The 197,286-nt window shown below is 67.8% G+C and carries 173 protein-coding genes, 1 tRNA gene, 2 rRNA genes and 1 riboswitch (2 of these 177 cut by a window edge); of the genes, 101 read left to right on the top strand and 75 right to left on the bottom strand.

The window, feature by feature from the left end; genetic code table 11:
* Nucleotides 1-1,306: ribosomal RNA gene (locus AB1281_RS19835) — 23S ribosomal RNA — on the top strand (it extends 1,574 nt beyond the left edge of the window).
* A gap of 126 nt (nt 1,307-1,432) precedes the next feature.
* Nucleotides 1,433-1,547, top strand: a 5S ribosomal RNA gene (rrf, locus tag AB1281_RS19830).
* 468 nt (nt 1,548-2,015) lie between these two features.
* Here rrf and AB1281_RS19825 read toward each other — a convergent pair.
* The 4 genes from AB1281_RS19825 to hemH form a co-directional block, all read right to left on the bottom strand.
* Nucleotides 2,016-4,121 carry a methyl-accepting chemotaxis protein gene (locus tag AB1281_RS19825; protein WP_430346774.1) on the bottom strand — a complete coding sequence of 702 codons (2,106 nt, stop codon included), beginning with the start codon at nt 4,119-4,121 and terminating at the stop codon, nt 2,016-2,018.
* A 14-nt stretch (nt 4,122-4,135) separates the two neighbouring features.
* On the bottom strand, nt 4,136-4,285 hold the full coding sequence (locus AB1281_RS19820; RefSeq protein WP_164118740.1) for a hypothetical protein: 150 nt from the start codon (nt 4,283-4,285) through the stop codon (nt 4,136-4,138).
* A gap of 126 nt (nt 4,286-4,411) precedes the next feature.
* Entirely contained in the window at nt 4,412-5,266 is an 855-nt protein-coding gene (locus tag AB1281_RS19815) for an alpha/beta fold hydrolase (RefSeq protein ID WP_430346773.1), read from the bottom strand.
* Nucleotides 5,263-6,225 (bottom strand): ferrochelatase, encoded by a 963-nt coding sequence (gene hemH / locus AB1281_RS19810; RefSeq protein ID WP_101766460.1) that lies wholly within the window; start codon nt 6,223-6,225, stop codon nt 5,263-5,265. The genes AB1281_RS19815 and hemH overlap by 4 nt, the downstream gene beginning before the upstream one ends.
* Before the next feature lie 165 nt (nt 6,226-6,390).
* Here hemH and AB1281_RS19805 point away from each other — a divergent pair, with 165 nt between their 5' ends.
* From AB1281_RS19805 to tatC, 4 genes are all read left to right on the top strand, one after another.
* Complete coding sequence (locus tag AB1281_RS19805) at nt 6,391-7,290, top strand: lipid-binding SYLF domain-containing protein (RefSeq protein WP_046433307.1); 900 nt, start codon at nt 6,391-6,393, stop codon at nt 7,288-7,290.
* 75 nt (nt 7,291-7,365) lie between these two features.
* On the top strand, nt 7,366-7,593 hold the full coding sequence (gene tatA, locus AB1281_RS19800; RefSeq protein ID WP_014648907.1) for a Sec-independent protein translocase subunit TatA: 228 nt from the start codon (nt 7,366-7,368) through the stop codon (nt 7,591-7,593).
* A 15-nt stretch (nt 7,594-7,608) separates the two neighbouring features.
* Complete coding sequence (gene tatB, locus AB1281_RS19795; protein ID WP_430346772.1) at nt 7,609-8,067, top strand: Sec-independent protein translocase protein TatB; 459 nt, start codon at nt 7,609-7,611, stop codon at nt 8,065-8,067.
* Nucleotides 8,064-8,813, top strand: a complete 750-nt coding sequence (gene tatC, locus AB1281_RS19790) for a twin-arginine translocase subunit TatC (RefSeq protein ID WP_005411675.1) — start codon at nt 8,064-8,066, stop codon at nt 8,811-8,813. The genes tatB and tatC overlap by 4 nt, the downstream gene beginning before the upstream one ends.
* 82 nt (nt 8,814-8,895) lie before the next feature.
* Here tatC and AB1281_RS19785 read toward each other — a convergent pair whose 3' ends face one another.
* Genes AB1281_RS19785 through AB1281_RS19775 form a run of 3 tightly spaced genes read right to left on the bottom strand, consistent with a single transcriptional unit; the run spans nt 8,896 to nt 12,411 of the window.
* Nucleotides 8,896-9,807: a BPSS1780 family membrane protein gene (locus tag AB1281_RS19785; RefSeq protein WP_014038990.1), complete on the bottom strand. Its 912-nt coding sequence runs from the start codon at nt 9,805-9,807 to the stop codon at nt 8,896-8,898.
* Nucleotides 9,808-9,857: 50 nt separating this feature from the next.
* Nucleotides 9,858-10,604: a glutamine amidotransferase gene (locus AB1281_RS19780; protein WP_014038989.1), complete on the bottom strand. Its 747-nt coding sequence runs from the start codon at nt 10,602-10,604 to the stop codon at nt 9,858-9,860.
* Complete coding sequence (locus tag AB1281_RS19775) at nt 10,576-12,411, bottom strand: GspE/PulE family protein (RefSeq protein ID WP_049446899.1); 1,836 nt, start codon at nt 12,409-12,411, stop codon at nt 10,576-10,578. Before AB1281_RS19775 ends, AB1281_RS19780 begins: the two co-directional genes overlap by 29 nt.
* Nucleotides 12,412-12,494: 83 nt before the next feature.
* Between AB1281_RS19775 and glyQ the strand changes: the two genes are divergently transcribed.
* The 4 genes from glyQ to AB1281_RS19755 all read left to right on the top strand — a co-directional run bounded on the left by glyQ (nt 12,495) and on the right by AB1281_RS19755 (nt 21,476).
* A complete protein-coding gene (gene glyQ / locus AB1281_RS19770) occupies nt 12,495-13,406 on the top strand; it encodes a glycine--tRNA ligase subunit alpha (protein ID WP_006403404.1) in 912 nt (303 codons plus the stop codon).
* A gap of 87 nt (nt 13,407-13,493) precedes the next feature.
* Complete coding sequence (gene glyS / locus AB1281_RS19765) at nt 13,494-15,569, top strand: glycine--tRNA ligase subunit beta (RefSeq protein WP_430346771.1); 2,076 nt, start codon at nt 13,494-13,496, stop codon at nt 15,567-15,569.
* A gap of 256 nt (nt 15,570-15,825) precedes the next feature.
* Nucleotides 15,826-17,622 carry an autotransporter assembly complex protein TamA gene (locus tag AB1281_RS19760; RefSeq protein WP_080347545.1) on the top strand — a complete coding sequence of 599 codons (1,797 nt, stop codon included), beginning with the start codon at nt 15,826-15,828 and terminating at the stop codon, nt 17,620-17,622.
* Nucleotides 17,619-21,476, top strand: a complete 3,858-nt coding sequence (locus tag AB1281_RS19755; RefSeq protein WP_430346770.1) for a translocation/assembly module TamB domain-containing protein — start codon at nt 17,619-17,621, stop codon at nt 21,474-21,476. Before AB1281_RS19760 ends, AB1281_RS19755 begins: the two co-directional genes overlap by 4 nt.
* 92 nt (nt 21,477-21,568) lie before the next feature.
* Here AB1281_RS19755 and AB1281_RS19750 read toward each other — a convergent pair whose 3' ends face one another.
* Together AB1281_RS19750 and AB1281_RS19745 are read right to left on the bottom strand one after the other, a co-directional pair.
* On the bottom strand, nt 21,569-23,089 hold the full coding sequence (locus tag AB1281_RS19750; protein WP_430346769.1) for a J domain-containing protein: 1,521 nt from the start codon (nt 23,087-23,089) through the stop codon (nt 21,569-21,571).
* Nucleotides 23,086-24,774 (bottom strand): Hsp70 family protein, encoded by a 1,689-nt coding sequence (locus tag AB1281_RS19745; RefSeq protein ID WP_430346768.1) that lies wholly within the window; start codon nt 24,772-24,774, stop codon nt 23,086-23,088. The genes AB1281_RS19750 and AB1281_RS19745 overlap by 4 nt, the downstream gene beginning before the upstream one ends.
* 126 nt (nt 24,775-24,900) lie before the next feature.
* Here AB1281_RS19745 and AB1281_RS19740 point away from each other — a divergent pair, with 126 nt between their 5' ends.
* Both AB1281_RS19740 and AB1281_RS19735 read left to right on the top strand, forming a co-directional pair.
* On the top strand, nt 24,901-27,048 hold the full coding sequence (locus tag AB1281_RS19740) for a S46 family peptidase (RefSeq protein WP_430346767.1): 2,148 nt from the start codon (nt 24,901-24,903) through the stop codon (nt 27,046-27,048).
* 163 nt (nt 27,049-27,211) lie between these two features.
* Nucleotides 27,212-30,658, top strand: coding sequence for a hybrid sensor histidine kinase/response regulator (locus tag AB1281_RS19735; protein ID WP_119006951.1), 3,447 nt, complete (start codon nt 27,212-27,214; stop codon nt 30,656-30,658).
* Nucleotides 30,659-30,757: 99 nt separating this feature from the next.
* Here the strand turns inward: AB1281_RS19735 and AB1281_RS19730 are convergent, their stop codons facing one another.
* The 4 genes from AB1281_RS19730 to acs form a co-directional block, all read right to left on the bottom strand.
* Nucleotides 30,758-31,333: a manganese efflux pump MntP family protein gene (locus tag AB1281_RS19730; protein WP_032957840.1), complete on the bottom strand. Its 576-nt coding sequence runs from the start codon at nt 31,331-31,333 to the stop codon at nt 30,758-30,760.
* Between the two features lie 88 nt (nt 31,334-31,421).
* A riboswitch (yybP-ykoY riboswitch) is annotated at nt 31,422-31,511 on the bottom strand.
* A 245-nt stretch (nt 31,512-31,756) separates the two neighbouring features.
* Nucleotides 31,757-32,128 (bottom strand): hypothetical protein, encoded by a 372-nt coding sequence (locus AB1281_RS19725; protein ID WP_430346766.1) that lies wholly within the window; start codon nt 32,126-32,128, stop codon nt 31,757-31,759.
* A 168-nt stretch (nt 32,129-32,296) separates the two neighbouring features.
* Nucleotides 32,297-32,962 carry a response regulator transcription factor gene (locus AB1281_RS19720; RefSeq protein ID WP_006477308.1) on the bottom strand — a complete coding sequence of 222 codons (666 nt, stop codon included), beginning with the start codon at nt 32,960-32,962 and terminating at the stop codon, nt 32,297-32,299.
* 121 nt (nt 32,963-33,083) lie between these two features.
* Nucleotides 33,084-35,027, bottom strand: coding sequence for an acetate--CoA ligase (gene acs / locus AB1281_RS19715; RefSeq protein ID WP_430346765.1), 1,944 nt, complete (start codon nt 35,025-35,027; stop codon nt 33,084-33,086).
* A 245-nt stretch (nt 35,028-35,272) separates the two neighbouring features.
* Between acs and AB1281_RS19710 the strand changes: the two genes are divergently transcribed.
* Together AB1281_RS19710 and AB1281_RS19705 are read left to right on the top strand one after the other, a co-directional pair.
* Nucleotides 35,273-36,700, top strand: a complete 1,428-nt coding sequence (locus AB1281_RS19710; protein ID WP_430346764.1) for a DcaP family trimeric outer membrane transporter — start codon at nt 35,273-35,275, stop codon at nt 36,698-36,700.
* Nucleotides 36,701-36,830: 130 nt separating this feature from the next.
* On the top strand, nt 36,831-38,495 hold the full coding sequence (locus AB1281_RS19705) for an MFS transporter (protein WP_049446920.1): 1,665 nt from the start codon (nt 36,831-36,833) through the stop codon (nt 38,493-38,495).
* Here AB1281_RS19705 and AB1281_RS19700 read toward each other — a convergent pair.
* On the bottom strand, nt 38,485-39,309 hold the full coding sequence (locus AB1281_RS19700) for a hypothetical protein (protein ID WP_430346763.1): 825 nt from the start codon (nt 39,307-39,309) through the stop codon (nt 38,485-38,487). The two genes, AB1281_RS19705 and AB1281_RS19700, sit on opposite strands and share 11 nt — an antisense overlap.
* 14 nt (nt 39,310-39,323) lie before the next feature.
* Nucleotides 39,324-39,764, bottom strand: a complete 441-nt coding sequence (locus tag AB1281_RS19695) for a hypothetical protein (RefSeq protein ID WP_430346762.1) — start codon at nt 39,762-39,764, stop codon at nt 39,324-39,326.
* A gap of 635 nt (nt 39,765-40,399) precedes the next feature.
* Between AB1281_RS19695 and AB1281_RS19690 the strand changes: the two genes are divergently transcribed.
* From AB1281_RS19690 to xth, 4 genes are all read left to right on the top strand, one after another.
* On the top strand, nt 40,400-41,302 hold the full coding sequence (locus tag AB1281_RS19690) for a hypothetical protein (protein WP_430346761.1): 903 nt from the start codon (nt 40,400-40,402) through the stop codon (nt 41,300-41,302).
* Nucleotides 41,303-41,384: 82 nt separating this feature from the next.
* Nucleotides 41,385-41,927 carry a DUF3304 domain-containing protein gene (locus AB1281_RS19685; RefSeq protein ID WP_430346760.1) on the top strand — a complete coding sequence of 181 codons (543 nt, stop codon included), beginning with the start codon at nt 41,385-41,387 and terminating at the stop codon, nt 41,925-41,927.
* Nucleotides 41,928-42,052: 125 nt separating this feature from the next.
* Nucleotides 42,053-43,462: a coniferyl aldehyde dehydrogenase gene (locus AB1281_RS19680; RefSeq protein WP_430346759.1), complete on the top strand. Its 1,410-nt coding sequence runs from the start codon at nt 42,053-42,055 to the stop codon at nt 43,460-43,462.
* A gap of 163 nt (nt 43,463-43,625) precedes the next feature.
* Nucleotides 43,626-44,393 carry an exodeoxyribonuclease III gene (gene xth / locus AB1281_RS19675; protein WP_430346758.1) on the top strand — a complete coding sequence of 256 codons (768 nt, stop codon included), beginning with the start codon at nt 43,626-43,628 and terminating at the stop codon, nt 44,391-44,393.
* 72 nt (nt 44,394-44,465) lie between these two features.
* Here the strand turns inward: xth and AB1281_RS19670 are convergent, their stop codons facing one another.
* The gene (locus tag AB1281_RS19670) at nt 44,466-44,717 is read right to left on the bottom strand and encodes a GlsB/YeaQ/YmgE family stress response membrane protein (protein ID WP_005411656.1); all 252 of its coding nucleotides are present in this window, start codon (nt 44,715-44,717) and stop codon (nt 44,466-44,468) included.
* An 84-nt stretch (nt 44,718-44,801) separates the two neighbouring features.
* Between AB1281_RS19670 and AB1281_RS19665 the strand changes: the two genes are divergently transcribed.
* The 9 genes from AB1281_RS19665 to AB1281_RS19625 all read left to right on the top strand — a co-directional run bounded on the left by AB1281_RS19665 (nt 44,802) and on the right by AB1281_RS19625 (nt 53,064).
* Nucleotides 44,802-45,401 carry a 4'-phosphopantetheinyl transferase family protein gene (locus tag AB1281_RS19665; RefSeq protein ID WP_014038974.1) on the top strand — a complete coding sequence of 200 codons (600 nt, stop codon included), beginning with the start codon at nt 44,802-44,804 and terminating at the stop codon, nt 45,399-45,401.
* A 39-nt stretch (nt 45,402-45,440) separates the two neighbouring features.
* Nucleotides 45,441-46,079, top strand: a complete 639-nt coding sequence (rsmG, locus tag AB1281_RS19660) for a 16S rRNA (guanine(527)-N(7))-methyltransferase RsmG (RefSeq protein ID WP_049442096.1) — start codon at nt 45,441-45,443, stop codon at nt 46,077-46,079.
* A 112-nt stretch (nt 46,080-46,191) separates the two neighbouring features.
* Nucleotides 46,192-46,989 (top strand): ParA family protein, encoded by a 798-nt coding sequence (locus AB1281_RS19655; RefSeq protein WP_005411653.1) that lies wholly within the window; start codon nt 46,192-46,194, stop codon nt 46,987-46,989.
* Nucleotides 46,989-47,912 carry a ParB/RepB/Spo0J family partition protein gene (locus AB1281_RS19650; protein ID WP_008267278.1) on the top strand — a complete coding sequence of 308 codons (924 nt, stop codon included), beginning with the start codon at nt 46,989-46,991 and terminating at the stop codon, nt 47,910-47,912. The genes AB1281_RS19655 and AB1281_RS19650 overlap by 1 nt, the downstream gene beginning before the upstream one ends.
* Nucleotides 47,913-48,038: 126 nt before the next feature.
* A complete protein-coding gene (locus AB1281_RS19645; protein ID WP_075675828.1) occupies nt 48,039-48,770 on the top strand; it encodes a suppressor of fused domain protein in 732 nt (243 codons plus the stop codon).
* Nucleotides 48,771-48,821: 51 nt separating this feature from the next.
* Nucleotides 48,822-49,787 carry an NAD-dependent epimerase/dehydratase family protein gene (locus AB1281_RS19640; protein WP_430346757.1) on the top strand — a complete coding sequence of 322 codons (966 nt, stop codon included), beginning with the start codon at nt 48,822-48,824 and terminating at the stop codon, nt 49,785-49,787.
* Between the two features lie 90 nt (nt 49,788-49,877).
* Complete coding sequence (locus AB1281_RS19635) at nt 49,878-50,600, top strand: glycosyltransferase family 2 protein (protein WP_075675830.1); 723 nt, start codon at nt 49,878-49,880, stop codon at nt 50,598-50,600.
* The gene (locus AB1281_RS19630) at nt 50,600-50,947 is read left to right on the top strand and encodes a lipid-A-disaccharide synthase N-terminal domain-containing protein (RefSeq protein ID WP_014038968.1); all 348 of its coding nucleotides are present in this window, start codon (nt 50,600-50,602) and stop codon (nt 50,945-50,947) included. Before AB1281_RS19635 ends, AB1281_RS19630 begins: the two co-directional genes overlap by 1 nt.
* A 344-nt stretch (nt 50,948-51,291) precedes the next feature.
* On the top strand, nt 51,292-53,064 hold the full coding sequence (locus AB1281_RS19625; RefSeq protein WP_087924046.1) for a DUF885 domain-containing protein: 1,773 nt from the start codon (nt 51,292-51,294) through the stop codon (nt 53,062-53,064).
* Between the two features lie 96 nt (nt 53,065-53,160).
* Here AB1281_RS19625 and AB1281_RS19620 read toward each other — a convergent pair whose 3' ends face one another.
* From AB1281_RS19620 to AB1281_RS19600, 5 genes are all read right to left on the bottom strand, one after another.
* On the bottom strand, nt 53,161-56,370 hold the full coding sequence (locus tag AB1281_RS19620) for an efflux RND transporter permease subunit (protein WP_430346756.1): 3,210 nt from the start codon (nt 56,368-56,370) through the stop codon (nt 53,161-53,163).
* A 10-nt stretch (nt 56,371-56,380) separates the two neighbouring features.
* Nucleotides 56,381-57,586 carry an efflux RND transporter periplasmic adaptor subunit gene (locus tag AB1281_RS19615; protein WP_075675832.1) on the bottom strand — a complete coding sequence of 402 codons (1,206 nt, stop codon included), beginning with the start codon at nt 57,584-57,586 and terminating at the stop codon, nt 56,381-56,383.
* Nucleotides 57,583-58,836 (bottom strand): TolC family protein, encoded by a 1,254-nt coding sequence (locus tag AB1281_RS19610; protein ID WP_135966343.1) that lies wholly within the window; start codon nt 58,834-58,836, stop codon nt 57,583-57,585. Before AB1281_RS19610 ends, AB1281_RS19615 begins: the two co-directional genes overlap by 4 nt.
* Nucleotides 58,837-58,892: 56 nt before the next feature.
* Nucleotides 58,893-59,225, bottom strand: coding sequence for a hypothetical protein (locus AB1281_RS19605; RefSeq protein WP_049446947.1), 333 nt, complete (start codon nt 59,223-59,225; stop codon nt 58,893-58,895).
* A gap of 303 nt (nt 59,226-59,528) precedes the next feature.
* Nucleotides 59,529-59,927, bottom strand: a complete 399-nt coding sequence (locus tag AB1281_RS19600) for a RidA family protein (RefSeq protein ID WP_430346755.1) — start codon at nt 59,925-59,927, stop codon at nt 59,529-59,531.
* Nucleotides 59,928-60,036: 109 nt separating this feature from the next.
* Between AB1281_RS19600 and AB1281_RS19595 the strand changes: the two genes are divergently transcribed.
* The 9 genes from AB1281_RS19595 to uvrD all read left to right on the top strand — a co-directional run bounded on the left by AB1281_RS19595 (nt 60,037) and on the right by uvrD (nt 68,133).
* Nucleotides 60,037-60,930 carry a LysR substrate-binding domain-containing protein gene (locus AB1281_RS19595; protein ID WP_430346754.1) on the top strand — a complete coding sequence of 298 codons (894 nt, stop codon included), beginning with the start codon at nt 60,037-60,039 and terminating at the stop codon, nt 60,928-60,930.
* A gap of 55 nt (nt 60,931-60,985) precedes the next feature.
* Nucleotides 60,986-61,495 (top strand): DNA polymerase III subunit epsilon, encoded by a 510-nt coding sequence (dnaQ, locus tag AB1281_RS19590; protein ID WP_006402525.1) that lies wholly within the window; start codon nt 60,986-60,988, stop codon nt 61,493-61,495.
* Nucleotides 61,496-61,744: 249 nt separating this feature from the next.
* A complete protein-coding gene (gene rpmB, locus AB1281_RS19585) occupies nt 61,745-61,981 on the top strand; it encodes a 50S ribosomal protein L28 (protein WP_005411638.1) in 237 nt (78 codons plus the stop codon).
* Nucleotides 61,982-61,991: 10 nt separating this feature from the next.
* Nucleotides 61,992-62,159 carry a 50S ribosomal protein L33 gene (gene rpmG, locus AB1281_RS19580; RefSeq protein WP_169411268.1) on the top strand — a complete coding sequence of 56 codons (168 nt, stop codon included), beginning with the start codon at nt 61,992-61,994 and terminating at the stop codon, nt 62,157-62,159.
* Between the two features lie 55 nt (nt 62,160-62,214).
* Nucleotides 62,215-62,337 (top strand): hypothetical protein, encoded by a 123-nt coding sequence (locus tag AB1281_RS19575; RefSeq protein ID WP_430346753.1) that lies wholly within the window; start codon nt 62,215-62,217, stop codon nt 62,335-62,337.
* Between the two features lie 334 nt (nt 62,338-62,671).
* Nucleotides 62,672-62,920 (top strand): hypothetical protein, encoded by a 249-nt coding sequence (locus AB1281_RS19570; protein WP_014038959.1) that lies wholly within the window; start codon nt 62,672-62,674, stop codon nt 62,918-62,920.
* 125 nt (nt 62,921-63,045) lie between these two features.
* Nucleotides 63,046-64,464: a cardiolipin synthase gene (gene cls / locus AB1281_RS19565; RefSeq protein ID WP_430347018.1), complete on the top strand. Its 1,419-nt coding sequence runs from the start codon at nt 63,046-63,048 to the stop codon at nt 64,462-64,464.
* Between the two features lie 45 nt (nt 64,465-64,509).
* The gene (locus tag AB1281_RS19560) at nt 64,510-65,931 is read left to right on the top strand and encodes an FAD/NAD(P)-binding protein (protein ID WP_430346752.1); all 1,422 of its coding nucleotides are present in this window, start codon (nt 64,510-64,512) and stop codon (nt 65,929-65,931) included.
* A 9-nt stretch (nt 65,932-65,940) separates the two neighbouring features.
* A complete protein-coding gene (uvrD, locus tag AB1281_RS19555) occupies nt 65,941-68,133 on the top strand; it encodes a DNA helicase II (protein ID WP_049446958.1) in 2,193 nt (730 codons plus the stop codon).
* 107 nt (nt 68,134-68,240) lie between these two features.
* On the opposite strand, the gene AB1281_RS19550 is transcribed toward uvrD, so the two are convergent.
* Nucleotides 68,241-68,951, bottom strand: coding sequence for a hypothetical protein (locus AB1281_RS19550; RefSeq protein WP_430346751.1), 711 nt, complete (start codon nt 68,949-68,951; stop codon nt 68,241-68,243).
* Nucleotides 68,952-69,085: 134 nt separating this feature from the next.
* Here AB1281_RS19550 and AB1281_RS19545 point away from each other — a divergent pair, with 134 nt between their 5' ends.
* Entirely contained in the window at nt 69,086-69,412 is a 327-nt protein-coding gene (locus AB1281_RS19545) for a low molecular weight protein tyrosine phosphatase family protein (protein ID WP_032960648.1), read from the top strand.
* 108 nt (nt 69,413-69,520) lie between these two features.
* Nucleotides 69,521-70,075: a hypothetical protein gene (locus AB1281_RS19540; RefSeq protein WP_188486746.1), complete on the top strand. Its 555-nt coding sequence runs from the start codon at nt 69,521-69,523 to the stop codon at nt 70,073-70,075.
* Nucleotides 70,076-70,123: 48 nt separating this feature from the next.
* Here the strand turns inward: AB1281_RS19540 and AB1281_RS19535 are convergent, their stop codons facing one another.
* Entirely contained in the window at nt 70,124-70,270 is a 147-nt protein-coding gene (locus AB1281_RS19535) for a hypothetical protein (protein ID WP_188486745.1), read from the bottom strand.
* 183 nt (nt 70,271-70,453) lie between these two features.
* Here AB1281_RS19535 and AB1281_RS19530 point away from each other — a divergent pair, with 183 nt between their 5' ends.
* Nucleotides 70,454-70,900 carry a universal stress protein gene (locus tag AB1281_RS19530; protein ID WP_005411629.1) on the top strand — a complete coding sequence of 149 codons (447 nt, stop codon included), beginning with the start codon at nt 70,454-70,456 and terminating at the stop codon, nt 70,898-70,900.
* Nucleotides 70,901-71,160: 260 nt separating this feature from the next.
* On the opposite strand, the gene AB1281_RS19525 is transcribed toward AB1281_RS19530, so the two are convergent.
* Nucleotides 71,161-71,445, bottom strand: a complete 285-nt coding sequence (locus AB1281_RS19525) for a DUF2782 domain-containing protein (protein WP_014038952.1) — start codon at nt 71,443-71,445, stop codon at nt 71,161-71,163.
* 98 nt (nt 71,446-71,543) lie between these two features.
* Between AB1281_RS19525 and polA the strand changes: the two genes are divergently transcribed.
* Both polA and AB1281_RS19515 read left to right on the top strand, forming a co-directional pair.
* Nucleotides 71,544-74,318 (top strand): DNA polymerase I, encoded by a 2,775-nt coding sequence (gene polA / locus AB1281_RS19520; protein WP_430346750.1) that lies wholly within the window; start codon nt 71,544-71,546, stop codon nt 74,316-74,318.
* 371 nt (nt 74,319-74,689) lie between these two features.
* Nucleotides 74,690-75,169 carry a DUF421 domain-containing protein gene (locus tag AB1281_RS19515; RefSeq protein WP_430346749.1) on the top strand — a complete coding sequence of 160 codons (480 nt, stop codon included), beginning with the start codon at nt 74,690-74,692 and terminating at the stop codon, nt 75,167-75,169.
* A 77-nt stretch (nt 75,170-75,246) separates the two neighbouring features.
* Here the strand turns inward: AB1281_RS19515 and AB1281_RS19510 are convergent, their stop codons facing one another.
* From AB1281_RS19510 to AB1281_RS19480, 7 genes are all read right to left on the bottom strand, one after another.
* Nucleotides 75,247-76,767, bottom strand: coding sequence for a hypothetical protein (locus AB1281_RS19510; RefSeq protein ID WP_430346748.1), 1,521 nt, complete (start codon nt 76,765-76,767; stop codon nt 75,247-75,249).
* A 98-nt stretch (nt 76,768-76,865) separates the two neighbouring features.
* On the bottom strand, nt 76,866-77,762 hold the full coding sequence (gene hemF / locus AB1281_RS19505) for an oxygen-dependent coproporphyrinogen oxidase (protein ID WP_430346747.1): 897 nt from the start codon (nt 77,760-77,762) through the stop codon (nt 76,866-76,868).
* 54 nt (nt 77,763-77,816) lie between these two features.
* Nucleotides 77,817-79,433 carry a hypothetical protein gene (locus AB1281_RS19500; RefSeq protein ID WP_430346746.1) on the bottom strand — a complete coding sequence of 539 codons (1,617 nt, stop codon included), beginning with the start codon at nt 79,431-79,433 and terminating at the stop codon, nt 77,817-77,819.
* Between the two features lie 37 nt (nt 79,434-79,470).
* Nucleotides 79,471-80,592 carry a hypothetical protein gene (locus tag AB1281_RS19495; protein ID WP_430346745.1) on the bottom strand — a complete coding sequence of 374 codons (1,122 nt, stop codon included), beginning with the start codon at nt 80,590-80,592 and terminating at the stop codon, nt 79,471-79,473.
* A gap of 35 nt (nt 80,593-80,627) precedes the next feature.
* A complete protein-coding gene (locus AB1281_RS19490) occupies nt 80,628-81,188 on the bottom strand; it encodes a hypothetical protein (protein WP_101766306.1) in 561 nt (186 codons plus the stop codon).
* Nucleotides 81,189-81,218: 30 nt separating this feature from the next.
* Entirely contained in the window at nt 81,219-81,638 is a 420-nt protein-coding gene (locus AB1281_RS19485; RefSeq protein ID WP_430346744.1) for an NUDIX hydrolase, read from the bottom strand.
* Nucleotides 81,635-84,004, bottom strand: a complete 2,370-nt coding sequence (locus AB1281_RS19480) for a prolyl oligopeptidase family serine peptidase (protein ID WP_430346743.1) — start codon at nt 84,002-84,004, stop codon at nt 81,635-81,637. The genes AB1281_RS19485 and AB1281_RS19480 overlap by 4 nt, the downstream gene beginning before the upstream one ends.
* Nucleotides 84,005-84,165: 161 nt before the next feature.
* Here AB1281_RS19480 and AB1281_RS19475 point away from each other — a divergent pair, with 161 nt between their 5' ends.
* From AB1281_RS19475 to AB1281_RS19345, 27 genes are all read left to right on the top strand, one after another.
* A complete protein-coding gene (locus AB1281_RS19475) occupies nt 84,166-84,618 on the top strand; it encodes a hypothetical protein (RefSeq protein WP_075675847.1) in 453 nt (150 codons plus the stop codon).
* A 70-nt stretch (nt 84,619-84,688) separates the two neighbouring features.
* Nucleotides 84,689-85,018 carry a hypothetical protein gene (locus AB1281_RS19470; protein WP_005414880.1) on the top strand — a complete coding sequence of 110 codons (330 nt, stop codon included), beginning with the start codon at nt 84,689-84,691 and terminating at the stop codon, nt 85,016-85,018.
* A 37-nt stretch (nt 85,019-85,055) separates the two neighbouring features.
* A complete protein-coding gene (locus AB1281_RS19465; protein ID WP_430346742.1) occupies nt 85,056-85,709 on the top strand; it encodes an RNA polymerase sigma factor in 654 nt (217 codons plus the stop codon).
* On the top strand, nt 85,706-85,921 hold the full coding sequence (locus tag AB1281_RS19460) for a hypothetical protein (RefSeq protein ID WP_430346741.1): 216 nt from the start codon (nt 85,706-85,708) through the stop codon (nt 85,919-85,921). The genes AB1281_RS19465 and AB1281_RS19460 overlap by 4 nt, the downstream gene beginning before the upstream one ends.
* 199 nt (nt 85,922-86,120) lie before the next feature.
* A complete protein-coding gene (locus AB1281_RS19455; RefSeq protein WP_119006928.1) occupies nt 86,121-87,518 on the top strand; it encodes a cytochrome ubiquinol oxidase subunit I in 1,398 nt (465 codons plus the stop codon).
* 1 nt (nt 87,519) lies between these two features.
* The gene (gene cydB / locus AB1281_RS19450) at nt 87,520-88,533 is read left to right on the top strand and encodes a cytochrome d ubiquinol oxidase subunit II (RefSeq protein ID WP_430346740.1); all 1,014 of its coding nucleotides are present in this window, start codon (nt 87,520-87,522) and stop codon (nt 88,531-88,533) included.
* A 218-nt stretch (nt 88,534-88,751) separates the two neighbouring features.
* Nucleotides 88,752-89,495, top strand: a complete 744-nt coding sequence (locus AB1281_RS19445; RefSeq protein WP_430346739.1) for a beta-ketoacyl synthase chain length factor — start codon at nt 88,752-88,754, stop codon at nt 89,493-89,495.
* A complete protein-coding gene (locus tag AB1281_RS19440) occupies nt 89,488-90,285 on the top strand; it encodes a lysophospholipid acyltransferase family protein (protein ID WP_014038937.1) in 798 nt (265 codons plus the stop codon). The genes AB1281_RS19445 and AB1281_RS19440 overlap by 8 nt, the downstream gene beginning before the upstream one ends.
* Nucleotides 90,272-90,529, top strand: a complete 258-nt coding sequence (locus tag AB1281_RS19435) for a phosphopantetheine-binding protein (protein WP_005411610.1) — start codon at nt 90,272-90,274, stop codon at nt 90,527-90,529. The genes AB1281_RS19440 and AB1281_RS19435 overlap by 14 nt, the downstream gene beginning before the upstream one ends.
* 17 nt (nt 90,530-90,546) lie before the next feature.
* The gene (locus AB1281_RS19430; protein ID WP_005411609.1) at nt 90,547-90,804 is read left to right on the top strand and encodes an acyl carrier protein; all 258 of its coding nucleotides are present in this window, start codon (nt 90,547-90,549) and stop codon (nt 90,802-90,804) included.
* Nucleotides 90,805-90,826: 22 nt separating this feature from the next.
* The gene (locus tag AB1281_RS19425) at nt 90,827-91,378 is read left to right on the top strand and encodes a membrane protein (RefSeq protein WP_032954654.1); all 552 of its coding nucleotides are present in this window, start codon (nt 90,827-90,829) and stop codon (nt 91,376-91,378) included.
* The gene (locus AB1281_RS19420; protein ID WP_430346738.1) at nt 91,371-93,056 is read left to right on the top strand and encodes an AMP-binding protein; all 1,686 of its coding nucleotides are present in this window, start codon (nt 91,371-91,373) and stop codon (nt 93,054-93,056) included. The genes AB1281_RS19425 and AB1281_RS19420 overlap by 8 nt, the downstream gene beginning before the upstream one ends.
* Complete coding sequence (locus AB1281_RS19415; RefSeq protein ID WP_164115384.1) at nt 93,046-93,816, top strand: glycosyltransferase family 2 protein; 771 nt, start codon at nt 93,046-93,048, stop codon at nt 93,814-93,816. Before AB1281_RS19420 ends, AB1281_RS19415 begins: the two co-directional genes overlap by 11 nt.
* A 1-nt stretch (nt 93,817) precedes the next feature.
* Nucleotides 93,818-94,759 carry an acyltransferase gene (locus AB1281_RS19410; RefSeq protein WP_430346737.1) on the top strand — a complete coding sequence of 314 codons (942 nt, stop codon included), beginning with the start codon at nt 93,818-93,820 and terminating at the stop codon, nt 94,757-94,759.
* Complete coding sequence (locus AB1281_RS19405) at nt 94,749-96,299, top strand: HAL/PAL/TAL family ammonia-lyase (protein ID WP_032960620.1); 1,551 nt, start codon at nt 94,749-94,751, stop codon at nt 96,297-96,299. The genes AB1281_RS19410 and AB1281_RS19405 overlap by 11 nt, the downstream gene beginning before the upstream one ends.
* A complete protein-coding gene (locus AB1281_RS19400; protein ID WP_014038931.1) occupies nt 96,286-96,717 on the top strand; it encodes an acyl-CoA thioesterase in 432 nt (143 codons plus the stop codon). Before AB1281_RS19405 ends, AB1281_RS19400 begins: the two co-directional genes overlap by 14 nt.
* 2 nt (nt 96,718-96,719) lie before the next feature.
* Complete coding sequence (locus tag AB1281_RS19395) at nt 96,720-97,343, top strand: LolA family protein (RefSeq protein WP_430346736.1); 624 nt, start codon at nt 96,720-96,722, stop codon at nt 97,341-97,343.
* Nucleotides 97,336-99,690 carry an MMPL family transporter gene (locus AB1281_RS19390; RefSeq protein ID WP_430346735.1) on the top strand — a complete coding sequence of 785 codons (2,355 nt, stop codon included), beginning with the start codon at nt 97,336-97,338 and terminating at the stop codon, nt 99,688-99,690. The genes AB1281_RS19395 and AB1281_RS19390 overlap by 8 nt, the downstream gene beginning before the upstream one ends.
* A 53-nt stretch (nt 99,691-99,743) precedes the next feature.
* Nucleotides 99,744-100,994, top strand: a complete 1,251-nt coding sequence (locus AB1281_RS19385; protein ID WP_014038928.1) for an NAD(P)/FAD-dependent oxidoreductase — start codon at nt 99,744-99,746, stop codon at nt 100,992-100,994.
* Nucleotides 100,982-101,539, top strand: coding sequence for a DUF3261 domain-containing protein (locus tag AB1281_RS19380; protein ID WP_014038927.1), 558 nt, complete (start codon nt 100,982-100,984; stop codon nt 101,537-101,539). Before AB1281_RS19385 ends, AB1281_RS19380 begins: the two co-directional genes overlap by 13 nt.
* Complete coding sequence (locus AB1281_RS19375; protein ID WP_430346734.1) at nt 101,536-102,720, top strand: beta-ketoacyl-ACP synthase; 1,185 nt, start codon at nt 101,536-101,538, stop codon at nt 102,718-102,720. The genes AB1281_RS19380 and AB1281_RS19375 overlap by 4 nt, the downstream gene beginning before the upstream one ends.
* On the top strand, nt 102,717-103,172 hold the full coding sequence (locus tag AB1281_RS19370; protein ID WP_014038925.1) for a hypothetical protein: 456 nt from the start codon (nt 102,717-102,719) through the stop codon (nt 103,170-103,172). The genes AB1281_RS19375 and AB1281_RS19370 overlap by 4 nt, the downstream gene beginning before the upstream one ends.
* Nucleotides 103,169-103,900: a 3-ketoacyl-ACP reductase FabG2 gene (locus AB1281_RS19365; RefSeq protein ID WP_014038924.1), complete on the top strand. Its 732-nt coding sequence runs from the start codon at nt 103,169-103,171 to the stop codon at nt 103,898-103,900. Before AB1281_RS19370 ends, AB1281_RS19365 begins: the two co-directional genes overlap by 4 nt.
* Complete coding sequence (locus AB1281_RS19360) at nt 103,900-105,138, top strand: beta-ketoacyl-ACP synthase (protein WP_075675862.1); 1,239 nt, start codon at nt 103,900-103,902, stop codon at nt 105,136-105,138. Before AB1281_RS19365 ends, AB1281_RS19360 begins: the two co-directional genes overlap by 1 nt.
* Nucleotides 105,139-105,199: 61 nt before the next feature.
* Nucleotides 105,200-105,640, top strand: a complete 441-nt coding sequence (locus AB1281_RS19355) for a hypothetical protein (RefSeq protein WP_014038922.1) — start codon at nt 105,200-105,202, stop codon at nt 105,638-105,640.
* A gap of 160 nt (nt 105,641-105,800) precedes the next feature.
* On the top strand, nt 105,801-106,061 hold the full coding sequence (locus AB1281_RS19350; protein WP_014038920.1) for a YcgL domain-containing protein: 261 nt from the start codon (nt 105,801-105,803) through the stop codon (nt 106,059-106,061).
* Nucleotides 106,054-109,392, top strand: coding sequence for an ankyrin repeat domain-containing protein (locus AB1281_RS19345; protein ID WP_075675863.1), 3,339 nt, complete (start codon nt 106,054-106,056; stop codon nt 109,390-109,392). Before AB1281_RS19350 ends, AB1281_RS19345 begins: the two co-directional genes overlap by 8 nt.
* 210 nt (nt 109,393-109,602) lie before the next feature.
* Here AB1281_RS19345 and AB1281_RS19340 read toward each other — a convergent pair whose 3' ends face one another.
* Nucleotides 109,603-111,381: a monovalent cation:proton antiporter-2 (CPA2) family protein gene (locus AB1281_RS19340; protein WP_049447019.1), complete on the bottom strand. Its 1,779-nt coding sequence runs from the start codon at nt 111,379-111,381 to the stop codon at nt 109,603-109,605.
* Between the two features lie 341 nt (nt 111,382-111,722).
* On the opposite strand from AB1281_RS19340, the gene mgtE reads away from it, so the two are divergent.
* Together mgtE and AB1281_RS19330 are read left to right on the top strand one after the other, a co-directional pair.
* The gene (mgtE, locus tag AB1281_RS19335; protein WP_014038917.1) at nt 111,723-113,093 is read left to right on the top strand and encodes a magnesium transporter; all 1,371 of its coding nucleotides are present in this window, start codon (nt 111,723-111,725) and stop codon (nt 113,091-113,093) included.
* An 82-nt stretch (nt 113,094-113,175) separates the two neighbouring features.
* On the top strand, nt 113,176-115,902 hold the full coding sequence (locus AB1281_RS19330; protein ID WP_430346733.1) for a bifunctional acetate--CoA ligase family protein/GNAT family N-acetyltransferase: 2,727 nt from the start codon (nt 113,176-113,178) through the stop codon (nt 115,900-115,902).
* Between the two features lie 24 nt (nt 115,903-115,926).
* Here the strand turns inward: AB1281_RS19330 and AB1281_RS19325 are convergent, their stop codons facing one another.
* Nucleotides 115,927-116,307 (bottom strand): YbjQ family protein, encoded by a 381-nt coding sequence (locus AB1281_RS19325; protein WP_014038915.1) that lies wholly within the window; start codon nt 116,305-116,307, stop codon nt 115,927-115,929.
* Between the two features lie 123 nt (nt 116,308-116,430).
* On the opposite strand from AB1281_RS19325, the gene AB1281_RS19320 reads away from it, so the two are divergent.
* Entirely contained in the window at nt 116,431-117,138 is a 708-nt protein-coding gene (locus tag AB1281_RS19320) for an alpha/beta fold hydrolase (RefSeq protein ID WP_430346732.1), read from the top strand.
* A gap of 113 nt (nt 117,139-117,251) precedes the next feature.
* On the opposite strand, the gene dkgB is transcribed toward AB1281_RS19320, so the two are convergent.
* The gene (gene dkgB, locus AB1281_RS19315; RefSeq protein WP_430346731.1) at nt 117,252-118,061 is read right to left on the bottom strand and encodes a 2,5-didehydrogluconate reductase DkgB; all 810 of its coding nucleotides are present in this window, start codon (nt 118,059-118,061) and stop codon (nt 117,252-117,254) included.
* Between the two features lie 323 nt (nt 118,062-118,384).
* Nucleotides 118,385-120,505 (bottom strand): methyl-accepting chemotaxis protein, encoded by a 2,121-nt coding sequence (locus AB1281_RS19310; RefSeq protein WP_430346730.1) that lies wholly within the window; start codon nt 120,503-120,505, stop codon nt 118,385-118,387.
* Between the two features lie 183 nt (nt 120,506-120,688).
* Between AB1281_RS19310 and AB1281_RS19305 the strand changes: the two genes are divergently transcribed.
* Complete coding sequence (locus tag AB1281_RS19305) at nt 120,689-121,144, top strand: Rrf2 family transcriptional regulator (protein ID WP_087923995.1); 456 nt, start codon at nt 120,689-120,691, stop codon at nt 121,142-121,144.
* Complete coding sequence (locus AB1281_RS19300; protein ID WP_430346729.1) at nt 121,134-122,039, top strand: NAD(P)/FAD-dependent oxidoreductase; 906 nt, start codon at nt 121,134-121,136, stop codon at nt 122,037-122,039. The genes AB1281_RS19305 and AB1281_RS19300 overlap by 11 nt, the downstream gene beginning before the upstream one ends.
* A 178-nt stretch (nt 122,040-122,217) precedes the next feature.
* On the opposite strand, the gene AB1281_RS19295 is transcribed toward AB1281_RS19300, so the two are convergent.
* From AB1281_RS19295 to AB1281_RS19280, 4 genes are all read right to left on the bottom strand, one after another.
* Nucleotides 122,218-123,438, bottom strand: coding sequence for an RtcB family protein (locus tag AB1281_RS19295; protein WP_049413214.1), 1,221 nt, complete (start codon nt 123,436-123,438; stop codon nt 122,218-122,220).
* A 56-nt stretch (nt 123,439-123,494) separates the two neighbouring features.
* Entirely contained in the window at nt 123,495-124,619 is a 1,125-nt protein-coding gene (locus tag AB1281_RS19290; protein ID WP_430346728.1) for a slipin family protein, read from the bottom strand.
* Nucleotides 124,620-124,976: 357 nt separating this feature from the next.
* Nucleotides 124,977-125,049 (bottom strand) — tRNA-Gln (locus AB1281_RS19285).
* Nucleotides 125,050-125,696: 647 nt separating this feature from the next.
* A complete protein-coding gene (locus AB1281_RS19280; protein WP_430346727.1) occupies nt 125,697-126,653 on the bottom strand; it encodes an aldo/keto reductase in 957 nt (318 codons plus the stop codon).
* 169 nt (nt 126,654-126,822) lie between these two features.
* Between AB1281_RS19280 and AB1281_RS19275 the strand changes: the two genes are divergently transcribed.
* Both AB1281_RS19275 and AB1281_RS19270 read left to right on the top strand, forming a co-directional pair.
* Nucleotides 126,823-127,680 (top strand): class I SAM-dependent methyltransferase, encoded by an 858-nt coding sequence (locus tag AB1281_RS19275; RefSeq protein ID WP_430346726.1) that lies wholly within the window; start codon nt 126,823-126,825, stop codon nt 127,678-127,680.
* Nucleotides 127,681-127,853: 173 nt separating this feature from the next.
* Entirely contained in the window at nt 127,854-128,393 is a 540-nt protein-coding gene (locus tag AB1281_RS19270) for a pseudouridine synthase (protein WP_014038904.1), read from the top strand.
* A gap of 94 nt (nt 128,394-128,487) precedes the next feature.
* On the opposite strand, the gene AB1281_RS19265 is transcribed toward AB1281_RS19270, so the two are convergent.
* Nucleotides 128,488-128,862: a hypothetical protein gene (locus AB1281_RS19265; protein WP_005420251.1), complete on the bottom strand. Its 375-nt coding sequence runs from the start codon at nt 128,860-128,862 to the stop codon at nt 128,488-128,490.
* 215 nt (nt 128,863-129,077) lie between these two features.
* Nucleotides 129,078-131,582 carry an ATP-dependent helicase HrpB gene (hrpB, locus tag AB1281_RS19260; protein WP_430346725.1) on the bottom strand — a complete coding sequence of 835 codons (2,505 nt, stop codon included), beginning with the start codon at nt 131,580-131,582 and terminating at the stop codon, nt 129,078-129,080.
* Nucleotides 131,583-131,649: 67 nt separating this feature from the next.
* Here hrpB and AB1281_RS19255 point away from each other — a divergent pair, with 67 nt between their 5' ends.
* Nucleotides 131,650-132,447, top strand: coding sequence for a TatD family hydrolase (locus tag AB1281_RS19255; protein ID WP_414539674.1), 798 nt, complete (start codon nt 131,650-131,652; stop codon nt 132,445-132,447).
* Nucleotides 132,448-132,523: 76 nt separating this feature from the next.
* On the opposite strand, the gene AB1281_RS19250 is transcribed toward AB1281_RS19255, so the two are convergent.
* The 5 genes from AB1281_RS19250 to AB1281_RS19230 all read right to left on the bottom strand — a co-directional run bounded on the left by AB1281_RS19250 (nt 132,524) and on the right by AB1281_RS19230 (nt 137,575).
* Complete coding sequence (locus AB1281_RS19250; RefSeq protein ID WP_430347017.1) at nt 132,524-133,354, bottom strand: epimerase; 831 nt, start codon at nt 133,352-133,354, stop codon at nt 132,524-132,526.
* A gap of 50 nt (nt 133,355-133,404) precedes the next feature.
* Nucleotides 133,405-134,343: a 2-dehydropantoate 2-reductase gene (panE, locus tag AB1281_RS19245; protein WP_430346724.1), complete on the bottom strand. Its 939-nt coding sequence runs from the start codon at nt 134,341-134,343 to the stop codon at nt 133,405-133,407.
* Nucleotides 134,344-134,640: 297 nt separating this feature from the next.
* Nucleotides 134,641-135,408 (bottom strand): hypothetical protein, encoded by a 768-nt coding sequence (locus AB1281_RS19240; RefSeq protein ID WP_430346723.1) that lies wholly within the window; start codon nt 135,406-135,408, stop codon nt 134,641-134,643.
* A gap of 410 nt (nt 135,409-135,818) precedes the next feature.
* The gene (locus AB1281_RS19235) at nt 135,819-136,610 is read right to left on the bottom strand and encodes an ABC transporter permease (protein WP_014038898.1); all 792 of its coding nucleotides are present in this window, start codon (nt 136,608-136,610) and stop codon (nt 135,819-135,821) included.
* Nucleotides 136,607-137,575 carry an ABC transporter ATP-binding protein gene (locus tag AB1281_RS19230; protein WP_430346722.1) on the bottom strand — a complete coding sequence of 323 codons (969 nt, stop codon included), beginning with the start codon at nt 137,573-137,575 and terminating at the stop codon, nt 136,607-136,609. Before AB1281_RS19230 ends, AB1281_RS19235 begins: the two co-directional genes overlap by 4 nt.
* An 84-nt stretch (nt 137,576-137,659) precedes the next feature.
* On the opposite strand from AB1281_RS19230, the gene AB1281_RS19225 reads away from it, so the two are divergent.
* Nucleotides 137,660-138,409, top strand: coding sequence for a ferredoxin--NADP reductase (locus tag AB1281_RS19225; RefSeq protein ID WP_029379813.1), 750 nt, complete (start codon nt 137,660-137,662; stop codon nt 138,407-138,409).
* Nucleotides 138,410-138,522: 113 nt separating this feature from the next.
* Here the strand turns inward: AB1281_RS19225 and AB1281_RS19220 are convergent, their stop codons facing one another.
* The 3 genes from AB1281_RS19220 to AB1281_RS19210 form a co-directional block, all read right to left on the bottom strand.
* Nucleotides 138,523-139,698 (bottom strand): lytic polysaccharide monooxygenase, encoded by a 1,176-nt coding sequence (locus AB1281_RS19220; protein ID WP_430346721.1) that lies wholly within the window; start codon nt 139,696-139,698, stop codon nt 138,523-138,525.
* Nucleotides 139,699-139,876: 178 nt separating this feature from the next.
* Nucleotides 139,877-141,046 (bottom strand): lytic polysaccharide monooxygenase, encoded by a 1,170-nt coding sequence (locus AB1281_RS19215; RefSeq protein WP_430346720.1) that lies wholly within the window; start codon nt 141,044-141,046, stop codon nt 139,877-139,879.
* 233 nt (nt 141,047-141,279) lie between these two features.
* Nucleotides 141,280-141,765 carry a DUF1203 domain-containing protein gene (locus tag AB1281_RS19210; RefSeq protein ID WP_430346719.1) on the bottom strand — a complete coding sequence of 162 codons (486 nt, stop codon included), beginning with the start codon at nt 141,763-141,765 and terminating at the stop codon, nt 141,280-141,282.
* Nucleotides 141,766-141,920: 155 nt separating this feature from the next.
* Here AB1281_RS19210 and AB1281_RS19205 point away from each other — a divergent pair, with 155 nt between their 5' ends.
* The 4 genes from AB1281_RS19205 to AB1281_RS19190 all read left to right on the top strand — a co-directional run bounded on the left by AB1281_RS19205 (nt 141,921) and on the right by AB1281_RS19190 (nt 146,642).
* Complete coding sequence (locus AB1281_RS19205) at nt 141,921-143,123, top strand: GGDEF domain-containing protein (protein ID WP_430346718.1); 1,203 nt, start codon at nt 141,921-141,923, stop codon at nt 143,121-143,123.
* Nucleotides 143,124-143,191: 68 nt separating this feature from the next.
* Nucleotides 143,192-144,718 (top strand): alpha/beta hydrolase, encoded by a 1,527-nt coding sequence (locus tag AB1281_RS19200; RefSeq protein WP_430346717.1) that lies wholly within the window; start codon nt 143,192-143,194, stop codon nt 144,716-144,718.
* On the top strand, nt 144,715-145,461 hold the full coding sequence (locus AB1281_RS19195; protein ID WP_014038890.1) for an ATP-binding cassette domain-containing protein: 747 nt from the start codon (nt 144,715-144,717) through the stop codon (nt 145,459-145,461). Before AB1281_RS19200 ends, AB1281_RS19195 begins: the two co-directional genes overlap by 4 nt.
* Complete coding sequence (locus AB1281_RS19190) at nt 145,458-146,642, top strand: ABC transporter permease (protein ID WP_014038889.1); 1,185 nt, start codon at nt 145,458-145,460, stop codon at nt 146,640-146,642. The genes AB1281_RS19195 and AB1281_RS19190 overlap by 4 nt, the downstream gene beginning before the upstream one ends.
* Before the next feature lie 22 nt (nt 146,643-146,664).
* Here the strand turns inward: AB1281_RS19190 and AB1281_RS19185 are convergent, their stop codons facing one another.
* The gene (locus tag AB1281_RS19185; RefSeq protein WP_430346716.1) at nt 146,665-147,375 is read right to left on the bottom strand and encodes a transposase; all 711 of its coding nucleotides are present in this window, start codon (nt 147,373-147,375) and stop codon (nt 146,665-146,667) included.
* Nucleotides 147,376-147,474: 99 nt separating this feature from the next.
* Entirely contained in the window at nt 147,475-148,272 is a 798-nt protein-coding gene (locus AB1281_RS19180; RefSeq protein ID WP_430346715.1) for an AraC family transcriptional regulator, read from the bottom strand.
* Nucleotides 148,273-148,350: 78 nt separating this feature from the next.
* Here AB1281_RS19180 and AB1281_RS19175 point away from each other — a divergent pair, with 78 nt between their 5' ends.
* Nucleotides 148,351-148,605 carry a hypothetical protein gene (locus AB1281_RS19175; RefSeq protein WP_049442831.1) on the top strand — a complete coding sequence of 85 codons (255 nt, stop codon included), beginning with the start codon at nt 148,351-148,353 and terminating at the stop codon, nt 148,603-148,605.
* An 83-nt stretch (nt 148,606-148,688) separates the two neighbouring features.
* On the opposite strand, the gene AB1281_RS19170 is transcribed toward AB1281_RS19175, so the two are convergent.
* Complete coding sequence (locus tag AB1281_RS19170; RefSeq protein WP_014038885.1) at nt 148,689-149,702, bottom strand: energy transducer TonB; 1,014 nt, start codon at nt 149,700-149,702, stop codon at nt 148,689-148,691.
* Nucleotides 149,703-149,902: 200 nt separating this feature from the next.
* On the bottom strand, nt 149,903-150,544 hold the full coding sequence (locus AB1281_RS19165) for a TIGR00645 family protein (RefSeq protein ID WP_430346714.1): 642 nt from the start codon (nt 150,542-150,544) through the stop codon (nt 149,903-149,905).
* Nucleotides 150,545-150,656: 112 nt separating this feature from the next.
* Here AB1281_RS19165 and AB1281_RS19160 point away from each other — a divergent pair, with 112 nt between their 5' ends.
* The 4 genes from AB1281_RS19160 (at nt 150,657) to AB1281_RS19145 (ending at nt 156,142) form a co-directional block, all read left to right on the top strand.
* A complete protein-coding gene (locus AB1281_RS19160) occupies nt 150,657-151,346 on the top strand; it encodes a glutathione binding-like protein (protein ID WP_430346713.1) in 690 nt (229 codons plus the stop codon).
* 162 nt (nt 151,347-151,508) lie between these two features.
* Nucleotides 151,509-153,734, top strand: a complete 2,226-nt coding sequence (locus tag AB1281_RS19155; RefSeq protein ID WP_430346712.1) for a S9 family peptidase — start codon at nt 151,509-151,511, stop codon at nt 153,732-153,734.
* A gap of 25 nt (nt 153,735-153,759) precedes the next feature.
* Entirely contained in the window at nt 153,760-154,275 is a 516-nt protein-coding gene (locus tag AB1281_RS19150; RefSeq protein WP_430346711.1) for a cytochrome c oxidase assembly factor Coa1 family protein, read from the top strand.
* Between the two features lie 67 nt (nt 154,276-154,342).
* Complete coding sequence (locus AB1281_RS19145) at nt 154,343-156,142, top strand: DUF885 domain-containing protein (protein ID WP_430346710.1); 1,800 nt, start codon at nt 154,343-154,345, stop codon at nt 156,140-156,142.
* A 223-nt stretch (nt 156,143-156,365) separates the two neighbouring features.
* On the opposite strand, the gene AB1281_RS19140 is transcribed toward AB1281_RS19145, so the two are convergent.
* On the bottom strand, nt 156,366-156,830 hold the full coding sequence (locus tag AB1281_RS19140) for a hypothetical protein (protein ID WP_014038879.1): 465 nt from the start codon (nt 156,828-156,830) through the stop codon (nt 156,366-156,368).
* A 186-nt stretch (nt 156,831-157,016) separates the two neighbouring features.
* Here AB1281_RS19140 and AB1281_RS19135 point away from each other — a divergent pair, with 186 nt between their 5' ends.
* The 4 genes from AB1281_RS19135 to AB1281_RS19120 all read left to right on the top strand — a co-directional run bounded on the left by AB1281_RS19135 (nt 157,017) and on the right by AB1281_RS19120 (nt 159,617).
* Complete coding sequence (locus AB1281_RS19135) at nt 157,017-157,265, top strand: hypothetical protein (protein ID WP_005420185.1); 249 nt, start codon at nt 157,017-157,019, stop codon at nt 157,263-157,265.
* Between the two features lie 123 nt (nt 157,266-157,388).
* Nucleotides 157,389-158,306 carry a bestrophin family protein gene (locus tag AB1281_RS19130; protein WP_014038878.1) on the top strand — a complete coding sequence of 306 codons (918 nt, stop codon included), beginning with the start codon at nt 157,389-157,391 and terminating at the stop codon, nt 158,304-158,306.
* Between the two features lie 19 nt (nt 158,307-158,325).
* Complete coding sequence (gene hemB / locus AB1281_RS19125; protein WP_164117844.1) at nt 158,326-159,315, top strand: porphobilinogen synthase; 990 nt, start codon at nt 158,326-158,328, stop codon at nt 159,313-159,315.
* A 32-nt stretch (nt 159,316-159,347) separates the two neighbouring features.
* A complete protein-coding gene (locus tag AB1281_RS19120) occupies nt 159,348-159,617 on the top strand; it encodes an SHOCT domain-containing protein (RefSeq protein ID WP_430346709.1) in 270 nt (89 codons plus the stop codon).
* 96 nt (nt 159,618-159,713) lie between these two features.
* On the opposite strand, the gene AB1281_RS19115 is transcribed toward AB1281_RS19120, so the two are convergent.
* Nucleotides 159,714-160,577: a TolB family protein gene (locus tag AB1281_RS19115; RefSeq protein WP_430346708.1), complete on the bottom strand. Its 864-nt coding sequence runs from the start codon at nt 160,575-160,577 to the stop codon at nt 159,714-159,716.
* Between the two features lie 48 nt (nt 160,578-160,625).
* Here AB1281_RS19115 and aroE point away from each other — a divergent pair, with 48 nt between their 5' ends.
* From aroE to dinG, 3 genes are all read left to right on the top strand, one after another.
* Nucleotides 160,626-161,471 carry a shikimate dehydrogenase gene (gene aroE / locus AB1281_RS19110; RefSeq protein WP_075675899.1) on the top strand — a complete coding sequence of 282 codons (846 nt, stop codon included), beginning with the start codon at nt 160,626-160,628 and terminating at the stop codon, nt 161,469-161,471.
* 3 nt (nt 161,472-161,474) lie between these two features.
* Nucleotides 161,475-161,828 (top strand): hypothetical protein, encoded by a 354-nt coding sequence (locus tag AB1281_RS19105; protein WP_430346707.1) that lies wholly within the window; start codon nt 161,475-161,477, stop codon nt 161,826-161,828.
* Between the two features lie 155 nt (nt 161,829-161,983).
* Complete coding sequence (gene dinG, locus AB1281_RS19100) at nt 161,984-164,086, top strand: ATP-dependent DNA helicase DinG (RefSeq protein WP_014038872.1); 2,103 nt, start codon at nt 161,984-161,986, stop codon at nt 164,084-164,086.
* A gap of 12 nt (nt 164,087-164,098) precedes the next feature.
* Here dinG and AB1281_RS19095 read toward each other — a convergent pair whose 3' ends face one another.
* The 3 genes from AB1281_RS19095 to ilvD are packed head-to-tail and all read right to left on the bottom strand — an operon-like array spanning nt 164,099 to nt 167,839.
* The gene (locus AB1281_RS19095; RefSeq protein ID WP_430346706.1) at nt 164,099-164,692 is read right to left on the bottom strand and encodes a hypothetical protein; all 594 of its coding nucleotides are present in this window, start codon (nt 164,690-164,692) and stop codon (nt 164,099-164,101) included.
* Between the two features lie 27 nt (nt 164,693-164,719).
* A complete protein-coding gene (locus tag AB1281_RS19090; RefSeq protein WP_430346705.1) occupies nt 164,720-165,943 on the bottom strand; it encodes a DUF418 domain-containing protein in 1,224 nt (407 codons plus the stop codon).
* 57 nt (nt 165,944-166,000) lie between these two features.
* On the bottom strand, nt 166,001-167,839 hold the full coding sequence (ilvD, locus tag AB1281_RS19085; RefSeq protein ID WP_075675902.1) for a dihydroxy-acid dehydratase: 1,839 nt from the start codon (nt 167,837-167,839) through the stop codon (nt 166,001-166,003).
* Nucleotides 167,840-168,259: 420 nt separating this feature from the next.
* On the opposite strand from ilvD, the gene AB1281_RS19080 reads away from it, so the two are divergent.
* Together AB1281_RS19080 and AB1281_RS19075 are read left to right on the top strand one after the other, a co-directional pair.
* A complete protein-coding gene (locus AB1281_RS19080; RefSeq protein ID WP_014038869.1) occupies nt 168,260-168,832 on the top strand; it encodes a DUF1190 domain-containing protein in 573 nt (190 codons plus the stop codon).
* Between the two features lie 7 nt (nt 168,833-168,839).
* Complete coding sequence (locus tag AB1281_RS19075) at nt 168,840-170,018, top strand: glutathionylspermidine synthase family protein (RefSeq protein WP_430346704.1); 1,179 nt, start codon at nt 168,840-168,842, stop codon at nt 170,016-170,018.
* A gap of 557 nt (nt 170,019-170,575) precedes the next feature.
* Here the strand turns inward: AB1281_RS19075 and AB1281_RS19070 are convergent.
* From AB1281_RS19070 to baeS, 10 genes are all read right to left on the bottom strand, one after another.
* Nucleotides 170,576-171,874, bottom strand: a complete 1,299-nt coding sequence (locus AB1281_RS19070; RefSeq protein WP_430346703.1) for a DUF58 domain-containing protein — start codon at nt 171,872-171,874, stop codon at nt 170,576-170,578.
* Nucleotides 171,871-172,857 carry an AAA family ATPase gene (locus AB1281_RS19065; RefSeq protein WP_005411535.1) on the bottom strand — a complete coding sequence of 329 codons (987 nt, stop codon included), beginning with the start codon at nt 172,855-172,857 and terminating at the stop codon, nt 171,871-171,873. Before AB1281_RS19065 ends, AB1281_RS19070 begins: the two co-directional genes overlap by 4 nt.
* A complete protein-coding gene (locus tag AB1281_RS19060; protein ID WP_430346702.1) occupies nt 172,854-174,038 on the bottom strand; it encodes a DUF4350 domain-containing protein in 1,185 nt (394 codons plus the stop codon). Before AB1281_RS19060 ends, AB1281_RS19065 begins: the two co-directional genes overlap by 4 nt.
* Nucleotides 174,035-175,651, bottom strand: coding sequence for a DUF4129 domain-containing protein (locus AB1281_RS19055; RefSeq protein WP_430346701.1), 1,617 nt, complete (start codon nt 175,649-175,651; stop codon nt 174,035-174,037). The genes AB1281_RS19060 and AB1281_RS19055 overlap by 4 nt, the downstream gene beginning before the upstream one ends.
* Nucleotides 175,641-176,633, bottom strand: coding sequence for a stage II sporulation protein M (locus tag AB1281_RS19050; protein ID WP_430346700.1), 993 nt, complete (start codon nt 176,631-176,633; stop codon nt 175,641-175,643). The genes AB1281_RS19055 and AB1281_RS19050 overlap by 11 nt, the downstream gene beginning before the upstream one ends.
* Complete coding sequence (locus AB1281_RS19045; RefSeq protein WP_049444195.1) at nt 176,630-177,319, bottom strand: RDD family protein; 690 nt, start codon at nt 177,317-177,319, stop codon at nt 176,630-176,632. The genes AB1281_RS19050 and AB1281_RS19045 overlap by 4 nt, the downstream gene beginning before the upstream one ends.
* A gap of 123 nt (nt 177,320-177,442) precedes the next feature.
* A complete protein-coding gene (locus tag AB1281_RS19040) occupies nt 177,443-177,973 on the bottom strand; it encodes a gamma carbonic anhydrase family protein (protein WP_075675908.1) in 531 nt (176 codons plus the stop codon).
* A gap of 167 nt (nt 177,974-178,140) precedes the next feature.
* Nucleotides 178,141-178,962, bottom strand: a complete 822-nt coding sequence (locus tag AB1281_RS19035; RefSeq protein WP_430346699.1) for a nucleotidyltransferase domain-containing protein — start codon at nt 178,960-178,962, stop codon at nt 178,141-178,143.
* A 132-nt stretch (nt 178,963-179,094) separates the two neighbouring features.
* Nucleotides 179,095-179,784 (bottom strand): response regulator, encoded by a 690-nt coding sequence (locus tag AB1281_RS19030; RefSeq protein WP_430346698.1) that lies wholly within the window; start codon nt 179,782-179,784, stop codon nt 179,095-179,097.
* Nucleotides 179,781-181,184: a sensor histidine kinase efflux regulator BaeS gene (baeS, locus tag AB1281_RS19025; protein WP_430346697.1), complete on the bottom strand. Its 1,404-nt coding sequence runs from the start codon at nt 181,182-181,184 to the stop codon at nt 179,781-179,783. The genes AB1281_RS19030 and baeS overlap by 4 nt, the downstream gene beginning before the upstream one ends.
* A gap of 124 nt (nt 181,185-181,308) precedes the next feature.
* On the opposite strand from baeS, the gene smeA reads away from it, so the two are divergent.
* The 3 genes from smeA to smeC are packed head-to-tail and all read left to right on the top strand — an operon-like array spanning nt 181,309 to nt 187,079.
* Complete coding sequence (smeA, locus tag AB1281_RS19020) at nt 181,309-182,505, top strand: multidrug efflux RND transporter periplasmic adaptor subunit SmeA (protein WP_430346696.1); 1,197 nt, start codon at nt 181,309-181,311, stop codon at nt 182,503-182,505.
* A gap of 12 nt (nt 182,506-182,517) precedes the next feature.
* Nucleotides 182,518-185,667: a multidrug efflux RND transporter permease subunit SmeB gene (gene smeB, locus AB1281_RS19015; protein ID WP_430346695.1), complete on the top strand. Its 3,150-nt coding sequence runs from the start codon at nt 182,518-182,520 to the stop codon at nt 185,665-185,667.
* Nucleotides 185,664-187,079, top strand: a complete 1,416-nt coding sequence (gene smeC, locus AB1281_RS19010; protein WP_430346694.1) for a multidrug efflux transporter outer membrane subunit SmeC — start codon at nt 185,664-185,666, stop codon at nt 187,077-187,079. Before smeB ends, smeC begins: the two co-directional genes overlap by 4 nt.
* A 142-nt stretch (nt 187,080-187,221) precedes the next feature.
* Here the strand turns inward: smeC and mnmG are convergent, their stop codons facing one another.
* Nucleotides 187,222-189,111 (bottom strand): tRNA uridine-5-carboxymethylaminomethyl(34) synthesis enzyme MnmG, encoded by a 1,890-nt coding sequence (gene mnmG, locus AB1281_RS19005; RefSeq protein ID WP_075675914.1) that lies wholly within the window; start codon nt 189,109-189,111, stop codon nt 187,222-187,224.
* 534 nt (nt 189,112-189,645) lie between these two features.
* Nucleotides 189,646-190,137, bottom strand: coding sequence for a hypothetical protein (locus tag AB1281_RS19000; protein WP_049444178.1), 492 nt, complete (start codon nt 190,135-190,137; stop codon nt 189,646-189,648).
* Nucleotides 190,138-190,297: 160 nt separating this feature from the next.
* Here AB1281_RS19000 and AB1281_RS18995 point away from each other — a divergent pair, with 160 nt between their 5' ends.
* The gene (locus tag AB1281_RS18995) at nt 190,298-191,260 is read left to right on the top strand and encodes a pyridoxal-phosphate dependent enzyme (RefSeq protein ID WP_430346693.1); all 963 of its coding nucleotides are present in this window, start codon (nt 190,298-190,300) and stop codon (nt 191,258-191,260) included.
* Nucleotides 191,257-191,889, top strand: coding sequence for a YdcF family protein (locus AB1281_RS18990; RefSeq protein ID WP_014038850.1), 633 nt, complete (start codon nt 191,257-191,259; stop codon nt 191,887-191,889). The genes AB1281_RS18995 and AB1281_RS18990 overlap by 4 nt, the downstream gene beginning before the upstream one ends.
* Nucleotides 191,890-192,036: 147 nt before the next feature.
* Here the strand turns inward: AB1281_RS18990 and bioC are convergent, their stop codons facing one another.
* The 5 genes from bioC to bioB form a co-directional block, all read right to left on the bottom strand.
* A complete protein-coding gene (bioC, locus tag AB1281_RS18985) occupies nt 192,037-192,921 on the bottom strand; it encodes a malonyl-ACP O-methyltransferase BioC (RefSeq protein WP_049444172.1) in 885 nt (294 codons plus the stop codon).
* 12 nt (nt 192,922-192,933) lie between these two features.
* Complete coding sequence (locus AB1281_RS18980) at nt 192,934-193,713, bottom strand: SDR family oxidoreductase (protein ID WP_430346692.1); 780 nt, start codon at nt 193,711-193,713, stop codon at nt 192,934-192,936.
* A 29-nt stretch (nt 193,714-193,742) separates the two neighbouring features.
* Nucleotides 193,743-194,522: a pimeloyl-ACP methyl ester esterase BioH gene (gene bioH / locus AB1281_RS18975; RefSeq protein ID WP_430346691.1), complete on the bottom strand. Its 780-nt coding sequence runs from the start codon at nt 194,520-194,522 to the stop codon at nt 193,743-193,745.
* An 18-nt stretch (nt 194,523-194,540) separates the two neighbouring features.
* Nucleotides 194,541-195,764, bottom strand: a complete 1,224-nt coding sequence (gene bioF / locus AB1281_RS18970; RefSeq protein ID WP_430346690.1) for an 8-amino-7-oxononanoate synthase — start codon at nt 195,762-195,764, stop codon at nt 194,541-194,543.
* Nucleotides 195,765-195,831: 67 nt separating this feature from the next.
* Nucleotides 195,832-196,875, bottom strand: coding sequence for a biotin synthase BioB (bioB, locus tag AB1281_RS18965; protein ID WP_049444160.1), 1,044 nt, complete (start codon nt 196,873-196,875; stop codon nt 195,832-195,834).
* A gap of 159 nt (nt 196,876-197,034) precedes the next feature.
* Here bioB and AB1281_RS18960 point away from each other — a divergent pair, with 159 nt between their 5' ends.
* Nucleotides 197,035-197,286, top strand: partial view of a DUF3658 domain-containing protein gene (locus tag AB1281_RS18960; protein WP_430346689.1) — the 5' end (the start) only. 318 nt of this gene lie beyond the right edge of the window; only the first 252 of its 570 coding nucleotides appear in the window; its start codon is at nt 197,035-197,037; its stop codon lies off the right edge, out of view.

Raw genomic sequence — 197,286 nt, 5'->3', positions numbered from 1 at the left:
CAGACCGTACCGTAAACCGACACAGGTGGGTAGGATGAGAATTCTCAGGCGCTTGAGAGAACTCGGGTGAAGGAACTAGGCAACATGGCACCGTAACTTCGGGAGAAGGTGCACCCTTTTTGGTGGCTCGTGCGAGCTATAGCTGAAGAGGGTCGCAGTAACCAGGCCGCTGCGACTGTTTATCAAAAACACAGCACTCTGCAAACACGAAAGTGGACGTATAGGGTGTGACGCCTGCCCGGTGCTGGAAGGTTAATTGATGGGGTCAGCCGCAAGGCGAAGCTCTTGATCGAAGCCCCAGTAAACGGCGGCCGTAACTATAACGGTCCTAAGGTAGCGAAATTCCTTGTCGGGTAAGTTCCGACCTGCACGAATGGCGTAACGACAGCGGCGCTGTCTCCACCCGAGACTCAGTGAAATTGAAATCGCTGTGAAGATGCAGCGTTCCCGTGGCAAGACGGAAAGACCCCGTGAACCTTTACTATAGCTTTACACTGAACGTTGAGTTCGTCTGTGTAGGATAGGTGGGAGGCTATGAAACTGTGGCGCTAGCTGCAGCGGAGCCATCCTTGAAATACCACCCTGTCGTGCTTGACGTTCTAACCTGGGCCCATTATCTGGGTCGGGGACCGTGTATGGTGGGTAGTTTGACTGGGGCGGTCTCCTCCTAAAGAGTAACGGAGGAGCTCGAAGGTACGCTCAGCGCGGTCGGACATCGCGCACTGTGTGCAAAGGCATAAGCGTGCTTGACTGCAAGATCGACGGATCAAGCAGGTAGGAAACTAGGACTTAGTGATCCGGTGGTTCTGTATGGAAGGGCCATCGCTCAACGGATAAAAGGTACTCCGGGGATAACAGGCTGATACCGCCCAAGAGTTCATATCGACGGCGGTGTTTGGCACCTCGATGTCGGCTCATCACATCCTGGGGCTGTAGTCGGTCCCAAGGGTATGGCTGTTCGCCATTTAAAGTGGTACGCGAGCTGGGTTCAGAACGTCGTGAGACAGTTCGGTCCCTATCTGCCATGGGCGTTGGAGATTTGAGAGGGGCTGCTCCTAGTACGAGAGGACCGGAGTGGACGAACCTCTGGTGTTCCGGTTGTCACGCCAGTGGCATTGCCGGGTAGCTATGTTCGGAAGCGATAACCGCTGAAAGCATCTAAGCGGGAAGCGCGCCTCAAGATGAGATCTCCCGGGGCACAAGCCCCCTGAAGGAACCATGTAGACTACGTGGTTGATAGGTCAGGTGTGTAAGTACAGCAATGTATTGAGCTAACTGATACTAATGATCCGTGCGGCTTGACCATATAACCTCAAGTTGCCTTGGCTTTACGACAACGTCGTAAGAGCATCCAAGTGCACGCTACGTCACAAGAACTATGCGAGGCTGGCGCCTTGTCCCACCGGGACGAGTGCGACTCTCCAAAAGCCTCCCTGGTGAAATTAGCGCTGTGGAACCACCCGATCCCATCCCGAACTCGGAAGTGAAACGCAGCTGCGCCGATGGTAGTGTGGCTCAAGCCATGCGAGAGTAGGTCATCGCCAGGGTTTACACCCAAAACCCCGCTGCTTACGCAGCGGGGTTTTTCTTTGTGCGCAGAAAATGCGGGTAGTGCCGGCCGCTGGCCGGCACCTTCTTGGCTGCACACCGGCCGGTAGATCCACGCCATGCGTGGATATTCTCCGGGGGCAGCCACAGCGCCAACCAAGGTTGGCGTCTACCGAGGGCATGCGGACCCACAGTAGATCCACGCTGTGCGTGGATGGGCTGTCCCTGCGAAGAGAGCGGTGCCAACCCCGGCAGCGGGTCAGACAGTGCGCGTCGCTGTGATTGCCGGCCAGCGTCCGGCACTACCGGTAGATCCACGCGGTGCGTGGATGCGGCGCCAACCAGGGTTGGCCGCTACTCATGGCAGGTCCGGAAGCGGCTTTTTCCTGACCCATCACGCAAAAGCAGGCAAAAAAAACGGCGCCCTGCGGGCGCCGTCTTGATCAGGATCGCATTGCAGGCCCGGATCAGGCAGCCCGCGAGACCTCATGCGGTTCCTGCTGGCGGAACACCGACACCGCCTCGGTAAGCGTACCCGCCTGCGATTGCAGCTCGCGTGCGGCCGCGGTGGCTTCCTCCACCAGCGCGGCATTCTGCTGTGTGGCCTGGTCCATCTGCACCACGGTCTGGTTGATCTGCTCGATGCCGACCGACTGCTCCTGCGAGGCCGCCGAGATCTCGTGCATCAGGTGGCTGACATTCTCCACGCCCCCGACAATTCCCTGCATCCGCTGGCCCGCGTCGGCCACCAGCTGGGCGCCTTCACCTACCTGGCGTCCGGCTTCGTCGATCAGCTTCTTGATCTCCTGCGCGGCGGCGGCCGAACGCTGCGCCAGCACGCGCACCTCGCTGGCCACCACGGCGAAGCCACGGCCCTGCTCGCCGGCGCGGGCGGCTTCCACCGCTGCGTTCAACGCCAGGATATTGGTCTGGAAGGCGATGCCGTCAATCACGCCGGTGATATCGCCGATGCGCTTCGATGCACCCTCAATTGCCTGCATGGTATCGACCACGCGCTGCATGGCGACGTTACCGTCGCTGGCGGCGGCCTGCGTGGTGACCGCCAGCTGGCTGGCCTCGCGTGCATGGGCAGCGTTCTGGCGCACGGTGGCGGTCAGCTCTTCCATCGAGGCGGCGGTTTCCTGCAGGTGCGCCGCCTGGCGCTCGCTGCGCTCGGACAGCGCGCCATTGCCCGCAGCGATTTCGCTTGCAGCGGTGCTGATCGAGGATGCGCACTGCTGGATGCGGCCGACCATGCGCGCCAGCTGGCCGGCGGTGGCGTTGGCATCGCGCTGGATCGCGGCGAAGGCGCCGTGATACTCGCCGTGCATGCGTCGATCGAGATCGCCACTGGCCAGCGCCGAGAGCATCTGCCGCACTTCGTCGACGGTACTGCCCAACGTATCCAGCAGCTGGTTGATGCCACCGGTCAGCCCATCGAGGAAGCTGGCGCCTTCGGTTGCCTTCAGGCGCTGGTCGAGGTCGCCGGCGGCGGCGGCCGCGACGATGCCGGCGACGGCGTTCTCCAGCGCGAGCTCATGGGTTCGGTCATGCCACTCCACGGCGAAGCCCAGGCGCAGGCCCTGTGCGTCGAAGACCGGAGTAACCACCTGGGCGAAGTGCACCGGGCCGATCTGGACCTTGCCGTTGTGGGTAACCTGCAGGCCATTGAGGATGGCGCGGATGCGGTCCGGGTTGGCGTGGAAGCGATGGATGCTGCTGCCCACCAGGCGCTCGGCATCGAAATCGGGGAAGGCCTGGCGCAGCGTCGCCTGCTGGTTGCGCAGCAGGGCCACCACCGAGCGGTTCACGTAGCGGATCACGTGGTCGTTGTCGGCAATCATCATCGCGGTGCGCGAGGCATCGAGGGCCTGGCGGATCTGCGCGTTCTCGGCGTGTGCCTCCGCTTCGCGTCCACGCTGGGCCTGCACATGGCGGGCGGTGTCGGCCAGCGCGTGGGCCAGCGAACCCGGTGCGTAGGCGCTGGTGTCGGCATGTGCACCAAGATCGGCACCGGTGGCGATATCGCGCGCCAGTGCAGCCAGCCGGCGGGGGCCGTGGCCGAGTGCTTCGGTCTGCTGGCGGAGCCGCAGTGCGACCTGGCCAAGGAACAGGGTCAGGCCGGCGAGCATCGCGGCCTGCAGCAGTGTCGGCCCCACCGCGCCACCCGTCTGCAGCGGTGCCAGCAGTGTAAGCGTGCCGATGCTGCCGGCCAGCCACACCGGCAGGCGATCGCGATGGCCCAGCAGCACGCCCAGCAGCAGGGCGATCGGCAACGCCGGCGACAGTCCGGCGATCGCGCACAACAGGGCCAGCTGCAGCGACAACAGGATCGCCAGGCCGTTGCGCGCGATCCCGCGGCCTGCCAGCGGACCAGCCAGCCACAAGGCGGGCAACACCGCGCCCGCGGCCAACGCGGCGGCCGCACCGTGCGGACCGCGCAGGGCCAGCACCAGGCCAGTCACGGCCAGCGCGGCGCTGCCGATCAGCAGGCGACGGTCGGCGCCGCGGGCGAGCTGCTGCAGGTGCGACAGGCGGGCGGTATCGGGGGGACGGGCGGATGCAATGGACATCGGAGGCTCCTGGATCAGCAGACGACAACGAGCACGCCGCAGCGCACGCAGCAGGGCGTGACCAGGGCGGGTGCCGGGAATTCGAGGGATGCGGCGCGATCAGCGACGCGGAGACGGAACACCGTGGCCACATCCTGTGGGTGACGGTGCAGCAGAGCGGGCATGCGGACTTCCTTGCAGAACCAGACACATGCCGCAGGACCGACCGGGCCCGCGTGCAGCGGGCGCAGGGGCCCGCAACTGATGTATCGGCCGCAAACGCGCGGAGTGAAGCGCGCGGGCGCCTGCGCTCAGCCGGCGTTGTCGTTGCTGAAGAAGTGCAGGATCACGCCTGCGATCTGTGCGGGGTCTTCCATGTGCAGGTGATGGTTGCCGGGAAACACGGCCAACCGTCCATCCCGCAGGTGCTGCAGGCGATCGCTGCGCATCGGCTCGGGATAATAGGACTGCGCCGGCGTGGCATAGATCACCTGCGTCGGGCAGGCGATGGCCTGCAGCAGGTTGTCGATCTGGCCCTCGCTGAGGCGGATCGCGGTGGGCAGCATCAGGCGCGGATCACTGCACCAGCGATAGCCGCCTTCGACCGGCTCCACGCCGCGCTCGACCAGCAGCCGTGCGCACGGTTCGCTGAGCTGGTTGGTCATCATCCGTGCGCGGATCGGCGCGGCGAGGTCGGGGAACACGCGCAGCTGCTTGCGCGCCAACGCACGGGTGGCGTTCACATGCTCGCGCAGGCGATGGGCGGTTTCTTCCTCGGGGCCGCGCAGGCCACCGAGGGCTTCGATCGCCACCAGGCGTTCGACGCGGTCGCTGACCGAGGCGGTGAGGCTGGCGATGCCGGCGCCCATCGAATGGCCGAGCAGGCTGAAGCGGTCCCAGCCCAGCGCGTCGGCAACGTCGAGTACGTGGCAGATCGCAGCCGCCGTGGTGTAGCTGGCACCGGCCGGCAGGTGCGCGCTGTGGCCATGGCCGGGCAGATCGATCGCCACCAGTTGCAGCGACGACAGGTGCGGGGCCAGCGGCACGAAGCTGGCGGCATTGTCGAGCCAGCCATGCAGGGCCAGCACGCGCGGGCCTTCGCTGCTGTTGCGCAGGCCGGCGACGCGGGTGCCGCCGACCTCGAGTTCAAAGGGCTGCAGATTCATGCCAGCGAGGCCACGGCCAGTCGCGCCAGTGCGCGCGCGTGTTCCGGTTCGGCATTGAGGCAGGGGATGTAGCGCATCGTCGCGCCACGTTCGGCCAGCGTTTCGGTGAAGCCCATCGCGACTTCTTCCAGCGTTTCCAGGCAATCGGTGGCGAAGCCGGGGCAGACCACGTCGATCTGCTTCACGCCGGATTCGGCCAGGGCCCACAGGCTCGGCTCAGCGTAAGGCTGCAGCCAGCGCTCGCGGCCGAAGCGCGACTGGTAACCCATCTGCCAGTCGTCCTTGCCCAGGCCCAGCGCGTTGGCGATGGCCTGCGCGCTGGCCTCGCAGCGCTGCGGATACGGATCACCCGCGTCGGCCAGGCGCTGCGGGATGCCGTGGAAGGAGAACATCAGCGTCTGGCCGCGACCGTGCTGCTCCCAGTAGCGCCGGATCGAGCCGGCAACCGCTTCGACCCAGCCCGGGTCGATCGAGTAGTCGCGCACCAGGCTGACGGTCACGCCTGGATTGCGGCGCTGCCAGGCGTCGACGCGGTCTTCGACCGAGGCGGTGGTGGTGGTCGAGTACTGCGGGTACAGCGGCAGCACCACGATGCGGCGCGCGCCTTCGGCGGCAAGGCGGTCGAGCTCGCTGGCCAGGGCCGGTTCGCCGTAGCGCATCGCGTGGCGCACCTTCAGGGTCGGCAGCAGGGCCTGCATGGCCTGCGCCAGCTGCCGGGTATGGACCATCAGCGGTGAGCCATCCGGCAGCCAGACCTGGGCGTACTTGGCCGCCGAACGGCCGCTGCGCAGCGGCAGGATCAGCCCGCGCAGCAGCGGCTGCCACAGCAGCGCCGGGATCGAGACCACGCGGGGGTCGGACAGGAATTCGGCCAGGTAACGGCGTACGGCGGGGGCCGTCGGCGTCTCGGGCGTGCCTAGGTTGACCGCCAGCACGGCGGTATCGGGTGCGTCGAGCATGGTGTGTATTGTCGCCGATCCGGTGCCGCGCCGGGATGCAGGGTTCGGATTGCGGGCATAGCGCGCATCAATGTGAGCAGGGAACGCTCATTGGCGATTCATGACAACACCACTAATTTCAGTCACTTGCTATATCTTCCTATGGACTGACTTCTGGAGCCTGCCATGCGTCGCCCGATCCAAGCCCTGCTGATCGCCGCCAGCCTGCTGTCCAGCCAGGCCATGGCCGGACCGCAGGAAGACCAGCGCGCCCGCAATGCCGTGCGCGTGTTGGCTGAAATCCAGGAAATCCCTGAACAGGGGATTCCTGACAAGTTGCTCGACGAAGGCCGCGCGGTCATCGTCATTCCCGACACGATCAAGGCCGGTCTGGTCATTGGTGGTCGTCGCGGCCATGGCCTGATGTCGGTGCGCATGCCCAATGGCGCGTGGTCCAGCCCGGTATTCGTCAAGCTGACCGGTGGCAGCATCGGCTTCCAGGCCGGCGTCCAGTCTTCGGACGTGGTGCTGGTGTTCCGCAACGACCGCAGCCTGGACAACCTGGTCAACGGCAAGTTCACGCTGGGCGCCGATGCCGGCGTTGCCGCCGGTCCGGTCGGCCGCAATGCCGCCGCCGCCACCGACGGCCAGCTGAAGGCCGAGATCTGGTCCTGGTCGCGCGCTCGCGGCCTGTTCGCCGGTGTCGCGCTGGATGGCGCGGTGCTGCAGATCGACGATGCCGCCAACCTTGACGCCTACGGCAGCAACACCACGCCGCGCATGATCTTCGAAGGTCGCGCCGTCGGGTCGCCGTCGATGGACGTGGTGGCCTTCCGTGATCGCCTGGAAGAGGCCACCTACGCCGCCCGCAACAACCGCAACGGCAACGGTGGCAACGCGCCGCGCCCGGCGCCGGCCCCGGCTGCCGCTCCTGTGCCTGCGCCTGTTCAGGCAGCGCCGGCGGCCCCGGCCGAAGCCACCACCGCGCCGCTGCAGAACGTCCCACAGAACCCGCCGCCGCAGCAGCAGGGCTTCCAGCCGGTCAACGACGGCGAAATCCGCACGGAAACGCTGGGCGGAAACTGACTTTCGTCACGCGCGCCGGCTAACAGCCGGTGCGCTATGCTCGACAGCCTGATCACTAACGTAACGAGCGTCTTTATGGGCAGTTTCAGCATCTGGCATTGGTTGGTCGTGCTGGCCATCGTCCTGCTGGTGTTCGGCACCAAGCGCCTGACCAGTGGCGCCAAGGACCTCGGTTCGGCGGTCAAGGAATTCAAGAAGGGCATGCGCGACGACGACAAGCCGAACGCGCAGCTGGGCGACGAGTCGCGCAGCCAGGACGCCTCGCGCACCGCGCAGGACGAGCACGACCGCACCCCTCGCTGATCCGGAGCGGTCGCGGTGTTTGATATCGGCTTCAGCGAACTGCTGGTGATCGCCGTGGTCGCCTTGGTGGTGCTCGGTCCCGAGCGCCTGCCCAAGGCGGCCCGCTTTGCCGGCCTGTGGGTGCGTCGTGCCCGCAATCAATGGGATTCGGTGAAACAGGAACTGGAGCGCGAACTGCAGGCCGAGGAGATCAAGCGGCAGATGCAGGACGTGCGCCAGGGCATGCAGGACACCGAGAACCAGCTGCGCGCCAGCGGCGAAGCGATCCGTCGCGAAGCGCAGGAAGCGCAGCAGCAGGGCGATACGCTGGCGCAGGAGGTGCGCGCACCGGCCCCCGCGGATCTGCCGCCGCATATGAGCGGCCTGCCCCATGCCGATGCACCGGTACAGGAGAGCGTTGCTCCCGAGCCGACGCCGGCGACAACCCCTGAAGCCGGTGCGCCGCCGCCGCAGAGCACGGAGCGCCAGCCATGAGCGAACAGGATTTCGGCGAAAGCTCGCTGGTCGAGCATCTGGTGGAACTGCGTGGCCGCCTGGTACGCGCGTTGCTGGGCCTGGGCGTGGTGCTGCTGGCGCTGCTGCCGTTCACCCAGAAGCTGTACAACGCGCTGGCCGAGCCGCTGGTCTCGCAGCTGCCGAACGGGCAGACGATGATCGCCACCAATCCGGCCGGCGCCTTCTTCGCGCCGTTGAAGCTGACCTTCTTCGTTGCCCTGTTCGTGGCGGTGCCGTGGCTGTTGTACCAGCTGTGGGCATTCGTTGCCCCGGGCCTGTATGCGCGTGAGAAGCGCCTGGCGGTGCCGCTGCTGGTGTCCTCGGTGCTGCTGTTCTACACCGGCTGTGCCTTCGCCTACTTCCTGGTGCTGCCGGCGGTGTTCCACTTCCTGACAACCTTCAGCCCGGACGTGATTGCGATCACCCCGGATGCGAATGCCTACCTGGATTTCGTGCTGGCGATCTTCTTCGCCTTCGGTGGCAGTTTCGAACTGCCGGTGGCGATGGTGATCCTGGTCCTGCTGGGCTGGGTGACGCCGCAGCAGTTCAAGGAAGGCCGCGGCTACGCGATCGTCGGCATCTTCGTGCTGGCAGCGGTGCTGACCCCGCCGGACGTGGTCTCGCAGCTGATGCTGGCGATCCCGATGTGCCTGCTCTACGAGCTGGGCATCCACGCCGCACGCTGGCTGGTGCCGTCGTCGGTAGTGAAGAAGCCCGCCGCCTGAAAAACAAAAGGGGACGGAGGGGATTAAGTCGTTAGTGGCACAGTGCCACAAACGACTTAATCCCCTCCGTCCCCTTTTTCCGTCAGGCGTGGAAGACGTCGCTTGAGGTCGGGGTGGTCGGGATCGGCGGTGCGGCGCGGCTGCCGCGATGCACGAACATCTGCTTCCACGCGGCGTAGACCGCGCCGACGTACAGCGGCATCAGCACCGTGGTCAGTACCAGCTGCGCGATGAAGGCGGCGGCCAGCGGGCCACCGATCAGCATCGCGATCTGGATCACGATCACGAACAGGATGTAGATGCAGAACGCGGCGATCAGGCCGAGCACGGCGAACACGATCATCGCGCCGATGTTCTCGATGCAGCCCTGCAGGCTCAGGCGCAGCGCGTGCATGCCGCTCTGCTTGTCGAACACCACCAGCGCCGGCTGGGTGAACATCGCCAGCGACAGCGCAACCGCGCTCAGGAACACCAGCAGCATCCACAGTGCGATGCGCTTGGCCGGCAGGTTGGCCACCAGCGCAGCGGCATCGTCCGGCTTGATCTGCTGGCCACTGCGGCTGATCTCTTCCATCTTGGTCATGACCTCGCTGAAGGCGGTGAAGCCCTCGCGGCCGATCATCATGAACAACAGCGCGCCCAGCAGCAGGACCGCCAGCACCTGGATCGCCAGCGGCACCAGCAGGTGGCTGACGCGGTGGTCGCGGATCGGCTGCAGCAGGTGCGAGGCCAGGCCCGGGCGGCCTTCGTCGATCTCACCCACGGCGTACAGCATGCCGCCGAACATGATCGGCGAGATGGCCAGGGTCATCAGCTGCACGGCCATGCCGGCGGCGCCGGGAATCAGCGTCGACAACAGCGTGACCACCCAGCTCACCAGCAGCCAGGTCAGACCGATCCGGGCCAGCTGCAGCGGCGCACGCCGATACAGCGAGAACGTATCCAGCAACCACTGGGCGCCCGCCGAGGCCGGCAGCTTGCGAATCTCTTTCATGGACATCCGGGAAGGACAGGAGGGGGCCGGGCGGTTGCCCGTGGCGCCGATTATCCCTGTTTTGCCGCCGGCTGGGCTGAAGACAGCCGCGCCTGGCGGACGAAGCGGCGCAGCAGCTGGCGGGCCAGCGGTGCGGCGCTGACCGCGCGCTCGATGCTGCGGGCACAGCCGCCATGGCGGCCGATGCAGTCGGCGCGGGCGCGCACGTAGCCGCGCATGTGGTGGGTGGCGAATTCGGGATGGAACTGTACGCCCCAGGCCTGGCGCCCCCAACGGAAGGCGTGGCAGCCGTCCAGCGGCGAGCGTGCCAGCACTTCGGCACCGTCGGGCGCGCGCAGCACGGTCTGCAGGTGGGTGGCGTGGGCGGCGAAGTGCTGGGGCAGGCCCTGGAACAGCGGGTCCTGCGCGGCCTGCGGCTGCAGTTCCAGTTCGATCGTGCCGGACTCGCGCCCGGCCGGGTTGTAGGCCACCTCGCCACCCAGCGCGTGCGCCAGCAGCTGGTGGCCGTAGCAGATGCCGAACACCGGCAGGTCGGCGTGGGCGGTCTGGCGCAGCCATGCGGCGCTGCGCTCACTCCATTCGGCGTGGTCGGTGACGAAGGCGGCCGAGCCGGTCACCAGCACGCCAGCGAAGGCATGCGGGTCGGGCAGGGCATCCCCGTGTTCGACATCGACCACCACCGTCTCGTGCTCTTCCAGCCCGGCGGCGACGCGGATCCAGTGCGGGAAGCGCCCATAGCGGCGCAGGGACGGCACCGGTCGGCCGGTTTCAAGGATCAGGAACGGGGCTGGGTTCATCCGGGGGCGGCAGGACTGACAGGACTTCCTCGATTGTAGTCAGCCCCTGCGCCACCTTTTCAAGCCCGGCCTGGCGCAGGGTTCGCAGCCCTTCAGCCCGCGCGGCGCGGGTGAAACCGGCCAGATCCATGTCGGCGCGGATCTGGCCACGCAGCCGCGAGCCCAATGGCAGCAACTCATACAGGCCGATGCGGCCGAGGAATCCGGTGCGCCGGCACTCCAGGCAACCGACCGGCCGACAGGGCGTGGCGGCATCTGGATATGCGGCTTGGCTATCAGCCAGCACCGCCCAATCGGCGGCGCCGAGGCTGTGCGGCTGCTTGCAGTGCGGGCACAGCGTGCGCACCAGGCGCTGGGCAAGGATGCCGTTGAGGGTGCTGGCCAGCAGGTAGTGCGGCACGCCCAGGTCGAGCAGGCGGGTGACCGCCGACGGCGCGTCGTTGGTATGCAGGGTGGACAGCACCAGGTGGCCGGTCAGCGACGCCTGCACCGCCATCTGCGCGGTCTCCAGGTCGCGGATCTCACCGATCATGATGATGTCCGGGTCCTGCCGCAGCAGGGTGCGCACGCCGCTGGCGAAGTCCAGGTCGATGTTGGCCTGCACCTGCATCTGGTTGAATTCGGGCGCGATCATCTCGATCGGGTCTTCCACCGTGCAGACGTTCACGTCCGGCGTGGCCAGCCGCTTCAGCGTCGAATACAGGGTGGTGGTCTTGCCCGAGCCAGTCGGGCCGGTGACCAGCACGATGCCATGCGGGCGCTCGACCAGCGCATTCCAGCCGGCGGCCTCCTGCGGGCTGAAACCGAGCTGGTCGATGCTCTTGAAGGCGGCATCGGGGTCGAAGATGCGCATCACGCACTTCTCGCCGAAGGCGGTGGGCATGGTCGACAGGCGCATCTCGACTTCGCGGCCGCCCGGTGAGCGGGTCTTGATGCGGCCGTCCTGCGGGCGCCGGCGTTCGGCCAGGTCCATGCGGCCGAGCACCTTGATGCGGCTGACCACGGCGGTCATCACCGCCGGCGGCACCTCGAATACCTTGTGCAGCACGCCGTCGATGCGGAAGCGCATGCGCCCCATCTCGCGGCGCGGCTCAAGGTGGATGTCCGAGGCGCGCTGTTCGTAGGCGTACTGCAGCAGCCAGTCGACGATGTGCACGATGTGCTGGTCGTCGGCGTTGACGTCGCCGGTGCGGCCCAGCTCAACCAGCTGCTCGAAGCTGGGCAGGGTGGTGTTGGCCTCGCCGCGGACGTCGCCGCGGGCGCCACGCACCGAGCGGGTCACCCCGTAGAACTCCATGGTGTAGCGGTGCAGGTCCAGCGGGTTGACCACCGCCAGCTCGATGCGGCGGCGGGTCAGGTGCTGCAGGTCGCGGCGCCATTCCTGTACCAGCGGCTCACTGGTGGCCACCAGCACGCGCTCGGCATCCACTGCCAGCGGCAGGAAGCGGTGGCGGCGGGCATAGGCGTGGGAGACCAGCGCGGTGACGGCCGCGACGTCGACCCGGGTCGGATCGATGCGCAGGTAGCGGCTGCCGGTCCGCCGGGCCAGCCATTCGGTCAGGCGCTCCAGGGTCAGCTCGCCACCGTCGCGGGCGGCCAGCTTGAGGTTGGACAGCAGCACCAGCGGGTGCACTTCACTGGCATTGCGCGCGCCCTGTGCGGAAAACCGCATGCGCTCGCCCTCGTGCTCGGCGACCAGGCCGTCGGCCAGCAGCGCCGCACCGACCTGTTCGAAATGCAGGCGGCCCCACGGCAGCGGGACGCCGCCTGGCTCGCCGGGCGTGCCCACCGGCAGCCGATGTTCCATCTGCCTGCTCCTCCCGGGTACGGAATGCCCCGCAGGTCGGCCGTTATACTAGCGCACCCCCTTGCCGGCCAAGACTCGTACGCATGTCCGCGACCCCGACCGTTCCGATCACCTTCCAGGGCCTGATCCAGACCCTGAACCAGTTCTGGGCCCAGCAGGGCTGCGTGCTCATCCAGCCGCTCGACCTGGAGGTGGGCGCCGGTACCTTCCACCCGGCCACCTTCCTGCGTGCGATCGGTCCGGAAAGCTGGAACGCGGCCTACGTGCAGCCGTCACGCCGCCCGACCGATGGCCGCTACGGCGAGAACCCGAACCGCCTGCAGCGCTACTACCAGTACCAGGTGGCGATGAAGCCGGCGCCGGACAACATCCAGCAGCTGTACCTGGATTCGCTGAAGGCACTGGGCATCGATCCGCTGGTGCACGACCTGCGCTTCGTCGAGGACAACTGGGAATCGCCGACGCTGGGCGCCTGGGGCCTGGGCTGGGAAGTCTGGCTCAACGGCATGGAAGTGACCCAGTTCACCTACTTCCAGCAGGCCGGTGGCCTGGAGTGCCGCCCGGTGCTGGGCGAGATCACCTACGGTCTCGAGCGCCTGTGCATGTACCTGCAGAACTGCGACAACGTCTACGATCTGGTCTGGACCTACGGCCCGGACGGCCAGCCGGTGACCTACGGCGACGTCTACCACCAGAACGAGGTGGAGCAGAGCACCTACAACTTCGAATACGCCGACGTGGAAGAAATGTTCCACCGCTTCGACGCCTGCGAGCGTGAAGCGCAGAAGCTGGTGGAAGTGAACCTGCCGCTGCCGGCCTACGAGCAGGTGATGAAGGCCAGCCATACCTTCAACCTGCTCGATGCGCGCCGCGCGATCAGCGTGACCGAGCGCCAGCGCTACATCCTGCGCGTGCGCGCGCTGGCCCAGGCGGTGGCCAAGGCGTACTACGAGCAGCGCGAGAAGCTGGGCTTCCCGGGTGCGAAGAAGGCCTGACCGCCTTCCTGCACCGACCCGCTTTTCACCCACTACCCGGGGCGCCGGACGCGTTGCGCGCTGCGCCCCCACCACAGGATCGAACCGATGAGCCAACTGTCCCCCCTGCTGATCGAACTGGGCACCGAGGAGCTGCCGGTCAAGGCGCTGCCAGGCCTGGCCCAGGCGTTCTTCGACGGTGTCGTCGAAGGCCTGCACAGGCGCGGCGTCGCGCTGGAACTGGGCGATGCGCGCCCGTTGTCGACCCCGCGCCGCCTGGCCGTGCTGCTGCCGGGCGTCGGCCTGGAGCAGCCGGAACAGCACAGCGAAGTGCTGGGCCCGTACCTGAACATCGCGCTGGACGCCGAAGGCCAGCCGACCAAGGCCCTGCAGGGCTTCGCCGCCAAGGCCGGGATCGACTGGACCGCGCTGGAGAAGACCACCGACAACAAGGGTGAGCGCTTCGTGCACCGCGCGGTGACCCCGGGTGCGAGTACTGCCAGCCTGCTGCCGGAAATCCTGCGCGAGGCGATCGCGGCGATGCCGATTCCCAAGCCGATGCGCTGGGGCGACCATGCCTGGGGCTTTGCGCGCCCGGCGCACTGGCTGGTGCTGCTGCACGGTGCCAACGTGGTCGAGGCCGAGCTGTTCGGCCTGCAGGCCGGCCGTGTCAGCCGCGGCCATCGTTTCCACCACGACCAGGCCGTGTCGCTGGCACAGCCGCAGGACTACGTTGAAGCCCTGCGCGCCGCGTTCGTGCTGGTCGACCCGAGCGAGCGCCGCGCGCGCATCGTCGCCGAGGTCGAGGCCGCTGCGGCCAAGGCTGGCGGCAGCGCCCGCATCACCGACGACAACCTGGAGCAGGTGGTGAACCTGGTCGAGTGGCCGTCGGCGGTGCTGTGCAGCTTCGAACGCGCGTTCCTGGCGGTACCGCAGGAAGCGCTGATCGAGACGATGGAGATCAACCAGAAATTCTTCCCGGTGCTGGATGACAGCGGCACGCTGACCGAGAAGTTCATCGGCATCGCCAACATCGAATCGAAGGACGTGGCCGAAGTGGCCAAGGGCTACGAACGCGTGATCCGCCCGCGCTTCGCCGATGCCAAGTTCTTCTTCGACGAGGACCTGAAGCAGGGACTGGTGTCGATGGGCGAAGGCCTGAAGACGGTGACCTACCAGGCCAAGCTGGGCAGCGTGGCCGACAAGGTGGCGCGCGTGGCCGCACTGGCCGAAGTGATCGCACCCCAGGTGGGCGCCGACGCTGCGCAGGCCAAACGTGCGGCCGAGCTGGCCAAGAACGACCTGCAGTCGCGCATGGTCAACGAGTTCCCGGAGCTGCAGGGCATCGCCGGCCGCCACTACGCCGTGGCCGGTGGCGAATCGGCCGATGTGGCGCTGGCCATCGACGAGGCCTACCAGCCGCGCTTCGGCGGTGACGACATCGCGCTGTCGCCGCTGGGCAAGGTGCTGGCGATTGCTGAACGTGTCGACACGCTGGCCGGTGGTTTCGCCGCAGGCCTGAAGCCGACCGGCAACAAGGACCCGTTCGCTCTGCGCCGCAACGCGCTGGGCCTGGCCCGCACCATCATCGAAAGCGGCTTCGAGCTGGACCTGCGTGCGCTGCTGGCCAGCGCCAGCGCCGGCCTGGCCGCGCGCAACGTGCAGGCCGACGTCGGCGAGCTGTACGACTTCATCCTCGACCGCCTGAAGGGCTACTACGCCGACAAGGGCGTGCCGGCCACGCACTTCAATGCGGTGGCCGAGCTGAAGCCGGCCTCGCTGTACGACTTCGACCGCCGCCTGGATGCGATCGGCACCTTCGCTGCGCTGCCGGAAGCCGAGGCGCTGGCCGCGGCCAACAAGCGCATCCGCAACATCCTGCGCAAGGCCGAGGGCGACATTCCGGCCCAGATCGATCCGGCGCTGCTGCAGGAAGATGCCGAGCGCGCGCTGGCCGAAGCGGTCACCGCAGCCATCGACGACACCGGCGCCAGCCTGCAGCACAAGGACTATGTGGCCGTGCTGGCACGCCTGGCGCGCCTGCGCCCGCAGGTCGACGCGTTCTTCGATGGCGTGATGGTCAATGCGGAAGATCCGGCGCTGCGTGGCAACCGCCTGGCGCTGCTGACGATGCTGGGCGAGCGCCTGGGCAAGGTCGCGGCGATCGAGCATCTGTCGAGCTGATGCCCGTACTGGTAGTGCCGGCCGCTGGCCGGCATTGTCCCCGCGCATCGGATCGATCTGTGGGTTGCCGGCCAGCGGCCGGCACTACCGGATCACCGCCGGCGGATGTCCATCGGGGTCATCGCCGGCATCACGCGCGATGCCCGCATCCTCGCCTGCATTCACGATGATCGCCACAAAGGCGCGTATTTTGACCGCCACTTAACAACCGATCCCGAATGACGTGATGCATTTCGCATCGTCACCTTCGGTCGGTATGCTGTGCCGCATGCAGCCAAAGAAATACGCCCTGCCGCTGATGGTCCTGTCGCTGGCCGCCACCACCGTGGCCCACGCGCGCGGCACCATCGACAAGGTGGACATCAAGGGATTGGACAAGGGCGACGACGCCGCAATCATCGAGAACATCCAGGAATCGCTGTCGCTGTACGACACGATCGGCAAGGAACAGGGCGAATCGCGCCTGGAGTACCTGCTGTCCCAGGCCGAGCGGCAGACCCGCCAGGCACTGGAACCGTTCGGCTACTACAACCCGGTGATCAAGGTCGAGGCGCCGCGCGAGGACGAGCACGTCCGCGTGCTGATCCACGTCGACAAGGGCACGCCGGTGACCGTGCGCCGCGAGCACATCGACATCACCGGCCCGGCGATGTACGACCAGTACCTGCAGGATGACCTGGCCGCGTTCAAGCCGCGCAAGGGCCAGCGTTTCGAGCACACCCAGTACGAAGCCAGCAAGATCACCATCACCCGGCGCCTGGCCGAGCGTGGTTACTTCGATGCCGACTACACCCAGCGCCAGGTGCAGATCACCCGCGCCGACAATGCCGCGGACATCGACCTGACCTGGGACAGCGGCCGCCGCTACAACATGGGCCCGGTGCGCTTCGAGCAGGACTACTTCGTCGACAAGCTGTTCGATCCGCTGGTGTACTGGGACCAGGGCAGCTACTACCACGAGGGCAAGCTGGACCGCCTGCGGCAGTCGCTGACCAAGCTGGACTACTTCAGCGTGATCGACATCCAGCCGCGACCGGACCAGGCCGACGAGAACGGCGACGTGCCGGTGGACGTGAAGCTGACCCGGGCCAAGCGCACGATCTACACCGCCGGCCTGAGCTACGGCAGCGAGAGCGGCCCGGGTGTGCGCGGTGGCATCGAGCGGCGGTTCCTGAACAACCGCGGCCACAAGATGAACACGCAGCTGGACTATGCGCAGAAGCGCAAGAGCCTGGTCACCAGCTACCGCATCCCGGCGTTCAACTGGCTTGATGGCTGGTACACCTTTGCCGCCAGTGCGTATGACGAGCAGACCGACTACATCGACCTACGCAACTTCAAACTGATCGCCAGCCGCAGCGGCGAGATCAACGAGCACTGGACCGCGATCGCCTCGGTCAACGCGCTGCGCGAGCGCTGGCGCTATGCCTCCGGCACCGAGTTCACCGACGCGGTCTACAACACCTCGACGCTGGTGTACCCGCAGATGGTTGCCGACTACGTCAACGTCGACGACGAGATGTTCCCACGCAAGGGCATCAGCGGTACCGCGACGATGCGTGCCGGCGTCGAAGGTGCCGGCTCGGACACTAGTTTCGTACAGGCCAATGCCGTGCTGCGCTGGTACATCCCGGTGGGCGAAAGCAACCGCCTGATCCTGCGCGGCGAGGGTGGCACCACCTGGACCAGCGACCTGGTGGCGATGCCGCCCAGCCTGCGCTACTTCGCCGGTGGTGACCGCAGCATCCGCGGCTATGCCTACCGCGAAGTCGGTCCGCGGACCCCGGCACCGGACAAGTACGCGCTCGGTGCCAAGAACCTGGTGATCGGCTCGGCCGAGTACGAGCACTATTTCAACGGCGGCCCCTGGGGCGCGGCGGTGTTCGTCGACACTGGCAGTGCCTTCGACAACACCATCGACCTGCACACCGGCGTTGGCTTCGGCGTGCGCTGGAAATCGCCGGTGGGCCCGGTGCGCATCGACGTGGCGCATGGCCTGAACAACCCGGATTCGCAGTTCCAGCTGTACCTGAACATCGGAGCGGACCTGTGAGCACGCCCGCACCGACCCCGAACACGCCGCCGCCGCGCGTGCGCTTCTACCGCCGTCGCCGCTTCTGGGCGTGGTCCGGCGCCGGCGTGATCGGCCTGGTGCTGCTGGCCCTGCTGGCGGTGTACTGGCTGCTGCAGACCGTGGCCGGCCGCGATGTGCTGCTGGCACAGGTGGTGGCGCGGCTGCCGGTGGGCGCCAGCTTCACCTGGGACAAGGTGGACGGCCCGGTGGCTGGTCCGCTGACCCTGTACAACGTCGACTTCCGCTACGACGACATCCACTTCCACGCCGAGCGTGCACACCTGGAGCCGGACCTGCGCCCGCTGCTGGGCCGCAAGCTGCTGCTGGACAAGCTGGAGCTGACCAACGCGACGTTGAACCTGGCCAAGAGTGACGAGCCGTTCAAGCTGCCGTCGTGGCCCGATTCGCTGCCGCAGATCGAGATGCCGCTGGCGATCCAGGCCGATGCCATCGCCATCGACGGTTTCCGCATCAGCCAGGCCAACGAGCCGGTGATCGACATCAGCCGCGTGCGTGGCGGCATCGAGATCGCCAACGGCGAGTTCCAGGCGCACAAACTGGTCGTGGACAGCGACATGGGCAATTTCACCGCCCAGGGCCGCTACATCCCGGCCAAGGACTACGACACCGACGTGACGGTGACGGCAGTGCTGCCGGCGCCGCGTGGCCGTACCGCAGCGACGCTTGGCCTGGTCGCCCGTGGTGACCTGTCGCACATGGAAGTAGCGGTGGCCGGGCGTGCGCCGAAGCCGCTGCACGCGATGCTGGTGTTCGATGGCCGCACCGACCCGAGCTGGAGCGCCAGCGTGCGCAGCGACGAGCTGGATCTGGCGCTGCTGTCGCCGGCATTGGCCAGCTCGGCGATCGCGCCGCTGGCATTGGACTTCACCGCCGCCGGCAAGGGCGGCAACGCCAACCTGCGCGGCAAGGTGAAGCAGGGTGATCAGGAACTGGAACTGGCACCGTCGGTGGTGTCGCTGCAGGACCAGGTGCTGAAGGTTTCACCGCTGCTGGTGAAGGGCCTCGGTGGCGAAGCCCGCCTGGAGGGCACCGCTGATTTCAGCCAGGAAGACCAGCAGAAGCTCAACTTCTCGGTGGTCGCGCGGGACCTGACCTATGTGCCGGCGCCCGATCCGAACACCGCCGGCAGCGCACCGGTGCCGGTGACCCTGAAGGAAGCACGTTTCGGCCTGGCCGGCACGTTGAAGGCCTGGGCCGCGATCGGCCGCGCCGAGGTGGAGCGTGATGCACAGAAGGCGCAGCTGCGCTTCGACGTGCGCGGCAACGCCCAGGCCGCGTCGATCCACCAGCTGCAGGCGCAGACACCGGGTGGGCAGCTGCAGGTGGAAGGCCAGGTGGCCTGGGCGCCGCAGCTGGACTGGGACGCCAAGGCCACGCTGAAGGATTTCGACCCCGGCTATTTCGTGCCGGGCTGGAACGGCCGCCTGTCCGGCAACCTGGCCTCCAAGGGCCGCCAGCTGCCACCGCCGGCCAATGCCGCAGCGGGCACCGCCGGAACGCTGGAAGCCACGGTGGACCTGCCGTCGCTGAAGGGCATGCTGCGCCAGCGCAATCTGGATGCGCAAGGCAAGTTCGCGCTGCAGGGCGCGCAGGGCCAGGGTGACCTGAAACTGTCGCTGGGCAGCAGCCGGGTGACCGCGTCGGGCAAGGTCGGTGATCGCCTCGACATCGATGCGCGTTTCGAGCCGCTGCAGTTGAGTGACCTGCTGCCGGGCGCCGACGGTGGCCTGCGCGGCCAGGTGCAGGTGAAGGGGCCGCGCGATGCGCCGGACATCACCGCCGACCTGGTCGGCAACAACCTCAACTGGGATGGTTACGGCGCCGAGAGCGTGAGCATCAAGGGCCACCTGCCCTGGCGCGGCGACAGCGGCACGCTGGCGGTACAGGGCCAGCAGGTCAACGCCGGCATGCTGCTGGAACGCTTGAATGTGGATGCACAGGGCAGTGTCTCCAACCTGCGCCTGGCGGCGCAGACCCGCAACGAGATGGGCGCGATCGAGCTGCAGGGCAGCGTGCGCCAGCAGGGGGCGCAGTGGCGTGGCGAGCTGGCATCGCTGCGCATCGCACCGGTGAAGGGCGATACCTGGTCGCTGCGTGCACCGGCGGCGTTCGCGATCAATGGCAGCACCTACACGCTGTCCGAAGCCTGCCTGGCCGCCGCCAGCAGCGGTGCACTGTGTGCACAGGCGAACTGGCCGCGCGAGGGCCTGGTGGTGCGCAGTGATGCGCTGCCGCTGGCGCTGGTGCAGCCGTGGTTGCCGCCGCAGTCCGGCCGCCGCATCTACCTGCGCGGCGATGTCAGCCTGGACGCGCAGATCCGCCCGCGCGGCAACGCCTGGGAAGGCCATGTGGAAGTGCGCTCGAAGGAAGGCGGCGTGCGCCTGGGTGAGAACCGCAATGCCGTGGGGGACACCACCCGTGGCGAGCTGGTGCGCTACGACCAGTTCTCGCTGAAGCTCGACATGACCCCGGCCAGCATCAAGGGCTACCTGGGCATGGGCTTCCAGGGCAACGGCTTCGTCGACGCCAAGATGCAGACCGGCTGGGAAGCCAGTGCGCCGCTGAACGGTGAGCTCTACCTCAACATGTCGCGGCTGTACTGGCTGGAGCTGTTCTCGCCGGACATCGTGCGACCGACCGGCCTGATCGAAGGCCACGTCAGCCTGCGCGGCACGCGTGGCCAGCCGTCGCTGGGCGGTGACGCGCAGCTGAGCAACTTCAAGGGTGAATTCCCGGCACTGGGCCTGACCTTCGACCAGGGCAAGGGCAGCTTCGTGGCCCAGCCCGACGGTTCGGCCAAGATCACCGCGCAGGCCAACTCCGGCCAGGGCACGCTGTACGTGGATGGTGGCCTGTCGTGGTTCGGCGATGCACAGCCGCTGCAGCTGAAGATCCATGGCGAGAACGTGCTGCTGTCCAACACCAGCGAACTGCGCATCGTCGCCAACCCCAACCTCGACTTCACCCTGGCCAAGGCGGCGATGGAGCTGCGTGGCACCGTGCACGTGCCCGAGGCCGACATCGACCTGGAGCGCCTGGACCGTGGCACCTCGGTGTCCGAAGACGTGGTGGTGCTCGACCCGGCCGATCCGGAAGAGTCGCGCACCTCGCCGCTGGACATGGACCTGACGGTCAGCCTCGGTGACAAGGTGAAGATGACCGGCTTCGGCCTGAAGGGGGCACTGACCGGCAAGATGCAGGTCTGGGCCAAGCCCGGCCGCGAGATGACCGCCAATGGCGGGCTGGAAGTGAGTGGTCGCTACAAGGCGTATGGGCAGGACCTGACCATCACCCGCGGCAACCTCACCTGGAACTACAACGCGGTGTCCGACCCGCGCATCAACATCCGTGCCGAGCGCCGGATCGGTGATGTCACCGCCGGCATCGACGTGACCGGGCGTGCGCAGCAGCCGCGTGCGGACGTGTGGTCCGATCCGGCGATGTCGCAGTCCGAAGCGCTGGCCTACCTGGTGCTCGGCCGCAGCCTGACCGGTGCCAGCAGCGACCAGACGCAGCAGGTCAACGCGGCCTCGGCGGCACTCTCTGCAGGCAGTGGCCTGCTGGCCTCGCAGCTGGGCGCCAAGCTGGGGCTGGACGATGCCGGCGTAAGCCAGTCGCGCGCGCTGGGTGGCTCGGTGATCGGCGTCGGCAAGTACATTTCGCCCAAGCTGTACGTCGGCTACGGCGTGTCGCTGGTCGGTGCCGGTTCGGTGATCACGCTGAAGTACCTGCTGCGTCGCGGCTTCGACGTGGAAGTGGAATCGAGCACGGTGGAAAACCGTGGGTCGATCAACTGGCGGCGGGAGAAGTAGAGCTACGCCATGCGTGGAGGTGGCAGCGACGCCGGGCGTCGCTCCACCGCGACAGGGGCGGGGCCAGCCCGCCCACCTGGCGATGCCGGCCGTCAGTACCCGCGCGGTTCTGGCTTCGGCCGGGCATGGATGACGGCGTCGATTGTCCACACGGCCATGGCCAAGACCGCAGCGACTTCACCGATCATCAGGGCCAAGGCCCCGATCTTCACCATGGGGATGGCGAGCAACGCCATCCATGGTCGAAGCTCGAACTCGAAGCTGCTGCGTGCCCACAGACGTATCGCGGCCAGCAGCAACGTCGCCCAGGCCAGGAAGCCGCCGACCAGACGTGCGTCGGCCACCTGCATCAGCAGCAGTGCCCCGATCGCCAGCAGTGGGACCAGCAGCAGCCTAGGCAGCCATCCGTGCTGGCGTGGATGCTCAGGCGCGCATTGCCACTGCATCAACCCGCCCAGGGGCAGCAGCAGGGAGCCACCGATGAGCACGGCCAGTCCACCGTACAGGGCAACCTGGCCGATGCTGGCCATGCCGTGGTTGCGCGGTCGCGACGGGTCGTCCGCCAGGGCCAGCGCCCCCAGCACCAGCAGCAGTATCAGGGCGCACAGGATGCTGCGCAGCACACCAAGCTGCATCTTCAGCGGCGTGACCTTCCTGGGCTGCGACAGGATCTGCCAGAACGCTACCTGGTCTGGATTCAACGGTGGCAACACATCCTGGGCGTAGTGCACGCCCAGCAGTTCAAGAGTGCGCCGCATGGTTTCCACGCGACCGGGCATGCAGGCGGTCCACAGGGCTTCCAGCCGGTGCCAGGGTCGGGTGAGTCGCTCCATGCGGACGCGGGCCTCCCGCGCAGACACAGGGGCTTCCGGGCGATCCAGGCAGGCGACCAGCGCGGCATGATTGTGCGGCTGCAGCCGCCAGTAGTGGTGCAGCTGTTCGCGCCGCAGATGGATCTCGAAAGGATCGATGTCACTGCCGATTTCATTCCAGCAGAAGCACAGGTCGAGCAGGTCGAAGTTCTCCGCACACACTGGTGCTCCCTGACGTAGCAGGATCTGCAGCACGGTGTCGCCGATCCGCTGCTTGTCGGTCAATGACCACAGCTCCTGCCGCGTTGCCAACCAGTGTTCGAAGCTGTCGGGGTCGCTGTCAGCCGCAGTGTCCACTACCAGACGTGCGAAACGATGCAGGTCCAGTGCGGGCTCCGCCGCGTCGTCCGGCGTGGCCTCGATCGGCATGGGGGCACTGGAGTGCGCTGGCCCGTGACTGGGAGCGGGTCGGCCTTCGAACGGCAGCAGCGCGTCGAGCCTGGCCATATCCATGTCCGGCGATTCCGGAGATGGAGGCGGGAAGTGGGCCTGCAGGAGCGGAGCCGCCTGAGCGGAGCTGTCCACCGCGATGGCGTCGTCCAGGCCGCCCAGCGCATCGTCACCACAATGTGCACGCTCACGCGCCCATTGCAACGCGGCCTGGTAGGCCTCGTGCAGTTGCTGGAAGGCCTCCGGATCGCCGTCGGGCCGAGTCACCCGCAGTCGCTTCGCATAGGCGCGCTTGATCGCGCGCTCGTCGGCCGATGCGTCCAGTTCCAGGACCTGCAGCGCCCAGCTCACGCGTCACGCTCCAGTGCGTCGAGGGCCTCAGTCAGTTCACGGCGATGGCGCTCGACGGTGACCGTATCCTGGCCGTCCAGTACATGACGGAAGTGGCTGAGCCACGACTGCAGCTGTTCGCGATGATGGATGAGTTCTTCATACAACCGCTCGGCACGAGCAACAACTGCCAGGTTCGGTTGCGCGTCGCGCGGATGGACCTTCAGGTTCTGCAAGGCATGCAGCCGCTGTTCGATCTCAGCCGGAGACAATACGCCGGGGTTCTGTTCCAGGATGAGCTCCTGGCGCTTGCCGGTAGCGTCCTCGGTGACTTCGATCTGCAGCAACCCATTCACGTCGTAGGTGAATCGCGCAGTGACGCTGCGTTCGTGCAGTGGGCCGCGGTGCGTGAGTGGCAGGGTCAGCTCGCCCAGCTTGATGTTGCGATCGACCATCGGGCTCTCGCCCTGGTAGACATCGATCACGACCACGCGCTGCTGCTCGTGCAGCGGGAAAAAGCGATCCTCGCGGCTGACCGGCACCACGCTGTTGCGCTGGATGATCGGGTGGAAATAGCCGCTGCGCTTGCCACCGGAAGCATCCTGGCGGGACACCTGAGTGCCCAGTGTGTAGGGGCAGACATCGGTCAGCACGACCTCGCGCAGCGATTCGTCGCGCGCCTTCAGTCCGGCGGCAACGGCGGCACCCAATGCGATCGCCTGGTCCGGATGGACGTGGCGCAGCGGCAGCCGGCCGAACATGCGGGTCGCCAGCCTGCTGACCATCGGCATGCGTACCGCACCGCCGACCAGGATGATGTCGTCCAGCGCCTCGGGCTTGAGCCGTGCGTCGCGAATCGCGCGCTCGATGGGCGTGCGCATGCGCAGCAGCAGCGGCTCACAGAGCTGCGCGTAGCGCGCTTCATCCAGCTGCCACTGGCGTTCACTGCCGGCCAGGGGCAACTGCGGGCTGGCAGTGCCGCTCTGGCTGAGTTCGCGCTTGAACAGTTCTAGCCGACGCAGCAGCTGCGCCTGTTCGGCAGCGGACAGGTCGCTGGCGGACGTGCCATGGTCGGCGTGGAAGGCCTGCACAAGTACCTGCAGGAAGTCCTCGCCGCCCAGGAAATTGTCGCCGGCGCTGGCATGCACTTCGACCACGCCGTCGAACAGTTCCAGGATGGAGACGTCGAAGGTGCCACCGCCCAGGTCCAGCACCAGCACGCGGCCTTCGCCGTCACGCTCCTGCAGGCCATAGGCCAGCGCGGCGGCTGTGGGTTCATTGATCAGGCGCTCGACACGGATGCCGGCCAGCTCGCCGGCAGCCCGGGTGGCCTTGCGCTGGGCATCGGAGAAGTAGGCCGGCACGCTGATCACCGCTTCCTCCACCTTGTGGCCCAGGGCGGCTTCGGCGTCGGCCAGCAGCGAACGCAGCACCATCGCCGAGAGCTCCTCGGGACGGAAGCTGCGCTCACCCAGCCGGGTCTCACGGTCGCTACCCATCCAGCGCTTGAAATGGGCCACGGTCTGCTGCGGATGGCTGACCAGGCGGTCACGGGCCGGCTGGCCGACCAGCACGGCGCCATCGACGAGGCTGACCACCGAAGGGGTCAACAGCTCGCCATGGGCATTGGGGAACAGCTGCGGTCCCGCTGCCGTGTGCATGCCGATGAGGGAATGGGTGGTGCCAAGATCGATGCCGACGATCATCTGCGGACGTCCGATGTGCAGAAAACGGCAATTCTAGGAGTGCGACGCAGGCCTGACTATCGGGCGTTGCCCGACAGCGCCCCACGGGCTATGGTCCCGGGCTGTTCTGTCGTACCGGATTGCCTCATGTCACCACGCAAAGCCCTTCCCACCGCCCTGGCCCTGGGCCTGACCCTCGCCGCCGGTGCCCACGCCGATGAAGGCATGTGGATGCCGACCCAGTTGCCGGAACTGGCCAAACCGCTCCAGGCCGCAGGTTTCAAGGGCAATCCGGCCGACCTGGCCAACGTCACCGCGCCGCCGCTGAGCGCCGTGGTGCGTGCCGGTGGTGGCACCGGCTCGTTCGTGTCCGCCGACGGCCTGCTGCTGACCAACCACCACGTGGCGATGGGCGTGATCCAGTACAACAGCTCGCCCGAGCACGACCTGATCAACGGTGGCTTCATCGCCAGGGACCGCGCCGACGAGCGCCCGGCCAACCCGGACTTCCGTGTGCTGGTCACGGTCGGCTTCGACAAGGTGACCGACCAGGTGCTGGCGCAGGCGCGTGGCAAGACCGGCCGTGCCTACTTCGATGCCGTGGATGCGGCCAGCAAGCAGATCGTGGCCGAGTGCGAGAAGGACGGCAGCGTGCGCTGCTCGGTGGCCAACATGTACTACGGCACCGATTTCTATCGCATCGCCCAGCTGGAGCTGAGCGACGTGCGCCTGGTGTACGCGCCGCCGCGTGCGATCGGCAATTACGGCGATGAGATCGACAACTTCATGTGGCCGCGCCACACCGGCGACTTCACCCTGCTGCGCGCCTATGTCGGCAAGGACGGCAAGCCGGCCGCCTACAGCAAGGACAACGTGCCCTACCAGGCACCGGCGCACCTGCAGATGTCGGTGGAAGGCCCGAAGGAAGGCGACTACGCGATGCTGGCTGGTTACCCGGGCATCACCTACCGCCACCGTACTGCGGCCGAATTCGCTGGCCAGATCGATACCGTGCTGCCGCGCCGCGTGTCGGTGTTCCAGCAGATGATCGACACCATCGAGGCGGCCAGCGCCAAGGATGCGCAGGCGCGTACCCGCTACGCCTCGCAGCTGCAGTCGCTGAAGAACAACCGCAAGCGCGCCGCCGGTGAGCTGGAAGGCCTGCTGCGCAGCGACGCCAAGGCCCAGCGTGCCGCCGACGAGACGGCGATGCTGGCTGCCACCGACCGCAAGTACCAGGGCGACATCAAGGCGCTGCTGACCAACCTGTCGCAGGGCGCGGCGGTGGGCGAGCGCGACCTGCTGCTGGAGCAGATGGCCGCGCAGAGCCAGCTGCTGCGCTCGGCGCTGCTGCTGGAACGCCTGCGCATCGAATCGGCCAAGCCGGACGCACAGCGCGAGAGCGGCTACCAGCAGCGCGACCAGGCGATGATCGAAGGCGTGCTCAAGCAGGTCCAGCGCCGCTACGCGCCGGAAGTCGAGAAGGCTCTGCTGACCACCCTGCTGACCCGCTACCAGCAGCTGCCGGACGCGCAGCGCGTGGCCGAGTTCGACGCCGCCTTCGGCCGTACCCCGCAGCAGCTGGCAGCGGCGCTGGATTCCCTGTACGCCGGCACCCAGCTGGGCGAGGAGGCACAGCGCCTGTCCCGTTTCGCTGCGGCCCGCGAAGGCAAGGCACTGGCCGCCGATCCGCTGATCGCCGTGGCCGGCCCGCTGGTGGCCGCGCAGCTGCGCATCGAGAACGAGAGCAAGACCCGCGAAGGCGAGCAGCTGCGTCTGCGCCCGGCCTACATGCAGGCGCTGTTCGCCTGGCGTGCCAAGCAGGGCCGTGCGGTGTACCCGGATGCCAACCGCACCCTGCGCATCAGCTACGGCAAGGTCGAAGCGCTGCATCCGCGCGACGGCGTGACCTACTCGCCGGTGACCACCGTGGCCGGCATCGTCGAGAAGAACACCAACGCCTATCCGTTCGATGCCCCCAAGCCGCTGCTGGCCGCGATCGCCAAGGGTGACTTCGGTAGCACCGCCGACCCGGCGCTGAAGACCCAGACGGTCAACTTCCTGACCAACCTGGATACCACCGGCGGCAACTCCGGCTCGCCGGTGCTCAACGCCAAGGGCGAACTGATCGGCCTGAACTTCGACAGCAACTGGGAGTCGGTCAGCGCCAGCTGGTGGTTCGACCCGCGCTACAAGCGCGCCGTGCACGTGGACATGCGTTACCTGCGCTGGCTGCTGGCCAAGGTCTACCCGGCACCGGAACTGCTGAAGGAAATGGGCGTGCCGGCCCAGTAACGCCGGCTCCTGGTGGGCGCCCACCGTTGGTGGGCACGGAGGCTTCCGTCACGACCAACGGTCGTGACCCACCGTCATGCCACCCTTGCGCCCCTCCGTCGTGACCTACCATCACGACCAACGGTCGTGATCTACTGGCCCCTGTCCTGACGGAAACGCACGCGTGGTCTCCAGCTGGATCCTGCTGCTGGTCTCGGTTGCCTATGCCGCGCTGCTGTTCGGCGTGGCGTGGTGGGGTGACCGTCGGCCGATGTACCCCGACCGGCCGTGGCTGCGGCCGGTGGTCTACAGCCTGGCGCTGGCCGTGTACTGCTCGTCGTGGACGTTCTACGGCGCGGTCGGCACCGCCGTGCGCAACGGCGTGGGCTACCTGCCGATCTATATCGGTCCGTTGCTGCTGCTGCTGTTCGGCTGGCGCATCATCGAGCGCCTGGCGCTGATCGCGCGCAGCCAGAACGTGGTCTCCATCGCCGACTTCATCTCTTCGCGCTTCGGCCGCTCGCGGCGGCTGGCGGCGCTGGTGGCGATCATCGCGCTGATCGGCATCATTCCGTACCTCGCCCTGCAGTACAAAGCGGTGGCGATGAGCCTGCAGGTGCTGACCGGCAACACCGGCCCGACCGGCTTCTTCACCGATCCCGCGCTGTACGTGGCGCTGCTGATGGCATTGTTCGCCACCCTGTTCGGTACCCGCCAGGTCGATGCCACCGAGCACCATCACGGCATGATGCTGGCGATCGCCTTCGAATCGGTGATCAAGCTGCTGGCGATGCTGGCCGTGGGCGTGTTCGCCTACCTGTGGCTGAGCAACCGCACCGACGCGGTGGTCGAGTCGGTGCATACGCTGTTCACCGGCCTGCCGCCGGTGGGTTTCATCTCGCAGACCCTGCTCAGTTTCCTCGCCATCATCTGCCTGCCGCGCCAGTTCCACGTGGCCGTGGTCGAGTGCGGTGACGTGCGCGATGTGCGCCGCGCGCGCTGGATGTTCGGCGGCTACCTGGTGCTGATCTCGGGCATGGTGCTGCCGATCGCCACCGCCGGCGTGACCCTGTTCGGCACCGGTGGCAGCGTCGCCGACGATTCGATGGTACTGGCCCTGCCGCTGGCCGAGGGCCGCAACGCGCTGGCGCTGATCGCCTATGTGGGCGGCTTCTCGGCGGCCACCGGCATGGTCATCGTGTCTTCGATCGCGCTGGCCACCATGGTCAGCAACGACCTGGTGATGCCGGTGCTGCTGCGCCGTAGCGGTGACCACCAGGAGGCCGCCGACGTCGCCTCGCGCGTGCTGTGGATCCGCCGCCTGGCGATCCTGCTGCTGGCGTTGATGGCTTACAGCTACTACCGCACCAGCAGCAACGACAGCACGCTGGCCTCGTATGGCCTGATGGCGTTCGCAGCGGTGGCGCAGTTCGCGCCCGGCCTGATCGGCGGCCTGTACTGGCGCGGTGCCAGCCGGCGTGGCGTCGAGACGGGCATGCTGCTTGGCTTCGCCACCTGGCTGTACACCTTGCTGCTGCCGGCGATGACCATGGCCGGCTGGGTCGATGCCGCCTGGGTGCAGCACGGCCCGTTCGGCATCGAGTGGCTGCGGCCGCAGCAGTTGTTCGGCATGACCGGCTGGGATCCGCTGACCCACGGCACGTTCTGGTCGCTGCTGGTCAATGCGGCGACGATGATGCTGGTGTCCGCGCGCTGGCGGCCCGGTGTCGACGAGCGGCTGCGTGCCGCACCGTTCCTCGACCCGTATGCAGAGCGCCCGTCGGTGGCCGGTGGCTGGCCGGGTCACGTGCACGTGGGTGACCTGCTGGCGCTGGCCTCGCGGGTGGTCGGTGAACGCCACGCACGGCGCTCGTTCTTCGAGCAGGCGCAGTCGCTGGGGCGTGAGCTGCAATCCTCGGCGCCTGCGGACCGGCCGTGGGTGCAGTTCACCGAGCGCCTGCTGGCCGCGTCGATCGGTGCGGCATCGGCACGCCTGCTGCTGACCAGCCTGCTGCGCGGCTCGGGCATGGACCTGGGTGAAGTGGTGGCGGTGCTGGACGAAGCGGGACAGGAACTGCGCTTCAACCGCGAGATCCTGTCGACCACGCTGGAGAACATCAGTGCCGGGGTCAGCGTGGTCGACCCGGACATGCGCCTGACCGCGTGGAACCGCCGCTACCAGGATATGTTCGGCTACCCCGACGGCATGCTCTACGTGGGCCGCCCGGTGGCCGACCTGATCCGCTACAACGCCGAGCGTGGCGAGCTGGGCGAGGGCGATATCGAAGTGCAGATCAACCGCCGCATCGGCTACATGCGCGCCGGTTCACCGCACGTGTTCGAGCGCACCCGCAGCGACGGCAAGGTGATCGAGATGCGTGGCCAGGCGCTGCCCGGTGGTGGCTACGTGACCAGCTACAACGACATCACCGATTACAAGCACGCGGAAAAAGCGCTGCTGGAAGCCAACGAGACGCTGGAACAGCGCGTGGCCGAGCGCTCGCATGAGGCTGAGGTCGCGCAGCAGTCGAAGACCCGCTTCCTGGCGGCGATCAGCCATGACGTGCTGCAGCCGCTGAACGCAGCGCGCCTGTTCGCCTCGGCACTGCGCGACAGTGATCACGTGAGTGACGAGCAGAAGCATCTGGCCGAGCGCGTGGACGCGTCGCTGCGCGCGGCCGAAGAACTGCTCGATGGCCTGCTGGATGTATCGCGTCTGGATGCCGGCGGCCTGCACCCTGTGATCGGCGAGTTCGACGTGAGTGCGCTGATGCGCGAACTGGCCGCCCAGTACACCCCGGTCGCCGCCGGCCGTGGCCTGCGCCTGGACCTGTTCGCACGCCCGGCATGGGTACGCAGTGACCGCCGCCTGCTGCGCCGCGTGCTGCAGAACTTCCTGGCCAATGCGCTGCGTTACACCCGCCAGGGCCGCATCGTGCTGGCCGTGCGCCAGCGCGGCGACGAAGTGGAGCTGCAGGTGTGGGATACCGGGCCCGGCATTCCCGAGCACCACATGCGGCAGATCTTCGACGAATTCCACCGCTACCAGCAGCCGTTCGACTGGGGCGAGCAGGGCCTGGGCCTGGGCCTGTCGATCTGCCAGCGCATCTCGCGCCTGCTTGACCATCGCCTCAATGCGCGCAGCCGGGTTGGCAAGGGCTCGATGTTCTCGATCATCCTGCCGCGGGTGGCGCCGCTGCCGGGCTATACCGAACTGGCCACTCCGGTACCGGCCGTGGCCGCACCCGTACGCAGCGATTCGCTGGCCGGCCTGCGCGTGCTGTGCGTGGACAACGACGAGGAGATCCTCGACGGCATGCGCGCACTGCTCGGCCGTTGGCAGGTACAGGTGATCACCGCCGCCACCGTCGACCAGGCGCTGGAGAAGATCGCCGAACGCCCGCAGGTGATGCTGGTGGATTATCACCTGCACGACCGCATGGATGGCCTGGACGCGCTGGTGGCGCTGCGCGAGGCGGCCGGTTACCCGCTGCCGGGCGCACTGCTGACCGCCGATGGCCGCGATGAGCTGAAGCGGATGGCGCGCGAACGGGGTTACCGCGTGCTGACCAAGCCGATCAAGCCGGCCTCGCTGCGCGCCTTCCTGGGCGCGCTGCGCGACGCGCAGTAGCGCCGGCCGCCCGGCAGTAGATCCACGCCATGCGTGGATGTGACGTCTGGTAGTGCCGGCCGCTGGCCGGCAACCACGCAATCGCCCGCTCTCGGCGTTTTACCCCACGCCGTGCAGGTGCTCGTACAGGATCGTCGCACCGATGATCACCAGGATCACGCCACCGATGATCTCGGCGCGCTTGCCGACCATGCTGCCCAGCACGCGGCCGAGCATGATGCCGACGGTGACCATGGTCAGCGTGCACAGGCCGATCACCGCAGCCATCACGCCGATATGCACGTCCATGAAGGCCAGGCCGATGCCCACCGCCATCGCGTCGATGCTGGTGGCGAAACCGGTCAGCGCCAGCTTCCAGAAGCCGTGGTGCTGCGAGGGATCCTCGTCGTCCTCGGCACTGTCCGGGCGCAGGCCGTTGTAGATCATGTGGATGCCCAGTGCGCCGAGCAGGCCGAAGGCGATCCAGTGGTCGAAGGCTTCGACGTACTGCAGGGCGGCACGGCCGAGCAGCCAGCCGATGATGGGCGTGATCGCTTCGATGACGCCGAAGATGATGCCTGCACGCAGTGCATCGCGGAACACCGGCTTGCGCATGGCCGCACCCTTGCCGATTGCAGCGGCGAAGGCATCGGTGGACATGGCAAAGCCGATCAGGAGGATCGAAATGGGGGACATGGGCGGCGGCTGAGGTCGGGCTAGGACGGACGCACGGCCTGCGCTCGCGCCCAACCTGACGTTGCGCGCGCGGGCCGCTGGTCTCGCCAACCATCATGGTTGTCCACGCCACGGCGCACTGGCCGAGTATGTTGACGTGGACGATTCCTGCGAAGGAATCCGGCTACTCCCCAAGGGGACGCGAAGCTTAGCATCGCGATCCGCGCGTGGCGCATTTCCAGCGAAACGCGCAGGCAGGGCTGGTTTGTATAGCGATGGCTATATCGAGAGCGCAGCGGTGCCTGGTAGTGCCGGCCGCTGGCCGGCAGGTGCAACGTCAAAAGCGTGCCAAGCAAGCTTGGCACCTACCGGAGCAGTGCCTGATGGTGCTGGGCCATGCCTGGAGGCCTGGGACCATCCGGGCAGCGTTCGCGAACGAAGCGATCAACGTGCGGATACTTTCGATTCTGCTGTGGGCAGGGTGAGGGGTTGCTCATCGGCTGGGCGGGTCGTCGAACTGATCTGGAACTGACACCAGTCACCCATGATCTGCAGATTCGCAACCCGCTGCGGATCGTCCTCCCCGCTGGGCCCCACTGCACGAATGCGCAATGCAGCGATGCTTCTCTCGAGATCGTCGACATGGGTGAACAACTGCTCATTGGCTGCATATTCAAGATCGGCGAAGAGCCGCTGGTACCTTGAATAGCCGAGATCGGGCATGAACCTGCCACTCACGCGCCAGGATTCATATCGGAAGCGCTGGACTACACCAATCTTCAAGCCGTCGGTATCGATCAGTGTCCAGGTGTCCATCGTTCCGGGCGGGAAGTTGGAACTTCCAGCTTGAGACCGAATCCATCATCCCGCCAGAGCTGATTGCGTCATCGGCGGGGCTGGGCAAAAGTGCCAAGCAAGCTTGGCACCAACCGAAGCGGTTTGAGGCGGTCTCGGGCCAATGCCGGCCAGCGGCCGGCACTACCTTCAGTCTTCTTCCGGCGGCAGCACGATGGCGTCGTCGTCGATGGCCAGCTTGCCGGCCATCAGCACGGCCTGGGTGCGGTTGGTCACGCCCAGCTTGCGCAGGATGGCGGTGACGTGGGCCTTGATCGTCGCTTCGGAGACGTTGAGGTCGTAGGCGATCTGCTTGTTCAAGCGCCCAGCGCCGAGCATCTGCAAGACGCGGAACTGTTGCGGGGTCAGCTCACGCAGGCGCTGGCCGACTTCGCGTTCCTCGCTACCGGTGGGCGGCACGTTGTGCGCTTCCGGCGGTGCCCAGGTCTCGCCATCGAGGATGGTCCCCAGTGCATGGCCGATGGTGTCCGAGTCGGCCGACTTGGGTATGAAGCCCAGCGCGCCGTGGTCGAGCGCGCGGCGCATCACTGTGGCCTCTTCGCGCGCGGATACCACCACCACCGGCAGGTGCGGGTGCAGCGAGCGCATGTGCACCAGGGCGTTGAAACCCTGCGCACCAGGCATGTTGAGGTCCATCAGGACCAGGTCGGCGTCGTTGTGCTGATCGGCTAGTGCGTACAGCGCTTCCACGCTGTCGGCCTCGAACAGCTGCACGCCGGGGATGACCCGCTGCACCGCCCCACGCAGGGCTTCGCGGAACAGCGGGTGGTCATCGGCAATCAGGAGGGTGGTCATGGGTCGAGCTTATCGATCAGGAAAAGGAGCGACGTGATGGCAGGTGCAGGACGGGTCGGACACGGCCGGGTCCCTCCTCCCGGCCACGTCCCTGGCGCGTCCTGCGCCTGCAGTCACGCCATCAGCGCACCTTGCGCTCGTCCACCAGCGACGCCACCACCGACGGGTCGGCCAGGGTCGAGGTGTCGCCGAGCTGGTCCGGCGCGTTCTCGGCGATCTTGCGCAGGATGCGGCGCATGATCTTGCCCGAGCGGGTCTTCGGCAGGCCCGGCGCCCACTGCAGGTGGTCCGGCGTGGCGATCGGGCCGATCTCCTTGCGTACCCAGGCGACCAGTTCCTTCTGCAGCTCGTCGCTCGGAGCCTCTTCGGCCACCAGGGTGACGTAGGCGTAGATGCCCTGGCCCTTCACGTCGTGCGGGAAGCCGACCACGGCCGCTTCGGCCACCTTCGGGTGCGAGACCAGCGCGCTTTCCACTTCGGCGGTGCCGATGCGGTGGCCGGACACGTTGATCACATCGTCGACGCGGCCGGTGATCCAGTAGTAGCCGTCCTCGTCGCGGCGGCAACCGTCACCGGTGAAATAGCTGCCCGGGTAGGTGCGGAAATAGGTATCGATGAAACGCTGGTGGTCGCCGTACACCGTGCGCATCTGGCCCGGCCAGGAATCGCGGATGATCAGGTTGCCCTCGGTCGGGCCGTCCTGGATCTCGCCATCGGCATTGACCAGCGCCGGCTGCACGCCGAAGAAGGGCAGGGTGGCCGAGCCCGGCTTGAGGTCCATCGCGCCGGCCAGCGGCGAGATCAGGATGCCGCCGGTTTCGGTCTGCCACCAGGTATCGACGATCGGGCAACGGCTGTCGCCGACCACTTCGTAGTACCAGCGCCAGGCTTCCGGGTTGATCGGTTCGCCGACGCTGCCGAGCAGGCGCAGCGACGCGCGCGAGGTCTTCTTCACCGGCTCCTCGCCTTCGCGCATCAGTGCACGGATGGCGGTCGGGGCGGTGTAGAAAATGCTCACCTTGTGCTTGTCGATGACGTTCCAGAACCGCGAGGTGTCCGGGTAGTTCGGCACGCCTTCGAACATCAGCGAGGTCGCGCCGTTGGCCAGCGGCCCGTACACGATGTAGCTGTGGCCGGTGACCCAGCCGACGTCGGCGGTGCACCAGTAGATGTCGTCCTCGCGCAGGTCGAACACCGCTTCATGGGTGTAGGCCGCGTACAGCAGGTAGCCGCCGGTGGTGTGCAGCACGCCCTTCGGCTTGCCGGTGGAACCGGAGGTGTAGAGGATGAACAGCGGGTCTTCCGCGTTCATGCGTTCCGGCTCGCAGGTGGCCGGCTGGCTGTCCACCACATCGTGGAACCAGCGGTCGCGCGGCGCCTGCATGTCGACCGCGCCGCCGGTGTGGCGCACCACCAGCACGGTTTCCACGGTGTTGGTGCCGGGCAGCTTCAGCGCGGCATCGACGTTGGCCTTCAGCGGAATCCTGCGGCCACCGCGCAGGCCTTCGTCGGCGGTGATGATCAGCTTGCTCTGGCAGTCGCTGACGCGGTCGGCGATCGAGTTCGGCGCGAAGCCACCGAACACCACCGAGTGGATCGCACCGATGCGCGCGCAGGCCAGCATGGCCACGGCGGCGTCGACGATCATCGGCAGGTAGATGGTGACGCGGTCGCCCTTCTTGACGCCGAGGTTGCGCAGCGCATTGCCGAGGCGGCAGGTGCGCTCGTACAGCTCGCGATAGGTCACGTGCTGGGCCGGAGCATCCGGGCCATCCGGCTCGAACAGCAGGGCGGTCTTGTCGCCGCGCGTCTCGAGCTGGCGGTCCAGGCAGTTCACGCTGGCATTGAGCTCGCCATCCTCGAACCACTTGATGTGGAAATCGGACAGGTCGTAGCTGACGTTCTTGATCTTCGTCGGCTTGCGCATCCATTGCAGGCGCTCGGCGGCCTTGCCCCAGAAACCATCCGGGTCGGTCACCGAAGCCTGGTACTGCTGTTCGTACGACGTCTTGTCGATGCGTGCCTTGGCGGCGAACTGCGGATCGACGGGGTAGATATCAGCCATGGCACCCTCACTTGCACGTTGACTTTGTGTGTGCGGTCGCAGCATTGCGGCGACCGATCCCCCTCAGTTTGCCCCATCCACCCCCGGCCGCGTCACCACTCTGGTTAGACCATGGTCGAAAGTGAGCGCCCAGCAGGGCCGGGTTCGACCAATGGCGAATAGCCGCTGTGCGTGAACGCCCCGCAGTCTCGGCTCGACCGTGCCCCACGCGCGGCATCACCTTGCCACTTGGGAGAGAGGGCAACATGAGCCACCGTACGTTGAAAGCCGTGCGCAAACCTTTGGCGGCCTGCCTGTTGGTCGCCCTGGTCGCACCGGGCATGGCGTTCGCAGAGACCGCCAAAGAGAAGGCACTGGAAGCACGCGTTGCCGAACTGGAACGCCAGGTCCAGCTGCTGCTGTCTTCGCAGCAACAACAACAGACCCAGATCAGCCAGACCCAGCAGGCGGTGACCGAAGTCCGCACGGTGCAGGCCGAGCAGAAGCCGCTCGCCTCGGTGCCGGCGGGCAAGCAGCCGATCCAGGTCACCACCATCACCCCGGGCGCCGCGCCGGGCACCACGGTCAAGATCGGCGGCTTCATCAAGGCCGATTTCCTCGCCACCCAGACCAGCGATGGCCAGCTGGCCGACGACGCCACCGGCCGCTCGCTGTACCTGCCGGGCCAGACCCCGGTGGAAGGCGCCGGCGGCAGCGGCAAGCGTTCGGGTACCGACTTCAACGCCCACGCCAAGTTCTCGCGCTTCAACCTGGGCATCGACAATGTGAGCGAATCGGGCAACAAGGCCGGTGCGTTCTTCGAGATGGACTTCTTCGGCAACTCGCTGGGCAACCAGACCGCCACCAACACCTATGGCGTGACCCTGCGCCACGCCTACATGTACTGGAACAACTGGCTGGCCGGCCAGACCTGGTCCAACTTCATGGACGCGGCCGCACTGCCCGAAGCGGTCGACTTCGTCGGCCCCACCGACGGCGTGATCTTCGTGCGCCAGGCCCAGGTGCGCTACACCCAGGGCGGCTTCAGCGTCGCGCTGGAAAACCCGGAAACCACCACCCTTACCGGTACCCGCAACCCGGTCACCGGCGCCTGGACCAACACCAGCGCCAACTCCGATCGTGGCAGCCTGCCTGATCTGACGATGCGTTACGGCTGGAAAGGCGACTGGGGCACCTTCGGTGTCGGCGGCATCGTCCGTCAGCTGAAGGTCGACAACCAGGCCACCGGCGCCAAGGCCGACAAGGTGGCTGGCGGCCTGACCCTGGGCGGCAAGTGGGTGATGGGTGACAGCGATTCGCTGCACTACCAGCTGACCGGCGGCGAAGGCATCGCCCGCTACATCGGCCTGGGCATCACCGCCGACAGCGCCTACGACGTGGCCCGCGACGAGCTCAACCCGACCGGCGTGCTTGCCGGCTACGTGGGCTGGCGGCATGCGTTCTCGCCGAAGCTGCGCACCAACCTGATCTACGCGCGCAGCGACTACGACAACGACAGCATCCTCGGCCCTCTGGTGACCAAGAGCGTGCAGAGCATCCGCGGCAACATCTTCTATTCGCCGCTGCCCAAGGTCGATATCGGTGCCGAGCTGATGTATGGCCGTCGCGAAGTGGAGAACGGAAACAAGGGTGACATCACCCGATTGCAGTTCACCACCAAGTACAGCTTCTAAGAGCGTGCCGGCCAGCGGCCGGCACCTACCGAATTGAGTGCCGATCAAGGTCGGCATCTACCGAATTGAGTGCCGACCAACGGTCGGCACCCACCGATCCAGGTCGGCATCTACAAAGGGAAAACGTCCCATGTCCAGCACTGCATCAAGCCCGCACAATGCGGCGGGCACCCTGACCAAGGGCCACAAGAAAGTCATCTTCGCCTCGAGCCTCGGCACGGTGTTCGAGTGGTATGACTTCTTCCTGTACGGCTCGCTCGCCGCCATCATCGCCAAGCAGTTCTTCAGTGGCGTCAATGAAACCACGGGCATGATCTTCGCCCTGCTGGCGTTCGCCGCCGGCTTCTTCGTGCGTCCGTTCGGCGCGGCCTTCTTCGGCAGCCTCGGCGACCGCATCGGCCGCAAGTACACCTTCCTGGTCACCATCCTGATCATGGGCATCTCGACCTTCCTGGTCGGCGTGCTGCCCAACTACGCCTCGATCGGTTTCGCCGCTCCGGTGATCCTGATCATCCTGCGCCTGGCCCAGGGCCTGGCGATGGGCGGCGAGTACGGCGGTGCCGCCACCTACGTGGCCGAGCATGCGCCGGACGACAAGCGCGGCCTGTACACCAGCTTCATCCAGTGCACGGCCACGCTCGGCCTGTTCATGTCGCTGCTGATCATCCTGGCCTGCCGCTACTTCCTCGGCAACGAAGCCTTCGAAGCCTGGGGCTGGCGCATTCCGTTCCTGGTCTCGATCCTGCTGCTGGGCGTGTCGGTGTGGATCCGTCTGCAGCTGAGCGAATCGCCGCTGTTCCAGCAGATGAAGTCCGAGGGCAAGGGTTCCAAGACGCCGTTCCGTGACAGCCTGAAGGGCGGCAACCTGAAGCTGATGCTGCTGGTTCTGCTGGGTGCCGCAGCCGGCCAGGCGGTGGTCTGGTACGGCGGCCAGTTCTACGCGCTGTTCTTCCTCAGCAGCATGCTGAAGGTCGATGCCACCACCTCCTACCTGCTGATCGCGGCCGCGCTGGCACTGGGCGTGCCGTTCTTCATCTTCTTCGGCTGGCTGTCCGACCGCATCGGCCGCAAGAAGATCATCCTGGCCGGCTGCCTGCTGGCGGCTGTTACCTACATCCCGATCTTCAAGGGCCTGACCCACTTCGCCAACCCGGCCATCGAAGAAGCCCGCAGCAGCTCGCCGGCCCTGGTCGTGGCCGATCCGAACACCTGCTCGTTCCAGTTCGATCCGGTCGGCCTGCGCAAGTTCACCAGCTCCTGCGACGTGGCTACCGCCGCGCTGACCAAGGCCGGTGTGCCGTACGACGTGCAGCCCGCCGCCGCCGGTTCGCTGGCGATGGTGAACGTGGGCAGCGCCAGCGTCACCTCGTATGAGGCCGCCGGCCTGACCAAGGAAGACGGCAAGGCCAAGGCCGATGCGTTCGGTGCGGAACTGAAGACCGCCCTGACCACCGCCGGTTATCCGGCCAAGGCGGATGGCGCCCGCATCAACATCGCCGGCACCATCTTCATGCTGTGGCTGCTGGTGCTGTACGTGACCATGGTCTACGGCCCGATCGCCGCCTACCTGGTTGAACTGTTCCCGACCCGCATCCGCTACACCTCGATGTCGCTGCCGTACCACATCGGCAACGGCTGGTTCGGTGGCTTCCTGCCGGCGATCTCGTTCGCGCTGGTGGCCGGTACCGGCAACCTCTACTACGGCCTGTGGTACCCGATCATCATCGCGTTGATGTCGGTGGTGATCGGCGGCCTGTTCCTGCGCGAGACCAAGGACGTGGATATCACCAAGTAACCGGCGTGCCGACCAACGGTCGGCACCCACCGGGTTTCAGGGGCCGCGGTGCAGACCGCGGCCCTTTTGTTTCCCTGTTTTTGGGGTCAGATCCCTTTCGCATGCGAAAGGGCTCCGACCCCGACCGCAGGACGTGCTGCTCCGAGCATCCATCGCTCAGCTCAAGCTGTCGCCTTGAAAACGCTTCGATGCAGAACCGACGCTGCGCGCTCTCATCGCCTGCCTGGCGGATCTGCCTGCGCAACTGGTCGGCTCCCGGGCAACGCGCAGCGCGAGCGACAACGAGGTTGCATACAGGAACAAATGGGAGGTGCACCTGATTGCGAGGGATGTTTAGCCTCTTGTTCCAGGCTTCGAACGGAAAGAGCAAGTGCAACAGCCCGTCCACCGCTTCATTTTTGCGTGGCCGCGTGAGGGCGACATCCGGTGCATCCTTGAGCAATGTGACATAGGCATCCAGAAATCGACCGCCCCGACTATCGTGCTCTGCTGGTGTCTCTGCCCGCCGCAGGATCGCGTAGTAGGGAAAGAGGCGCTCTGCATCAGGTGCGCTGCAGGTGACGTCACGTGGCAGCGATCGCGCGTCATCGGGCTCTGTTGGCTTGCATGAGATGCGGTTCAGTCGCTCCTCCAATGCAGCCAGCACCGGATCGATGGTGACGCCAGAGGTGGGCTCGCCGTCCAGCTCGCCCACAAGCGACGCCAGGCTGTCGCCCGCCATCGGAATGTACTCTCGCTCTGCATCCAGCGCGAAATGGGCATGGGGCGGCGGCGGTGCAGTCGACGCCGCAGACAGAGACAGTACTGCGGCCATCGCTAGAGCCACCATCATCGATTGCACACCAGATCGCCAATGGAATCAGGCTGCAGGGCGATGGAGCACCACCTGACCGCCTTACGTCCCCTTCGTGAGGGAATGAATTCGACTTCTACACTCAGACGGTCATTGTGGAAACCGAGTGTCTTGAAGTCGACCAATGCGAAGTCGCGATCAAATCGCGCTTTGCCGAGCGAGCAGATGAATTTCTCGCGATGGGCTTTGCCTGGATGACCGAGTCTAAAGGACTGAACTGTCAGGCATGGATCATCGGCGATTACGAGATACCTGAAGTAGCGCTCTTTTACAATTTCTCCATCGGCCTTCGTGACTTTTGGGTAGTCGATTTGCCGCTCCCTGGCATTGACGGGGCTGCTCGACAGGGATGACGCTGCGTAAATAACAAGCCAAGGCGTGGTCAGTAGTAGACGCTTCCATACTCGCGTGAGCATTCCAGATCTCCGATAGACCCATTTCCGATTTCAATTGAACAAGGTCTCACTTCATGGCCGCTACCGCGAAGTTTGATGAATTCGATCTCCAGTGATAGTCGGTCTGGCTCAAAGTCGACCCTCCACACGTCGACAAACGCGAAGTCACGGTGAAAATGCATCTCCCCAAGCGAACAGATTGTCTTCTGGCGAACCAGTCCTTCCATGTTCGCGGCTTTGAAAATCTGAACCGTGATGCAAGGCGAGTCCCCGCTAAGCATGATGTAACGTACCCAGTGGCCCGTCATTCTTTGGACGCCAGCCATACGAACCTTCTCGTAGTCAATAGGTGGGGCTGAGGCTCCGGCAGAGAAGACGATCAGCATCAAGCCAGCTAGAACTGCGGCTATTCCTCGCATTACACCCTGCTCTTCAGCGCGTCAGACGCATACATTGGTGGAAATGGAGCCGCTCGGCCATGAAAGAAGTACGAATTTGCACATCTTCCCATCGCTCTGGAGCGAGATGACGTGATTGGCGAGGAGTGGGAGGGCGCTCCTGGTCGAATCCGACAATCTGTGGCGCGTATGGCTCGAATCCGGGCAATGCGTCCACGCGCCAACTAGCATGAAGAAGCCATCCAACCAGAGCAGATCATGTTCGGCCTTCTTCTAGTTGCAGTGTCCGTCGTGGCGGCGGCATCACCGGCGACGCCCGCGAAGCGTGCAGCAGCCGACAAGGTGACTGGCGTGCGAGAAGGCATGGAGTACACACAGGTACGCAGGCTGCTGCTTGACGCAGGGTGGGTCCCGCTGGACGGAGAGTACCTGCGGCCTTGGCCGGCTTATCCGGACTATCCGGAGGTCAATTGTGGCACCGGGTGGCAAGCAACCTGCTCCGCATTCTTCTTTCGCGGTGACTATTACTTCGGGGTGGGACTGAACCCCCAGGAGTGCCGACGCCATCTGCCCGTGGAGTGGACGTGGAGGTCGCGTGATCCGGCCGGGTTGGCACGCGACCACCGTGTTGTGAAAGCGCTCATCAGCGAGACGCGCCAAGGCAGCGTGCAGATCGAGGAAAGGTCACCGGTGATCAAAGCAGCGTGCGGAACGAACAAGGTCTGGCTGTCCTGGAACAACGCAGTACCAAACGCAACATTGGTGACCTGCGACTACGGCGGTACGGCGCATGACAATTGGGGGTGGCTGGTCGAGACCGGATTGGAAGACGATGAGACGCAGGTGCGCCGTTTCTCTCTGGGCAAGGTGTCCAGCGTCGCGGAATTCAAGCGGTTGGGCGCACAGGTGCCGGATGCTTTCAGCTCGCATCCCTGGTGCTCAGGCGCCAAGCCGAAGGTGCCGTTGAATGCGGTATTTGCAACGTTGGTGAAGACGCCCAGCCAGCCAGCGTGGAGACGCGCCGTACTGCTTCATGCCCCACTTCTTCACAGGAAACACAGGTACTCCTTTGCGGAAGTTTCCGGCGACGGACGAAGTATTGCTGGACGTTCCGTGGGCAGAGGTCGGTCTGCTCGCGAGGGAGATCGAGATGCTGCGTGACTGGAGGCGGGAGTTTGCGCCTGAGTAGGGCATTGGTGCCCTCCGACAAGAAATGAGGGCTATACATCATGGAGTTTCAGTGATGCTTGTTTTGAAGCGTGTGCTGCTTGCATTTCTTGCTGGCCCACCTCTGCTCTCATCTGCCTACGCTGTGGATGCCAGTGCGATCTATGGCGTCAACCACACCCATTGGGCGATCAACCGGCTCAGTGTCGATGGCCGTTCAGCCGTTGACATCATTGGCCCGTATCAAGGCGGGGGTGGAGCCTGCTGCTACGGCGCACCAGAACACTGGCATCCCGGCCTGACGGTGCGGGTTGACTGGGAAACGGGTGCCGGAAGCACAATTGACTTTCCTGGATTTGGAGATCGGCTGAAGTTTGAGGCTTGGAGAGAAAAAATCCTCGCGCAGAAGCGCAGGCACAGCAAAGTCGTCCCCGTCCCGGATTACACCGACCAAGACGTCTGCGGCATCACCGTACATTTCCTGCCCTGTGATGACATTCAGGTCACCACCTCCTGTTATGCCTACGGCAGCCCCGAGTACCCGATCAAGATCCCGCTTGAGTTGCCAGAGCCGCAGTCATGCCCGGCAGAGCGCACCGACCAGCAGAAGGCCCGGTGATGGACGCGTTCATTGGGAATGGGTGCACGCATGCACGTTGGTGGCGAAGTTCCCGAATGAGGCCACGCGCCACGGCGTGAAGGTTGGCATGCGAGCCAAGCACGGCTCGACTCTACAATCGGCCCATGACCACCATCGCCCCAGCCGACCTCCCCGCCATCCTGCACACCCTGCGCAGCGCCTGGCAGTCGCAGCGGCCCACGCTCGACCAGCGCGAAGCTGACCTGCGCCGCCTGCGCGAGGCGCTGAAGCCGCGTCTGGACGAAATGGCCGAGGCCATCGCCGAGGACTTCGGCCACCGCGCCCACACCGAATCGAAGCTGGCCGATGGCATGAGCGTGCTGTCGGCCATCGACCACCTGCGCCGCCATCTGCGGCACTGGTCGAAGCCGCAGCGGGTGGGCGCCGGTTGGCGATTGTGGCCAGCGCGCGCGCAACTGCGGCCGACGCCACTGGGGGTGGTCGGGGTGATCTCCCCCTGGAACTACCCGGTCACGCTGGCATTGGTGCCGCTGGCCACCGCCATCGCCGCCGGCAACCACGTACTGCTGAAGCCCTCCGAACACACGCCGCGCACCAGCGCGTTCCTGGCCGATCTGCTGGCCAGCGTGTTCCCGCCCGATCGGGTGGCGGTGGTGCAGGGTGGGGCGGACGTGGCCGCGGCGGTGTCGTCGTTGCCGCTGGACCATCTGCTGTTCACCGGCTCGACGGCCGTTGGCCGCAAGGTGATGGCCGCGGCCGCCGAGCATCTGGTGCCGGTCACGCTGGAACTGGGCGGCAAGTCGCCGGCCATCGTCTGCCGCGATTTCCCGCTGGACAAGGCTGCCGCACGGCTGGCCACCGGCAAGTGGTTCAACGCCGGGCAGACCTGCATCGCGCCGGATTACGTGCTGATCGACACCGCGCGCCAGCGTGAGTTCGTGCAGGCGCTGCAGCAGCAGGTACGCGAGCGCTACGGCGACTTCAGCGATGCCGACGATTACACGCGCATCATCAATGAAGGCCAGTACCGGCGCCTGCAGGGCTATCTGGCGCAGGCGCGCGAACGTGGCGTGCCGGTGATTCCGTTGGCGCAGGTGGATGAGGCGCGCGCCGACCGCGAGCGCCTGCTGGTGCCGACCGTGGTGCTGGACCCGCCGGACGACCTGGACCTGATGCGCGAGGAGATCTTCGGGCCGATTCTGCCCGTGCGCGCCTACCCGGACCTGGACGGCGCGCTGGCCGATGTGCTGTCCCGCGACCGGCCGCTGGCGCTGTATCCCTTCAGCCATGACCGGGCCACGGTCGAGCGCATCCTCGGCCAGGTGGTGGCCGGTGGGGTGACGGTCAACGACACGCTGCTGCACTTCGCTGCCGACGGGCTGCCGTTCGGCGGCGTGGGCGCCAGCGGCATGGGCGCGTACCACGGCCGGGCCGGGTTCGATGCGATGAGCAAGCGGCTGCCGGTGCTGTGGCAGTCGCGCTGGGCAGCCAGCGACCGGCTGCGACCGCCGTATTCGAAGATTGCGGGGTTGTTGAAGTTCCTCTTGCGGTAGTGCCGGCCGCTGGCCGGCAACTGCAGGGTCTTGCCGACGGTTCATGGGGTTGCCGGCCAGCGGCCGGCACTACCGGTGGGTGCCAACCTTGGTTGGCACGCGTGGGCCCGAAGCGCCGACCAGGGGCGGCCTCTACCCAGGCACACCCGGGTAGAATGCCCCCATGAAGATCGCCTCGTGGAACGTCAATTCGCTCAATGTCCGCCTGCCGCACCTGGAGCAGTGGCTCAAGGAGTTCGGCCCGGACATCGTCGGTATCCAGGAAACCAAGCTGGAGGACCACAAGTTCCCCGATTCGGCGCTGATCGGCGCGGGCTACCGCAGCGTGTTCGCCGGCCAGAAGACCTACAACGGCGTGGCGCTGCTGTCGCGTGAGCCGGCGCAGGACGTGCAGATCGGTATTCCCGGCTTCGAGGACGAGCAGAAGCGCGCCATCGCCGGCACCTTCGGCGACCTGCGGGTGATCAACCTGTACGTGGTCAACGGCCAGGACATCGGCACCGACAAGTACGAGTACAAGCTGCGCTGGCTGGAGGCGGTGCATGCCTGGATCGCCGAAGAACTGCAGCGGCACCCGAAGCTGATCGTGATGGGCGATTTCAACATCGCCCCGGACGCGCGCGATGTGCACGACCCGGAGGTGTGGAACGAGAACCACATCCTGACCTCCACCGCCGAGCGCGGCGCGCTCAACAAGCTGCTGCAGCTGGGCCTGCACGATGGCTTCCGCCTGCACAATGACGAGGCCGGTGTGTTCAGCTGGTGGGATTACCGTGCGGCCGGCTTCCGCCGCAACCTGGGCCTGCGCATCGACCTGACCCTGATCTCTGACGCGCTGAAGGGCAGTGCGGTGGCCTCGGGCATCGACCGCGAGCCGCGTACCTGGGAACGGCCGAGCGATCACGCGCCGGCATGGGTGCAGTTGGGTTGAACGAACAGGGCCCGACGATTGCCGGGCCCGTTCTGAAACATCTGCCGGCCAGCGGCCGGCACTACCCTCAGATCACCGTATGCTCTTGCGGGTGAACAGGTTGACGATCGCCAGCAGGATCACCGCACCGATCAGCGAGAACAGGAAGGTGCGGATGGTGATCGCTTCGTTGATGCCGCCGCCGAACAGCCAGCCGGAAATCAGCGCGCCGACGATGCCGACCACGATGTTGAGGATGATGCCCTGCTGGGCATCGCGCTTCATGATGATGCTGGCCAGCCAGCCTACGATGCCGCCGACGATCAGCCAGATGATGATGCCCATGATCGAACCTCCGGTGGGGAACTGTGACCAGTTGACGCGCATGGCCGTGAACCCGTCGTGGAATTGCGTGACGGGCGCGTGCGGATGAGCCTGCCAGCCACCCTCGACGGCCCGTGGCGCTTCGGCCCGGTGACGGTCTGGCGGCGCCCGCACGTGCCGGGCCACCGCGGCGAACCGCAGGCGCGGCAGGTGCTGGCGCAGGCGCTGGGCGCCGACCCGGAGACGCTGCCACTGGTCCGTGATGACAAGGGCCGGCCAGAGCTGAGCGGTGCGCTGGCCCACTACGGCACCGGCTGGAGCCACAGCGGCGAGGTGCTGCTGGTGGCGCTGGGCGAGGGTGTGCGGCTGGGCGTGGACCTGGAGCTGCTGCGGCCGCGGGCCCGCCTGCTGGAGATCGTGCAGCGTTTCTTCCACCCCGAGGAGGTGGCCTGGCTGGAAAGCCTGGACGAGGCCGGGCGCGAGCACTGGTTCTTCCGCGTGTGGTGCGCCAAGGAAGCGATGCTGAAGGCGCACGGGCAGGGCATCTCGTTCGGCCTGCACCGCCTGCAGCTGGCGCCGGGGGCCGATGGCGCCCTGCACCTGCGCTGGTGCGACCCGGAACTGGGCGAGGCCGCGCGCTGGCACCTGCACGAATGGCAGGCCACCGGCCAGTTCCGTGCGGCATTGGCCTGGTATCCACACTGAAGCGGGGAATCAGCGCGCAAAACCGGCGATAATGGCGGCATGAGCGAACACCCACTTCCCGCCAGCGTGTCTGCCACGCTGGAACAGGGCCTGGCCAGCATGGGCCTGGACGCCGCGTTGGCGCCGCCGCTGCTGCGCTACCTGGCCCTGCTGCACCGCTGGAACGGCACCTATAACCTCACCGCCATCCGCGATCCGCAGGAGATGGTCACCCGCCACCTGCTCGATTCGCTGGCGATGCAGCCGTTCGTGGCCGATGGCAGCCTGGCCGACCTCGGCACCGGCCCCGGGTTGCCCGGCATCCCGCTGGCGATCGCCTGCCCGGGCCTGCAGGTCACCCTGGTGGAGAGCAACGGCAAGAAGGCGCGCTTCATGCGCGAGGCCGTGCGCCAGCTCGGCCTGGGCAACGCCCGCGTGGCCGAATCGCGCGCCGAGGCGCTGGACGAGGCCGGCCGCTACGACCAGCTGACCGCGCGCGCGATGGATACCCTGGCCGGCATCGTCCGCGTCGGTGGCCACCTGCTGCGCCCCGGTGGCGTGCTGCTGGCCATGAAGGGCGTCTACCCGCATGAAGAGATCGCGGAGCTGCCGGACGGCTGGCAGGTGCGCGAGGTGACCCCGCTGAGCGTGCCCGGCCTGGCCGGCGAACGCCACCTGGTCACTGTTACAGGCCCCTGATTCCCGCCGCCAGCCCCTTGTGGAACAACGGGTTGGCGATTCACGATTTCCGCAAGGGGCCGGTTGTACGCATAATGACCGGTCCCAGCACACGTCGACGAGGCACACCCGCATGGCCCGCATCATCGCCATCGCCAACCAGAAGGGTGGCGTCGGCAAGACCACGACCGCCGTCAACCTGGCCGCTTCCCTGGCCAACGCACCCAAGCGCGTGCTGTTGGTCGACCTGGATTCGCAGGGCAACGCGACCATGGGTAGTGGCGTGGACAAACGAGAGCTGGCCGCCTCCACCTGTGACCTGCTGCTCGGCGAGAACAGCGCCGCCGATGTGCGCGTGCAGACTGCCGAGGGCTACGACCTGCTGCCCGGCAACATCGACCTGACCGCCGCCGAGATCCAGCTGATGGGCCAGAGCGAGCGCGAGCAGCGCCTGAAGCGCGCGCTGGCGCCGATCCGCGACGAGTACGACTACATCCTGATCGACTGCCCGCCGGCGCTGTCGCTGCTGACGCTCAACGCGCTGGCCGCCGCCGACTCGGTGATCGTGCCGATGCAGTGCGAGTACTACGCGCTGGAAGGCCTGAGCGCGCTGGTGGAAACCATCGAGGCGCTGCGCACCAGCCTGAACCCGGCGCTGGAGATCGAAGGCGTGCTGCGCACCATGTTCGATGTGCGCAACAACCTGGCCAACGCGGTCTCGGCCGAGCTCACCGAGCACTTCGGCGACCGCGTGTTCCGCACCATCGTGCCGCGCAACGTGCGCCTGGCCGAGGCGCCCAGCCATGGCCAGAGCATCGTCGGCTACGACCGCGCCTCGCGCGGTGGCGTGGCCTACCTGGGCCTGGCCGGCGAGATCATCCGCCGCAACAACGAACGCAACAAGGCCGCCAAGGCCGTGGAGACCGTCTGATGACCAGCAGCAAGCCGGCAGCCAAGAAGCGAGGCCTCGGCCGTGGCCTGGATGCCCTGCTGGGTCCCAAGGGGGCGGTCAGCCAGGTGCAGGCCACCACCGCGGTGATCGAACCGCTGCCGGGTGAAGTGCTGCGCAAGCTGGCCGTGGGCCAGCTGCAGCCGGGCAAGTACCAGCCGCGCCGCGAGATGGACGAGGGCAAGCTGTCCGAGTTGGCCGACTCGATCAAGTCGCAGGGCGTGATCCAGCCGATCCTGGTGCGCCAGCTGCCGGCGGGCAACTACGAAATCGTCGCCGGTGAACGCCGCTGGCGCGCATCGCAGCTGGCCGGCCTGGACGAAGTGCCGGTGGTGGTGCGCGAGCTGGAAGACCGCACCGTCATCGCGATGGCGCTGATCGAGAACATCCAGCGCGAAGACCTCAACCCGCTCGAAGAAGCCGAGGCGCTGCAGCGCCTGATCAGCGAGTTCACCCTGACCCATGCCGAGGCCGCCGAGGCCGTCGGCCGCTCGCGCGCGGCGGTGTCCAACCTGCTGCGCCTGCTGGAGCTGCCGGTGGCGATCCGCCTGCTGCTGGAAACCCGCCGCCTGGAAATGGGCCACGCCCGCGCGCTGCTGACCCTGGCCCCCGAGCTGGCCGGCAAGCTGGCGCAGGAAGCGGCCGATGAAGGCTGGTCGGTGCGCGAGGTCGAGCGTCGTGCGCAGGCCTTTGCGGCCGGCAAGGTGCCGAGCAACCGCCCGGTGGCGACGCCGAAGGTGCAGCAGGCCGACATCGCCTCGCTGGAAACCGAGCTGTCCGAAGCCCTGGGGGCCAAGGTGGCGATCAACCATGGTCGCGGCGGCAAGGGCAAGCTGATCATCCACTACACCGACCTGGATACCCTGGACGGCGTGCTGGAAAAGCTGCGTACGCGCCAGGGCTGAGCCCAGCGCAGTGACCGGGGGCGCGGCCCGTTCCTGCCGTGTCCCGCAAATGACAGGGAACGTACCGCCGCGCGCGCCGTGGGATGTACTGCCTTCCGGCCCGTGGCCTCATCCAGGGAGCAGGACATGAGCAACGCATTCGACGACGTCAGCCCGGGCGGCAGCCCGATCCTGGTGCACAGCCGCCAGAAGGATTTCACCCCGCCGCAGGGCGAAGAACACATCGAGGCGATCGGCGCGCACATCGAGCGCCACCTGGGCCCGGTGTCCGGCGTCTTCCACGAGATCATCTCCGACCTGGTGCACATCGACGTGCACGTGGTGCCGGCCACCGACCAGTTCCCGTATCTGCGGCTGGTGACCTCCGGCATGAGCGATCTGCCGATGACCGTGCCCGCCGAGGTGGATGCGGACGTGCCGCGCTACATGGAGCTGATGGTGACCCTGCCGGCCGACTGGCCGATCTCGCAGGACGCCTTCGAGGACGAGCGCAACTACTGGCCGGTGCGCCTGCTGAAGGGCATGGCCCGGCTGCCGCACGAGTACGACACCTGGCTGGGCTTCGGCCACACCATTCCCAATGGTCATCCCAGCGAGCCCTATGCGCCGGGCGTGGGCTTCGACGGCGCCATCGTGCTGCCGCCGGTGACCACCCCGGAAGAATTCGCCGAGCTGGTGCTGGAAGATGGCAGGACCATCGCCTTCATGGCCCTGATGCCGCTGTACCCGGAGGAGATGGACCTGAAGCTGAAGAAGGGCGCCGAGGCGCTGCTCGACCGCTTCGATGCGAAGAACATCCAGGACGTGATCGAACCCGGCCGAACCAACGTGGCCAGGAAGCGTTTCGGGCTGTTCTGAGCCCGCAGCGTATCCTCTGCCCCTGTACTCATTGATTTCCAGGCAACTGCAATGACGATCCTGCTTACCGGCGCTGCCGGCTTCATCGGTGCCTACACCGCCCGCGCGCTGCTGGAGGCGGGCCAGCCGGTGGTCGGCCTGGACAACTTCAACGACTACTACGACCCGCAGATCAAGCGCGACCGCGTGGCTGCGTTGTGCCCGGCGCTGGACCTGCGCACGCTGGACCTGACCGACCGCGAAGGCCTGGCCGCATTGTTCGACGAGGTGAAGCCGACCGCAGTGATCCACCTGGCCGCGCAGGCGGGCGTGCGCTATTCGCTGGAAAACCCGCATGCCTACGTCGACAGCAACCTGGTCGGCTTCGTCAACATGCTCGAGCTGTGCCGCCATCGTGGCGTGCAGCACCTGGTGTATGCCTCCAGCAGCTCGGTCTACGGTGATTCGGCCACGCCGCCGTTCTCCGAGGACCAGCGCGTGGACCAGCCGCGCTCGCTGTACGCGGCGACCAAGGCCGCCAACGAGCTGATGGCCTACACCTACGCGCAGCTGTACGGCCTGCATGCCACCGGCCTGCGCTTCTTCACCGTGTATGGCCCGTGGGGCCGGCCGGACATGGCACCGCTGCTGTTCTCGCGCGCAGTGCTGGCCGGGCGGTCGATCGACGTGTTCAACGAAGGCCGCATGCAGCGCGATTTCACACATGTTTCCGACATCGTGGCCGGTATCTTCGGCGCGCTCGCGCATCCGGCCGATGGTCCGGTGCCGCACCGGGTGTTCAACCTCGGCAACCATACGCCGGTCGAGCTGGAGCGCTTCATCAGCGTGATCGAGCAGGCCGCAGGCCGCCCCGCGCAGAAGGTCTACAAGCCCATGCAGCCCGGCGACATGGTGCGCACGATGGCCGATACCCGGCGTGCCCATGACGCATTCGGCTTCGACGCGGTGACCCCGATCGAAGAAGGCCTGCCACCTGTGGTGCAGTGGTGCCGCGAGTATTTTGGCGACCGCGCCTGAGGACGGATCCTCACGCCGCGGGGTTCATCTTCGGATAACCTCGGTTTCGGAGAATGCGCGGTCTTTGTCCCCCCTTTGGCCGAGTGCCTTATGAGCCAACCCGAGCTTTCCGTTGTCGTCCCGGTATTCAACGAGCGCGACAATGTCGCCCCGCTGGTCGCCGAAATCACCGCTGCGCTGCGTGGCCGGTTGCCGTTCGAGATCGTCTACATCGACGATCACTCGCGCGATGACACCCTGGCCGTGCTGCAGGGGCTGAAGGCCACCACGCCGGAACTGCGCGTGCTGCACCATGTGAACCAGAGCGGGCAGAGCACCGCGGTGCGCACCGGCGTCAAGCATGCGCGGGCGCCGTGGATCGCCACCCTGGATGGCGATGGCCAGAACGATCCGGCCGATATCCCCAAGCTGCTGGCAGCGCGCGATGCTGCCGAGGCGCAGGTGAAGCTGTTCGCCGGCTGGCGCGTCAACCGCCAGGACAGCGGCAGCAAGCGCTGGGCCAGCCGCTGGGCCAACCGCATCCGCGCCCGCATGCTGCGCGACGATACGCCCGACACCGGCTGCGGCATCAAGCTGTTCGAGCGCAATGCATTCCTCGACCTGCCGTACTTCGACCACATGCACCGCTACCTGCCGGCGCTGATGCAGCGCGCCGGCTGGAAGACCACCAGCGTGCCGGTCAACCACCGTCACCGCACCGCTGGCGTTTCCAAGTACAACAACCTCGGGCGCGCGCTGGTCGGCATCCGTGACCTGCGCGGCGTGGCCTGGCTGATCACCCGCAGCAAGCGCACCGCGGTGGAAGAGCGGTGATGGGCCTGGAGCTGCACTGGCTCGACCAGCCGCTGACCTGGCTGTACTGGACCGGCCTGCATGTGACCGGCTGGAAGCTGATCGGCTACACCGGCGCACTGATGTTCGGCGGCCGCTGGCTGGTCCAGTTCATCGCCTCCAAGCGCGCCGGCAAGCCGGTCATCCCGCGCCTGTTCTGGTACATGAGCGTGATCGGCAGCCTGATGACGCTGAGCTACTTCCTGTTCTCGGCCAAGCAGGACTCGGTGGGCGTGCTGCAGAACCTGTTCCCGGCGTTCACCGCGCTGTACAGCCTGCACCTGGACATCAAGCACCGGGGCTGGAAGCGGGACAAGGCCAGCCACTGAGGCTGCGGGGTCGGATCCCTTTCCGCAGGAAAGGGCTCTGACCCCGTCCGGATCGCCGGCGCATCCACGCATGGCGTGGCTCTGTTGCATGTCCGGCGGCCGTGCCGGGTCCTGCCTGCTGTGGGTAGAGTCGACTTTCGCGCGAAGCGCGGGGTTTGCTACATCTGGCGGAAGAGCAGCCGACTGACAGTCGGCTCTACCACGCGCCTTCGGCGCTGGGGCCCCAGCCTGCGGCCGGTCCCCGGTCCCCGGTCCTGCCTGCGTTGCAGGCAGGACCTTCGTCCCATGCCACGGGCCGTGGGCGGTGCCATGATCGGGGTCTGCCTTCCCGGGAACCTGTGCTCGTGAAAACCCGTCTTGCTGTTGCCCTGCTGATCGCCCTGTCCGCTCCCGCCGTGGCCCTGGCTGCGCCGCCCGCCACCGCCGCACCGGCCAGCGTGGCCACTGAATCGCCCGCCGACGCCGCCTTCCGCGCGCTGTACGAGAAGGAATGGAAGTGGCGCCAGCAGGGTGGCGGTGAAGCCAGCGAGGACGAGGACGCCCCGGCCAACGCCACCCGCATGCCCGACATCGGCCCGGCCGCGCAGCAGGCACGCCTGAAGGTGTGGGACGAGACCCTGGCCGCGCTGAAGAAGATCGACCCGAAGACCCTGTCGCCCGACAACCAGGTCAACTACGCGATCTACCACGACCAGGTGTTCAACCTGGCCGAAGAGACGCGCCTGCGCGGCTACGAGATGCCGTTCAACGCCGACTCCTCGTTCTGGTCCAACCTGTCCTTCATGGCCCGGCGCGAGATGAAGACCGCGCAGGACTACCAGAACTACATCGCGCGCCTGAACGATGTGCCGCGCTACTTCGGCCAGCAGACCGAGAACATGCGCGCCGGCCTGAAGCGTGGCTTCAGCGTGCCGCGTGCCGTGCTCGATGGTCGCGAAGTGTCCATCGCCACCGTTGCCGAACTGAAGGACCCGACCGAATCGCCGCTGTACGCGCCGTTCAAGAAGCTGCCCAACAGCATCCCGGCGGCCGAACAGGCCAGGCTGCAGGCGCAGGCGCGCGCGGCGATCAGCGGCAAGGTGGTGCCGGCGTTCCAGCAGCTGCGCACCTTCTTCGTCAACGAGTACGTGCCGCAGGCGCGCACCACCCTGGCCGCCGAAGCGATGCCGGATGGCAAGGCGTACTACAAGCAGCAGATCCACGAATACACCACGCTGGACCTGTCGCCGGACGAGATCCACCGCATCGGCCTGGGTGAAGTCGAGCGCATCCAGAAGGAAATGAACGACATCATCAAGCAGGTGAAGTTCAAGGGCAGCTTCGCCGAGTTCCTGACCTTCCTGCGCACCGATCCGCAGTTCTACGCCAAGACCCCGGAAGAGCTGCTGTCGCGCGCGGCGTGGATTTCCAAGCGGGCCGACGGCCAGCTCGGCAAGTACATGACGCTGCCGCGCGCGCGCTTCACCATCGTGCCGGTGCCGCCGGACATCGCGCCGTTCTGGACCGCCGGCCGCGGTGGCATGGGCACCTACTGGCTCAACACCTACAACCTGCCGTCGCGCCCGCTGTACAACCTGCCGGCGCTGACCCTGCATGAATCCGATCCGGGCCACTCGCTGCAGGGGGCGATTGCCGCCGAGCAGAAGAACCTGCCCGAGTTCCGCCGCAACGCCTACATCTCTGCCTATGGCGAAGGCTGGGCGCTGTACTGCGAGAAGCTGGGCGTGGAGATGGGCATCTACGAAACCCCCTACGAGGATTTCGGCCGCCTGACCTACGAAATGTGGCGCGCGGCGCGCCTGGTGATCGATACCGGCGTGCACAGCAAGGGCTGGACCCGCGAGCAGGCGTTGGCCTACCTGCGTGACCACACCGCGCTGAGCGAGCATGAAGTGACTACCGAAGTGGACCGCTACATTTCCTGGCCGGGCCAGGCGCTGAGCTACAAGCTGGGCGAGATCGCCATCGTGCGCCTGCGTGCGCAGGCCGAGAAGGAGCTGGGCGACAAGTTCGACATCAAGGGCTTCCACGACACCCTGCTCAAGCAGGGCTCGGTGCCGCTGCCGGTGCTGGAACAGCAGATCCAGGCCTACATCGCCGAACGCAAGAAGGCCTGACCGTTCCAAGGTAGTGCCGGCCGCTGGCCGGCAATCCGACCCGGTCATGGGGTCGGATCCCTTTCCCACGGAAAGGGCTCCGACCCCGGCATCACCTCACCCCACCGCCCTTGGCTTCGCCACCCGCGCAGCGAAAGTCGGCAGCACCAGCAGGGTCAGCACGGTGGCGGTGATCAGGCCACCGATCACCACCGTCGCCAGCGGCTTCTGCACCTCGGCACCGGAACCGCTGGCGATTGCCATCGGAATGAAGCCGACGATCGCCACCAGCGCCGTGGTCAGCACCGCGCGGATGCGGCTGGAGGCACCGTTGATCGCCGCCTGCAGCGGCAGGTCGCCGGCATCCAGGCGCTCGCGGATCGCCTGCATCAGCACCAGACCGTTCAGGGTGGCCACGCCCGAGACGGCGATGAAGCCGACCGCCGCCGACACCGAGAACGGCATGCCACGTAGCAGCAGCGCGAGGATGCCGCCGACCAGCGCCAACGGTACGCAGCTGAACACCAGAATGGCTTCCTTGCCACTGCGCAGGGCCATGAACAGCAGGCTGCCGATCAGCAGGAACACCACCGGCACCACCGTTGCCAGCCGCTTCTCGGCGCGCTGCAGGTTCTCGAACTGGCCACCCCAGGTCAGGTAGGCACCCGGCGGCAGTGCCACGTCGGCCACCGCCGCCTGCGCTTCGCCGACGAAACCGCCCAGGTCGCGGCCGCGCACGTTGGCCTGCACCACCACGCGGCGGCTGCCGTTGTTGCGGCTGATCTGGTTCGGCCCTTCGCTGACCGTGATGCGCGCGACCGACGACAGCGGAATCACCAGCCCCGACGGTGTAGCGATCGGCAGTGAAGCGAGCTGGTCCGGATCGTTTCGCGAGGCATCGTCCAGGCGCACCACCACGTTGAAGCGGCGGTCGCCTTCGAAGATCTTGCCGGCCGCGGTACCACCGATACCAGTGGACAGCGCATCGCTCACGTCCGCGGCGGTCAGCCCGTACTGTGCCGCTGCCACGTGGTCGATGGCCACGTTGAGTGTGGGCAGGCCGGAGATCTGTTCCACCCGCACGTCGGCCGCGCCGTTCACCGCACGCAGCTTCAGCGCCACCTGGTCGGCCACCTTCTGCAGCTGGCTGAAGTCATCGCCGAAGATCATCACCGCCAGGTCGGTACGCACGCCGGAAATCAGCTCGTTGAAGCGCAGCTCGATCGGCTGGCTGAACTCGAAGCTGTTGCCCAGCTGCTGCCCGGCCAGCTTTTCGAAGCGTGCCACCAGCGCGTCCTTGCCCAGCTTCGGATCCGGCCAGTCCTTGCGTGGCTTGAGCACGATCACGCTGTCGGAGATGTTGGTCGGCATCGGGTCGATGGCCGCCTCGGCGGTACCGGTGCGCGAGAACACGGTCTCCACTTCCGGCTGTTTGGCAATCGCCTTTTCCAGTGCCAGCTGCATCGCCAGCGACTGCTCCAGCGAGGTCGATGGCACGCGCAGGGCCTGCATCGCCACGTTGCCTTCGTCCAGCGTCGGCATGAACTCGCGGCCCAGCAGCGAGAACGAGCCGATGCCCACCACCACCATCATCACCGCACCAGCCAGTACCGTGCGCGGATGGCCCACAGCCTTGCGCACCACCGGCTCGATGCGCGCACGCAGCACGCGGATCAGTTTCGTCTCGTGCTCGCCATCATCGGTATGCGCATCGCCATCCTTCACCTTCGGCTCGCGCACCAGCAGTGCGGCCATCGCCGGCACGAAGGTGAAGGAGAAGATGAAGGCACCGACCAGGGCCAGCATGAAGGTGGCTGCCATCGGGTGGAACGTTTTGCCCTCCACGCCTTCCAGAGTAAGGATCGGCGCGAACACCAGCAGGATGATCAACTGGCCGAAGGCCGCAGGGCGCGCCATCTTCATGGCCGAATCGGCGGCCACGCGGAGGCGTTCCATCGCGGTCAATGCACGGCCGAGTTCGGCGCGGCGCTGGCCCAGCATCAGCAGCGTCGACTCGACCACGATCACCGCACCGTCCACCAGGATGCCGAAGTCCAGCGCACCCAGGCTCATCAGGTTGCCGCTGATGCCGAAGCGGTTCATGCCGATTACTGCGAACAGGAACGACAGCGGAATCACCAGCGCGGTGATCGTCGCTGCACGCAGGTTGCCCAGCAGCAGGAACAGCACCACCACCACCAGCAGCGCGCCCTCGGTGAGGTTCTTGGCCACGGTCTTGATGGTGGAATTGACCAGCACGCTGCGGTCCAGAACCGGCGCGGCCACGATGTCGGCCGGCAGCGACTTGTTCACCTGTTCCAGGCGCGCGGCCGCGGCCTGGGCCACGGTGCGGCTGTTGCCGCCGGCGATCATCAGCGCGGTACCCAGCACGGCTTCATGGCCGTTGCGGCTGGCCGCACCCAGGCGCGGCGCGCGGCTCAGCTCGACCTCGGCCACATCGGCCACGCGCACCACCACGCCATTGCGGGTAGCTACCGGGGCCTGTGCCAGATCCTCGGTGGTCAGTGCCAGGCCATCGGCACGCACCACCAGGCCTTCGCCGGCACGCTGCACGAAACCGGCACCGGCCTGCACGTTGGAGCGCTGCAGGGCAGTGACCAGATCGGCCAGGCCAAGGCCGTGCGCGGCCAGCCGGGCGCTGTCCGGATGCACGCCGTATTCCTTGACGTAGCCACCGACCGTATCGACGCCGGCCAGCCCCGGGCTGGAGCGCATCTGCGGCGCGATGATCCAGTCCTGCACGGTGCGCAGGTAGGTGGCACGTTCTTCGGGTGTTCGCAGCAGGTTGCCTTCCGGCGTGCGGTAGACCTCGCCGGCCTGCCAGCCGGCTTCACCGGGCTTGGCCAGCCTGGCCGGATCGAACGTGGTGAAGTCCACGGTCCACATCAGCACTTCGCCGAGGCCGGTGGTGACCGGCGACAGCATCGGCGACGCGCCATCGGGCAGGTCTTCGGATGCCTCGCGCATGCGTTCGGCCACCTGCTGGCGCGCGAAGTAGATGTCGGTCGCATCGGTGAAGATCGCGGTGACCTGCGAGAAGCCATTGCGCGACAGCGAACGCGTGGTGGTCAGGCCGGGAATGCCGGCCAGCGCGGTTTCCAGCGGATACGTCACCTGCCGCTCGATCTGTTCCGGCGTCAGCGCCGGTGCCACCGTGTTGATCTGCACCTGGCGGTTGGTGATGTCCGGCACCGCGTCGATCGGCAGCTTGCCCAGCTGGAACAGGCCCACGGCAGCGATCAACGCCGCCATGAACACCACCAGCCAGCGGTGGCGCACCGCTGTTTCAATGATCAGCTTGAACATGGTCGCCTCCTCAGTGGCCGTGCTCGGCTTCGCCCTTGGCCAGTTCGGCCTTGAGCAGGAAGGCATTGGCACCGACGATGCGCTCGTTGCCGGTCAGTCCACCGAGGATCTCGATGCGGTCGCCGGCACGGCGCCCGGCCAGTACCGGCTGCGCCTTGAAGCCGCCGTCGACGGCGACGAACACCGCGCTGCTGCCATCAACGTTCTGCACCGCATCGGCGGGCACGCTGAGCGAACCGTCCTGGCCTTCGGTGACTACCACCGCCGAAACCGGCGAACCGGCCGGCGGCAGCGAAGCGTCCACCGGCGTGGCGCGGATCACCGCGACGCCGCCCTGCTGGCGCACATCGGCGGCCGAACCGGTAACGGTGGCGGTGAAGCTGCCACCCGGCACGCTCACTTCCAGCTTCATGCCGGGCGTGACCTGTGCGGCCAGCGCGGGCGGCGCGGTGAACACCAGTTCGTTCATCGCCGGGTCGGCGACATCGGCCACCGCGCTGCCAGCGGCGACCACGCCGCCCGGGGTGACCTGCACGTTGCCGACGATGCCGGCCACCGGGCTGGTGATGCGCACGCGGCCACTGGCATCGGGCGCACCGTTGGCAGCGGCCTGCGCCTGCGCGGCAGCGGCCTGGGCCTGTGCCGCCAGCGAGCGGGCGCGCGAGGCCTCCAGTTCCTGGCGCGCGACCACGCCCTGGTCGACCAGCGCCTTGTCGCGGCCATAGGCCAGGCGCGCGGCCTCGGCTTCGGCCGATGCAGCCAGCGCATTGGCGCGGAACACCGCGGCCTCACCGCTGACCACGATCGCCAGCGCCTGGTTCTGCTTCACTGCGGTGCCCGGCGCGACCAGCACGCGCTCGACGCGGCCGGTCACCGTGGATGCCACCGACGCGCGTGCGCCCACCGACGGTTCGACCCGGCCGGACAGGCGCGTGGAGCCACCGCCACCGCGACCGATGGCGACCACCTCGATACCGGACGCCTTGATCTGTTCCGGGGTCAGCTGCACCACGCCTTCATCGGCGTCGGCGGGGGCCTTGGCGGTTTCCGCCTTGGCCTCCTTGCTGTCGGCGGCATGGCCGTGGCCATCGTCGGTGCCGGCCTTGGCCGCAGCCGGGTCTTCATTGGCAGGCGTCTGCGCATTGCCGGCGCAGCCGGCAAGCAGAACGGTCAGCAGCACGCCGCCGATCAGCGGGAAAGTACGGGAGAGAGTCATTTGGCCTCCACAAAAGGTGCGCGCCCTTCAAGGCGTGCAAGATCGATTTCGGCGCCGACGCGCGACAGGCGCGCATCCACGGCGGTGCCGCGGGCGGCGATGAGGGCGCTGCGCGTGCTGCGCAGTTCCAGCTGCGAGATGCGTCCGGCGTCGAAGCCGACGCGTGCGAGTCGATACGCCTCTTCGGCGGCGACCACGCTTTCATCGGCGGCGCGGGTACGGCTGCCGGCCGCCTTCAGCCCGGCCACGGCGGAAAGGCGTTCGGCCTCGCTGTCGCGGCGCTGCTGGTCCAGGCGGGCCTCGGCCGCGCGCTGGTCGGCATTGGCGGCGCGGATGCCCCCGCGGTTGCGGTCGAACAGCGGGATGCTGAGGCTGACCCCGAGGTTGTAGGCACGCTCGCCGCCTTCGCGGAAGCGGGTCTGCGCGGCGGTGACGCTGAGGTCGGGCAGGGCGCGCTTGCGCTCCACGTCGACCAGCTTGCCGGCCGCATCGGCTTCGGCTTCAGCGATGCGCACCGCCAGCGCCACGTCGGTGGCGCCACGCGGCAGCGGCGGGGCACGGTCGAGCAGGCTGTTGTCGATCGACTGCACCGGCGCATCCAGCAGCGCGGCACCGGCCAGGCGGGCCAGCGCGGCGTCGCGGAATGCCTGCGCCTCATCCAGCGCAGCGCTGGCATTGGCCACTTCGCTCTGCGCCTGCACCGCGCGCAGCTGCGGTTCGCGGCCCTGCTTGACCATCGCGTTGACCGCATTGGCGTCATCGCGGGTGAGGGTCAGCGCCTCTTCGGCCAGGGCGTAGCGGCGCAGTGCACTTTCCGCCTGTGCGTAGACCACCGCCAGCTGGCTGGCCACGTCGCTGCGGCTCTGGGCACCACGCAGGTTGGCGGCCTGTGCCTCGGCACGGGCGGCACGGACACGCGCGCCACGCTGGCCCCAGACCTCCAGCGGCTGGGACAGGGTGAGCACGGTATCGGCCTTGCCCATGCCGCCATAGGAGCCGGTGCCCCAGGCGTTCTCCGCGGAGTAGGAGAGGGAAGGGTTGGGCAACGCACGGGCCTGGTCGGCGCGCGCGTCGGCGGCCTCGGCCAGCGCCGTACCGACGCGGGTACCGGGCAGCTGGTCCAGGCGTTCAAGCAGGGTGTCGTAGGAAGGGGCGGCTTGCGCCATCACCGATGCCGCCGGGGCCAGGCCCAGCAGCACAGCGACGACCAGCCCGGCCGCACGCGGCGACCGAGGTGTCAGGATCGACATAGGGGGATTCCGGTTGTGAGTGAAACGGGAGCCCGCAATCGCGGGACGCGCTCAACTCACGCCCGGGGAGGACGCGTCAATTCATCCTGGGCGACCGCATAGGTCGCCGCGTCGCCGGCATTCATCCAGCGCGCCGGCAGTGGCGCACCGAAGGCAGCGAGGGTGCTGGCCGGCAGGCTCAGATTGGAGTGGTGGCAGTGGTTGTGGCCACAGGCACCGACGTGCTTGCCGTCGGCATCGCCATCGGAATCCGGTGCGGACTCCACGTGCACCGTGCTGGCGTGCGGTTCCACCGTGCAGGCCAGCGCGTCGGCCACCGGCACGACCACGAATGCCGCCATCAGCAGCATCAGCAGGTACGAGCGAAGGTGGCGGGAGATCCGGCGCATGGAGGGGAGGCTAGCAAGCGGTTTTCGCCGGATACAATATCAATGGCCACCTCGGGAATCCGTCGGAGCCTCCCGTTCAGGTGCGTCGGGCTGGGGTCGGATCCCTTTCCTCCGGAAAGGGCTCTGACCCCGACACCTTGCTGCCGGCCAGCGGCCGGCGCTACCGGTCTGCAGGCAGCTTCGCGATCACCTTGATCTCGAACTGGAACCCGTAAAGCCAGGTCACGCCGACTGCCCTGGTAGGTGTCGACCTTGGTCGACACGCTTTTCGACCCCCGACACATTGCCGGCCAGCGGCCGGCACTACCGGTCTGCGGGCAGCTTCGCGATCACCTTGATCTCGAACTGGAACCCGTACAGCCAGGTCACGCCGATTCCGGTCAGGGTCGGATGCGGCGCCTCGCCCCAGTACTCGGGCACGATCGCCCACGCCTTCTCGAAGTTGTTCTCGGGGTCGACCAGGAACACGGTCACGTCGACCACGTCATCGAAGGTGCAGCCGGCGGCAGCCAGCACCGCGTTGAGATTCTCGAAGGCGCGGCGCACCTGGGTTTCGAAGTCCGGCTCGGGCGAGCCGTCCTCGCGGCTGCCGACCTGGCCGGAGACGAACAGGAAGCCATTGGATCGGATCGCCGGCGAGTAGCGGTTGCGCTCGTACAGGGCCTGGCGACCGGCGGGGAAAACGACATCACGCTGTGACATGGGGAAGATCCCGTGGGAGAGAACGCCCATCCTCCGCGCCAGCGCTGTCTGGATAAACCGCGATGATCGGCCTAAATTGATTGTTAATCCCAAACAATCATGGTCAGCCATGGACCGTTTCGAGGCGATGCGGGCGTTTGCCCGGGTGGTGGAAACCGGCAGCTTCACCCGCGCCGCGCAGACCCTGCAGATCAGCCGCACCACGGCCACCCAGCTGGTGCAGCAGCTGGAGGCGCACCTGCGGCTGCGCCTGCTCAACCGCACCACGCGCCGGGTCAGCGCCACCGCCGATGGCGCGGCCTATTACCCGCGCATCGCCCGCCTGCTGGCCGAGCTGGAAGAGGTGGAGGGCGGGCTGGGCGACGCGGCCACCCAGCCGCGCGGACGCCTGCGGGTCGATGTGCCCGGGCCGTACGCGCGCTTGCGGCTGGTGCCGGCGTTGCCGGATTTCCAGGCGCGCTACCCGGAGATCCAGTTGGACATCGGCGTGAGTGACCGCGAGGTCGATGTCATCGCCGACAACGTCGACTGCGTGATCCGCGGCGGCACCCCGGCCGATCCGGCACTGGTGGCGCGGCCGTTGGCTGCGCTGCCAATCGGTTTCCACGCCAGCCCGGGCTATGTGCAGCGTTTCGGGCTGCCAGCCGATCCGCGCGCGCTGGAAGGGCCCGATCACCACATGGTCGGCTTCCTCAGCCCGCGCAGTGGCCGGGCCCGGGCGTTCAGCGCGCAGCGCGGCGATGAGCGCGTTGAGGTGCAGGGCCGCTACACGGTCGGCTTCGACGACGGCAACGCCTATCTGGCCGCGGCGTTGGCGGGGCTGGGCGTGGTCGCGTTGCCCAGCTACATGGCCGAACCGCACGTGGCGCGTGGCGAGCTGCTGCCGGTGCTGCCGGACTGGCAGCTGCCGCCGATGCCGATGCATGTGATGTTCCCGCCGAACCGGCACATGAGCCAGCGGCTGCGGGTGTTCATTGATTGGGTGGTGGAGGCGTTGGGGTGAGTGCATCGGTCGCGTGCGAAAATCCGGCTGCACGTACTGGAGAACGCACACCCTGATGAGCCGCATCGTCGCACTGGATACCGAAACCACCGGCATCTCCCACCGCCTGGGGCACCGGGTGATCGAAATCGGTGCCGTCGAACTGATCGATGGCCAGCTCACCGGCCGCCAGTTCCACACCTACCTGCAGCCGCAGCGCAAGGTCGATTGGGGCGCACAGCGCGTGCATGGCATCAGCGATGCGATGCTGGTGGGCAAGCCACTGTTCTCCAGCAAGGCCGCCGAACTGCTGGACTTCCTGCGCGGCAGCGAAATGGTCGCGCACAACGCCACCTTCGACGTGGGTTTCCTGGACAACGAGCTGCGCCTGGCGGGCATCCCGGGCACGCTGGCCCAGCATTGCCGCATCACCTGCAGCCTGAAGCTGGCGCGCGGGCGCTGGCCGGGCCAGGGCAACAAGCTGGATGATGTGCTGCAGCGCCTGCGCATTCCCGGCAACCGCGGCCTGCACGGCGCGTTGAAGGATGCCCATCTGCTGGCCCAGGTGATTCCGCATCTGCGTTGAACTGGCCCGGCACTACCGGCGGCCGTCGCGTTCAGCCCCAGCCTGTGGGTAACTTGCGCAAGTGCTTGAACCCGTGCATAATGCGCGGCTCGCTGTGTCCGGTTTTCTACCGGGCGGCGCCCCCGGGAACACGTCCCCGGCCGCCCAACGCCAGCGTAACCCTTTGATTCTCTTGACGTGTGGTGGGCAACCATCGAGGCCGCCGTCTCCCGGGCTACGGGCTGACAACTACTACTATCGAGGTGCGCAATGTCCCGCGTATGCCAGGTTTCCGGCAAGCGAGTGCAGACGGGTAACAACGTCTCGCACGCCAACAACAAGACCCGTCGTCGTTTCCTGCCGAATCTGCACGAGCGCCGTTTCTGGGTGGCCAGCGAGAACCGCTGGGTCAAGCTTCGTGTTTCCGCGCATGCACTGCGCACCATCGACAAGAACGGCATTGATTCCGTTCTGGCTGAGCTGCGTGCGCGCGGCGAAAAGGTCTGAGGAGTAAAGCATCATGGCAGGCAAGCGCGATAAGGTCCGTATGATTTCCTCGGCCGGTACCGGCCACTTCTACACGACCGACAAGAACAAGAAGAACACCCCGGGGAAGATGGAATTCCTGAAGTACGATCCGGTCGTGCGCAAGCACGTCCTGTACAAGGAAGGCAAGATCAAGTAATCCGCAAGGATTGCTGGTCCCCGCGAAGAAACCCGCCCTTGTGGCGGGTTTTTTCATGTCCGGTATTTCCCTGGTGGCTGCCGACCGCTCCGATACTGATGTGGTGGGTGCCGACCGTTGGTCGGCACTGCCGTACTCCCCGCGCAGGCTGTCGCCAATGGCGTCCTGCCTGGTGTGAAGGGCCGAATGCGATAAGTGATTGTTCCTACCGGTTCCGGTGCCTCGCGCGGTTCAAATCGATTGGAACCACGAACGTTGCCATGCCCATGATGGCGAGCCGCTGCGGTTGCAGCGGTCGGGCTTGCAATCCCGTGAAGTCAATCAATCAGTAGACTCGCCCGCCGTCGCCGGAGATCCCTCCGGCGACGGTTGGTGACCTATCCGCCTCTATGGCGGACGGTGCGAGGGGGCCCTGCGCCCGCCGGTTCGTTTGCTGATTGATTGCTTCCCGGTATTGCAACCACGCATCGTCCGCCACCTTCACGGTGGCCAGATCCGTTGAAGGAGGTTGCATGAACACCCCATCACACCGGCAGGACCTGGAACTGGGCTGGCTGCGCCTGCAGCGCATGCTGCAAGGCATCGAGGGCATGGCGCTGCTGCTGTGCGACCACCACCTGGCACTGGCCAACGGCGCGCCGTCGCCGCTTCCAGAGGCGCAGCTGGAACGGGCCGCGCAGGCGATCGCCTGCATGGCGCTCAACGGCCGCCGCCACGCCGAATCGGTGCGGCAGCTGTGCGAGGTGCCGGTGCGGCATTGAGCCGTCCTGTAGAGCCGAGCCCATGCACGGCTGCTCTGCCGTCGGAACGAAAGGCAGTCGAGCGCGGCTCGACTCTACAAGGGCCGGTGGGCAGAATGGCCCATCACCTCCCGACGGGCGACGCGATGCTGTTCGAGTGGTTGCTGGGTTCGTACCTGCTGCTGATCGACTGGCTGATCCGGCTGGTCGCGCTGTGCTGGATCCCCACCCGCACCACGCCGGGGGCGGCGCGCAGCTGGCTGCTGCTGGTCGGCTTCGTGCCGCTGCTGGGCCTGCCGCTGTACCTGCTGTTCGGCCACCCGTGGTTGTCGCGTGAGCGTATCCGCCGCCAGGCCGAGGCCTCACAGGTGATCCGTGAGGAACAGGCGCTGCAGCATCGCCTGCGCTGGGGCCCGCAGCCGGACACCGCCAGCGCCGAGATCGTGCCGCTGGTGCAGCGCCAGGGTGACTTCATGCCGGTGCACGGCAACGCGGTGGACCTGCTGACCGACTACGACGAATCGCTGCACACGCTGATCGCCGACATCGACCAGGCCGAAGACCGCGTGCACCTGCTGTACTACCTGATGTTCGATGACGCGGTGGGCGAGGCGGTGGTCGAGGCGCTGCAGCGTGCCGCCGCGCGTGGCGTGCAATGCCGCGTGCTGCTCGACGCGGTGGGCGCCAAGCGCGGCCTGCGCGCCTATCGCAAGCGCCTGGAAGCGCGCGACATCGAAGTGCGCGCGATGCTGCCCGGTGGCCTGCGCTGGCGCCGCAGCGGGCGCATGGATCTGCGCAACCACCGCAAGATCGCGGTGATCGACAACGAAGTGGCGTATGTCGGTTCGCAGAACCTGGCGGGCCCGCAGTTCGTGCCCGGCCACCCGAACCGCGAGCTGGTGGCGCGCGTGCGCGGCCCGGCGGTGGCGCATCTGGAAGCGGTGTTCGCCAGCGACTGGTACATGGAAACCGGCCAGCGCCTGGACGTGATCGCCGATGTGCCCGAGTGCAGCGACGACATCGCCACCCAGCTGCTGCCCAGCGGCCCGGCCTACCCGTACAGCAACGCACGCGATGCGGTGGCGGCACTGATCCACCTGGCGCGGCGCCGGCTGGTGATGGTCACCCCGTACTTCGTGCCCGACGAAGCCACGCTGAGCGCGCTGCGCATCGCGGCGTTGTCCGGCGTGGACGTGCAGCTGATCCTGTCGGCCAGCAACAACCAGCGGCTGACCTCGTGGGCGCAGGAGGCGTACTACGACGAGCTGCTGCGCTGTGGCGTGCGCATCGCCCTGTACGAACCGCAGTTCCTGCATGCCAAGCACATGAGCGTGGACGAGGACATCGCCGTGCTCGGCTCGATCAACATGGATATCCGCTCGTTCGCGCTGAACGCCGAAATCGGCCTGATCTGCTACGACCGTGCGCTGGTCCAGCAGCTGTGCGCGATCGAGGACGGCTACCTGCGCGAGTCGCGGCAGCTGGACCTGCAGCAGTGGCGCAGCCGCCCCACGTGGCGGCGCAGCCGCGAAGGCATCGCACGCTTGGCCGATGCGTTGATGTGAGGCAAGGCCGGCCGCCCATTTCGGCAATCCGGCCTGTCATCGCCGATGGCCTACAATCGGCACATGACTGATTCACCGCGTAATGGCGAACTGGACCTGGCAATCATCGGTGGTGGTGCGGCCGGCGTGCTGGTGGCGATCCAGGTACTGCGCCAGGCCAAGGCGCCGCTGGCGCTGGCCATTTTCGAACCGGCTTCGCAGCTGGCGCAGGGCATCGCCTATGCCACGCCGTGGCCGGAGCATCTGCTGAACGTACCGGCGGCGAAGATGAGTGCGTTTGCCGACCAGCCCGGCGATTTCCTCGACTACCTGATGGCGGCCAATGCCTACCCGGGCGAGGCGCGCGAGGTGCTGGGCGAGCGTTACGTGTGCCGCCACCACTTCGCGGCCTACCTGCAGCAGCGCCTGCAGGACGCCGCCGCAGCCAGCCCGGCGCAGCTGCAGGTGATCGCGCAGCCGGTGCTGGGCCTGCAGCCGGATGACCATGGTTATCGACTGCAGCTGGGCGATGGCCAGACGCTGCACGCCGCACAGGCGGTGCTGGCTACCGGCAACAGCATGCGCCCGCTGCCGGTGGCCGGTGCCGAGGCGCTGCCTGCCGATGACGTGATCGAGGCCTGGGACTACGACGGCGTGCGTACCCTGGCCGGCGAGCAGGCCGTGGCCATCGTCGGCTCCGGCCTGAGCATGGCCGACACCGTGCTGGCGCTGGTCGCCGCCGGCCACACCGGCCCGTTGCACGTGATCTCGCGCCATGGCCTGCTGCCGTTGCCGCATGCGCATGGTGGCCTGCCCACGTTCGACCCGGCCACGCTGCTGCCGATGAACCTGCGCCAGCGCCTGCACGCATTGCGCGGGTTCGCACGCCAGGCGCAGGCCGACGGCCTGCCGTGGCAGGGCGTGATGGACCGCATCCGCCCGCACGGGCAGGCGCTGTGGTGCAGCCTCGATGAGGCCGACCAGCGCCGCTTCCTGCGCCATGTGGTGCGCTATTGGGACGTGCATCGCCACCGCATCGCCGAAGAGGTGGATGCGCAGCTGCAGTCCCTGCAGGACAGCGGGCAGCTGCGCATCCACCGCAGCCGCCTGCAACGCGTGTGGCGCGAGGCCGATGCGCTGCAGCTGTCCGGCCGCGATGCCTCGGGCAATGAACAGCAGTGGACGATCAGCGGGGTGATCAACGCCACCGGCGTGGAAACCCGTGCCAGTGCGTTGCGCAATCCGTTGCTGCAGCAGCTGCAGGCTGATGGTCTGGCGCGCCCCGGCCCACACGGGCTGGGCCTGGACAGCACGGTGCCGGGCGATCGCCTGTGTGCCGCCGGTGGCCAGCCGCAGGCACGTCTGGGCGTGCTCGGCAGCCTGCGCATCGGCAGCCTGTGGGAAAGCCTGGCGGTGCCTGAACTGCGTCAGCAGGCGCACGCACTGGCAACCCAGGTGGTCGCAGGAGCCGCGACGGCGATGCCGTAAAATGGGGGCATGGATGTCTCCCACCTGCTTGATGGCCTGAACCCGGCCCAGCGCGAAGCCGTCTCCGCTCCCCCCGGCCACCACCTGGTGCTGGCCGGTGCCGGTTCCGGCAAGACCCGCGTACTCACCCACCGCATCGCCTGGCTGCATGAAGTCGATGGCGTGCCGACCCACGGCATTTTCGCGGTGACCTTCACCAACAAGGCGGCCGGCGAAATGCGCCACCGCATCGACGCACAGCTGCCCAATGGCAGCCGTGGCATGTGGATCGGTACCTTCCACGGCCTGGCCAACCGCCTGCTGCGCCTGCACTGGCAGGACGCGAAGCTGCCTGAAGGCTTCCAGGTGATGGACTCGGACGACCAGCTGCGGCTGGTCAAGCGCGTGGTGCAGGCGCTGGAACTGGACGACGGCAAGTACCCGGCCAAGCAGATCGCGTGGTGGATCAACGCGCAGAAGGACGAAGGCCGCCGCCCACAGCACATCCAGCCCGAACCGCACGACGCGTGGCTGGAAACCATGCGCCAGGCCTACATCGAGTACCAGGCGCGCTGCGACCGCGCCGGCCTGGTCGACTTCGCCGAACTGCTGCTGCGCGCGCACGAACTGCTGCGCGACAACCCGGCCCTGCTGGCGCACTACCGCGCGCGCTTCCGCGAAATCCTGGTGGACGAGTTCCAGGACACCAATGCCATCCAGTATGCCTTCGTGCGCGTGCTGGCCGGCGATTCCGGCCACGTGTTCGTGGTCGGCGACGATGACCAGGCCATCTACGGTTGGCGCGGTGCCAAGGTCGAGAACGTGCAGGGCTTCCTGCGCGACTTCCCGGGCGCGCAGACCATCCGCCTGGAGCAGAACTACCGCTCCACCGCCAACATCCTCGGCGCTGCCAATGCGGTGATCGCGCACAACCCGGATCGCATCGGCAAGCAGCTGTGGACCGACAGCGGCGACGGCGAGCCGATCGACCTGTACGCCGCGTACAACGAGATGGACGAGGCACGCTACATCGTCGAGCGCGCCCGCCAGTGGGTGCGCGATGGTGGCAGCTACACCGAAGTGGCCGTGCTCTACCGCAGCAACGCGCAGTCGCGCGCGCTGGAAGAGGCGCTGCTGAGCGAACAGGTGCCGTACCGCGTGTACGGCGGCATGCGCTTCTTCGAGCGTGCCGAAATCAAGGACGCGCTGGCCTACCTGCGCCTGCTGTCCAACCGCAACGATGACGCGGCGTTCGAGCGCGCGGTCAACACGCCCACCCGTGGCATCGGTGACCGCACGCTGGACGAAGTGCGCCGCGAGGCGCGCGCGCAGGGCATCTCGCTGTGGGAAGCGACCATGCTGGTCACCCAGGGCAGCGCGCTGGCCGCACGTGCGCGCAATGCGCTGGCCGGCTTCCTGGTGCTGGTCAACGAGCTGCAGGCGCAGACCCTGCACATGACCCTGGCCGAGCGCGTGGACCACGTGCTGGCCCGCTCGCAGCTGCGCGAGCACTGGAGCAAGGAAAGCCGCAACGCGCTGGACTCCGAATCGCGTACCGATAACCTCGACGAACTGGTCTCGGTGGCCTCGCGCTTCGTGCGCCGCGCCGACGACATCGAGGAAGTGGGCGAGGACATGGACGAGCTGGTCGCGTTCCTGGCCTATGCCGCGCTGGAGGCCGGTGAGGGCCAGGCGCAGGCGGGCGAAGAGGGCGTGCAGCTGATGACCCTGCACTCGGCCAAGGGCCTGGAATTCCCGCTGGTGTTCCTGGCCGGCCTGGAAGAAGGCCTGTTCCCCAGCGCACGTTCGCTGGAGGAAAGCGGGCGGCTGGAAGAAGAGCGCCGCCTGGCCTACGTCGGCATCACCCGCGCGCGCCAGAAGCTGGTGCTGAGCTATGCCGAATCGCGCCGCATCCATGGCCAGGACAACTACAGTCTGCCGTCGCGCTTCCTGCGCGAGATCCCGCGCGAGCTGCTGCACGAAGTCCGCCCGAAGGTGCAGGTCTCGCGGCCGGCCTCGATGGGCGCCAGCCGGGTGATGGGCCATGCCTCGATCGAGGCACCGCCGATCAAGCTCGGCGCGCTGGTTACCCATCCCAAGTTCGGCGAAGGCATGGTGACCGACTACGAAGGCAACGGCGCCCACGCCCGCGTGCAGGTCGAGTTCGCCGACGCCGGCAGCAAGTGGCTGGTGATGGCGTACGCCAACCTGACGGTGATCTGATCACCGTTCAGGGGTCGGGAATTCCTGTAGAGCCGAGCCATGCTCGGCTGCTGTAGGAGGGGAAAATCAGCCGAGCATAGGCTCGGCTCTACAACAGCGGTCGGTCGTCAGCCGGTGGTGAACGTCTCGACAGCTGCCACCAACCGCGCGCGGTCCATCAGCTCTTCATCCTGACGGTTGCGGATCAGCACGTAGCGCCCTTCCTCCGGCGACAACACCTCGATCACCTCGTTGCGATAGTTGGTGATCTCGATGAAGCCATCGCTCACTCCGCCAAGGTTGTCGATCTCGGCTACTAACGTCTCCAGGCTCACGATGGTGCTCTCCTCGTCCGTTCCGCCGCCAGTGCGGGGATTGTCGAAGTACACGCTAATCTTCGGCTGCCTGGTCCTATGCCAGTTGTTGACGTCAACGATGTGATGTGTGGACCACTTGAACTCCTCCACCGACTCATTGCCGCTGAACTCGCAGCGGAAGATCGGCAGGCACAGGAATAGGTTGGTTCGATTGGCGTTGCGGTTCAGTAGCCCGTGATACGTGGCGGGAACCGCTAACGCGTGGGTGAAACCATAGGCGCTGGACGGAATTTCAAAGATCGTTGGCCCATCGTGCGAGAGATGATGCGGCGCGTTCAACAGAACGTTCGCGGCGAATTCCGGATCAGCGATGTCCTTGGACGTGATCGCCAGATCGTGCCCGTTGGTGTTTCGCAGGCAGCAGTGAATCGTGAACGTCGCAACTACGTATTTGCCAAAGTAACAGCCATGGGCTTCGCCTAGCTCGCCGAACTCCCTTAACAGGTCATCCTTGGTGATCATGGGTATCTGGACAGTGGAAACGCCCATGATGGCCCTTCGAGTGTTTTCCGGCCATGCAACTTGTCCGAAGGCACTTGGGGAGGGCAGAACCCTTTTCGTTGGAAAAGGGATCCGACCCCCATTAGGCTGCGCTCATGACCCGCAACGTGCTCTTCCTCTGCAGCCAGAACCGCCTGCGCAGCCCGACGGCCGAGCAGGTATTCGCCGATTGGCCGGGCATCGAGACCGCCTCGGCCGGGCTGCTGGCCGATGCCGAGGAAGTGCTCAGCCCCGAGCTGCTGCAGTGGGCCGATATCGTATTCGTGATGGAGCGCGCCCACCGCAACCGGCTGTCCAGCCGTTACAAGGCATGGCTGAACGGCAAGCGGGTGATCTGCCTGGATATCCCGGACGACTACGAGTACATGGACCCGGTGCTGGTGGAGCTGCTGAAGCGCAAGGTCACGCCGTTCCTGCGTTGACCGAAAGGGTGTGTAGAGCCGAGCTCACGCTCGGCTGCTTCTGGCGGAAAGTCAGCCGAGCATGGGCTGGGCTCTACAATAGGCGGCACATCTTCCAGGAACGCCCCCATGACCGAACCCACGCTGCACGTCACCGTGAAGTTGAACGCCCGGCTGCAGCCGGAGCATCGCCACGAACTGTTCGAGGATCCGCTCGACGCATTGATGCAGGCCGCCGAGATCGGCGAGATCGTCGGCGGCGGTACCGCGATCTCCGACCTGGGCGAGGTCGAGTACGGCGATATCGAAGTGGCGCTGGTCGATGCCGATGGCGTGCCGAAGCTGATCGACCTGCTGGAACAGCTGGGTGCGCCGAAGGGTTCGCAGGTGCAGCGTGCGGACGAGGTTGATCGCGCCTTCGGCGTGACCGAAGGCCTGGGCATCTACCTGGATGGCCTGAACCTGCCGGACGAGGTCTACGAACAGTGCGATTCCAACCACGTGTTCGAGCAGCTGTCGGAGAACATCGACGGCCTGGGCGAGATCTGCAGCTGGTGGCAGGGCCCGACCGAGACCGCGCTGTACATGTACGGCGAATCGTTCGAAGCGATGCGTGATGCGATTGCCGAATTCGTGGGCAGCTATCCGCTGTGCCAGAACGCACGCGTGGTGCAGATCGCCTGAGACGTTCAACTGTGGAGCCGAGCATGGGCTCGGCTCTACAGAAGCAGGTTATCGGCCGGCTGACTGCCGGGCGTTGTCGCGCTGGGCAAGATCCTTGCCCAGGTAATAGCCGCCGCAGAACAGGGCGAAGGTGGCGGCGAGGCTCCACAGGATGATCCTGAGGGTGCTTTGTGATGTCGGCTTGCTGTCCTGCATCAACGTTCTCCCGGGGCGGCCCGATACCGCTTGGTCAGCATGCGCCGCGGTCAGTGGGTACGCAAGCTGGCGGTGCGCACACGCCGCTGCGCGGCGCCGGATTGATCCTGCTCAAGGCGCGGCCTGCACATCCGGTGTGCAATGGTGTTGTTCCCATCTGGCAGACCGCCACGGAGCCCCACCATGTACAAGCGCATCCTGATTGCCACTGACGGGTCCGAGCTGGCCGACAAGGGCCTGGCCAAGGGCCTGGAGCTGGCCAAGGACCTCAATGCCGAGGTCGATATCGTCACTGTTTCCGAGCCGTGGGCCGTCGGCATGTACGACGCCATGGGCTGGAGCGTGGGCTACATGAACAGCCCCGAGTACAAGGCCGACCGCGAGGAAGGCGCACAGAAAGTGCTGCAGCCGGCGCTGGCCAAGGCCGCCGAGCAGGGCATCACCGCCAACCCTGTGCATGTGCTGGACCGCTACGCCGCCGACGGCATCATCGAGACAGCAGGGGAGCGCAACAGCGACCTGATCGTGATGACCTCGCACGGCCGCCGTGGCGTGACCCGCGTGCTGCTGGGCAGCCAGACCGCCGAAGTGCTGGCGCGCAGCACCCTGCCGGTACTGGTCATCCGCTGATCCACACCCGTTGATTCAAGCGTTCCCGGGGAGGGGACCCGACGCCGGCCGCAGGATGCGCGCCGGCGTTGTTTTTTTGGGGGATCGGGAGGGTCATATCCACGCATGGCGTGGATCTACTGATAGGCGGTCACCCACGCATGACGTGGATCCACGTTCGTTGTCCCGGTAGATCCACGCCATGCGTGGATGGGCCGTGCCGATCGCCTTGAGGGGGTCAGAGCCCTTTCCTGTGGAAAGGGATCCGACCCCCGGTCACATCACCAGCTGTACAGCTTCCAGTACACCGGCGACACGCCGTCCTTGTCGTTGTCCATGCGGCCGTCGCCGTTCTTGTCGTACATGTAGAACGGGGCACCGCGCGACGGGGTCACCTTGACCATGCGCAGCTGGCCGGACACGCGGTATTCCTCGATGGTGTCACCGTTGTCCATGGTGCGCTTGGACACATCCGCGCCCTTGACGTCCACCGGGGGAGCGCCCGCGCCACCCATGCTGGCGCAGCCAGCGAGCAGGAGCAGGGAAGCCAGCATCAGGGTCTTCATCGGCGGGGGCCTTTGCCTGGAAAGAGCCCTGATTATGCCCCATCGCGGTGTACGGGCCGTGTCGCCGCGATGCAGGCACGGGCGCGTAGAATCGACCCATGAGCAGATTAGTCCTGATCGACGGGTCCAGTTACCTGTACCGCGCGTTCCACGCGCTGCCGCCCCTGTCCAATGCACAGGGTGAACCCACCGGCGCGCTGTTCGGCGTGGTCAACATGCTGCGCTCGACGCTGAAGGAGCGCCCGGCCTACGTGGCGTTCGTGGTCGACGCGCCGGGCAAGACCTTCCGTGACGACCTGTACGAGCAGTACAAGGCCAACCGCCCGCCGATGCCCGATGAGCTGCGCAGCCAGGTCGAGCCGATGTGCCGCATCGTCGAGGCGCTGGGCATCAGCATCCTGCGCATCCCCGGCGTGGAAGCCGACGATGTGATCGGCACGCTGGCCCTGCAGGGCGTGGCGCAGGACCTGAAGGTGACCATTTCCACCGGCGACAAGGACTTCGCCCAGCTGGTGCGCCCGGGCATCGAGCTGGTCAACACCATGACCGGCAGCCGCATGGATTCGGACGCGGCGGTGATGGAGAAGTTCGGCGTGCGCGCCGACCAGATCATCGACCTGCTGGCGCTGATGGGCGACACCGTCGACAACGTGCCGGGCGTGGAGAAGTGCGGGCCGAAGACCGCTGCCAAGTGGCTGGCCGAGTACCAGCACCTGGACGGGGTGATGGCGGCCGCGCCGACCATGAAGGGCAAGATCGGCGAGAACCTGCGCGCCGCGCTGGAGCGCCTGCCGCTGAACCGCGAGCTGGTGACCATCCGCACCGACGTGGAGCTGGACGCCAGCCCGACCACGCTGGCCCTGCGCGAGCAGGACGTGCCGGCGCTGACCGAGCTGTATACGCGCTACGGCTTTACCCAGGCGCTGAAGGAACTGGGTGCGCCGCTGCCGGCGCCGGCTACCGCCAGCGAGGCCACGCCGAGCCTGCGCGGCACCGCCGCCGGCTTCGCCCGTGGCAGTGCCGAGGCACCGGCCGCCGGCACGCTGGATCCGGCGCTGGCCGCACCGGGTGAATACGAGACCGTGCTGACCAGCGCGCAGCTGCAGGCCTGGGTCGAGCGCCTGCAGCAGGCCGATCTGATCAGCTTCGATACCGAAACCGATGCGCTGGACGCGATGCGCGCGCGCCTGGTCGGTGTCAGCCTGGCGGTCGAGCCGGGCAAGGCCGCCTACATTCCTGTCGGCCACGATTACCCGGGTGCGCCGGCCCAGCTGCCGATGCAGCAGGTGCTGGATGCGCTACGCCCGGTGCTGCAGGACCCGGCGAAGAAGAAGCTGGGCCAGCACGGCAAGTACGACCTGCATGTGCTGCGCCGCCACGGCGTGGACGTGCAGGGCTACCACGACGACACCATGCTCGAGAGCTTCGTGCTCAATTCCACCGCCACCCGCCACGACATGGATTCGCTGGCCCTGCGTTACCTGGGCTACAGCACCATCAAGTTCGAGGACGTGGCCGGCAAGGGCGCCAAGCAGATTCCGTTCTCGCAGGTGGGCATCGACGAAGCCAGCCGCTATGCGGCCGAGGACGCCGACGTCACCCTGCGCCTGCACCACGCGCTGCAGCCGCAGCTGCTGGCCGAGCCGGCGCTGGACAGCGTGTACCGCGACATCGAGATGCCGCTGGTGCCGGTGCTGACCACGATCGAAGCCAACGGCGTGCGGATCGACACCGACGAACTGCGCCGACAGAGCCAGGACCTGTCCTCGCGCATGCTGGCCGCACAGCAGAAGGCCACCGAGCTGGCCGGCCGCAGCTTCAACCTGGATTCACCCAAGCAGCTGCAGGCGGTGCTGTTCGACGAGCTGAAGCTGCCGGCGGTGGTGAAGACCCCGAAGGGCCAGCCCAGCACCAATGAAGAGGCACTGGAGGCGATTGCCGACCAGCACGAGCTGCCGCGGGTGATCCTGGACTACCGGGGCCTGGCCAAGCTGCGCAGCACCTACACCGACAAGCTGCCGGAGATGGTCAACCCGGACACCGGCCGGGTGCATACCAGCTACCACCAGTCCGGTGCCGCCACCGGCCGCCTGTCCTCGTCGGACCCGAACCTGCAGAACATCCCGATCCGCACCGAGGACGGCCGCCGCATCCGCCGCGCGTTCATCGCCCCGGAGGGCTTCCAGCTGCTGGCGGCCGACTATTCGCAGATCGAGCTGCGGATCATGGCCCACCTGTCCGAGGACCCGGGCCTGGTGCGTGCCTTCGAGCAGGGCGCCGACGTGCACCGTGCCACCGCTGCCGAGGTGTTCGGGCGCACGCTGGAGGAGGTGACCCCGAACGAGCGCCGTGCCGCCAAGGCCATCAACTTCGGCCTGATGTACGGCATGAGCGCCTTCGGCCTGGCCCGCAACCTGGGCATCGACCGTGGCCAGGCGCAGGACTACGTGGCGCTGTACTTCAGCCGCTACCCGGGCGTGCGCGACTTCATGGAGCGGATGCGCCAGCAGGCCCGTGACCAGGGCTACGTGGAAACCCTGTTCGGCCGTCGCCTGTACCTGAACGACATCCACGCCCGCAACCAGGGCCTGCGTGCCGGTGCTGAACGCGCGGCGATCAACGCGCCGATGCAGGGCACCGCTGCCGACATCATCAAGCGCGCGATGGTGGACGTGGACCAGTGGCTGCGTGACAGCGGGGCGCCGGCGCGGATGATCCTGCAGGTGCACGATGAACTGGTGTTCGAAACCGAAAGCAGTTTCGTGGAAGACTTGCGTTTGCAGGTGGTGGAGCGCATGTCGCAAGCGGCCAAACTGCGGGTGCCGCTGGTGGTTGATACCGGCGTCGGCAACAACTGGGACGAAGCGCATTGACCACGTTTTCAAGCCGAAAACGACGTGAACCTATTCATTCATCAGATGTTTCTGACTCGATCATGAATGTTGCCCCGATTGAAATTCATTAAATGGGGCCCCTTCACGAACCGTTAGTGTTCGGAGTGCTTCTATAACTCCCGACAGGCGCAATGCCTGTTGTGGATCTCTCCCATCCCCTGGAGCAGATCTCGGAACGGGGACTCCTCCCCAAGTGCCCGTTCCCCGGCCCCGTTGACCTCCCCCTGGTCAGCGGGGCTTTTTATTTGTGCCGCCACAACCTCGGATGGGGTCAGATCCCTTTGCCCGTCGGGCAAAGGGATCTGACCCCAGGTGCTAGGCTGGGCCACTGTCCAGCAGGGGAACGCGCAATGCCCGATCTGTTCGCACTGGCGATGCCGTGGTGGGAGTTCATCCTGCGCGCGGTGGTGGTGTATGTCGTGGTGCTGGGCATGGTCCGGCTGAGCGGCAAGCGCCCGCTGGGGCAGATCACCCCGTTCGACGTACTGCTGGTGGTGCTGCTGGGCAATGCGGTGCAGAACGCGCTGCTGGGCACCGACACCTCACTGGGCGGCGGCCTGCTGCTGGCCGCAACCCTGATCCTGCTCAACTACGGGGTGGGCTGGGTGAGTACCCGCAGCCGGAGGGTCGAGCGCCTGGTGGAGGGAGAACCGGTGGTGATCGCACGCGATGGGCGCCTGTTCGACGCCGTGCTGCGCCGCGAACAGGTCACCCGCTCGGATGTCGAAGCCGCCATGCGCCAGCAGGGCTGCCTGGGCGTGGAGGATGTCGAGCTGGCCCTGCTGGAGATCAACGGGCACATCACCATCATTCCCAGGAAGAGCGCCTGACCTTGTAGCGCCGAGCCCATGCCTGGCTGCCTTGCGTCCGGAGCCGGGCATGCGCCCGGCGCTACAGGTGCCGGGCGTCAGGGAGCGGCTTCAGCCTTCAGTGCCGGCCAGTTGCGGGTGGCGTCCACATCGCAGGCCACATGCGTGCCCTTGCCGTCCTTCGCGCAGATCGCCGCCATGGCCTGCGGCACCTTCGGGTCCGCCGTGTGCGCATACACCGCGGCCAGTGCCAGGCAACCTTCGCGTACGCCCGCACTGCACAGGGTCTCGAAATAGGGCTGCGACGCGGCCCATTGTTCGTCCTTGAACAGCGCTTCGCCGGCCACCTTGCAGCCCAGCAGCTTGCCATCGGTGCAGCAGGCCTTGGCGCCGTCCTTGCGGCCCAGGGTCGGGCAGTCCAGCGGCAGCGGGATCTCCACGAAGGCCACCGGCGGCTTGCAGCTGGCCCCGCCGGCAGAGGGCTTGCGCTGGTAGTAGGCGAAGCGGTTGCCGCTGTCGATTCCGATCAGGTTGCCGTTCTGCAGCGCCTGCAGCACAAAGTCGCTGCCGACGTCGCGGCGGATCAGGATGCGCCCGCCTTCCAGGCTGGCGCGCAGGCGCTGGCTGCGGCCCTCGACATCGACCACGCCGCCATCGAGGAAGTTCAGCTGCGAGAGCACGCTGTGCTCGGCTTCGTAGCGGCCGCAGGGCAGGGTGATGGCCGGCACCGGTGCCAGCGCCGTGGCCGGCATCGTGTCCAGCACCGCGAGACGTCTGGCGGTCTCGCACTCGGACGCCTCCGCGCGCTGTGCGCAGGCCAGCTGCACCGCGTCGCGGGCCTGCAGCGTGCGCCCGGCACTCCACAGTACATCGGCGACCTTGCTGCAGAACGTCTCACCGTGCTGCTGCCGGCACAGCGCAGACAGTTCATCGAGCTGCGCGGCCGGCAGCAGTGGCGCCATCGCGTGTTCCAGCCCGAACACCAGCTTGCCCATCTGCTCCCAGGCCACCACTGAGGCCATCGCCTCGCATCCTTCTGCGTCGAACGATGGGGAATCTTCCTTGCAGAGTTCAGGCATCGGTGGCTCTGCCCGCGCGGCCTTCGGGGCCGCGTCCTTGGCCTGCTGCTGGTAGGTTTCCAGCAACTGCACGCAGGCTGCGCCCACGCCTTCGGCGCACCAGGCGTGCAGCTTCGGCGGCGCGGCCTCGGGCAACGCCTCCAGGCAGTCGGAGGTATTCATCACGCAGCCGCCCTCGATCGGTTCCGGCATCGCCTTGCAGGCCGCGGAGCGCTGGCGGGTGAACTCGCCATAGGGCGTGACGATGTTGCGGTCGTCGTTCTCGAAGAACCAGTTTTCCAGGCGGCCGGTGCTCAGGTTGCCGGTGCCGAGCACCTCCTGCTCGCGGGCCACGCGCAGTTCTTCGGTCGCCTGGTAGGGACCGGACAGGTATCCGTGGCCCTCGCTCTCGAGGGTCAGCGTGGTGGTGCCGCTGCTGTTGGTGTAGGTACCACAGGCCATTGACTGCGCCGCTGCCGGCAGCGCGGCTGAGGCCAGTGCAAGCAACAGCAGGGAGCGCCAGCCCGCAGCGCGGGGACGGAAGGAAACAGCGACAGGCATTGGGGGATCATCCTTGAAGGAGGCAGAGCAGGACCTGTCCGGTGCTGGACGCACTACAGGCGGTGAAGGCGCCACGCGTCAGGCGTGGCGTCGGAAGATCAGAGCCAGTCGCGCGGCACCAGGTAGTCGGCCAGGCGCGCCTCGGCGCTGCCGGCCTCCGGGCTGAAGCCGTATTCCCATCGCACCCGCGGCGGCAGGCTCATCAGGATGCTTTCGCTGCGGCCACCGCTCTGCAGCCCGAACAGGGTGCCGCGGTCGTAGACCAGGTTGAATTCCACGTAGCGGCCGCGACGGTACAGCTGGAACTCGCGTTCGCGCTCGCCATGGGCGGTGTCCTTGCGCTGCTGCACGATCGGCAGGTAGGCGTCGAGGAAGCCATCGCCGACCGCGCGCAGGTAATCGAAATCGCGTTCGAAGTCGCCGTGCAGGTCGTCGAAGAACAGGCCACCGACGCCGCGCGTTTCATTGCGATGGCGCAGGAAGAAATACTCATCGCACCAGCGCTTGTGCGCGGCGTAGCGTTCGTCGCCGAAGGGTGTGCACAGGTCGCGTGCGACCCGGTGCCAGTGCTGCACGTCGTCGTCGAACGGATAGAACGGGGTCAGGTCGAAGCCACCACCGAACCAGCTGGCCACCACTTCGCCGTCGCGCTGCGCCTGGAAGAAGCGCACGTTGGCATGGGTGGTCGGCACATAGGGGTTGAGTGGGTGGAACACCAGCGACACGCCGGTAGCGCGCCAGGAGGCGCCGGCCAGTTCCGGGCGGTTGGCCGAGGCCGACGGCGGCAGGCGGCTGCCGGCCACGTCGGAGAAGCCGATGCCGGCCTGCTCGAACACCGCGCCATCGCGCAGCACGCGGGTACGCCCGCCACCGCCCTCGGCACGCTGCCACAGGTCTTCCTGGAAGCGGGCCTGGCCATCGACGGCCTCGATCGCCGCACAGATGCGGTCCTGCAGGTCGGTGAGGTAGGCGCGCACGCGCTCGAATTCGTTCATGGCGCGTACTTTACCGCAGGGCCCGCCCGACGCAGCGGACAGGCCCTGGCGGGCTCAGCGCTTGCGGTTGGAATTGCGCGGCGCCGGAGCGTCGTCCACGGCCGCCTCGTCAACCGCCTTCTGCAGGGCACCACCCAGCGTGATCAGCTCCCAGTTCTGGGTTCCGAGCACGTCGCAGGCCACATGCAGGCCGCTGCGGTCGGCCTTGCACAGCTGCTCCAGGGTTGCCCGTGCGTCCACATCCGCACCGTTGCCCTGAGCGGTGACCAGGTTCTCGCAGCCCTCGCGGACGCCAGCGCGGCAGACCGTGGTGTAGTGCTCGGCGGCCTGCAGCCAGTTCCCGGACAGCGCAAGGCGGTTGCCGAGAATGTTGCAGCCCTGCAGCTTGCCCTGGGCACAGCAGGCTTCGGCACCGCCCTCGTTGGCCAGTGCCAGCGGGCAATCCTGCGGCAGTGGCAGCACCTTGAACTGCTTCGGTGCACTGCAGCGGGTCGGGCCCTCGCCGGTGGGACGGAACACCTGGAAGCGGGTCCAGTTATCCAGCCCCAGCAACTGCCCGCCCGGCAGCGGGCGCAGCACGAAGTCACCGTCCCTGTCGTGATGGATGCGGATGTCGCCATCTTCGACACGCGCGCGAAGATGGCTGCTCCAGCCAACGCCAACCAGGCCGGCATCGCCGAAGTCCAGCGTGTCCATCAGGCCGCCGTCGGCCCGGTAGTTGCCGCAGGGCAAGGCCGTTGCCGGTTGCGGCTGCAACGATGCGCCCACCGCCTGCAACGCCGGCAGGCGTTCGCAGGTGGCGGTGTCATTGCCAGGTGTGCAGGCCGCAGCCAGCGCTTGCACTGCCTGCAGGGGATCTCCCGCCTCCCAGGACAGCTCAGCTACGCGGGTGCAGAAGCCGCCATGCGGTACCTCGCGGCACAGCCGCAACAACTGTTGCCGCCGCTCGACCGGAATGATCACCGGCACGGTCGGCGCCGTCATCGTCACCATGGCTTCGGTCATGGCTGCCGTCATCGCGGCCTTGACCAGCTGCTCCTGCACTGCCGGGTCGGCCTCGAGTGCGGCGGCACACGCCGGGGTTCCCTGTTCGAAGCCGCCGTTGTTGCAGGCGGCGGGGAGTTTGATGCCGGACAGGGCGGCGTCGAGCGCTGCCTTTGCCAGAGACGGATCGGCCTCGACCGTGGGTTTGGCCTCCTCATGCCAACGATCAGCCAGTTGCAGGCACATGCCAGGCACGCCTTCCCGGCACCCTGCTTCCAACGCGGTCGGGGTCGCTTCGCGACGGTTGTCCAGGCACGCCGCCGCATCAGCCAGGCAGCTGCCTTCAGCCGGCGTGGCTGCTGCGGCGCACTGTGCGGGAGCCTGCAGGAGGTAGACCGTGCCATCCACCTCGACCGTGCGGCCACGATCGCGCACCTGCAGCGCGCTGGGCAGGCCGTACTCCAGGTTCACCAGTTGCAGCTTCCCGTCGATCTGCTGGAACACGACCGGAGACGGTGCACTGCCGAAGTGCTTCTGTTCGCCGCGGTTCGGTGAACTGATGCGCAGCGTACCGCTGCCTTCGTCGGCCTTGAACAGGCCGCATTGCGGTGACTGTGCGGCGGCCGTCGGCACGGCCAGCAGCAAGGCCCAGGCCAGCCAGCGGCGGCGCGGTTCGGGTGAATGCATGTCGTCTCCTTGACGATCGAACGGAAAGCGCCAGGCGCTACTGCAAACCACGGCCTTCACGCGGGGGCGAGCATTGTGCCGTGCCGAGCACCGGCTGGTAGCGCTGGTAACCGGTCTGCGTATCCATGCCGAGCAGGTCGCCGTTGCCCAGCTGGCGCAGCACCAACGTTTCGCCGTTCTGCTGCAGGTGGACCGCACCTTCCTGCAGGCGGCCCCGTGTGCCATCACCGAAGTCGAGCATGTCGACCTGGCCACCATCGGCCTGGTAGCGGCCACACGGCAGCTGCTGGAGCGGAACCAGGCGTAGATCGGCACCGAGTCCACGCAATGGCGCGGTGTGTTCGCAGGCACTGACGCGGCCGCCATCGCAGGTGACCTGCAGGGCCTGTACCGCCAGCGCCGGTTGCAGTGCTTTCAATTGTTGTTCGGCTACTTCGACGCAGAAGCGGCCACCACGGTGTTGCAGGCAAAGCTGCTGCAGCTGTTGCAGTGCCGCCAGGGGCAACGGCGGTCCCTCCGGTGCCTTCTCGGTCCGTTCCAGGCGCTGATCAACCCGTCGCATGGCGGCAGCCAGATCATCGTCGGTCAGCGCTTCGCAGGCCAGAGGATCGTGGGTGGGGGCGTGCTCGCGGCAGGCTGGCGGGCGCTCGAAGCGCGCACTGCCGGCGCCATTGGTCGCTGCCGCGGTGTTGCTTTCGAGCCTCTGCTGCAGCAGCGCCGAGCAACCGGCGCCCACACCCTCGTCGCAGGCGCGCCGGGCCTGGCCGGGCGAGGCCGTTGGCAGCTGCACCATGCAGTAGCTGCCAGCAGCGCGGCAGCTGCCGGCCACAGCGCTGGGTTCGGCAGCGCAGGCCCTTGGCTGGCGCAGGGTATAGACCACGAGCGCGTCGTCCTCGATGCGCCGCCCATCGGCGCTGATCCGGATCGGCTCCGCCACGCCATCGTCGAGCATGACCAGGCGGGTCTGCGCCGCACTGCGATCAACCCACAGCGGCTCCGGCTCACCGATGCCGTTGTGGCGGTAGCCGCTGCTGGGGCTGGTGAACACCAGTGCCATGCCGTCATCGAGGCTGCGATACTCGCCACAGCGCAGCGCATCGGCGCTGGCAGGCAGCGCGGCGAACAGCAACAGGGCAGGGAAAAGAGTCAGCAAGCGCATGCGACGGTCCTTGTCGAGCGGGAATCGGATAGGGCTCACTGGAAGCGGGAGCGGATGTCCGGCCGCAGCAGGCGCCAGGCCAGCCAGCCCTGCAGGCCGAGGAACAGGATGGAGGTGCCGACCACGATGAAGGTGACCATCCAGCGCCGTGGCTGCAGCTCCTGCTGCAGGGCCGGGTCATCGGCCAGCAGCGCGATGAGATCGCGCATGCAGGCATCCAGCCACCAGGCGATCGCGAAGTTGGCCAGGGCACCCAGCAACAACAGCGCCACGAAGCTCCACAGGCCCCAGCGGCGTTCGCGCAGCAGGCCCCAGCTTGCTGCGGTCGAGACCAGGCAGACCAGCGCGGTGATCATCGAGGCGGCCACCGGGTGGGCCAGCAGCCAGGTGACGCTGTGCATCCGGTGGGCCTGCGCCATTCCGGCCAGTGACTGCCACAGCGCGGTGCCGTGCAGTGGCCACAACAGCAGTGCCTGCAGCACGAAGTAGAGCGTCAGCAGCAGGCACAGCCAGAACGAAGCCTGCGCCATCGGCCGCACCCAGGCATGAGTGGCGGGAGCGGCGGGCGTGGGAAGCGGCGGGAGCGGCACTGACATCCGATGTCCTTGCAGTCGGCGCCCGCCTGCTCAGCGGGCCGTCACCCGGGTGGCGACCGCCGGCAGGATATGGTGTTCGCTCAAGGGTGCCAAGGGCAGGCCATGCGGCGGTTGCAGTGGAACCCAGGCCAGTTCGGCGATCTCGGCGCGTGCCTGTGGCCTGCCGTCCACCTGCACCCACCAGGCCTGCGCCTGCACGCGGTGGCCGGGCTCATTCACTGCCCAGTCCTCGAATGTACCCAGCGCGATGGCCGAAGCGGTGCGCAGCTGCACGCCCAGTTCCTCGTCCAGTTCGCGGGCCAGCGCCTGCAGCGGTGCTTCGCCGGGTTCGGGCTTGCCACCGGGCTGGATGAAGCGGCGGGCGCCGTGCTTGCGCACCAGCAGCGCCCGGCCGCGGTCATCCAGGATGACCGCGGCCACGATCCGTATCGTGGCCGCGGCGTTGCTCACTTCAGGTTCTGCTCGAACAGCTTGAGGATGCGCTTGTACTGGTCCAGCCAGGAATCGGCGCGGACGTAGCCGTGGCGCTCCAGCGGGTACGGTGCGATCGACCAGTTGTCCTTGTGCAGTTCGATCAGGCGCTGGGTGAGGTGCACCGAGTCCTGGAAGAACACGTTGTCATCCATCATGCCGTGGGCGATCAGCAGGTTGTCCTGCAGGTTCTGCGCGTACTCGATCGGCGAGGACACGCGGTACGCCTCCGGATCGATGTCCGGGGTGTTGAGGATGTTGCTGGTGTAGCCGTGGTTGTAGTTGTGCCAGTCGACCACCGGGCGCAGCGCGGCGCCGGCCTTGAACGTGCCCGGTGCACGGAACAGCGCCATGAAGGTCATGAAGCCGCCGTAGGAACCGCCGTAGATGCCGGCGTGGTCACGGTCGCCCTGCTGGGTGTCGACCAGCCAGTCCAGGCCGTCCTTGTAGTCTTCCAGTTCCGGGTGGCCCATGTTGCGGTAGATGGCCGTGCGCCAGTCGCGGCCGTAGCCCTCGCTGCCGCGGTAGTCCATGTCCAGCACGATGTAGCCCTTCTCCACCAGCAGGTTGTGGAACATCTGCTCGCGGAAATAGGCCGGGTAGCGCTGGTGCACGTTCTGCAGGTAGCCGGCGCCGTGCACGAACATCACGATCGGGTACTTCCTGCCCGGTTCCTTGTTTTCCGGTTCGTAGTACTTGGCCCAGACCACGCCGGCGCCATGCTTGGACGGCACTGCCACCAGCTTCGGCTGGATCCACTCACGCGCCTTGTAATCGGCGGTGCGGGTATCGGTCAGCACGCGTGCCTGGCCACCGGTGCTGGGCAGCACCGCCAGCTGCGGCGGCAGGTAGGCACCGGAGTAGCGCACCAGCAGCTGCTGGCCGTCCGGCGACAGCGAGAAGTCTTCCACGCCGTTGAGGCTGGTCAGCTCGCGCACCTGGCGGTTGCCGGTGTCGACCGCGCAGACTTCGTAGTCATGCGGCGCCTGCTGGTTGCACAGGAAGTAGAAGCCCTTGCCATCGGCCGACGGCACCGGCGCCGAGGTTTCCCATTTGCCGCTGGTCAGCGCCTGCGGCTTGGCGGTGCCGGCCTGGGTGTACAGGTGCGAGAAGCCCGATTCCTCGGACAGCAGCCACAGCGTGCGGCCATCGGCCATCCAGCCGAAATCGTTGAAGCCCCAGTTGATCCAGGCGTTGTCGGTCAGGCGGTGGCGGTTCTGCACGCGGCCGTCGGCGGCGTTGACGCTGATGATCCAGCGGTCCTTGTTGTCGTTGGCACGCAGCATCACCGCGGCCTGCTGGCCGTCGGCGCTCCAGCGGATGCCGCCGCCCATGAAGTCGCTCATCACCTGCACGCTGCGCTCGCCCTTCAGCGCATCCTTGCCGGCCTTGCGGCGCAGCTCGGCCAGCGGGTCGGTGCTGATGCCCGGCAAGCCGGACAGCGAGATCTTCTCGGCCTTGCCGGTGCGCACGTCCACGTACCACAGGGTGTGCGGTTCGAAGCCGTTGCGGCCGACGCGGGTGCGGGTGTCCTCGGTCTCCTCGTAACCCGATTCGGTCACGTACAGCGGCATCTTGCTGGTGCGGCCGTCGTCGAAGTCCTTCGGCTTGGTCACCACGATCAGGTGGGTCAGGTCGGGCGACAGCACGCTGTCACCGATCTCGACGTCGGCGCCCAGGTACACCGGGCCCGGCGCACGGGTCGGGTCGGCCTGGCGCCAGCGCTGGTCCTGGTCCTTCAGTGCCTCGCGCTGGTCGCGGTCGCGGCGCAGGGTTTCCAGCGTGCGCAGCTGCTGGTCGCGCAGCACGTCGGCCTTCGGCGGCGTGCGCGGATCCTTGTCGGCCTTCAGGCTGGCCACCTGCTGCACACCGCTGGCAGCGGTCCAGTGGAACCAGTTCTGGCCAACGCGCCAGATCACGCCATTGTCGGCAGCGAAGTTCACGTTGCCCGCGCGCTCGTTGCTGCGGGTCAGCTGGGTCAGCGCGCCGCTGCGCAGGTCGCGCACGAACACGTCGCCATTGCGGACGAAAGCGCTGCGGCTGCGGCTGCGGTCGTAGACCGGCTCGGCCACGTCCAGGGTGCCACGCTGGTCATCGGCCACCTGTGCGGCCACGCCACCGGCCACCGGCTGGCGGAAGGTATCGCGCACCGGGCTGCCGTTGCGCTTGAGCTGGTATTCCACCTGCTGGCTGTTCCACGACCACCAAGCCTTCTCGACCGGCGGACCGATCCAGTCCGGGTCGGCCATGGCCTGTTCGATGGTGATCGGCGTCGGCGCGGCATGCGCAGCCGGTGCGGCCAGCACGGCCGACAGCATGAGGGACAGGGGCAGCACTCGGGACATGGGCGGACGGCACCAGAAGAGGAAACCGGGCAAGCGTAGCAGCCGCAAGGACCCGGGGCAGGGGCCACAGGTCATGGCAGCGGAATCGGCAAAATGGCCCCGCCCGGGTCGCTGCTGCGGCGTGTGCGGCATGATGGCCATTCCGTTCGGATGGAACCGATATGTACTGCTACGACTACAGGATCTCTCTGGGCGTGCAGCACCCCACAGAGGCCGGCGCCGGGATTGCCGCCCGGCTGGATCTGGAACCCGCGTTCTCCCGAGATGTCGGGACCGGATATAGGGATCGCGACGGCACCCTGATCAGGGTGCATACCGCGACCCGCGTGGTGTTCGTACTGGAGAGGGGCAAGGACGGCTGGCTGATGGATGCCTGGCCGGCGTTGATCGATCGCCTGCGGGCACGCGCCGACGTGATCAGGGAACTGCTGCAGGAGGGGGCCGGGATCGGCCTGCGTGTCGGCATCTTTGGAAAGACCGCATGGGCGGGTTTTGTGCTGGATCAGCAGCTGCTGCGACTCATGGCGGACCTGCAGCTGGATTTTCAGGTGGAGACCTATTTCCCGGACCCGGTGGATACGCCCGGCACCAGCGACGAGGTGGCAGACACCTAGTGCAACCGGTGGCCGGCCTCGCGCATCCATTCTCCTGAACCCGCATCATCCACCGAACAGGAGCCCGACCATGCAGGAACTGATCCCGATCACCCTCTTCATCTGCATCGCCTACGCGATCCATGCCATTGCCGATGCGCGCGCGCGCAGCAAGCTGGTGGCCCCGCACGTGCCGGAGGAAGTGATCCGCTCGTTGGCCGTGCTGGAAGAAGAGCGCCGCCGCCAGGGCGCGCTGCGCTGGGGCATCAGCCTGGTCTGCCTGGCCCTGGCCATGGCCCTACTGGAAGCCATCGGTGCCCGTGACCTGACCTTCGGCGCCGCCGCCGCGCTGGTCGGCAGTGCTGGCCTGGGCCAGCTGCTGGCCTGGCACTTCACCCGCCCCGCCGCACGCAAGGGCTGAGCCGGCGCATGCCACGGGCACAGGGGGCGCCCCGCAGATGAGCTTGCTCGGCGAAGCATTGTCGGCACTGCGGGGCCGTCGCCGCCACGATGCATCAGCGGCGGCACCGCCCGCCGAGCCGCTGGACGCGGACCAGGCCCTGGTGCGGGCCATCATCGATGGTTCGCAGGCGGCGTTTTCGCAGCTGGTGGAGACCCACCAGCGCACCTGCGCGCATGTGATCGGACGCATGGTCGGCGACCGCGACCAGGTCGCCGACCTGCTGCAGGAGACCTTCCTGGCCGTGTTCCGCCAGCTGCACCGGTTCCGCTTCGAATCCTCGCTGCGTACCTGGGTTTCGCGGGTGGCCTACACCACCGCGCTGCAGCACCTGCGCCGGCGGCGGCTGGAGGCGCAATGGATGGTGGCGGTGGAGGTGCCGGAAGAACTTGGCATCGGTGATGAGGGGCCGGGCCCGGCCGAGTTGAGCGAGGCGCTGCAGGCCGGGCGCCAGCTCGGCGCGGCGCTGGAGCGACTGAGCGCACCGCAGCGCCTGATCGTCGGCCTGCATTACCTGGAGGATTTCGATCTGGCCGAGATCGAACAGGTGACCGGGCTGGCACGCGGTACCATCAAGAGCCACCTGCACCGCGCGCGCCAGGTCCTGAAGCAGGAACTGACGCGGCATGCCACCGCCGGAGAGCTGCTGTGAACCCACCGACCGACCCTCGCGATGCGGAAGCGCGCGCGCTGGCACAGGCGTTGCGTGAGCAAGCGCAGCAGGAAGACACGCCGGATGTAAGCGAGGCGCTGCAGAAGCGCATTACCGCTGAGTCGCGCGACGGTGGCGTGGGCTATGTGGTGGTGCAGGTGCTGTTGTTTGGCGCGCTGCTGGCTGCCGCAGCCTGGTACTTCTGGAACTGAGGCGCCCTCCGGGTGGTGGGCCTGGTAGATGCCGACCTTGGTCGGCGTCTGGGCCTGTGTGCCAACCAAGGTTGGCAGCTACCAGAACGGTTGATCCCTGCGACAAAGTGAAGCAGCGCGTCACCCGGTCGCATCCCACCTTAACGAAATCCTCCTAAAGTGGTCCGGTATCCCACCGGTCGCAGGCAGGAGGCGTCCCTTGGACGCGTTGTTGTTGTCCCGGATCCAGTTCGGATTCGTCATCAGTTTCCACGTGCTGTTCCCTGCCTTCACCATCGGCACGGCCAGCTGGCTGGCCTTCATCGAATGGCGCTGGCTGCGCACGAAGCTGCCCGTGTGGCGCGAGCTGTATTTCTTCTGGCAGAAGATCTTCGCGGTGTCGTTCGGCATGGGCGTGGTCAGCGGCATCGTCATGGCCTTCCAGTTCGGTACCAACTGGCCGCGGCTGAGCGAGGTGGCCGGCACGGTCATCGGCCCGCTGCTGACCTATGAAGTGCTGACCGCGTTCTTCCTGGAAGCCAGCTTCCTCGGCGTGATGATGTTCGGCTGGGGCCGGGTTTCGCCGCGCCTGCATTTCCTGTCCACCTGCATGGTGGCGCTGGGCACGCTGTTCTCCACGTTCTGGATCCTGTCGTCGAACAGCTGGCTGCATACGCCGGCCGGCTACGAGATGGTCAACGGCATCGTGCATCCGGTGGACTGGTGGCAGGTGGTGTTCAACCCCTCGTTCCCGTACCGCTTGGCGCACATGGCGCTGGGCTCGTTCATCACTACCTGTTTCGTGATTGGTGGCGTGGGCGCGTGGTACCTGCGCAAGGGCACGCACGTCGAAGCGGGCCGGCGCATGCTGATCGCTGCCGTTGCATTCGCGGCATTGACCGTGCCGGTGCAGATCTTCGTCGGCGACATGCATGGCCTGAACACGCTCAAGCATCAGCCGATGAAGATCGCGGCGATGGAAGCACACTGGCATGAAACCAGGGAAGGCGAGGGCGTGCCGCTGGTGGTGTTCGCGCTGCCCAACGAGAAGGAAGAGCGCAACGATTTCGAAGTGGCCATCCCGAAGCTGGGCAGCGTGATCCTCACCCACTCGCTGGATGGCACCTTCGATCCGCTCACCTCGGTACCGGCCAGCGAGCGGCCGCCTGTGACGCCGGTTTTCTTCGCCTTCCGCATCATGGTCGGGCTGGGCACGCTGATGCTGTTGCTGGCCTGGGTCTCGGCCTTCCAGCTGTGGCGCAGGAGGCTGCTGGATTCACCGTGGCTGCTGCGGGGCTGGAACTGGATGCTGCCGAGTGGCTTCATCGCGCTGCTGTCCGGTTGGTTCGTCACCGAGATGGGGCGCCAGCCGTGGGTGGTGTACGGCGTGCTGCGCACCGCCGATGCGGTCGGCCCGCAGAGCGCGTGGATGACCGCGCTGTCGCTGGGCGTCTACGTGGTCGGCTACGCCTTCGTGTTCGGCTGGGGCATCTGGTACCTGGTGAAGATCCTGCGCCACGGGCCGCAGCCGTATGCCGAGGGGCCGTCGCTGGACCATGGCAGCCACACTCCGGCACGCCCGCTGTCGGCGGCCGACGAACCGCTGGAGGACCGCTGACATGGACCTGATGACCTGGCTGCCGGTTGCGTGGTTCGCGGTGATCGGCTTCGGCGTGCTGATGTACGTGGTGCTGGATGGCTTCGTGCTAGGCATCGGCATCCTTGCTCCGTTCGCCGAGGACGAGGAACAGCTGGACCTGATGATGAACACCGCCGCGCCGATCTGGGACGGCAACGAGACCTGGCTGGTGCTCGGTGGCGCCGGCCTGCTGGCGGCGTTCCCGAAGGCCTATGCGGTGCTGCTGTCGGCGCTGTACCTGCCGGTGCTGCTGCTGGTGGTGGCGCTGGTGTTCCGCGGCGTGGCGTTCGAGTTCCGCTTCAAGGCACATCGGTCGCGCCGGCTGTGGAGCGTGGCGTTCGGGCTCGGTTCGTTGCTGGCGACTTTCGCCCAGGGCGTGATCCTGGGCACGCTGGTGCAGGGCATCCCGCTGGTGGACGGTGCCTACCAGGGCGGTGCGTTCGCCTGGTTCAGCCCGTTCGCGATGCTGACCGGCGCCGCGCTGGTGGCCGGCTATGCGCTGCTGGGCAGCACCTGGCTGATCCTGAAGACCGAAGGGCGGGTGCAGACGCTGGCGCGACAGATGACCCGGCCGCTGGTGGTGGCGGTGATCGCGGCGATGGGCCTTGTGAGCAGCTGGCTGCCGTTCCTCGATTCGCGATTGATGGATCGCTGGTTCAGCGACGGCAACTTCTGGTGGCTGTCGCCGGTGCCGCTGCTGACCCTGGCGGTGGCGGCCGCGCTGTGGCGCAGCGCGACCCATCCGCGCCGCGACCTGCCGCCGTTCCTGCTCAGCCTGGCCCTGTTCGTGCTCGGCTTCCTCGGCCTGGTGCTGGGCATGTGGCCCTACCTGCTGCCGCCGTCGATGACCCTGTGGCAAGCCGCCGCGCCGGCTTCCTCGCTGGGCTTCACCCTGGTCGGGCTGGTCGTTCTGCTGCCGGTCATCCTCGGCTACACGGCATGGTCGTACCGGGTGTTCCGCGGCAAGGTGCACGCCGACACCGGTTACCACTGATCGATTGAATGCAGGGGCCCGCCGGTGCCGGGTCCCGCGTTGGGGAATGTGAAACCTGCACACCCCGTGCAGGACGTGCTAGCGTGCGCTCCTTTCCGGCGGCCAGGGGGGCAGCCGGCGACGTCCTGGACGGACGCACGGCTGCAGGAATGGGGGGCCGCCGCGCGTCGCCGTAATGGCTCGTGCCTATCGTTCTCCCGTTGAAGCACCATCGCTAAATGATCGAATTCTCCATCGTCGACTGGGCTGCCTGGGCGCCCGGCCTGAGCGAGCGTAGCCAGTGGCTGGGCTGGGCCGATGCGCCGTATCCGCCACAGGGCGAAGACACGCCGGCGCTGGCCGAGATACCGGCGATGCAGCGCCGCCGCATCGAGCGGCTGGGCCGGATGGCGATCCAGGCTGCCTGCTGGTGCGAGGATGGGCAGGGCGCTGACAGCCAGGTGCCGCTGGTGTTCGCCAGCCGCCATGGCGACGTGGCCCGTTCGATGGATCTGCTGGGGGCGCTGGTCGGCGAGCAGCCCCTGTCGCCGACCGGATTCGGCCTGTCGGTGCACAACGCGATCGCGGCACTGTACTCGATCGCCCGCGGCCACCGCGGCAACTACCTGGCGCTGGCCGCCGGCCAGGCCACGGTCGAGACCGCCTGCCTGGAGGCGGCCGGGCTGTTGGCCGATGGTGCCCGCGAAGTGCGGGTGGTGGTCTATGAATCGCCACTTCCTGAAATTTACGCGACGTTCGCCGATGAACCCGACCCGTTCTTTGCCTGGTGCTGGCGCTTGACCACGCCGACGCCGGGCCGGCCGACCCTCTCGCTGCAGTGGGAGGCGGCGCCGCATGCCGCGGCCACCGCATCGGGTACGCTGCCGCACGCGCTGGACCTGCACCGTTTCCTGCTGTCCGGCGCGCCAGCGCTGGAGCACGTGGCGCAGGGCCAGCGCTGGCGCTGGGGGCGCCGTGGCTGAGGCGCTGCGCCGCCTCGATCATGCCTGGCGGGTGTTCGGCACCGGCCTGAGCTTTGCCGCATTTGGCGTGGGCGGCCTGTTGCTGGGCGTGCTGGTGATGCCGGTGCTGCTGCTGATGCGCGACCCGGTGGTCCGCCGCCGCCGGGCCCGCCGCGTGGTCCAGGTCGCCTTTGCCAGCCATCTGCGCCTGATGCGAGCGCTGGGAGTGATGACCTACCAGATCGAGGGCGGGGAACGCCTGCAGCGCGACGGTTTGCTGGTTCTGGCCAATCACCCGACCCTGATCGACGTGGTCTGCCTGATCTCGCTGCTGCCCAACGCCGATTGCGTGGTGAAGCGGGCCGTGGCCTGCAACCCGTTCATGCGCGGCCCGGTGCGGGCGGCCGGCTACATCGCCAACGATGACGGGGCGGGCCTGGTCGACGACTGCGTGGCGGCGGTGCATGCCGGCGGTACCCTGGTGATCTTCCCGGAGGGCACCCGCAGCGTGCCGGGCCAGCCGCCGCGGCTGCAGCGCGGGGCTGCCAACATCGCCGTCCGCGGCCGGCTGGACATCACCCCGGTGCGGATCACCTGCACCCCGCCCACGTTGACCAAGGGACAGAAGTGGTATCGTGTCCCCTCACGTCGCTTTCACGTTCGGCTGCAGATCGGCGAAGATATCCCGATCGCGCCCTTCCTGGCCGATGACGACTCGCCAAGGGGGGATGCCTTGGCAGCACGCCGCGTCACCGAGCACCTTTCTCGTTATTTCGACCTGTCTGGAGATCCGCCCCGTGCAAGCACTTGAGCACGAGATCAAGGAATTGATCATTTCCTCCCTTTCGCTGGAGGACATCACGCCGGAGGACATCGATCCGACCGCGCCGCTGTTCGTCGAGGGCCTCGGCCTGGATTCGATCGACGCGCTGGAGCTGGGCCTGGCGCTGCAGAAGAAGTACGGTGTCAGCCTCTCGGCCGATTCGGAAGAAACCCGTCGCCATTTCTCCAGCGTGCGCGCGCTCGGCGAGTTCGTCGCCGCCCGCCAGTCGTAACGGCGCCAGGAATTGCCATGACCAAGAATGAACTGTTCGAACGCATCGTCAGCATCCTGACCGACAGCTTCGAGATCGAAACCGCCCGGATCACCCCCGAGGCCCGCCTGTACGACGACCTGGACATCGACAGCATCGATGCGGTCGACCTGATCGTGCAGCTCAAGCCGCTGCTCGGCCGCAATCTGCAGCCGGAAGCGTTCAAGGCCGTGCGCACCGTGCAGGACATCGTCGATGTCGTGCATGGACTGCTGCCGGACCAGGCAGCCGCCTGACCGCAGCGCCGGCGGCTTCGCCATGGCTCGCGCACGTACCGTCGTGGTGGCAGCGATTTCGCTTGCCTACCCGCTGCTGGTGTACCTGGCGATGGGCCGTTTCGAGCCGCGCTGGCTGTCGCTGCTGCTGTTCACCCTGGCCCTGCTGCGTGCGCTGAGCACGCGACAGCCGCTGTGGTGGGCCGCCGCTGCTGGCACCGGCCTGCTGGCGGTGCTGGCCACCGTGCTCAACCAGGCCCTGCCGCTGAAGCTGTACCCGGCGCTGGTCAACGCGGTGATGCTGGCGGTGTTCGGCACCAGCCTGCGCTTCGGGCCGCCGCTGGTGGAGCGCCTGGCGCGGCTGCAGGAGCCGGACCTGCCCCCGTTCGCGGTGGCCTATACCCGCCGCGTCACCCAGGTGTGGTGCGGCTTTTTCGTTCTCAACGGCAGCCTGGCCCTGCTGACCGCGCTGTACGCGTCGGACCGGGTCTGGATGCTCTACAACGGATTGTTGGCGTACGTGATGATGGGCGTGTTGTTCGCAGGTGAGTGGCTGGTGCGGCGGCGGGTGAAGGCGGCGCACGCGCATGGCTGAGTGGATTGCCCTGGACCGGCTGCTGCTGGAGGCACGGCCGCAGCGCGGCGTCGGCCTCTGCGACGGCGAGGTGATCGACCACGCCGGCTTCCGCCAGCGCGTACTGGCCTGGCGCGCCGCCTTTGCGGCGGCCGAAGGCCGCGACTGGGCCCTGTACTTTGATGATGCCGTGGCCTTCGCCGCGGCGCTGTTCGGTGCCTGGCATGCCGGCAAGCGGGTGTTCCTGGCCGCCGACAACCTGCCGGCCACGCTGCAGGCGCTGCAGCCGCAGGTGAGCGGCTTCGCAGGCGACGTGTCCGCCGACTACCGCCCGCTGGTGGCGCTGGACGCCGCGCTGGACGATGAACTGCGGGCGCTGGACGAGCGCGCCTGCGAACTGTGCGTGTTCACCTCCGGCAGCACCGGCGAGCCCAGCGCGATCGGCAAGCGCCTGGACCAGCTGGCGCGCGAGGTGGAGGCGCTGCAGGCCGCGTTCGGTGCGCAGATGGAGGGTGTGCAGGTTCATGGCACGGTGTCCCACCAGCACATCTACGGGCTGCTGTTCCGCGTGCTGTGGCCGCTGGCCGCCGGTCGCCTGATCCATCCGCGCCGGTTCTTCCACGAAGACCTGGTGGGTGCGCTGGCCGGTACCGATACGGTGCTGGTGGCGACGCCGGCCCACCTCAAGCGCCTGCCCGAGCAGCTCGACTGGGCCAGCCTGCATGGCCGCCTGCGCACGGTGTTCTCCTCCGGTGGCCCGCTGCCGGAAGACGCGGCGCGGCAGGTGCGGCAGTGGCTGGGCGTGGCCCCGACCGAGGTCTACGGCAGCAGCGAAACCGGCGGCATCGCCTGGCGCCGCTGGGACACCGACCTGCCACCGTGGCAGCCGTTGCCGGGCGTGCAGTGGCGGATCGACGATGGCTGCCTGGCAGTGGCCTCGGCGCATCTGGAAACCCCCGACTGGTGGCGTACCCAGGACCGCGTTGAAGCGTTGGCCGATGGCCGCTTCCGGCTGCTGGGCCGCGCCGACCGCATCGTCAAGATCGAAGAACGCCGCGTGTCGCTGGATGCGCTGGAACGCGCGCTGCGCGAAGACGCCGAAGTGGAGGACGCGCGCGTGCTGGTGCTGCCCGGGCAGCGCGAACAGCTGGCCGCCGTGGTGGTGCCGGCCGATCCGGCGCTGCTGGACGCGGGCGACGCCGCGCGTCGTGCGCTGGGCCAACGCCTCGGCGCCCGCCTGGCGCATGCGCATGACGCAGTGACCCGGCCGCGTCGTTGGCGCCTGGTGCAGGCACTGCCGATCAACGCGCAGGGCAAGGTGACCCAGGCGGCCTTGGCGGCGCTGTTCCAGCCACTGATGCCGGTGCCGGTCTGGGACCGCCGCGATGCCGCCAGCGCCACGCTGCGCATGACCCTCGATCCGGCACTGCGGCCATTCCAGGGTCACTTCCCGCAGGCAGCGATCCTGCCTGGTGTGGCGCAGCTGGACTGGGCGGTGCGTTTCGGCCGCCAGGCGTTCGCGATGCCCGCTGCGTTCCTGCGCATGGACGCGGTGAAGTTCCAGCACGTGGCCCGCCCGGGCGATGAGCTGACCCTGCAGCTGGACTGGGATGCCACGCGCAACGTGCTGGCCTTCCGCTACACCTCCAGCCATGGTGTGCATGCCAGCGGCAAGGTGGTTTTCGCTGATGCGGACTGACCCGGCCGTTGCCGGTGCCGCGTTCGCGCCACTGGTGGTGATTCCCGTCTACGACCACGAGCACGCCATCGCGGCGGTGGTCGACGGCGTGCAGGCCGCCGGCCTGCCGTGCCTGCTGGTCGACGATGGTTCGCGGGCCTCCTGCGCGGCGGTGCTGCGTTCGCTGGCACAGCGCCAGGGGGTCGACCTGCTGCGCCTGGACATCAACCAGGGCAAGGGCGGGGCGATGCTGGCCGGTTTCGCCGAGGCGGCCGCGCGTGGCTACAGCCACGTGCTGCAGATCGATGCCGACGGCCAGCACGACACCCGCGATCTGCCACGCTTCATCGAAGCGGCGCGCGTGCATCCCGAGGCGGTGATCTGCGGTATCCCCGCCTACGACGCCAGCGTGCCGAAGGCGCGTCTGTACGGCCGCTACGCCACCCACATCTGGGTCTGGATCAACACGCTGTCGCTGCACCTGCGCGACACCATGTGCGGCTTCCGCGTGTATCCGCTGCCGCCGGTACTGCGCCTGATCGGCGAGGAAACCATCGGCCGGCGCATGGATTTCGATACCGAAGTGATGGTGCGCCTGTACTGGCGGCAGCTGCCGGTCGAGCACCTGGCCACGCGCGTGACCTATCCCTCCGATGGCGTGTCGCACTTCGATGTGTGGCGCGACAACGTGCGCATCAGCCGCATGCATACCCGCCTGTTCTTCGGCATGCTCTGGCGCGCACCGCGCCTGTTGTGGCGCCGCCTGCGGGGGCAGCGCTGAGATGGCGGCCGCGCAGGGTGCCCCGCACTGGGCTGACATCGGCGAATCGACGTCGGTGGCCGGCGTGCTGTTCCTGTGCTGGGTGCACCGCTGGTTCGGGCGCTGGCCGTTCCGCCTGTGCGTGTGGCCGGTGGTGGCCTGCCATTGGCTGGGCAACCGCGTCGGCCGCCAGGCCTCGATGCAGTACCTGCAGCGGCTGCAGGCATACAGCGGCGTGCTCGGCCGCGCGCCGACCCGGCGTGACAGCCTGCGCCACTTCTTCGCCTTCGCCGATACGATGCTGGACAAGATCCTCGGCCTGGGCGGGCGCTATCCGGCCGAACGCATCCACCTGCATCGCGACCTGGTGCTGGAGAAAATCGCGCGCCGCGAAGGCGGGCTGATCCTCACTGCGCACATCGGCTGCCTGGAGCTGTGCCAGGTACTGGCCGAACAGGTGCCGGGCTTCCGCATCACCGTGCTGGTGCATACCGCGCACGCGCAGCGCTTCAATCGCCTGCTGCAGCGGCTGGACCCGCTGGCCGCGGTGGAGCTGGTGCAGGTGACCGAAATGGGGCCGGCCACCGCGGTGATGCTGGCCGAGCGCGTGGCGGCGGGCGGCTTCGTCGCCATCGTCGGCGACCGCACGCCGGTGCAGGGTGGCCGCAGCGTCACCGCCGATTTCCTTGGCCACCGCGCCCCGTTCCCGATCGGCGCCTATGTGCTCGCCGCCGCGCTCGGCTGCCCGGTCTACAGCATGGCCTGCCTGCACCAGGGCGAGGGCTATCGCGTGGCATTCGAACAGTTCGCCGAACGCATCGTGCTGCCGCGTGGCTCGCGCGACGCCGCGCTGGCCGAACAGGCACAGCGCTTCGCGCGCTGGCTGGAACTCCAGGTCATCCAGTCCCCGTTGGACTGGTTCAATTTCTTCCCCTTCTGGGATCAGGCTCCGCATGACGACTGACGCCGTACCCGTGTGCCGCTTTGGCGATGCACCGTTGACCATCGAAGACGTGGTTGCCCTGGCCCAGCGCCAGTGCGAGGCCGCACTGAGCGACGCGCCGGCGTTCCGCGCGCACATCCAGCGCGGTGCCGACTTCCTCGACCGCCTGCTGCGCGAGGACGGCGTGATCTACGGCGTGACCACCGGCTACGGCGACTCGTGCACGGTGAACATCCCGCCGGCACTGGTGGCTGAACTGCCGCACCACCTGTACACCTACCACGGCTGCGGCCTGGGCCGTTACCTGGACCCGGTCGAGACCCGCGCGGTGCTGGCCGCGCGCCTGGCCTCGCTGGTGCGTGGCATGTCCGGTGTCAGTGTGCCGCTGCTGGAAGGCCTGGCCACGCTGCTGCAGCACGACGTGCTGCCGATGATTCCGGCCGAAGGCTCGGTGGGTGCCAGTGGTGACCTGACGCCGCTGTCGTACGTGGCGGCGGTGCTGTGCGGCGAGCGCGAGGTGCTGCACGACGGTCGCGTGCAGCCGGCGGCGGAGGTGCTGGCGAAGATCGGCATGACCCCGCTGAAGCTGCGGCCGAAGGAAGGCCTGGCGATCATGAACGGCACCGCGGTGATGACCGGCCTGGCCTGCCTGGCCTGGCAGCGCGCCGATTACCTGGCGCGCATGGCGACGCGCCTGACCGCGTTCAACGTGCTGGCCAGCGACGGCAACGCGCATCACTTCGACGAAACCCTGTTCGCGGCCAAGCCGCACCCGGGCCAGGGCCGCATCGCCGCGCGCCTGCGCAGCGACCTGCACAGCGAGCGTCCGCCGCGCAATGAACAGCGCCTGCAGGACCGCTACTCGCTGCGCTGCGCGCCGCATGTGATCGGCGTGCTGGAGGACAGCCTGCCGTTCCTGCGCCAGCTGATCGAAACCGAACTGAACAGCGCCAACGACAACCCGCTGATCGATGCCGACGGCGAGCGCATCCTGCATGGCGGCCACTTCTACGGCGGCCACATCGCGCTGGCGATGGACACCCTGAAGAACACCGTGGCCAACGTTGCCGACCTGCTCGACCGGCAGCTGGCGCTGGTGGTCGATGCCCGTTACAACCATGGCCTGCCGGCCAACCTGTCGGCGGCCACCGGCCCGCGCGCGGCCATCAACCATGGCCTGAAGGCGCTGCAGATCAGCGTGTCGGCCTGGACTGCCGAAGCGCTGAAGCAGACCATGCCGGCCAGCGTGTTTTCGCGTTCCACCGAGTGCCACAACCAGGACAAGGTCAGCATGGGCACCATCGCCGCGCGCGACTGCCTGCGCGTGATCGAGCTGACTGAACAGGTGGTGGCCGCGATGCTGATCGCCGCCCGCCAGGGCCTGGCGCTGCGCGAACGGGTTGGCCTGAACGCGCAGCTGCATGGCAGTCTGGCCGACATGTACGCCGACCTGGGGCAGCGCATCGCCCTGGTTGAAGAAGACCGCGCGCTGGATCGCGAACTGCGGGAACTGCTGGTGGAGATCCGCGCGCAACGTTGGGAGCTGTATGCCGGTGAATGAGGCCATCGAACGGGTCGGCGAGATTGCGCTGACCCCCGCCTTCCATGACTGCGATCCGATGAACGTGGTCTGGCATGGCAACTACTTCAAGTACTTCGAGATCGCGCGCTGCGCGCTGCTCGGGCGCTACGACTACGACTACCCGCAGATGCTCGAATCGGGCTACCTGTGGCCGGTGGTCGATGCCCGGGTGAAGTACGTGCGCCCGCTGCTGTTCAACCAGGCCCTGCGCGTGATCGCGCGCATCGTGGAATGGGAGAACCGGCTGAAGATCGAGTACGAAATCGTCGATGCGCAGAGCGGCCAGGTGCTGACCCGCGCGATGACCATCCAGGTCGCGGTGGACGCGGCCAGCAAGGAAATGCTGTACCAGTGCCCGCCGGTACTGTGGGAACGCCTGGGAGTGCCTGCGCCGTGAACATGCTTGCCCGTCTTCCGAGCGTCCTGCTGTGCGCGCTGATGCTCATTGCCGCACCGCGCGTGCAGGCCGCCGACCCCGCCATCGATGCGATCACCCAGGCGGTGGCGCGGCCGGACGTGCTGCGCGGCCAGTTCAGCCAGGAAAAGCAGGTCAGCGGCTTCAAGAACCCGCTGCGCTCGCAGGGACAGTTCGTGGTCGCGCGCCAGCACGGTGTGATCTGGACCACGCTCAAGCCGTTCCCCTCCGAAGTGGTGGTCACCGCCGACCGCATCCTCAGCCGCCAGCGCGATGGCAGCACTCGTGTCGAGCTGGATGCACGGCAGCAGCCGGCGATGCGTTCGGTGAACGCGATCATGTTCGCGCTGATGAGTGGTGACGTGCAGGCGCTGTCCAGCCAGTTCAACGTGGCGGCCAGCCGTGAAGGGCAGGGCTGGCGGCTGCGGCTGACGCCGAAGTCGGCGATGCTGGCCAAGGCGTTCCAGTCGCTGACCCTGCAGGGTGACCGCTACGTGCGCCAGGTCGAGATCATCGAGGCCAACAAAGACCGCACGCAGATCCAGTTCAGCGCATTGAGCGAGGCACCGGCCACGCTCAACGCCGACGAGGCGCGCCGCTTTGAGTGAGGTCGTGGCATCGAACGCGCCGGACCGGTTGCGGCGTTGGTGGCACTGGCTGGGCATCGCCTGGCTGCTGGTGCTGCTGGTACTGGGCGCGCAGCAGTGGCGCCTGTGGAGCCAGGAGTCGCGGATCGACACCGATATCCTGGCGCTGCTGCCGCAGGATGCGCATGATCGCCTGTTGAGCGACGTCACCCGGCGCATCGCCGACGGCAGCTCGCGGCAGGTGGTGGTGCTGCTGGGCAGCAAGGACGGCGCCGCCGCCAAGCGCGCGCAGGCGGCCTTTGCCGCGGCCATGGCCAAGGACACCGACCACGCCTTGCTGGTGCCCAGTGGTTCGATCGAAGGTTGGTTCGATGACGCGCGCGCGTTCTACGCGCCGTACCGCGACCGCCTGCTGACGCCGGCCCAGCGCGAGCAGCTGCAGGGCAGCGAACCGGGCGCATTGGCCGAGCAGGCATTGGCCGCGCTGTACGGCCCGATGGGCGCGCCGCGCCTGACCGACTGGCGGCAAGACCCGTTGTCGCTGTGGCCGCAGTGGTGGCAGCAGCAGGCACAGGGTTCGGGGTTGCGGCTGGGCGATGACGGCCTGCTCGAAGCCGAGGGCAAGCATTGGGCTGCGCTGCAGTTCGATACACCGGGTTCGGCATTCCAGCTCGATGGTGAGCGCCATCTCGATGGCCTGCTGGAACGTGCCGGGCAGGCCGCCAGGGCGGCGGCGCCCGAGCTGGAAATCCTGCATGCCGGCGTGCCGCTGCATGCCGAAGCGGCCGCTGTGCAGGCCAACCAGGAGATCAACACCATCGGCTGGGGCTCGCTGGCTGCGGTGCTGCTGCTGGTGTGGCTGGCGTTTCGTTCGCTGCGGCCGATCCTGCTGGTCGCCGCGTCGTTGCTGATCGGCTGCGGCGTGGCGCTGGCGGTGACCGTACTGGTGTTCGGCAAGGTGCACGTGCTCACCCTGGTGTTCGGTGCGTCGCTGGTGGGCGTGGCAGAGGACTATGGCATCCACTGGTTCGCCTCGCGCCAGGCCGAGCCGGCCGATCGCCGCTGGAAGCTGCTGCGGCACCTGCTGCCGGGCCTGTGGCTGGCGCTGCTGACCAGTGCGCTGGCCTATCTGGCCCTGGGCCTGGCCCCGTTCCCGGGCCTGCGCCAGATGGCGCTGTTCTCGGTGGTCGGCCTGGCTGCCGCCTTCCTCACGGTGATCTTCTGGTTCCCGTGGCTGGATGGCGGTGAGATCCGCCAGACCCGTTTCTCGCAGTGGCTGGGCAACACGCTGGAGCGCTTCCCGCGGTTGCATGGCCGCCGGCCGGTGACGGTGTTCGTGGTGATCACGCTGGCGCTGTCTGCCATCGGCATTGCCCGCCTGAACAGCAATGACGATCTGCGCAGCCTGCAGTCCTCGCCGCCGGCGTTGATGGCCCAGCAGATCCGCCTGAGCCAGCTGCTGGGCATGCCCAGCCCGGCGCAGTTCTACCTGGTGCAGGGCAGTGACGCCGCACAACTGCTGCAGCGCGAAGAAGCGCTGACCGAACGCCTGCGTGTACTGGCCAACGACAAGCGCATCGGCGGTTACCGCGCGATCAGCGACTGGCTGCCGTCGCCGGCGCGCCAGCAGGCCGATGCCGCGCTGACCGCCAAGGTGGAACCGGGCGTGCTGGACGCGGTGTCCGAGGCGGTCGGCGAACCGCTGCCGCGCCCGGACTTCGCCGCTACGCCGTTGACCGCGGAGGCGTTCCTGGCCTCGCCGGCCTCGCAGCCGTTCCGCCACCTGTGGGTGGGCGAGGTCGGCGGGCAGATGATCAGCGTGGTGATGGTCGATGACCTGTCGCGCGCTGATGCGCTGGCCACCCTGCGCGGGGCGGCGGAAGGCCTGCCGGGTGTGCGCTGGGTGGACCGCACCGCCGACTTCTCGCAGCTGCTGGGCCACTACCGCAAGCTGATGGGTGGGCTGCTGCTGGTCGGCATCGTGCTGGTGTTCGGCGCGCTGTGGCTGCGCTACCGCCGCCAGGCCTGGCGCGTGTTCGCGCCGACGCTGATTGCCGGTGCGCTGACCCTGGGCCTGCTGGGCCTGTTCGGCCAGCCACTGCAGCTGTTCAACGTGCTGGCACTGATGCTGCTGCTGGGCATGGGCATCGACTACGGCATCTTCCTGATCGAGCACCGCGGCGATGCCAGTGCCTGGCTGGCGGTGTGCGTGGGCGCGGCCAGCACCTGGTTGTCGTTCGGCCTGCTGGGACTGTCGCAGACCCCGGCGCTGCGCGCGTTCGGCCTGACCCTGCTGTTCGGCATCGGCCTGGTCTGGCTGATCTCGCCGCTGTTCCGGCCGCCGCCGCACGATCTGCCGCCGGCCTGAGCCTGTTTTCCGACTTCCTTCTTTCCACTTGATCGAGCAACAAGGACGCACCGATGAATACTGCTGTGGATGCTGTCGAACGTACTGAAATCCTGATCATCGGTGCCGGCCCGGCCGGCTCCGTGGCTGCGGCGATGCTGCGCCAGCAGGGCCGCCAGGTGCTGATGCTGGAGCGCCAGCAGTTCCCGCGTTTCTCCATCGGTGAAAGCCTGCTGCCGCAGAGCATGGAGTACATCGAGGCTGCCGGCCTGTTGCAGGACGTGGTCGAAGCGGGTTTCCAGCACAAGAACGGCGCCGCCTTCGTGCATGGCGAGGCGCGCACCGCGTTCGACTTCAGGAAGAAGTTCTCGCCGGGTTGGGGCACGACCTACCAGGTGCAGCGCGCCGACTTCGACAACGTGCTGGCGCGCGGCGCAGAACGCATGGGCACCACGCTGCGCTTCGGTGATGAAGTACTGTCGGTCGAAGCGGGCGAGCAGCCGGCGGTGACCGTGCGCCGCCCGGACGGCAGCGAGTACCGCATCGAGGCCGATTTCATCCTCGATGCATCCGGTTTCGCGCGCTTGCTGCCGCGCCTGCTGCAGCTGGAATCGCCGTCCAACTTCCCGGTGCGCGGGGCGATCTTCTGCCACGTGCGCGACAACATTCCGGCCGAAGCGGACTTCGACCGCAACAAGATCCTGATCACCACCCATCCCGAGCACATCGACGTCTGGTACTGGACGATCCCGTTCTCCAACGGCTGCTGCTCGCTGGGCGTGGTCGCCGAGCCGTCGTTCTTCGAGCGCTACGAAGGCGACGACCTGCAGAAACTGCAGGCCATCGTCGGCGAGGACCCCAACCTGACCCGGCTGCTGGCCAACGCCGAATGGGCGGTGCTGCCGGTGCGCCGGATCACCGGTTACTCGGCCAATGTCAGTTCGCTGTGGGGCCCGGGCTACGCCCTGCTGGGCAATGCCGGCGAGTTCCTCGACCCGGTGTTCTCCTCCGGCGTCACCATCGCCTTCAAGTCCGCGCAGCTGGCCAGCGAGTGCCTGGCGCGCCGCTATGCCGGCGAAACCGTCGACTGGGAAACCGAGTTCTCGATCCCGCTGCGCGCCGGCGTGAAGACCTTCCGCCGCTTCGTCGAAAGCTGGTACGAAGGCGGTTTCCAGAAGATCATCTACCACCCGCAGCAGCAGCCTGAAGTGCGCGACATGATCAGTTCCATCCTGGCCGGCTACGCCTGGGACACCAACAACCCGTACGTGGCCGATGAAAGCGGCCGTCGCATGCGCGTGCTGGAGCAGCTGTGCAGCGCGTGATCGCCCGTACTGCAGCGCTGTTGCTGTGCCTGCTGCTGGCCGCCTGTGCCGGCCGCATGCCGAAGCCGCAGGTGGAACTGCCGCCGCTGCGCCTGTCGCCGGCCAGCCTGCCGGCGCCGCTGGCACTGCAGCAGCAGCTGCATTTCCGGTTCGGCACGCATGAGCGCGACCTGGATGCTCTGCTGGAAGCCGACGCGCAGCAGGTGCAGCTGGCAGTGCAGGCGATGGGCCAGACCGGCGTGCGCCTGCAATGGGACGGCCAGCAGCTGACCCAGCAGCGCGCGCCGTGGCTGCCGCCGCAGGTGCGTGCCGAGCGCGTGCTGGATGACCTGCAGTTCGCGCTGTGGCCGACCGCGGCCATTGCCGCCGCGTTGCCGGCCGGTTGGCAGGTCAGCGATGACGGTCACCAGCGCAGCCTGTCGCGCGACGGCACGGTGTGGCTGCAGCTGCAGCGCCTGGACGATGGCAGCGTGCAGCTGGACAACCGCGCCGAAGGCTACGCCCTGCGCATCGAATCGATCGACATGGCCGGGCCGGACCGATGAGCGCACCGATCTATCTGAACGACCTGGGCGTGGTCTGTGCGCTTGGCGATGGCCGCGCCGCTGTGACGTCGGCCATGTTCGCCGACGCGCCGGGCGGTCTCACTGACAACGACAGCCTGTTGCCGGGACGCACCCTGGCGCTGGGAGAAGTACGCACGCCACTGCCAACACTGGATGACCTGCCGGTGGCCCTGCGCGGGCGCAACAACGCGCTGCTGGACGTGGCACTGGCGCAGATCGCACCGGCCGTGGCCGCCGCGATCGCCCGCCATGGCGCCGAGCGCGTGGCGGTGGTGCTGGGTACCAGTACCTCGGGCATCGGTGAATCCGAGCAGGCCCTGCGCAGCCACGCCGAACAGGGCCAGTGGCCGCAGGGCTTCGACTACGCCCAGCAGGAAATGGGCACTGCCGCGCAGTTCGTGCGCCAGCGCAGTGGCGCACAGGGGCCGGCATGGACCCTGTCCACCGCCTGCTCGTCCAGCGCCAAGGCGCTGATGTCGGCGGCGCGCATGCTGCGCGCCGGCATCGTCGACGCGGTGATTGCCGGTGGCGCCGATTCGCTGTGCCGCTTCACCGTGGCCGGCTTCAGCGCGCTGGAATCAGTATCGGCGCTGCGCTGCAATCCGTTCTCGCAGCATCGCTCCGGCATCAACATCGGCGAGGGCGCTGCGTTGTTCCTGCTCACCCGCGAACCCGGTCCGGTGTGCCTGGCCGGGTGGGGCGAATCGGCCGACGCGCACCACATGTCCGCCCCGGACCCGCAGGGGCTGGGCGCCATCGATGCCCTGCAGCAGGCGTTGCTGCGTGCCGGCTGGGCCGCCGACGAAGTGGACTACGTGAACCTGCATGGCACTGCTACCGGCCACAACGACGCGATGGAAAGCCTGGCGGTCTCGCAGGTGCTGGGCAACGGCGTGCCGGCCAGTTCAACCAAGCCGTTGACCGGCCATACGCTGGGCGCCTCGGGTGCGATCGAGGCGGCGCTGTGCTGGATCCTGCTGGCCGAGAACCCGCAGCAGCAGCTGCCGCCGCACTGGTGGGACGGCGTGGCCGATCCCGCGTTGCCGGTGCTGCCGCTGGTGGCCCCGGCCACCCGCCTGGCGCAGCCGCCGCGACGGGTGCTGAGCAATTCGTTCGCCTTCGGCGGCAGCAATGCCGTGCTGGCGCTGGAGCGTCGATGAACACGCTGTACGCGATCGAGGACGTGGTGCCCCACCGCCAGGACATGTGCCTGCTGGAGCGCATCACGCAGTGGGACCAGGACGCCATCGAGGCCGAACTGGTGGTGCCCGGGGCCGGGCTGTTCGTCGAGGATGGCCAGGTGCCGGCCTGGGTCGGCATCGAATACATGGCACAGGCCATCGCGGCCTGGGCCGGCTGCCGCGCACGCGCCGCCGGCAGGCCGCCGCAGCTGGGCTTCCTGCTCGGCAGCCGCCGCTACAGCAGCCTGCGCAGCAGCTTCCCCAGCGGTTCGCGGCTGCGCGTACAGGCGCGCTGCGAGCTGTTGGGTGACAATGGATTGGGGATGTTCGCCTGCCGCATCCTGGCAGGCGAGGAAGAATGGGCGACAGCCAACGTGTCGGTGTTCGAACCGGCCGACGCGATGGCCTATCTGGAGAGTGGACAGGCATGACAGGGAATCGAAGCGTGCTGGTGACCGGCGCCAGCCGGGGCATCGGCCGGGCCATCGCGCTGCGCATCGCGCGCGACGGCTTCGACGTGGTGGTGCATTGCCGCAGCCGCGTGGAAGAGGCGCAGGCGGTGGTGGCCGAGATCCAGGCACTGGGCCAGCAGGCCCGCGTGCTGGTGTTCGACGTGGCCGACCGCGAGGCCGCACGCGCTGCGCTGGAGGCCGATGTCGACGCGCATGGCGCGTACTACGGCGTGGTCTGCAATGCCGGCATCGCCCGTGATGGCGCCTTCCCGGCGCTGTCGGCGGAGGATTGGGACCAGGTCATCCACACCAACCTGGATGGCTTCTACAACGTGCTGCATCCGTTGATCATGCCGATGGTGCGCCGGCGCAAGCCGGGCCGCATCGTCACCCTGTCGTCGGTGTCCGGGCTGGCCGGCAACCGCGGGCAGGTCAACTACAGCGCCGCCAAGGCCGGCATCATCGGTGCCACCAAGGCGCTGGCGCTGGAACTGGCCAGCCGTCAGATCACCGTGAACTGCGTGGCCCCGGGCCTGATCGAGACCGAAATGCTCAACGATGAAGTGGTTGAACACGCGCTCAAGCTGATTCCCGCCGGCCGCGTCGGTCGTCCCGACGAAGTGGCGGCGACGGTGGCGTTCCTGCTGTCCGAACCGGCCGGCTACATCACCCGCCAGGTGATCTCGGTGAACGGGGGCATGCTCTGATGGCCGCCGATCGTCGCGTGGTGGTCACCGGTGCCGCCGCCATCAGTCCGCTCGGCCACGACTGGCCGACCATCGAGGCGCACCTGCGCAGCTGCCGCAATGCGGTGCGCGCGATGCCCGAGTGGGATGTCTATGCCGGGCTGAACACCAAGCTGGCCGCGCCGGCGCAGGACTTCGAGCTGCCGCCGAACTACAACCGCAAGACCACCCGCTCGATGGGCAAGGTCGCGATCATGTCGGTGCGCGCCACCGAAGTGGCGCTGCGCGAAGCTGGCCTGCACGAGCACCCGGTGCTGCGCAGTGGCCGTACCGGCGTGGCCTACGGCTCGTCCTCGGGCAGCCATGAGGCTACCGGTGAATTCGGGCGCATGCTCAACGAGTTCACCACCGAAGGCATCAGTGCCACCACCTACCTGAAGATGATGAGCCACACCGCGCCGGTCAACATCGGCGTGTTCTTCGGCCTGTCCGGGCGTGTCTACACCACCTCCAGCGCCTGTACGTCGGGCAGCCAGGGCGTGGGCGCGGCCTATGAGGCCATCCGCAGCGGCAAGCAGACGGTGATGGTGGCCGGCGGTGCCGAGCAGCTCGATGCCACCGCCGCGGCGGTGTTCGACACCCTGTTCGCCACCAGCGTGCGCAACGATGCGCCGCAGACCACCCCGCGACCGTTCGATGCCGGCCGTGATGGCCTGGTGCTGGGCGAGGGCGCCTGCACGCTGATCCTGGAAGACCTGGAGCACGCGCAGGCGCGCGGCGCCACCATCCTGGCCGAGGTGGTCGGCTACGGCACCAACAGCGATGGCCAGCACGTCACCCAGCCCAGCGCCGACACCATGGCCCAGGCCATGCGCCTGGCGCTGGAGGATGCAGGCCTGGACGCGGCGCAGATCGACTACGTCAACGCCCACGGCACCGCCACCGACCACGGTGACATCGCCGAAACCCAGGCGACCGCGCAGGTGTTCGGCAACCGCGTGCCGATCAGCTCGCTGAAGAGCTATGTCGGCCACATGCTGGGTGCCTGTGGTGCGTTCGAGGCCTGGCTGAGCATCCAGATGATGCGCGCCGGCTGGTTCGCGCCGACCCTGAACCTGGCCGAGGTCGATCCGCGCTGCGGCCAGCTCGACTTCATCACCGGGGAAGGTCGCGAACTGCAGGCCGAATACGTGATGAGCAACAACTTCGCCTTCGGCGGCATCAACACCTCGCTGGTGTTCCGCCGCTGGAGCGAGTGATCCACCGCCCCACCGCACCGTTTCCGCTATCCACCCGCACCCTCGACAAGGAGATGTTCCGATGCGCCGCACCCTGATGATCGCCACGGCCACCGCGCTGCTGGCCCTGACCTCCACCGCCTCCGCCCGCGATACCCGCGTCGAGCAGTCCCTGCAGGAGCTGGTCAGCTCGCAGGCTGCCAAGGACGCCGGCATCGACGGCAGCGTGCGCTTCTACCTGGCCGGACAGCCGGTGAGCGTGCAGCAGCGCCTGGGCGAAGACGTGACCAACAAGAAGACCAACGCCGCCAACAAGAGCGACGCCGAGGCCTGCCGCTGGGTTGCGCTGTCGGCGCTGCGCGCGCTGCAGGACGGCGCCAGGTCGCGCGGCGCCAACGCGGTGGTCGACATCGTCAGCTATTACAAGAAGAACGAGTTCAAGAGCACGACCAACTACGAGTGCTGGGCCGGCACCTTCGTGGCCGGTGTGGCGCTGAAGGGCACCTACGCCAAGGTCAAGTAAGCACCCGTGTGGCGGCGGCGCTGGCTGAACGCCGCCGCCACATTGCTGAACCTCGCTGGGGAAACGCCGCCGATCGCGCCGCCATCGTCGGCTGACGGCTTTCCCCGGTGTCGGCTTTCCGACACAATCATGGCTCTTCCCGGGTTATCGTCCCGCGGACATGCACGCCTACGTCTATAAAAGCCAACTCAAGCCGGACACCTACGTCTACGTTCCCCGACGCGATGATTTCAGCGCGCTGCCCGCGCCGCTGCTCACCTCGCTGGGAACGCTCACCTTCGTCCTGGAGGTGGCCCTGGATGCCCAGCGCCGCCTGGCCCAGGCCGATCCTGAAAAGGTCCGCAGCGAAATGAGCGAACGCGGGTTCTACCTGCAGGTGCCGCCGTCGGTGGCCAGCCTGATGCCGCGACACTATGACTGACATCTCCCGTCCGCGCGCCCTGTCGATCGCCTTCGCCGTGGGTGCCGTGCTGGCGCTGGGCGCCGCCGTGGGCGGTGTGCCGGGTGCCATCCTTGCCGCACTGGCGCAGCCGGCGTTTGCGCTGGGGGTGTCGTGGTGGCGTCGCAGCCGTGCGCTGCTGCCGCTGAAGGTGGTCGCACGCCAGGACCTGCCCGCGCTGCTGGCATTGTGGGCGGCCGCGCCGCTGTTGCTGGCGCTGCTGCTGGCCTGGCCGCTGGCGGCACTGCGTGACAGCGGCAGCCTGGCGGCAGTGCTGGGCCTGAGCGTGCTGGTCAGCGCCGGCCTGCTGGCGGCCTGGCGCACCTGGCCGTTGTGGAACGATGTCGAGCGCCTCGATGGCAGCCTTGCCCAGCACTGGCAGGCGCTGGCCGGGCGCGACCTGACCGCCTGGCGTGGCCTTGGCGTGGCCGCGCTGGTGATCGCGCTGTCCGCACTGGTGGTGCTGCCGGCCTGGCCGGGCCTGTTGCCGGAAAGCGCACGCTGGCCCGCCGCACTGGCGGTCGTGCTGCTGTCGCCGGTGCTGCACCTGCTGCTGCAGCGGGTCGCGCCCGCGCCGCTGGTGTCGCTGCGTCCCAGCCCGTTCGCAGCGGCCAGCAGCGAACAGGAACCGATGTTCCCCGCTGCGGCCGAAACCGCGCCGCTGGAGGCGATGGCGCCGCAGGAACTGACACCGGCGCTGTATGAAGCCGCGCGCCAGGGTCGCATCGACCGCGGCCTGCAGCTGCTGCAGGCAGGTGCCGATCCGTATGCGCTGCCGGACCCGAACTGGCGTGACCAGCGCAGCCTGGCGGTGCTGGCCGCGGTGCTGCCGGACCTGCGCCTGCTGCGCGAACTGATTGCCCGCGGCGTCGATGTGAATGCGCCGCACCGGGGCATGACCCCGCTGCTGGCCGCGACCCGCGACAGCTGGCATGGCCGCCCCGAAGCGGTGATGACCCTGCTCGCCAACGGCGCCGATTCGCGCGCCACCGACAGTGATGGCAACACCCCGCTGCACCATGCCGCACGCAGTTCCGACCCGGGCGTGGCCGCGCTGCTGCGCGATGCCGCCGCCGAAGTCGATGCGCTGAACCGCGAGGGCTGGTCGCCGCTGGCGGTGGCCTGCCAGGTCGGCAACTGGCGCCTGGCCCGCTTCCTGCTCGAACGTGGTGCACGCAGCGAACCGGCCGAAGGCACCCCAGTGCTGCTGGCCGCCGCCGCCACCGAGGACGACGATCCGGCCGGTGTGCAGCTGCTGCTCAAGCACAAGGCGCGGGCCGACGCGCGTGATCGCCAGCGCCGCAGTGCGTTGCACGAAGCGGCCCTGGCTGGCCACGTGGAGATCATCGGCGTGCTGCTCGGCGCGGGCGCCAATCTGGAAGCGCGCGATGCGCTGGGTCGTACACCGTGGCTGGAAGCGGCCCGTGCCGGTCGTGCCGCCGTGGTCGAGCACCTGCTGCCGCATAAGCCGGACCTGGTCGCGGTGGACGGCGAAGGCCGCAATGCGGTGCAGCTGGCAGCGATGGCCGAGGATGTCTCGCCGCTGCTGATCAAGCGCCTGGTCGAGCTGGGCATCGCCGCCGATGCGGCTGATCCGGTCGGCCGCCGCGCGGTGGACTACGCCGCTGAAGCCGGCCGCTGGGCGATCGTCGCCCTGCTGGACCCGTCCTATCCGTTGCCGGCCGCCGTCAGTGATGGCCTGGCCGAGCGCGGCGAAGCCGCCAGCGCCAGCGGCCTGCTGCCGGATCGCCCGCCGCTGACCCTGCTGCGCGAAGCACTGGGCTTCGGCAATACCGAGGGCATGGCCGCGCTGGCCAAGCTGTGCCAGCCGGAAGAACTGGGCGGCCTGCTGCTCGATCCGGAGCTGGCACTGGAGCCGCGCGCGGTCGATTGGCTGCTGGGCCACGGTGCGGATCCTTATGTGCGCGACGCCTGCGCCGACACCCCGATGTTCGCGCTGCTGTCGCGCGGCATCGATGCGGTGCCTGCGCTGCAGGTGATGCTGCAGCGTGGCCTGTCGCCGGCCGGTCGCGGCGGCCTGGCGCGTTTCCTCGCCGCCTGCGCGCAGCACGACCAGGCCGCCCGTGGCCTGGAACAGCTGGCGCTGGAACTGCTGGAACGCGGCGCCGATCCGTTCGCAGCTTCGCCAGCGGGCGATCCGCCGCTGTCACTGGCAGTGCGCCTGGGCTGGCTGCGCCTGCAGCAGGCCCTGCTCAAGGCCGGTGTCGATCGCGAAGCGCGCGACAGCCATGGCATGACCGCATTGCACCTGGCCACCGCATTGGCCCGCGAAGGCGCGCTGAAGCTGCTGGTGCAGCACGGCGCCTCGCCGGAAGCACGTGCCGCCGACGGCCAGACGCCGCTGGGCGTCGCGCTGTCGATCGGTCGCCGTGACCTGGCCGACTGGCTGGACTGGCGGGTGTGGCCGTTGCCGCGCCGTACCCTGCGCGAGGCCGATCTGCCGGCCGCCGCGATGGCCGGTGATGTGGATGCGGTGCGCCGCCTGATCGATCTGGGGTTCGCCGTCGACGCGGTCGATGCACAGGGCTGCACCGCGCTGCTGCGTGCGGCCGGTGGTGGTCACCTGGCGGTGACCGACCTGCTGCTGGCGCGTGGCGCCGATCCGCAGCACGCCGCGGCCAGTGGTGCGACGCCGCTGTCGGCGGCGGTCAGCATGCGCCAGGTGGATATCGTGTCGGCACTGCTCGATGCCGGCGCCAAGCTGGAACACCGCCTGCCGGGTGGGGTGACCGTGCTGATGCTGGCCTCGGCGCTGGGCCTGCCGGACATCGTCGCGCGCCTGCTCACTGCCGGTGCCGACGTGCATGCCGGTGACGCGCAGCAGCTGGGGCCGCTGCACTGTGCGGCGCTGTACGGCTTCAGTGCCCGCGACCGCTCGCGCCTGCTGGCCCTGCTCGACACCCTGCTGCTGGCCGGCGCCGAGCCGGACCAGGCTGCTGCCGGTTCGGTCACGCCGCTGCTGCTGCTGCTGGGCGCACGCGCCGAGCCGGGCACCGCCTGCGACGAGCAGGTGGTGATGGCAGCGGTAGAGCGCCTGCTGGATGAGGACGTCAGCCTGGACGTGCGCGATCCGCGCGGCTTCGGCCCGCTGCATCTGGCCGCGCTGCATGGACTGCCGCTGCTGGTGCAGCGTCTGCTGCGCGCCGGTGCCGATCCGGAAGTGCGCGACAGCCTCAACCGCAGCCCGCGCGAGATCGCAGTGATGCGCGGCTTCATCGACGTGGCCGGCGAGTTCGAACCGCGCGTGCCGGGCGTTTCGTCGATGGCGCGGTTCCTGCGCGACAACGGCTGACAGGCCGGGGTCGGATCTCTTTCCAACGGAAAGGGCTCTGACCCCAACATCGCGCCATCCACGCATGGCGTGGATCTACTGCCGGAATCCGCTGTGGGTAGTGCCGGCCGCTGGCCGGCAACCTCATGAAGCCTCCAGAATCCCGGGATTGCCGGCCAGCGGCCGGCACTACCGCATTCTGTGGTGGGTGCCGACCGTTGGTCGGCACGCCTACTCGCCGTCGCTCTCCGCGTCGGCCTCGAACAGGTGCATCAGGTCGTTGCGTGCATCGCGCGAGGTCTGGATCACCGCGGCCTCGTCGTCATACACCAGGTACTGGTCGCGCAGCAGTTGTTCGTCATGCTCGCGGAAGCGCTGCACATGGCGTTCGGCCACGTCCGGTGCCACGCCCAGCGCGGTCAGCACGCGGCCGCTCATCTCCAGGCTGGTGCCGAACACTTCGCGGAACGGCTCGGCCGACATGTCCATCAGGCGCCACGCATGCTGGCGGTTGCGTGCACGCGCCAGCACCTTCGCGTCCGGGTACAGCCGGCGCACCATGCGCACGGCGCGCAGGTTGGTCTCCGGGTCATCCACGGTGATCACGAACACGTCGATGTGCTCGCCACCCGCCGCACGCAGCATCTCCGGCCGGGTCGGGTCGCCGTAGTACAGCTGGTTGCCGAAGCGGCGCAGGTCGGCCACGGTGTCCGGGTTCGCCTCCAGCGCCACGAACGGCACCTTCTGTGCCGTCAGCAGGCGCGCGATCACCTGGCCGAAGCGGCCCATGCCGGCGATCAGCACCTTGGGCCGGTTGTCCGGCGCTACCTTGTCAGCCTCGGCCGCCTGGCGCGGTGCGGCCTTTTCCTGGCCGAGCAGTCTGAGCAGCGCGATCATCAGCAGCGGCGTGATCGCCATCGACAGGCCAACGATCGCCACCAGCCGGTCATGGTTGGCGTTGCCCAGCAGGTGCGCGCGCTGCGCTTCGTTGAACACCACGAAGGCGAATTCGCCGCCCAGCCACAGCACGCTGCCCAGCAGCAGCGACTGCCGTGAACTGAGCTTTGCAATACGGCCAATCACATACAGCAGGCTGAACTTGACCACCAGCAGGATCGCCACGCCGGCCGCGATCAGCCACGGCTCGGCGGCGATGCGGTCGAGGTCGATGCCCATGCCCACCGCGATGAAGAAAAGGCCCAGCAGCAGCCCCTTGAACGGCTCGATCTGCGCTTCCAGTTCGTGCCGGAACTCCGAATCGGACAGCAGCACGCCGGCCAGGAACGCGCCCAGGCTGGGGCTGAGGCCGGCTTCCTGCATGAACCAGGCGGTGCCGAGCACCACCAGCAGGGCGGTGGCGGTGAACACTTCCGGGCTGCGGGTGCGCGCGATGATGCTGAACACCTTGCGCAGCACCGGTCGCCCGCACAGGATCACCAGTGCCAGCGCGCCCAGCGCCACCATCGCATCCTCGATGCGCAGGGTCTCGTTCTTTACCCCGCCCAGCAGTGGGATGGCCGCCAGCAAGGGGATCGCGATCAGATCCTGGAACAGCAGGATGGCAAAGCCCAGCCGGCCATGGTCGCTGTTGATCGCCTTGTGCTCGGACAGCAGCTGCAGGCCGACCGCGGTGGACGACAGTGCCAGTGCCACACCCACCACCAGTGCGCTCTTCCACTGGAAATGGTCGAGCAGCAGCAGGCCGCCCAGCACCAGCCCGGACAGCGCCACTTGCGCCGCACCGGCACCGAACACCGAGCGCCGCATCACCTTCAGGCGTGCCGGCGACAGTTCCAGGCCGATCACGAACAGCAGCATCACCACGCCGATTTCGGCGGCGCCGAGGATGCGGTCGGCGTCCTGCACGAAGCCCAGTCCGTCCGGGCCCAGCACCACGCCGGCCGCCAGGTAGCCCAGTACCGCGCCGAAGCCGAACTTCTTGAACACCGGCACGGCGATGACCGCCGCCAGCAGCAGCACCAGGGCCAGTTCCAGACCACCGCTATGCATGGGAATACCTGGTCATCGGGGGAGCCCGCTGTGCGTCCGTTCGGGTGGGGGAGGGCGTGGCGAGCGCCACCACGACATTATGCGCGCCGGTCTGTGTACGCACGAGAACAACCGGCCGGGCGTCGTCGCGGGGCGGCCGGGTTGACCTGCATGGCCCACGGGTCCAGACTGCCCGCCGCTGGCGGCGCGTCCGTCGGCATACGCATCCCGGAGTCCCCAACCCATGTCCAGCGACAGTAGAAGTCGACCTCGTTCGACGCCAGCGATGGCCACCGCCTGACATCGGGACGGTTTGCCTGCGTTGGCGTTGCGCGAGGTCGCACCCCCACAAGGCAAAACCGATGAACCAGAAGCAATTGCTGCGCCCGGTGGCCGATGCCGCCGCACTGGCCGCACCGCTGGCGAACTACAACACCGCCGACGCGGTGGAATTCCTCAACACGCTGGAACTGACCCGCGCCGCGGAAACGCTGGCTGCGCTGCCGTTGCCGCGTGCAGTGAAGATGCTCGAAGCGCCGGAGCTGCACCGCAGCGGTGAGCTGGTGGCCGCGCTGCCACCGGCGCGGGCTGCGGCTCTGCTGGGCCTGATGGCCGACGACCGCGCCACCGACATCGTCCACGAGCTGGACGAAGAAGAGCGCGCGCGGCTGATCCCACTGCTGGGCACCGACGCCCGCCAGGCCATCCAGAAGCTGCTCAGCTACCCGCCGAACACGGCCGGTGCGCTGATGACCACCGAGTACGTGGCGGTGCCTGCCAGCTGGACCGTGGCGCAGACCCTGCAGCACATCCGCCAGGTCGAGCGCACCCGCGAGACGGTGTACGCGATCTACGTGCTGGAGCCGGCCAGCCAGCAGCTGCAGCAGGTGGTGACCATGCGCCGGCTGATCACCGGCCTGCCCGAGGAATCGATCCTGGACGTGGCCCAGGTCAATCCGCCGGTGACGGTGGATGCGCTGATGGACCAGGAAGAAGTGGCACGGCTGATCCGCCGCCACGACCTGCTGGCGATCCCGGTGGTCGACGCGCAGCAGCAGATGCTCGGCATCGTCACCGTGGACGACGTGCTCGATGCGCTGATCGAGGAATCCACCGAGGACGCGCACAAGTTCGGCGGCATGGAGGCACTGGACAAGCCGTACATGCAGATCGGCTTCTTCGAGATGCTGCGCAAGCGCGCCGGCTGGCTGAGCGTGCTGTTCCTGGGTGAGATGCTGACCGCCAGCGCGATGCAGCACTACGAAGACGAACTGGCACGCGCGGTGGTGCTGACCCTGTTCATCCCGCTGATCATGAGCTCGGGCGGCAACTCCGGTTCGCAGGCCACCTCGCTGCTGATCCGCAGCCTGGCGCTGCGCGAACTGCGCCTGCGCGACTGGTGGAAGGTGGCCCTGCGCGAGATCCCGACCGGCATGGTGCTGGGCGCGATCCTTGGCTGCCTGGCCATCGTGCGTATCGTGATCTGGCAGCTGGGCGGCCTGCACGACTACGGCGAGCACTGGATACTGCTGGCGATCACCATCGGCGCCGCGCTGGTCGGCATCGTCACCTTCGGTTCGCTGTCCGGCTCGATGCTGCCCTTCATCCTGAAGCGGCTCGGCTTCGACCCGGCCAGCGCCTCGGCCCCGTTCGTAGCCACCCTGGTGGACGTGACCGGCCTGGTGATCTATTTCAGCATCGCCGCGATGATCCTGCACGGCACGCTGCTGTAACAAAAAGGGGACGGAGGGGATTAAGTCGTTTGTGCACAAACGACTTAATCCCCTCCGTCCCTTTTTTGGGTACCGTAGGCGCATGAGTACCTACCACCTGCAGTCCGTGTTCCGTCCGCAGTCGGTCGCGGTGATCGGCGGCAGCCCGCGCGAGCGCTCGGCCGGGCGCGCGGTGATGCGCAACCTGCGCGGCACCGGCTTCCCCGGCAAGGTGGCGTGGATCAATCCACGGCATGCCGAGATCGATGGCATCCGCACGGTCAAGCGGCTGAAGGACCTGGACTGGGTGCCCGACCTGGTGGTGATCACCGCACCGGCGGCGATCGTGCCGCAGGTGGTGCGCACTGCCGCCGAACGTGGCGTGCAGGCGGCGATCATCCTCACCGCGCACCTGGGCGAAGGCCCGGATTCGCCGTCGGCACAGGTGGAAGCGGTGGCCCGCAAGCATGGCCTGCGCATCCTCGGCCCGCACTGCCTGGGCGTGATCGCACCGCATGCACGGCTCAACGCGAGCATCGCCGCGCACTTTCCGCAGGCCGGTGACCTCGCGCTGATCTCCGAATCCTCGGCCATTGCCGCCGCGCTGGTGGAATGGGGCGTGGCGCGCTCGGTCGGCTTCTCCGCCGTGGTCTCGCTGGGCGACACGATGGACGTCGACTTCGGCGACCTGCTCGACTACTTCGCCACCGACTACCGCACCCGCGCCATCCTGCTCTACGTCGAGCAGATCAAGGACGCGCGCAAGTTCATGTCGGCCGCGCGTGCCGCCGCCCGCGCCAAGCCGGTGGTGGTGGTGAAGTCCGGCCGCGCCGAGCGCGTGCAGCCGGGCAGCCGCGATACCCATGTGCAGGCCCTGGCCCGCGCCGATGATGTGTACGGTGCGGCCTTCAACCGCGCCGGCCTGCTGCGCGTGGGGGCGCTGGACGAGCTGTTCACCGCCGCCGAATCGCTGGGGCGGCTGGGCACCTTCCCCGGTCGGCGCCTGGCCATCCTCAGTAACGGCGGTGGCGTTGGTCGTCTTGCCGTGGACCAGCTGATCGCATTGCGTGGCACGCTGGCCAACCTGTCCGACAGCACCATCGAGAAACTCGACGCGGTGCTGCCGCAGGGCTGGTCGCGCAGCAATCCGGTCGACATCGTGGTCGACGCCGATGGTGACCGCTATGCCGCGGCCATCGAAGCGCTGCTGGCCGACAACGAGAACGACGCGGTGATGGTGGTCAACGTGCCGACCGCGTTCACCTCATCGGCGGACGCTGCGCAGGCGCTCACCCGCACGCTCGGCCTGCGCCCGCGCCACCATCGCGACAAGCCGGTGTTCGCGGTGTGGCTGGGCAACGACGACCAGGCTACCGCCACGCTCAACGCGGCACGCGTGCCGACCTACCCGACCGAGGCCGAAGCCGTCCGTGGCTTCCAGCACCTGGTGCGCTACCGCGAAGCGCAGAACGCGTTGATGGAAACGCCGCCCAGCCTGCCGCAGGACTTCAGCGTCGACACGGCCGCCGCGCGCACGCTGGTCGATGCCGCACTGGCCAACGGCCAGCAGTGGCTGGACCCGCTGGCCACCCATGAACTGCTCAAGGCCTATGGCATTCCCTCCGCGCCGGTGATGCATGCGCGCGATGCGCACGAGGCGATGGACCTGGCGCAGCCGCTGCTGGAGCGCGGTGCCACGGTCGCACTGAAGATTCTCTCGCCGGATATTCCGCACAAGTCGGAAGTGGATGGTGTGCGCCTCAACCTCTCCACCCTGCCGGCGGTGCAGAGCGCGGCCAACGCAATCCTGTCGCGTACGCGCCAGCTGCGGCCGGATGCGCGCATCGACGGCCTGCTGGTGCAGCCGACCATCGTGCGTCCGAAGGCGCGTGAGCTGATCGTCGGCATTGCCGATGACGCAACGTTCGGCCCGGTGATCGTGGTCGGTCGTGGCGGTACCGCGGTCGAAGTGATCAACGACAAGGCGCTGGCGCTGCCACCGCTGGACCTGCGCCTGGCCCATGAGTTGATCGGCCAGACCCGTGCCTCGCGCATCCTCAAGGCCTACGGCGATGTGCCCGCCGCCGACGAGCGCGCACTGGCGCTGGCGTTGGTCAAGCTGGCACAGCTGGCCGCCGACATTCCCGAAGTGCGCACGCTGGACATCAATCCGCTGCTGGTCGACGGCAAGGGCATCCTCGCTCTCGACGCCCGCGTGGCGGTGGCGCCGTCGCGCATCCTGCACAAGGGCCGCGGCCATCCGCGTTTCTCGGTGTTCCCATACCCGAAGGAGTGGGAGCGCACCATTGAACTGTCCGATGGCGGCCGTGCCTTCGTACGCCCGGTGCGGCCGGAGGACGACGCACTGTTCCGCGCGTTCTTCGCCCGTGTCAGCGACGAGGACCTGCGCCTGCGCTTCTTCCAGTCGGTGAAGCACTTCAGCCACGAGTTCATCGCGCGCCTGACCCAGCTCGACTACGCACGCTCGATCGCGTTGGTGGCGATCGAACCGCGCAGCGGCGAAATGCTGGGCGCGGTGCGCCTGCACGCCGATGCCGATTACCACCGTGGCGAGTACGGCATCCTGATCCGTTCGGACCTGAAGGGCCACGGCATCGGCTGGCGGTTGATGGCGATCATGATCGAGTACGCCAAGTGGCTGGGCCTGGACGTGGTCGAAGGCCAGGTGCTGCGCGAGAACAGCACCATGCTGGCGATGTGCCAGAGCCTGGGCTTCAAGACGAAGCTGGACCCGGATGACCCGACGGTGATGATGGTGACCCTGCCGGTGCAGCAGGTCGAGGTGCCCGAAGTGCCGCCGGCGGCGTGATCCGCGCTCGGCGATGCACCGGTCTCACCGCATCGGTTCCACCACCACCGCCGTGCCATAGCACAGTACCTCGGTCAGCCCGGTCATCACATCGGTGGCGTCGTAGCGCATGCCGATGATCGCGTTGGCGCCCAGCTGCCGCGCGTGCTTGACCATGTCGCGGTAGGTTTCCTCGCGGGCCTGTTCGCACAGCTCGGTGTAGATGGTGATGTTGCCACCGAAGAGCGTCTGGATGCCGCCCAGGAAGTTGCCGACGATCGAACGCGAGCGCACGGTGATGCCACGCACCACGCCGAGGTTGCGTACGACGCGATGGCCGGGCAGTTCGAAGGCGGTGGTGACCAGCGCATCGTCGAAGCGCAGTGCCGGCGGGGAAGGGGTGCCGCTGTTGTAGGGGTCTGCCATGGTCGCGTCCGTGTCGCTGCCTTCTGTAGAGTCGAGCCATGCTCGACTGGCTGTGCTCGACTCTACAACGCAATCGCCCGTTGCGGCATGGTTCCGTCACCGTGCTGGCGCGACAATAGCCCCATGACCGACCGTATCTCCCTGTTGCTGCTGCCCGGCCTGCTCAACGATGCCGAGCTGTGGCGCGCGCAGCTGGCCGACCTGGCCGATATCGCCGACTGCACCGTGGGCGACCAGACCCGTGGCGAGACCCTGCAGGCGGTGGCCGAAGACGTGCTGGCGCAGGCACCGGAGCGCTTTGCGCTGGCCGGGTTCTCGCTGGGTGGCTTCGTGGCCCAGCAGATCCTGCGCATCGCGCCGGAGCGGGTGCTGCAGCTGGCGCTGATCGACACCTCGATCCACGCCGACTCACCCGAGCGCGCCGAGCAGCGCCGCAGCCAGCGCGCCAGCGTGCGCCTGCCGGGGAAATTCCACGGCTTCGGTGATGTGCTGATGCGCAGCTACATCGATGCTTCGCGGCTGGACGACTACGTGCTGGTGCAGCGCGTGCGCGACATGACCGCCCGCCTGGGCGCGGGCGTGTTCCTGCGCCAGAGCGCGCTGGAGCGCCGCGATGGCCATGATGTGCTGGCCGGTTACCGCGATCCGCTGCTGATCGTGTGCGGTGCGAACGATCGCATCACGCCGCTGGCGGTGAGCGAGGAAATGCACGCGATGGTGCCGCACTCGCAGCTGGTGGTGGTGCCCGACTGCGGGCACCTGGCGCCGATGGAGAAGCCGGACGAGGTCAGTGCGGCGATGCGTGGGTGGTTGCTGCAAGGCGAGGGATAGCTCTGCCTTTGGTAGGTGCCGACCTTGGTCGGCACGGTGTTTCATCGATCGATCAGACGTCAGCGCCGACCAAGGTCGGCGCCTACCAGGGCAGTTGCGTGCCGTCGTTGGAATCAGTCCCAGGCCGGGGCAATCCCTTCCGGATTCGCCAGGCGATGGCCGCGGTCGAGCTTGGCGATCTGTGCCATGTCTTCGTCGGTCAAACGGATCGCTGCCGCTTCCAGGTTGCTCGACAGGTTCTCGCGCTTGGTCGACGACGGGATCACCGAGAAGCCCTGCTGCAGCGCCCAGGCCAGTGCGATCTGCGCCGGCGTGGCCTGGTGGCGGCCGGCAATGGCCTGGATCACCGGGTCCTTGATCACCTCGCCATAGGCCAGGCTCATGTAGGCGGTGACGTGGATGCCGTTGTCCTGCAGGAACTTCACCAGCAGGCGGTTCTGCAGGTAAGGGTGGACTTCGATCTGGTTGGTGGCGATGGCATCGGCACCGAGGATGCCGATCGCCTTGCGGGTCTGCGCGATGGTGAAGTTCGAGATGCCGATCTCACGGGTCAGGCCCTGCGCCTTGGCTTCGGCCAGTGCGGTCAGGTACTCCTCCATCGGCACGTCGACCTTGTCGTTCGGCGAGGGCCAGTGGATCAGCGCCAGGTCCACCTGGTCGGTGCGGAGCTTCTCCAGGCTGGTGCGCAGGCTGGCCAGCAGCGCATCGCGCTTGAACGCAGTGACCCAGACCTTGGTGGTCAGGTAGATCTCATCGCGTGGCACGCCGGAGTCGGCGATGGCCTGGCCGACTTCGGCTTCGTTCCCGTAGATCTGCGCGGTATCGATGGCGCGGTAGCCGACCGCCAGCGCGTTGCGCACGGAGTCGATCACGGTCTGGTCTTTCAGGCGGAAGGTGCCGAGACCGAAGGCGGGGACAGTCATGGGGGGCTCCAGCAGAGGGGGAGGGAGGCGGGAATATCCAGCAAAGGGTAGGCCAGTGACCGCGTGCATGCCGGCAACGGTGCATTGCATCACCGTGTATGACCGCGAGGCCGCTGCGGGCCCCGGTGGGTGTAGACCGCCTTGTGGGTGCGGACCGTTGGTCCGCACGGATTCCTGCCATCGCCCGACCAACGGTCGGGCGCCACCCATGCGGCGTCGGACGCAGCCGGCCATCGACCGGCAAGACCCCTGTGGTGGGTGCGGACCGTTGGTCCGCACGGATTCCGATAGTAGTGCCGGCCGCTGGCCGGCAATCGCATCAATCAGGCCGCGCGTGCCAGCCCGCCCTTCACCGCCGCCGTGGTCGACAGATCGAACACGTCCACCGCATCGATCAACCGGTTCGCCTGCTGCTCCAGGCTGCGCGCGGCGGCGCTGGCCTCTTCCACCAGCGCGGCGTTCTGCTGGGTGGTGCCGTCCATCTGGATCACGGTCTGGCTGACCTGTTCGATGCCCGCGCTCTGCTCCTGCGAGGCCGCGGAGATCTCGGCCATGATGTCGGTCACGCGCTGCACCGATGCAACGATCTCGGCCATGGTGTCGCCGGCCTCGCGCACGCGCTGCGCGCCATGGCCGACCTGTTCCACCGAGGCTTCGATCAGTGACTTGATCTCCTTCGCGGCCGCCGCCGAGCGCTGCGCCAGCGTGCGCACTTCGCTGGCGACCACCGCGAAGCCGCGGCCCTGTTCACCGGCGCGCGCCGCTTCCACCGCGGCATTCAGCGCCAGGATGTTGGTCTGGAACGCGATGCCATCGATCACGCTGATGATCTCGGCGATCTGCCGCGACGAGGTTTCGATCGCGCCCATCGTTGCCACCACCTGGCCGACCACGCTGCCACCGTGCGAGGCGACCGTATGTGCGCCGATCGCCAGCTGGTTGGCCTGGCGCGCATGTTCGGCGTTCTGGCGCACGGTGGAGGTCAGTTCCTCCATCGACGCCGCTGTCTCTTCCAGGTTGGCGGCCTGCTGTTCGGTGCGGCGCGACAGGTCATTGTTGCCGGCGGCGATCTCCGCCGCAGCGGTGTGGATGTTGCCGGAGGCGTGCTTGATGTCGGTGACGATGGTCGCCAGCTGCGCGGCGGTGGTATTGGCATCGCCGGCGATACGCGCGAACACGCCCTGGAAATCCCCGTGCATGCGCGCGCCGAGGCGTCCATCGGCGATCGCGCGCAGCATGCTGGAGACCTCGCCCAGGTTCAGCTCAGTGGTCTGCATCAGGCGGTTCAGGCCCTCGACCATCGCGCGGAAATCATGCTCGAAGCGGGCACTGTCACCGCGCTGGCTGAAGTCACCGGCGGCCGCCGCTTCGGCCAGGCGGCGGATCTCGCCGTTGATCGCGCCGAGGTTGTGCTTGACCGCATCCAGCGCTTCGGTGATCACCGCCTTCTCGCCGGGCAGGCGCTCCATGTCCTGGCTGAGGTCGCCGACGGCGTAGCGGCCCATGATCGAGATCGCGCGCATCTTGACCTGGATGTGCGCATCGACCAGCGTGTTGCAGTCGGCCACCATGGTGCCGAACGCGCCGGGGAAGGCAGCGGCGTCCATGCGATGGCTGATGGTGCCGGCTTCGTGCGCCTGCGCCATCGCGGTCTGTGTATCCAGCACGCCGCGCAGCGTGGACTGCACCGCCTGCATGGCCTGCGCGAGGCGACCGATTTCATCGCGGCTGCGCACCTGTACTACGTGCTGCAGGTCACCGGCGGCCACCGCGCGCGCCGCCGCTTCCACTGCCAGCACCGGTTGCACCACCGCGCGCCGCAGCCACCAGGCCAGGCCCATCAGCAGCAGTACGGCGGCCAGCACGGTCAGCGCAGCGCACAGCAGCAGGGTCTGCCGCGCCTGCTGCGAGCGTGTCGACAGCGCCGCTTCGGCCACCTGCGTGGCGTGCGTGCTCAGGGCGTCCAGTGCCGCCGCCACCGGACGATCCTTGCCGCGCACGAGGTTGTCGCCGGCGGCGGGATCGTAGCTGGCCTCGGCAAACGCCTGCAGCGCCGCGTGATAGTCCTGCTGCAACTGTGCGTGCAGGCCGATGAACGCCTGTGCCAGTTCACGCGTGCGCGCGTCCGGGCTGGTCACCAGGCCCTTGGCAAGTTGTTCGACCAGGCGGCCTTCGCTGCCGAAGGCCTCCAGGTGGCGCTGACGCAACGCGTCGTCGTGGCCGCGCAGCAGCACGTTCTTCCATTCCTGCACCTGGCCGCGGAATTCACGCTGCAGGCGTTCGGCATCGCGGCTGTGCGCGACTTCGGGCGGAACCTCGGTGGACAACTTCAACCAGGCGGAGGCCAGGCCCGCCAGAGCGCACAGCAGGACCACGGCCAGACCAACAGAAACCGCGCCGAGCAGCTTGGACTGCAGGCGCGGAGCACGGACAGACGCATTCATGGGGAAGAACTCTCGGGAAGGGGCACTGCGGTATCGACCCGCCGCGCACGCACTGAAGTGCGACGTGCATCACATTCGCGTTTCGTTTAGTGATGTGAAGAAACTATTTCATAGGACAAATGTGTCCATATGGAACGAATGCGGACCCTCGACAGGAGAATTAAATGTAACTATTGTTGTTACATGAAATCCGCGAACCCCCTCTCCGATGCCCTGCACGTGATGGCGCACCTGGTCGGCCAATCCGCCCCGCGCACCTCCGAGCAGCTGGCATCGTGCCTGCCGACCCACCCGGTGGTGATCCGCCGCCTGCTGGCGCAGCTGCACAAGGCCGGCCTGGTGCACAGTGCCCGCGGCCATGGGGGCGGCAGCCAGCTGGCCCGCGACGCCGCAGCCATCACCCTGCATGACATCTACCTGGCGGTGGGCGCACCGCCGCTGGTGCAGGTCGGTACCCGCGATCCGGGCGGTGGCTGCCCGATCCAGCAGCTGGTCAACAGTGCCCTGCTGGAGGGCGCACGCGAGGCGCAGCGGCTGCTCGAACAGCGCCTGCAGGCGACCACGCTGGACCAGCTCGGCGCCGATTTCGCCCGCCATCTCGCCCATCACCGTTCCCTGGAAGGTCATCATGAATCCTGATGTGCTCATCGTCGGCGGCAGCTATGCCGGCATCGCCGCCGGCCTGATCCTGGCCCGTGCCCGGCGGCCGGTTACCGTGATCGACGCCGGTTCGCCGCGTAACCGCTTCGCCAGCCATTCGCACGGGGTGCTGGGGTTGGATGGCATCAGCGGCGCCGAGCTGCTGAAAACCGCGCGCCAGCAACTGCTGGACTACCCCAGCGTGCGCTGGGTGCATGCCGAGGCCGTGCAGGCCACCGCCAGCGCCGATGGCGTGGAAGTGCGTACCGCCGATGGCCAGGTGCTGGCCGCGCGCAAGCTGCTGCTGGCCAGCGGCATCGCCGACCAGCTGCCGGAACTGCCCGGACTGGCCGAGCGCTGGGGCAGCACCGTGCTGCACTGCCCCTACTGCCACGGTTATGAAGTGGGTGGTGGCGCAATCGGCCTGCTTGGCGGCCATCCGATGTCGGCCAGCAAGGCACCGCTGTTCGCCGACTGGGGCAATGTCACCTTCTTCAGCCAGGGCCTGCCGATCACCGACGAGGAGCAGGCGGCCATGCAGCAGCGCGGCGTGCAGATCGAGACCTCACCGGTACTGGGGGTGCAGGGCGACCAGCCGACCTGGCTGGAAGTGGAGCTGGCCGATGGCCGCCGCATCGCCCAGCGTGCGCTGTTCGTGCCGGCCACCCAGGCGATGGCCACGCCGCTGGTGCAGCAGTTGAACTGCGCGCTGGCCGAGAGCCCGTTGGGCGTGCTGATCGAGGTCGATGCGATGAAGCAGACCTCGGTGCCGAACGTGTATGCCGCAGGCGATGCGACCACGGTCGGCAACATCACCCTGGCCACCGCCGAAGGCGTGCGTGCGGGGATCGGCATGCACCATGCGCTGGTGGCAGAAGACAGCGTGCCGCGCTGAACCTCTCGGGGTCAGATCCCTTTCGCAGAAAGGGCTCTGACCCCCGGCATGACGTGCTGCTCTGGTAGAGGCCGACCTCGGTCGGCGCAGTTCCATCCACGCATGGCGAGGATCTACTGCAGAGCGGTCGCGCGCGATTGAGGCGCGGTGGGTGCCGGCCTTGGCCGGCACCACTCCATCATCCCTTCACGCACAGCACCTGGCGCAGGGTGTGCACCACGTCGACCAGGTCCAGCTGTGCGGCCATTACATCGTCGATCGACTTGTACGCGGCCGGCGACTCATCCAGCACGCCGCTGTCCTTGCGGCATTCCACGTGCGCGGTGGCCTCGCGGTGCTGGGCCAGCGTGATCTGCTGGCGCGCAGCGCCACGGCTCATTACCCGGCCGGCACCGTGGCTGCAGCTGTGGAAGCTGTCTGCGTTGCCCTTGCCACGCACGATGTAGCTGCGCGTGCCCATGCTGCCGGGAATGATGCCCAGCTCGCCCTCGCGCGCGCTCACTGCACCCTTGCGCGTCACCAGCAGTTCCTGGCCGTGGTGCGTCTCCTTCTGCACGTAGTTGTGGTGGCAGTTCACCGCCATCGCAGCCAGCTGGAACTTCGGCAACCGGTGGCGCATTTCGGCCAGCACCCGCGACATCATTGCCTCGCGGTTCTGCCGGGCATAGTCCTGCGCCCACGACACCGCTTCGACGTAGTCATCGAACAGCGGCTCGCCTTCCATGAAGAACGCCAGGTCCTTGTCCGGCAGGTGGAAGCCGAGCACGCGCCGGGCCAGTTCCTCGCGCGCCTTCTCGATGAAGTACGTGCCGATCAGGTTGCCGGTGCCACGCGATCCGCTGTGCAGCATCACCCACACCGTGTCCGTCTCGTCCAGGCACAGTTCGATGAAGTGATTGCCGCCGCCCAGCGTACCCAGCTGGCGGTCGAGCTTGTCGGTGCGGATCCTGCGGTGCCTGTCCTTGATCTTCTCCAGGCCGGCGGCCAGCCCGGACTGCACCAGCCGGGTGTGGATGCTGTCGGGCATGCGCTGGTGCTCGCCGCCGCGCCCGTTGCCGACCGGGATGCTGCGCTCGATGCTGTTGCGCAGCTGCCGCAGGTCATCGGGCAGGTCATTGGCGCGCAGCGTGGTACGCACGGCGGCCATGCCGCAGCCGATGTCGACGCCGACCGCGGCCGGGATGATCGCACCGCGGGTCGGGATCACCGAGCCCACGGTCGCGCCCTTGCCCAGGTGCACGTCCGGCATCACGGCCACCCACGGCCCGACGAACGGGATCGCGGCGATGTTGCGCAGCTGCTCATGCGCCTGCGCTTCCAGCGGCACACCGTTGACCCAGCCCTTGATCGGCGTGGTGCCCTCGGCGTGCAGCCATTGATAGTTGTGTTGAGTGTCCATGTCTTCGTCTATGTCCTTGATGGGCCGGTGGCGCGTCCCTGCGCCACCGCTACCCCCTACCTGATCGTCACCAGCTGCTTCAGCACGCCATCCAGGCCGCCGAACACGGTGAGCTTGTCGATCTTCTCGGTGACCTTCTCCAATGCCTCCAGCTCCTTCAAGCGCATCAGCACCGGGTTGTCCTCGATCAGCTTTGCGGTGTTGAGCTGCGAACGCGTGGTGTTGGCCTCCTCGCGACGGCGGATCACGCTGGCCTGGGCCTGCTTCTCGGCCAGCACCACACCGTTGAGGATCTCCTTCATCTCGCCCGGCAGGATCACGTCCTTGATGCCCACGCCGAGCAACCGCACGCCGTGGCCCTCGATCGCTGCCTGCACATGGGCGGCGATCTCGCCGTCCAGTGCCGCCTTGTCGCCCAGCAGCTCGTCCAGGCTGCGCGCGGCAATGGCCTGGCGCAGGCCGAACTGCAGCTGCCGGTAGACGAACTCATCGGCATTGCTGAGCGTGCGGTGTGCACGCACCGGGTCGACCACCTGCACGGTCGCGGCCAGGTTCACCCGCAGGGTCACCTTGTCGCGGCTGAGCAGTTCCTGGCCGGACACGTCCAGCGAACGCGCACGCAGCTCCACACGCTCCACCGACACGTTGCCGTTGAAGTTCCAGAACGCGTGCAGGCCGGCGTCCAGCGTCTGTCGCAGCGTGCCATCGATGAACAGCAGGCCGACCGACTCGCTTGGCACGGTGCTGATCACCGCCACACGCGGTAGCACGCCCAACTGGCCCAGGCGCTGCTGCACGTCCGCCGGAATGCGCGGCTCGTCACCCAGCGCCATCACGCGCACCTGGGTGTCGACCGAACCCCGCCAGTACAGGCGGCGGCTGCCCGGCGGCAGGACTTCATCGATGCGGCCGTTGCGCAGCAACAGGCCGACCTCGATGGCACCGACGTTGGCCAGCACGAAGTGCGTGTCCAGCGTTGCGCCCAGTGCTTCGATCAGGCTGTCCTGGTCGCTGCCGGTATAGGCCGCGCCCTTCGATGCGGTGTGGATGTCCACGTGCGGGCGGCCGCCGAACGGCGACAGGCGGTGCACGCCCGGCAGCAGGATCTGCTGGAAACGACGGTTGCGATACACCAGGCCGCGCTCGCCGTCGCCGATCACGACCTTGATGGTCCAGAACATGGGAGTCTCTCCTTGTATGGCTCTGGTGGTTCGACCCGTTGCGGATGAATCGCCATGACCCGGGTCGATCAGGTCGTGGCGAGGCCGCCTGCACACCACATGCAGGCAGCGGAAGAGGGCGGCCATCGGCGGACGGTCCGCGCGCGGAGCCTCCGGTGCACCGGCTCTGCTGCCAACGTCGTTCCCGGCAGGCAGCACCGGTGCGGAACGTGGCTGGCAGTGGCGGCGGGCCGGGGCCCGGCGAGCGGTCCGTTGCCTTCCACGTTCCTGCCCGAAGGCGTTGTCCGTGGACGGCGACGATGGCCGCTGGGGCTTGCGCCCCGGGTGTTGCTTCAAGTCATGACGTGACAGGTCATGTGGTTTGGAGTGGGAGTCGAACCCACGACAGACGGAATCAGGATCCGTTGCTCTACCCTACTGAGCTATCCAGTTGGGGACCGCGCGGAATCGAACCGCGTACCGGCGAACCGGCGCCTGCCCCCAGCAGGCGATCCAGGCGATGGCATGTCCGCGACCTCCGGCATACGCCACGGCAACGCCGCGCGCACCAGCCCGTGGTGGAAACGGGACCGTTGGAGAATCGAGGGTGCAGGCCACCGACATTATCGCGAGCGATAATGTTTGGGTGCGATGCAGATAATGTCCAGGCGTCGCCAATCGCGCGAAGTAAATCCTTCGGCGGGGCGGGAAAAACCTGGGTCAGTGAGCGGCGGGTTGCCGCGCGGGGTGCAGTTCTGGCATCGCGGGTCCTTGTGCCGACGCAAACGAAAACGCCCCCGGGACTTGCGTTCCGAGGGCGTCGTCAAGCCTCGGAGATCGGGGTGGCCGATCTCCGCAGGGCGGGTATCAGGCCGTTGTCAGCTGGACTTCCTTGCCGAACGCGCGCGCCAGCACGTCCATGCGCAGGCATGGCAGCAGTTTGGCGATGGCGACGGAATGCGCGTTCAAGGGAAGTTTCCAGTGGTTGTTGAAACGAGGTGCGCACGATAAACCACGATTTACTCGTGCGCAACCATTTTGTTGAATTATTTTCTTCGGCATTGTGCGATGCCGGCCAGCGGCCGGCACTACCCGGTCTCATGCTTCCGTGCTGGCGGCATCGAGTTGCGCGACATCCTGCACGCTCAGCGACACGTTGGCCGCCGCCAGCAGATCGTGCAGCTGCTCGACGCTGGTGGCGCTGACGATCGGCGCGGTGATCGACGGCCGTGCGATCTGCCATGCCAATGCAATCTGTGCAGCGCTGGCGCTGTGCTTGCTGGCCACGTCATCCAGCGCCTGCAGGATGCGCAGGCCACGCGGATTCAGATAGCGCTTCACCACCGTTTCGCCACGTGCCGGGCTCTTGGCTGCATCGGCCGGTGTGCGGTACTTGCCGCTGAGGAAGCCGCTGGCCAGGGCGTAGTAGCCGATCACGCCGATCTGTTCGCGCTGCACCAGCGGTTCCAGCTCCTTCTCGTAGGCGGCACGGTCGTACAGGTTGTACTCCGGCTGCAGGGTTTCGTAACGCGGCAGTTTGTAGTCGGTGGACACCTTCAGCGCATCGGCCAGGCGCATGGCGCTGTAGTTGGAGGCACCGATCGCGCGCACCTTGCCGGCTTCGATCAGGCGGCCGAACGCGGCCAGGGTCGCTTCCAGCGGCGTCGACTCATCATCCTCGTGGGCCTGGTACAGATCGATCACATCGGTCTGCAGGCGGCGCAGCGAATCCTCGACCGCGGCATTGATGTTGTCCGGGGTCAGGCCGGGGCGTTCGGCCCACTTGGCCACCTTGGTCGCCAGCACCACCTTGTCGCGCTTGCCGCTGCGGGCGAACCACTTGCCGATCAGCGTTTCCGATTCGCCACCGGCATTGCCCGGCACCCAGGCCGAATACACATCGGCGGTGTCGACCAGGTTGAAGCCGGCGTCGACGAAGGCATCGAGCAGGGCGAAGCTGGCCTTCTCATCGGCGCTCCAGCCGAACACGTTGCCACCGAAGGCGAGCGGACGTACATGCAGGCCGGAACGGCCCAGTTCGCGGGTTGCCGTCATGGGCACGGACTCCTTGGGGGAAGTGTTCCAGAATAGAACGCGTTGTGTGACCGTGCTGCGGCGGTGACCACAAAACAGTGTTCCGCGATACGCATGCAGCTAACGTTTTGTGAACACCTGGGACGCCGCGGCTGCTAGTCTCGCCGCATCTTCCGCTGGAGTCGCTCCGATGATGCCTGCTTCGTCCCTGCGTGGTTGCCGCCTGCTGCTTGCTTCGGCCCTGCTTGCCGCTGTTCCCGCGTTCGCCGCACCGGCCACGGTGGCACCGGCGAAGATCCAGGTCTCACCGGCCATCGATGCGGCGGTGAAGGCGTCGACCCGTGATGCCAACAACGTCAAGCGCGATGGCTTCCGCCATCCGGCGCAGACGCTGTCGTTCTTCAAGGTGACGCCGGAAAAGACCGTCATCGAGATCACCCCCGGCAACGGCTGGTACTCGGAAATCCTGGCGCCGCTGCTGCACGACAAGGGTCATTACGTCGCCGCCGTGGTCGATCCGATGGCCGTTGCCGAAGGTCGCGGCCGTGACTACCAGCAGCGCAGCCGCGACAGCCTGGAAAAGAAGTACGGCGCTGCGCCGGCACAGTTCGGCAAGACCGCGGTGGTGGCCTACGATCCGGCCAAGCCGGTGTTCGGCCCGGCCAGTTCAGCCGACGTGGTGCTGACCTTCCGCAACGTGCACAACTGGCGCAAGGCCGGCCAGGCGCAGGGCATGTTCCAGGGCTTCTTCAACGTGCTCAAGCCGGGCGGCGTGCTGGGCGTGGTCGAGCATCGCGCCAAGGCCGATGTGGCCGACGACGATGACACTGGCTATGTCGGCCAGCAGCAGGTGATCGCGATGGCCGAGGCCGCCGGCTTCACGCTGGATGCGCGCAGCGAGGTCAACGCCAACCCGCGCGACACCAAGGACCACCCGAACGGCGTGTGGACGCTGCCGCCGACCAACCAGCACGACAAGGCCGATGATGCGAAGTACCAGGCGATCGGCGAAAGCGACCGCATGACCCTGCGCTTCATCAAGCCGTAAGGCGGTAGCGCCGGGCTGGTGCATGTTGACTCTGTAGAGCCGAGCCCATGCTCGGCTGCTGTTGCGTTCCGCCGCGCTGAGCGCGATGAGCCGAGCATGGGCTCGGCTCTACAGTCGAGTGGCGCGTGGCGCGGCGTGGGACACTATCCCACCCGCCGCCCGTCGTGCCCGCAATGCTGATCGCCTTCAACAAGCCCTTCAACGTGCTCTGCCAGTTCACCGACCGCAGTGTGCCGCCGCGGCCGACCCTGGCCGGGTTCGGCCTGCCGCCGCGCGTGTATGCCGCCGGTCGCCTGGACCATGACAGCGAGGGCCTGCTGCTGCTGACCGACAACGGCACGCTGGCGCACAAGCTGACCGACCCGAAGCACAAGGCTGACAAGACCTACTGGGTGCAGGTGGAAGGCATGCCCAGCGACGAGCAGCTGCAGCAGCTGCGCGAAGGCGTGGTGCTCAATGATGGGCCGACCCTGCCGGCGAAGATCGAACGCCTCGATCCGGCGCCGTCGCTGTGGACGCGCGATCCACCGGTACGTTTCCGCAAGACCGTGCCCGACAGCTGGCTGGCGATCACGATCCGCGAGGGCCGCAACCGTCAGGTGCGGCGGATGACTGCAGCGGTGAACCTGCCGACGCTGCGGCTGGTGCGGGTGTCGATGGGGCCTTACCGGCTGGATGACCTGCAGCCTGGGCAGTGGCGGCAGATCGGTTGAAACAGAAAGGGCCGGAGGCCTTGCGGCGTCCGACCCTCATGCAGTGCCTTGGGGTCAGAGCCCTTCCTGCGGAAGGGGTCCGACCCCGGCAGACTCAGGCGTCGCTGCCGATATCGCTGTGCTCGTCCACCACGGTGTCGTTGCGGCGGTCGCGTGCGCTGATTCGCTGCGCCTGCCCATTCACCACGTGGCCATTGGCGGCCTTCTTCTTCTGCTGCTTGCGGTACAGCGCATAGCCGAGCAGGCCGACACCCACCGCGGCAGCGGCCACGGCCACCGCCGGATTGCGGCGCACGAACTTGGTGGCGGCCTTGCCGCCGGTCTTCACTGCGCCGATGGCGGCACCGGTCTTGATCCAGTCCGCATTGCGCAGGCTGCCACCGGCGCTCTTCAGGCCATCGCCGGCGGTGTGGGCCAGCTCCAGGGCGCGCTCCAGAGCGCGGTCGGTGATTACGGTCAGCTTGCTCATGCGGGGGGGGCCTTTGCCTCGGGTCGAAGTCCAGTGTCGCGTGTTGCCCGTAAACGGTATGTCAGCCGGGGTGGCACGTGGTGTGACTCTACCGTAGCCATTCAGGATCAGGCAGGGTGGGGTCGGATCCCTTTCCCTTGGGAAAGGGCTCTGACCCCAGCACGATGTACGGGGGTCAGAGCCCATTGCGATGCAATGGGATCCGACCCCCGCCTTCAGGTGCCGCGCGGCTTGGCCCGGTGCGTGGCCGTGGCCGTCCACGGATCATCCGGCCACGGATGGCGGGGATAACGGCCCTTCATTTCCTTCTTCACCTCGGCGTAGGTGTTTTCCCAGAAATTGCGCAGGTCCTGGGTGACCTGTAGTGGGCGGCCACCGGGTGAGAGCAGGTGCAGGGTCAGCGGCACGCGGCCATCGGCGATGCGCGGCGTGTCGGCCAGGCCGAACAGTTCCTGCAGTTTCACCGCCAGCACCGGTGGCAACGGTTCGCCGCTCTCGCTGTCCAACGCGTAGGTGATCGGGCGTTCCAGTCCGGACGGCACGGTAATGCGGGTCGGCGCATGTCGTTCAACCAGTTGCCGCTGCGACCACTCCAAGGGCGACTTCAGCGCTTCGCCGAAACTGGCCTCGTCCAGTGCGTCCAGGCGGCTCTTGCCGGCGAACGCGGGCTGCAGCCATTGCGCGCGCGTGGCCAGCAGGGCGTCGTCGCTGCAGTCGGGCAGGCCGAGCTCGGGCATCCAGCGCCGCAGCGATTCCACCCGTGCCTGCCACTGGCGCAGGCCTTCGGTCCACGGCAGCGCCTGCAGGCCGAGTTCAGCCACCGCGTCCGTCAGCGCCTGCGCGGCGTGCTGCGGATCGACCCGGCCGGCCGAGCGGCTGTCGAGCACGATGCGGTCGAAACGGGTCTCGCGCAGTGCCACCAGGGCGCGACGCTCGCTGTCCCAGCGCACCACATCTTCGGTCACGAAGCGCTCCGGCCAGGCCTTGCGCAGCTGGCCTTCGTCCACCGGTGCGGCACGCAGCAGCAGCGCGTCGCGTGCCTCGAAGCGCAGTTCACTGGCTACCAGCCACGGTTCGCCACGCAGGTCGCTCAGCTCGTGCAGGCGTGCGCTGCGACCATTGGCCAGCAGGTAGCGCAGCGGATCGCTGGGGTGCTGGACACCGATGCGGTCCGGGAATGCATGTGCGAGCAGGTCACCCAGCTCGTGCGCCTCGATGCTGGCCGGTGGCGCGGCATCGCAGCGCAGGCGACGTCGCCACTGTTTGGCTGCCGCATCGATGGCGGCCAGCCCGCTGCGGTTGGCGTCACCCGGCGCGCGGCCGTTGCGGAACGCGGCCAGAGCCCGCCAACGCGCGGCCAGCGCGTCACCGCCCTGGCGTAACGGATCGCGCGCCTCCAGCAGGGCGGCCAGATCGGCGGCCAGCGCCTGTGCGCGGGCATCGGGCGCGGCCAGCAGCATCGCCGCCATCCGCGGATGCGTGCCCAGCGCCAGCACACGGCGGCCAAGTGCGGTGATCGCACCGCTGCTGGACAGCGCGCCGAGCCGCTGCAGCAGTTCGCGCGCTGCACCCATCGGGCCGGCCGGTGGCGGATCGAGGAAGCGCAGGTCGCTGCTGCCCCAGGCCGCCAGTTCCAGCGCCAGACCCGCCAGCTCGACCTGATCGATCTCGGCACGGCGCTGCGGTTCCAGCCGCTGCGATTGCGGCCACAGCCGCCAGGCCACGCCCTCGGCCACGCGCCCGGCCCGGCCCGCGCGCTGGTCGGCCGACGCCTGCGCGATGGCCACCACGTCCAGCCGGGTGAAGCCACTGTTGGGGTCGTAGCGCGGTTCGCGCGCCTGGCCGCTGTCGATCACCACGCGCACGCCCGGCAGGGTCACCGAGGATTCGGCCACGTTGGTGGCCAGCACCACGCGGCGGCGGCCATCGCTGGCGGCCTGCAGTACGCGCGCCTGCTGCTCCACCGGCAGTTCGCCGTGCAGGGCCAGCACTTCAATACCCGCATCCAGCGATTCCTGCAGCCCGGCCTGCACCCGCGCGATCTCGCGTTGGCCGGGCAGGAACACCAGCAGGTCACCGGGATGTTCAGCCAGGGCCTGCTGCACCGCGCGGCGCACCTGCAGTTCCAGCGCCTCATCGCGGCGCGCCGGGAAATGGCTGATCGCCACCGGGTAGCTGCGGCCTTCGCTGCTCAGGCGCGGTGCATCGAGGAAGCGTGCCAGGCGCTCACCATCCAGCGTCGCCGACATCACCACCAGGCGCAGGTCGTCGCGCAGCTGTGCCTGCACGTCCAGCGCCAGCGCCAGGCCGAGGTCACCACTGAGGTGGCGTTCGTGGAATTCGTCGAACAGGATCGCGCCGACCTGTTCCAGCATCGGGTCGTCCTGCAGCATGCGGGTCAGGATGCCTTCGGTGACGACCTCGATGCGGGTGCGCGCCGAGACCTTGTTCTCGAAGCGGATGCGGTAGCCGACCGTGCCGCCCACCTCTTCGCCCAGCTGCCGCGCCATGAACAGCGCGGCGCTGCGCGCGGCGACCCGGCGCGGTTCCAGCAGAATGATCTTCCGTCCCTGCAGCCACGGCGCGTCCAGCAGCGCCAGCGGCACCTGGGTGGTCTTGCCGGCGCCCGGCGGGGCTTCCAGCACCAGCCGCGGCTGTGCGGCCAGGTGCTGCTGGATCTGTGGCAGCAGTGGGGAGATCGGGAAGAGCGGGGCGTTCATGTGCAAAGGATAAGGGGCCACGGCGGGCGCAGGTACAATGCGCGGGCACTTTTCCCCCGCGATGACCATGCACCTGATCGATATCGGCGCCAACCTGACCCACGACTCCTTCGACCGCGACCGCGATGCCGTGCTGGACCGCGCGCGCCAGGCTGGCGTGGTGCAGATGGTCATCACCGGTGCCAGCCGTGAGCACTCGCCACTGGCCCTGCAGCTGGCGCAGCAGCACCCGGGCTTCCTGTACGCCACCGCCGGCGTGCACCCGCACCATGCGGTGGAATACACCGAGGAATGCGACGCCGAGATGCGCGCGCTGCATGCCCACCCGGAAGTGGTGGCGGTGGGCGAGTGCGGGCTGGACTACTTCCGTGACTTCTCGCCGCGCCCGGCACAGCACCGCGCGTTCGAACGCCAGCTGCAGCTGGCCGCAGACAACGGCAAGCCGCTGTTCCTGCACCAGCGCGACGCGCATGCCGATTTCATGGCACAGATGAAGAACTTCGAAGGCCGTATCGGCCCGGCGGTGGTGCATTGCTTCACCGGCGAGCGTGACGAGCTGTTCGATTACCTGGACCAGGACTGGTACATCGGCATCACCGGCTGGCTGTGCGATGAGCGCCGTGGCGCGCACCTGCGCGAGCTGGTGAAGAACATTCCGGCCAACCGCCTGATGATCGAGACCGACGCGCCGTACCTGCTGCCGCGCACGCTGAAGCCGCTGCCGAAGGACCGCCGCAACGAACCGATGTTCCTCTCGCACATCGTGGAAGAGCTGGCGCGTGACCGTGGCGAAGATGTGGCGGTGACGGCGGCCAATGCGACTGCAGCGACGCGTGCGTTCTTCCGCCTGCCCGACGTGGGTTGATCAGGTAGTGCCGGCCGCTGGCCGGCAGCAGCATGAACGCCGCAAACATCGCGCGATTGCCGGCCAGCGGCCGGCACTACCGGAGCAGGTCGCGCAGGCCCTCACGGTAGCTGGGGAAGCGCGGCTGCCACCCCAGTGCTTCACGCGTGCCGCGACTGTCGATGCGCTTGTTGCTCTCGTAGAAGCGCCGCAGCGTCGGGCTCAGTGCAGGGTCGTCCCAGGCTACTGCAGGCGGCATCGCAAAGCCGCCCAGCTGAGCGGCGAAGGCCAGTACCTCCTGCGGCGGTGCCGGCTCGTCATCGGCCGGTAGATACAGCCCATCCACGCACGGCCGCTGCATCGACGCGATAACGACCGTCGCCAGGTCATCCACGTGCAGCCGGTTGAACACCAGCCCAGGACGCACGACGTGGCGCGCACGTCCCCGAGCCAGCTGCAGCAGCGCATTGCGCCCGGGACCGTACAGGCCGGGCAGGCGGAACAGCGCCGATGCGATGCCGCGTTCTTCTGCAAGCGCACGCCATTGTGCTTCGGCCCGCAGGCGCTGCACGCTGGCTGCCTCAGTGGCATCGGCTGCACTGCGCTCGTCGACCCAGCCGCCGGCGCGGTCGGCATACACTGAGGTGGACGACAGATAGCCCACCCAGCGCAATGCCGGGCTGGCCTGCAGAGCGGGCAACAACAGGCGCAGTGCCGGATCACCCTCGGCATCGGGCGGCACGCTGCACAGCACGGCCTCGGCCTGCGCGATCTCATCGAGCAGGGCGGGCGATGGCGTGGCATCGGCACGCAGCGGATGGCGTCGCAGGCCATCGTGTGGTGCCGATGCTGGATCGCGTACTGTGCCGGCGATGTGTGCGCCCAATGCCTGCAGATGTTGGGCCAGCACACAGCCGCTCCAGCCCATGCCAAGGATCAGCACCCGCGAGGGCAGGGTGCTGGTCTGCAACGTCTGGCTCACGCGCCGCGCAGTGCCTGGTAGGCCTGCAGGCTGCTGTAGGCGACCTGCAGCAGCAGGGCTTCCTGGTCGGCCTTGCGCGCGCGGGCCAGCATGTCGCCGACGATCTGTTCGGCCTCCACCTGCTGGCCGGCTTCCAGGTCACGCAGCATCGACGCCTTCAGTGCCGAGCCGGCCTGGGTCAGGGTGCCGCGCGCGGTGTCCTGCGCGGCCTCGGGAATCGGTTCACCGGCGGCCTCGGCCACGGCCAGGCATTCGTCGTACAGGCCACGCACGATGGCCTCGCCGTCATCGGTGGCGACGATGGTGCCGATGTCGGTGCGCAGCAGGCAGGTGGCGGCGGCCAGGGCGGTCAGGAAGGTGTACTTGATCCATTGCTCCTGGCCGATGTGTTCGCTGGCCAGGTGATCAAGATGGGCCTGCGCGCAGACCGCAGCGAAGGCGCGCACGCGCGCCGAGGCTGCGCCGCCGTCGCGCTCGCCGAAGGTGAGCTTGGCCGGTTTGCCCAGGTGCAGCACGGCACCGTCGGGAGCCTTGGTGGCGCTGATGAAGCACAGGCCGCCAAGCACGGCGTCGCGGCCGAAGCGCGCGTCCAGTGCGTTGTAGTGATGCAGGCCGTTGAGGATCGGCAGTACGGTGGTGCCTGCGCCAACGGCCGGGGCAATGGCGTCGATCGAACTGGACAGGTCATAGGCCTTGCAGCTGAGGATGACCAGGTCGAACGGTTTCTGTGCGGCGAGCGCAGGCAGCGCGTCGGCGGTGACATGCTGCACCGGGAAGCTGGCATCGCCGAGTGGGCTGCGGATGACCAGGCCGTCGCGATCCAGCTGGGCGGCGCGTGCGGGGCGCACGAGGAAGGTCACGTCCACGCTGGCCTGGGCCAGGCGACCGCCGAAGTAACCGCCGGTACCGCCGGCGCCGAGGATCAGGATGCGCATTGCACGTTCACCGTTTTCTGGGGAATCAGGATTTCGATTGTGCCGGAGATTGCGGCCAACGGCGGTGCCCCTCGTGGTGGTTCGCGCAGTTGGTTTCATGAGTTGGGTCGTGTGCGCCGGGTTCGCGGGGGACGCCGTGAACCCGTCCATGGGGGCTTAGCCACGCCATCCATGGCGCGGATACCCCCGCGAGCCCATCGCACACGACCCCTGACAGTTTCCGGGCGCGGCCACCACGGGAAGCAGATCAAGAGCGGAAGCGGGTCGCTCGCTGCGCGAGCTCGTGTAGAGCGGTGCTCAGGGCAGCTGTTCGCTGAAGTCTTCGGTGTAGCCCAATAGCAGTGTGGTGCGGGTGGCCGCCGTTGCAGCCAGTTTTGACCACGTGTCGTGCGTTCCGGCCGCGTAGATGCGTTGCAGGTCCGCGACCAACGCGCTCGCCTCTGCAGGCGACGGTGCGCGGTCGCGCTGGAAGCCGAGCCACGACGCACCGAGTCCGAACAGGCGGTAGTCATGGCGCTCCTGCAGGTGCCGGATCAGGGCGTGGTTCTGGAAGAGGTCCCAGTCGGCGCTGAAGTAGCCATTGGGCAGGGCGGCAATCAGCAGCTCATCACGGTCCACGGGCACCCGCTGCACGCAGATGACGTCGTCGACGATGAGATCCGGTGTCGCATTGGCGGCGACCAGCGCCTCGATGTCCTCGTCGCTGCACATCAACGTGCCCGCCAGCGCGGTCCACTCCAACCGATGCGTGGAATGCTCGAGCTGCGCGACCACATGCGCCAGCAATCGCTTGCGTGCCGCCAACGCATCTTCCGGCGTGGCCGGGTCTTCGTCCTCGTACAACGCAATGCGCGCGTCGTCGGACGCATGCATGCTGGTGTAACGGCACTGGCCGACATCGTCGAGCGTGCACAGGTAGCGATGGCGGGGATCGGCCACGTGCAGCGAGGCCAGGCAATCCAGCACCTCATCCAGCGTGGGCGAATCGCTCAGCAGGACATGGCTGAAGGCATCGATCGGGCCATCCGATACGGCCTTGTCCAATGGAATGGAAGTGATCTTCATCGCCACAGCCTAGCCGCAATCCGAAACGAAAAGAGCCAAGCATCGGCTTGGCTCTACAGGGAACGCTTCATCCACGCATGGCGTGGATCTACCGTGTCGACCAAGGTCGACACCCACCAACAGCAGCAGGAACCTGTCGAAGGCGGGGTGGGTCCGGTTGCGGGAGTGTCCGCGGCATGGATGCCGCGGCCAAGCCCCCATGGGTGAGGGCGCTTTGCTTGCGAAGCACTGCTTCGCAAGCGCCCGAACGCACAGCCGCCAGCGGCTGGGCCGGACCGCGGAGCGGGGTTCACGGCGTCTCCCGCAACCGGACCCACCCCGCCATCCCACGGATAGTCAGCTTTTGCCGTTGCCGTTGAAGTTGACGTTGATTCGGCGGGTGCAGGGCCGCAGGCCCTGCAGGCGCCCCCTCAGCTGCGCATGCCCACGCCACGACGCAGCAGCCACAGCGCCAGCGCCGTCAGCGCCACCACGAATCCGATCATCAACCCGTAGGCCACCGGCAGCGGCACGTCACTGCTGCCCAGCAGGCCATAGCGGAATGCATTGACCATGTAGAAGATCGGGTTCGCGTGCGTGGCCGCCTCGGCCCAGCCCGGCAGCAGCTTCACCGAATAGAACACGCCACCCAGGTAGGTCAGCGGGGTCAGGATGAAGGTCGGCACGATCGCCACGTCGTCGAATTTCTTCGCATACACCGCATTGATGAAACCGGCCAGCGAGAAGATCGTCGCGCCCAGGATCACCGTGGTCAGCATCACCAGCGGGTGCGGGATGCGCACCGGGGTGAAGAACATCGCGATGATCAGCACGATCACACCCACCATCAGGCCGCGCAGTACGGCACCGGCCACGTAGCCCCACAGGATCACCCAGTTCGGCATCGGGCTGACCAGCAGCTCTTCCACGTGGCGGCCGAACTTGGCACCGAAGAACGAGGAACTGATGTTGCCGTAGCTGTTCTGGATCACGCTCATCATCACCAGGCCCGGCACGATGAACTGCATGTAGGTGTAGCCGCCCATGTCACCCACGCGCGACCCGATCAGGTTGCCGAAGATCAGGAAGTACAGGGTCATGGTGATCGCCGGCGGCACCAGGGTCTGGCCCCAGATGCGCATGATGCGGGCGACTTCGCGGCGCACGATGGTCATCAGTGCGATGCGGTTGCGCTGGCCGTCGGTCAGCTCGGTGGTGCTCATGCAGGCTTCTCCAGGTTGCCGGTGAGGCGCACGAACAGCTCCTCCAGGCGGTTGCTCTTGGTACGCATCGAACGCACGCGGATGCCGGACTCGTTGAGCGTGGCGAACACGCGGTTGAGGTCCATCGCGCGCGGCATGTCGATGTCCAGCGTATGCGGGTCCGGCGCGGTCAGCGTCGCGCCTTCGATCACCGGCAGCTGTGCCGGCAGGTCACCGTCGATGTCCAGCAGGAAGCCTTCCACGTCCAGCTTGGCCAGCAGGGCGCGCATCGGGCCCTGCTCGACGATCTGGCCGTGGTTGATGATCGCCAGGTGGCGGCACAGGTACTCGGCTTCTTCCAGGTAGTGCGTGGTGAGGATGATCGTGGTGCCCGCGGCATTGATCTCCTTCAGCACGCGCCACATGTCGCGGCGGATCTCGATGTCCACGCCGGCGGTCGGCTCATCCAGGATCAGCAGGCGCGGGCGGGTCATCATCGCGCGGGCGATCATCAGCCGGCGCTTCATGCCGCCGGACAGCGTGCGGCTCATCACCTGCGCCTTTTCCCACAGGTGGGCCCGCTTCAGTTCCTCTTCGGCGCGCTGCTCGGCTTCCTCGCGCGGCACGCCGTAGAAGCCGGCGTAGTTCACCAGGATGTCGAAGGGCTTTTCGAACAGGTTGAAGTTGATTTCCTGCGGCACCAGCCCGATCAGGCGCATGGTGGCGCTGCGGTTGCGAACCAGGTCGCTGCCGAACACCTCCACCTTGCCCTCGCTGAGGTTGACCAGGGAGCTGATGATGCCGATCAGGGTCGACTTGCCGGCACCGTTGGGGCCGAGCAGAGCGAAGAAGTCGCCCGGGGCCACTTCCAGGGAAACCCCCTTCAGGGCCTGGGTGCCGTTGTCGTAGGTCTTGCGCAGGTCGCGCACGCGCAGGGCGGGCGCCGTATCGTTCTGGGATGCCAAGCTCGAAGCCTTCGCGCCCATGGGCTGGCGCTGGAGAGGGGCGGGGAGGGGCTATTATAGAAGACCCCGAGGGCTTGCCCCGGCTACACACTGTCCCGAAAAGTCGTGCCTGTTCAATTCCCCCTCAAGCTGGTCGGCTGCCGCATGCTGGCCCCGACCGTCGGCCACTACCAGTTCGTGCGTGACGATGGACAGCCGCTGGATTTCCAGCCCGGCCAGTTCATCCAGGTCCATTTCAGCTACGCCGACGGCACCGAAACCAAGCGCAGCTACTCGCTGGCGACCATCCACGACCACGCGCTGGGCCCGGGCGAGGCGGTGGATATCGCGGTCAGTTTCGTGCCCGGTGGCGCCGCTACGGCGCTGTTCGAGGCGCTGGAGCAGGGCGGCCAGATCAGTGCGTCCGGCCCCTACGGCCGCTTCTGCCTGAACCCCGGTGACCACAACGCCCGTTACCTGCTGATCGCCACCGGTACCGGCGTTACCCCGTACCGCTCGATGCTGCCGCTGCTGGAAAAGGCCATGGCCGAACGCGGCGTGCAGATCGTGCTGCTGCAGGGCGCGCGCAGCCCGGGCGAGCTGCTGTACAGCGAAGACTTCTACAGCTTCGCCGAAAAGCACCCGAACTTCCGCTATGTTCCGTGCCTGTCGCGCGAACTGCCGGCCGAACCACACCCGGACGTGCAGCACGGTTACGTGCAGCAGGCGCTGGCCGGATTCACCCCGGACCCGGCCACCGACATCGCCTACCTGTGCGGCAACCCGGACATGGTCGATGCCTGTGCCGAACTGCTGAAGGCCGCCGGCCTGGGCAACCCGCAGATCCGCCGCGAGAAGTACGTCAGCAGCAAATAATCCCGGGTAGTGCCGGCCGCTGGCCGGCAATCGCATGGACCCGGGTAGTGCCGGCCGCTGGCCGGCAACCCCATGAACCGGAGGCGGCATCATGCCGCCCCCGGTGTCCTGCCTCAGTACGCGATCCAGGCGTCGCGCCAGGCAAAGCCGGTGCCCGGGCGGTAGGCATCGGCGTTGATGTTGCACCAGGCGCCTTCCGGGAACGGGCGGCAGGCGTACAGCTTGCCGTCGGTGCCCTTCACCACGGTCTCGCCCGGCTTGTAGCTGCCGAGGCCGGCGGGGTAGACGAAGTCGAAGTCGCCGCCCGGCGGATCGACCGGATCGATCGGGCCCGGACCCGGCACCTGGGTTTCCAGCTGGAAGCGGTTGCCCGGCTTCAGGTACACGCGGTTGTCGGTGGCCGAGGCGACCGGCGTGATCACGCCGTTCTTCATCACACCCACGCGCGCGTGCTGTGCGCTGGCATTGACCTTGCGGGCCAGGGCCAGCGGCCACTGCGTCGGGCTGGTCTGGCCGGCCGCCAGCTTGGTTTCCAGCCGCTCCAGGTCATTGCCGTTGGCATTGAACACGCGCAGGGTCACGGTGCTGTCCACGTCCAGCGCACCGTTGGCGGTCACCGCGCCGGCATCCTGCCACTGCGGCGGCGGAACCACGCCACCGCCACCTTCGAAGCGCACGTCCATGCAGGTGTAGAACGCCTCACCCGAATCCGAGCGCTGCCAGGTGTTGTAGATGATGTGCTGGCCACTGCGCTTGGGCAGCGGGCAGTCCAGCTTGTAGACACCGCCTTCGGACAGCGGCACGTTGCCCAGGGTGCAGAATTCCTGCAGGTCGGCCCAGCGCAGCGGGCTGCCCGGCTGCCAGCCATCACGGGTGACGTAGAACTTCCACTCGCGGGTGGCGTGCGGCGCCGGCGCCCGGAATTCGAAGGTGTAGCGGCCGCGCGAATCGGCGCGGACCGGCGTGGTCGGCCAGTCGCTGCGGTTCAGATCGAGGCCGCGGTACTTGGGGATGCTGGCACTGCACAGTTCGCCATCACGCACCAGGTCGCGGTGGTTGCCATTGGCGTTGCCGTGGGCGATTGCACTCCAGTCATAGAACGGCTGCGCGCCGCCGATGGCCTTGGCCGCGGCACAGGCCGGGTTGGTCGGGTTTTCCGGATTGCCCTCGTGGCACTGCTTCACGCGGCTGAGCGGCTTGGTCATGGTGCCGTGGGCGAAGGCGCTGCCGGACAGGGCCAGGCCGGCAACGACGGACAGAGCGAGGACTGCCCGATGGGACAGGTGCATGCAGGAACTCCTTTGCGAGGTGTGGGAAACCTCGCGCAGTCTTCACATGCAGGCCCGCCGGCAACATCGGATAAGTTCGAATTCGATGGCGGCCGTGATCGATCTGCAACACGGTGCTCACTGTGCCGCTTTGCAGGAAGAAGGCGGTGCACCCTGCACCGCCTCCCGCATCACCGCCTCAGTATGCGATCCACGCATCGCGCCAGGCCGCACCCACGCCCGGCCGGTACGCCTCGGCGTTGACGTTGCACCATGCACCTTCCGGGAACGGGCGGCAGGCGTACAGCTTGCCGTCGCTGCTCTTCACCACGGTCTGGCCCGGCACATAGCTGCCGATGCCCGCCGGATACACGTGGTCGAAATCACCGCCCGGCGACGGCGTGCCCGGGTCGGGAACCTGGGTGTCGAGCTGGAAGCGGTTGCCGTCCTTCAGGTACACGCGGTTGTCGGTGGCCGAGGCCGCCGGCGTGATCACGCCATCGGCAAGCACGCCCACGCGCGCGTGCTGGGCACTGGCATTGACCTTGCGGGCGAGCACCAACGGCCACTGCGCGGGCGCGGTCTGGCCGCTGGCCAATGTGGCTTCCACGCGTTCGACATCATTGCCGTTGGCGTTGAACACGCGCAGTGCCAGCGTCGTGCCCACCGGCAGCTCACCGCGTGCAGTGACCGGGCCGGCATCCTGCCATTGCGGTGCCGGTGCGGTCCCTCCGCCGCCCTGGAAGCGCACGTCCATGCAGGTGTAGAACGCCTCGGTCGAATCCGAGCGCTGCCAGGTGTTGTAGATCACATGCTGGCCGGTGCGCTGCGGCAACGTACACTGCAGCTTGTAGGTGCCATCGGCCGACAGCGGTGTATTGCCCAGCGTGCAGAACTCCTGCAGGTCGGCCCAGCGCAGTGGGCTGCCCGGCTGCCAGCCTTCGCGGGTGACGAAGAAGCGCCAGTCGCGCGTGGCGTGCGGTGCGGTCGCCTTGAACACGAAGGTGAACTTGCCATTGGCATCGGCCTGGATCGGCGTGGTCTGCCAGTCACTGCGGTTCACATCCAGCCCGCGGAAGGTCGGGTTGTTGCCGCTGCACAGCTTGCCGTCGGGCACCACGGCCTGATGGTTGCCGTTGGCGTTGGCCTGGTTGATGCCGTTCCAGTCGTAGAACGCCTGCGAACCGCCAATCGCTTTTGCAGCGGCACAGGCCGGGTTGGTCGGGTTCTCGGGATTGCCCTGGAAGCAGGCATAGACACGGCTGACCGGCGTGGTCATGGTGCCGTGGGCGAACGCGCTGCCGGCCAGGCACAGGCCCGCAGCGGCGAACGAGGTAGCCAGCAACAGCGGTGTGGATCGGAATGACATGGCGCATCCTTGTGGTCGTCGAAAGGGAACGGTGACCGCAGGAGCTGCGCTGCGCGGCGGACTTTCGGCGGCACCACGGCGAGTATCGAGTCGCGCTGCAGGCGACGGAACCCTCGCAGTACCGATCCGTGACTGCGCATGTGAAGCCCTTCCCGCAGGCTTCACGCAGGGCTGAACGGATGCGCTGGACGTCACGTGGCCGGCGTGGCATCGATCACGTCATGGAGATCGCGCTACGCAGTCTCGGCACTCCCCCGATCCACCTGGCACGAGAAACAGCCATGCGCCGCGTTGTGCAGCTGGACGAACGCCACCGACGGGTCGGCGAACAATGCATCCAGGTGGTCGGCCACCCCGGTGCCCGCACAGACCTGGGCACCGCACATCAGCGCGGCGTGGTCATAGGCACGCACCGAAATCATCCGACGCTGTACATACGGGGGCACTTCGCCCGGCGGCAGGACGCAACGGGTCACGCCGCGCTGCACGAAGATCGGGCCGGCGGCGCGATACGGCGAGTGCAGCGGCAGGTGGACGTGGGACAGCAGGAGCAGTTCGCTGCCAGGTGCGGGATCGCTCAGGCTGATCCGGCAGGGATGGCCGCCATTGGCGCCCGCCCAGCGACGCTGGATGCCGAGCGCGGCGAGCGCGCTGTCGCTCATCTCGAACAAGTGCAGGAACGGGCGGTGGTCGATGCCGCCGAGGTACCACGCGTGCATGGGCGTCTCCTTGGGTGTTCCGCGGATTGTGCGCATGCGCCCGTCGCCATGCTCGCCGTTTTCAGACCCCACACCGGCATCGGGCAGGAGGACGCCACGGGGATCGCGCAACAAGGCGCTAAGATGCGCGCGCCGCCCCGGCCGACGAGCGCCGCATGTCCCTGGATTTCCCCACCATCACCGTGCTTGGCTTCCTGCTCTGCATCGGCATTGCCGTGGGGTTCTCGCTGTTGCTGGTCGTACTGCGCGGGCAACCTGTGCTGCGGCAGTGGACCATCAGCCTGTGGCTGCTGACCCTGGGGGTGACCCTGCTGGCCTTGCGACCCTACCTGCCACTGGTCCCGGCGGTACTGGCCGGCAATGCAGCGATGGCCGGCTGCGGGCTGATGATGCTGCGCGGCGTGGCCCTGCATCTGGAGCAGCCGTTGCCGCTGTGGCGGCCGTTGCTGATGGCGGCCGCGTTCATGGCCTGCATCTTCGCCTTCCTGGTGCTGTGGCCGAACCTGGCCCTGCGCCTGCAGGTGTTCAGCGTGTTCGCACTGATTGTCGATGGCTGGATCGCCGGGTTGCTGCTGCGGCATGCGCCGCCCCAGCAGCGCACCAGCTGCCGCCTGGCCGCCACCGTGTTCCTGGCGGAGGCCGCTCTCTATGGGGGGCGCCTGTTCCTGCCGGTGGCACCGGATGCCGGGGAGGACATCATGCGCACTGGCTCGCCGATGTTCGCCACGTACATCGCCGGGGTGATGCTGGAGCTGGCGCGTTGCTTTGCGATGGTGCTGCTGCTGGTCGAGCGCATGCTGGTCGACCTGCGCCATGCCGCCCGTACCGATGGCCTGACCGGCCTGCTCAACCGCAGCGCGGTGCTGGCCGACGGTCAGGCGCAACTGCTGAAGCTGCGCCGGCAGCGCCGCCCGCTGGTGCTGCTGCTGATCGACGTGGACCACTTCAAGAAGATCAATGATCGGTGGGGCCACCTGGCGGGCGACCAGGTGCTGCGCCATTTTTCGGCGACGCTGCAGCACTGCGTGCAGGGCCACGAGCACCTGCTGGGCCGTTACGGCGGCGAAGAATTCGTGCTGGTGCTGGCCGGAAGCACGCGCGACGACGCGGTGGAGCGGGCCGCCGCGATCCGCGCACGCCTGCAACAGCGGCCGGCTCTGCTGGCCGAGGGACGGGTGCCGGTCACCGCCAGCGTCGGTCTTGCGATGGATGCAGGGCAGGGCGATCTGTCGACCCTGCTGGCCGCCGCCGATGCCGCCCTGTACCGGGCCAAGGCCGAGGGGCGGGACCGCCTGGTCTGTGCGCCGTCGGTGGCGGATTCGTCATTGCCCATCGCCGTTGGCGCGCTGCCCGTGTAAGTTGGGTCACATCTTCCGCGGCAGCCCGTCGTGGTCGACAGGAACGTCCTCCAGGGGAAACGAGCACGATGCAAAGACACCACCTCGCGCTGGCCGGGATGCTGGCCAGCCTGATGATTGCCGGGTGCAGCCAGCCGCCGCCGGCCGACGCCGGAAGTGCCAGTGATGCACCCAGCCGTCGATTCGGCACGATCGACTTCCAGCCCTGTACGTTGTCCACCGAAGGCGCCAGCGCCAACGTGGAGGCGCAGTGCGCCACCCTGCAGGTACCGGAGGACCGGGCCCAGCCCGATGGCCGCCGGATCGGCCTGCGCATTGCCTGGCTGGAATCGGGCAGCAGTGGTGCCAGCCAGCCCGACCCGGTGTTCTTCCTGGCCGGCGGCCCCGGCCAGGCGGCCAGCGAGGTGGCGGTCATCGTCGATACCGCGCTGCGCCAGGTGCGCAAGCAGCGCGACGTGTTCCTGATCGACCAGCGCGGCACCGGCGGCTCCAACCCGCTCAGCTGCCTGGGCACGGACGGCAAGCCACTGCAGATGGACGAGGATGCCGCGCCTTCCGAGGCATCGCTGCGCGACTACGCCCAGCGCTGCGCGGCGTCGCTGCAGGGGCGTGCCGACGCGCGCTTTTACACCACCACCGAGGCCATCGCCGATCTGGACGCGGTGCGTGGTGCGCTTGGCGTGGATCAGGTCAACCTGGTCGGTGGCTCCTACGGCACCCGTGTGGCCCAGCGCTATGCCGGCGCCTATCCGCAGCACACCCGCAGCATCGTCATCGATGGCGTGGTGCCGAACGAGCTGGTGGTCGGTGGCGACTTCGCGACCACGTTCGAGGATTCGATCGCCCTGCAGTCGGCGCAGTGCCGCAAGGATGCCGCGTGCAGCAAGCGTTTCCCGACCGACACCCGCGCGCAGCTGCGCAGCGTGGTCGACACCCTGCGCCGTGCACCGGTCTCGGTCGAGTATCGCGATCCGGGTACCAACGCACCGCGGCAGGATGTCCTGACGCCGGACAGCGTGGTCGGCCTGGCCTTCGCCTTCTCCTACGTGCCGCAGTATTCCTCGCTGCTGCCATTGGTGCTGGATGAGGCCGCACACGGTCGCTACGCACCGCTGGCATCGCTGGCGCGCGGCGCGAACCGCAGCATGGATTTCCAGATCAACCGCGGCATGCAGTGGTCGGTGATCTGCAGCGAGGATGCACCGCGCTACCACGCGCCGGCCGAGGACCCCGAGCGGCTGTTCGGCAACGAAGTCGCCAGTGCCTTCTTCGCGGCCTGCCCGGTGTGGCCGCATCGTCCGGCGCCGGCAACCGATGCCGTGCCGCTGCGCAGCGACGTGCCGGCACTGCTGCTGTCCGGTGAGCTGGACCCGGTGACGCCGCCGCGCTACGCCGCGCAGGTGCTCAAGGGCCTGCCCAATGGCCGTGCGCTGGTCGCCCGTGGCCAGGGCCATGGCACGTTGACCGCCGGCTGCATGCCGCGCCTGCTCGGCCAGTTCATCGACAAGACCGATGCCAAGGCGCTGGATGCCGGCTGCCTGGACACGCTGAGCTACGTGCCGGCGTTCACCTCGTTCAACGGATGGGAACCATGATCGTCGCCGACAACCTGCACAAGGCCTTCGATACCCGCACGGGCCGCATCCAGGCGGTCGCCAACGTCGGCTTCCGCGCCGGGGATGGGCGGATCACCGGCCTGCTCGGCCCCAACGGTGCCGGCAAGACCACCACCATGCGCATGCTCTACACACTGATGACGCCCGATCAGGGCAGCATCACTGTCGACGGCATCGATGCGGCACGCAATCCGGTGGAGGTGCGTCGCCACCTCGGCGTGCTGCCTGATGCGCGTGGCGTCTACAAGCGCCTGACCGCGCGCGAGAACATCGCCTATTTCGGCGAGCTGCATGGCCTGTCGGCCGAGCGCATCCGCGAACGCATCGAGGTGCTGTCGCACGCGCTGGACATGGGCGACATCCTCGACCGGCAGACCGATGGCTTCTCGCAGGGCCAGCGCACCAAGACCGCGATTGCCCGCGCACTGGTGCACGACCCGCGCAACGTCATCCTCGACGAACCGACCAACGGCCTGGACGTGATGACCACGCGCGCGCTGCGCCGTTTCCTGCTGGGCCTGCGCGAAGAGGGCCGCTGCGTGATCCTGTCCAGCCACATCATGCAGGAGGTGGGCGCGTTGTGTGACCACATCGTGATCATCGCCAAGGGCACGGTGATGGCCGCCGGCAGCGCCGACGAGCTGCGCGCACAGGCCGGTGAAGCCAATCTTGAGGACGCGTTCGTGAAACTGATCGGCAGCGAAGAGGGCCTGCACGCATGAGCATGATGTCGACCCTGATGACGGTGATGCGCAAGGAACTGCGCGACCTGTCGCGTGACCGTCGTACGCTGCTGCTGACCCTGCTGTTCGGGCCGCTGCTGTACCCGGTGCTGCTGCTGGGCATGGGCAAGCTGGCCGAGAGCCGGGTGCGCACCCAGATCGAAGAGCCGTTGCAGATCCCGACCATCGGCGCGGAGAACGCGCCGAACCTGGTGCGCTTCCTCGCCGCACAGGGCCTCAATGCCGCACCGGCACCGAAGGACCTGGCCGAGGCCATTCGCACCCAGGACATCGATGTGGCGCTGCGCATCAGCGATGACTTCGGCAAGGACTGGGCCGATGGCAAGCCGGCACTGGTGGAGGTGATCAAGGACAGCACGCGGCGCGCTGCCGAAGTGCCCGGCGCCCGCCTGGAGGCGGCGCTGGCCACCTACAACGGCCAGGTCGGAGCACTGCGCCTGATGGCGCGCGGCATCGATGCACAGGTGGCACGCCCGCTGGACGTGGCGCGCCAGGACCTGGCCAGTGCCGAGGCCAAGCGCGGCATGATCCTGTCGATGCTGCTGCCGGTACTGCTGACGCTGACCTCGTTCATCGGTGGCGCCTACCTGGTGATGGACGCCACCGCCGGCGAGCGCGAACGGCAGTCGCTGGAACCACTGCTGGCCACGCCGGGCTCGCGCAGCGCGATCGTCAGCGGCAAGATCGCCGCCGCCTGCGTGGTCGGTTTCGTGTCGCTGCTGCTGACCCTGGTCGCGTTCAAGGTGAGCGCGCAGATCGCGCCCGGCAACATCGGCCGCCAGTTCAACATGAACGTCGGATCGATGCTGCAGATGCTGCTGGTGATGCTGCCGATGCTGCTGATCGGCACCTCGCTGCTGACCTTCCTGTCGGCCGCTGCCAAGAGCATGAAGGAAGCGCAGAGCCACATGACCTGGCTGATGCTGTTGCCGATGCTGCCCGGCTATGCACTGGTGGCCTATCCGCTGAAGAGCGAGATGTGGCAGTACGCCGTGCCGTTCCTGTCGCAGAACCAGATGCTGCTGAAGGTGATCCGCCACGAGACGATCACCCCGGCGGTCTGGGCGATCTACCTCGGCGCCAGCCTCGGCCTGGCCGCGGTGCTGTGGTTCGCCGCCGTTCGCCGTTACCACAACGAGCGCCTGGCGATCTCCGGCTGACCCAAAAAGGGGACGGAGGGGATTAAGTCGTTTCTGCCTCCCCCGTCCCCTCCTTGCGCGGGCGCCCTCGTCCGCGCATCGCCACAGGGCGCCCCAGCGTCTGCTCCACCATCCACAGGAATGCAGCGTCCCCCATCGGGCGTTGCCTGGCGCTGTGGTTGCGGATTGCGGGCAGGTCTGCGGATGCATTCACATCGCGCAGGAATTCGGCATACAACCTCGTCCTCTGCCGAGCGGTTCCTGCAAGTGCTTTGAACGCGGGATGCAGGGTGAGCATTGGATCATCCCGTCGTTGAAGGTTGCCGTGCACGCTGGACCACGGATGATCTTCGGCGCTGACAGCAATCCCGGCGCGAACCGGATTGCGTTCGATGTAGCGGTATACGCTGAGAAGATACGCGTCGCTGTCGATCATCGAGGAATGGAAGCGCCCCTGCCACAGAGGCCCGCTGCGTCCGTGCCGCTGGTTGAAGGCCTGCACGTAGTTGTTGCCCTGCATGCGCATTGCGCCCGCCAGTCCCTGCTGTGTGGAAGGCGTGGCCAGCAGGTGGATGTGGTTGCCCATCAGTACATAGGCATGCAGTGCGACGTGGTGCTTCAGGAATGCGCTGTGCAGCAGATGCAGGAACAGTTGGCGGTCGATGTCGTCGATGAAGATCGCGCCCTTGTTCACACCGCGCTGGACCACGTGATAGGGCTGGCCTGCCAGCATCAGGCGCGCTTGTCGGGGCATGGGATTCGAAGACTGAAGGGGTTTCCAGCCTGTCATCGCGGCCGCGGAGCAGGACATCAGGCAACGCCGCGAAGCCGTGTCGGATGAGTCGAAAGCGACTTAATCCCCTCCGTCCCCTTTTGCGTAGCGCGCAGGCGTCATTCCCATCTCGCGCTTGAACACGGTGATGAAGGCACTGGGCGTGTCGTAGCCCATCGACAGCGCGACGCTGATCACTGGTTCGCCAGACAGCAGACGGGGCAGCGCCAGCAGCACGCGCAGGCGCTGCCGCCACTGGCTCAGCGTCATGTGGGTTTCGGCCTGCCAACGACGGGCGAGGCTGCGGCTGGACAGGCCGCAGGTGGCTGCCCACGCCTCGACACTGCGAAGGTCATCCGGCGAACGTGCCAGCACCGCAGCGATCCGCCGCAGGCGGCGATCCCGCGGTTGTGGCAGGGCAAGTGGCAGGGGCGTGCTGGCGATGATCTCATCGGCGATCACGCCGGCCAGGCGTGCCTGCGCGGCGTCCAGTGCTTGGTGTGGCCAGTGCAGCGCACGCGTCGTCGCGGCCTGCAACAGCGCGTTGGGCTGGAAAATGCGCGGTTGAGCTGGAAGATCCAGGCAGGCCTCGGCGCAGAAGTACAGGCTCCAGCCATCGAATCCTTCCGCCCCCACCAGTGCGTGGGGCAGCAAGGGCGGAATCCAGGCGACGTGCCCCGCCGGCAGCAGCCACTGCAGATCGCCGACCTCGATCCGCAGCACGCCCTGGTGCGCGCCCAGCAGCTGGCCGCGGACGTGCTGGTGACGGGCCGTGCGTCGCGGGCGATGCAGTCGCAGCTGGGCCGCCAGCAGCACTGGCCCGTCGCTGGCGTTGGCCAGTGCCGGGTCGATCAATGCAGTGGATGTCTGATCTACCATATAAGGTGGCAGTTATACGGCAGAATCGCTATTGCGAGGCGTCCACACTGGAGCTCCCCTCCAATCGAGTACCTCGCCATGCAGCCGCAGGACATCCTTCCCGACCACCAGAACGACGTGCAGGTAAACGGCCTCACCGTGCGCAAGGGCAGCGTCGGTGCCTTCCTCGCCAGCGTCCGTGACTGGCAGGATCCCGCCAGCGATGACGCCACCCGTGCCACCGCCGAAGCCGACCTGCGTGCGCTGTTGCCGGGCCTACATGCGCTGGGCCTGTTCCAGGTGTTGGCCGCACGCGATCCGGCACTGCAGCGCATGATCGACAGCCTCTCCTGAAACGAACACGGCCCGGACATGCCGGGCCGTGTCGTCATTGCGGGGCGGAAACGACTTAATCCCCTCCGTCCCCTTTTTCGTGGTCAGCCGCCGCCCGGGGCGAATACCAGGGTGCGGCGGGTGGTGACCGGCGCGCTGACCGGCTCGAAGCGCCAGCGCTTGACCGCGTTCATGGCTTCGCGATCGAAGACGCGCGACGGGGTTGCGCGCAGCACGCGGGCGTTGATCACCGAACCGTCGGTGCCGACGGTGATTTCCACCAGCACTTCGCCGGAGGTGCCTGCACGCAGCGCCTCGGACGGATAGCGCGGTGCCGGGGTGCTGACCGGGCGCAGGTTCGGCGCTGCAGCGGCCGCCGGGGCTGCAGCCTGGCGTGCGGCGCTGGCCTGCTGGGCGGCAGCCTGCTGCTGCTTCTGCTCGGCTTCGCGGCGGGCAGCAGCCTGGCGCTCGGCTTCCTGGCGCTCGTTGTCGCGGCGGGCGGCATCCTGCTGGGCGGCGATCTGCTTGGCTGCGTCGGCTTCCTTGGCGCGCTGCTCGGCCAGGCGCTGCTGTTCGGTCTGCTGCTTGCTGCGGTCCTCAGCGTCCTTCTTCGCCTTCTCGGCTTCCGCTTCGGTGCGCTTGGCAGCGTTCTGCACGCCCTTGGCCAGGCCGTCCTTCAGGCGCGGCAGGGCCGGCGCGGAGGCATCCACCTTCTCGATCAGCGCCACCAGGCGCTGCGCTTCGGTGTAGTCCTCGCGGCCCAGGTGCTGTTCGGCGGCGATCAGGGTATAGGGCAGCAGGTCGGTCAGCGCGCTCTTCACCGAGGCGTCGTCCGGGGTCTTGTCGCGCAGGGCGAGGTAGTACTCGATGGCGTTGTCGCCGGCCGGCGCGTACATGCGGTTCTCGCGCAGGGCCTGGCTGGCCGACTCACGCAGCTGCTCGGTACCCATCGACTGCACCTTGGCGGCGACCACCGGTGCGGCCGGTGCAGCGGCGGTGGGTGCGGCGGCCGGGGCCGGTGCTGCGGATTCTTCCTTGCCCGAGCAGGCGGCCAGCGCCAGTGCCAAAGCAACCGGCAGCCACCGGCGCGCGGCGGTGATCGTTGAGACGTGCGACATCCTGCTCCCCTCTAGAAGACGACGTGACGTAAATCATTGATATGCAAGGCCGGGACCTGCGGTCCGGGCGCGGCAGGGTGACGTTTCCCGACGCCACCGCCGGCAACGGCGAGGGTGCAATCTAGCATCCCGGCCACCGCCGCGTACAAGGGGCGGTGGCCGGAACGGGCAACGGCGTCATGCCGCTGCTGGCAACGACCTCAGTGGTCGTGCGCCTTGTCGTGCGACTTGCTGTGGCTGTTGGACATCAGCTTGTCGGTCCAGGCGATGCCGATCGCCGACAGGATGAACACGCAGTGGATGATGGTCTGCCACAGCACGCCTTCCTGGGTCATGGTCGTGCAGGTATCGACGCCAGCGCTGTAGAAACTGGTCGAAGCCGACGACACCGCTGCTGCCCATTGTTCCGGTTTGCACAGCGGCAATCCCTTCAGCGCGCTGGTGGCGATGAAGGTCTTCAGCAGGTGGATCGAGGAGATGCCGATGATCGCCATCGCCAGCTTCACCTTCAGCACGCTGGCGTTGACGTGGCTCAGCCACTCCGGCTGGTCCGGATGGCCTTCCAGGCGCAGGCGCGAGACGAAGGTCTCGTAGCCGCCGACGATCACCATCACCAGCAGGTTGGAGATCATCACCACGTCGATCAGGCCCAGCACGATCAGCATGATCTGCTGTTCGCCCATCGAGACCGAATGGGACAGCAGGTGCCAGAGTTCCTTGCCGAACAGGAACACGTAGACGCACTGGGCAAGGATCAGGCCCAGGTACAGCGGCAGCTGCAGCCAGCGCGAGGCGAAGATCAGCGTGGACAACGGGGAGAGCGGCGGGCGGTTTGCACTCATGCGGGGGATGCTGCGTTTCGGGGGAGAGGCGAGGTTACCGGCCCGCCATGACGGTGCCAACCCAACTCTCGCACTAGACTTCAGGTTCCTTTCCGCACCCCGAGCCGACGCCATGATCGACCTGTATTACTGGCCCACACCGAACGGCCACAAAGTGACCCTGCTGTTGGAAGAAACCGGCCTGGAATACCGCATCCACCCGGTCAACATCGGCTCGGGCGACCAGTTCAAGCCGGAATTCCTCGCCATTTCGCCCAACAACAAGATGCCGGCCATTGTCGACCAGGCCCCGGCCGATGGCGGTGCCCCGCAGAGCGTGTTCGAGTCCGGCGCGATCCTGCTGTACCTGGCCGAGAAGACCGGCCAGTTCCTGCCCCGCGACCCGCGCGGCCGCGTCACCACCCTGGAGTGGCTGTTCTGGCAGATGGCCGGCCTGGGCCCGATGAGCGGCCAGATGGGGCATTTCAATGTGTATGCGCCGGAAAAGATCCCGTATGCGATCGAGCGCTATGACAACGAAGTGCGCCGCCTGCATGGGGTGATGGACAAGCGCCTGGCCCAGCACGCCTTCCTGGCCGGCGACGAGTACACCATCGCCGACATGGCCAGCTACCCGTGGATCGGCGCCTACGACAAGCTGCCGGTGGATTTCGCCGCATTCCCGAACCTCAAGCGCTGGCACGATGCCATCGCCGCACGCCCGGCCACCCAACGTGCCTATGCCTTGCGCCAGCAGGTGAACCCCAACGCCGGCAAGCCGCTCAGCGACGAAGAGCGCAAGCACCTGTTCGGCCAGCGCTGACCCGTCGCGGGGTCGGATCCCTTTGCAGCGCAAAGGGCTCTGACCCCAGCACCGCGGCATGGGCAGAAGGTCATGCTGCCTTCCTGCACGGGCTTGGTTAGGATGGGGGACGACCGCCCGGCGCCAGCCGCGGGGCGGACCTGCCGTTTGACGGGATCCTCCATGCGCCACCTGTTCGCTTCGCTCGCCCTCATGCTCGCCACCAGTACCGCCGCCCACGCTGAAAAGCTGACCCTGGAAGCCATCACCGGCCCGCTGCCGCTGTCCGGCCCGACCCTGATGAAGCCGAAGGTGGCGCCGGACGGTTCGCAGGTCAGTTTCCTGCGCGGCAAGGACAGCGACCGCAACCAGCTGGACCTGTGGACCTACGACATCGGCAGCGGCCAGACCCGCCTGCTGGTTGATTCCAAGGTGGTGCTGCCCGGCACCGAGACCCTCAGCGATGAGGAAAAGGCCCGCCGCGAGCGCCAGCGCATCGCCGCGATGACCGGCATTGTCGATTACCAGTGGTCGCCGGACGCGCAGCGCCTGCTGTTCCCGTTGGGCGGCGAACTCTACCTGTACGACCTCAAGCAGCAGGGAGCGGCGGCCGTGCGCCAGCTGACCCATGGTGAAGGCTTCGCCACCGACGCCAAGCTGTCACCCAAGGGCGGCTTCGTCAGCTTCATCCGCGGCCGCAACCTGTGGGTGATCGACCTGGCCAGTGGCAGGCAGCTGCAGCTGACCCGCGACGGCAGCACCACCATCGGCAACGGCGTGGCCGAGTTCGTCGCCGATGAAGAAATGGACCGCCACACCGGCTACTGGTGGGCGCCGGACGATTCGACCATCGCCTTCGCCCGCATCGACGAGGCACCGGTGCCGGTGCAGAAGCGCTACGAGGTCTACGCCGACCGCACCGATGTGATCGAACAGCGTTACCCGGCCGCCGGCGACGCCAACGTACGCGTGCAGCTGGGCGTGATCGCACCGGCTGCCGATGCGCAGCCGCGCTGGGTCGACCTGGGCAAGGAACAGGACATCTACCTGGCCCGCGTCGATTGGCGCGATGCGCAGCACCTGAGCTTCCAGCGCCAGTCGCGCGACCAGAAGCAGCTGGACCTGGTGGAAGTGGCACTCGATTCCAACCGCCAGCGCGTGCTCGCCCACGAGACCAGCCCGACCTGGGTGCCGCTGCACAACAGCCTGCGTTTTCTGGATGACGGCAGCGTGCTGTGGTCGTCCGAGCGCACCGGCTTCCAGCACCTGTACCGCATCGACAGCAAGGGCAAGACCACCGCGCTGACCCACGGCAACTGGCCGGTGGACGAGCTGCTGGCGGTCGATGAAAAGGCCGGCAAGGCCTACTTCCGTGCCGGCATCGAGACCTCGCGCGAAAGCCAGATCTACGCGGTGTCGCTGCAGGGCGGTGAGCCGCAGCGCCTGTCCAAGGCGCCGGGCATGCACAGCGCCAGCTTCGCCCGCAACGCCAGCGTCTATGTGGACAGCTGGTCCAACAGCACCACGCCGCCGCAGATCGAACTGTTCCGCGCCAATGGCGAGAAGATCGCTACGCTGGTGGAGAACGACCTGGCCGATCCCAAGCATCCGTACGCGCGTTACCGCGATGCGCAGCGCCCGGTCGAGTTCGGCACGTTGATGGCTGCCGACGGCAAGACCCCGCTGAACTACAGCCTGATCAAGCCGGCCGGCTTCGATCCGTCCAAGCGCTACCCGGTGGCGGTGTATGTCTACGGCGGCCCGGCCAGCCAGACCGTCACCGACAGCTGGCCCGGCCGTGGTGATCACCTGTTCAACCAGTACCTGGCCCAGCAGGGCTACGTGGTGTTCTCGCTGGACAACCGCGGCACCCCGCGACGTGGCCGTGACTTCGGTGGCGCGTTGTATGGCAGGCAGGGCACGGTGGAAGTGACCGACCAGCTGCGCGGCGTGACCTGGCTGAAGCAGCAGCCGTGGGTGGACCCGGCGCGCATCGGCGTGCAGGGCTGGTCCAACGGCGGCTACATGACCCTGATGCTGCTGGCCAAGGCATCGAACCAGTACGCCTGTGGCGTGGCCGGTGCACCGGTCACCGACTGGGGCCTGTATGACAGCCACTACACCGAACGCTACATGGACCTGCCGGCGCGCAACGAAGCGGGTTACCGCGAAGCGCGCGTGCTGACCCATATCGACGGCCTGCGTTCGCCGTTGCTGCTGATCCATGGCATGGCCGATGACAACGTGCTGTTCACCAACTCGACCAGCCTGATGAGCGCGCTGCAGAAGCGCGCGCAGCCGTTCGAACTGATGACCTATCCGGGTGCCAAGCATGGCCTGTCCGGTGCCGATGCCCTGCATCGCTACCGCGTGGCCGAAGCCTTCCTGGGGCGCTGCCTGAAGCCCTGATACGCAGACGGGAAGGAGCCCGCCGATGACCCTGCCACCGCCGATTCCCACCCATGGCCCGAAGCCCGCCGGCTGGTGGTGCCGTCACTGGCGCTGGGCGATGCCGCTGACCGTGCTGCTGGTGCTGGCCGGGGCCGGCGGCGTGGTGGCCTGGAGCGTGCTGCGCTGGAGCGAGGCGGCACGCGAGAGCCCGCCGATGCGTGAAGCGATGCGTCGCGCGGGGTGCAGCATCGAACTGGTGGAAGCCTTCGGCGAGCCGCTGCGCTCCGAATCGATGCCGCTGGGCAGCATGCAGACTGCGCTCAATGGCCAGCGCGATGTCGGCCTGACCGTGGCCCTGGAGGGCCCCCGTGCACACGGCCGGCTGTTCGTGAAGGGCACCCGCAGTGACGACGTGTGGGACTACCCGGTGATGTACGTGCTGGGCGAGAACAAGCAGACCTTCGACCTGACCGCACTGGATGACGATGAAGCCGCGCAGGAATGCGAACTGCAGGCCTGCCGCGAACGCGGCGAATGCCCGCTGACCGCGGCGTTGTGACCTCCGGCCGATTGTCGCCACCGCGCTGAGCGCGTAGGGTGCGGGCAACCCTTTGCTGGAGTGTCCCATGAAGCCGATTGCATTGGCCGTTGCCCTGGCCCTGACCGCCGCCCCGTTGCTGTCCGCACCGCCGGCGCTGGCGGCACCCGCCGCCAAGGCCGCCACCCCGGCCAGCCCGGCCTGGGTCGCCCGCAGCAATGCACTGGCGCAGATCCTGCTGGATGCGCAGGGGCCGTTCCAGCCGGAAGAAACCGGCTTCTTCGGCGTGCCCGGCTACGATGACAAGGTGGCCGATCTCGGCCCGGACAACGGCAAGCGCTACCGCGCCGCGATGGCCAAGGCCCGCGACGAACTGAAGGCGAAGCTGGCCACCGAAAAGGATCCCAATGTCCGCCAGGACCTGGAGATCATGATCCACGCCGCCAACCAGAACATCGAAGGCAGCGAGCTCAACGAGAAGTACCTGCTGCCGTGGAGCGATGCGCCGCAGACGGTGTTCAGCGGCCTCAACCTGCTGCTGTCCGACCAGGTGCCGGCCGAGCGCCGGGCCAAGGCGATCGACCGCCTCAAGGCCTATGCCGGCCTGCAGCCGGGCGGCACCGCGTTCACCACGCTGGCCCGCCAGCGCTACGAGGAACGGCTGAAGGACAGCAGCCTGCTGCAGCCGACGAAGATCGAAGTGCAGCAGTCGCTGGACAACGTCGAGACCTATATCACCGGCATCGAGTCGCTGCTGAAGAAGTACCAGATCGCCGGTGCCGATGAGGCGATGAAGGCCCTGGCCGGGCAGATGAAGGACTACGCCAGCTGGACGCGCTCGACCGTGCTGCCGAAGGCGCGCAGCGACGCACGGCTGCCGGCGCCGTTGTACGCTTACCAGCTCAAGCAGGTGGGTATCGACATCGACCCGAAGCTGCTGATGCAGCGCGCGCAGCTGGAGTTCATGGAAACCCGCTCGGCGATGCAGCAGCTGGCGCCGCTGGTGGTGAAGGACAAGGGCCTGAAGGTGGCCGACCCGAGCGACCCGGTGGCGGTGATCCGGGCGCTGAAGGCTGACAAGATCGCCGACGATCATCTGGAAGGCCACTACCGCAAGGTGATCGATGCGATCGATCCGCTGATCCGCGAGCATGCCATCGTCGACGTGCCCAAGCGCGCGATGCAGATGCGCCTGGGCTCGGCTGCCGAGAGCGCGGCCAGCCCGGCACCGCATTTCCTGCCGGCGCCGCTGGTCAACAACACTGGGCAGCAGGGCACCTTCGTGCTGCCGCTGGGCAACCCGGCCGCGGGCCCGGGCGCGCAGTACGACGACTTCAACTTCGGTGCGGCGGCGTGGACGCTGAGCGCGCATGAAGGCCGCCCCGGCCACGAGCTGCAGTTCACCGCCATGGTCGAGCGCGGCGTGTCGCTGGCACGCACCATGTTCGCGTTCAATTCGGTGAACGTGGAAGGCTGGGCGCTGTATGCCGAAGCCGAGATGGTGCCGTACGAGCCGCTGGACGGGCAGATGATCGCCCTGCAGTTCCGCCTGCTGCGTGCCGCACGCGCGATGCTCGACCCGATGCTCAATCTTGGCCTGACCGACCGTGCCAACGGCGAGCGCGTGCTGATGGAGCAGGTCGGCCTGTCCAAGGCGATGGCCACCCAGGAACTGGACCGCTACATGGTGCGCATGCCGGGCCAGGCCGGCAGCTACTTCTACGGCTACACCCGCATCCTGGAACTGCGCATGCAGACCGAGCTGGCACTGGGTGCGAAGTTCGACCGCCTGGCGTTCAACAACTTCCTGCTCGACCAGGGCCTGCTGCCGCCGGACCAGCTGGCCGATGCGGTGAACAAGGTGTTCGTGCCGAAGTACAAGCGCTGAACGTCATCGGGTAGTGCCGGCCGCTGGCCGGCAATCGCCGTCGGTAGATGCCGACCTTGGTCGGCGCCGTGGGTTTCGTGCCAACCAAGGTTGGCACCTGCCAGAACGATGCGTCGTTTGTTGCAGGGGTAGTGCCGGCCGCTGGCCGGCATTCCCTTGGCGCAGGAAGCATTCCTGATGTTGCTGGCCAGCGGCCGGCACTACCGGCGTTGACCCGGGAGGGTCAACGCTGCGGCTGCGGCGTGATCACCTGCGTCGGCAGCCGTGCCGGGGGGGCCGGGTTCGGTACCCAGATCGCGACGCCGGCGGCGCGTTTCTGCGTGGTCGGAATGCCGATGCCGACGCCACCGCCGACGTGCGAGCCGAACGTGCCGGCGCCGACCGACATGCCCACCGGCGAACCGCTGCTGCCCACGCCCATCAGCACCACGCCATTGGCGCCCAGCGCTGCGGCCTCGCGCTTCAGGCGCGCCACCGCCGCATCGGTCTGGCCCTGCGTGCCGAAGCCCACGGCAGATGCCGATTCCAGCTGGGCGATTTCCTGGGAGCCGGCCGGCGGCGTCGAATAGATCTGCACCAGTGCCGGATCGATCGGCGCGCGGGCGCGCCCCAGCATGACCTTGGAAGTGCTGGCGCAGCCGGCGGCGACCAGCAGGATGGCCGCCAACGCGGCCCAACGGATGTTCATGGCACGACCCCTGTAGGACTGGTTGCGATCATCGGCGGGCCACTCTGAATCGGCGCCAACACCCGGGCCAGGGCACGCACGGCAGCACGCTAGCACGCTGCCGGTGACAGCCCCGCCAACGGCAGTAGGCGGCGACCGCGGGAACGACTATGGTGGACAGACAGGAACCAACTGCGGGAGAGCGGAATGGGTGTGATCAGTCTGTTGTGGGGCGTACTGGCGCTGTTGTGGATGATCCTGGCGCTGATTCCGCTGCTGGGCTGGGGCAACTGGTTCCTGATCCCGTTCGCCGCCGTGGGCGCGGTGATCGCCGCGCTGGGCATCCTGTTCACCCACCCGACCAAGCGGGGCCGGGCTTGGGCCGGGCTGGTGCTGAACGGCATCGTGGTGGTGGTCGGCATCCTGCGCCTGGGCCTGGGTGGCGGCGTGATCTGAGCGGCGTCGCCGGGTGCGACAGGGCGTCGCAGGTACACGGCCGCGGGCCGGGCAGGGGCGTACAATGAACGGCTGCGCGAGCCCCCCGCGTGCCTGTGAATCCGCGCCCGGCGCGGCTGCCCCATGATCATCCGACCCCGTCCCCACGGCTGGCAACTGCTGTACATCCTGCGCGGCTCGATCGTCAAAGCGATCGCGCCGAAGGTGCTGGCCATCCTGATCCTGTCCATCGCGGTGGCCGCGGTGGTGGAACTGGCGCCGCCGACCGGCATCGAACGCGTTTCGGTCACGCCGTTCACCCTGCTCGGCCTGGTCCTGTCGATCTTCCTCAGCTTCCGCAACAGCGCCTGCTATGACCGCTGGTGGGAAGGCCGCAAGCTGTGGGGCCAGCTGGTCTACGAATCGCGCTCGCTGGCCCGCCAGGTGAACCTGCTGCTGGCCGATGACGCCGGCCGCCGCCGCCGCATCGCCTATCTCACCACCGCCTTTGCCCATGCGCTGGCCGCGCGCCTGCGGGGCCGCATCGTGGCCCTGGCCGCGTTGCCGTGGCTGGACAAGCCGCAGCGCGAGCAGCTGGGCCAGCGCGAGAACGTGCCGGACGCATTGCTGTCGATGATCGCCGCCGAGCTGGCCCAGGCCCTGCGCGCCGGTGAACTCGACCCGATCCTCTACACCCAGCTGGAAGAGCGCCTGCACGCGATGTCGTCGATCCAGGCCGGCTGCGAGCGCATCCTCACCACGCCGCTGCCGTTCGCCTACACCCTGCTGCTGCACCGTTGTGCGTGGATGTTCTGCGTGCTGCTGCCGTTCGGCCTGGCCAGCTCGCTGGGCTGGGGCACGCCGGTGCTGTCGGCGGTGCTCGCCTATGCCTTCTTCGGCCTGGACCAGCTGGGCGAAGAAATGGAAGACCCGTTCGGCCTGGAGCCGAACGACCTGCCGCTGGACGCGCTGGTGCGCACGATCGAGATCGACCAGCTCGACGCGCTCGGCGAACGCCCGTTGCCCGAACCCCTGCTGCCGCAGGGTTACCTGTTGCAATAGCCACTCCTCGGAGCCTGCCATGTCCCACCCGCTTTATCGCCCGCGCCGCATGCGCCACGACGAGTTCTCGCGCCGCCTGATGCGTGAGAACACGCTGACCACCGACGACCTGATCTACCCGGTGTTCGTGCACGAACGGGCTGGACGCACCGCAGTGCCGTCGATGCCGGGCGTGGAGCGGCTGTCGATCGAAGAACTGCTGAAGGTGGCCGAAGAGGCGCTGGAGCTGGGCATTCCGGTGATCGACCTGTTCCCGGTGATCGACCCGTCGCTGAAGTCGCTGGACGCGTCGGCGGCGTGGGCCGAGGACGGCCTGGCGCAGCGTGCGATCCGCGCGCTGAAGTCGCGCTTCCCGGAACTGGGGGTGATGACCGACGTGGCGCTGGACCCGTACACCACCCATGGCCAGGACGGCATCATCGATGACAAGGGCTATGTGCTCAACGACATCACGGTCGAAGCACTGGTCAAGCAGTCGGTATCGCACGCCGAAGCCGGCGTGGACATCGTCTCGCCGTCGGACATGATGGACGGCCGCATCGGCGCGATCCGCCGTGCGCTGGATGCCGGCAATCACATCAACGTGCGCATCATGGCCTACTCGGCCAAGTACGCCTCGGCGTTCTACGGCCCGTTCCGTGATGCAGTGGGCAGCGCGGCCAGCCTCGGCAAGGCCGACAAGAAGACCTACCAGATGGACCCGGCCAACGGCGACGAGGCCCTGCGCGAGATCGCGCTGGACCTGGAAGAGGGCGCCGACATGGTGATGGTCAAGCCGGGCATGCCCTACCTGGACCTGGTGCGCCGGGTGAAGGAGAAATTCGGCGTGCCGACCTTCGCCTACCAGGTCAGTGGCGAGTACGCGATGATGAAGGCCGCCTTCGCCAATGGCTGGCTGGACGAACGCGCCTGCGTGCTGGAGTCGCTGCTGGGCTTCAAGCGGGCCGGCGCCGATGGTGTGCTGACCTATTTCGCGCCGCAGGTGGCGCGATGGCTGCGCGAGCGCTGACAATAGCGCCACGATAGACGGAGGAATACGCGATGGGACCCGAACTGGGATGGGTGCAATGGTTGATCTGGGGCATCGGTACGCTGGTGTTCGGCGCCATCATCGTCGGTGTGTTCATCGCGGCCTGGCGGGCCGGCAAGCGCCCGCCGGAACAGCTCTCCGCCGCCCGTCACGTGGCCCGTGAGCAGGCGCTGCCGGACAGCGTGCAGGCCGAGCTGGCCGCGTTGAACCAGCGCAAGGACAACGGCCAGCTGAGCGAAGTGGAGTACGAGCAGTTGCGCGCCAAGGTGTTGTCGCGCTGACTCTCAGTTCTGGTAGCCGCCAACCTTGGTTGGCGCTTTCCCGCATGCCAACCAAGGTTGGCATCTACCAGACGGCTATCCACGCATGGCGTGGATCTACCGCACGCACCCCGGCACCGCCGCCACCTTCGGCACCGCCAACCGGTACACATCCACGCCACCGGCACGCGGCGCCTTCGCTGCACTGCTGGCAACCATCATCTCGCCCGGCTTGGCGTTGTCGATCACCGGCGCGCCGGTCCAGCCGCCGGCCTGGTTGAACGACAGCCCCAGCGGCTGCAGCGCCACGCCGCTCCACGCGCAACCGCTGCTCCAGACCTGCGCGGTACTGCCGCTGCCGCGGCTGAACACCACAGCGCCGTCATGGCCCAGCCAGTCACCGTCGGTCTCGTCGTCGGCGCTGTTCAACGCGCTCAGTGCGCTGGCCGGACCACGCAGGCCCTGCGTATCCAGCGTCGACACGAACAGGTCCCAGCCGGCGCCACGGCCCTGCTGCCGGGCAAACAACAGCCGCTGGCCATCCGCGCTCAGGGCCGGCCCGCGCTCTTCCCGGCGTCCGCCGTCACCGGCCAGCGGCTGCGCCGGGCCCAGCTGGCCGTCGGCGGCCAACGCGGCGCGGTACAGCGCCAGCGCGCCCTCGCGACCAGCCGCGAACAGCAGCCAGCGGCCGTCACGGCTGAAGTAGGGATCGCGGGCTTCACCGGCCACGCCTACCGGCAGTGCCTGTGCCTGCTGCCAGCGGCCATCGACCACGCGTGCCTCCCACAGGCCCCAGCCGGCCTCGCCGCGGCGGGCGAAGACGATGCGCTGGCCATCGGTGCTGATCGTGGCGCGGCCCTCGTCGGCGCGGGTCGAGACCACGCCCATGCCTTCGATGCCGTACTCGTTCAACGCCATCGCCACGGGGGCAGAGAGTAGACTGGCGGCGAGCACCAGCAGGGGCGGGGTGATGCGCATCATCCGGTTCCGTGCACGAAAGAGCATCAGTCTAGCCAGCTTGAGGATTCCATGACCGACCGTTACGCCGTCTTCGGACACCCCGTTGCCCACTCGAAGTCGCCGCAGATCCACGCGACGTTCGGTCGCCAGGAAGGCATCGCCATCGACTACCGCGCGATCGACCTGGCCCCGGATGCGTTCCTGGCCGGCCTGGAGGCCTTCGCCGCCGAGGGCGGTGTCGGTGCCAACGTCACCCTGCCGCACAAGGAAGCCGCGTTCTCGGTGTGCACCACGCTGACCGCGCGCGCGCGCCGCGCCGGCTCGGTCAACACGCTGCTGCGCAAGGGCGACCGCTGGCACGGCGACACCACCGATGGCATCGGCCTGGTGCGCGACCTCACCGACCGCCACGGCCTGGACCTGCGCGGCCGCCGCGTGCTGATGATCGGCGCCGGTGGCTCGGCGCGCAGCGTCGCCCCGGCACTGCTCGATGCCGGCATCACCGAACTGGTGGTGGTCAACCGCACGCCGGAGCGCGCGGACGAACTGATCGACGCGATGGGCGAGCCGGGCCGTGCGATCAGCCGCTACTGGGAAGACCTGCGCGACCTCGGCGACTTCGAACTGATCGTCAACGCCACCTCGGCTGGCCGCGACCGCGACGTCGAGTTCAAGCTGCCGCTGTCGCTGGTCAATTCGATGACCACCGCCGTCGACCTGAACTACGGCGAGGCGGCCATCGCCTTCCTGGCCTGGGCCCGTGCGGCGCAGTGCCGCAATACCGTCGACGGCCTGGGCATGCTGGTCGAGCAGGCCGCCGAGAGCTTCCTGCAGTGGCACGGCGTGCGCCCGCAGACCGGCGAGGTCTACCAGGCGCTGCGCCAGGGCTCGGCCGTGCTGGCCGGCGAGGACTGACCGATGGACAGCACAACCCTGATGGTGACCGTGCTGAGCATGGTCGGCGTGCGCCTGCCGGTGCTGATCGCGCTGTGCGTCGGCCTGGTCTGGGTGGTCGGTGCGCCGCGCGATGCCACCCGCACCGGCGCGCTGGTCGGCCTGCTGTTGCTGCTGCTGTCCAGCCTGGGTGGCCTGGCGGCGGGCATGCTGCCGATGTGGCTGGTCAGCAGTGGCAACTTCAGCGCCATCTCGGGCATGAGCGCCATCTTCGGCGTGGTGCACTTCGCGCTGGCGATGGTCGAGGCCATCGGCGTGGTGCTGCTGGTGTGGGCGCTGGTGCGCCTGCTGCGGCTGCGCGGCAACCCGGTGCAGTGACACCCGGGTGACGGCCCTGGGCCGTCGCCAGCAGCGTCCGGCGTGTTCATCCAGCCGCCGGGCGTCGTCGCTGCCCCGTTCAGGCAGCCAGCGGCGGCGGACATGGCCGGCCATGCGACAATGGCCAGCCTGATCCAGCTACGGTAGTTCCCGGCGTGACCGAAACCGTCGCCGCTCCGCGCACGCTCGATGACACCTTGAAGGACGCGATCCGCAAGGCGTACACGACGCTGCAGGCCAATACCCCCGGCTTCTCCACCCGTCGCTCGCAGAGCCAGATGATCGGCGTGGTGTCGCGCGCGCTGTCGAAAAGCGGTGGCGTCGGCGTGGTCGAGGCGCCGACCGGCGTCGGCAAGAGCCTGGGCTACCTCACCGCAGGCGTACCGATCGCACTGGCCAGCAAGAAGAAGCTGGTGATCAGCACCGGCACCGTGGCGCTGCAGTCGCAGCTGGTCGAGCGTGACATCCCGAATTTCCTCAAGGCCACCGGCCTGGAAGCGACCGTGGCGCTGGCCAAGGGCCGTACCCGCTACCTGTGCACGCGCAATGCTGCCGAGGCGCAGGGCGAGGGCTCGCAGGGTGGCATGTTCGAGGATGACGCACCCTTGTTCGACCGGCCGCTGGCGCCGATCGAGATGGACATCGCCAAGCGCCTGACCGACGCCTTCACCGGCGGCAGCTGGGACGGCGACATCGACAACGCGCCGGAGACCATCAGCCCCGGCCTGCGCAGCCGCATCACCACGCCGGCTTCGGGCTGCGCCGGGCGCCGCTGTGCCTATTCGGCGCAGTGCGCGGTGCTGCGTTCGCGCAATACGGTGCGCGACGCACAGATCGTGGTCACCAACCACGCGCTGCTGCTGTCGGCGCTGTCGATCGGTGACAGCGACAACGGCCAGCCGTTGATCGCGCCGCCCTCGGACATGCTGCTGGTGCTGGACGAAGGCCATCACATCGGCAACGTGGCGATCGACCAGGGTGCGGCCAGCCTCGCGCTGGACGAGATGGCCAAGCGCACCGGCCGCCTGCAGATCCTGATCGCCGGTGCCTACCGTGCGGTCGACAAGGACCGCCTTGGCAACCTGTTGCCGAACGAAGCGATCGAGGTGGCCAGCAACGTGGCCAAGCAGCTGCGCGCGTTCCGCGACCACATCGAACGGGTGTGGATGCCGGCGCCGGCCGACGAAGAGCCGATGTGGCGCGCGGCCAATGGTCGTCTGCCCGAGGCCTGGCGCGAGCCGATCGAGGCCCTCGCCGACGATACCCGCAGCCTCTACAACTGGGCGCATGCCGCCACCGCGCAGGTGGCCAAGGGCAAGCCGGACGATGCCGCGCGCGAGCGCCTGCAGCGCAACCTGGGCATGGCGCTGGAGATGATCGAGCAGCAGTACAACCTGTGGCAGGCGTGGCGCCGCGAGGACAAGGACGGTGCACCGCCGATGGCACGCTGGGTCACCGCCACCCGCGACGGCGACCTGGTGCTGCACGGCTCGCCGGTGTCGGCCGCGCACGTGCTGCGCAAGCTGCTGTGGGATGAAGTGGACTCGGTGGTGATGACCTCGGCGACGTTGACCGGCGGTGGCGACTTCCAGTCGCTGGCGATCGACAACGGCATTCCGGAAGAGGCCGAGATGGTCTCGCTGTCGTCGCCCTTCGACCTGCCCAACCAGGCCGAGCTGATCGTGCCGAAGTTCCCGGTCACGCCTGACGACCGCGAAGGCCATCCGCGCGAAGTGGCGCGTTACCTCGACACCGAACTGGACTGGGCCAAGGGCTCGATGGTGCTGTTCACCTCGCGCTGGAAGATGGAGAAGGTGGCCGGGCTGATGTCGGCCGCGCGCCGCAAGCAGGTGCTGGTGCAGGGCGAGATGTCCAAGACCCGCCTGATCGACGAGCACCTGCGACGCGTGGCGGCAGGCGAGGGCTCGGTGCTGTTCGGGCTGAATTCGTTCGGCGAAGGCCTCGACCTGCCCGGTGAGGCTTGCACCACCGTGGTGATCACCCAGGTGCCGTTCGCGGTGCCGACCGACCCGCAGACCGCCACCCTCAGCGAGTGGTTCGAGGGGCGCGGGCTCAACGCGTTCAACCTGATCGCCATTCCGCATGCGCTGCGCACGTTGACCCAGTTCGCCGGCCGCCTGATCCGCACCTCCACCGACACCGGCCGCGTGGTCATCCTCGATTCGCGGCTGCTGACCCGCCGCTACGGCAAGCGCATCATCGACGCGCTGCCGCCGTTCAAGCGCGTGATCGGCTGACCGGGGGCCGTACTACGGTTCCGGGCACGATCCGGACGCCAGCGCGTAGGGCTGGTACATGCAGCGGATGAGGGCATCGACGATCTTCAACCGTGGCGGCCATGGCGCCCTCTGCGCGCCATCCACGGCCTGCATCAGCGCCGACCCATCGTTGAGCCCGCTGCCCGCCGGCGGCGGCAGTGCAGCCAGTCGCGCGCGCATGCGGCGCAGTGCCGGCAGGTCGTCATCGAGAAACGCAATGGTGGCATCGACGTACAGGTTCCATCCCTCCGGATCAGCGTTGCGGGGCCTGTAGGTCAGCCGCATCAAGGCGCTGGCGGGATCGCGCTGCCCTGCGTCGGCGCGTAGCTGCGCCTCATGCCAGGTCAGCTCGGTATGCCCGGCCGCCTTCGACTGTCGGCGGTAGGCGGCGAACAGGTCAGCGATCTCCAGCTGGCAGCCCGAGCGCTCGATCAGTGCGTCCCAGCCATCGCCAGGCCCGCGGTTGAACGCCTCGGGCGTCATCGCCTGCAGTCCGGCGTGATCGTCGAACCGGCAGTCGTCGGCCAGCGCCGGGGCGGAGGCGCCGGCCAGTGCCAGCAGCAGGACCACGCGGGAGAATTTCATGGGGGCTTCCTGTAGACCGCGCACACTCTAGCGCCGCAGCGGCAGCCATTGCCCTTCGCTGGCGCTGCGCCACAGCCATTCGACCGGCCCGAAGCGATGGCCACGCAGCCACCACGCGCTCGCCCACAGTTGCAGCGGGAACACCACCGCCGCCACCAGGAGCACTGGCCACAGCCCGTGCTGCGGGCCGATACCCAGCCCGAAGCCGGCAAACAGCGGCACGCCGATCGCGCTTTGCAGCAGGTAGTTGCTCAGTGCCATGCGCCCGGCCGGCACGAACACGCGCAGCATGCGCTCGGCCCACGGGCGCAGATAGAGCAGGGTGAAGATCGCCGCCGCAGCAATGCCCAGTGCCAGCGGCGCAACGCGATAGGACACGCGCAGCAGATAGCCGGGCACGCCCGAACGCAGCGCCGGCCATGCCTGTTTGAGCGCATCGGCCTGGGCATCGATCCACAGGAACACCGCCGTCAGCAGCAGGCTGCCGATGGCGATCGAGCGCAGCAGCGGCAGATGCGCCTGCGGCTGCTGCAGCAGCCCGCGACGGCCGGCCCAGTAGCCCAGCAGGAAGCGGCCGAGCACGAAGAACAGCAGCGCCCAGTTGCTCAGCTTCAGCCATGCGGCCAGCTGCAGGTTGTGCCACCACGCCTGCGCCAGCGTGCCGTGCGCCAGAGCATCGAGCGCCATGGCGTTCATCTGCGCGCGCGGTGTGAGCAGGGCGACCCATTCGCGGATCCACGGCGACAGCAGCGGTGGCAGCAACAGGGCAATGAACACCCCGCTGAACAGCAGTGCGCGATCACCCAGGTGACGGAACAGCGGCAGCAGCAGGCCCACCAGCGCATACACCAGCAGGATGTCACCCCACCACAGCAGCACCGAATGCAGCAGGCCGATCACCAGCAGCACGCCCATGCGTCGCAGGTGCGCGGCCATGCTGCCCTGCGCATTGCCATCCATCTGCATCGCCACGCCCATGCCGAACAGCAGCGAGAACAGGGTGATCGCCTTCATGTCCACCAGCCATTCCATGCCGGTGCGGATGGCGTGGTCGAGGGCCGCGCTGGGCAGTGCCTGCTGCGCGGCCTCGGTCATCAACGCATCGAGCGAGAAGAAGCGCAGGTTGACCAGGAACACGCCGAGCAGCGCGAACCCACGCAGGGCATCGATGAGGGGCTGGCGCGGCGGGCGATGGGTCATGCCGCGCAGCGTACCGGATCGGTAGTGCTGGTCGCTGGCCGGCAACCTCATTGATGTGCAGACGCATTGTGCAGATGCCGGCCAGCGGCCGGCACTACCGCACGGGGATCAATCGCCGAGCAGCGCGGTGTTGCGTACGGCGCCCTTGTCGGCACTGGTGGCCAGCAGCGCGTAAGCCTTCAGCGCGCTGGTGACCTTGCGCGGGCGCGGTGCGCGTGGCTTCCAGCCGCGGGCATCGGCGTCGGCGCGGCGCTGGGCAAGGGTGGCCTCGTCCAGCAGCAGATCGATGCGGCGGGCGGGGATGTCGATGCGGATGCGGTCGCCGTTTTCCACCAGGCCGATGACACCGCCGCTGGCAGCTTCCGGTGAGACGTGGCCGATCGACAGGCCCGAGGTGCCGCCGGAAAAGCGGCCATCGGTGAGCAGCGCGCATTGCTTGCCCAGCCCCTTCGATTTCAGGTAGCTGGTCGGGTACAGCATTTCCTGCATGCCGGGGCCGCCCTTCGGGCCCTCGTAGCGGATCACCACCACGTCACCCGGCTGCACTTCGTCGGCGAGGATGCCGGCGACGGCGGCGTCCTGGCTTTCATAGACGCGCGCGGGGCCTTCGAACACATGGATCGACTCGTCCACGCCGGCGGTCTTCACCACGCAGCCATCCACGGCCAGGTTGCCGCGCAGCACGGCGAGGCCGCCTTCCAGCGAATATGCGTGCTGCAGCGAGCGGATGCAGCCTTCGGCGCGGTCCACGTCCAGGCTCGGCCAGCGCGTGGCCTGGCTGAAGGCCTCCTGGGTGGGGATGCCGGCCGGGCCGGCCTTGAAGAAGGCATGCAGGGTGTCGTTGTCACTGCGCACCACGTCCCAGCGTTCCAGCGCGTCGGCCAGGCTGGTGCTGTGCACGGTCGGCACCGTGGTATCGAGCAGGCCGGCGCGGTCCAGCTCACCGAGGATGCCGAACACGCCGCCGGCGCGGTGCACGTCTTCGATGTGGTACTTCGGCGTGTTCGGTGCCACCTTGCACAGCTGCGGGACGCGCCGCGACAGTGCATCGATGTGGGTCAGGTCGAAGTCGACCTCGGCTTCCTGCGCGGCAGCCAGCAGGTGCAGGATGGTGTTGGTGGAACCGCCCATGGCGATGTCCAGGGTCATCGCATTGGCGAAGGCGGCCTGGGTGGCGATGCCGCGCGGCAGCGCGCTCGCGTCTTCGCCGCCATACCAGCGGTGGCAGAGCTCGACGATCAGGCGGCCGGCACGACGGAACAGCGCTTCGCGGTCGGCGTGGGTGGCCAGCGTGGTGCCGTTGCCGGGCAGCGACAGGCCCAGTGCTTCGGTCAGGCAGTTCATCGAGTTGGCGGTGAACATGCCCGAGCAGGAACCGCAGGTGGGGCAGGCGCTGCGCTCGAACGCGGCGACCTTCTCGTCGGAGGCGCTGTCATCGGCGGCCACCACCATCGCGTCGACCAGGTCCAGCTTGTGCTCGGACAGCTTGGTCTTGCCCGCTTCCATCGGCCCGCCGGAGACGAACACCACCGGGATGTTGAGGCGCAGCGCGGCCATCAGCATGCCGGGGGTGATCTTGTCGCAGTTGCTGATGCACACCAGTGCGTCGGCACAGTGCGCGTTGACCATGTATTCCACGGCATCGGCGATGATCTCGCGGCTGGGCAGCGAATACAGCATGCCGTCGTGGCCCATCGCGATGCCATCGTCCACGGCGATGGTGTTGAATTCCTTGGCGACGCCGCCGACCTGCTCGATCTCGCGCGCGACCAGCTGGCCGAGGTCCTTCAGGTGCACGTGGCCGGGCACGAACTGGGTGAAGGAGTTGGCGATGGCGATGATCGGCTTGTGGAAGTCGCCGTCCTTCATGCCGGTGGCACGCCACAGGGCGCGGGCGCCGGCCATGTTGCGGCCGGCGGTGGAGGTGCGGGAACGGTATTCGGGCATGGCTGGCGGAACGGGCGGGCCGTACGACGTGGGGGTCGCCTGATCATGGCCAATTTTTTCGGTTGCTGCTGCAACCACCGGGGAGAGAGCGGCAGGGCTGCGCCCTGCACCCGCGGTAGTGCCGGCCGCTGGCCGGCAACCTCAACAGCAACAGCTGGGCTATCCGTGGGACGGCGGGGTGGGTCCGGTGGCAGGGGACGCCGTGAATCCGTCCATGGGGGCTTGGTCGCGGCATCCATGCCGCTCACACCCCTGCCACCGGACCCACCCCGCCTTCGACAGTTGGCCGCGATCCGACCCCGATTCCTGATTGGAACGACGAAAATGAAAGTCCGTTCATCTTTCCCACTTTGCCGATTCCGGTTGCTGGTCCGGATTTGGCATCATTGGGGCATTGATCCGTCGACAGGGCATGAGGCCATGAAACGTTCCCGCACCACCGCGCTGCTGCTGATGAGCGCCGCGCCGCTGCTGTTCACCGCCTGCCAGAAGGAGCCGGAGGTGAAGGTGCAGGAAGGCCTGTATACCTCGGTCGAGGCCTGCACCGAGGCCACCGGCGATCCGTCGTCGTGCCGCAATGCGTTCGCCGAAGCGCAGAAGCAGGCCGCCGATGCGGCGCCGAAGTACGCCAGCAAGGAAGCCTGCGAGAAGGACTACAAGCCGGAGCAGTGCGTGCAGCAGCACACCTCGGCCGGTACCTCGTTCATCGGTCCGATGATGATGGGCTTCTTCATGTCGCAGATGCTGAGCAACCGCGGCGGCCTCGCCCCGCAGGCGCCGGCCGCTTCGCCGGCCTACCAGGACAAGAGCGCCGGTTGGGCGCGTCCGGCTCCGGGCGGCAGCGGCGGCCTGAACACCGCCAGCGGCATCGGCGCGGGCAAGGCTGGCCTGGCCCCGGTCACCAGCGAGCCGAACCGTGCGGTCACCGCCAGCCGTGGTGGCTTCGGCAACACCAGCGCACGCCGCAGCACCAGCGGCAGCTACGGCGGCTGATCGACCCATGCAGCGCATCCGGATTGCCGAGCGTGCCCAGTGGCGGGCACGCGCGGAAGAAGCGGGTTTCCGCTTCCACACCATCGACGGCCAGCCGTACTGGGATGAAAGCGCGTACTACGCCTTCACCCTGCGCCAGATCGAGCAGGACATCGAAGACCCCAGCGCCGAGCTGCACCAGATGGCGATGGACCTGGTCGGTGATGTCATCGGCAGCGAACGGTTGATGGACCAGCTGGCGATTCCGTCGCATTACCGCGACTGGATCGCCGACAGCTGGCGCCAGCGCCAGCCGCACCTCTATGGACGCCTGGACCTGGCCTACGACGGCACCGGCCCGGCCAAGCTGTACGAACTGAACTACGACACGCCGACCTCGCTGTTCGAGGCCAGCTTCTTCCAGTGGCAGTGGCTGGAAGACCAGCGCAACGCCGGTCGTCTGCCGCAGCACGCTGACCAGTTCAATGCAATCCATGAGGCGCTGGTCGAACGCTTCGGCGAACTGGCCACGCAGCTGCCGCCGCCGCTTTATTTCAGCGCCGTGGGCAGCTCCGAAGAAGACCGTGGCACCGTCGAGTACCTGCGCGACTGTGCGTCGCAGGCCGGCCTGCATGGCCAGGCCATCGCCATCGAGGATATCGGTCTGTCCGAGGACGGCCGCTTCACCGCGCTGGATGATTCGGTGATCGGCACGCTGTTCAAGCTGTATCCGCTGGAAGACCTGATGGCCGAGGAATTCGGTCGCGCGCTGCCCGGCTCGGGCGTGCAGCTGCTGGAGCCGGCGTGGAAAGCGGTGCTGAGCAACAAGGGCATCCTGCCGTTGCTGTGGCAGCGCAACGTGGGCCATCCGAACCTGCTGGAAGCGCATTTCGATGACGGCAGCACGCTGTCGTCGGGTTGGGTGCGCAAGCCGCTGTTCTCGCGCGAAGGCGCCAACATCGAGATGCACCTGGCCGATGGCAGCACCCAAAGCAGCGACGGACCCTACGACGGCCCTGCGATCATCCAGCGCGCGCATCCGCTGACCCGCTTCGAGGGCGGCTACCCGCTGATCGGCAGCTGGGTGGTAGGCGATCACGCCTGCGGCATCGGCATCCGCGAGGACGACAGCGCGATCACCCGCGACAGTGCGCGCTTCGTGCCGCACGCGATCGTCGATGAGGCGCCGACGCGGATCTACGTCTGATGACGGTGCGGCGCCCTCAGGGCCGACGTGGACGACCGACGCCGGTCGTAGAACGACACGGGTAGTGCCGGCCGCTGGCCGGCAACCGCCGTTGGTAGATGCCGACCTTGGTCGGCGGTTTGGGTTTCGTGCCAACCAAGGTTGGCACCTACCAGAGCAATGCGCCGGTTGTTGCAGGGGTGGTGCCGGCCGCTGGCCGGCGCCGTTGATTCCGCGCCAACCAAGGTTGGCACCCACCAAAGCGATGCGTCGGTTGCTGCAGGGGTAGTGCCGGCCGCTGGCCGGCAACCGCCGTGGGTAGATGCCGACCTTGATCAGCGCTGCGGGTTCGCGCCAACCAAGGTTGGCACCCACCAAAGCGATGCGTCGGTTGCTGCAGGGGTAGTGCCGGCCGCTGGCCGGCAACCGTTGTTGGTAGATGCCGACCTCGGTCGGCGCTGTGGGTTTTGTGCCAACCAAGGTTGGCACCTACCAGAGCGATGCGTCGGTTGTTGCAGGGGTAGTGCCGGCCGCTGGCCGGCAACCGTTGCTGGCACCCACCAGGGCGATCGTTGGTATCAGAGCAGCCCTTCGCGCTTCACTGCCAGATAGCGCTCCACCAGCGCGCCGGGCAGGGCATCGGCGGTGACGTCCAGCACCATCACCTTCTCGCTGCGCAGCGCCTCATGCGCCTTCGCGCGCTGCTGCAGGTACAGCGCCGCGGCACCGGCCTGGGTCGCGTCCTCCAGCGTCTGCACCTCGCCCTCCAGCGCGCCGTCCAGCTCGCGTTCGCGCAGGCTGGCCACGCACACCAGGTGGCGACGCTGCAGCAGGCGCACCGCCGCCAGCAGGTCCTCGATGTCCTCGTCGCGCACGTTGCTGACCAGCATCACCAGCGCACGCCGGCGCTGGCGCAGCGACACTTCGGTGGCGGCGGCCAGGTAATCGGTGGCCACCGCACGTGGCTGCAGGTCACAGCTGGCGCGCAGCAGGTGCTCGACGGTGCCCATGCCACGCTGCGGTGCCACCCAGCGGCGCTCGCCACCGGTGGCGAACAGGCCGGCGGCATCGCCCTGGCGCAGTGCCAGGTAGGCCACCACCAGCGAAGCGTTCAAGGCATGGTCGAAGTGCGAGAGCCCGCCTTCGCTGGCCAGCATGCGCCGCCCGCTGTCGAGCATCAGCACCAGCTGCTGGTTCTTCTCGTCCTGGTATTCGCGCGAGATCAGCTTGCGCGCGCGTGCGGTGGCCTTCCAGTCGAGCTGGCGCAGGCTGTCGCCGATGCGGTACTCGCGCATCTGGTGGAAGTCGGTGCCTTCACCGCGGCGGCGCTTCACGTGTGCGCCGACCAGCCGCGAGGCCTGGTCGGCACTGAACAGGGCGAAGCGGGTGAGCGGCACGAAGTTCGGATAGACCCGCACGTCCAGCGCCGGTGGCAGCGTGCGTTGCTGCCACCACAGGCGCCACGGCGAGCGCATGCGCAGGTGCACGCCTTCAAAGCGGAAGTGCCCACGCTGCAGCGGCTGCAGGTGGTAGTGCAACGTGGAGGCACTGCCGGCCTGCAGGCGCACGCGCTGCGGCAGCGCTTCCAGCGGCCAGCCGCCGGGGACCAGATCGAACACCTGCACCGTCATCGATTGCTCGGCCTGCAGCCGCAGCGCGGCTTCGCGGCGCACGCCCAGCGCCAGCGCTTCGGGCAGCTCGCGCTGTACCTGCGGTGACGGGCGCCGCGACTGGCGCCACAGATCCATCAGCGCCGGCACGGCAATCGCCAGCGCCGCCAGCGCCCAGCTCCAGCGCGGCAGCAACCCGCCCAGCACCAGGCCACCCAAGGCAGCCCAGGCCAGCAGCAGCACCAGCAGCAGCGGGGCCGGCCTCATCGGCGCGGCGCTTCCACCTTGGCCAGCAGCGCGCCCAGCACATCGTCGGCGTCCTGGCCTTCGATCTGCAGTTCCGGGGCCAGTGCAATGCGGTGGCGCAGCGCGGGGCGTGCGATGTCGCGCACGTCGTCCGGAGTGACGAAGTCACGGCCGGCCAGCACCGCCTGCGCGCGCGAGGCACGCACCAGCGCGATGCTGCCGCGCGGGCCAGCGCCGACCGCGATGCCCGGCCACTGCCTCGTGGCCGCCACAATCCGCACCGCGTAGTCGATCACTTCGTCATCAACCGTGATCGCCGCGGTCGCGCGCTGCAGTTCCAGCAGCTCGCCAGCCCCCAGTACACGCGGCACCTGGCTCAGGTCGAAATCGCTGGCGGCACGGCCACTGGTGATCGCGGTCACCATGCGCTTCTCGTCCTCCAGCTGCGGGTAGTCGATCAGCACCTTCAGCAGGAAACGGTCCAGCTGTGCTTCCGGCAACGGGTAGGTGCCTTCCTGTTCCAGGGGGTTCTGCGTGGCCAGCGCCATGAACGGCGGCGCCAGGGTGAAGGCCTTGCCTTCGATGGTCACCTGGCCTTCCTGCATTACTTCCAGCAGCGCGGACTGGGTCTTGGCCGGTGCACGGTTGATCTCGTCGGCCAGCAGCAGGTTGGTGAACACCGGGCCGCGGCGGATCTTGAAGCTCTCGCTCTTCGGGTCGTACACCGCATGGCCACTGACGTCGCTGGGCATCAGGTCGGGGGTGAACTGCACGCGGCCGTAATCCAGCTCCAGGGCCTGTGCCAGCGCACGCACCAGCAGGGTCTTGCCCAGACCGGGGACGCCCTCGATCAGCACGTGGCCACCGGCCAGCAGTGCCACCAGGATCTGGTCCAGTACATCGGCCTGGCCAATGAAGGCGTGGCCGACGGCATCGCGGATGGCATCGACGCGTTCGATCAGGCGGGCGTTGGCGGCCGCCGGCAGCTCGGGGACTTCGGTCATAGCAGGGATCTCATCTGGAGCAGCAAGCGGATGCGCTCGCGCAGGGCGGAGGAATCGTGCGGCGGAGGGGGCGTGAGCGCGCTGGCAACGCGGCCTTGCGGCCAGGACAGCAGTTCGGCGATGGCCTGTTCGCGCGGCGCACCCTCCAGTGCGGCGGCCACCGGTGCGCGCAGGCGCAGGCGATGCAGGAACAGGGCGAGCACGGCGTCATACAGGCGCGCGCCGTGGCCGAAACGCAGCAGCAGTTCGCCGCTGGCACGCACGTGTTCCAGCAACGAGCGACGCTCCAGCACCGGCGACGGCAGGCGGCTGCCGAAGCGTTGCGAACGGCCCCACAGCCAGCCCAGCAGGGCCAGCAGCAGCGGCGCCCACACCGGCCAGCCCAGGTAGAACACGCGCGCCCACAGCGACGGCGGGCGGCTGGCGTAGACCAGCCAGAAAGCGCCCTTGCCGTAGTTCGGATCGAGCAGGTAACGGGTCAGGTCGCGGTGCGAGAGATCGTGCAGGCCGTCGCTGGCCTTGCCCGCGGCCGACGCCAGGCGTGCCGCCGGCGAATCCACCTCGCCGCGCATGAATTCCATGTCGGCCAGCACGCTCACCTTGCCCTGGCCATGGCGCAGTCGCGCGAACACCAGGTTGCGCTCGTTGCCCCAGCGTCGTTCGGCCTGCGCACTGGCGGCAAAGCCCAGCGTGAAGCGACGGCCGCCGCAGAATTCCACATGGCTGGGATCGTCGATGACGTGGAACGGCTGGCAGTCGCTCTGCTGGTACAGGCTGTCCACGCCCAGCTGGTCCAGCAGCGGGCCCTGCGTGCTGCTGGCGTCGTCCTCGGCCGGTGGCGGCGTCCGCACCAGCAGATGGCCACCACCATCGACCCAGGCCAGCAGGGCCCTGGCCGCCGGCGCCGGCAGCTCGCTGCTGTCCTGCAGCAGCACCACCGTATCGTGCGGGCCCAGCGCCATCTGCTGCAGGTCCAGCCGCGGCCGCGCGTGCACGTCGATGCCATCAGCGCGCAGGGCCTGGCCGAGCACGTACAGCGGGTTGTAGCCCGCTTCGCCCTGCGGCGGCAGCTGCACGGTCTCGGTCACGCGTTCGTGCGTGCGCAGGTAAAGGATCGTCAGCGGCACGCCGAACAGCACCAGCGCGCCCAGCAGCAGCGACCAGAACAGGCGCGGGCTCATGCCAGCCACCTGTACTGCTGGCGCAGGGTATCGGCCAATGCATCGAAATCGGCGCGGCTGGGCAGGCGGCCACCGTAGGCGGCGTACTGCCACATGCGCACGATGCGCGCGAACAGGTCACGGTCGGTGGCATCGGGCATGCGCCGCGACGCGCGCAGGCATTGCGCTTCGGTGGCACCGGGCGGAAGCGCGATGCCGCTGCGCTCGCCCACCGTGCGCACGCTGGCGCGGTACAGCAGGGCCAGTGCCTGCCGAGGCCGCCCCTGGTCCCACAGCAGGCCGGCCTGGGTAGCCACGTCCGGCGGCAGTACGACCGGCAGCTCTACCTGTTCTTCCACCACCTGCGGTGCAGCGTCGGCCTTGCGCCGGCCACTGCCGCGCAGCCACGGCAGCCACAGCCGCGCGGTCAGCAGCAGCACCAGCAGCAGGATGCCGAGCAGGCCCCACAGGCCCCACTCGGCTAGGCGCGCCAGCCAGGCGATGCCGGCCTTGCGGTTGCTGCGCTTGCCCTTGTTGCTGCTGTCGCCCTGTGGCGACGTATCTTCCTTCTTCTTTTCCTCGGCCTGTTCGATCGGCTTCCAGCGCGTGACCTGGCGGGTAGGGCGCTGCAGCGGATCTTCATAGGCGCGGTTCACCGCCTGGCGGAAGCCGGCGGTGTCCACTGGCGCCGCACCGAAGATCATGGCCGGTGCATTGGCCGGATCGTTCGCCGCGGTGGCGGGTTCCTCCGCGCTGTCTTCGTCCTCGTCGGCATCGTCTGCCTGCTCCGCGACCGTCTGCGCGTCCTGCGCATGCACCGGCATGGACACCAGCGGCAGTGCCAGGCACAGCAGCAGGGCCAGTGTCGACGCCGCCGGCAGCAGCCGCTCGCGCAGGCGGCGCAGGGCGATCTCCACGTCCCAGGCTTCCATCTGGGTGCGCCGGTTCAAGTACAGGCCGAAGCCGGCGCCGACGTAGAACGGCCCGATCAGCACCGACGCCAGCCAGCACGCCAGGTTGAAGCCCAGCCGCGCCCATGCAGGCGTGTCCTGGCCGATCATGTCCCATGCGGCCCGCCACGATTCGGACATCAGCTCCAGTGGCATGAACATGAACACCGCGCCGATTGCGCCGGACACCAGCACCGCTTCAAAGGCCATGCAGGCCACGGTCAGCACGACAGCGGCGCCCGCGGCACCGGCGACCACGGCGCGGCGGCGTGCGCCGCGCTGGGCCGGCGCATTGCCTTCCAGCAGGTTCACCGGCAGGCACAGGCTGCGCAGCACGCTGAAACGGCGCCAGCCCAGGTAGCCCCAGAATCCGCTGTTGCCCCAGTGACGTTGCGCGCGCAGCGCCGCCAGCGTACCGACCGGCTCGCCGAAGATGCCGCGCGACAGCACGTACAGCGGCGCACGTTCGAACAGCGGTTTGCACCACCACATCGCCAGCCAGGCCCAGCCGAACGCATCCAGCCACCAGCCCAGCGCGTTGAAGACCACGAACAGCGGCGCACTGGCCAGCAGCCAGCTGCCCCATACCGCGCGCGCGTGGCGGCGTGACAGGGCACTGCCCAGCTCCATCGCTTCCCAGCCGCTGCGCGCGCGCAGCACCACGTCCAGGTGGTCAATGCGCATTGCCGCCTCCGCGTCCGCCGCGCCACAGCCACAGCAGCACGCCGGCCCACAGCACGCCGGCCACGCTGAACTTGCCCCACGCCGGTACTTCGGCAATCGACGACCAGAAGGCCTCGATGAAGGCGGCCACCAGCAGCATGAACGCCACGCCCAGGCACAGGCGGGCACCGATGCGGCCGCCCTCGACCAGCGCATCCAGGCGGCTGCGCCGGCCGGGTGCCAGCAGTTTCATGCCCAGCTGCAGGCCGGCACCGCCGGCGATCACGATCGCGGTCAACTCGAAGGCGCCATGGCCGACCACGAAGCGCCAGAACGGGCTACCGTGGCCGATGTGCTGCAGGTGGCCGGCCACCGCACCGATGGTCACGCCGTTGAACAGCAGTACCAGCAGCGTGCCCAGCCCGGCCAGCAGGCCGCTGGCGAAGGTGCGCAGGGCGATGCTGATGTTGTTCATGACGTAGTGGCCGAACATCATCCAGTCGGTGCCGCTGTCGCGCCCGAGGCGCTCGGCGGCCGGATCGTACATGCGCTCCATCTCGGCGATCTGGCGGTTGTCCATCACCATGTGGATCAGGTCCGGATAGACCTGCACCAGCACGAAGCAGGCCAGCGCCGGCAGCGCGAACATCGCCAGCGCCACCCACATGCTGCGCGCCTGGCTGCGCACCAGCAGCGGGAAGTCGGCCACCAGGAATTCCAGTGCACCGCGCCAGCGCGTCGGCGGCGTGCGGTACAGCACGCTGTGGCCCTGCTGCATCAGCTGCTGCAGGCGCTGCACCAGCTGCGGGCTGTAGCCGCGCTCGCGGGCCAGCGCCAGTTGCTGGCACAGGCGCCGGTAGCGCTGCGGGAAGGCGGTATCGTCCAGCGCCAGCGCGCTGGCCTTGCGCCGCGTGCGGCGCGAAGCACCGGCGCGCAGCAGCAGCCAGTGTTCCACGTCCTGCCATTCCTGCTGGTAGCGGGCGACGAACTGCTCCTGCTTCATCGTCGCCCCAGCAGCCAGTTGGCCATGGCATACAGGCGCAGCACGCCGATCTGGCCGTGGGTGCCGGTCAGCGGTTCGGCAATGCCGGCCAGTTCCTGCTGGCGCGCCGCCGACAAGCGCGGCGCGCGCTCGGCGAAGGCCATCAGCGCCGCCTGTTCTTCCGGCCGCAGCGGTTGCGGCGGAGCCAGCACGCTGTCGATGGTGGACGGAGGCGGCAGGTACAGCGCAGGCGCGTGCACCACCACGGTGCCAGCCACCAGGTCACCCAGGCGGCGGCCATGCGGGTCGAACAGACTGCTGATCAGGCCCAATGCATAGCCGAACGGCAGCATGTCCACGGTACGCAGCAGGTTGCGGGTGATCGACGCCATCCAGCCCACCGGTGCGCCATCGCGCGACAGTACGCGCAGGCCCAGTGCGCGCTTGCCCAGGGTACGGCCCCACAGTGCCTCGCAGACGATCGGGTAGGCCCAGTAGACCAGGAACATCAGCACCAGGTAGAGGCCGGAGCCGAACTTGTCCAGCAATGCCAGCGGGATCGACATCATCACCAGCACCGCGATGCGCACGCCCAGATCCACCAGCCAGGCCATCGCCCGTGGCACTGGGCCGGCCGCCGGCAACTGCAGCGGCACACCCTCCGGCGTCACCACCTCGCGGTAGGTATCGAGCATCGGTGCGGCCATCAGTGCGATGGCCTTCGTTGTGGGCGGCGGAGTCCTCTCCGGCAGGCAGCCACAGGCATGGGGGTCTCGACAGGTCCTGGTCGGGCCCAGACTTTAGCAGAGCCGCATGGCGGCGTTGGCCGTTCAGCCCAGGTATTCGTCCTTCAGCCGCACGTAGTGGTCGGCCGAGTAGTGCAGCGACTCGATCTCCTTGTCGCTCAGCGTGCGCGCCGGGCGGGCAGGATTGCCGACCCAGAGCTCGCCTTCGCCCACCACCTTGCCCGGGCCGACCACCGCACCGGCACCGACGAAAGCGTGCCGTTCCACACGGGCGCCATCGAGGATGCAGGCGCCCATGCCGATCAGGCTGTAATCACCGATGGTGCAGGCGTGGATGATGCAGCCATGGCCGACGGTCACGCCTTCGCCGATCAGGGTCGGGTAGCCGGCCTTGTTGTACGGGCTGTGGTGGCTGACGTGGATGATCGTGCCGTCCTGCACATTGGTGCGCGCACCGATGCGCACGTAGTTGACGTCGCCGCGGATGATCGTACCCGGCCACACCGACACGTCCTCGGCCAGTTCCACGTCACCGATGACGGTGCAGGCCGGATCGATGTACACGCGCTCGCCGAGGACGGGCATCTTGTCGCGGAAGGGGCGCAGCGGGTTCATCGGTGTCTCCGGAAATCAGGGCGTTCACCGCGATGATACCCGCGTGGTCGGCACGCCGCGTGCGTGCCGCGGGGTAGTGCCGGCCGCTGGCCGGCAACTACGGAAATCCGGGCGCGCCATGAGGTTGCCGGCCAGCGGCCGGCACTACCAGAAGCAGGCGCGGTCGCCTATGCAGGCGCGTGTTCGGCCAGCATCTTCCGGAACAGCGCGTCCAGCCACGCGCTGTCGCCCTGTCCAGCCGGCAGCGGCGGGGCCTGCTCGGCGCGCACGGCCATTGCGTGGTCGATGTAGTCGCTGATGATGACGACGCGCGGACGGGCCGTGACTTCGGCGCTGTCTCGCTTCACCACCAGCAGGGCGTCGATGGCGTCGCGCACGGGACCGTCCGGCAGCAGCCGGTCCAGCAGGTCCTCGAAGGCCATGGGCGGCGGCGTGGGCTCGCTCTCGATCCACTGGCAGGCAAGCAGGGCACGCAGCACGTACAGGTACTTCTTGGTACTGATGGTGGGCTCGCCCAGATGGCGGCTGTACGTGGTCTTCGCCATGCTCATGTAGTGCCACCAGCTGCCCAGCGGCGAATAGAACCCCTTCGCCGCCTCCCACAGCTGCGCCACCGCAGCATCATCCTGCCGGTACACGATCGGCGAACGCAGCCACTCGATCAGCGTTGGATTGGACTTGGAGACCAGCCGCAGTGCCTTGCGCAGGTCCCAGCCGCTGACATCGAGCTCCTCGTCGATCGGCAGCTCGATCACATCGCGCTGTGCATCGCCGGGACCGGTGGATTCGTTGACGCTGAGATACCACGGCTGGCGATGCACGTAGATGAAGCGTGCATCGTAGTCGCTGTCCGGCGAAGAGAAGCCCCAGCCACGGCTGCCGGATTCGCAGGCCAGCAGCACACGCACATCGTGGCGCTGTTCGATGTCGGCGAGGCTGGAAAGAATGGCGGCGCGCTTGTCCGGCGCGATCGGGTGGATGTCGTCCATGCAGTTGTGTTCGTAATGTCGAGCGTGCTCGACTGTAACGCAGTTGCGCACGGGTCGTGCCGGCCGCTGGCCGGCAACCTCATGGGCGCAGCTGGAATTCTGCGGTTGCCGGCCAGCGGCCGGCACGACCGGCTAGGGTTCGTAGCTGTAGCCCATCCCGTATACCGAACGGATCGGCTCGCCTTCCATGCCGGCGTCGGCCAGCTTGCGGCGCAGGTTGCGCACATGGCTGTCGACGGTGCGGTCGACCACCACACGATGGTCCAGATAGAGGCGGTCGAGCAGCTCATCGCGCGCCCAGATCCGGCCTGGCGTGGCCAGCAGGGTGCGCAGCAGGCGGTACTCCACCGGCGTCAGGTCCAGGCCCTTGCCGTTCCAGGTGGCGCGTGCCGCCGGTTCGTCGATGTGCAGCCCGCTGTTGGCGCGTGCAGCGGGGTCCGGGCGGTAGCGGCGCAGTACCGCCAGCACCCGCGCGACCACCTCGCGCGGACTGAACGGCTTGCAGATGTAGTCGTCGGCACCGATGTCCAGGCCCAGCAGGCGGTCGATCTCTTCCACCCGCGCGGTGACCATGATCACCGGTACGTCGCTGGCTGCGCGCAGTTCGCGACACAGGTCCACGCCATCGCGCTGCGGCAGCATCAGGTCCAGCAGCACCAGGTCGGGCTGGTAGCGCGCGAACGCGTCGATCACCTGGCCGCCATCGTCCACCCATTCGCTGGTCATGCCGGCGGCCGCCAGGTAGTCACGCAGTACCGAGGCCAGGCGTGGCTCATCCTCGACGATCAGGATCTTCGCGGACGCAGCGGGGGACGTGCTCATGCAGACTCCGGCAGGGTGATGACCACGCGCAGCCCGCCCAGTGGCGAGGGCTCGGCGTGGATGTGGCCGTGGTGGGCGAGGATGATGTTGTGGCTGATGGCCAGGCCCAGCCCGCTGCCGCCGCTGGCACGGTTGCGCGAGCTCTCCACCCGGTAGAAGCGCTCGAACAGCAGCGCGCATTTGTCGGCGGGTACGCCCGGCGCGGTGTCTTCCACGATCAGCTGCACGCCGGCAGGTACGCGCGCTGCCTGCACACGTACGCAGCCGCCGGTATGGGTATAGCGCAGCGCATTCTCCAGCAGGTTGGCCAGGACCTGCTGCAGGCGCCGTTCGTCGCCGGATACCTGCAGTGGCGTGGCGGGCAGCGCTTCTTCCAGGGCCAGCCCCGCCGCGGAGAAGCGCACGCGCATGCCATTGAGCTCGCTGCGCAGCAGTGCCACCAGGTCCAGCGGAGCGAAGCGGTAGGCCAGGCCCCCGGACTGGGTCATCGACAGGTCGTGCAGGTCGTCGATCAGTTTGCCCAGCTGGCGGATCTCGCCCTGCAGGGCACCGAGATTGGCGCGGTCCAGCGGGCGGATGCCGTCCTCGATCGCCTCCAGTTCGGCGCGCACCACCGCCAGCGGCGTGCGCAGTTCGTGCGAGATGTCGGCGATGAAGGCGCGGCGGTTGCGCTCGGTGTCGTCCAGCGCCTGTGCCATCCGGTTGAAGTCGTTGACCAGTGCATCGAGCTCGTCATCGCTGGTGCGCTCGATGCGGGTGGCGTAGTCGCCGGCGGCGAGCCGGTGGGTGGCGGCGGCCAGCTTGGCCAGGCGCTGGCGCAGCGCGCGCGACACCAGCCAGGCCAGCAATACCGTCACCAGCAGCAGCGAGATGCCGATCACCCACCATGCGCGCATCTGGGTGTTGTAGAAATTCAGGTCATTGGTGGCGATGACGGTCTGGAACGGCACCATGCCCAGCCAGCCGACGGTGTGCCCATCCAGCTGCACCGGATGCGGATCATCATCACTGGTGGCATCGGGGTTGCCGGCCACGAACCGATGCTGCGCATCGAACAGGCCCAGCCGCGAGGGAACGCCGGTCTGGTCGGACAGCGGCGGCACCGGGCCTTCGTGCCCATGGGCCAGGTCCGGGCGCAGCAGTCGCGCCCAGCGGTCACTGTCACCGCGCAGATGCTCCCAGCCGCTGTGTGCGCTGTACTCGCGCTGCAGGTGCGGCATCAGGCGCTGCATGCGCAGGTCGCCCTGGTCGTTGAGGTAGTCCAGGAAACCGGTCTGGAACGCCACGCGGCTGGCAATGCCGTTCACTGCCAGCACCAGCAGGCAGGCGGTGAAGATCGCGAGGAAGGTCTTCGCGGTCAGGCCGAATTTGAGTCGAATCTTCGCCATCGCGGGGGCCATTAGCGGCGCATGCGGCGCCGAAAGCAAGCGCCAGCTGAGCCGGTCGCACAATCTCCATATTCTCTGCACAGTTTCACGGCAGCGTGCGAGGGTCAACGAAAGGCCCCCACGCCCCCACGCCCCCATGTCACTCCTGCGTCCGCTGTCCTGCTCCCCCCGTCCGCTGTTGCTGCCCCTGCTGCTGGCCTTGGCGGCCTGCTCGGCGGGCAGGACCGAAGCCCCGGCCACCCCCGAAGTGGGCGTCATCACTGCCAGCGCGCAGGCGCTGGCACTGCAGCAGACCCTGCCCGGCCGGGCGGTGCCGTTCGAGGTGTCCGAGGTGCGGCCGCAGATCGGTGGGCTGATCCGCCAGCGGTTGTTCACCGAAGGCCAGCAGGTCAAGGCCGGCCAGTTGCTGTACCAGGTCGATCCGGCGCCGTACCAGGCCGCCTTCGATACCGCGCGTGGCCAGCTGGCGCAGGCCGAGGCCACCGTGCTGTCGGCGCAGCCGAAGGCCGAGCGCACCCGCACGCTGCTGGGCATGGATGCGGCCAGCAAGCAGGATGCCGACGATGCCACCTCGGCACTGAAGCAGGCACAGGCCAATGTGATCGCCGCGCGCGCTGCGCTGCAGGCCGCCCGCATCAACCTCGACTACACCCGGGTGACCGCTCCGATCGAGGGCCGCATCGGCACCTCCAGCGTCACCGCCGGCGCGCTTGTTGCTGCCGGCCAGGACGCGGCGCTAGCGACCATCCAGCGGTTGGACCCGGTCTATCTGGACGTCACCCAGTCCAGCACGCAGATGCTGGCGCTGCGCAAGCAGCTCGATGCCGGCCTGGTGAAGGCCATCGATGGCAAGGCGCAGGTGAAGGTGCTGCTGGAGGACGGCAGCACCTATGCCCATGAAGGCACGCTGGAGTTCGTAGGCAGCGCGGTCGATCCGGGCACCGGCAACGTGGTACTGCGTGCGGTCATTCCGAACCCGGATGGCCTGCTGCTGCCGGGCATGTACCTGAAGGCGGTGCTGCCGATGGCGACCGATGCGCGCGCGCTGCTGGTGCCGCAGAAGGCCGTGCTGCGCAATGAACGCGGCGAGCCGCTGCTGCGCCTGCTCGATGCAAAGGATCGCGTGGTCGAGCGGCGGGTCAGCACCGGCCAGGTGGTGGGCAACCAGTGGCAGATCACGCAGGGCCTGAAGGCCGGCGAGCGGGTGATCGTCAGCAACGGCAGTGCGGTTTCGCTCGGCCAGCAGGTGAAGGCGGTGGCGGCCACCACCGCACAGCTGGCAGCAATGCCGCCGATCGACCCGAACGGCAACACCGACGAAAAGTCGCACTGAGGCCTGCCGCGCATGGTTCGTTTCTTCATCGACCGGCCGATCTTTGCCTGGGTGATCGCCATCGCGGTCAGCCTGCTCGGCCTGCTCGCGATCCTGATCCTGCCGGTGGACCGCTACCCGCAGATCGCCCCGCCCACCATCACCATCCGCGCCACCTACACCGGTGCCTCGTCGCAGACCGTGGAAAACGCGGTCACCCAGGTCATTGAGCAGTCCCAGCAGAGCCTGGACCACCTGATGTACATGACCTCGACCAGTGCTTCCGACGGCTCGGCGCAGGTCAACCTGGTGTTCGCCACCGGCACCAATCCGGACACCGCGCAGGTGCAGGTGCAGAACCAGCTGCAGGCGGCCATGGCGACGCTGCCGCAGGCGGTGCAGCAGAACGGCCTGACCATCACCAAGTCCAGTGGTTCGATCTTCGAGGTGCTGTCGTTCACCAGCGAAGACGGCAGCATGGACAACTTCGATGTCGCCAACTTCATGGAAGCGCGCATCGATGACCAGATCAGCCGTGTCAGCGGCGTCGGCAATATCCAGCCGATCGGCCAGGAATACGCCATGCGTATCTGGCTGGACCCGGAAAAGATGCGCCAGTACGCACTGATGCCGTCGGACATCGAGACCGCACTGCAGGCGCAGAACACCGACGTGTCGGCCGGTGAACTCGGTGGCCAGCCGGCGCTGAAGGGCCAGCAGCTGGACGCGACCGTGACCGCGCGCAGCCGCCTGCACACCCCCGAGCAGTTCGCGCAGGTGGTGCTCAAGGCCGATGCCAGTGGCAGCGTGGTGCACCTGGGCGACGTGGCGACGATCGGCCTGGGGCCGGAGAGCTACGACAGCATCAGCACCTTCAACGGCAAGCCGTCGGCCTCGCTGGGTATCGAGCTCAACGCCGGTGCGAACGCCATCGCCGTGTCCAAGGCCATCGATGCACGGCTTCAGCAGCTGCAGAAGTACTGGCCGCATGGCTACACGGCCCACGTGGCATTCACCACCACGCCGTTCGTGACCATCTCGCTGAAGGAAGTGGTGATCACCCTGATCGAGGCGATCGCGCTGGTCGTGCTGGTGATGTACCTGTTCCTGCAGAACTGGCGGGCCACGCTGATCCCGACCATCGCGGTGCCGGTGGTGCTGCTGGGCACGTTCGGCGTGCTGGCGGCCTTCGGCTATTCGATCAACACGCTGACCATGTTCGCGCTGGTGCTGGCCATCGGCCTGCTGGTGGACGATGCCATCGTGGTGGTGGAGAACGTGGAGCGGGTGATGACCTTCGAAGGGCTGGCACCGAAGCCGGCCACGCTGAAGGCGATGGGCCAGATCACCGGTGCGCTGGTCGGCATCGTGCTGGTGCTGACCGCGGTGTTCCTGCCGATGGCATTCTTCAGCGGTGTCACCGGCGTGATCTATCGCCAGTTCTCGGTCACGATTGCCGCGGCGATGATCCTGTCGGTGCTGGTGGCGATGACCATCACTCCGGCGCTGTGCGGCAGCATCCTGCACCAGATTCCCAAGGGTGGCCATCCGCATGGTGACCACGGCGGCGAGCCGAGCCTGCTGGGCAAGTTCTTCATCTGGTTCAACCACCGCTTCGAGCGCACTTCCAACGGCCTGCGCCATCGCGTGGATGGTTTCCTTGGCCGGCGCACGCTGGGCGTACTGTTCTACCTGGTGCTGAGCGTGGCCACCGGCCTGCTGCTGTGGCACCTGCCGGGTGCATTCCTGCCCGATGAGGACCAGGGCATGCTCAACGCGCTGGTGAAGCTGCCAGCCGGGTCCACCCTGGAGCAGACCCGTGCAGTGATGGATCGCCTGAGTGCCGCCGCGGTGAAGGACGACAGCGTACTGTCGATCCAGGCCACCGCCGGTTTCAGTGTCACCGGCAGTGGCCAGAACGTCGGCCAGGCCTTCATCCGGCTCAAGGACTGGGATGACCGCAAGGACGATGCCGATATCATCGCCGCGCGCTTGACCGCTGCCATGGCCAGCGTGCCCGATGCGCAGGTGTTCATCACTTCGCCACCGGCCATCCTCGGCCTGGGCGATGCGGGCGGGTTCACCCTGGAACTGCAGGACGAAGGCGGTGCCGGCCATGCCGCCGCCGTGGCCGCGCGCAACACGCTGCTGAAGGAGGCCGCCAAGGATCCGAAGCTGGTCAACGTGCGCTATGCCAGCCTGGAAGACGCGCCGGTGTACGCGGTGAAGGTGGACGACGCCAAGGCACAGGCCATGGGCGTGAATCCGCAGGACATCAATGACACCTTGAACGCAGCGCTGGGCGGCGACTTCGTCAACAACTTCATCTACAAGGGCCGCATCAAGAAGGTCTTCATCCAGGGCACGGCCGAAGCACGCATGCAGCCGCAGGACATCGAGCGCTGGAGCGTGCGCAACCAGGCCGGCCAGATGGTGCCGCTGTCGTCGCTGGTCAGCGCCCACTGGACCAGCGCGCCGGCCGCATTGCAGCGCTACAACGGCGTGTCGGCGATGGAAATCACCGGCCAGCCCGCGCCGGGCGTCAGCTCCGGTGAGGCGATGGCCGAGATCGCGCGCCTGGCCGACACACTGCCGGAAGGCTTCAGCCACGCGTGGTCGGACATGGCCTACCAGGAGCAGCTGTCGGGCAACCAGGCGCCCATGTTGTACGCCATCTCGCTGCTGTTCGTGTTCCTGTGCCTGGCGGCGCTTTATGAAAGCTGGGCGGTGCCGTTCGCGGTGATGCTGGCGGTGCCGGTGGGCGTGTTCGGTGCCGTGTTGATGATGAACCTGCGTGGCCTCAACAACGACGTGTACTTCCAGGTCGGCCTGCTGACCACGATCGGTCTGGCCGCGAAGAACGGCATCCTGATCGTCGAGTTCGCGCGCATCCTCGAGCAGCAGGGCAAGAGCACCCGCGAAGCGATCCTGCAGGCGGTCTATCTGCGGCTGCGCCCGATCGTGATGACCTCGCTGGCGTTCCTGATGGGCGTGCTGCCGCTGGTGTTCGCCACCGGCGCCGGTTCGGCCGCGCGCCGTTCGCTGGGTACCGGCGTGGCCGGTGGTACGGTCGCCTCGATGGTGCTGGGCATGTTCTTCGTGCCGTTGTTCTACCTGCTGGTGCGCCGCATGTTCCCGGGCCGCGCACCGGCCGAAGCCACTGCCGCGGAGGCAAGCCGATGAAGCCGATGCTGCTGCGCGCCCTGGCGGCCGCAACGATGACCACCGTGCTGGGCGGTTGCGTGAGCATGGCACCGCACTACCAGCGCCCCGAGGCACCGGTGCCGGCGCAGTTCGGCAATGCCGCCACCGGCGAGGCCGGGCCGGCACTGGCGATGCCGGCCTGGCGCGAGGTGTTCCTGGAACCGTGCCTGCAGCAGGTGATCGCGCTGGCGCTGCAGAACAACCGCGACCTGCGCGTGGCGGTGCTGCAGGTGGAGAAGGAGCGCGCGCAGTACCGCATCCAGCGCGCGGCGCTGCTGCCGTCGGTGGATGCCAGCGGCAGTGTCACCCGCGGACGGGTGAGTGATGCCAACAGCGAGATCGGCGTCAGCCAGGTGACCGAATCCGATGCCGTGCAGGTGGGCATCAGCAGCTGGGAGCTGGACCTGTTCGGGCGCATCCGCAGCCTGAAGAACGAGGCCCTGCAGAACTGGCTGGCCAGCGCCGAGAACCAGCGCGCCGCGCGCACCAGCCTGGTGGCCGAAGTGGCCACGGCGTGGCTGGCGCTGGCGGCGGACGAGCAGTCGCTGGCGTTCACCCGGCAGACCCTGGACAGCCAGCAGCAGACCCTGCAGCGCACCGAGGCCCGCCACGCACAGGGGTTGGCCTCGGGCCTGGACCTGTCGCAGGTGCAGACCAGCGTGGAAGCCGCGCGCGCTGCGCTGGCCAGGCTGCAGACCCAGCAGGCGCAGGATCGTGATGCGCTGCAGTTGCTGGTGGGCGCGCCGCTGGACGCGGCATTGCTGCCGAGCGCGCAGGCACTGGACGGCACCGTGGCGCTGGCGCCGTTGCCTTCCAACCTGCCGTCAAGCGTGCTGCTGCAGCGCCCGGACGTGCTGTCTGCCGAACACGCGTTGCAGGCGGCCAATGCCGATATCGGTGCCGCGCGCGCCGCGTTCTTCCCGACGCTGACGCTGACTGCCAACTACGGCCACAGCTCCACCGCGTTGTCGACGCTGTTCTCGGCCGGCACCCGCGGCTGGTCGTTCGCGCCCAGCATCACCGCGCCGATCTTCCACGCCGGTGCGCTGAAGGCCTCGCTGGATGCCTCGAAGATCGGCAAGGACATCGGCATCGCCCAGTACGAGAAGGCGATCCAGCAGGCCTTCAGTGAGGTGGCCGACGCGCTCGCCACGCGCGATCACCTGGCCACGCAGATGGACGCCCAGCGTGCACTGGTCGCTGCCAGCCAGCGCAGCTACACGCTGGCCGATGCGCGTTACCGCACCGGGCTGGACGGCTATCTGCAGGCACTGGATGCGCAGCGCAGCCTGTTTGCCGCGCAGCAGGACCTGATCGCGTTGCAGCAGCAGGAGGCGGGCAACCGGGTGACCTTGTTCAAGGTGCTGGGCGGTGGCGCCGACGCACGGTAACGCGTTGGCTCCGGTAGGTGCCGACCTTGGTCGGCACGGAAGCATGCGATCAGATGATTCGTGCCGACCAAGGTCGGCACCCACCAGGGCATAGTTATGTGCCGACCAAGGTCGGCACCCACCAGAAGCAGGTTCGACCGCGTTACGCCACGCGGCCGCGGCGTGCGCGCTCCAGGTGCACCAGCAGCAGCGAGATCGCGGCCGGGGTCATGCCCGGGATGCGCTGCGCTTGGCCGATGGTCTGCGGGCGCACGCGCTCCAGCTTCTGCAGCGCTTCGGCCGACAGCCCGCGCACCGTCGCGTAGTCGAAGGCCTCGGCGATCGGCGTGGCTTCGTGCCGCTGCTGGCGCTCGATCTCCTCGCGCTGGCGGTCCAGGTAGCCGGCGTACTTCACGCCGATCTCGACCTGCTCGGCCACCTTGCCGTCGGCCACGGCCGGGCCCAGCGACGGCACCTGCATCAGCTGCGCGTAATCCAGCTCGGGGCGCTTGATCAGGTCCAGCACGTTGGTTTCGCGGCTGACCGCCACGCCCAGCGTGTCCTGCACTTCGCGGCCCAGCGCGTTGGCCGGGGTTGCCCACAGTGCGCCCAGGCGCGCGCGCTCGGCGGCGACGGCGGCCTGCTTGGTCTCGAACGCGTTCCAGCGGCGGTCATCCACCAGGCCCATCTCGCGGCCGGCCGGGGTCAGGCGCTGGTCGGCATTGTCCTCGCGCAGCTGCAGGCGGTACTCGGCGCGGCTGGTGAACATGCGGTACGGCTCGTTGGTGCCGTGGGTGATCAGGTCATCCACCAGCACGCCCAGGTAGGCCTCGTCGCGACGCGGGCACCAGCCGTCCAGCCCACGCACCTGGCGTGCGGCGTTGAGGCCGGCCAGCAGGCCCTGCGCGGCGGCTTCTTCATAGCCGGTGGTGCCGTTGATCTGGCCGGCGAAGAACAGGCCGTTGACCAGCTTGGTTTCCAGCGAGGCCTTCAACCCGCGCGGATCGAAGAAGTCGTACTCGATCGCGTAGCCGGGGCGGGTGATGTGCGCGTTCTCGAAGCCGCGGATGCTGCGCACCATCTCCAGCTGCACGTCGAACGGCAGCGAGGTGGAGATGCCGTTGGGGTAGATCTCGACGATGCCCAGGCCTTCGGGTTCGACGAAGATCTGGTGGCTGGCCTTCTCGGCGAAGCGCACCACCTTGTCCTCGATGGACGGGCAGTAGCGCGGGCCGATGCCTTCGATCTGGCCGCTGTACAGCGGCGAGCGGTGCAGCGCGTCGCGGATGATCTGGTGGGTCTGTTCGGTGGTGTGGGTGATCCAGCAGCTGACCTGCTGCGGATGCTCGTCCACCGAGCCGAGGAAGGACATCACCGGGCGCGGCGAATCGCCGGGCTGCTCGTCCATCACGCTGTAGTCCAGCGAGCGACCGTCGATGCGCGGCGGCGTGCCGGTCTTCAGGCGGTCCACCTGGAACGGGCGCTCACGCAGGCGCGCGGCCAGCGTGGTGGCCGGCGGGTCGCCCATGCGGCCGGCGGCGTACTGGGTCGGGCCGACATGGATCTTGCCGGCCAGGAAGGTGCCGGCGGTCAGCACCACGGCCTCGGCGTCGAAGCGCAGGCCGGTCTGGGTGATCACCCCGCGCACGGCGTCGCCTTCGATGACCAGGTCGTCCACGGCAGCCTGGAACACGGTCAGGTTGGCCTGGCCTTCGACGATGGCGCGGATCGCCATGCGGTACAGGTTGCGGTCGGCCTGGCAGCGGGTGGCGCGCACGGCCGGACCCTTGGAGGCGTTGAGCGTGCGCCACTGGATACCGGCGCGGTCGGCGGCATGCGCCATCGCACCGCCGAGGGCGTCGATTTCCTTGACCAGGTGGCCCTTGCCGATGCCGCCGATGGCCGGGTTGCAGCTCATCGCGCCCACCGTCTCGATGTTGTGGGTCAGCAGCAGGGTGCGCACGCCGGTGCGGGCCGCGGCCAGCGCGGCTTCGGTGCCAGCGTGGCCACCGCCGATGACGATGACGTCGTAACGATGGAAGGACGGGTTCATGGGGACTGTTCAGCTGAAGGCGGGCGCGGACCGGGGGCGGCGCCGGGGTGGCGATTTTAGCGCCATTCGGGGCCGGGACGTCGGTGCCGGCCGGCCGGCGTCGAAATCAGCCCTAAAGTTGGCAGGATTTTTGCAGATAACCCAATAGCACCCACCGTGGCTGGCGCCGTAGGCGCCCGTGACCGGAATTGGAACAGGGGCCGGTACAGGCGCACGGTGGGGGAGCAGAGGGCCGGCAGTCGGGGGACTGTCCGGCCCTGTTTTTTTGGACTGTCGGGAAGGCCCCATCCACGCATGGCGTGGATCTGCTGACGCTGGAGCTCTCGCCGAAAACAAACGGCCCCGCATTGCGGGGCCGTCTGCCTTCAGAGGTGCCGACATCCGACAGGGCCGGAACAGGGGGGATCCAGATGTTCCTGTCGGATATCGACGTAGAGCTATTTGCGGCGGCCCGTGTCGTTTTTGTCACTTTGTGACGCGGGTCGTCACTGGTCCCGTAGAGTGCGGCTTGGACCGTGTGAAATGCAAGACGGTTCAGCGCTCAACTGTGCGCTGCGTCCCACGATCCATGTTGCGCCAGGGGGAACCGTTCATCCTTGGCGCGCTGGGCGCCGGGGCCGGACGGGCCTGCGGCGGAGGCGCCGACGGCTGGATGTTCGACTGCGGCGGGCGACGCATCGAGTCCATGTTCCGCCACGGCGAACCGCCGTTGTACGACGGCCGCGACGGCGGCGGCGGACGGTTCTCGCCACCATTGCCGGGCGGGCGCGGCGGCGGGCGGTGGTTGTGCGGCGGGCGGTAGACCGGGCGCGAGTAGTACGGATTGCCATAGCCGCCGTAGTAGCCGCCATAGCCGCCGTAATACGGGTAGCCGTAGTTGTAGGGATAGCCGGCCGGGTAGCGGTATTCCACCGACGGCGCACCGTGGTAGTAGCTGCCGCTGCGGCCACCGCCGACGTAGTCGTAGGTGGTGCAGCCGGTCAGGGCCAGCAACAGGCCACCGGCAAGCATCAGGCGCGTTTTCATGGTGGGTCCCCCCAGAGGACGGGTTGTGCAGTCAGCTTCGTGCGCAGGCGTTGAATCGGCCCTTAACTTCACTGGCCAGGATGAATGGAGGTGAAGGCCCTCATGCTGGCATGACCTGTGCCGGGGTCGCCAGCGTGGAGCCATACGTTAATCTTGCGTCATGAGCGATTCACTGTTGCCCCGTGCCGACGATGTCCTGGCTGCCGCCGCGCGGATCGCGCCGCACGCCAGCGTGACCCCGGTGCTGCGCTCGCGCACGCTTGATGCGCTGGCCGGCGCGCAGCTGGCGTTCAAGGCTGAACACCTGCAGCGCGGCGGCGCATTCAAGTTCCGTGGTGCCTGCAACGCGGTGTGGTCGCTGGATGCCGATCGCGCCAGTGCCGGGGTGGTCACCCATTCCTCCGGCAACCACGGCGCTGCTCTGGCCTTGGCCGCGCGCACCCGTGGCATTCCCTGCCACGTGGTGGTGCCTGAAGGTGCGGTGGCGGCCAAGCTGGCCAACATCGCCCGGCACGGTGCCACCCTCTGGCGCTGCCCGCCGACCATCGCCGACCGTGAGGCCACCTGCGCCAAGGTGCAGGCCGATACCGGCGCGACCCTGGTTCATCCGTATGCGGACCCGGCGGTGATGGCCGGACAGGGCACCGCAGCGCTGGAACTGCTGCACAGCGACGGTCCGTTCGATGTGCTGGTGGTGCCGGTGGGCGGCGGTGGCCTGGCCAGCGGTACCGCGCTGGCCCTGCAGCTCGCCAGCCCGCAGACCCGGCTGGTGCTGGCCGAACCGGCCGGTGCCGATGACACCGCACGCTCGCTGGCCACAGGCGAGCGCCAGGCGGCTTTCACCCCGGACACGATCTGCGATGGCCTGCGTACCCTGATCGGCGCCCCCAACTTCGCGCTGCTGCGCGCGGCCGGCGCCGAGGTGATCGTGGTTGACGACGCTGCCACCACGGCCGCGATGCGCCTGCTGTGGGAGGTGCTCAAGCAGGTGGTCGAACCGTCCTCGGCCACCGTGCTGGCCGCGGTGCTGGCACAGCCGCAGCGGTTCGCCGGCCTGCGCGTGGGCCTGGTGCTGTCCGGTGGCAATGTCGACCTGCCCGCGCTGCGCTGGGGGGCGCCTTGAGCCGCGACCGGCACCGGCATCGCACCGGCCTGCTGGGCTGGCTGTGGCGGTTGTTCGTGCTGCTGGTGATCTGGCTGCTGGGGGTGACCGCCTGGATCGTCTGGGTGGGTGAGCGCGACCAGGCGGCCAAGGCCGACGCCATCATCGTGCTCGGCGCGGCGGCCTATGACGCCAAGCCGTCGCCGGTATTCGAAGAACGCATCCGCCATGGCCTGGATCTCTATGAGGCCCAGTACGCGCCATTGCTGATCTTCACCGGTGGCTATGGCGGCACCGGCGCGCGCTTTTCCGAATCGCAGGTGGCGCGGCGTTATGCGCTCAAGCATGGCGTGCCGGACGACGCGATCCTGATCGAGACCGCCTCGCGCAACACCGTGCAGAACCTCGTCGAAGCCAAGCGGCTGATGGACCAGCGCGACCTGCACCGGGTGATCATCGTCAGCGACCCGTTGCACATGGCGCGCGCGCTGCGCCTGAGCAAGGCGCTGGGCATCGATGCGCTGGCTTCGTCCACGCCCAGCACGCGCTTCCGCAGCTTCCACACCAGCTGGCGCTTCCTGGTGCAGGAAATCTATTTCTTCCACCGCGACCTGGTGCGCCCGCCGCTGAGTTCGCCGGCCAATACCTGATTGGTTGCAGTCGGTAGTGCCGGCCGCTGGCCGGCAACCTCATGATTCCATGGTGGACATCTGCCGGCCAGCGGCCGGCACTACCGGATGATCGGTAGAGGCCAACCAAGGTTGGCACCTACCAGAAGCCGGTGCGCGGTCGCGTGATCAGGTCTGCTTGCGCCGGATCGGAATCGCCGACACCGGTACCGAGGCCACGTCGTGCCCGCCTTCGCGGATCGGTGCGCCCGGGTCCGGTGCCCAGGCGTGGGCATAGATCACTTCCCAGCTGCTGGGCAGCTTGCCGTCGGCACGGCGCATCGGTTCATACGCCGCCGCAGCAGCGGCGAAACGGCCACGCCCGGTCAGCGTGTGGCGGCGGTCCACCCGCGCATTGGTCGCGCCCATCGCGCGCAGCTCGCGCATCAGCGAGGGCAGGTCGTCGTAGGTCAGGGTGAACAGATCGCGGTCCAGCACCGGGTCGCGGAAGCCGGCCATCATCAGCGCATCGCCGAACTGGGCGATCTGCGCGAAGCGGCTCACGTGCGGGCGGTCATCGGCGGCCGCGAAGGCTTCGTTGAGTTCGACCAGCGTGTCCGGGCCGAAGGTGGAGCACAACAGCAGGCCACCGGGCTTGAGCACGCGACGGAACCCGGCGAACACCGCCGGCAGGTCGTCCACCCACTGCAGGCACAGGTTGCTGAAGATCACGTCCACGCTGTTGTCGGCCAGCGGCAGCGCGGCGGCGTCACCGCACAGGCGCTGGAACGGCTTCCACCAGCCCGCCTGGCGCTTGGCCTGGTCCAGCATCGGCAGCGCCACGTCCAGCGCGATCACCTGCGCCTTCGGCCAGCGCTTCTTCATCAGCGCGCTGGCATGACCGGTGCCGGCACCGATGTCCAGCACCACCTCCGGCTTGCGTGCCTCCAGGTAGTCCAGCGATTCGATCAGCCGCGCCTGCACCTCGCGCTGCAGGGCGGCGGCGGCGTCATAGCTGTTGGCGGCGCGGGCGAACGCGCGGCGGACATGGCGGGCATCGAAGTGGGACGGCATTGCAAAAGTCTCTTAGAACGTACCGGGGTAGGCGCCGCCGTCGATCAGCAGGTTCTGCCCGGTGAGGTAACCGGCCTGTGCACTGCACAGGAAGGCGCAGGCGGCGCCGAATTCGTCGGGTGTGCCGAAGCGGCCGGCGGGGATCTGCTGGCGGCGGCGTTCGGCCACTTCCGCAGCATCGCCGTCCTTGCCCGCACTGTGGGCGAAGTTGGCGCGCAGGCGGTCGGTGTCGAACTGGCCGGGCAGCAGGTTGTTGATGGTGACGTTGTGCGCCACGGTGCGGCGCGACAGCCCGGCGACGAAGCCGGTCAGGCCGCTGCGCGCGCCGTTGGACAGCGCCAGGATGTCGATCGGGGCTTTCACTGCCGACGAGGTGATGTTGACGATGCGGCCGAAGCCGCGCGCGATCATCGCGTCGACGGTGGCGCGGATCAGCGCGATCGGCGCCAGCATGTTGGCGTCCAGCGCGGCAATCCAGTCGTCACGCTCGAAATTGCGGAAATCACCGGGCGGCGGGCCACCGGCGTTGTTGACCAGGATGTCCACCTGCGGGCACGCGGCCAGCGCCGCGGCACGGCCGGCTTCGGTGGTGACGTCGGCGACAATCGCGCGCACCTCGGCGGCACCGGCCAGCGCGCGCAGCTCTTCAGCGGCGGCCTGCAGGGCGGCTTCGCCGCGGGCCACGATCACCACGTTGACGCCTTCACGCACCAGCGCACGCGCGCAGCCCAGGCCCAGCCCCTTGCTTGCGCCGCAGACCAGTGCCCAGCGGCCATTGATACCCAGATCCATGCGTCAATCCTGCGGAATTCGGAAGGCGCTCATTGTCCGCCATCGGCCGGTGACAGGCCGGCAACGAAGTGTTGCAGGGCGGCGGCGACCTCGTCGGCATGGCCGAGGAAGGGTGCATGGCCGCCGTGGGCGATGGTCAGCGCCTGCCCGCCCGGGGCCAGCGCAGCGGCCGCCTGCATCGCCGTCGGCGACACCAGCCGGTCACGTTGGCCGGCGATCCACAGACTGGGTTTGCCCAGCGTCGGCAGGGCGCCGCGCAGGTCGGTGCTTTCCAGCAGGCGCAGGCCTTCCAGCAGCGCGCGTTCGGTGGGCGCACCGCGCTCGACCAGGCGCTGGCGCAGGGTGCGCAGCTCTTCGCGGGCGTGCGCCGAGCCCATCACGTCCAGCGCCAGGAAGCGCTCCAGCGTGCCACCGAAGTCGCTGGCCAGCTCGCGCCCGAACTGTTCGAACACCGCCGGTTCCACCGCATGCGGCCAGTCTTCGCCACGCACGAAGCGCGGCGTGGCCGCGATCATCGCCAGCCCGCGCACCTTCGGCAGCGTTGCGGCTGCATGCAGCGCAAACAGGCCGCCCAGCGACCAACCACACCACATCGCCGGCGGCGTGGCCGCGGCGATGGCGTTGACCACGAACGGCAGGCGCAGCGGCGTGGTGTCCTCGCGGCTGTGGCCATGGCCCGGCAGATCAACCAGATGCAGGGTGAAGCGATCGGCCAGGCGTTGCACCAGCGGCGCGAACACGCCGCCCTGCAGGGCCCAGCCATGGATCAGTACCAGGTCCGGCCCCTGGCCGGTGACGTCGATATGCATGGGAAAACGGCAACAGGCTCAGGCAAAGACAGGCAGCGGCGGTGGCGCGGCCTCACGCGCGGCCAGGTCGACGCGATCGCGCGCGCTGGCAATGGCTTCGACCAGGCCACGCACCTGCTCGGGGGTGTGCAACGCGGACAGGGTGACGCGCAGGCGCGCCTTGCCTTCGGGCACCGTGGGCGGGCGGATCGCGCCGACCAGCCAACCGGCCTGTTGCAACGCCTTGGACATCGCCACGGCGCGGTGGTCGTCGCCACACAGCAGCGGCTGGATCGGTGTTTCCGAGGCCATCAGGTCCAGGCCATGGCGGCGGGCTTCGCCGCGGAACAGCGCGATCAGATCGGTCAGTTTCGAACGCCGCCAGTTGTCACGGCGGGCCAGGCGCACCGCTTCCAGTGCTGCGGCGGCCAGCGGCGGCGGCATCGCGGTGGTGTAGATGTAGGGGCGCGCGGTTTCGGCCAGGTGCTCGACCAGGTCGTCGCGGCCCAGCACCAGCGCGCCGGAACCGCCCAGTGCCTTGCCCAGCGTGACCAGCTGCAGCGGCACATCGTCCACGCCCAGTCCGGCAGCCGCGACCGCGCCACGGCCATCGCCCACCACGCCCACGCCATGCGCATCGTCCACATAGAACAGCGCCTGCTGCAGGCGTGCCACAAGCGACAATGCACGCAGCGGTGCGATGTCACCATCCATGCTGAAGACACCATCGGTGGCCAGCATCGCCGCGCCATCGGGCGCGTGCTTGAGCTGGCGCATCGCGCCTTCGGCATCAAGGTGCGGATAACGGCGCAGGCGCGCACCGGCCAGCCGCGTCGCATCGAGCAGGCTGGCGTGGTTGAGCTTGTCCTGCACGCACACATCGTTCTCTTCGCTCAGCAGCGCTTGCTGCACGGCCAGGTTGGCGGCGAAGCCACTGCCGAACAGCAGCGCGCGCGGGTAGCCCAGCCACTCTGCCACTTCGCGCTCCAGCGCCTCATGCAGGGCGTGGTGGCCGCAGACCAGATGCGAGGCACCCGCGCCGGTGCCTTCGCGCGCGGCCGCATCCTGCAGTGCGTTGACCACGCTGAACTGCTGGGCCAGGCCCAGGTAATCGTTGCTGCAGAAGCCGGTCAGCCACTGGCCGTCCACTTCCAGGCGGACGCCGTCACGACGGGTGACCGTGCGCCGCGTGCGGCGACGGCCTTGGGCATCGCGCAGGGCGCGTTGGGCGTGGAGGCGGGCGGTCAGGTCGGGGCGGGCCATGGCGGCTGAATGCGGCGACGGGGCGGCTAGGGTAGCGCGTTGCCGCGGCGCCTGCTTGCGGCCCGTCTCAGGCCGCGTGAGCGCAGCCACAGGCCGGCGCATCGGCGCTGATATCGGCGTGCACGGTACCGCCGTGGTCATGGCCCTCGGCATCCACCTGCACCGCCATCGGCTGCAGCCCCAGCCGAGCGAACAGGGCCAGGTCGCGCTCGCTCTCCGGGTTGCCGGTGGTCAGCAGCTTGTCGCCGTAGAAGATCGAGTTGGCACCGGCCAGGAAGCACAGCGCCTGCAGTTCGTCGCTCATCGCCTCGCGCCCGGCCGACAGCCGTACCATCGAGCGCGGCATGGCGATGCGTGCCACCGCGATCATGCGCACGAACTCGAACGGGTCCAGCTCGGCGCTGCCGTGCAGCGGCGTACCCGCCACCTGCACCAGCTTGTTGATCGGCACCGAATCGGGATGTGCCGGCAGCGTGGCCAGCGCCAGCAGCAGGCCGACGCGCTGCGCGCGCGTCTCGCCCATGCCGACGATGCCGCCGCAGCAGGTCTTCAGGCCGGCATCGCGCACGTGTTCCAGCGTGTCCAGGCGGTCCTGGTACTGGCGCGTGTGGATGATCGAATCGTAGTAGTCCGGCGCGGTGTCGAGGTTGTGGTTGTAGTAGTCCAGGCCGGCGTCCTTCAGCGCACGCGCCTGCTCGCCGCTGAGCATGCCCAGCGTGGCGCAGGTCTCCAGGCCAAGCGCCTTCACCCCGGCGATCATTGCCGCCACCTTCGGAATGTCGCGGTCCTTCGGCGAACGCCACGCGGCACCCATGCAGAAGCGCGAGGCACCGGCGGCCTTGGCCTGGCGTGCCTTGGCCAGCACTGCGTCGGTCTCCATCAGCTTCTGCGCGTTCACGCCGGTGCTGTAGCGCTGCGCCTGCGGGCAGTACGCGCAGTCTTCCGGGCAGCCGCCGGTCTTCACCGACAGCAACGTGGAGACCTGCACCTGCGATGGGTCGAAATGCTCGCGATGGACCGCGGCGGCGCGGAACAGCAGCTCGGGGAACGGCAGATCGAACAGCGCCTGCAGTTCGTCGTGTTGCCAGTCGTGGCGGATGGCAGCAGCCATGGCGGGACCTTGGGTACGAGTGGAGCGAGGGCGGCAGTGTGGGTGGGCTGGCGAGGCCTGTCAACTTAAATATTCTGATGCAGTTTACAGAAATCGACCGCCAGAAATGCGCGCTACGGTGTAAGTTCATTGCTGCATACGGACTCGCGAGCATGAGCCATGGACAGCTACCAGCCCTACCCGATCCGCCGCGATGCGGTGCTGTGCAGCCTGGCCGAACTGCCTGACGGCGGCCTGCGCGTCGTGATGGATGATCTGCGCCAGACGGGTGAACCCGGGCACTGGCAGAACCGCATCTTCGTGACCTTCAAGGACTACGCGGCGGGGCAGCTCGATCCGTCGACGCTGCCGGACGAGGAGTTGCAGGCGTTCGGCCTGTACGTGCTGGTTCGCCTGCTTGCCATCAATGGC

The sequence above is a fragment of the Stenotrophomonas sp. NRRL B-14846 genome (genome assembly GCF_050473585.1).
Taxonomy (GTDB): Bacteria; Pseudomonadota; Gammaproteobacteria; order Xanthomonadales; family Xanthomonadaceae; genus Stenotrophomonas.
The sequence above is the reverse complement of the archived record's forward strand: the minus strand, read 5'-3'. Positions and strand labels throughout refer to the sequence as shown.

Coding starts and splice junctions, on each gene's coding strand:
- AB1281_RS19290 (WP_430346728.1), bottom strand. CDS start 124,619: ATGTTCTGGACCATCAAGGTCGTGATCGGCGACGGCGAGCGCGGCCTG.
- AB1281_RS19760 (WP_080347545.1), top strand. CDS start 15,826: ATGCTGTGCCGCATGCAGCCAAAGAAATACGCCCTGCCGCTGATGGTC.
- AB1281_RS19280 (WP_430346727.1), bottom strand. CDS start 126,653: ATGACGGCAACCCGCGAACTGGGCCGTTCCGGCCTGCATGTACGTCCG.
- AB1281_RS19310 (WP_430346730.1), bottom strand. CDS start 120,505: ATGAATGCGTCTGTCCGTGCTCCGCGCCTGCAGTCCAAGCTGCTCGGC.
- AB1281_RS19490 (WP_101766306.1), bottom strand. CDS start 81,188: ATGTCAGTGCCGCTCCCGCCGCTTCCCACGCCCGCCGCTCCCGCCACT.
- AB1281_RS19140 (WP_014038879.1), bottom strand. CDS start 156,830: ATGAACATCCGTTGGGCCGCGTTGGCGGCCATCCTGCTGGTCGCCGCC.
- AB1281_RS18995 (WP_430346693.1), top strand. CDS start 190,298: ATGAGCGATTCACTGTTGCCCCGTGCCGACGATGTCCTGGCTGCCGCC.
- AB1281_RS19430 (WP_005411609.1), top strand. CDS start 90,547: ATGACCAAGAATGAACTGTTCGAACGCATCGTCAGCATCCTGACCGAC.
- AB1281_RS19205 (WP_430346718.1), top strand. CDS start 141,921: ATGTCCCTGGATTTCCCCACCATCACCGTGCTTGGCTTCCTGCTCTGC.
- AB1281_RS19445 (WP_430346739.1), top strand. CDS start 88,752: ATGATCGAATTCTCCATCGTCGACTGGGCTGCCTGGGCGCCCGGCCTG.
- AB1281_RS19525 (WP_014038952.1), bottom strand. CDS start 71,445: ATGAAGACCCTGATGCTGGCTTCCCTGCTCCTGCTCGCTGGCTGCGCC.
- AB1281_RS19075 (WP_430346704.1), top strand. CDS start 168,840: ATGCAGCGCATCCGGATTGCCGAGCGTGCCCAGTGGCGGGCACGCGCG.
- AB1281_RS19385 (WP_014038928.1), top strand. CDS start 99,744: ATGAATACTGCTGTGGATGCTGTCGAACGTACTGAAATCCTGATCATC.
- hemH (WP_101766460.1), bottom strand. CDS start 6,225: ATGCTCGACGCACCCGATACCGCCGTGCTGGCGGTCAACCTAGGCACG.
- AB1281_RS19055 (WP_430346701.1), bottom strand. CDS start 175,651: ATGCGCATTGACCACCTGGACGTGGTGCTGCGCGCGCGCAGCGGCTGG.
- AB1281_RS19575 (WP_430346753.1), top strand. CDS start 62,215: ATGTCCGGTATTTCCCTGGTGGCTGCCGACCGCTCCGATACTGATGTG.
- AB1281_RS19400 (WP_014038931.1), top strand. CDS start 96,286: ATGCCGGTGAATGAGGCCATCGAACGGGTCGGCGAGATTGCGCTGACC.
- AB1281_RS19370 (WP_014038925.1), top strand. CDS start 102,717: ATGAACACGCTGTACGCGATCGAGGACGTGGTGCCCCACCGCCAGGAC.
- AB1281_RS19635 (WP_075675830.1), top strand. CDS start 49,878: ATGAGCCAACCCGAGCTTTCCGTTGTCGTCCCGGTATTCAACGAGCGC.
- AB1281_RS19195 (WP_014038890.1), top strand. CDS start 144,715: ATGATCGTCGCCGACAACCTGCACAAGGCCTTCGATACCCGCACGGGC.
- AB1281_RS19785 (WP_014038990.1), bottom strand. CDS start 9,807: ATGAAAGAGATTCGCAAGCTGCCGGCCTCGGCGGGCGCCCAGTGGTTG.
- AB1281_RS19340 (WP_049447019.1), bottom strand. CDS start 111,381: ATGCATAGCGGTGGTCTGGAACTGGCCCTGGTGCTGCTGCTGGCGGCG.
- uvrD (WP_049446958.1), top strand. CDS start 65,941: ATGGATGTCTCCCACCTGCTTGATGGCCTGAACCCGGCCCAGCGCGAA.
- cydB (WP_430346740.1), top strand. CDS start 87,520: ATGGACCTGATGACCTGGCTGCCGGTTGCGTGGTTCGCGGTGATCGGC.
- AB1281_RS19540 (WP_188486746.1), top strand. CDS start 69,521: ATGACCGAACCCACGCTGCACGTCACCGTGAAGTTGAACGCCCGGCTG.
- glyS (WP_430346771.1), top strand. CDS start 13,494: ATGAGCCAACTGTCCCCCCTGCTGATCGAACTGGGCACCGAGGAGCTG.
- AB1281_RS19185 (WP_430346716.1), bottom strand. CDS start 147,375: ATGCCCCGACAAGCGCGCCTGATGCTGGCAGGCCAGCCCTATCACGTG.
- AB1281_RS19595 (WP_430346754.1), top strand. CDS start 60,037: ATGGACCGTTTCGAGGCGATGCGGGCGTTTGCCCGGGTGGTGGAAACC.
- AB1281_RS19395 (WP_430346736.1), top strand. CDS start 96,720: ATGCTTGCCCGTCTTCCGAGCGTCCTGCTGTGCGCGCTGATGCTCATT.
- AB1281_RS19190 (WP_014038889.1), top strand. CDS start 145,458: ATGAGCATGATGTCGACCCTGATGACGGTGATGCGCAAGGAACTGCGC.
- AB1281_RS19080 (WP_014038869.1), top strand. CDS start 168,260: ATGAAACGTTCCCGCACCACCGCGCTGCTGCTGATGAGCGCCGCGCCG.
- AB1281_RS19670 (WP_005411656.1), bottom strand. CDS start 44,717: ATGGGCATCATCATCTGGCTGATCGTCGGCGGCATCGTAGGCTGGCTG.
- rpmB (WP_005411638.1), top strand. CDS start 61,745: ATGTCCCGCGTATGCCAGGTTTCCGGCAAGCGAGTGCAGACGGGTAAC.
- AB1281_RS19220 (WP_430346721.1), bottom strand. CDS start 139,698: ATGCACCTGTCCCATCGGGCAGTCCTCGCTCTGTCCGTCGTTGCCGGC.
- AB1281_RS19355 (WP_014038922.1), top strand. CDS start 105,200: ATGCGCCGCACCCTGATGATCGCCACGGCCACCGCGCTGCTGGCCCTG.
- ilvD (WP_075675902.1), bottom strand. CDS start 167,839: ATGCCCGAATACCGTTCCCGCACCTCCACCGCCGGCCGCAACATGGCC.
- hemF (WP_430346747.1), bottom strand. CDS start 77,762: ATGAACGAATTCGAGCGCGTGCGCGCCTACCTCACCGACCTGCAGGAC.
- AB1281_RS19365 (WP_014038924.1), top strand. CDS start 103,169: ATGACAGGGAATCGAAGCGTGCTGGTGACCGGCGCCAGCCGGGGCATC.
- AB1281_RS19730 (WP_032957840.1), bottom strand. CDS start 31,333: ATGTCCCCCATTTCGATCCTCCTGATCGGCTTTGCCATGTCCACCGAT.
- AB1281_RS19820 (WP_164118740.1), bottom strand. CDS start 4,285: ATGCCCGCTCTGCTGCACCGTCACCCACAGGATGTGGCCACGGTGTTC.
- bioH (WP_430346691.1), bottom strand. CDS start 194,522: ATGCATATCGACGTCACCGGCCAGGGGCCGGACCTGGTACTGATCCAT.
- AB1281_RS19710 (WP_430346764.1), top strand. CDS start 35,273: ATGAGCCACCGTACGTTGAAAGCCGTGCGCAAACCTTTGGCGGCCTGC.
- AB1281_RS19060 (WP_430346702.1), bottom strand. CDS start 174,038: ATGAGCCCGCGCCTGTTCTGGTCGCTGCTGCTGGGCGCGCTGGTGCTG.
- AB1281_RS19550 (WP_430346751.1), bottom strand. CDS start 68,951: ATGATCACCAAGGATGACCTGTTAAGGGAGTTCGGCGAGCTAGGCGAA.
- baeS (WP_430346697.1), bottom strand. CDS start 181,184: ATGGCCCCCGCGATGGCGAAGATTCGACTCAAATTCGGCCTGACCGCG.
- AB1281_RS19120 (WP_430346709.1), top strand. CDS start 159,348: ATGGGACCCGAACTGGGATGGGTGCAATGGTTGATCTGGGGCATCGGT.
- AB1281_RS19705 (WP_049446920.1), top strand. CDS start 36,831: ATGTCCAGCACTGCATCAAGCCCGCACAATGCGGCGGGCACCCTGACC.
- polA (WP_430346750.1), top strand. CDS start 71,544: ATGAGCAGATTAGTCCTGATCGACGGGTCCAGTTACCTGTACCGCGCG.
- AB1281_RS19145 (WP_430346710.1), top strand. CDS start 154,343: ATGAAGCCGATTGCATTGGCCGTTGCCCTGGCCCTGACCGCCGCCCCG.
- AB1281_RS19030 (WP_430346698.1), bottom strand. CDS start 179,784: ATGAGCACGTCCCCCGCTGCGTCCGCGAAGATCCTGATCGTCGAGGAT.
- AB1281_RS19740 (WP_430346767.1), top strand. CDS start 24,901: ATGTCACCACGCAAAGCCCTTCCCACCGCCCTGGCCCTGGGCCTGACC.
- AB1281_RS19695 (WP_430346762.1), bottom strand. CDS start 39,764: ATGCTCACGCGAGTATGGAAGCGTCTACTACTGACCACGCCTTGGCTT.
- AB1281_RS19275 (WP_430346726.1), top strand. CDS start 126,823: ATGATGCCTGCTTCGTCCCTGCGTGGTTGCCGCCTGCTGCTTGCTTCG.
- AB1281_RS19480 (WP_430346743.1), bottom strand. CDS start 84,004: ATGTCCCGAGTGCTGCCCCTGTCCCTCATGCTGTCGGCCGTGCTGGCC.
- bioB (WP_049444160.1), bottom strand. CDS start 196,875: ATGGCTGCTGCCATCCGCCACGACTGGCAACACGACGAACTGCAGGCG.
- AB1281_RS19130 (WP_014038878.1), top strand. CDS start 157,389: ATGATCATCCGACCCCGTCCCCACGGCTGGCAACTGCTGTACATCCTG.
- AB1281_RS19230 (WP_430346722.1), bottom strand. CDS start 137,575: ATGGGCGCGAAGGCTTCGAGCTTGGCATCCCAGAACGATACGGCGCCC.
- AB1281_RS19630 (WP_014038968.1), top strand. CDS start 50,600: ATGGGCCTGGAGCTGCACTGGCTCGACCAGCCGCTGACCTGGCTGTAC.
- AB1281_RS19325 (WP_014038915.1), bottom strand. CDS start 116,307: ATGGCAGACCCCTACAACAGCGGCACCCCTTCCCCGCCGGCACTGCGC.
- AB1281_RS19700 (WP_430346763.1), bottom strand. CDS start 39,309: ATGGCCGCAGTACTGTCTCTGTCTGCGGCGTCGACTGCACCGCCGCCG.
- AB1281_RS19690 (WP_430346761.1), top strand. CDS start 40,400: ATGTTCGGCCTTCTTCTAGTTGCAGTGTCCGTCGTGGCGGCGGCATCA.
- AB1281_RS19295 (WP_049413214.1), bottom strand. CDS start 123,438: ATGGACACTCAACACAACTATCAATGGCTGCACGCCGAGGGCACCACG.
- smeB (WP_430346695.1), top strand. CDS start 182,518: ATGGTTCGTTTCTTCATCGACCGGCCGATCTTTGCCTGGGTGATCGCC.
- smeA (WP_430346696.1), top strand. CDS start 181,309: ATGTCACTCCTGCGTCCGCTGTCCTGCTCCCCCCGTCCGCTGTTGCTG.
- AB1281_RS19470 (WP_005414880.1), top strand. CDS start 84,689: ATGCAGGAACTGATCCCGATCACCCTCTTCATCTGCATCGCCTACGCG.
- AB1281_RS19685 (WP_430346760.1), top strand. CDS start 41,385: ATGCTTGTTTTGAAGCGTGTGCTGCTTGCATTTCTTGCTGGCCCACCT.
- AB1281_RS19650 (WP_008267278.1), top strand. CDS start 46,989: ATGACCAGCAGCAAGCCGGCAGCCAAGAAGCGAGGCCTCGGCCGTGGC.
- AB1281_RS19165 (WP_430346714.1), bottom strand. CDS start 150,544: ATGAGTGCAAACCGCCCGCCGCTCTCCCCGTTGTCCACGCTGATCTTC.
- AB1281_RS19115 (WP_430346708.1), bottom strand. CDS start 160,577: ATGATGCGCATCACCCCGCCCCTGCTGGTGCTCGCCGCCAGTCTACTC.
- dkgB (WP_430346731.1), bottom strand. CDS start 118,061: ATGACTGTCCCCGCCTTCGGTCTCGGCACCTTCCGCCTGAAAGACCAG.
- AB1281_RS19045 (WP_049444195.1), bottom strand. CDS start 177,319: ATGGCCGCACCGATGCTCGATACCTACCGCGAGGTGGTGACGCCGGAG.
- AB1281_RS19200 (WP_430346717.1), top strand. CDS start 143,192: ATGCAAAGACACCACCTCGCGCTGGCCGGGATGCTGGCCAGCCTGATG.
- AB1281_RS19410 (WP_430346737.1), top strand. CDS start 93,818: ATGGCGGCCGCGCAGGGTGCCCCGCACTGGGCTGACATCGGCGAATCG.
- AB1281_RS19255 (WP_414539674.1), top strand. CDS start 131,650: ATGCACCTGATCGATATCGGCGCCAACCTGACCCACGACTCCTTCGAC.
- mnmG (WP_075675914.1), bottom strand. CDS start 189,111: ATGAACCCGTCCTTCCATCGTTACGACGTCATCGTCATCGGCGGTGGC.
- acs (WP_430346765.1), bottom strand. CDS start 35,027: ATGGCTGATATCTACCCCGTCGATCCGCAGTTCGCCGCCAAGGCACGC.
- AB1281_RS19515 (WP_430346749.1), top strand. CDS start 74,690: ATGCCCGATCTGTTCGCACTGGCGATGCCGTGGTGGGAGTTCATCCTG.
- dnaQ (WP_006402525.1), top strand. CDS start 60,986: ATGAGCCGCATCGTCGCACTGGATACCGAAACCACCGGCATCTCCCAC.
- tatA (WP_014648907.1), top strand. CDS start 7,366: ATGGGCAGTTTCAGCATCTGGCATTGGTTGGTCGTGCTGGCCATCGTC.
- AB1281_RS19160 (WP_430346713.1), top strand. CDS start 150,657: ATGATCGACCTGTATTACTGGCCCACACCGAACGGCCACAAAGTGACC.
- AB1281_RS19105 (WP_430346707.1), top strand. CDS start 161,475: ATGGACAGCACAACCCTGATGGTGACCGTGCTGAGCATGGTCGGCGTG.
- AB1281_RS19600 (WP_430346755.1), bottom strand. CDS start 59,927: ATGTCACAGCGTGATGTCGTTTTCCCCGCCGGTCGCCAGGCCCTGTAC.
- AB1281_RS19095 (WP_430346706.1), bottom strand. CDS start 164,692: ATGAAATTCTCCCGCGTGGTCCTGCTGCTGGCACTGGCCGGCGCCTCC.
- smeC (WP_430346694.1), top strand. CDS start 185,664: ATGAAGCCGATGCTGCTGCGCGCCCTGGCGGCCGCAACGATGACCACC.
- AB1281_RS19305 (WP_087923995.1), top strand. CDS start 120,689: ATGAAATCCGCGAACCCCCTCTCCGATGCCCTGCACGTGATGGCGCAC.
- AB1281_RS19665 (WP_014038974.1), top strand. CDS start 44,802: ATGAGCCTGCCAGCCACCCTCGACGGCCCGTGGCGCTTCGGCCCGGTG.
- AB1281_RS19425 (WP_032954654.1), top strand. CDS start 90,827: ATGGCTCGCGCACGTACCGTCGTGGTGGCAGCGATTTCGCTTGCCTAC.
- AB1281_RS19155 (WP_430346712.1), top strand. CDS start 151,509: ATGCGCCACCTGTTCGCTTCGCTCGCCCTCATGCTCGCCACCAGTACC.
- AB1281_RS19560 (WP_430346752.1), top strand. CDS start 64,510: ATGGCCTACAATCGGCACATGACTGATTCACCGCGTAATGGCGAACTG.
- AB1281_RS19320 (WP_430346732.1), top strand. CDS start 116,431: ATGACCGACCGTATCTCCCTGTTGCTGCTGCCCGGCCTGCTCAACGAT.
- cls (WP_430347018.1), top strand. CDS start 63,046: ATGCTGTTCGAGTGGTTGCTGGGTTCGTACCTGCTGCTGATCGACTGG.
- AB1281_RS19495 (WP_430346745.1), bottom strand. CDS start 80,592: ATGCGCTTGCTGACTCTTTTCCCTGCCCTGTTGCTGTTCGCCGCGCTG.
- AB1281_RS19350 (WP_014038920.1), top strand. CDS start 105,801: ATGCACGCCTACGTCTATAAAAGCCAACTCAAGCCGGACACCTACGTC.
- AB1281_RS19780 (WP_014038989.1), bottom strand. CDS start 10,604: ATGAACCCAGCCCCGTTCCTGATCCTTGAAACCGGCCGACCGGTGCCG.
- AB1281_RS19270 (WP_014038904.1), top strand. CDS start 127,854: ATGCTGATCGCCTTCAACAAGCCCTTCAACGTGCTCTGCCAGTTCACC.
- AB1281_RS19265 (WP_005420251.1), bottom strand. CDS start 128,862: ATGAGCAAGCTGACCGTAATCACCGACCGCGCTCTGGAGCGCGCCCTG.
- bioF (WP_430346690.1), bottom strand. CDS start 195,764: ATGGCCCGCCCCGACCTGACCGCCCGCCTCCACGCCCAACGCGCCCTG.
- AB1281_RS19135 (WP_005420185.1), top strand. CDS start 157,017: ATGGGTGTGATCAGTCTGTTGTGGGGCGTACTGGCGCTGTTGTGGATG.
- AB1281_RS19725 (WP_430346766.1), bottom strand. CDS start 32,128: ATGGACACCTGGACACTGATCGATACCGACGGCTTGAAGATTGGTGTA.
- AB1281_RS19530 (WP_005411629.1), top strand. CDS start 70,454: ATGTACAAGCGCATCCTGATTGCCACTGACGGGTCCGAGCTGGCCGAC.
- AB1281_RS19605 (WP_049446947.1), bottom strand. CDS start 59,225: ATGCGCCGGATCTCCCGCCACCTTCGCTCGTACCTGCTGATGCTGCTG.
- AB1281_RS19825 (WP_430346774.1), bottom strand. CDS start 4,121: ATGTCCATTGCATCCGCCCGTCCCCCCGATACCGCCCGCCTGTCGCAC.
- AB1281_RS19500 (WP_430346746.1), bottom strand. CDS start 79,433: ATGCATTCACCCGAACCGCGCCGCCGCTGGCTGGCCTGGGCCTTGCTG.
- glyQ (WP_006403404.1), top strand. CDS start 12,495: ATGTCCGCGACCCCGACCGTTCCGATCACCTTCCAGGGCCTGATCCAG.
- AB1281_RS19035 (WP_430346699.1), bottom strand. CDS start 178,962: ATGGACGACATCCACCCGATCGCGCCGGACAAGCGCGCCGCCATTCTT.
- AB1281_RS19720 (WP_006477308.1), bottom strand. CDS start 32,962: ATGACCACCCTCCTGATTGCCGATGACCACCCGCTGTTCCGCGAAGCC.
- AB1281_RS19420 (WP_430346738.1), top strand. CDS start 91,371: ATGGCTGAGTGGATTGCCCTGGACCGGCTGCTGCTGGAGGCACGGCCG.
- AB1281_RS19545 (WP_032960648.1), top strand. CDS start 69,086: ATGACCCGCAACGTGCTCTTCCTCTGCAGCCAGAACCGCCTGCGCAGC.
- AB1281_RS19375 (WP_430346734.1), top strand. CDS start 101,536: ATGAGCGCACCGATCTATCTGAACGACCTGGGCGTGGTCTGTGCGCTT.
- AB1281_RS19465 (WP_430346742.1), top strand. CDS start 85,056: ATGAGCTTGCTCGGCGAAGCATTGTCGGCACTGCGGGGCCGTCGCCGC.
- AB1281_RS19300 (WP_430346729.1), top strand. CDS start 121,134: ATGAATCCTGATGTGCTCATCGTCGGCGGCAGCTATGCCGGCATCGCC.
- AB1281_RS19150 (WP_430346711.1), top strand. CDS start 153,760: ATGACCCTGCCACCGCCGATTCCCACCCATGGCCCGAAGCCCGCCGGC.
- AB1281_RS19745 (WP_430346768.1), bottom strand. CDS start 24,774: ATGATCGTCGGCATCGATCTTGGCACCACCCATTCCCTCATCGGCATG.
- AB1281_RS19775 (WP_049446899.1), bottom strand. CDS start 12,411: ATGGAACATCGGCTGCCGGTGGGCACGCCCGGCGAGCCAGGCGGCGTC.
- aroE (WP_075675899.1), top strand. CDS start 160,626: ATGACCGACCGTTACGCCGTCTTCGGACACCCCGTTGCCCACTCGAAG.
- AB1281_RS19405 (WP_032960620.1), top strand. CDS start 94,749: ATGACGACTGACGCCGTACCCGTGTGCCGCTTTGGCGATGCACCGTTG.
- AB1281_RS19240 (WP_430346723.1), bottom strand. CDS start 135,408: ATGAAGATCACTTCCATTCCATTGGACAAGGCCGTATCGGATGGCCCG.
- hrpB (WP_430346725.1), bottom strand. CDS start 131,582: ATGAACGCCCCGCTCTTCCCGATCTCCCCACTGCTGCCACAGATCCAG.
- bioC (WP_049444172.1), bottom strand. CDS start 192,921: ATGCCGTCCCACTTCGATGCCCGCCATGTCCGCCGCGCGTTCGCCCGC.
- AB1281_RS19050 (WP_430346700.1), bottom strand. CDS start 176,633: ATGAAGCAGGAGCAGTTCGTCGCCCGCTACCAGCAGGAATGGCAGGAC.
- AB1281_RS19210 (WP_430346719.1), bottom strand. CDS start 141,765: ATGCACGCGTGGTACCTCGGCGGCATCGACCACCGCCCGTTCCTGCAC.
- AB1281_RS19065 (WP_005411535.1), bottom strand. CDS start 172,857: ATGACCGAAGTCCCCGAGCTGCCGGCGGCCGCCAACGCCCGCCTGATC.
- AB1281_RS19330 (WP_430346733.1), top strand. CDS start 113,176: ATGAGTACCTACCACCTGCAGTCCGTGTTCCGTCCGCAGTCGGTCGCG.
- hemB (WP_164117844.1), top strand. CDS start 158,326: ATGTCCCACCCGCTTTATCGCCCGCGCCGCATGCGCCACGACGAGTTC.
- tatC (WP_005411675.1), top strand. CDS start 8,064: ATGAGCGAACAGGATTTCGGCGAAAGCTCGCTGGTCGAGCATCTGGTG.
- AB1281_RS19535 (WP_188486745.1), bottom strand. CDS start 70,270: ATGCAGGACAGCAAGCCGACATCACAAAGCACCCTCAGGATCATCCTG.
- AB1281_RS19415 (WP_164115384.1), top strand. CDS start 93,046: ATGCGGACTGACCCGGCCGTTGCCGGTGCCGCGTTCGCGCCACTGGTG.
- AB1281_RS19250 (WP_430347017.1), bottom strand. CDS start 133,354: ATGGGCTGGAGCGGCTGTGTGCTGGCCCAACATCTGCAGGCATTGGGC.
- panE (WP_430346724.1), bottom strand. CDS start 134,343: ATGCGCATCCTGATCCTCGGCGCCGGCGGTACCGGCGGTTACTTCGGC.
- AB1281_RS19170 (WP_014038885.1), bottom strand. CDS start 149,702: ATGTCGCACGTCTCAACGATCACCGCCGCGCGCCGGTGGCTGCCGGTT.
- AB1281_RS19640 (WP_430346757.1), top strand. CDS start 48,822: ATGACGATCCTGCTTACCGGCGCTGCCGGCTTCATCGGTGCCTACACC.
- AB1281_RS19645 (WP_075675828.1), top strand. CDS start 48,039: ATGAGCAACGCATTCGACGACGTCAGCCCGGGCGGCAGCCCGATCCTG.
- AB1281_RS19570 (WP_014038959.1), top strand. CDS start 62,672: ATGAACACCCCATCACACCGGCAGGACCTGGAACTGGGCTGGCTGCGC.
- AB1281_RS19620 (WP_430346756.1), bottom strand. CDS start 56,370: ATGTTCAAGCTGATCATTGAAACAGCGGTGCGCCACCGCTGGCTGGTG.
- AB1281_RS18980 (WP_430346692.1), bottom strand. CDS start 193,713: ATGGATCTGGGTATCAATGGCCGCTGGGCACTGGTCTGCGGCGCAAGC.
- AB1281_RS19680 (WP_430346759.1), top strand. CDS start 42,053: ATGACCACCATCGCCCCAGCCGACCTCCCCGCCATCCTGCACACCCTG.
- AB1281_RS19235 (WP_014038898.1), bottom strand. CDS start 136,610: ATGAGCACCACCGAGCTGACCGACGGCCAGCGCAACCGCATCGCACTG.
- AB1281_RS19090 (WP_430346705.1), bottom strand. CDS start 165,943: ATGAGGTTGCCGGCCAGCGACCAGCACTACCGATCCGGTACGCTGCGC.
- AB1281_RS19070 (WP_430346703.1), bottom strand. CDS start 171,874: ATGAGGCCGGCCCCGCTGCTGCTGGTGCTGCTGCTGGCCTGGGCTGCC.
- AB1281_RS19510 (WP_430346748.1), bottom strand. CDS start 76,767: ATGCCTGTCGCTGTTTCCTTCCGTCCCCGCGCTGCGGGCTGGCGCTCC.
- AB1281_RS19615 (WP_075675832.1), bottom strand. CDS start 57,586: ATGACTCTCTCCCGTACTTTCCCGCTGATCGGCGGCGTGCTGCTGACC.
- AB1281_RS19180 (WP_430346715.1), bottom strand. CDS start 148,272: ATGGTAGATCAGACATCCACTGCATTGATCGACCCGGCACTGGCCAAC.
- AB1281_RS19610 (WP_135966343.1), bottom strand. CDS start 58,836: ATGTCGATCCTGACACCTCGGTCGCCGCGTGCGGCCGGGCTGGTCGTC.
- AB1281_RS19655 (WP_005411653.1), top strand. CDS start 46,192: ATGGCCCGCATCATCGCCATCGCCAACCAGAAGGGTGGCGTCGGCAAG.
- AB1281_RS19360 (WP_075675862.1), top strand. CDS start 103,900: ATGGCCGCCGATCGTCGCGTGGTGGTCACCGGTGCCGCCGCCATCAGT.
- AB1281_RS19805 (WP_046433307.1), top strand. CDS start 6,391: ATGCGTCGCCCGATCCAAGCCCTGCTGATCGCCGCCAGCCTGCTGTCC.
- AB1281_RS19815 (WP_430346773.1), bottom strand. CDS start 5,266: ATGAATCTGCAGCCCTTTGAACTCGAGGTCGGCGGCACCCGCGTCGCC.
- AB1281_RS19040 (WP_075675908.1), bottom strand. CDS start 177,973: ATGAACCCGCTGCGCCCCTTCCGCGACAAGATGCCCGTCCTCGGCGAG.
- mgtE (WP_014038917.1), top strand. CDS start 111,723: ATGAACCAGAAGCAATTGCTGCGCCCGGTGGCCGATGCCGCCGCACTG.
- AB1281_RS19215 (WP_430346720.1), bottom strand. CDS start 141,046: ATGTCATTCCGATCCACACCGCTGTTGCTGGCTACCTCGTTCGCCGCT.
- rsmG (WP_049442096.1), top strand. CDS start 45,441: ATGAGCGAACACCCACTTCCCGCCAGCGTGTCTGCCACGCTGGAACAG.
- AB1281_RS19175 (WP_049442831.1), top strand. CDS start 148,351: ATGCAGCCGCAGGACATCCTTCCCGACCACCAGAACGACGTGCAGGTA.
- AB1281_RS19475 (WP_075675847.1), top strand. CDS start 84,166: ATGTACTGCTACGACTACAGGATCTCTCTGGGCGTGCAGCACCCCACA.
- xth (WP_430346758.1), top strand. CDS start 43,626: ATGAAGATCGCCTCGTGGAACGTCAATTCGCTCAATGTCCGCCTGCCG.
- AB1281_RS19345 (WP_075675863.1), top strand. CDS start 106,054: ATGACTGACATCTCCCGTCCGCGCGCCCTGTCGATCGCCTTCGCCGTG.
- AB1281_RS19000 (WP_049444178.1), bottom strand. CDS start 190,137: ATGAAAACGCGCCTGATGCTTGCCGGTGGCCTGTTGCTGGCCCTGACC.